This is a genomic window from Bacillus sp. GbtcB10 (assembly GCF_019091365.1).
GTDB lineage: Bacteria > Bacillota > Bacilli > Bacillales > Bacillaceae > Bacillus > Bacillus altitudinis.
Genome location: NZ_JAGXJP010000002.1, coordinates 345,326 through 576,011, shown reverse-complemented (window position 1 = coordinate 576,011; position 230,686 = coordinate 345,326). Strand labels below are relative to the sequence as shown.

Genomic DNA, 230,686 nt, shown 5'->3' with positions numbered 1-230,686 from the left:
TCTCAGTTACCAGTAGTTTTAGGAGCAGGTCTAAACACCGGAGATATCATATTCCAGCTGATCGCTATGCTCATCCTGCTTGCACTTTTAAAGAAATTTGCGCTTAAGCCTTTATTAGGGATTATGAAACAGCGTGAAGATTATATAGGAAATGAAATTTCAAGTGCTGAAGAAAAGCACGTTCAAGCTGAAAAGCTTCTTGAAGAACAACGTGTCTTATTAAAAGAAGCACGCGAAGAATCACATACACTCATCGAAAATGCGAAAAAGATTGGTGAGAAACAAAAAGAAGATATCATTCAAGCAGCGCGTCAAGAATCAGAGCGCTTGAAAGAGTCTGCTAGAACTGAAATCGTGAAAGAAAAAGAACAAGCTGTGGCTGCACTGCGAGAGCAAGTTGCATCACTATCTGTATTAATTGCTTCTAAAGTGATTGAAAAAGAACTTGATGAGCAAGCACAAGAGAAATTGATCCAAGAGTATCTTAAAGAGGCAGGCGAAAGCCGATGAGCGTGACTATTGTCTCTAAGCGTTACGCTTCTGCTCTTTTTGACATCGTTCTTGCTTCTTCGGCAGTAGACGAAACTGAAAAAGAGCTGAATGAGATCAAAAAAGTTCTGAAGGCTGACCAAGAATTAAATGACTTTCTTGTTCATCCGAAGATTACGGCAGACAAAAAGAAACATCTGATTGCAGAAGCTTTCAAAGGTGTTTCGACATATGTTTTGCACACAATGTATTTACTGATTGACCGCGGGCGCACGAATATTTTTCCTGAAATGGCGTCTGAGTTTGTGAAACTTGCAAACCGTACGAAACAAATAGACGATGCGATCGTGTATTCAGTTAAACCGCTCAGCGGAGCTGAAATTCAATCTTTATCTGAAGTATTTGCCAAAAAAGCCGGAGTCACATCACTGCGTGTTGAAAACGTGATTGACAAGGATCTAATAGGCGGAGTGAAAATCCGTATCGGAAACCGCATTTATGACGGCAGTGTTAGCGGAAAGCTTTCCCGCATTGAACGTCAGCTTGCAGGCGAAAATCGTTAGAAGGGGTGAAACCTTAGTGAGTATCAAAGCTGAAGAGATTAGCGCGCTGATAAAGCAGCAAATCCAAAACTATCAATCTGAAATTGAAGTAAAAGATGTCGGTACAGTCATTCAAGTAGGGGACGGTATCGCGCGTGTACATGGCCTTGACAACATTATGGCAGGAGAGCTTGTTGAGTTCTCTAACGGTGTAATGGGTATGGCTCAAAACCTTGAGGAGTCTAACGTAGGTATCGTAATCTTAGGACCTTACAAAGATATCCGTGAAGGTGACGACGTAAAACGTACAGGTCGTATCATGGAGGTTCCAGTAGGGGAAGAGTTAATCGGACGTATTGTGAACCCACTTGGCCAGCCTGTTGATGGACTAGGTCCAATTTTAACAAGCAAAACACGTCCAATCGAAAGTGAAGCACCAGGCGTTATGGATCGTAAATCGGTACATGAGCCGCTTCAAACGGGAATTAAAGCAATTGATGCCTTGATTCCAATCGGACGCGGACAGCGTGAATTGATCATTGGGGACCGTCAAACAGGTAAAACATCTGTTGCAATCGATACGATCCTGAACCAAAAAGATCAAGACATGATCTGTATCTATGTAGCGATCGGACAAAAAGAATCAACTGTTCGTGGTGTTGTTGAAACACTTCGTAAGCATGGTGCGCTTGACTACACAATCGTTGTCACAGCTTCTGCATCACAGCCAGCTCCACTTCTTTACCTTGCTCCTTATGCAGGTGTAACGATGGGTGAGGAATTCATGTATAACGGCAAGCATGTGCTTGTTGTGTATGATGACCTTTCTAAACAAGCGGCAGCTTACCGTGAGCTTTCATTATTGCTTCGTCGTCCTCCAGGCCGTGAAGCATTCCCTGGTGATGTTTTCTATCTTCACTCTCGTTTATTAGAGCGTGCAGCGAAGCTTAGTGATGAAAAGGGTGGCGGTTCTATCACAGCATTGCCTTTCGTAGAAACGCAAGCTGGTGATATCTCTGCATATATCCCAACAAACGTTATCTCAATCACAGATGGACAGATCTTCTTACAATCTGATCTCTTCTTCTCAGGCGTACGTCCAGCGGTAAACGCAGGATTGTCTGTATCTCGTGTAGGTGGTTCTGCACAAATCAAAGCGATGAAAAAGGTAGCAGGTACACTTCGTCTGGATCTTGCTTCTTATCGTGAGCTTGAAGCATTCGCTCAGTTTGGATCTGATCTAGACCAAGCGACTCAAGCCAAATTAAACCGTGGTGCTAGAACAGTTGAAGTCTTAAAACAAGACTTGAACAAACCGCTGAAAGTTGAAAAACAAGTAGCGATTCTTTATGCACTGACAAGAGGATACTTAGATGATGTAGCGATTGCTGATGTCAAACGCTTTGAAGCTGAGTTATTCATGTACATTGAAGAAAACCATAAAGACTTGTTTGACACAATCTCTCAAACAGGAAACATGCCTGCTGATGAAGAGTGGAAAACAGCGATCGAAGGCTTTAAACGTACGTTTGCACCAAGCAACTAATTAGTAATCTTTCCGAGAGAAAAAGATTCTCTTTTTCTCTCTTTTCACGTAAATGAACACGGATTCCTGAAAAAAGGTGGTGAAATCTTTGGCCTCATTACGCGATATTAAGTCAAGGATCACGTCAACAAAAAAATCGAGTCAGATCACAAAAGCGATGCAAATGGTATCAGCTGCGAAACTGAATCGTGCTGAAAATAATGCGAAGTCCTTTGTTCCTTACATGGAGAAAATCCAAGAAGTCGTTGCGGCAATCGCAACTGGAACAAGTGCTAAGCACCCAATGCTTCTTTCAAGACCTGTTAAGAAAACAGGGTATCTCGTCATTACATCTGATCGAGGACTTGCAGGACCTTTTAACAGCTCGATTTTACGTGCCGCTTACCAAGCCATTCAATCTCGTCATCAATCTGCTGATGAATATGCGGTGATTGTGATTGGTAAAATCGGACGCGACTTCTTCAAAAAGCGTGGTATTCCAGTTATTTCTGAAGTAACAGGGCTTGGAGACGAAGTAGCGTTTGCTGATATTAAAGAATTAGCAAGCAGTACAGTGCAAATGTTCTCTGATGAAGCGTTTGATGAGCTTTACATGTTCTATAACCATTTCGTCAGTGCCATTTCACAAGAAGTAACAGAGAAAAAATTATTGCCGCTAACGGACCTTTCGGCCGCAGCGACACCAAATAAACGTTCCGCATCTTATGAGTTTGAGCCTTCTGAAGAAGAAATTCTTGAAGTTCTCCTTCCTCAATATGCAGAGAGTTTGATTTTCGGTGCGCTTCTTGACAGCAAAGCAAGTGAACATGCTGCAAGGATGACAGCAATGAAGAGTGCAACAGACAACGCAAAAGAATTGATCGACAGCCTGACACTCTCTTACAACCGTGCTCGTCAAGCAGCGATTACACAAGAGATTACAGAAATTGTCGGCGGAGCAGCTGCCTTAGAATAGAAATAATTGTCAGGAGGGAATGCAATGAAAACAGGACGCATCAGTCAGATCATGGGACCAGTCGTAGACGTTCGTTTTGAAGACGGTCACTTGCCTGAGATTTATAATGCGATCAAAGTTTCGCATAAAGCGGAAAGCGAAAGTGAAGTTGATATCGACTTAACTTTAGAAGTAGCACTACATTTAGGTGATGATACAGTGAGAACCATCGCAATGGCATCAACAGACGGTGTGAAGCGCGGTATGGAAGCTGTAGACCTTGGAAAACCAATTTCAGTACCAGTTGGTAACGTAACACTTGGACGTGTATTCAACGTACTGGGAGATAACATTGACTTAGATGAGCCACTTGGTGTGGAAGCGCAAAGAGACCCAATCCACAGACAAGCGCCTTCTTTTGATCAACTTTCTACAGAAGTTGAAATTCTTGAAACAGGTATCAAAGTTGTTGACCTTCTTGCTCCTTACATCAAAGGTGGAAAGATCGGTCTATTCGGTGGAGCCGGTGTTGGTAAAACCGTTCTGATTCAAGAATTGATCAACAACATCGCACAAGAACACGGCGGTATTTCTGTATTCGCTGGTGTTGGAGAGCGTACACGTGAAGGAAATGACCTTTACTACGAAATGAAAGATTCTGGCGTTATCGAAAAAACAGCGATGGTCTTCGGCCAAATGAACGAGCCACCAGGTGCACGTATGCGTGTAGCTCTAACTGGTTTGACAATGGCAGAGCATTTCCGTGATGAACAAGGTCAAGACGTATTGTTCTTCATCGATAACATCTATCGTTTTACACAAGCAGGTTCTGAAGTATCAGCCCTTCTTGGACGTATGCCTTCAGCGGTAGGTTATCAGCCAACTCTTGCAACAGAAATGGGTCAGCTTCAAGAGCGTATCACGTCTACAAACGTAGGATCGGTTACATCGATTCAAGCGATCTATGTACCTGCGGATGACTATACAGATCCAGCTCCAGCTACAACGTTCGCTCACCTTGATGCAACGACAAACCTTGAGCGTAAGTTGACAGAGATGGGGATTTACCCAGCGGTAGATCCACTTGCTTCAACATCTCGTGCCCTTGCACCTGAGATTGTTGGCGAAGAGCATTATGCGATCGCGCGTGAAGTTCAGCAAACATTGCAACGTTATAAAGAATTGCAAGATATCATTGCCATTTTAGGTATGGATGAATTATCTGAGGACGATAAGCTTGTGGTACACAGAGCTCGTCGTGTTCAATTCTTCCTATCTCAAAACTTCCACGTAGCAGAACAGTTTACTGGTCAAAAAGGTTCTTATGTGCCATTGCAAGAAACTGTTAAAGGCTTCAAGGAAATCTTATCTGGTAAATACGATCACCTTCCAGAAGATGCATTCCGCTTAGTCGGTCGCATTGAAGAAGTGGTTGAAAAAGCCAAAGAGATGGGTGTAGAGGCCTAATCTGGTCCTTAGGAGGGTAAAAGCATGAAGACCGTTCAAGTCAATATCGTTACTCCCGACGGCCCAGTGTATGAAGCGGATGTGGAAATGGTCAGTGTAAGAGCAGAAAGCGGTGAGCTTGGGATTTTAGCTGGCCACGTTCCAATGGTTGCTCCGCTAAAAATCGGTGCAGTTCGCTTAAAACATAGTGGATCAACTGAATTGGTTGCAGTAAGCGGTGGATTTGTTGAAGTTCGCCCCGAAAAAGTAACCATTCTTGCTCAGGCTGCTGAAACATCAGACAAAGTTGATGTCGATCGTGCAAAATCAGCGAAACAGCGTGCTGAAGAGCATTTGAACCACCCGAATGAAAGTGATGTACGCAGGGCGGAACTCGCATTAAAACGGGCATTAAACCGTTTAAATGTAGCAGGGAAATAAAACAGAAAATCCTTCTTATCATTGCGATAAGAAGGATTTTTTTAAGGATTACATGAGAGACTGATACATCGACACATACGGATGAGATGCTTGCTTTTCAAGATATAAATGCTCGCAAAAATGCGTACTATGCCACGTTTTATTGTTTCGGCGCAAGCCAAGGGTGTATTGATGCGAAGAGTCCATATAAGGCCGCACGACCCAATCAGCATCTGAATGATGCTTGATGACAACCTCTCCCATGTACACACTCAACATCGCTTCCAATGCATCAATAGGCATTTTCCACTCAGCAAAAAGCTGCTGACGGAAGGCATCGAAGTATAATGACTCTAACTGATAAAGGCTTTCCTCTGAGTAATCCAAAGAAATGTTATGAAAATGACACAATTGTGCTAATTCTTCTAGCTGTGTCTGTCTATAATCAAAGTAGAAAGCAATGGCTTCCCATTCATGTTCAAATGAGGGAACCAGTTCTCCGTACAAATCAACAAAGTCAGGAAAAGAATCTTTCAAATATGATCAGCTCCTTCCACCGCAGTATATCATCTCCTTCGCATCAGAATAAGAGGGGATTCACTCTAAATGTAGCTCTTTTTTCCAAATGATTCATCTTTCCGATTTTGGAGGATATAATGAAAGGGAGTTTTCCTTTACAGAAATCAATAAAAGGAGGATTCAAGTGTATGGAAGACGTAGGACAACAAGCAATTGTCAGTATTGTGATCCACCTATTTTTTATCGCCATTACGTGGTGGGCATTGCTTGCGGTGAATATTGATCCACTGATTAAAAAAGGAAAAATTATTCAAGCTAGATTGCTCATGATGCTGCTCACGATTGCTATTGCATCGGCAGTCAGCAATTTCTTCCTTGATTATTTAAATTTCTCCAGACAAATCCCTTATATGTTTTAACATAAAAGGTTTGGTCACTGCCTTCTGCGGGAACGTAAAAAGAAGTGTCAAAAATATGGCCTTTGATGACTTTTCCACGTATGCATTGACCTCCTTGCGGCAACACTTGTAGCAAGGGGGAATGACAAGTGAGAAAGTATTTAAAAGGTTGGCCATTATTTGCATTTATTCTTTTTTTTGTTCTGATGATTCAAGGTGTTCGGGCGGAAGAAACATCCAAGCTCGCCCAAATAGCAGAAGGTATGAAAAACCAGCAAATCGAAGTAAGTGGATGGACGCTTCATGCCAAAAAAAATATAGACATTTCATCCGAACAATTTTCAAAAAAAGTGAAACGTTTGAAAGACGAACTACGACAGTATGAGTGGACCGAAAAAAAAGAGAAACATGTCACCAAAGTCACAGGAATTTACAAAGATGAAAAAAATGATACATTATCGAAAATTTTACTCGTGAAGACCGACACAAAATCAAACCAAAAGTCGTATTTATTATATGAGCAAAAAGGTGCTCGCCCACTGAATACCTGGGAGCATACATATGATCAGTTCGTACGTCATGCAAAAAGCATATTACAAGAGAAATTTGTGATTTTTACTTGTCTCGATGGTCATGTAAATGGTATGATGGATGTTGTTTTGCAAAAAAAAGCTGAAATGATAGCAAATGAATTTCAAGCAAAACCAGTTGAGTATCTCGTTGAGTCTAATTTTGTGTCGCTTTCCGCTTACACAGAGAAGTGGGAACAGTTCATTATGACTTCAAATGATAAAATGAATGTTCAAATTGCCATCAGAAGTTCGGAAATGAACGAAAATCATACGATTACGGTTGGCACACCAATCGTAACGACTGAATATTAATATAGAGAATTTGGGACGCGGAGGGGAAGACCTTGGAAAAAATCATCGTCCGCGGCGGTCAAAAGTTAAACGGCACAGTTAAAGTAGAAGGCGCAAAAAATGCCGTTTTACCAGTTATCGCTGCATCTTTGTTAGCAAGTACAGAAAAAAGCGTAATTTGTGATGTACCTACGCTCTCCGATGTATATACAATCAATGAAGTGTTACGTCATTTAGGAGCAGAAGTACATTTTGAAAATAACGAAGTATCAGTAGATGCATCTCATGCACTAGAAACTGAGGCTCCGTTTGAGTACGTCCGTAAAATGAGAGCATCTGTGCTCGTCATGGGACCACTTTTAGCTAGAACAGGTCATGCAAGAGTTGCATTACCTGGTGGTTGTGCGATTGGTTCAAGACCAATTGATCAGCATTTAAAAGGCTTTGAAGCAATGGGAGCTAAAATTCAAGTAGGTAATGGTTTCATCGAGGCTGAAGTAAATGGCCGTTTAAAAGGTGCAAAAATCTATTTGGATTTCCCAAGTGTAGGGGCAACTGAAAACATCATCATGGCAGCAGCATTGGCTGAAGGAACGACGATTTTAGAAAACGTAGCAAAAGAACCTGAAATTGTTGATTTGGCAAACTACATCAATGCCATGGGCGGTAAGGTTCGCGGGGCTGGAACTGGTACAATCAAAATCGAAGGTGTAGAAACACTTCACGGTGCAAAACACAACATCATCCCTGACCGAATTGAAGCTGGTACGTTTATGGTGGCAGCAGCCATTACTGAAGGAAATGTTCTTGTAAAAGGCGCTGTGCCTGAGCACATGACTTCACTTGTGGCAAAAATGGAAGAAATGGGTATTCAGATCATTGAAGAAGAAGAAGGTTTAAGAGTCATTGGACCATCTGAGCTCAAGCCAATCGATCTAAAAACAATGCCGCATCCTGGGTTCCCAACGGATATGCAATCTCAGATGATGGCGCTATTGCTTCGTGCGAACGGAACAAGCATGATCACAGAAACTGTGTTTGAAAATCGTTTTATGCATGCTGAAGAATTCCGCCGCATGAATGGCGATATTAAAATTGAGGGTCGCTCTGTGATTATCAATGGACCTGTTCAACTTCAAGGTGCTGAAGTGGCAGCGACTGATTTAAGAGCAGGAGCAGCACTTGTACTTGCTGGATTAGTGGCAGAAGGTCATACACGTGTCACTGAATTGAAGCATATTGATCGTGGATATGTGAACTTCCACCAAAAACTAGCAGCAATCGGTGCAGACATTGAAAGAGTAAATGATGAATCAGCAGATGTGACACAAGAACAAGTTGTATCAGATCTGAACGCGTAATGATAAAAGAAATCAGTGTGTCCATTTGGGCATGCTGATTTTTTTTAGAATCATAGACTGGTTGCATTTTCAAAAGCTTATCATTAGTGTATCCAATCATTTTAAATTTTATTCATAAAGACGAACAGTAAATCAAATGATGAAGAGCGCGAGCGTATCACCAAAAGACTTGTCCAATGAATGAAAGAAGCTGTCATATTAGCTTGTCCTTGCCCATAGGATAAAAGAGATTCAATGACAAATGGGGGCAGCCAAATGAAACCAATGATATGGACAATCGCAGGAATTTGCATCATCATTTTAATGATTCCAACCTTACTCGTGTTGCCGACGTTCCAAGGAAAACCAGCGGCCATCCAACACGTAGCAGCAGAACCATCAGTTAAAAAAGAAGTGAAAGGTTCAGTCAAATTGAAACAATCACCCGTCTCCATTCCCGTCTACCGTTCAGCGCATCAGCAGGTAGAAAACATCCCCTTAGAAGAGTATGTGATCGGTGTCGTCGCTTCTGAAATGCCAGCCGATTTTGAAATTGAGGCGCTCAAGGCACAGGCACTCGCCGCTAGAACGTATATCGTCAGACAAATGATCATTGATAAAACCGTCAAATCTCCACAAGGTTCTCTTGTAGATGACACTCAAATGTTCCAAGTGTACAAAAATAAACAGGAACTGAAGAAAATTTGGGGAAAAGCGTACAATTGGAAATTAAAAAAGGTCACAGAAGCGGTTGCTAGTACACAAGGGAAAGTACTGACGTATGACGAAAAACCAATTGATGCTTCCTTCTTTTCGACAAGTAATGGGAAAACCGAAAATGCAGAAGCTTATTGGAAAAATGAAATCCCTTATTTGAAAAGCGTCTCAAGTAAATGGGACGAAAAATCACCCAAATTCCAAAACAAGAAAACCATCACAGTGAGCGAATTTCAGCAAAAACTGGGTGTGACCCTTGGCCAGCAGCAGGTGGGAGAAATTGTAGAACGAACACCAGGCAATCAAGTAGCCAAAGCCGTCATTAATGGAAAAACATTGTCGGGCAGAGACATTCGCGAATCACTAGGATTGCACTCTGCAGACTTTACATGGGAACGAAAGGGTCAGCAAATCGTGATTACGACAAAAGGGTATGGCCATGGTGTGGGCATGAGTCAGTATGGTGCACATTATATGGCACAGTCAGGTAAAAAAGTAGAGGCGATCGTGAAACATTATTATCAAGGGATAAAAATTGAATCAGCTGATCGCTTTCTGAACACATATATGGCTAAGAAATAAAAGCAAAGATGCCTCAAAATGGGGGCATCTTTTTTTATGTGTGAAGAGGTTTGAACAGAATGTGACAAATTGCGACTTAAGACGCACCTCAGGAAATCTTAAACATTTACATCCCGACAAGAACCGATGGCCGATACAAAGCCCCTCGAAAGAATGAGAAAACGAGGGTGACAAAAGAGTCTTTAGGTGAAAATATCTAGACATCTGACAGAATTTTAGTGATTTTGATGAAAGAGAAAAAGGGATCGAGTCCTATACCATTCCAAGACAGAATATTTTACGATTAAGATGTTTCAATCAAATACATAAGGAGGAAGGAAAAGCATGTTGAAAAAAGTATTTACACTCGTAACCTTAGCTGTATTGACATTATCAATGTCAATCTCTTCACCAGTATTTGCAGAAGCAGCATCAGCCAAAAAACATAAGAAAGATGTAAGAGTGACCATCTTACTTGATGCAAGTGGAAGTATGGCAAGAAAAGTGGATGGAGAGCGCAAATTCGATTTAGCAAAACAAGAGGTATTTAAATTTGCTCAGTCTCTTCCGAAAGATGCTAAAATCCGTATGAGTTTGTTTGGGTCTGAAGGAAACAACAAAAACTCAGGTAAAGCTCAATCATGTGAAGTCATTAGAGGCGTTTATGGCGTTCAGCCTTATGAAAAGGATAGTTTCGAAAACTCTCTAAACGGTCTTGGACCAAATGGCTGGACACCGATTGCACGTGCTCTTGAAAGTGCAAAGCAAGCAGATAAGCAGCTTCATAAAGGAACAAAACACATTGTGTACTTAATTACTGATGGTGAAGAAACTTGTGGTGGAGATCCAGTGAAAGTAGCGAAAGAGCTTCATAACTCAAAGGGATCTACTGTAGTCAATGTGATTGGATTAGACTTTAACGATGGCTATGAAGGTCAATTGATGCAAGTAGCTAAAGCTGGTAAAGGTCATTACTACCAAGCAAGCACTGGGAAAGAAATGGGTTCTATCCTTACAGCAGAATCATTAAAACTACACGAATAACTTGCTGAAGAAAAGGGAAACGATTGATTGATGCTTTCGTTTCTCTTTTTCTGTACAAATGAAAAAAAGGGAGATTTTTTAATGAAAAGAAATATTATATTAACCATTTTAGCGAGTCTTGTTCTGCTTCTTTCTTCACCAGCTTATGCTGTAACGAAAAAGGAGCCTGCTCACGTGGTGATTTTACTTGATTTAAGCGGAAGCATGGCACAATCAGTTGAAGGCGAAAAGAAAATTGATATCGCAAAACGCTCGATCCAAAGTTTCGCAAGTATTTTATCAGAAGATACACAAGTCTTGCTTCGTGTTTTTGGTCATGAAGGAACGAATAAAAATGCAGGAAAAGCCGTTTCTTGTGCAAGTTCCGAAGCAGTTTATGGATTTGGAACATATGAGCAAGCAGCCTTTCAACAAGCGCTGAATGTGTATGGTCCAACAGGCTGGACACCACTTGCCAAAGCATTAACTGATACGAAACAAGATTTTGAAGATCACCAAGCTGAAGGAAAAAATATTGTATATGTTGTCAGCGATGGTGAGGAAACATGTGGCGGAAGCCCATCACAAGCAGCGAAGCAATTACATGAAGAAGGTATTGACACAATCGTCAATATCATTGGCTTCGATGTAAATGAAAAAGAAGCAAAAAGTCTAAAATCTGTTGCCAAAGCTGGTGGTGGACAATATCAACCAGCAGCAAATGCAGAAGAATTAAATCATATTCTTCAAAAAGAAGCGAACTCTTTTGGTCAATAAGATGTGAATAGACAGCTGGGGAGAAACCCCCAGCTGTTTTTTCATAAAGGATCAATTTAAAGTCGTTTCTAATTCATCAATCCGTTTCTCCACGTAGTGCTGATCTTTTCTTGCATGAAAGGTTTCGGCTTTTTCTAATATCGCGGTGGTATTGTATTCTGGAATCTGGGAATAGCTTTCGTAAACTCCTTTTGGTATTAACACGTTTCCTTCAGGCCAATAAACTGCAATATTTCCACGTTTCAGCTCTCCGAATTGAGCAACTCCTTGGTAGGATCCATATTGATTGAAAAGGACAACAGGATCGCCTTCTTGGACGTAAAGCTCTTTCGCATCTTCTTCATTCATCAAGATAGAATGCCGCTTTCCGCCATTAAAGGCATCCTTTTCACTGTAAATCATAGAGTTGAATTGCTTGCCTCGTCTTGTCGTGATATTGAAATGCCCCTCAGTTTTTCGATATTGGGGCAGCTGTGCTGGGAGCAGGTGTCCTTTTCCATCCGGTGTTGGACACACCCCATCTTCGCAAAGCCATGCGCCACCCCATTGAAAGACATCCCCTTTATGACGCAAATGCTGGATCCCATCATAGTTCCGATTTGCGATGGCAATCTCACGACGAATGTCTTCAGCATGGTCAAAATGAATCAGCTTCGCATCTTCTGGACGAACCCTTTTTGCTAGGTCAATATAAATGTCCCATTCAGCTCTGGCTTCTTCAATGCGTGGCCCTTCAATTTCCGGACTGAAATACACCATGCGTTCCGTACTGGTTGATGTACCGCCGCCTGGCTGTTCATATCTTGTCATTGCAGGCAGAACAATCACAGTCTCTTCTGCTTCTACCAGTGTAGAGGTGTTCAAAATAATATCTTGATGGACACGGAGTTCAAGCTCGGATAGTGCTTTTTCAATCGCTTCAGGATTTGGCATTGTTTCTAAAAAGTTTCCACCGCTAGTAAACAGCATCTTCAGCTTTTGCGGGTGTTCTTTTGGAAGAGCCATTTTTTCAAATGATTGCCCAATCGTGTCACCATGCCATTTTGGAATATCAAATCCCCATATCTTCTCGATTCTTTTAATATTCTCTTCATCAAAATCACTGCCGGGCAATACGAATGGATCGGCACCCATTTCGCCTGAACCTTGGACACCGCTATGGCCACGAATAGGCATAACGCCACAATGTTTTCTGCCAATAAATCCGCGTAACATGGCAAGGTTTGCGACTTGTGATATATTATCAGTTGCAAAACGATGCTGAGTGAGACCCATACTCCAAATAAACACGCCTGAATTGGCATTGGCAAGCAGTACAGCGAATTCCTTCATTCTTTCTTTAGATAAACCTGACGATGCTTCGAGATCCGCCCATTTTAACTGAGCGACATGCTGCTTTACATCTTTTATGCCGGTTGTATGCGCTTGGATAAATTCATGGTCAAGAGCGGAATGAGGCGCTTGCTCTTCCATTTCAAACCAATGTTTGATGACACCATTCATAAACGCAATATCGCCGCCTATATTGACTTGATAAAAATCATCCGCTATTTTTGTGCCGAATAAAGCACTTTCTGGGATAGAAGGGACCCAATATTTTTCCATTGCAGGCTCTTTATATGGATTGATGACAATGATCTTGGTTCCTTTCTTTTTAGCGGCGTACATATATTTAGTGGAAACCGGCTGGTTGTTTGCTGCAACAGAGCCCCAAAAAATCAATACATCTGTTCCAATCCAATCACTGTAATTACAGCTGGATGCACCTATACCAAGGGAGCGTTTAAGAGCGGTTTTGCTTGGTGAATGGCAAATACGAGAAGCATTATCGATATGATTTGTTCCAATATATCGCGCAGCTTTCGCCGCAGTATAGTACACTTCATTCGTAATCCCTCTAGCTGTTAAATAGAAAGCAAGCTGACGTTTATCAATCGATTTGATTTTAGCGGCGATTTGATCTAATGCACCATCCCAAGAAATGCGTGTAAAGGCATTCTCACCTTTTTTTCGAATCAGGGGATAAGGAATACGCCCAAGTTTTCGAAGAGACGTGCTATCCATTTGTTTGAGCCGCTCAATATCTTCGAACCATTTTGGATCAATAGCTGGCATTGTGTTAAGCCGTAGCACATTCAGTCTTGTTGTGCATATATGGGGTCCTGCTAGTGTTTGATCGTATAAACCTGATACACCAAGAGCACAGCCGTCACAAACGCCCTGAGTCAATATACGGTACGCATAGGGGAGGTTATCTTTGTTCTCCCATGCCACTTTCATTGTGTCTCGAATGTGTTTCGGTTTTACTTTTCCAAGCCCCATAGGAGCAAAAGAGGCCCATAGCTTTGGTGAGGGTTTTTTGTTGAGTTTAATAGGCCCCTTGTGTTTTGTTTTTCCCATGATATCGTCACCCTCCTATTACTTTGTAAAGCGTTTTCATATCTAAAAATTACCTGTAGATTGTCATTCTGTCAAATTCATATTAAGAGCGGACCGTGACAGAAGAAGGAGCAGTAAGATTTGATTCACGAAGTTGTTTAATATCCTTCCGAATGAGAAGAGATATGATAAACGCAATGAAAAATAGGCCAGAGAAGACCATGAGACTTTGTGTGTAATTGCCTGTAATGTCACGAATAAAGGAGGAAAATAAAGGTCCTGCTAAACCAGCAGCGGCCCAAGCGGTGAGAATATAACCGTGTATGGCACCTAGCTGCTTCGTACCAAATAAATCTCCGATATAGGCTGGAATTGAAGCAAACCCTCCTCCGTAGCACGTATAAATGATCGCCATCACGATTGAAAAGATGAGCGGATCTTTTAAGTAGGGAAGTAAGGGAAAAGCAATGAGCTGTATAGTAAAGAAAATCGTATACGTATTTGGCCTTCCAATATAATCAGAGAAAGACGCCCATCCGATCCGTCCTAGCCCATTAAAGGCACCTAAAATTCCAACAAGAGTAGCTGCTGCACCGGCCGTGAAACCAACACTTTCTTGAGCAAGCGGTGATGCTACAGAAATAATGGCAATTCCGCATGTGATATTAATAAAGAGCATGACCCACAAATAATAAAAACGCCGTGTTTTAATGGCTTCATTTGCTGTGAGCTGTGATAAATCTTGAGGAATTTTCCTTTGGCTTGTTTTTAGCACGTTAAATTGTTTGACATCATCAGGTGTTGGTGGTGATAAATAAAGAGATGAAACGACCATGATGATAAAATAAGAGATTCCGAGAATATAGAAGGTATTTGCAATATCAACTTTTTCAATGAGAAATTGAATAATGGGACTGCAAATCAGAGAAGCAAATCCAAAACCCATAATGGCTAAACCCGTTGCGAGTCCTCTTCGATCTGGAAACCATTTGACTAATGTTGAAACTGGTGCAATATAGCCTACACCTAATCCGATTCCAGCGAGTACACCATAAAATAAATAGAGGAGAGGTAATGAAGACATGTGAACAGCAAACCCTGATCCAGTCATCCCAATGCCGAAGAAAATAGCTGAGAAGAGCCCTGATGCCCTCGGCCCATACTTTTCAACGAAATGCCCCATAAAGGCAGCCGATAAACCTAAAAATAAAATAGCGATGCTAAATGTCAGGCTTATTTCTGTTAATGACCATTGAAAGGTTTGATGTAAAGGATTCGTAAAAACACTCCATGCATAAACAGATCCGATAGATAAATGAATCCCCACAGCACTTGTAGCGATAAGCCAACGGTTTTTTGTTTTGTTCATTGTGTTCCCTCCATATAAAGCAAACAAAAAGTTTGATAAGATAGAAATATGTTACATTTTTATGACTTTTTAAAATAATATCACAATTCGTCTGGTTCATATAACTAAATTTGTGTTGAAAGGAAGATCAGATCATGAATCCTTCTGTTAAAACGAAACGACGCATACACCAATATCGCAGAGGTCAAATGACATGTAAAACAGATGAAGTTGTAGAAGAATTCCCTTTAACCGTGCTGGTGAATGGTGAAGAGTTTGTCACACTCGTTTGTTCACCGGATCATTTGAAAGAATTGGTGATCGGTTTTTTAGCTTCAGAAGGAGTCATTCGATTTGAAAAAGAGATTAAAAGGTTTACAATAGATGAAAGTATGGGTTTTGCATATGTTGACTTACATCACTCAACTCAGTTCCAATCCTCAGATTTTACAAAACGAGTGATCGGATCTTGCTGTGGGAAAGGAAGACATTTTTATTTTCTCCAAGATGTGAAGACGGCAAAAACAGCCATTGACCGAATCAGTATTTCTGCTGAAACTTGTATTCATTTAATGAAATGTTTACAGGAGGAAAGTCAGTTATTTCAACATACTGGTGGTGTCCATAATGCTGGACTGTGTGATACAGAAAAGCTATTCATCACTAGGACGGATATAGGACGGCATAATGCGTTGGATAAAATCTATGGATATTGTTTACTTCATAAAATCCCACTGAGAGATAAAATCCTTGTATTTAGCGGCCGGATATCGTCTGAAGTTCTGTTGAAGGCAGCAAAATTAGGGGTATCAATCGTCATATCAAAATCAGCTCCTACTGAGTTAGCACTTAAAATGGCAGAAGAATTAAATATAACAACAGTTGGATTCGTAAGAGGAGAATCTTTTAATATCTATACTCATCATCAGCGTATTACAGAATAGGAGGCTAAGTATGGTCAGTATTTTGGATAAAAGACATCGACCATTGCGCGATTTAAGAATATCCGTAACAGATCGCTGTAATTTTAGATGTACGTACTGTATGCCTGCTGAAATCTTTGGACCAGATTATCCTTTTTTAGATAAAGAAGAGCTGCTTAGCTTTGAGGAAATTGAACGACTTGCTGCGCTTTTTGCAAAGGAATTAGGTGTGGTGAAATTACGTATTACGGGCGGTGAACCTTTAATGCGTAAAGATTTGCCCGTTTTGATAGAAAAACTCGCAAAAATTCCAGGTATTGAAGACATCGCGATGACAACCAATGGAACGCTGTTACCGTTGTACGCAGATAAGCTAAAGAAAGCAGGTCTGAATAGAGTCACCATTAGTTTAGATTCTTTAAATCCAGATCGTTTTAAGCAGATGAATGGAAGACACATTTCTATCCAAAAAGTATTTGATGGGATAGAGGCTGCAAAAAAAGCTGGACTTGCTATTAAGATCAATATGGTTGTCCAAAAAGGTGTGAATGATCAAGATATCTTACCAATGGCAGCCTATTTTAAAAAAGAAGGACACATTCTACGATTTATTGAATTCATGGATGTTGGCAATACGAACAAATGGAATCTCAAGCATGTATTGACGAAAAAAGAGATTATGGAGCTAATTCATTCAAAATACCCTATCAAACCAGAACCCCCTCGATATCAAGGTGAAGTAGCCAAGCGTTATTTTTATGAGGATGGGTCAGGAGAGATTGGCATTATTTCTTCCGTTTCAGATGCTTTTTGTGGATCGTGTAATAGAGCTAGACTATCTGCACGTGGCGAATTATTCACCTGTCTTTTTGCATCATCGGGCTTTGATCTGAGACGATTCATCCGTAATTCAGAAAATGATGAATATCTAGTGAACATATTGAAGGAACTTTGGTCAAACAGACAGGATCAATATTCAGCTGAGAGAGAGCAAAAGAAAGATCAGAAAAAAGTTGAGATGTCCTACATCGGCGGGTAATGACAACAAAGTATCATGATCATCGATTTTTGAAAAGAAGAGAAAATGGTATAATCACTGTTGAAAATCTTCTTTTAACATCAGGACAATCTTTCCTATAAGCTCATCCCCATAAAAAAACAGCAGAGATTCTGCTGTTTTTTTAAAATGCTATTTTGTACCTCAAAATTGACGGAGTAAGGATGAAAAAAAGATTTTTATTCATTTTGTCCTGCTTTACATTGACAGGAACTATGCTAAGATCAAATCAATCTTTACCAACTCGATTTTTTCACTCCTGGAATCTGTCCTTTATAGGCAAGCTCACGAAAAGCAATTCGAGACATTTTAAATTTTCTCAAGTAACCTCTAGGACGGCCAGTTAATTCACAGCGGTTTTTTAAGCGAGTGGGTGAAGAGTCTCTAGGTAGTTTCTGCAAAGCTTCATAGTCACCTTTTTCTTTTAGCTCTTTCCTTAATTGTGCATATTTCAAAACGAGCTGCTGCCGCTTTTTTTCTTTTGCTATTTTTGATTTCTTTGCCATTTAAAACCCTCCTGGTTTAAGTGTGTATGTTCCAATGAAAGGGGTCTTCAAACGTTGTCCAATCTTGATCAAATTCTTCAGGTGTGAGTAAGCATTGATCTAGTGTACGAATAATATCTGCTTTAGGTAAATCTACACCGATAAAGACAAGTTTTGTATGTCGATCACCAAACTCTGCATCCCACTCATCTAGAATTTCTGGTTCCTGATTTAAGATCCGTGATCGTTCTTGCTCAGGCAAGGCAGCAATCCAGTATGCGATTGGTTCAATTGCAACAGATTTTCCGGCTTGTGAAATTAAAATGGTTAAATCATGATGTGTCGCTAGCCATGTAAATCCTTTCGCTCGAACAATCTGCTCTGGCATTTGATCTAACCATGCATTCAGTCTGCCAGTATGAAAAGGAAGCCTTCTTTCATAAACAAAAGATGAGATTTGGTATTCTTCTGTTTCAGGCGTATGCTGAGAGTGTCCAGCATTAATTTCTTTGATCCAGCCCGCAGAAGCACTAGATTTTTCAAAATCGAATAAACCAGTATTCAAAATATCACTAGGCTGTACGTTACCTTTAGAGGTTCTAATAATGGCTGCTTCTGGTTGAAGTTTGGTTAACACGTGCTCAAGCCGATCTAGTTCTGATGCTGATACAAGATCACATTTATTGATAATGAGCACATCACAAAATTCAATTTGATCAATAAGTAAATCGGAAATCTCTCGTTCATCATCATCTGAAACTGCTTCTTTACGATCCAATAAACTTTCTCCTGACTGGAAATCTGTCCAGAAACGGTTTGCATCTACCACCGTTACCATCGTGTCTAATCTGCAAAAACGTGTCAAATCTATGCCCATTTCTTCATCAATGTAAGAGAAAGTTTGAGCGACAGGAATTGGTTCACTAATACCTGTAGATTCAATGACAATATAATCGATATTCCCAGCCTTACAAAGGCGTTCTACTTCAATTAATAAATCTTCTCTCAATGTGCAACAAATACAACCATTAGATAGTTCAACCAGTTTCTCATCTGATCGAGAGAGTTCTCCGCCTTGCTTAACTAATTCTGCATCAATATTTATTTCGCTCATGTCATTGACAATAACAGCTACTTTTAGCCCTTTACGATTCTGTAGAACATGATTTAATATCGTGGTTTTTCCAGCTCCTAAAAAGCCGCTTAGAACTGTGACAGGTATTCTCTTATCCATTTGGTTTAGTCCTTTTGAACATAATCATTTTGTATGCCGCCTCGCTTAAATAGTAATTGTTACGATTTGAATCCCGAAAATTATTTTGTTTCCCGATGAAGGGTGTATTTCTTTAATCGTGGAGAATATTTTTTTAACTCCAATCTGTCTGGGTTCGTTCGTTTATTTTTTGTAGTGATATAGTTTCTGTCACCTGTTTCTGTACAGGCTAAGGTGATTTTCACGCGCATAAGTGCTATAACCCTCCTTTATTCCGTAATGATTACGATTTGTATTTTAAAATGATAAAGGCTGATTGTCAAGTTTAGTATCAAGGCTATGCCAACTCAAATAAAAAAGGGGTATCGCATTTTATTGATACCCCTTTCTATTAATAAAAGTCACCAAGTTCTTCTTCGTAATAATCTTCGTACTGTTGGACATCGGTAGGAAGCTCTTGGAGAAAGGCTAGCCCGCCTAGTATAAACATCAAAACGATAGCGATGAATGAGAGAATAACTGCGGCAATACTTGAAATGGCAAACAGTGTCTGCATTTTCATCATCTTAGCATATTGTTCCAATAATTCTTCGTAAGAAGTATCAGGCGCTTGAATCAATTGTTCAGCTGCTTTCACGGATTTTTGGACATGAATTCCCATCATAATCAGAAAAACGCCAATGGCAGCAGGAAGAACAAGCCAAAACCCACTGAGGATGGATAGACCACCTGAAATATAGAGAAAGATGCTCCCAACCTTTCCCCACTTTGTTATTGAATGAAGAGATTGAATGATTTTCTCAGTTTGTTGCAATTGTGTTCACTCCTTTATGTATTCACTCTATATCATACTTGAGCAAGTAGTACTTTAGGAAGAGTGAATTGACCTTATTTCTATCTTTTATTTACTTTTATGGATAAATAAATTATTTTCGAATAAGAAAAAAGTAACAATTACTACAATTGTAATCGAAAAATTTTGTCATAAATAAGAAAAGTAGTTTGAAGTAATTAGAAAATTTATCAAAATATGTTGTTAGTTGTCTATCAATTGGTTATTATTGTATTGTATTACCATAAAAATTGGAAGGTGGAATTCATATGTTAGATCGAATTTTAAACAAAATGACCAATGTTCAACCTGCAGCTGCTAGATGTATTTTGCAAAGATTGGTAACTTCTTGTCAATCAGCACCAACTTGTTTCCTTCAAGGCGTTGGAACTTTCCGTTACTATGTGGATCGTGATACAGGTGAGATTTGTACTAGCCAAGAACGCGTTAAATGTGGCTGCTAAATCTAAGTATCTTATTTATTAGGGTGTGAACGCATGAGCATAACTCCAATTTCATTAGTAACAAATGCTATGCAGACGTCAAATAAGCGTCAAGCAGGCCATACATCAAATTCTTTTTTGACCCAAGCAGCGCAAATTGTTCAAGGCGACCATTCTCCAGAAGAGAGAAAGGCGTTATTTCAACAACTGACTTTAGTTCAGCAAGGAAAAGATTTAGAGCTTCATGTTTCTAAATTAAAGGAACTAGAGAAAGAGGTTCAAAAAGAGGGGTCTTCTTCCGTTACTGTGAATCAGCACGGTGATCAAGTTGACATTTCAAATGAAGCTCGCAGTGAGTTTGAACAAGCTGAGGAACAAACATCCGCTTCAAGCGAAGCTAATGAAATCGCTGCAGAGGAAAAAGGGAAGGATGTTCAGCCAAATTCACAGTAATAAAAAATGAGGCATGTGTTTGATGCTCTTCACATGCCTCATTTATCTTTAGTTTGCAGCTAGTCTTGAATAAAGACCGTCTGGAAAAGGTGCTGCATATGAGATGGTATCATTGTCTTCTACCATGATGTAGAACGGAAACTCCTGAATTTGGAATGCGTTTATCAATTGTTCGTCTACCGGAATAATTCGCAAGTTTGTTTCGTTATCACGATATAATTCTTGGTCCTTTTTTTGCCCGTTTTTCAACAAAATACTCAATGAAACGTTTAGTTTACGCTGCTTTTTTGTTTCTAGGAATTGTTCGAGTGATGGAATGCAGTGCGGACATGCTGTGTCAGTGAAGATCAGTAATTGTTGTGTACGATTTGTTTGCAGCAGATCATTCATGTGAATGGGTGATGGCTGTTCGAGAAGTGGATGCGCAAGTTTCTGCCCCACGTGTTCTATAGGTAAGATGATAAGCTGCATCTGTTGTTTTAAATAGATGATAATTCCAGCCGTTAATAGAAGACTGCAAATCATAAGAGCGAGCTGTATAAGAAAAATTGAATTCATCGTATATCGTCCTCTCAAAGTGAAGTTACGCAAAGCTATCATATTACAAATATCAAAAATATGTCAATTATACTAAATGGTGTAAGGTGGAGCATCTCATGAGTACAGTGAACCATTGTTTATATGCAATCTCCTATACTTGGAAAAAAAGTCGTTCTTATCTTCTTTTAACTTTGTTCATTCAAGTGATCGTTGGTTTTATGCCTTTGGCTAGTGTCTGGATTATTCAAACTTTGATTAATGAAATTATTTTATTTATGACGTCTTCAGGTGACATCCAAAAGGTTTTGTGGTTATTTGGACTGCAAATGGTCATTGTGATTTTAGGATATGGACTTCAATTCATTCTTCAGCTTAGTCAACAGAAAGCGACAAATCTGATTGGTCTGCATTTGAAAGGTGAATTGCTTCAAAAAGCGATAAGACTGCCGTTTATTACGTTTGAGCACCCGTCCTTTTACAATGAAAGTCAACGTGTGATGAACAGTCATCAGCATGTTCTCAGTATGGTGAGAAGTATTTTTACAATGATGAGCGCGTTGATTACTGTTGTATCACTTCTTATTTATATGATCGGTATTCATTGGGGCTTAGCGGTCATATTGTTCTTGTTTACCTTGCCTGTATTATGGATTGAACTTTTCTTTGGAGGCGCACGTTATCGATTAAATCGTTTGTTAACGGCTAATGATCGAAGAGAAATGTATGTATCTGATCTCGTCGCACAGCGAGATTCTTTAAAGGAAGTTCGTTTATATGGAATAGGGAATTATCTTCTTCAAAAGTGGAGAGGTCACTACGTTAAAAGTGCAGATGAAAAATATAATTTGCTGAAACGCCAAGTGCGCTGGGAGATGGCAGGCGGGTTGCTCATGACATTGGCCTATGTGTGCTGTGGTTTATTGATTGTCTTTCTTATTTTTCAAAAAAAATTAGCTGCGGGTACGTTTGTTGCAGTGCTACAAGCTGTACAAAACATTCAAAGTGGGTTTCAAGATTTAACGAGGGAATGTTCTAGTTTATATGAAACGAGTCTATATGTTGATGAAATGAGAGCTTTTCTAAAGAGAGAAGAGGAAATGCATGAACAGACGGAAGAGGCAGCGTCGCTTCAGGGAATTGAGCATATCCAGTCCATTACATTAGACAATCTCTCTTTTACTTATCCGAATATGAAAAAACCAGCGATTGAGCATATTCATTTTCATATGAATAAAGGTGAACGAATTGCATTAGTAGGAGATAATGGGTCCGGTAAAACCACTTTAATCAAATGTTTAACCGGCTTATACGATCCAGATCAACAGAATATGCACAAAGTCAATGGAGAGGATATTTCCACCATCCATAAAAAGACCTATCATGCGAGAATGGCTGTTCTTTTTCAAGATTTTATGAAGTACGAATTCACTGTGAGAGAAAACATAGGGTTTGGCCGTATTGATGATATAGAAGAGGAAGAGCGGTTGATTTCAGCCGCCCGTCAAGCAGGTATAGAGAAAAGAATTAATGAAATGGAAGACACATATGATGCGCAGCTAGGTCGCTTTTTTGAAGAGGGACATGAATTGTCTGGCGGACAATGGCAAAAGCTTGCGATGGCGAGAACCTTCTTTAGAGAAAGTGATTTTATTATTTTAGATGAACCGACCTCTGCTCTCGATCCATTGTCGGAGATCTCACTCATTCGAAAGTTGTTCGATCATACGCAGGATCAAGGTGTTTTGTTTATTACACATCGTATGGGAGCGGCCCGCTTAGCAGACCGTATCATCGTCATGAAAGATGGTGCTTTCATTGAAGAGGGCAACCATGATGAACTGATGGCGTTACAGGGAGAATACAGAAGGCTATACGAGGCACAATCTCAACTATTTCAACAAAAGGAGATGGTGTAAGGTGAGTGTCTTTTATTTCATAGGTGTCTATTTACTAGGAATCATTTTTGCGGGTGCATGGCTCGATAAAGCAAGGAAACAGAAGGCACATGTCCAGCAGATCAATGCTTATCGGCTGCTGCCGCCTTCTTTCGCGGCACCTATGTTTTATTTATTTTTGTTGATTGAATTGGTTTGTACGGTTCATTTGTTTATATGGAACATGTCTGTCCTGCCTGCAATTGGCCTTACAGCCCTGTTATGTATTTATACTGGAGCGGTTACGTTCAATTTAATGAGGGGGCATCGTGATATTTCGTGCGGTTGTGGAGGGTTACTGGAAAACGATCGCCTGCATTGGGGGATTGTGATTCGCAATCTGCTGATGCTTACTCTTGTGGCAGGGTTATTTTATGTACATCCTAGTGTTGAAATGATTTCATTGCGGTTGAAAATGATTTGTTTTCTCATTGCAGCGGCTGTCTGTTTGATCATAGCGGTCAGCCAAGAAATTGTGCTATTGAAGCGAAAGTGGATCGACTCATTCCAGATTGCAGATGGATCAATTATAGAAGGAGATAAAATGAAATGACAGATATTTTATTAATCATTGTGTTATTAATTGTCATTGCCCAGCTGGCTGTCGTGTTTTTGCTTGCCCGTTTTATCGGGAGATTTATGAATAAAATAAAATCTCTTGATGGAATTGAATTGAAGGAAGCGGATATTGGTGACCCGGCTCCGTTATTTCGCAGTTATTCGCATGTAGGTGAAAAGGTGATCTTGAAGGAGTATTTGCAAAATGGGCGAGCTGTGATGCTGTTATTTGTGAATTCTACTTGTATGACTTGTAAAAGTATTTTGTCTGATGTGCAGCCTCAAACTTCACATGATGATGCTCATGTGATTGTTATTAATGGAGATGAACAAGCCGATGATGCCTCGCTTCTTCAATTGCTGCCGGAGCAAGCTGTTTATATGCGCTCATCACAAATTATGGAGTTGTATGGAGTAACAGTTGTTCCGCAAGCGCTTCTGATTGATGAACATGGTATCATTCTGAAAAGAAAATCGCTTCAAAATGCGAAGCAATTTGAGCAGTTGGTGCATGCTTCATAAAAAAAGCGTCTCTTTCTTCAAGAGACGCTCAGTTTATAATTCTTTTCCTAAAATATCTAAGTCGTACCGATTGCCGTCCATTTCTGCGATGCGTGGCAAATGTCCCCAAGTCTCAAATCCGTGCTTCTTAAATAATTTGATGCTGGCTTCGTTGTGGCCGAAAATAAAGGCAAGTAACGTTCGGATGCCTAATGAGGGTGCCAATTCGAGCGCCTCTTGTAAGAACAGTGACCCTAAACCTTTTCCTCGATAGTTTTGGTTCAAGTAAATACTCATTTCAACAGTACCGTTGTATGCAGGTCTCCCGTAAAACGTTTCAAAACTGAGCCAGCCGTAGATATTTCCTTCCTCATCTGTTTTCACATAGAGAGGACGTTTCTCTGAATGATTCAAAAACCACTGACGGCGGTCTTCTACTGTAACAGGTTCTGTATCGGCCGTTACTTCTCTTGAAGCAATCGTTGAATTGTAGATATCGACGATCTCTTTGAGGTCATCTTCTGTTGCCATGCGGTTGAAAGTTTTCACCATATGTACCCCCATCTTTTTTCATTCATCATACATATTATTGATGCGATTGCGCAAAATAAAAAGAAAAATGATTTCGTGTGTATATATTTTTTGAAAAGTGTTCAGAATGTTGCTGAGGTGATGAAAAATGAGAGAGGAAGAAAAGAAACGTACTTCCAAAATCACAAAAGTTCAGCAATTTTTCCGTAAGCGCTGGGTATTCCCTGCTATTTACTTGGTCAGCGCAGCGGTCGTGTTAACAGCCGTTCTTTGGTATCAAGCTGTATCGAAAGATGTGAAAGACCAATTATCTGATGGAAATCAAACAGGACAAGAACAGCGTGATGATGCCGTTGAAGTTGGAAAGCCAATTGAAAATGTTGCTATGCCGGTCCAGAATTCTGAGAATGTTTCTGTCGTGAAAAAGTTCTATGAAGCAGATGCTGATCAAAAAGAAAAAGAAGCAGCACTTGTAAACTATAATAACACCTATACCTTAAGCAAAGGTATTGATCTTGCAGATAAAGATGGCAAAGTGTTTGATGTCACAGCTGCTCTTAGTGGAACAGTCGTTCAGGCGAAAAAAGATCCAGTTCTCGGTCACGTTGTTGAAATTGAACATGAAGATGGATTGTCTACTGTTTATCAATCATTGTCTCAAGTGAGTGTAAAAGAAGGCGATGAAGTGAAACAGAATGATGTCATCGGGGCTTCTGGTAAGAATCTATATGGTGCTGAAAGCGGCAACCATGTTCACTTTGAAATTCGTATGGAAGGTTTAGCGCTTAATCCACTTAGCTTCATTGATAAGCCTGTTTCTTCCATTGAAAAAGCAGCGCAAGAAGTGACGGAAGAAGCAAAAGAACCTGCTCAGCCAAAAGCTGATGACAAAATGAAGGAACCTGCTGCTGACGATAAGGCAAAAGAGCCGACTGAAGAAAAATCTGAAGATAAGTCTGATGAGAAGGGGAAATCCTCTGATCAAGAAAAGTCTTCAGATTCCTCTAAAGACCGCAGTCAGTCAGAAGAAACAAAACAATCTTAATGTCATGTCAGATCCTCTGTGTAGATAAATGCACAGAGGTTTTTTTCTGTCTTTAAAAAAACCTCCGCCATATGGCGGAGGGATGCTATAGGGCGGCAGGTCCTTCTTCACCTGTCCGGATATTAATGGTGTTCTCTATTTCATATATAAACATTTTCCCATCCCCTGGTTCGCCTGTACGCAGTACTTTCTGTGCTGTTTCCACGACCTGTTCAACAGGTACTTTGCTTAAGACGATTTCGATCTTTAAACGTTCGTACACATTGCTTTCCTTTTTGACGCCACGGTATAGTTCCGTATGTCCCTTTTGTAATCCGCAGCCGTGCACATTGGAAAAGGTAATCGAGGTGACACCAATCTTTCCAAGCTCCACCTTTAATGTTTCAAAATTAGCTGGACGTGTGACAATCTCCACTTTATACATTTTGCTCATAGAGACACCCCTTTTTCTTTAATCTTGATATGCTTTTTCGCCGTGCATCGTTAAATCAAGACCGACTGATTCTTCTTCTTCAGTTGCGCGAATCTTGAAGAAGATGTTGACGACTTTGATGATCACATATGTGACAACTGCAACAAAGACGTATGTGGCCACGATGGCGACAACTTGTTTCCAAAGTAAGCTTGGATCGCCATAAAATAAGCCGTTGGCTCCGCCATCATTGACAGATGTAGTGGCGAAAAGGCCTGTAGCAATGCCTCCCCAAGTACCGCCGATTCCGTGGAGACCGAATGCATCCAGTGCATCGTCATAGCCAAACTTGGCTTTGAGTGAATAGACGCCCCAGAAACAAACGATCCCGCCGATGATTCCGATGATAATCGAAGCGAATGGTGTGACAAAGCCTGCGGCAGGTGTAATCGCTACTAGGCCTGCAATGGCTCCAGAGATTGCACCTAGCATCGTTGGTTTTTTGTTGATCATCCATTCGACTAACAGCCAGCCGATGATTCCTGCAGCAGCTGCTGTATTGGTGTTAATAAAGGCATACATGGCGACACTATCTAATGTGAGGGCACTTCCTACGTTAAACCCAAACCAGCCAAACCAAATCACAGCTCCACCAAGAAGTGTGTAGATCAAGTTATGCGGAGAAGAACTTGCCGCTTCTTTTCGCTTCCCGAGAACAATGGCTACGACTAGACCAGCCACACCGGATGATATGTGGACGACGTTTCCACCGGCGAAGTCAAGTGCTCCCATTTCTCCAATCCAGCCGCCGCCCCATACCCAGTGTGCGACTGGAGCGTATACAAATGTGACCCAAAGGAGTGTAAACACGACCACCGCTGAGTAACGAATACGTTCAGCGAAGGCACCAGAGATAATGGCTGTTGTGAGGACGGCAAAGGTCATTTGGAACATCATGAACAATGAATGTGGAATTGTATCACTATATGAACCAGGTTCAAAGCCAACGCCTTTTAGTCCAACCCAGTCAAAGCCTCCGATCCATGCATTGCCTGGCGCAAAGGCCAGTGAATAGCCAAACACGATCCAGACGATAGAGACAATGGCTAGTGAGGTTAAGCTGTGCATTGTCGTACTTAACACGTTTTTACTTCTCACAAGTCCTCCGTAGAATAAGGCTAAACCCGGTGTCATTAACCACACGAGTAGTGCGCAGAAGAACATAAATACTGTATCACCCATTTGCATGCTGCATTCCCCCGAATCATTCAGAATTAATAGATTTCTTAATTCTTCATTATAGAGAGAAAAGTCATATATAACATATTCATGTAAGTTTATCTAACATGGTTTTTTGGTCATTATCAATATAAATGGATGAAAAGTTCGTAAAAAATGAGAATAAACGTGCATGAATCACGAAAAATAAAGGGCGTTTGACCTATAAAATCGAACTGAGAAACAATTTGGTTCGCTCCTCTTGAGGAGAATCAAATAATTCTGATGGGGTACCTTGTTCGACGATTCGTCCTTCATGCATATAAACAACTCGGTCAGCTACTTCTTTTGCAAAGCCCATTTCATGAGTGACGATGACCATTGTCATGCCTTCTTTGGCAAGACTTTTCATGGTTTGCAGCACTTCGCCTACAAGCTCTGGGTCCAGCGCAGAAGTAGGCTCGTCAAATAACATGACATCGGGCTTCATGGCGAGAGCTCGTGCGATGGCAACGCGCTGTTTTTGACCGCCTGATAGCTTTGAAGGGTACACTTTTGCTTTATCCGCTAGTCCGACTTTCTCTAATAAGACATTGGCTTCAGTTATCGCTTGTGCTTTCTTTGTTTTTTTCACCATGACTGGTGCTTCGATGATGTTTTCAAGCACGGTTTTGTGCGGAAAGAGATTAAAATGCTGAAACACCATGCCTATTTTCTGCCTCATTTCGTTTAATTGATCTCGTTTTGGATGAACGGGACTGCCATCAATGATGATCTGACCGTCATTTTTTATTTCTAAAAAATTCATACAACGGAGCAAGGTGCTTTTCCCAGAGCCGCTTGCACCAATTAAGACGACGACATCATTTTCATATACAGTGAGATCGATATCTTTTAAGACATGCAGCTCTCCAAAGTATTTATTCAGTTTTTCAACACGAATGATCTCTTTTGATTCTGTCATGCTTCTCCTCCTAATGATCACTGACTGAAAGTTTCTTCTCAACGGTTTGCACAGCGAATGTTAACAGCAGGACAAGAACTAAGTAATAGACAGCCACGACAAGTAAGTACGTCATGTTGTCAAAACTGTTGGAGCCTTGAGTAGTGGCTATGTTAAAGAGTTCATTGACGCTGATGAAGGCAGCAAGTGATGAATCTTTTAAGCCGATGATAAACTGATTGCCGAGCGGGGGAAGGGCGCGCCGCATCGCTTGCGGGAGAATGATACGTCTCATGGTTAGAAATCGCCCCATGCCAAGAGAACGTCCTGCTTCTTTTTGACCTTGATCGATTGATTGAATCGCACCTCTAAATATTTCTGCTATATAGGCACCGTTATGGAAGGCAAGCGCAATAGAGGCTGCCCAAAAGTCGGGTATATTTAATTCTGTCAGCCCAAAATACAGGATAAAAATCTGCACAATGAGTGGTGTCCCGCGTACAAGGAAGATATAGGCATTTGCGATATAACCGAAAACGGCTACGCGGGATATTTTTAGTAAGGCAAAGAAAAGCCCGATGAACATGCCGATGAAAATACTGATGACAGTGAGTTGTAAGGTGAGCAGCATTCCTTCTAAGAAAACGCCTCTAGAATCAATCAGCGTTTGAAAAAAGTGTGATAAGGTAGGCAAAACAATCATCTCCATTTGAAGAAAGTGCGCCTAGAGAAAGGCGCACAATCGTGGTTTTAATCCTGTTTGACGGTAATATCTTCGTCAAAATACTTTTCGCTAATTTGTCTTAATGTTCCGTCTTTTTTGAGTGCATCAATCGCATCATTGATCTCTTTCATGAGCTCTTTATTGTCTTTAGAGACAGCGATTGCTTGCTCACTTTGCCCGAGTCTTTCTTGTGCTTCGATTTTTAGTTTTTTCTTCATGGCTTCTGCCCCTGTGGCAAAATCAGTGACGACCGCATCGTGTTTGCCGTTGGCTAGTGCTTCTAAAGCGACAACATCACTGTCGTAATATTTTGGTTCCTGCCCGCTATGTTCTTTGGCAATATCCGCATAGGACGAACCTTTAGAGACAGCGATTTCTTTGTTTTTTAAGTCATCTGCACTGTGAATGTCTGCGCCGGGTCTTGTGAAGATTTGCGGACCGGAGTAGTAATACGGTTGAGAAAAAAGGACGTGTTTTTTTCGTTCCTCGTTGATGGTATGACTTGCAACGGCCGCATCAAATTTACCTGCTTTGACGCCTTCGACGATGCCTGCGAATTTATATTTTTTCTGTACAGGCTCTAGGCCCATCTTGTCGCTAATCGCATTGCCGACATCAATATCAAAGCCGGACATCTGGTTTCCATCCATGTAACTGAATGGGTGGAATTCACCTGATGCTGCAAAAATAAATTTCCCATCTTCCAAAATCGGCGACCCTTTCGCTGTAGAATTACGTTTATCTCCGTTCCCATTTGTTTCATTTGAACCGCACGAAGACAGAAGTAATACTGCAACCGAGAAAAGGGCTGGGACCCAAAACCGTCTTTTTTTAATAATAAGCTTCTCCTCCTTTTCAGCCGTTCTCCGTATAAGGAGAAAGTAGGCTTTTAAATATGTGTAGCATCTTACCATTTGTTCCTCATATTCTCAATTTTATATGCGCTTTTCCAACACTTGCCCTTTTTAGAATGTATGTCTTGCTTTTCGGAGAGAGAACTTGAATTGATTAGGGTAAAAAAGGGAAATGAATCTCATAATAACGAGGAGATAGACAAAAAAGAACGTGTATGTCAAAAGAAGGGGGCGGGTGTATGATCAAATGGAAAAACAACCGAAAAGTCTTTTTAACGGCGATTGCTTTTGGCACGATGTTAAATCCATTGAATTCCTCAATGATTTCTTTAGCCTTGCATCAAATTCAGCATGAGTTCGGTTTGTCGTTTACGACGGTATCTTGGCTCATTTCAACCTTTTATTTGGCCAGCGCGGTCACGCAGCCGGTGAGTGGACGAATTGGAGATCATGTGATGAGCCGGAGAACCTTATTTTTATTTGGACTAGTTCTAGTGGCAGTCTCAGCCATTTGTGCGCCGTTTGCCCCGACTTTTGCGGTGCTGATTGTGATCCGGCTTCTTCAGGCGATTGGAAGCAGTGCGATCTATCCTTCAGGTGTTGGACTGATTCGGGATCATGTGAAGGAACGACAAGCTTCTGCTTTAGCGGTATTGTCCATCTTTGCTTCAGCGATGACAGCACTCGGGCCGACACTTGGCGGGTTTTTGATGACGATCGGCAGCTGGCCGGCGATCTTTTTAGTAAATCTGCCATTCATATTGATCAGTTTTTTTCTAGGCTTTTCCTTATTTCCTAAGGAGAAGAAGAAAAAATTGCGTATAGGAGACACTGTCCGAAAGCTTGATTTGCCAGGGATGTTGCTATTTACAGTTTGTATTGTCCTTTTGCTTTCTTTTTTATTATCACTATCTGATGGTATTCAGTATGTACAGGGCATTCTCTGTCTTGTGTGTGCGGGTGCTTTTATATGGTGGGAGCATCAGGTGGATGAGCCATTTATCCAAATTCGGATGTTCAGGCAGGAGAAACGGCTTTCACTTGTGTATGTGCAATTTATCATTTTAAATATTTTCTTCTATTGTCTCTTTTTTGGCTTGCCAAGTTATTTTCAGGATGAATTGGGCTGGCGTGTGGAGATGACGGGTCTCTTTATGCTTTGCATGTCTGGAGTGAGCATTATGGTATCGCCGCTGACTGGCAAGTGGGTAGATCGCGGCGATGAACGGCATCCTGTTTTGGCAAGTGCTGTGCTCATGCTGGCCGGCGCTTCCGCCATGACTTTCTTTTTTATTCCTGCGCCATTCTGGGGGAAAGGACTGGTTCTTGCTTTGCTTGGACTCAGTTACGGGATTGGAAATGTTGCGCTTCAAGCTGCGATGTTAAAAGCGAGCCCTCAACAAATGATTGGCACGACCTCTGGGCTTTTTCAAACATGCAGGTACCTTGGTTCCATTCTGTCATCTGCCGTGCTTGGCATGCTGTTTGGTGAGGAAATTGCAGGTTCTCATTTTGACCAATTAGGCTGGACATTGATCATGATTTCTCTTGTCGGCATTAGCGTCAGCCTTTATTTTTCGAGTATGGTCAGAGGAAAACAAACAATGAAAAAAGCGGCTGGGATAAAGTAGAAGAGAGGTCTTCCATACTTTATCGCAAGCCGCTTAAGAGTTGGACAGGTCTGACCCTTGGTCCTTTTGCTTCCTTCTGAAAATTTTGCCCACAATGTTCTCGTAAAATGTCACGATACGGTCAATTGGAGAGTCAAAGAACTTCCATAATTTATTCATGATAAAGACAACCACAATCGATACGATCAAGCTGCCTAATACATCAAATGGATAATGATGACCGACCCAGATGCGGGAGAACCCTGTCAGTAATCCAAAAACAAGCAAAATATTGCCGAGTTTTTTATTACGGGATCGAATGGCTAGTGAAAGAGCCAGTGCACCTGTTGTATGGTCACTTGGGAAGGAAGCGTCTGCTGAGTGCGGGATGAGTGTGTCGACTTTGTGCGCCACAAACGGCCGCTCTTCATAATAAAACAGCGTAATGGCAAAATTGACGATGAGTGCCACGATGCCTGTTACACCAGAAAAGAAGACATGCTTCTTAAATTTGTGATTACCTAAAAACCAACAAATCAATAAGACGAGGGCATATACGAGAATGGCCTTTTTCGTAATGAAAATCATGGCCTGATCTAAAAACTCAGAATGATGAGCCATCCCGTGTATGACTTTAAACAATTCGTAATTCAAAACATCACCTATACTTTCGCTTAACGCCAACTATTTTTCAAAAGACCTATCTGTTCATTTGAAATATCCTATATTTTAGCATGTTTTCAGTGAAGTTTAAAACAGTATCCTATTCTGATAGGGAAACCTTTTGTGCTTTTGCTTCTTGCGGTTTTCGTTCGCTCCAATAAAAAACGCCCATGCTGAGTAACACGACAACGCCAGCAATGAGATATACATTTGAAAAATCTGTGAAGCTGACAAGCAGTCCGAAGACAAAGGATCCAGCGGCAATCCCCGTATCATACAAGGTAAAGAAAGTTGCTGTGGCGTAGCCTGTACGGTGTGCTGGTGAGTGCTGTATCGCAAGTGTTTGTAGACATGGCACCAAAGAGCCGTAGCCAAGGCCGATGACAGCGCCGGATAAAAGAAGCATGGTGGCTGTTTGTGTAGCGGTCAGCATCCATAAACCAATCGCAAAGAGAGCAATAGATGGATAGATCACAATATGAGGCCCGACTCGGTCAAACAGTCTGCCTGTAAATGGACGTGATCCAAGCATTGCAGCTGCAAAAACGATGAAGAAATAACTGCTTGCACCCATCAGGTGAAGTGAATTGGCATAGACTGAAATAAATGAAATGATCGGCGAGTAACAGAAGGAGATAATGATTCCAACTGCTGCCGTTTTTAAAGCACCTTTTTCAAACAGGTGAGAAAAAGTGAATCGAAAGATGACACTTCCGCCGTTTTCAGGCTCTGGCTGTCTAATCAGCATCGTGAAAGCTGCACCGATGGAGACTATTATCGAAAAGAGAAGAAATAAAGAATGGAATCCTACTTTTCCGACTTGATTCAGTGCGATAAACGGACCGATGACCACGGCAAGGTTCATCGACATCACAAAGTATCCAAGACCCTCTCCTCGTTTATGTTTCGGAATCATATCAGCTGCAATAGCACTTGCTACGGTTGTCAAAATGCTGAAGAAGATTCCTTGCACGAAACGCAATATGAGAAGTGTTTGGAATTGATCAATTGGAATGTATAAATAAGTGAGCAGGGCAAAAGCTGTTGAAGAAAAAATCGCCATGCGTTTCTTGCCGAATTTCTCAATAATGGCCCCTGAAAATGGTCTTGTCACAATTGCTGATAATAAGAAGACCGTCACAAGGAGGCCGCCCTGTGATTCTGTTCCATTTAATTCATCCATTGTGTAAATGGGGAGTAGTGTCAAAAGGGCATAAAAAGAGGTGAATGTAAATAAATTCACCAGGACAATCATGATAAAGTCTTTTGTCCAAATGCGTTCGTTCATGGTGTATGTCACTTCCTATTCAGTTGATAATTTGTGTAAAAGTGTATGGAGGAGTTGTTTTTCTTCGTAGGTAAAATCTGAAAGACATTCTTCTTCAAATTGTTCCATCGTCTGTTTGATTTTTTTAAACTTTGCTTTTGCATCGTCTGTCATGACGATGAGATTCTCACGTTTGTCTTTTCCTTGGACTCGTTTCACCCAGCCGTTTGCTTCTAGACGCGTCACGGTTCTTGTAATCGTCGGTGCTTCAACGTTCAAATAGGTCCAAATGTCTTTTTGCGTTTTAGGGCCGAATGTATCCAAACAAAAAAGTACAGTCCACTGGGACATGTACAAGTCATAAGCAGCAAGCGCTTCGTTCGCTTTTTTAGACAGCAGCCGCGCGCTTTGATGTATTTGATGTAAACACTCTCTGTTTAACGTATCCATAGGCTCACCTTTATTCATTATTTATCTAGGTAAATAAAATCACCTTTCCTATTTTACGTGTTACACCGATGCTTGTAAAGTGAAAATTTTCGGCACTCGAAATGATTTTTTGTTTTGTCTTTTCTGATAAATCCCTTGTCCCATCTTCATTTTTAGCATATTCCCTATGCAATGCTAATACACTGTTACAAACCTGACAAAGAGAGTGTTTGAGGTGAGGGATCGTGTTTGGCATTTGCTACCTAATGGATGAGAAATTAAGACGAACAAGCGCCGCTGAAAATGGATAATATTGATACGGATCTCATTTCACACTTCTCACATCCATTTTAGGGAGGTCGAGTGGTGTGCACGATTACATCAAAGAGCGAACAATCAAGATAGGAAAGTATATCGTGGAGACAAAGAAAACCGTTCGTGTAATTGCGAAAGAATTTGGAGTCTCTAAAAGTACTGTACACAAGGATCTAACAGAAAGACTGCCAGAAATTAATCCAGATCTGGCTAACGAAGTGAAGGAGATACTGGATTATCATAAATCAATCCGTCACCTGCGAGGGGGAGAAGCCACAAAGTTAAAGTATAAAAAAGAAGAAATTTTAGAAGGTGAGCCTGTAAAACAGTAAGCTTTAGTTCTTTGTTCATAAACATGATATATATATCTTCCTCTTATCGGTAGTTTCTAACCACAAATTTTGTAAAGACTTTTGTAAAGAAATATCTTTTTTTCTGCAAATTATGATAGAATATATAATTAGGGCAGAATGTGGTATTTGCTATGGAAACAGATTTTCAAGGAGGATATATATAGATGTTTGCTAGGGATATTGGAATTGATCTTGGTACTGCAAATGTACTGATTCATGTCAAAGGAAAAGGAATTGTGTTAAATGAACCATCTGTTGTCGCTCTTGATAAAAACAGCGGGAAAGTATTAGCTGTTGGAGAAGAAGCGAGACGTATGGTTGGACGTACGCCTGGGAATATTGTTGCGATTCGTCCATTAAAAGATGGCGTAATTGCTGATTTTGAAGTAACTGAAGCGATGCTCAAGCATTTTATTAACAAATTGAATGTGAAAGGGCTGTTCTCTAAGCCGCGTATGCTCATCTGCTGCCCGACAAACATTACATCTGTTGAGCAGAAGGCAATCAAAGAAGCTGCTGAAAAAAGCGGCGGGAAGCATGTATTTCTTGAAGAAGAGCCAAAAGTAGCAGCAATTGGTGCTGGTATGGATATTTTTCAGCCAAGTGGAAACATGGTCGTAGATATTGGAGGCGGAACGACAGATATCGCTGTCATCTCGATGGGTGACATTGTAACCGCCTCTTCTATTAAAATGGCTGGAGACAAATTTGACCTGGAAATTCTAAACTACATTAAAAAAGAGTACAAGCTGTTGATCGGTGAGCGAACTGCAGAGGACATTAAGATCCAAGTTGCAACGGTATTCCCAGACGCACGTCACGAAGAGATTTCGATTCGTGGACGAGACATGGTGACAGGATTACCAAGAACGATTACCGTCACAAGCAAAGAAGTAGAAGAAGCATTACGTGAATCTGTATCTGCCATTGTTCAGGCTGCGAAACAAGTTCTTGAAAGAACACCACCTGAATTATCAGCTGATATCATTGACCGCGGCGTCATCATTACTGGTGGCGGAGCGCTTCTAAACGGGCTTGATCAATTGCTTGCAGAAGAGCTGAAAGTACCAGTTTTCGTTGCAGAAAATCCAATGGATTGTGTAGCAGTTGGTACTGGCGTGATGCTTGATAATATGGACAAGCTGCCAAAGCGTAAACTCAGCTAATGATTTCCCTCATTCTTTTTAGAAAGAATGGGGGATTTTTATTAAAGAAGCCTGCCAATATGCCGATATATTTCATAGAAGATTGTGTACTGATGATTTTAGGTCATGTGAAAGAATTTGAATGAGGTGAGCACGTGTTAAAAGGACTATACACCGCAACATCTGCCATGATCGCTCAAGAGCGGCGGACAGAAATGCTTTCAAATAATATCGCAAATGCGAATACTCCAGGCTATAAAGCAGATGAAGGGGCCATGCGCGCATTTCCAGAAATGTTGCTAAGCCGAATGGAATCAGGACGTTTCCAAACATCTTCAGGCAAAGGCTTTAGTATCCCGCAGCAAACGGCGATCGGCGGAATTAATACGGGAACATACATGCAGGAATTGATTCCCCAATTTACACAAGGAACATTAAAAACAACGGATCAAACAACTGATATCGCATTAGTAGAAAATAATGTACCCATCAACCCGGAGACAAATCAAAAGTCAGCGCTTTTTTATGCTGTGAATACACCAGAAGGCGTTCGTTATACGAAAAGCAGTTCCATTACATTGAATGATCAAAATCAGCTGACGATCAATGGACGTGCCCTTCTTTCCGTGACGGGCCAGCCGATTACCGTTCAAAGTGAGAATTTCAAAGTGAACGCAGATGGAACCGTGAGTGAAAACGGACAAAACCTTGGACAAATTGATGTACGTGTTGCAATGGATACAAGAAACCTTGCGCGTGAAGGAAATGATTTATACCGTACAGCTGATAACCAGCCTCTTCCAAGTGCGGTCAATAACGGTCAAATGTCCTATACATTAAGCCAAGGTGTATCAGAGCTGTCGAACGTTGATGTGACGAAATCATATACAGAAATGACAACAGCCTACCGCGCATTTGAAACAAACCAAAAAGTGGTTCAGGCATATGATAAAAGTTTAGAAAAAGCAGTGAATGAAATCGGAAGAGTGTATTAATGAAGAAATGAAAGAGAGAGGAGGATTCTCATGCTTAGAACGATGATCAATGCAGCTGTGTCGATGAACGAGGTGCAAAAGCAGCTTGATATCATTAGTAATAACATCGCAAACAGTGAAACAACAGGGTATCGTGCGAAAAACACCCGTTTTTCAGAGCTGGTCAGACAACAGTTTAATCAGGTAGATGAAAAAAATGAGCAGGTGGCAAACAGTCGTCTGACACCTGCTGGTTTAAGGCTTGGAACTGGTACGATGGTTAATGCATCCATTAACTCATTGCAAGGGTCTATTAAAGAAACAGGCCGTGACCTTGATGTTGCATTTGGTGCGCCATCTCAGTATTTGCAGGTCAATGCTGGCGGTAACATCCGGTATACAAGAGATGGCTCTCTTTATTTACAGCCAGGAAATAATCGGAATCAAGTCCAGCTGGTGACAAGCGAAGGCCATCCGATTCTTGACGAAAACGGGAATGAGATTGTCTTAAATGCGAATTTCCGTGATATTTCTATCGATAAAAATGGCCGGCTTACAGCTATTTCTCGAGGCAATCAACCGAATCAGCAGGTGAATCTTGGGGTTGTTCAAGTGAATAATTCTTCAGCACTCATCTCTGAAGGAGAAAATTTGTTCTCAGTCGACGGCAACTATCAAGGCGCTTTAACGGCACTGAATGGGGCAAACCGTCAGGCCATTCAACTTCAGCAAGGTGCACTTGAAACGTCGAATGTGGACATGTCTAAAGAATTAACAGACCTCATGACAACACAGCGTTCGTATCAGATGAACTCAAGAACCATTACGATGGGCGATCAGATGCTAGGACTCATTAATACCATTCGATAATGAGCAGGCGGATGTCAGCCTCTCATGATAAAAAAGGCGGCTCGCTCAAAGTCGCCCTTTTTTTTATAAAAATCTGAGACATCTGCAAGCAGATCTTCAAGATCAATCCAGGCTTCTTTTCGTTCAAGACATGTGACGAGTGTAGCAATCTGTTCATCTGCCTTGGGCGTTTGGCTGTAGAGAAGGAATAAAATTTGGAACTTGATTCTTAATAGATCAAATTGGGCATCAACGGCTTCTTTTAGCCCTTTTTGAATATACTTCATTCCTTCATCAGTTAAATTCTCTTTAAAGCAGGAACGCACAGTTTCATAGAGACACGATACATAGGAGTGGGCAGATTTCCGGTATGCTGGGAGCCGAAGCGCTTTTTTAAAGTATTCTAGTGCTTCCTTATGACGATTCTGTCTCGACTTGATAAAACCAGCGTCATAATACACGATACCAAGCAGTTCTTGGTCATCAATCATTTTCACGTATTCGATAATTTCAATAAAAATAGCTTCTGCTTCTTCATATTTTTTTTGATCACTAAAGTTAAGTGCGAGCACAATTTTGCACCGATAAATGCTGTGGATATCCCCGTGCTTTGCAAAGATATCCATGGCTTTTTCAACATGTCGAATGGATAACAGTGAATAACGGTTGTTATAATAAACACCACTTGTACGGAAATGAAACTCCGCTTCCTCAAGCTCATCGTCTAGCAGGGGAAGTTTTTCTTCTGCTTTTTCAAGATAATGAATGGCATCATTTTGATCGCTCTTTAAAGATTCGTATAAACCGAGAAAAAAGTAAAAATAATATTGTAGTTGATCGTTCATTTGATCATTGTGGAGCATGAGTTCATGCTTCAGTTTTTCTAAGTCTTCTGTTTGGTTCATCCAGAGCTGGTGCCGAAAAAGTATAAGCTGATAATGTAAATGAAGCTCCTGTTTCTTTGATAATCTACGTTTATATTTGGTTAAGGACGTTTTGATCTCTTCAGCCTTCGAAAAATGTCGATGTTTTAGCATTGTATACCACGAATGGAGAAGTTTTTTAATGGATTTATCGCTTATAAAATTCATTTTTACCCTCTTATTCAATCAATGATGTAATATATATTACCATATTTGTGAAAAAACGATGAGTGTAGAGTGGATTATATTTCATGACAATAGGTAATGATAGATTCTATTTTTTACCATAAATGTTGGCTGAACGTTGAAAAATGATTGCATTCATAATATACTTCAATAGGAATCAAATGAAGATCAGCGATATAGAAAAGAAGGAGAGATCAAGATATGCTTGATGCTCAGCAAATTCAAGACATTATTCCACACCGTTATCCATTTTTATTGGTTGACCGTATTCTAGAAGTTGATGGTGAGAAAAGAGCGGTTGGAATCAAAAATGTCACAGTAAATGAAGAATTTTTTAATGGCCATTTCCCAGGATACCCCGTCATGCCGGGTGTGCTTATTGTAGAAGCGCTTGCTCAAGTTTTTGGGGTCATCATGTTAGGTAAAGAAGAGAACAAAGGGAAAATTGGTTTGTTTGCAGGGATTGACAGCTGCCGATTCAAAAGACAGGTCAAGCCAGGCGATCAGCTACGTTTAGAGGTTGAAGTCACACGTCTTCGCGGTCCAGTTGCCAAAGGAAAAGCAGTTGCAACAGTAGATGGCGAAGTGGCATGTGAAGCAGAACTGACATTTTCTATCGGTCCGAAAGTATCGTAATGTGTCTGACGGTTCATCTTGTATGAACCGTTTTTTATATGGAAACATTCAGCCAAAGCGGATGAGGACTTGCTTTTTTGACAAAAAAACGTCATATTAGACAAAAAAGATGAAGGTGATAAACAATGCTGAAAGAATTTAGAGAGTTTGCCGTCAAGGGGAATGTGATTGACCTTGCTGTCGGTGTCATCATCGGGGGAGCATTTGGCAAAATTGTCACTTCTCTTGTGAATGATTTAATTATGCCGCTTGTTGGTATTATTGTTGGGGGGCATGATTTTAGTGGATTGTCTATTAAAATCGGTTCTGCTCAAATTTTGTATGGAAGTTTCATTCAAACAGTGGTCGATTTCTTGATTATCTCCTTTTCCATTTTTATCTTTATTCGTTATTTAAATAAATTAAAACGGAAAAAGGTAGAGGAAGAGGAAGTGGTTGAAACGCCAGATCAAACGGAAGTGTTGTTAACCGAGATTAGAGATTTATTGAAAAATCAAAGCCAATCGAAAGATGTGCAATAGAAAAAGAGCGGCTCATCCCGCTCTCAGCGTGTAGACAAACCCTCGCATTCTTTGTCAGGGCTGTGCTCCGGTGCTCGCCCTTCCTAGACTTCAAAGGTTTTCTATCACGCTGAAAAGGAAGACAAAGGGCTAAAATAAAGTTCATTTTAGCCCTTTGTCAACCATCTAAGAGCGGCTCATCCCGCTCTTTTTTATGTGTTCTGTTTAAAAGCATCCAGCAGTTTTTCTCCTGATAGCCCCTCTTTGACGAGGTCTTTTAATACTTCTTCGGTTTCTGTTCTGTAACGATTTGTGATCATTTTACCATCGAGTAATACAGATATGTTTTCTTCTAAGGCAACGATGTTTTTGACTTGGACCGATAGATGAACAGGGCGGTTGTTTTCTTTTGTAATCGTCACGAGAATCTTTACTTCTGTATGCTGCTGGAAGAGCACCTCAAACACTTGTCTATGCTTCTTTGGAATCAGTGCCTCGATCATCCAGTGGTTTTCGCCATCTTCTTTATTAATGATTAAGCCGTCACGAAGGGGAATGCTGGACATTTTATCTTGCTTTGGATCAAGTTCGATTTTTAAATCAATCAGCCTAAAGGTTTTCATATTTATCACCTCACAAGCGTTCATTATTCGTAAGTATCATTATAGCATACAACATCTGTATAAATGAAACCGCTGCCTACTGAGAACTAGCTGCATATAAGTGAAAGGAGATGTTTTATGGAGTCCTATCAACTTCGAAACATACATATTGGTGAGGAAAAGGAAAGCAATGTGAGGGTCTATACATGGGGAGATATTCTCTCATTTTGTGATGTGTATATGGAAGAAGGGGAGTCCCTCACTTTTCAATACGTGACAGACGATCAAATGGACTGTTTTGAATTTCAATTGTCAATTCATGATGGAAGGCTTTGTTTTTATTGGTTTGCGTGGGACGGGTCTGACTATATTCACATGCCTTCTAGTAATTGGATTCATTCAGATGTTTTTTATCAATTTATGAAAAATAAGTATTTCGTCAAACAAAATAAGATGATGTTTTATACGCAAGCGGTAAAAAGTAAAAATGATTGAGGAAATAAAGAATTTGAAGAACGATTTTGTCATTTTCGTTTTTTGTCTCTTGTGCCATTTCTCAGTAGACTAGGGTTAGCTGAAAGGAAAGGAGGCAAAAGGCAAAGGTCTATCATCTCGCGGCCCCCCTCTAGCTATAGCTGATAGACTTTGTCTTGTACACATATTCACTGCGTAATAGTAGAACCAAGGTTTCTTTGTATCAGTCATGTGTCCCCTGTGAATCCCCTTATGCGTATCCGGTCATGTAGCGTGACCGGGTACTCTTATATTCATTGATAAGCCGATCATCCCTTGCAAATAGTGGATACTCATTTCATAATGATGATGGATTTGATAAACGGAAGGTCAACTGAAAATGCAGGCAAAAAAGGAGAGACCGATGACAAACATTCAATTAATCGCAACGGATTTAGACGGAACTTTATTGAACAGTGAGCACAAAGTGAGTCAGGAAAACGAGCAGGCGTTAAAGGAAGCAGCGGCGAGTGGGATTGAGGTTGTCGTTTCAACAGGAAGAGCGTATTTTGATGTGAAATCTATTTTTGATCAGCTTGGGATGAATACGTGGGTCATCAGTGCAAATGGAGCTGTGATTCATGATCCCAAAGGTCAGGTATATCATTCGGCTGTTCTAGAAGAAGAAAAAGCAAAACACATCTTATCATGGCTTGAGGAGCGTGATTATTACTATGAAGTGTTTACGAATGAAGCCATTTACACACCAAACCGCGGCAGGGAGCTTCTGGCGATAGAAATGGACCGCTTAAAGAGTGCAAATCCAGAAACGGATCAGCGTGTTCTTGAGCAAGCGGCTGAAGTTCAATACAGCCAGTCAGGTTTTGCTTATATTGATACATATCAAGAATTGTTTCGTGAGGATCAGAATCTTTCGTTTTATAACATCTTAGGTTTCTCATTTTTTCAAGACAGATTGAAAGCCGGATGGAATGCGTTTGGACATGATTCTGAATTAACATTGGTTAGTTCGGCTGATCATAACTTTGAAATTGGTGCAAAGGAAGCGTCGAAAGGGCAGGCGTTAACCAGGCTGGCAGAAAAGCTCGGTATTCCATTAAGCCAAACAGCGGCTGTAGGAGACAGTTTAAATGATGAATCGATGATTCGGGCAGCTGGGGTTGGAATTGCAATGGGGAATGCGAGAAAGGATATAAAAGAATTAGCTGATCACGTCACGTTAACAAATGATGAACATGGTGTGGCACATATGATTCAACATCTTTTGAAATAATTGAATCGTATGGATTTGTATAAATGACATAGGATGAAGCGCATTCTACAAAAGAGGAATTCAGAACTACTTCTATTTACACCCGCTATGGAACATCATATAATTTAATTATGAATATAACCCGCTTGTAAGGAAGTTAAGGAGAGTAAACGAATGGCGCTGGAATCTTATAAGTCCGACAATCTGCATTTAATCAAGGAAGCCTTAGACTATACTCAGGTTGGCCTGACGGTGACGGACCCGTCTTTACCTGATAATCCTTTAATATATGTGAATAAGGGCTTTTTAGATATGACAGGCTATCAAGAAACCGAAGTATTGGGGAAGAATTGTCGTTTCCTTCAAGGAGATGAAACTGAGCAAATCGCTCTCAAACAAATTAGAACAGCCATTGAGAACAAAGAGGCTGTCACTGTTCAGCTGAAAAATTATAAAAAATCCGGTCAAATGTTTTGGAACGAGTTAAGTGTGGCGCCTCTATGGATTGATGAAAATGAAGGGAAACGTCTTTATTTCGTTGGTCTGCAAAAGGATGTTACGAAAGAGAAGGAACAGCAAGAGCTTCTTGAGCAATCCATTGATGAAGTATTGAATATTTCTGTCCCGATTGTTCCGGTGAAGGATGGTATTTCTGTCCTGCCGATCATAGGTACGTTAACAGCGCCAAGATTTGATAAAATCATCTCAACAGTCTCCACTTATATCTCTCAATCCAAAGACGATTACTTTATTGTGGATCTGTCTGGTTTATTAGAGGTGGATTCATTTGTGGCGGATGCGATCTTTAAGCTGAACGATTTGATTTTAATGACTGGCACAGAACTGATCGTGACAGGTATTAAACCAAATCTTGCAATGAAAATGGGAGAAATGAGAGAGGACTTCCGCGAGTTGAATACGTATATGAATGTGAAATCTGCATTGAAAAAGCTGCAAATTTAAGCATTCCTTTAGATGAGATTAAAAAAAGAGGACTTTTCATCACGCCCTGAGAAAAGTCCTCTTTTTGCTGTCATTACGATGATTGAGCGGCTGCACTTAACGTGAATAAATCTTCTAGTTCGTTCGTTGACAGCTCTGTAATCCAGCTTTCACTTTGGATAATTTGATCATTTAACGTTTGTTTTGTTTCGAGCATTTGATCAATTTTTTCCTCTATCGTGCCGGTTGTGATCATCTTATGGACGTGAACAAACCGCTTTTGCCCGATGCGGTAAGCACGGTCTGTTGCTTGGTTTTCTACAGCAGGATTCCACCATCTATCGTAGTGAATGACATGATTGGCGGCGGTTAAGTTTAGTCCGGTTCCTCCTGCTTTTAAAGAAAGAATTAAGATGTTGAACTCTTTTTTCTGGAAGCGTTCCACCATTTTGTCCCGATCATGTTTTGATAAGCTCCCATTTAAAAATTGAACTGGTTCTCCAAACATCTTTTCGGCGAGCTGTTTGATCATGTTGCCCATTTCAATATACTGCGTAAAAATGAGACAGCTTTCTCCTTGTTCGTGTATGGCTTTTAACAGTTCTGCTAATTTATCCATTTTTAATGAACGTTTCAACAATTTCACATCTGTTCCGCTCTCTTTTAAATAAAGAGCAGGGTGATCGCAAATTTGTTTGAGTCTGCCAAGCATACTTAAAATGATGGCTTTCCGCTGCATCCCTGTTAATGAGGCCATATGTTCGAATGTATCTTTGACCAGCTGTTCATATAAAGATGCCTGCTCTGCAGATAACGGGATGAATTCTTTTTCTTCTAGTTTCTCTGGCAGATTGAGTGCGACTTCTTCATCTTGTTTTGTTCGTCTTAATAAGAATGGCTTGATCAGCTGCTGTAGCTGTTGGATTCTTTTTTCTTCACGGTCTTTTTCAATCGGAAGGACGAACTTTTTATGAAAACTGGTCAGGCTGCCGAGATATCCTTTGTTCACGAAGTCGAAAATAGACCAAAGCTCTGTCAAGCGGTTCTCCATCGGTGTCCCGCTGAGGGCAATGTGGTGCTGTCCTTTTAATTGCCTAATGGCTCTCGATTGTTTCGTATGGGCATTTTTAATGTTCTGGGCTTCGTCTAAGCAAATGGTATTCCATTTGGCTGCTGTTAATTCATCACGGTCAGAATGTGAGAGACCATACGAAGTGAGGACGATATCTGTTGATTCGTACGCTTTTGTAAAGTTCTCACCTTGTGGACGTGATGGTCCATAATGCAGAGCGACATTCAAATGTGGTGCGAATGTTTCAAGCTCTCTTTGCCAGTTCCCTAATACGGAAGTCGGTGCAATGATGAGAGATGGAGCGGCGTCTTGTTGATGCTCCTTCAAATAGGTGAAATAAGCGATCATTTGAATCGTTTTTCCAAGTCCCATATCATCAGCTAAACAAGCCCCGAATCCATGAGACCTTAAGAACAGAAGCCAGTTGACACCGTGCTGCTGATACGGCCGCAGTTTGCCCTTAAAGGACTCACTCATCTCGTAGGATGGCAGTTCTTGTGTATCATTTAACTGATGCACAAGCCCTCGTAATTGAGACGAAAGTTCAAATTGAATATGGGCAAAGGCTGAACTGTCTAGCAGCTCAGGAATCGACTCAGAGGAGGCTTCTTGGTCTGCAAGTTCACGTGATAAAATATCCGACATATGAAGTCCTTCGTTCTCAGCGCGCTCCATCCATTTCTTCATTTGCTGGATAAAGGTCGGGTCGATTTTAATCCATTGTCCACGAATATTGACAAGACGACGTTTACTTTGAACAAGCTCGTTGAACTCATCTTCTGTCAGCTCAATCCCGTTTGTGGCAAAGCGCCAATTAAAGTCCATAAGGGCATCCATTCCAACGTGCGATTCGCCTCGTGGTGTGGAGGAAATCCGTGCTTTTAGCATCATGGTGCTTTCTTTGACGATTTGCCACCATGATGGAAGCAGGATCTCAATCCCCATGTTCACAAGTGTTTCACTCGCTTCAGATAGGAAGAGCCACGCTTCTTCTTCTGACATGAGGGTGGTACCAGATGTAAATGAGAGCCAAGGGACAATCTGACCGAACCGCTCTAGCTCTCTGGTGATTTTTTCTTGAAACGGACGCCATGATTTTTTTAAAGAACGGATGCCTTCAAAGAAATGCAGATCACTGTTTTTCTTATCACGCAAAAACAATTCAATTTTCCAATCATCCCCGTCGAAATCAGGCTCATTTAAACGCAAGCCGACAGTGAAAGGCGTCTCATCATCAATCCAGCCGATCGTTTCCAAGAAATCCTGTTCATCTAAAAAATGTCCTTGGAAGGAGGAAAGAGCAGGCGATTGTGCAGTCATTCGGTTCCATTTGTGCTGCAAGGCATCATCATATTGAATGTAATCCTGTACGGCAAAGGAGAACCAATCAGCTGTGTAGCCATCTAACAGGCCTTCTTTGTCTTTAAAGCGAAGCATGCCTTTTGTCCAAGCCTCGAAATCTGGGACAAAATCTTCATCCTCGATGAATTCGTAAATGGTTGAGGCTGTTTTCATAAGCGGCTCTGTTTCATCCGTTAACGTCACATGGCTGAAAGTATTGAATGAATTTTTCCCTAGCAATTCAACGGTCATCCAAGGACTTAACAGGAAGGCAGGTGTGCCAATAAAGCTCACATCTTCTAAGAATGTTCCGTAAAAAGATGATTCGTGCCATTGGAAAAGCTGCCTCTTCATTTCATTTAGCGGTACAGGCTGTCCGTCCTCTGCTTGCGCTGAAATGGTGAAAGAGAAATCTTCGGTTTGTTCTGCATGAATGACAATTTGTTTATGGCGTGTCATCAATTAATTTTCCTTTCTTCATTTCCTCTTGGAACGCACGCAGCCGTTTCGTTGAATCTTGCAGCTGCTGTACATATCTTTCCCACACCGCGTTTTTTTTCGTTTTATGATAAAGCGTACGCAGTTTTTTGAGCATTTTCACAGATTCCCGGTAAGCACTTCGATTCTTTTGATCGAGAAGCAGTGAGATTTCCCGGTGGTACGAAGGAATGAGTGCTTCAGGCTCTTCCTTTGCAATCTGTTTGATCAGTTCTTTCTCCAATTCACTGATGGAGAAACCAACGAGGCTGTGTATTTCAATCCATTCTGCATAGCGTTGTTGTGCATATAAGAGCTGACTATATTCAGTAAATGCATAAGGCATACAGATTTGGAGATAGCGTTCATACAAGAAATGATCTTTCGTCTGTTTAAAGTACGCATCTAAATAAAAGAAGAAATCGCTGACGGCTCCACGCAGTTCTCTATAAGATAGGTCAAGCTGGCAATATTCTTCTAATACATATGTGATCTCTTGATACCAAAGTTTGAGACGCTTCCAGTCCTTGCGGTTTGTGAGATCCTTTAGCCAATTGAGCACATTTGGCAGCATATCTGCATTGAGCAATTTTAATTGCTGAAAAAGTCTTTCGTCTTCTTTTAGCAAATAATCCATATGCATCAGCCCAATGGTGCGCTCAACCGTTTGCTCCTGCTGTTGGGCGCTCTTGAGTAATTCTGTTTCTTTTTTGACCCATTTCCCTCTATTTAATATAGTTCCCCACATTTCCATAAAGACCGCAACTCGTTCATGCTGGAAAGGTCCGCTGATTTGAAGAAGTGTCCGAACGGCAGTTGGTGTGTTTTCAAGAAACGGATCGAGGGAAAAGGAAAGGGCGTATGTCCTCAAATGATCCACTGAATCAAAAATGGTGTTCATGAGCTGTTCTACATATGGATTCATTGAATAAAAGTCTTTTTCGGCATCAAGGCGGCCGAGGTCGATTAGCTCATGGAGCCTTAACCACACATCGATGGACGTATGAATCGCATACAAACTCTTGAATTCAGGTGAAGTGGGTGCGTGTTTTTTCAGGATCGATAAATAGCCGTAATACAAATGTTGTGGTGTTTGCTGGTGCTTCGGTGTCCGTTTCAGCCAGAGGTGAAATTCCTCCTGGAAAAAATTCAGCCAGCTCTGAAGTGATTGTTCATCTGGGCGCTTCACTTGGAAGTGCTGGCGAATGAGTTCTTTGCTGCGCTGTAATTCATCCTTCTCTGACCAATTTTCTGTAAAGCCGGTCACACTCTCTACTTGAGCGTATAGCGAAAAGAAAACAGCGAGGATGTGTTTACATAGTCCATCAGCTGGACATGAACAGCTGCTTCTCACTGGAAACAGCACATGAAGGTGGACTCTTGCTGCCACGACATCATGTACATAAGCTGACCATTCGGTATCAGACTCTTGCTTGAGCCGATATACGCTGTCCTGTCTATAAGTAATCAATGCTTTTTTGATGAGTTGCTTGTTTTCATCTGTTGCAGGAAGAAGTTCTTTGATCTGTTCGGCTGTTTGTTTGATTTCTTCTTCGTTGATGTTGTGCTGAAGCATTTGATCCGCTCCTAACCAAGTAAAAGATTCCAATTCTTTTATTATAGCTCAATGGTGATTTATAAAAAAGTTTTTCATGAAAATGGTCATAAATTTCAAAAGCTGTCGAATGATGTATTAGAGTATTGCATAAACCAACCATACAGCATATAATAATGAAATTAGTGGAATCGAAAGGATACAGACATGGATAATAAGGGTTTAAATCAAGAAGAGTTTTTAAAGATTTTGATGTACGCTCATGATATTGGTGAAAATTCAAATGATGTCACAACAAAAGAAATGCTTGAAAATTTGATTGCTCATATTCGAAATGGCCTTGTTTCATAAAAGTAGCCCCCTGCTCTCTCAGCAGGGGGTTTTTGTATGCTTTTATGAATGGAACGAAAATCCCCGGCATACGATGACATTACAAGCATAAGGAGTATGGGGAGCTGATGTGACATGAAGGTTGCGATTGCAGGCTGTGGGTATGTAGGGCTTGTCACAGGTGTGTGTTTAGCAGAGGCGGGTCACGACGTGACATGTATGGATATTGACCGGCGGAAGGTCATGCAGCTGAAGCAAGGGAATCCTCCGATGTACGAGCCGGGATTAAAAGAACTGCTCAAACGGAATATGGAGCAAGGACGCATTCGTTTTCATATTGATGGAGCGTCAGCCTATTCGCAGGCTGACGTGTTAATGATTGCTGTCGGTACCCCGCAACAGGCAGACGGTCAAGCTGATTTGCAGTATGTCTTTCAAGCGGCAAAGGAGATGGGCTTACAAGCAAAGCCAGGCGCAGTGCTTGTCGTGAAAAGTACAGTGCCTGTCGGAACGGGCGATCAAATTGATCATTTGATTCATCACGTGTTAGGTCGTAAGGAGCCATTATCTATCGCATCGAATCCAGAATTTTTACGAGAAGGCTCTGCCATCTCAGATACGTTGCGAGCGGATCGGCTGGTGATTGGAGCCGAAACAAAGAACGGATTAGATCAGCTAGAGTCTATGTATGCGGATTTCCACATTCCATTCGTGAGAACAGATCGGAAAAGCGCAGAGATGATCAAATACGCATCAAATGCATTTCTTGCCACAAAAATCAGCTTCATGAATGAAATTGCTTCGATTTGTGGAAAAACAGGAGCTGATGTTGAGAGAGTTGCAGAAGGGATGGGACTCGATCAGCGGATTGGTACTTCGTTTCTTAGGGCAGGCATTGGTTACGGAGGTTCCTGTTTTCCGAAGGATACTAATGCCCTTGTCCAAATTGCAGGGCATGTGTCCCATGATTTTGAGCTATTGAAGGCTGTCATCAAAGTCAACAATGAGCAGCGAGCAAGTTTTATTCGAAGTGTGAAGGAGCGGATGGGAGAAAACTTGGAAGGGAAGAGAATGGCTCTCCTTGGCCTTTCCTTTAAGCCGAATACAGATGATATGAGAGAGGCGCCGTCAATCCCGATCGCTCATCAGCTCCATCAATTAGGAGCGGAGATCGTAGCCTATGATCCTGCTGCCGCTCGCAATGCAGCTCAAGAACTGCCTGATCAAGTCCTTTTTGCTCAAACGATTGAAGAGGCGATCAAGGATGCTGATGCGGTCTGTATATTAACTGAGTGGGCGGATATTCAGTCATTTCCACTTTCAGCTTATAAAGATTTCATGAGGCAGCCGATCATTTTTGATGGCCGGAATTGTCATACGCTTGAAGCGGCAGAAGTAGCTGGTGTCGAGTATCATTCTATTGGGCGCAGGCCTGTCTCTCCTATTTATATGTAATGAGAAAAACCGATAACTTCACGTGTTATCGGTTTTTGCGTTAATGCGGAAGAATGAATCCGCCATATAAAAATGCAGCCACAATCAGAAAGGCAGGGTGCAATTTGAATTTGGTCATAAAGAAAAATGAAATGGCGGCAATGGCAAGTGATTGCGTCCAGCCAATGGCTTTCACGGCATCTCCGCCAATTTCCCATGTTAATAAAAGCATCATCATCGCAATGACAGGCTGTACAGATAGAGTCATGCCTTTGACGACAGAAGATTGGCGAAAACGATCAATGAGTTTTAGCAATAAAATCAATCCAATAGCAGACGGTAGGACCGTCGCAAGCAGTGCAACGATAAAGCCTGGCCATCCCATGACATCATAGCCTACATAAGCCGCAATTTTCGTAGCGATTGGACCTGGAAGTGCGTTGGCTAATGCGAGCATATTGGAGAACCCTTCGTTTGTCATCCAATGAAAATGATTGACGATTTCTTCATAATTGAGTGGAATGGAGGCAGGTCCTCCACCATACCCTAACAGATTGGATAAGAAGAATGCCCAGAATAAAAAGAGAATCAGCATCACGAAGACACTCCTTTCTCTTTATTTGTTCGATTCCAGCGATCTTTCAGTCTAAAATGAAAGGCACCATAACATAAAAAGATGATGACAATGATGCCTGGATGAATCGAGAGTACTTGAAGACCGACAAATGCCAAAAGGAATAGGACGATTCCGAAGATCATGCCGAAGCCCTTCAACGCTTTTTGTCCAAATTCATATGCCATCATTCCTAACAGAACGGCAATTACTGGTGTCACAGCACCGATCATATTTTGAATGATGACTGAAGAGCTTAAGACGCTGACAAGTGTAACAAGTGCCACCATAGCGAGACATGTCGGTAAAATATGTGCAGCTGTTGCAACAATGGCGCCAGATACACCTTTTAATCGATAGCCGAGGTATGCCGACATTTTCGTAGCAATCGGTCCGGGTAATGCGTTGGCGATGGCGAGTGTTTCTCCAAATTCGTCATCATTGATCCATTTGTATTTGACGACCGCTTCATGGCGAATGAGCGGGATCACAGAAGGTCCTCCACCAAATCCCAGAATACCGGTTCGCACCATGGCGATCATGAGTTCAAGATATGATTGCAAGTGGTTCAACTCCTATCTACAATTTCATGCCCATTCGGCTTTTGTATCGTTTAATGAGCATTTGACAGTCCACACTGACGACGCCTTCAAGCGGGTACAGCTTCTTTGTCAGGAACGTCTCCATTTCCTGTTCATTTTGAAAAATGCCATGCATATGCAGCTTGCTTGGTCCTGTCATATGATAAAGGCTTGTGACGGCTGTTTCCTGCTCAAGCTGAAGGGCGACTGTTTCTAAACATTTCGGCTCAACCTCTACGTTAAAAAAGACAGAGACATGAATGCCGATCTTTGCTGGATTAATGACAGCGGTGAATCGTTCAATGACACCTGCTTCAATGAGTTGCTGAATACGGGCTTGTACAGCAACACGGGAAAGGCCGACTTGTTTCCCTAAATCTGTATAGGACATACGCCCGTCCTCGTGTAATAAGGAAAGAATTTGTTTATCCCTTTCATCTAATGTTAAGTTTGGAATGCGATATTCATGTGCCACCGTATAACCACCTTTCTTCTGTTGATATTCTATCATATTTTATTACGAATAGAATGTTTGATTTTTAATTTATTAACGAAATGAAATAATAAAAGAAGATAATATTTCTTTTTGTATAAAAAAACACCCCGGTATCACCGGGGTGTGTTCATTTTATTTTTCTGGGCTGCTTTCCGCACTGGCAATTTGCTGTGCAAGGTCAGCACGATCAATGTCTGCTTGGAAGAACTCCTGCGTATTTGGCAGGTGTAAATTCATGTGACGTTTTTGAGAAATTCGGATGGTCACTTGATCCACAGTGTAATCAAATACATGCCCGCCTACGCTTCGATCATCATCAATAAAGTGGAGGTGATATCCGCTTACCGCAATGCCATGTGCGTACTGTGGTGTACGGAAGCCTGCGATTGTCCCGCGAATATTTTCGAAATCGAAAATAGGCTGTGACTTGACTGCTTCCACCATCGGAACGTAAGGTTTTTCCTGTTTTTCAACCGTACGGGTTTGAACCTTTTTGAATGACCCATCGATGCGGATCGCATAAAAGACATTTTTGCTTGGTAAGATTCGGTCGATTTCTTCCTCTAGCTCTTTGGACGTCATCGGTGCATCAATTCGATGAACGATGTCCGTTTCAAAGAATGCTAGAGAGCAGAATGGTGAATAATCTTGATCGGTTACTGGTGTGGCTGTTCCATCAGAGCGCAGTCGATAAAAAGCGCCATCAAAGCCGATGAGTTCCCCATCTAATTGATTGAATGTGCCAATGCCAAAATCACCGTGCTCGGGAATATGTGATAGGGAGAAATCTCCATCGTATACGGCTTCCAGCAAGGAGGTCATGGTTGATACTTGATAGACCTCTTGCTTTTTGTCCTGCGGTATTGTGTTGTTTTGTTGATTCATTGGGTGCATCATACCCATATCCGCTCACTCCTTTAACGTAATGTATCGAAGTCTTATCTGACGTTCGTTGTGTGTTTTTCACGAAAGACTTCTGGCCATTTTTGACTGGCGAGGTCTGGGTTGTCTTGATAGTCTATCGGAATATCAATAATAACGGGTCCTTCTATGTTTATACCCTTTTGAAGGACAGTTGAAAGCTCTTCAGGTGAGTTGACACGTAATCCAGTTGCTCCAAAGCTTTCTGCATATTTCACTAAGTCGATCTGACCGAACTCAACACAAGACGTACGGTCATACTTCATTTCCTGCTGGAATGCCACCATATCGTATGTGCTGTCGTTCCAAACGAGATGAACGAGATTTGTTTTCATGCGCACGGCTGTTTCTAATTCCATGGCGGAGAAGAGAAAACCGCCATCACCTGAGACTGAAATGATCTTTTCATCTGGATTCAATATGGAGGCTGCAATCGCCCATGGTAATGCCACGCCAAGTGTTTGCATTCCGTTACTCACTAGGAACGTGTTCGGTTCATAAACACGGAAGTGACGAGACATCCAAATGGCGTGCGATCCGATATCACATGTCACTTTCGTGTCATCTGGGATGATACGTCTCAACGTATGAATGACATCCAACGGGTGTGATAAATGACTTTCTCTTTCTGGTGCTTTTTCGATATCACTTAACAGCTCTTGTAATTCTGTGACGAGATCTACGTTCTTTTTGCATAATGAAAGTGGAACGCTGTCGTGGGCTAGATGTTGCACTGTTTCAGATATATTGCCCACAAGCTCAAGCGTCGGTTCATAGAAATGGTCAATATCTGCCTGCATGTCATCCACATGGATGATGTGACGCTGCTGCGGTTTCAAATTCCAATGCTTCGGATCGTATTCGATTGGATCAAAGCCAATAGTTAAAATCACATCCGCTTTCTCAATGAGAAGGTCCCCTGGCTGATTACGGAATAAGCCGATTCTGCCCACATATTGAGGCTCAAGCTCTCTTGAGAGAACGCCGGCTCCCTGGTACGTTTCGACAAATGGGATACCAAGTGTTTTTAATAATGTTCTTGTCGCATTTGCCGCAGCTGGACGGCTAGCTTTCATTCCCACAATTGCAACAGGTAAGTGCGCATTTTGAATTTTGGCGATGGCCGAACTGATGAGAGCATCCGGTGCAGGACCTAGTTCTGGAGAAGGGTGAGCAGACACTGGTGTTTGTGTGGTGTGTTCGGTCACGACATCTTGTGGAAAGCTGATAAATGCTGCCCCAGCTTGACCTCTTTGTGCCGCGCGAAAAGCATTTGTTAAGGCTTCTGGTATATTGTTTACGTCTTGTACTTCAACGCTATATTTTGTCACTGGTTTGAATAATGCCGCATTGTCGAGTGATTGATGTGTTCGTTTGAGCCGATCCGCACGGATGACGTTTCCAGCGATTGCAACAACAGGGTCACCTTCTGTATTGGCTGTTAATAGACCTGTCGCTAAATTGGATGCCCCAGGACCTGATGTGACGAGACAAACGCCTGGTTTGCCAGTTAAACGACCGACAGCTGCTGCCATGAATGCCGCATTTTGTTCGTGTCTGCATAGCACAAGCTCTGGACCTCTGTCTTTTAATACATCAAATACTGCATCAATTTTTGCGCCTGGAATCGCAAAAACATGGGTCACACCTTGGGCAATGAGCGTATCGACAATTAACTCTGCTCCTCGTTTTGTTAGGGGTTGTGTTTGAGAATTCATTTACCCCGCACTCCTTTCGGCAAGTAAAATTTTTTATGAAAATATATTTTCATGATATGATTTACTATACATTTCACAAAATAAATTTTCCAATATATGTTTAACGTAGTTTTAATATGTTTCACGAATAAGTGTTTGAGGAGTGAAAGGATGGAACTGAGACATTTGCAGTATTTTGTCACAGTCGCGGAGGAGCTGCATTTCGGCAGAGCGGCCGCACGATTGAACATGACACAGCCTCCACTTAGTCAGCAAATTAAGCAGTTTGAGGAAGAATTGGGATTTCCTTTGTTTCACCGGTCTAAACGGGTGGTGGAGTTAACAGCTGCTGGAAAGGTTTTTTTACATGAGGTCCGGGGGGTGCTGCATCAGCTTGATAAAGCCGTTGATCATGCCCGGCATACGGCAAGAGGGGAGCTTGGGAAGATTATCATCGGTTTCGTTGGTACAGCGACATATGATATTCTGCCGCCAGTTGTCCGTGAATTCAGAGAGCTGTACCCCTCTGTCAGTATTGAGCTGCAACAGCTCTCTGTCCCGCAGCAGCTTGAGGCGCTTTTGAATGGTGAGATTGATATTGGTTTTTTGCATCCTACATCACCGCAAGAAGAATTGGTCAGTCGTTTAATGAAGCAAAGTGAATGTATTTTTGCGATTCCGAAAAACCATCCGCTGGCGGAAAAAGAAGCGGTCACGATTGAAGATATTCGTGATGAGCCGATTATTTCTTTATCAAAGGAATCATGGCCGTCCCTTTATCAGCATTTTGTCCTACTTTGTGAAAAGTACGGATTTTCACCCAATATCGTGCAGGAAGCAGCAGAATATCAAATGGTCATTGGTCTTGTCACAGCGGGAATCGGAATTGCTATCATTCCAACATCGGCCCGGCGTTTATTTAATTTAGATGTGGTGTATCGGTCAATTGAAGGTGAGCAGCTACTCGCGGAATGGACCATTTCTTATAGACGAGAAAATCATAATCCGGCATTGTTTCATCTTGTCCATCATATTCTCCATCGTGCTGAGCCGGAATAAGGGAAGAGAGAACGGGGTATGGTATGATGTCGTTACATATAAGAGGAGGCATGTCTGAAGTGATTACATTACAAATGGATCAGTTGTCACGAAAAGAAGCATATAAAGTATTATCTGGTTCCGTCGTTCCAAGACCCATTGCATTTATTACAAGCCTTTCTAAAGAAGAAATCGTCAATGCTGCACCATTTAGTTTCTTTAATGTCATCAGCGGTCATCCTCCGCTGATCGCTGTTTCTATTGGACGTCGTCAAGGAGAGATGAAAGATACAGCAAAACATATCATCGACAGGGAAGAATTTGTTGTCCATGTGAGTGATGAAGCGATGATTGAAGATATTAATGAAACAGCTGCTACTTTGCCAGAGGAAGAGAGTGAGCTGACTCGTACCGGTCTTCATCAAGTGAAGAGCAGCGTGGTGTCAGTGCCAGGAATCAAGGAAGCACGCATTCGCTTTGAATGTCAGCTGGAAAAACATCTGACCTTTCAAAATGATGAAGGGGAGATCACAGTCGATCATATCATTGGCCGGGTGGTGTGTGCGCATTTAGATGAATCCGTCTATGATGCGGAAAAAGGATATATTTTTACGAATGAATTAAAGCCAGTTGCGCGCCTAGCAGGGAATGATTATGCCCATTTAGGCACGCCATTTGTACTGAAGAGACCGGAATAACATCTAAAACCCCCGAGGCTATCGGGGGTTTAGTGTTTATTTCTTTTGTTCTAGTTTCAATGGAGCGGCGATATTTTTTTCTACCTTTTTGCCTTTTAATACATCGTCCGCAGCGCCGACTGCCAGTTGACCGATCAGCTCTGGCTGCTGCGCGACTGTTGCAGATAGTTTTCCTGCTTTGATCGAGTTGAGTGCATCTTCGTTACCGTCAAAACCAACGACAAGAATGTCTTTTCCAGAGCTTTGGATGGCCTCTAGTGCGCCAAGCGCCATTTCATCATTGTGGGCAAAAACGGCTTTGATGTCAGGGTTTCCTTGAAGAAGGTTTTCCATCACGTTGAGCCCTTTTGTCCGGTCGAAGTCAGCGGCTTGTTTTGCTGTGACATCTAACTGTTTGTCTGCAATTTGATGGAAACCTTTTCCTCGTTCACGTGTCGCAGAAGCACCTGGTACACCTTCTAGTTCAGCCACTTTTGCTCCTTTACCGACTTTGTCGATGATAAAGTTAGCGGCCATTTCGCCGCCTTTGATGTTATCGGAAGCAACGAGCGCTTCAACCTTTCCGCTTTCTGCCGAACGGTCTAATGTGATGACCGGTATGCCTGAAGCATTCGCAGATTCGACAGCCGTTGATATGGCAGAGGAATCGGCTGGGTTAATGAGTAATGCATCAACCCCTTGTTGAATTAAATCTTCTACATCACTCGTTTGTTTGGCTGAATCATTTTGTGCATCGGCAATGACAACTTCGATGCCAAGCTTTTTCGCTTCTTTTGTCACGCCGTTTTTAAGAGAAACGAAGAATGGGTTATTTAAAGTCGAGATCGACAGTCCGATTTTCATGTCTTTTTTCTTGCCATCCTTTGTTGATTTGGCCCACTCTGGCGGTTCAAGCGAGCAGGCAGAAAGCATGAATAGTGAGAGAGTCACGATCAGGATTACATATTTTTTCATAGCAGCTGCCTCCTTAAGCAGATTTCTTTCTGTCGAGTAGGACTGCAATCAAGATGACAATCCCTTTCACAACAGACTGATAGAATGATGAAACACCAAGTAAGTTCATACCATTGTTCAAGACCCCGATAATGAGTACCCCGATGAGTGTGCCGACAATTCGCCCTCTTCCGCCGGATAGGCTTGTCCCGCCAAGTACAACGGCAGCAATTGCATCAAGTTCATACGACGTACCAGCTGTTGGCTGGGCTGAGTTGAGACGAGATGTTAAGATCGCACCTGCTAAAGCAGACATAAAGCCGGCTAATGAGTAAATCATGATTTTGACGCGTGGTACTTTAATACCTGAGATGAGGGCTGCTTTTTCATTTCCGCCAATGGCATACGTTCTTCTGCCAAAAGGTGTTTTATGAAGCAAGACCCAAAGAACGATAAAGGTGAGAAGCATGGTGATCGCTGGAACAGGAATGCCTAAGAAATATCCACGGCCAAATAGCTGAAATGCATAGTTAGAGCCAAGCCCTGTAATTGGGTTTCCGTCTGTATAAACAAGCGTCAATCCTCTGAAAATCGTCATCGTCGCAAGTGTTGCGATAAAAGGAGCCATTTTTCCTTTTGTGATTAAAAGACCGTTGATCATTCCAAGGATGGCACCGATGATACATCCAACAATGATGGCAAGAATCGGGTCCAAACCAGATACAATAAAGCCGGCAGTCAGAGCACTAGACAGCGCTAGAATGGCACCGACAGACAAATCAATTCCTCCGGTTAAAATAACAAACGTCATGCCAAAGGCAATGAGGGCGTTAATGGAGATTTGTCTGAGTAAGTTTAAAATGTTTAATGGTTCTAAAAAGGCCGGATTTAAAATAGAAACAATGGCAACAAGGATGATGAGTCCTAAGAATGGCCCAAGCTTTTGCATGATGTTGTCAAATCGTCCATTTGAAGTAAGTGGTTTCATGTTACTTCCCTCCTGTAGCTAGTGTCATAATTCGTTCTTGTGTAGCTTCTGTTTTACTTAATTCGCCGCTGATAGTTCCTTCATGAATGACAAGCACTCGATCGCTCATCCCAAGAACTTCTGGGAGCTCAGAGGAGACCATCAAAATCGCAACGCCTCGATCCGTCAGCTCGTTCATGAGCTGATAAATTTCTCGTTTCGCCCCAACGTCGACACCTCTTGTCGGTTCATCTAAAATCAGCACCTTCGGCTGAATGCCGATCCATTTGGCGATGACGACCTTTTGCTGATTTCCACCGGACAGGCTGCGTGCAGAGATTTCAGATGAAGCGGTTTTGATCGTGAGTCGTTTGATGAGCAGGTCAACAAAGTCCTGCTCGTTTTTCTTATCGATCAGCCCCTTTGGAGAGAAGCTGTCTAAGTTAGGCAAGCCGATGTTTTCCCGGATGGATGCATCTAGCATCAGTCCTTCATCTTTACGATCCTCCGTGATAAAACCGATGCCAAGTTTGACTGCATCACTTGGTTTTTTAATGACAGCCTTTTTCCCATGAACCCAAATTTCTCCTTGATCCAGGGGATCGAGTCCAAAGAGCGACCGCATCATTTCCGTCCGGCCAGCACCCATTAGGCCTGCAACACCGACAATTTCTCCAGCTTTGACGGAAAAACTGACATCTTGAAAGCGGCCTTTCCTCGTTGCTTGCTTCACTTCTAGGACGGTATCACCAGTAGAAGGTGTGCGTTCAGGGTAACGATCGGTTAATTCGCGGCCGACCATTTTTTTGACGACTTCATGGAAATTCGTGTCCGGTATCGCTTTCGTATCGACCGTTTTCCCGTCACGCATGATGGTTATTCGGTCACAGATGGCGAAGATTTCTTCCATACGGTGAGAAATGTAGACGATGGAAACGCCTTCTTTTTTGAGTGAATCAATGACCTGAAATAGCTTTTCAATCTCACGGTCTGTGAGAGCAGCTGTTGGTTCATCCATAATGATGACCTTCGCATCGGTCATTAACGCTTTCGCAATCTCAATCATCTGCTTTTGTCCGACAGAACAGCTTCCTGCCTCTTGATCGAGCGAGAGGTTGACAGACAATCGGTCGAGCTGCGCTTGGGCGAGGGCTTTCATTTTCTTGGTGTCTAGGAGACCAAGTTTTGTATAGATTTCTTTCCCGATAAATAAATTCTCGAGTACCGTCATATCAGGCCATATATTCAGCTCCTGATGAATGAAGGCAATCCCGTTCTGCTCGGCTTCTTTCGGATTTTTGAAAGCGGTTTCTTTTCCGTCGATTTGAATCGTTCCTTGATCCAGGGAATAGAGTCCTGTCAGCAGATTCATTAACGTTGATTTTCCTGCCCCGTTTTCACCCATAAGTGCATGGACTTCACCTGTGACGAGGTCAAAGGAGACCCCGGCGAGAACGGTGTTTTTTCCAAAGGCCTTATGGATGTTATGCATTTCAATGTTCATAAGTGGCTCCTCCTTTTAAAAGATGACACCGGCATGAAGAATGCAGTTTGCGTATGGGGTGGCTTCACCCGTTCGAATCACTGCTTTTGCCTGTTTGGTCATGTCTTTGAACGTCTCGTGATCGACTTCATCTAACGGATGTGAGAACGCTTTCTTTAGAAATAAATGATCTCTCTCATTGGCTTCTTTGATTTCACTGGCGATTGTGATGTGTTCAACGGCCATTTCCTCAAGAAGGAGGGAAGTAACCTCCTGAAAGGATGGTGTGCCGATGGATAATGCAAGGTCGATCTTGACCGGGCCTTCTGGAATGGGCAGGCCGCAGTCTGCGATGACAATCGTATCTGTATGACCAAGATCAGCAAGCACCTTGGCGATATGACTATTTAAAATACCATTTTTCTTCATTTCTTATTCTCCAATTCTTCTCTTGCTGGCATGCCGCCTTGGGCACCAAATTTTGTGACTGAGATAGATGCGGCTAAGTTGGCAAAGGCAAGTGCGTCGAATAGGGATTTTCCTTCTGTCAGTGCTACAGCTAGAGCGCCGTTAAAAGTATCACCAGCGCCTGTAGTGTCGACGGCTTTCACAGGATAGCCCGGTACCAACACTTCTTTTGATCCATCAAAGTAACGAACACCATTTTTTCCTTCTGTAATGAGTAATTTGTTTGGATATTGGCGCAAAGCTTCTGCTATGGTGAGTCCATCAAACATAAGAGCTGCTTCGTGTTCGTTTGGCGTGATATAGGCAGCTTGATCTAATATTTGCTGAGAGACTTTGCGAGCTGGTGCGGGATTTAAGATGACTGGGATCCCTTTTTCGCTGCAAATGGCGCAGACGGCTTCGACTGTTTCTTCAGGAATTTCCTGCTGGATAAGGACGATTCCGATATCTCCAAGAGAAGAAAGAGCATCTTTTACATAGTGAGGTGTTACCTCATTGTTTGCTCCTTTGACGACAACAATGCTGTTATCTCCTTCAGCTAGAATGATATGAGCTGTTCCGCTTTCCATTTCGGTAACCGGTTTCATATAGGTGGTGCGAACACCTTGTGCTTGCAAATTGCTCATAATGTCCTGACCATATGCGTCATCACCAACTCGGCCGATCATATATACATCTGCACCGAGCCTTGCGCTTGCTACTGCTTGATTGGCTCCTTTTCCCCCAGGGACCGTTTTAAATGATTCGCCTAGGACGGTTTCTCCGGCACTAGGACGTTTATTCGATGTAACAACTAAATCCATGGAACAACTTCCTACGACAACTATTTGACTCATTGTGAATCCACCTTTCTTGTGGTCTCTCGTTCAATAAAAGAGACGGGCATTTGAATAACTGCTTGATCTATTGGCTGTTTCTGAATGGCTTTAATGATCAGCTTTGCGGCTTCTTTCCCCATATCATAGGCAGGCTGCCGGATCGTTGATAAAGAAGGGAAGAGCAGTTCGCTTTGCGGAATATCATCAAATCCAATGATTTGGACGTCTTCTGGAATGGCTTTTCCAATACGAAGCGCTTCGTGTACGACGGCTGCTGCGACGATGTCATTGCTGGCAATGATGCCATCTGTTTCAGGGTACAGCTTGAAAAGAGCCTTGGCGCTTTTTCGGGCTTCCTGAAAAGAAAAAGAAGCGTTAGACATCACATGAAAGTTAGCACCTTCTTCAGTCAGAACATCAAGTGCGCCTTTGAATCTTTGCCGCGCCGTTTGAAGATGAGCGGGCCCTTTTAGCAATGTGATCTGCTGACTGCCGCGTTTGATTAATTCCATTGCAGCCATTTTCCCGCCTGCCGTAGCATCTGCAAACACAGAAGGCGCATTTGGAACGGTACGATCTAAGAAGACAACAGGCAGTTCATCATCATTGTACAAATCCGATTCAGGTTCGTTTGTGACAGCGATGACACCGACCACCTGGTTTTGCTTAAAGGTTTGTAAATAGGCCATTTCCTTCTCCCGATCTTCATCACTGTTTCCGAATAATAACCGAAAGCCGTGTGCATGAATCTCATCCTCAACGCCTCTAGCCAGCTGAGGGAAGAAGGGGTTTGTGATATCAGGTAAGATGAGACCAACTAATCTTGATTCTCTTTTAAAAAGGGATCGTGCCACTTCATTGGGGAAGTAGTTCAGCTCCTGCATCGCTTGTGTCACACGGGTTTTCGTATCAATATGGACGTATCCAGTATCGTTGAGCACGCGTGAAACAGTCGCAACAGATACTTGAGCAGCTTTTGCAACATCTTTAATTGTAGCCAATGGAGTGCCTCCCTTCTTTGATGTGTAACCGTTTACACAGATAGATTATCACGAAAGCATTGAAAAAACAATCTTAAAAAAATAAAAAAAGAAAAGAAAGAGGACGTCTTCCTTTTCTTAACTAATAATGCCTGTTTGAGTAATGTTCACTTTGATTTTTGGAATGATCTTCACTTTTGGATAATCGGTGACCCAATTCATTTTCATATACTCATCATAATGTCTGACTCTGTATTTTCTGCCGAGGCTTAGCACATCGGAATTCGCATCTTGCAGGGCAGCGATAATTTTTTCTGCTTCTTTTGTCAAAATGACTGATAGCTTTTTGTTGAGCATTTCAATTTTTTTGTCAGTATCAAGGTTATCTTTTGGGTACTCAATGACAGAAGTATTAAATTCAAATTTGAGTGAGTATGTTAAGTTTCGATGATCAGGATTTAGAATCTCGATGTCTCTCTTTACATCAGTGACTTGAATCGTAATGTAATTGTTTTCTTTTGACTTCATGTCGCTTCTCACTTTTTTTGTGAAGTTGGCATACTTGCCCATTTTTCCGTCCATGATGGTGAGCAAGATCGCATCTTGACCGTACAACTCGCCTTTCTTTTTCTCATTATCAAATAGGGCAACACCTTTTACACTGATTAATTTCTTCGATTGATCAAAATGGATTAAGGGCAATGTGAAGTCCTCTCCAGTTTGGAGCATTTTAGATCGAATACTTTGAATGTTTTTAGGTGCTACTTGGGATGAGCGTGATGCGGTTGTGATCAAGTTATTTAAATAGTCACTCACAATGAGCTTTTCCTTCAGTAGCGAGTTAATCACTTCTTCACAAGTTCCCCCTTGAACAACGGCAAGATTTGCGAGGAGGGGGCTTTTCGGATCACGATAAAACATATCTAAATAGGGCAGAAGACGATTTTGGGCAAATTCATCACCGATCAGCATCACCCGCATTTTCGACATGTCTATTTTTTGATCCACTATCCGGCTGAAGTTGGTTCTTGCTTTTCTTAAAGTAGGTGCTTCCGTTGTGAGAAGAGTGGTTAAAAAGCTGCCAGTATTTCCTTGCTCCATACTTTGAGACTGCTGCACCTTTCGATAAGTAATCGAGTACTTCGCATTGTCATCTTCTCCTTGATCAACAGCAGAGGTTAAAACAAGAGAGATATTCTTTAATAGGTTCTGATCCCAGCAGCCAGGCATGAATATGAGAGACACACACATGAGCAACGTCAGTATGTACTTATGACGCATGTGATTTCACCTTCCCTTTGCGATGTTTGATAAAGATGATAATGGCCATAAAGATTGGGAGTGTGTAAATAAATGAATATTGAGCGATGGTGGTAAAATCATTAAAACGCTGAATTCTAAAATTATCGGTTGCAAGGTAACAGCTAGCCGCATAGATCAAAATGGCAAAATAAAAGACGTATTTTTTGTGGTCTTTTTTCTTGAGAATACTTGCTACGCCATTTGCACAAAAGTAAAGATAATTACTGAGTGTGGCTAAAATGACAAATACCCAGAAACTAAGAAAAATTAAATCCGTCCGCTCAATCACACCGAACGAAATGGTTTTTAACAGATAAAGAACAGGATTTGGAATGATTTTAAGCTCAATCGGGCTGAAAAACATAAAACAAATCACTGTGATAAATAGGTAGTAAAGAGTCGTGCATATATTGGCAATGGTCATGACCTTGTATCGCGCTTTAATGGTGCCTTTCATCAGTGGAGAGATGATCAGAATCATCTCAAATCCATTCATAGATAATACAACATCCTTCAATCCAAGCTGAAATTGAGAGAAGTCCGTTTGGAAAAAGGGCATAAGGTAGTCGATATTGGTTCCTTTTAATGAATACAGCATGATGAGAGACAACAAGAGTAAAAAAGGAGTCAGAATAAAGTTGAATCTGACAATCGCTGTAATTTGTTCCTTGGCGATGTAAAGGATGGATATCATGAGTAGTAGGTTGATGACCCAATTGGGTGTAAGTGGTAAAACCCATATACCCAGAATTCTCGTGAAAATAGATAGAACGACAATACAGACTGAGGCGAAATAAATTGTATAAAGAGCCACTAAGATTCGCCCAACCCATTTTCCAAAAACCTCAATTAACGCCTCGAAAAATGATGTCTCAGGGTATTTGTGAATGATATATATAAAAATGGTATTGATGATTTGGATAAAAAAACAGGCCAAAATGATAGCCATCCAGCCATCATGCCCCATATCTTTCATGAGCAAATGAGGCAGGGCTAAAATACCGACACCAATTTGAGATTGAATGATAAAAAAGACAGCTTGAGATGGAGATATTTTATTTTTCATCTTGATTTTTCCATCCTCTCAAATTTTCAATTTGCTCTTTCTTTTTTGGGTTTAAGTAAACAGGGCGATTTTTATACATCCACATTGGTAATCGAATCACAGTGTCTTTTAAATCCTGCCAGTTAAATGGAGTTACTGGAGATAAATACGGGACACCTAGTGATTCAAGGCGGCATAAATTCATCAGGACGATCGACAGACCGAATGAAATGCCAATAAACCCAAACATCGATGCCATGAACATGAGCGGAAAACGCAGCATCCTGATGGTAGACGTCATTTCAAACGAAGGAAGAACAAAGGAAGCAACAGCGGTCACGGCGACCACAACGATAAGAACATTGGAAATGAGCCCAGCTTTTACTACCGCATCTCCAATGACCAAACCGCCTACGATCCCAATGGTCTGTCCAATTGGTTTTGGCAGACGCACACCTGCCTCGCGTATGAGCTCAATCGTAATCTCCATCAGCATAGCTTCTATTAAAGGCGGAAAAGGAATGCCGATAATGGAATTTTTCATCGTAATCGCTAATTCATCCGGGACTACCTCATAATGAAAGCCGATGACTGCAATATAAAAAGAAGGCAAAATCACAGCGATGATACAGGCAATATAACGAAGAATACGAATAAACGTAGCTGGAATCCAGCGACTATTGTAGTCATCTGGTGATTGAAAGAAGCTAAAGAACGTAATAGGCAAAATGATAGCCATTGGGCTGCCATCCATTAAGACGACAATTCTTCCTTCAAGAATGGCAGATCTCACTTTGTCAGGTCGTTCTGTGTCAATAAGCTGCGGGAAGATGGAATACGAATCATCTTCAATCGCCTCTACAATAGAACCGGGGCTAAGCAGCGTGTCTACTTTAATAGAAGAAATTCGTTTGTTAACCTCATCTATCTTTTCTTGATTGGCAATATCAGAAATATAAACCGTTGCAACCTTTGTTTCAGATTTTGTACCGACCTTATGATACTGGATTGCAAGTTTTCGATCATTTAAGTGTGAACGCAGCAAATATAAATTGGTATCTAAACTCTCAACAAACCCATCATGTGCGCCTGCAATAATACTTTCAGAAGAAGGTTCAGAAATGGAACGCAGCGGCGGCTGCCCAACAGCAAATATTTTGATCTGTGCGGATTTTTCATCAAGGAAGGCAATACTTCCGGCAATAATGCTGTCGACAATCAGCGTCAAGTCACCTGTTTCGAGTGAACTAAGAGATTTTGCATAGTCCTGTTTTCCAGGAGGACCGAGCAAGTTGCCGATAATGAAGTCGTTTAATTTGCTTTCATCGACTCTAGTTTTAATAAAAAACAGCACTGATTTCGTTTCATTCACCATCAATTCCCGGTATTCAAAATCAGCGCTTTGTTGAAATGCTTTGTTCAGAATCCGAATCTTTTCCTCAAAACCGCCTGATAAAAAGTGTAAGCGTGTTTGCTCATTCGTATTTGGCATCTTTAGCCTCCTCTCACAGATTTTTTAACCATAGTGTAAGCCGAGAAGATGATTTTATGCGTCATCTTTGGGGAAAGCATGACATGCACCGACAACTTTCAACCAAAATCACATTAAAAATGTTAAGAAATGATGAATCTTGATAAAAAGAAATGAATAATGTTTCATTGTTTAGGTCATAAGGAGTGAATATCGTAAAGAGAGGCTATAACAAAATGATTAATCTTTGACATCTTATCCCAATTTTTTGTGACCTGAAAATAAGCAGATGACTTGATTTTTTGACAGGTGACCTTTGTCATAGGTCAACACATAGCGTTCTGACCAATGAGGATGACTTTCTAACCTGTTCATTTAAAAATATAAAATATTCTAAAACACGCACTATTCATTTAAAGCACTGATATGACTGATTTCGTAGAGATGAAAGGACTTTAAAACATTGATTCAAAATACATCTTAATAATTGTCGAAAAATTTAGGGAGAAAAGGACAAAAGATTTTTCACTGTTTGATGGTAACGCTTTCTCTTGTTTGAAGCAGAAATTCAGCCGTCATTTTGTCCGTCTTTTGGCCTTTTCATTTGAGCGTGAGGTAGGCAAATACGCCTTCTGATTAGAGGAATTTGGCATACGAGGAAGTGAAAGATTATGTTACATAATACCGATTGTGATTTTATGCTGAACCTATATACTGTTGATTGAATTTACATATCACACTCATAAAAAAAGGAGATGTAGATAAGCGATGTGGTTAATCGTTATAGCCTGTGTCATCATGTTAGGGATTGGCTTTATTGAAAAGAAGCGTCATCAGAAAAATATCGATGCCCTGCCGGTACGCGTCAATATTAATGGTATACGCGGAAAGTCTACCGTTACAAGATTGACAACCGGTATCTTAATGGAGGCAGGTTATAAAACTGTCGGCAAAACAACAGGAACGGATGCAAGAATGATTTATTGGGATACGCCAGAAGAGAAACCGATTAAAAGGAAACCGCAAGGACCAAATATCGGAGAGCAGAAAGAAGTTATGAGAGAAACCGTTGAAAGAGGAGCAAATGCCATCGTCAGTGAATGTATGGCGGTGAATCCAGATTACCAAATTATCTTTCAGGAAGAGCTGCTTCAAGCGAATATTGGCGTGATCGTAAACGTTCTTGAAGATCATATGGATGTGATGGGGCCAACTCTTGATGAAATAGCTGAAGCCTTTACAGCGACAATTCCTTACAATGGGCACTTGGTTATTACGGATAGTGAATATACAGATTTCTTTAAAGAGATTGCGAAAAAACGCAATACTGAAGTGATTGTTGCAGATAATTCCAAGATTACCGATGAGTATTTACGGAAATTTGAGTATATGGTGTTCCCGGATAATGCTTCACTTGCACTTGGTGTTGCACAAGCATTGGGAATTGATGAAGATACGGCATTCAGAGGAATGTTAAATGCGCCGCCTGATCCAGGAGCGATGAGAATTCTTCCATTAATGGATGCAAAAACACCTGGACATTTTGTAAATGGATTTGCGGCTAATGACGCAGCATCTACATTGAACATTTGGAAGCGTGTGAAGGAAATTGGGTATCCAACAGATGAACCGATTATTATCATGAACTGTCGTGCGGATCGCGTAGATAGAACGATCCAGTTTGCGGAGGATGTACTTCCTTATATTGAAGCAAGTGATCTTGTCTTAATTGGTGAAACGACAGATCCAATTGTGAAGGCATTTGAGGATGGGAAAATTCCGGCTGACCACTTACACAACCTTGAATATCAATCTACAGAACAAATTATGAACATGCTTGAGAAAAAGCTTCATAATCGAGTGGTTTATGGAGTCGGCAATATTCACGGCGCCGCTGAACCTTTAATCGAAAAAATTCAAGAATACAAAATTAAGCAGCTTGTCAGCTAGGAGGAAATATAGAAAATGTTCGGATCAGATCTTTATATCTCGTTAATTTTAGGTGTTCTACTCAGTTTAATTTTTGCAGAAAAAACAGGAATCGTACCAGCTGGGTTGGTTGTTCCAGGTTATCTGGCACTCGTCTTTAACCAGCCAGTCTTCATTTTAGTTGTTTTATCTGTCAGCTTGCTGACATATGTGATCGTTCGTTTTGGACTATCGAAATTTATGATTTTGTACGGACGTAGAAAGTTTGCGGCGATGCTGATTACAGGAATTGCCCTAAAGCTCATATTTGATTTCTTCTATCCAGTGGTTCCGTTTGAAATAGCAGAATTCCGCGGAATCGGAATCATCGTGCCTGGATTGATTGCGAATACGATTCAAAAGCAAGGTCTTACGATTACCCTTGGAAGCACATTACTTCTAAGTGGTGCAACATTTGCCATCATGTATGTTTACTATCTATTTTAAGATAAGGTGTGTCCAATGATGAATAAAAAATTGAGCTTTCAGGAAAAGCTGCTGAAAATCACAAAGAACCAAAAGAAAAAGACGAATAAACACGTACTGATTGCTTTACCTATTGTCATTGCTTGTACATTTCTATTTACATTTATCGGGAAAGCACAAGTACCAACTGTAGAAAAGAATCCAGAAAACATCCTGACCGCTTCGTTTGTCGGAGATATTATGTTTGGAAGAAATGTAGAGAAAGTAACAGACCGTTATGGAAAGCAGCACCTGTTCCGCTATGCGAAGCCGTATTTTGATGTATCAGATTATGTAACTGGGAATTTTGAGCATCCAGTGGCTTCAGATAAGGAACAGGCAGCACAAAAGAATATTCATTTGAAAACAGATGAAGATTCTGTACAAGCGTTAAAGGATTTGAATTTCTCTGTACTAAACTTTGCGAATAACCATGCAGCAGACTACGGTGAAAAAGGCTTAAATAACACGATTGATGCCTTTGAAAAAGCTGACATGGATTATACAGGGGCAGGGCGCAACGTCAATGATGCGAAGCAGAACATTTCATACAAAGAAGTGAATGGCGTTAAAATCGCTACCCTTGGTTTTACAGATGTATATGGAAAAGATTTTAAAGCAACAAATCGCAAGGCAGGTATTCTACCAGCTGATCCATCTATCTTTATTCCGATGATTTCACAAGCTGCTGAAAAGGCAGATATCGTTGTCGTTCATGCGCACTGGGGACAGGAATATAACAATGAAGTAAACGACAGACAAAGAGAGCTGGCAAGAGCGATGTCAAAGGCTGGTGCTGATATCATTATCGGTGCACACCCGCACGTTCTTGAGCCGATGGAAGTCTATAACGGAACAGCGATCTTCTATAGCTTGGGGAACTTTATTTTTGACCAAGGCTGGTCAAGAACACGTGATTCTGCCATTGTTCAGTATCATCTGAATGAAGATGGAAAAGCGACATTTGAAGTGGTTCCAATGTACATCAAAGAAGCGACACCTGCTCCAGTCAAAGCAGGATCTCTTGAATCAAAATCGATTATCCGTATGCTGACAAATGGCACGAATGCGGATTGGAAAGAAAAAGACGGACATATTTTCTTTGAAGTCGATCATTCTGATAAAGTTCAAACATTAAAAGAAAACGAGGGGAAGGATAAAAAATGAAATTCCTTAAAGCAAGCTGGCCGTTTGTTGCGTTAATTTTAGTCTTTGTCTTTATGTCTGCTTTTAAATTTAGTGACAGCCTCACCGATCATGAGAAACAAAAGATCTCGGTTGAAATGCAGAAAATCGAACAGCAAAAGCAGTCAAAAGCAGAAGCAAGTAAATAAAGAAATGATGATGAAAAGAGCACGCGAGGCGTGCTCTTTTTTGACGGAAAAAGGTGTAAAATGAAAGGGGTCATGTCGAAACTATAAAAGAAAGGAGGAAGAGAGGATGAAATGGAAAGGAATACTGCTTGGAGGATGTGCCATTGTAGGACTCTTGTTTATGTCTCAAACAGAGGTGTCTGCTCAAACAACATCTCCTTTAAAACAAGCGGAAACGCTGATAGGTACGCCTTATCATAAAGGAGGAATCGATCCGAAAACGGGCTTTGATGCTTCTGGCTTTATACAATATGTATACAAAACAACAGGTGCATTTGATTTGCCGCGAAAGGTGATCGATCAATACCAAATCGGTGAAAACGTATCATGGGGAAAAGCGAAGCCCGGAGACCTTGTCTATTTTCGCAGTCTTGAAGAAACAAAAGACATCCCGACACACGTTGCTTTGTACGCTGGAAATGATCAAGTGATCCACATCACACTCAGTCAAGGGGTGGTGAAAACAGATGTCAGCAAAAGTAAATATTGGACCGATCGGTTCTATGCGGTCAAACGGCTGCCTGTCTCCCAAGAGATGTCGGATGATCAACTGGTGAAAGATGCGATGAAATATTTAGGAATCCCTTATGTATTCGGGGCATCAGATCCAAAAGTAGGATTCGATTGTTCAGGTTTTTTACAATATTTATTTGAAAAATCACTTGGGATTTATTTGCCAAGAAGTGCTGAGCAGCAATGGATGGTTGGAGAGAAAGTAGCACGAGACGATATTCGCCCTGGAGACTTTGTTTTTTTTAGCAACACGTATAAAAAAGGAATTTCACATGTAGGAATGTACATCGGAGGAGACCGCTTTATTCATGCGAGCCGTTCGGAAAGTGTGACGATTTCTTATTTGTCTGAATCGTATTGGCGTGAGAAATGGACAGGTGCGAAACGATTAACTGAGCTGAAACTAGCGAAAGAAGACCCAGTCGTATCAAAAGCCGCTACGTATATTGGAGAAGTACCCTATGTAAAAGGTGGTGCGAGCCCAAAGCAAGGCTTTGATACAGCAGGATTCACGCAGTATATCTATCAAGAAGTGCTTGGAATTGAGATGCCTCGCTATGCGCCGGGACAAGTTAAAGCAGGCACACCTGTGAAACGATCGGAACTAAAGCCAGGAGATCTTGTCTTTTTTAAAGGGACTTCGTTGATGCCAGCCATTTATGCTGGTTCAAATCAAGTCATTCATGTGACGGTTTCAAATGGCGTTGTCATTACCAATATGAAAACAAGTACGTATTGGAAGGATAAATATGAGACGGCCGTTAGAATCAAAAAATAAAGAAAAAGCCCGATCAATGCTCGGATCGGACTTCTCGACTTCTCACTAGGCGCTGATCAGACAAGCGTCTTTTTTTCTTGAAATTGATTCTGCAAAAGCAGATCAATAAAATAGGCGACGCCATCTTCATGATTGCCTTTTGTGATATAGGTGCTTTTTTCTTTAATGACATCCACCGCATTCCCCATCGCTATCCTGTGTCCTGCTTCATCGAACATGGATAGATCATTAGGGCTGTCACCGATCGCATAAATATCGGATGGGTCTACGCCATAATGGGCTGCAAGTTTTTTGAGGGCATGTCCTTTACCTGACTCTTTTGGCAGTACCTCAATGATATGTTCTCCAGATGAGGTCAAGGAGAGCTCAGACATCTTAGAAAGAAGATCTCGTGCTTCTTGCAGCTTATTCATATCAAATGAGAAGCATAGTAATTTATAAGTTGGTTCATTCGACTCAAAAATTTGACGGATGTCATCGACAGGTTTGATGCCAAACTGTTTAAATTGAGTCATCGCCCCTTCCCATAAATCAGCTACATCCTCATGAGGATTGGCGCTTTTGATCATATCAAATTCAGCTTTGAGCTTTTCTTTTCCATCAAATGGGGAAAGGAGGGCATCGTCTGTATAGACCTCGAAATAAATGTTCCGTTCCACTAATTCCTTTGCAGCACGTCTTCCAGCTTCTTGATCAAGGGTGATTCTGCTGAAGAGCTTGTACCCTTCTGTATGGACAGTTCCTCCATTTGCCGCAATAATGGGAATGTCCAAATCCCCAAGAAGCTCTTTTACATCAAAAGTCGCGCGCCCTGTACAAATGGTCACAATATATCCAGCTTCCTTCGCACGAATCAATGCTTGCCGGTTTTGAGCGGATATTTCACTTTTCGTATTTAAGAGTGTACCGTCTAAATCAATCGCAATCATCTTTTTCATTGCTGTTATATCCTCCTTCATTCATGCAATAGCCTCTTCAAAGTATGTACGATTTCCTTCATTCTCATGAAAGAGTCGGATCGTGGATTCCTCTCTTTAAGGCTAAACAAAAATGGTCAATTGATCAAGGATATAAGAAAAAGCGCCCAAAAGGACGCTTTTAGCGTGTAGACAAACCCTCGCATTCTTTGTCAGTCCTGCGCTCCGGTGCTCACGAATGTCAAATTCGCTCTGCTCCGGTGCTCGTCCTTCCTAGACTGCAAAGGTTTTCTATCACGCTTAAAAGAAGAAAAAGGGCAAACACCTTTTTCAACACATAAAAAGCGCCCAAAAGGACGCTTTCTGTTTTTATGATAATTCAAGCTGTTTCTTCAATTCCGTTTTGACTTCGTTCAGTTGGTTTTGATCCAATTGGTAATAATAAACGCCATTTGGCTGGTAATCAGATCCTTTTAGTTGAATCGTATCAACAGATTTCAATGAAGTGAGTAGTGGGAAAAGACCGACTAGTTCTTTCATTGACAGGTTAGTTGAGACGTTATCACCTAGAGTATCTATGATATTGTCATAAGACGGAATAGACGTTACTGATTTTGATTTATCGAAAATGGCTTTTAAAACTTCCATTTGACGCTGTCCACGCATGAGATCACTGTCTGCTTTTCTTGTTCTCACATAAGCGAGAGCTTGATTACCATCTAGTGTGTGAGTACCCGTTTGCAGCTGAACTTTGCCCTTTGTATCTTTAAGAATTTGTTTCACAACATATTCATCTTTAATGTTAACGGAAACACCATTCAATTCGTTCACAATTTCCTTAAATGCTTTGAAATTACTTTCAATCACAAAGTCGACAGGGATATCTAGTAAATTCTCAACTGTACTCACCGTGAGGTCTGCATCACCAAATGCGTGTGCATGTGTGATTTTGTCATAACCATGACCTGGAATATTAACATATGAGTCCCTTGGAATACTTAATAATTTCACGGTTTTATTCGTACGATTTACTGTCGCTAATACCATTGCATCGCTTCGTGCTTGTTTGACGGTTTCGCCTGGTCTGCTGTCAATGCCAAGCAGCAAGACAGAAAAGCTGTCTTTCCCAGGATCAAATGCTTCAATCCGTTTGACAGATTGTGCACCGCGGTCTAGAGAGACTTGTGCTTTTTTCGCAGCCGATGTCACTTTATAGTAGGCATAGCCGGTGACAGAAGCGGTTGTCAGTAAAAGAATACCAAAAATAAAAAGAGTGACTTTCACCCATGGTTTTAAACGCTTTTTGCCTTTGCGTTTACTTCTTGTTTGATCCATATATTTAAACCCTCGCTATGATTTTATAGTAAAGATGTCCTTCTTCCTGCTTACAAACTAAAACAAATATACCTTAAAACGGGATATAGTGCGACATTTTTTTCACTAACGCTTAATTGACGTTTCCTTATCTAAAAAAGTTTCAATGATACGCAAATGAAATATATTTGTCATAAAACATCGAAATGTTTGAAATGACAGGAAGTGAGGAAAATGATTTTTCATAGAGAAACATCCAGTCATTACATAGATAAAAGAGGGGTTATGATCATGAAAAATCGGAATGGGTGGCTTTATTTCTTCGGCGCACTTGGCGGCGCCTTATATGGTTACGATACAGGTGTCATTTCTGGCGCTATCTTATTTATGAAAGAGGATTTAGGTTTAAATGCATTTACAGAGGGACTTGTAGTCAGCTCGATTTTAATCGGGGCGATGCTCGGGTCTTCTCTTTCTGGAAAACTGACAGATCAATTCGGACGGAAAAAAGCGATAATCGCCGCAGCCATTTTATTTATTATCGGCGGATTTGGAACAGCCCTTGCACCGAATACGGAGGTCATGGTTTTATTCCGAATCGTGCTAGGACTTGCTGTCGGATGCTCGACGACGATTGTTCCATTATATTTATCTGAACTCGCGCCAAAGGAATCAAGAGGGGCACTTTCCTCATTAAACCAACTCATGATCACATTTGGTATTCTTCTTGCCTATATTGTGAACTACGTTTTAGCAGATGCAGAGGCATGGCGTCTGATGCTTGGAATTGCCGTTGTTCCTTCTGTGCTCTTGTTATGTGGTATTTTGTTTATGCCAGAAAGTCCTCGCTGGCTGTTTGTCCAAGGACAGGCGGACCGGGCGAAAGAAATATTGTCAAAACTTAGACAAAGTAAGCAAGAAGTTGAAGACGAAATTGCGGATATTCAAAAAGCAGAAAGTGAAGAAAAAGGTGGTCTTAAGGAATTACTCGAGCCATGGGTGCGCCCCGCTTTAATTGCTGGTGTCGGTTTAGCCTTTTTACAGCAGTTTATTGGGACAAATACGATCATTTATTATGCACCAAAAACATTCACAAGTGTCGGCTTTGGCGATTCAGCAGCCATTTTAGGAACTGTAGGAATTGGTGCAGTCAATGTCGTCATGACGTTTGTTGCGATTAAAATCATTGATCGTGTCGGGCGGAAAGCGTTACTCCTATTTGGAAATGTAGGGATGGTTCTTAGTTTGATTGTTCTAGCAGTGGTCAATCGTTTTTTCGAGGGATCAACAGCTGCAGGGTGGACAACGATTATATGTTTAGGACTTTTCATCGTCATTTTTGCTGTCAGCTGGGGCCCGGTCGTATGGGTGATGCTGCCGGAGCTGTTCCCAGTACATGTCCGGGGAATTGGTACGGGGGTATCGACCTTCCTACTGCATACAGGGAATTTGATCATCTCGCTCACATTCCCAACCTTGTTAAGTGCAATTGGCATCAGTAACCTTTTCCTTATTTATGCAGCCATCGGCATAGGTGCCTTCTTATTTGTGAAATATTTAGTCACAGAAACGAAAGGGAAAAGTCTTGAAGAGATTGAAGAAGATTTAAAAAAGAGAAACCGTGCCGTCGTGAATGACGAAGGGGAAACGGTTTGAAAAAAGACCAGTTGCATGAGGCAGCTGGTCTCAGCGTGTAGACAAACCCTCGCATTCTTTGTCAGTCCTGCGTGCTGGTGCTCACGAATGTGAAATTCGCTCCGCACCAGTACTCGTCCTTCCTAGACTGCAAAGGTTTTCTATCACGATGAAAAGAAGACAAAGGGCTAAAATCAAGTTCATTTTAGCCCTTTGTTAAACAAACGTTTAATCAAGAAAGGACAATCACTCATCTTCTGAACGTGCTGCCTATGACATACATATGGAACAGGCGGGCGAAAGGTGGAAATGAGATGAAAGGAAAAACGAGCATTGTGATGCTGACGTACAATGAACTGCACCTAACGAAAAAATGTATCGACAGTATCAAGAAGCATACTCGGCTTGATGAATATGAACTCATTATCGTGGATAATGCTTCATCAGACGGAACAAAGGAATATGTGAGACAACTGGAAGATGTCGTGTTGATTGACAACGAGAAGAATCAAGGCTTTGCCAAGGGCTGTAACCAAGGGGCGAAAAAAGCAACAGGAGATAGTCTTCTTTTTTTAAATAACGACACGATTGTGACCGAAAACTGGCTTTTGCCTTTAAGAGAAGCCCTTTTTGCATCAGATCGTATTGGCATGGTAGGCCCTGTCTCCAATTATGTGAGTGGTCCTCAGCTCGTTCAGCCATCTTACACAGATGTGAAGGAGCTTCCTGCCTTTGCGAAGGCATATACGGCTTCGAAAAAAGGTCAAAGAACATATGTGCATAGACTTGTTGGTTTTTGTTTGCTGGTCAAAAGAGAGCTGATCGAGGATGTAGGGTTATTTGATGAGCGATTTGTATATGGATCATTTGAGGATGATGACCTTTGTCTGCGCTCATTGCTGAAGGGGTATCAGCTGCAAATCGTCCATGATTCTTTTGTGCATCATCACGGTCATGCTACCTTCAATGCCAATGAAGAAACGAACATCTCTACGTTGTTTGCGGAGAACAGGCTTCGTTTTTTAGATAAATGGGGCATTGATTTAAACCTGATAACGCCCCATCCATATTTTGCAGCACTGCTCCCTGAGGATGCCGGATGTGTGCTGGATGTTGGCTGTGGTGCTGGGGCGACAGGACTTGAACTGATTAACCGGCAGTCCGTTGACATGTACGGAGTAGAGGCGGATGCATTAAAAGCAGAGATGGCAAAGGCGTATTACAAAGAAGTGATTGAGACAAAAGCGGAGGCGTATCCTTGGTCAGAGAAAGAAGCTTTTTTTGATGCTGTGATCTTTTCTGATGTGTTAGAGCATGTGTCAGACCCATGGCAGATGATTGCTCAAGCGCATGCGTCTTTAAAACCAGGTGGCGTGATCATTTGCTGCTTACCTAATATGATGCATGCGGAAGTACTGCTGCCTTTATTGGCAGGTGATTTTACGTATCAAGATGTGGGGATTTTAGATCGAACACATATGAGATTTTTCACACCAAACACAATGCGGGCGCTCTTTCCAGACCATTTATTTCATCGCGTGATTGAACAGCCGATCAATGTGCCAATTGATCAAAACGTTCAATTGTTTTTTGACGAAGTGGCGAGAGTAGGAGAGTCACTTGGCTTTCAAACAAAAGCATTATCTGATCAAGTGACGCTCTATCAGCTTTTGATCGTTGCACGTAAAAAAGGCGGTTCCCCCTCCGGGTAATCCGCCTCAGCGTGTAGGCAAACCCTCGCATTCTTTGTCAGTCCTGCGCGCCGGTGCTCGCGAATCCTTCATTCGCTCCGCTCCGGTACTCGTCCTTCCTAGACTGCAAAGGTTTTCTATCACGCTGAAAAGAAGACAAAGGGCTAAAACAAAGTTCATTTTAGCCCTTTGTCAACCATCTAAGGCGGATGACCGCCTTTTGTGCTACCATTTAAAGCTTTTCGTTGCGCCTTCTGCACCAAAGTTCAAAATGCTAACTTTGACGTCATATGCAATGTCTACTTCTTGAAATAGTGTATCCCATTCATTACGGTGCTGATCCCAAAAGTCTGGATACTTGATGCGCACCTGCCGATTTAAAAGGATCGGGTCAACGCCAACTTCTTTTTGCATGTGGTGGACAGCTTTTTGAATGCGCTCTTTGATTTTGCGTTCAAAAATGCGCTCAAATCGTTTGATGTATTGCTCATCGTATGAGTTTTCAGGGGGATATTGATCTTCTGATAGTTTTCCGTTTGTTTGTACACTAATTTTAAAGGAAATCTTTCCGTTCTTCAGATAGGGTTCAATCTTTGATTTTGCTTTCTTGATTTCATACGTAATCGGAAAGCCTTTGTAGGTGGCGGGTACGACTCCGCCTGAGATGCGATTCATGACCCAGTTTAAAGATTGGACATCTTTTGCTGGTATGAATCCTATCAGCTTTCGTGTTTTTCCATGGATAATGCCTGCACCATCATAGGTGAGTTCTCCGTTTACGACATCCACACTTTGGACAAGAAAGCTTGTACCCATCTGAAAGTAATCCGACGCTCGGCCAATACGTGTTGGCAGTAAAATCTTCCCGTTAAAGCTCCGGTTTTTTGATGTTTCAAAAATATGCTCGACTGGAACTCTTTGTTGTGATTTTAATTTTTGATTGATGACTTTTGATGCCTCATGGCGTGACACTAAGAGGTAACTGCTTCTTCGAACCTCATCATCTCGTATAAAGTGGTTGAGTGTTCCTTGAATATCATGATGCTCGGCTTGATTTTTGCCAAACAAAAAGATTTTGAGGTGATCACTGTAAATCGGCGGGTCCTTCAAAGCGACATTGCTGACTGCTTCCAGTACATTTTTCCCCTTTGAGACGACATTCACATAGCCAGGGGAATCTGCTTCTTGTGTTCCGCCCATTTTAGGGACAAGGTTTTGATAGGTAAGTTTGACTCCGTTATCATCTTCCTCGTCAATGCCAACACCGCGCACAAACGATAATTTCTCAATATCCTTTAAGTCCCAGCAGCCTGTCGATAAAATCAAAAGACAGCAAGACAGAAAGGTGAGCCATAAACGCCGTCCTTTCATGCAGATCGACCTCCCCATTTTTTACGTATCATGAGCAGAACAGCTGTTAAAAAAGGAATCGCTAACACAACGAATAATGCATAGCCGAGTAAAGTCGAGTAGTAAAAGACTTCATTGATATTTCTCGGAAAAAGAGAGAGAGCTGAGGTCAGCAAAAACAGCAACCATAGCAGTCTCGTTAAATTGGTCGTCTTAAACACCGTTTGACAGCCTTTAATCGCAAATTGGAAAAAGCCCAGCATACAAATAAACTGCTGGCACGTCCAGATCGTCAGTAAGAAAATATCAAAGCGTTCAATGAAGACCCCTTCTAGTTCTAGCGCTTGAATGAGTGAGACAGTGGGCCAGGTGAGTGATTTCGTTTCTCCAACCGTCATTGAACCGATCACAACAAAAAGCGTGAGAGAATACACAAGAGAGGTGATTCCCACCCCGATCGCTGCGGCCCATTTCGCTTTTGGCCATTTGTCCTTATAGACAAGCGGTACGACAAACAAAATGACTTCAAAGCCTGTAAATTGAATAAATGTTTGAGAGAACAAATTACTAAAATCTTTAAAACCGTGATTCATTACCGGGCGTAAGTAATCAAAATCAAATATTTTCAAACTAAACAGCATGAGCCCAATGTAAATGATCATGGTCATCGGATATATATATGTCACCATTTTCACTACCGGAAAAATTCCGCTTTTTAAATGATAGGTGGCCACAAGTAAAAAAATCATCACAATCACGGTCATCGGGGTCGATTGCAGCAGGAAAAATTGAACCACTTCCCCAAGTACACGCGCCTCAAAGCCAACAATGGCTAGTAAATAACCGATCAGCATTAGGTTAAAGATCGTGCCAAAGAATGCACCGGCTCCTTTTGTATTCGATTCAAAAATGGTATCCGGTGCATTCTTCTCCGCAATCCAACCTAGCAAAAAAGCAACGAAAGCAAAGATGACTCCCTGTATCAATACAATGATCCAGCCATCAGGGAATCCTGAATTGGCAGAACTGCGTGGAATGGTTAAAATTCCAGCGCCTATCATTGTAGAACTGCACAGAATGGTGACTTGTAACAATGATAGCTTCTCAGCTCTGTACATCGTTTAATCTCCTTGTCTTTTGAGATTTTTTGTCTTGGCTGTTTTCGGTCTCGATTTAAATAGCCCTATTGGTAAACGAACGTACGTATCTTTTAAATCTGAAAACGGTGAAGACAAAACAGGTGTGAAATAGTCAAAACCAAAGGTCTTGAGCTGCATCAAGTGACAAAGTACAAATAAATAACACATGATGAGGCCGTATAATCCAAACATGGCTGAACTGAAGATCGCCATAAACCGCAGGATGCGTAAGGGAAAGCTGAAATCATATGATGGAGCAGTGAAATCGGCTAGTGCCGTCAGAGACACAATAATGACCATTAAGGCACTGACGATATTGGCTTGGACAGCCGCCTGTCCAATAATGACGCCGCCAATCAGTCCAATCGTCTGCCCAATCGCCCTAGGAAGACGAAGTCCAGCTTCCCGCAGCAGTTCAATCGTAAACGACATCAAAATGGCTTCCACTACAGGAGGAAAGGGCACATTTTGCCGGCTGCCTGCGATGGTCAGTGCCATTCGTGTTGGTAATAAACCAGGATGATAGGAAACAAGGGCGATATAGAGTCCCGGTAAAAAGATCGTCAAAAGCACGGCAATATAACGGAGCAAACGCAAAAGAGTCGCACTTGTCCATCTTTGATAATAATCCTCCGGTGATTGCATCAAGGCAGTGAGAGTCATCGGCATAATGAGGGCAAACGGCGTCCCATCGAGCAAAATAGACACCTTTCCTTCGAGCACAGAGGCAATCACCCGATCAGGACGTTCTGTATTTTGAATCTGTGGAAAAATAGAGACATGACTGTCTTCAATCAACTGTTCAATATAGCCGGACTCAGGAATATCATCCATTTTGATTTGCTTCATACGAGAGAATACATCATCTACTAGTTTGGGGTCTGCGATATCACGAACATACACAAGAGCAGCAGATTTCTTGTTGCGAGTTCCTATGTTTACCTTTTGAATGACAAGGTTCGGATCATTTGCTCTTTCACGAAGCAATGCCGTGTTTTTTTCAAGATTTTCAATAAATCCAATCCGGGGTCCTCTTACAAGGACTTCTGATTGCGGCTCCTCTACTTCTCTAAATTGAAAAAGATTCGTATGGAGCGCAAGCGCTTGAGTGGCCCTATCCACAAATAAAATAGCCCTGCCGCTGTATAACTGCTCGATGGCAAGGTTCATATCTTCCAGCACATCATTTTGAATACCAAAGAACGTTTTAGAAAGGGAAGAAAGTGTGGTGTGGTCGACCTTGGTGATGGTCAGTTCCTTTTGCATAGGTGAAATGATTTGTTTGGAAAGCATCTCAAATTCTGTGAGTCCTTCAACGTACACGAGACATGCAGAGACAGCGGAAGGACCAAATGAAAAAGAGTGGAACACGATATCATCACTTTTGCCGGCAAAGCTTTTGACACGCTGAATGACGGACTCTATATCTTGTTCAATACGACTTTTCATAATACCTCACCCTCATGTCTTTTTTTATAGAGTGACTCGGAAGGAGAAGAATTATGCAAATAGAAAAAAGAGAATCCCCTAAAATAGGAATTCTCTTCACATGTTTATCTCGCCAGCCAGCCGCCATCTACGGCTAAAATATGACCGTTCATATAATCAGAGGCAGGGGAGCTGAGAAAGACGGCGGCACCTGCTAGATCTTCAGGCCGTCCCCAGCGTCCAGCGGGGATTCGTTTCAGAATCTCTTCATTCCGGTTCGCATCGTCACGAATGGCTTGCGTGTTATTGGTTGCAATATAACCAGGTGCGATCGCATTGACCTGAATATGCTGACTTGCCCATTCATTTGCAAAAGCTTTCGTCAAACCTGCGACAGCATGCTTACTTGCTGTATAAGCGGGAACAAAGACACCACCTTGAAATGATAGAAGGGAAGCGATATTGACAATTTTCCCTCGCCCTTTTTTCAGCATCTGCTGTCCGACCTTTTGCGTGAGGAAAAAGAGACTGTTGATATTCACATCCATCACAGTATGCCAGTTTTCCTCTGAATATTGAGCGGCCTCTTCTCTTTTAATGGTCCCAGCATTATTAATCAAAATATCAATTGAATGCTGCTTTAAAAGGGCATCAACATCCCGCTTTGCGGACTGAGGATCTGAAAAGTCTACTTGAATCGCATGAAATGATCTGCCGGTCTGTTCGACAAGTTCTTTTGTTTCATCAAGCGGCGTATGGTGGTAGGTGCCGATGATATCTGCACCTGAACGGGCAAGCGCTACGGCAATCCCTTGCCCAATACCAGTTCCAGGACCTGTGACAAGAGCTGTTTTGCCTTCGAGGGAAAAGAGGGACGCTACATATGATGTCGACGTCATCTCATTACCTCAGCTGGTCCATCGGGACAAAGTCCATATCTTTAAACGTATAGTTTTCTCCCGCCATTGCCCAAATAAATGAATAATTTGCTGTACCTGAGCCTGAATGAATGGACCAGGCAGGTGAGATGACGGCTTCTTCATTTGCCACAACGAGATGTCTCGTTTCAGATGGCTCCCCCATAAAATGAAAGACACGTGCGTCTTCCTCTATATCAAGATATAAGTACACTTCCATCCGCCGGTCATGTATATGAGCAGGCATCGTGTTCCATGTGTTATTGGTTTCAAGCTGAGTGATGCCCATCATAAGCTGGCAGCTTTGGATGCCATCTGCATGAATGACCTGATACAGATTCCGTACGTTCGAGGCGGATGCTTCCCCTAAATGATTCGGTGTTAATTCAGCGATCGCAGCCTTTTGTGTCGGATACGCTCTATGAGCGGTGGCTGACACAAGATAAAATTTGGCCTGCTCACCTGATGAACTAGCAAACTGTACCTGTTCGTGTCCAAGTCCAATATATAAGAAATCTTTATGCTCCAGCATAAATGACTCACCATCGACTGTAACCGTACCTTGGCCGCCGACATTTACAATGCCAATTTCCCGTCTTTCAAGAAAATATTCTGTACGTAAAAAGTCGCCGGCATCTAGCTTGATCGGTTCTGATGTCGGCATAACACCGCCAATCACCACACGGTCCTCATGCGAATAATACAGCTTCAATTCACCACTGACAAAAAGTGTCGGAATATGAAAATGACGACGAAGTTCCTCTGTTGTAAAACGCTTGACCTGCTCAGGATGTACAGCATAACGATTTTCCATTTGAGATAAGCCTCCCTTTCCATCTGAAACATATGATTATTTTATTTGGTATCGGTTTCAAGGAAAATTCTAGAGGAAAAAGAGAGCGGCGTCAACCGTTAATTTGTAATCGCTTTCTTTATTTGTATAAAAGCTTTTTTTCTTCATTTTTATGAAAAAAATCTTCTGATACAGCTGAACTTGTGGTATGCTTTTTTTAAGTTTATTTGAAATCGGTTTCGAAACAAATGAGAAGATCGATCTTGGGAGTTTTTTGTATGAAAGAGAAAAAGCAAACGAAAGTCACCATTAACGAAGTTGCAGCATATGCAGGTGTCTCAAAATCAACGGTATCCAGATACATCAATGGCAGAACAAATGAAATTTCTCCTGAAAAGGTAAAAAAGATTAAAAAAGCCATTGAGGAGCTCCATTACCGTCCGAGTCAGCTTGCCCAAGGATTGAAAGTAAGAAAGAGCAAGGTCATTGGTTTTATTGTGGCTGATATTACGAACCCGTTCTCTGTTACGACACTTCGTGGTGTGGAAGAGATTTGTGATGAATATGGATACAGCATCATGGTGTGCAACACAGATAATCGTCCAGAAAAAGAACGAGAAATGCTTCTGAAGCTGAATGCGCATTATATTGAAGGACTGATCATTAATACCACCGGTCAAAACAATGACATTTTGCAAGACTTTAAGCAAAATGGTGTACCGATTGTTCTTGTTGACCGTAAGTTACCTGAACTCAAGGTCGATACCGTCACAACGAATAACCGTGACATCACGGCTCGTCTACTTCACCAAATGGTTGAAAAAGGCTACGAACATATCGCTTTCTTTACTGAGCCGGTCGATGGGATTAGTCCTCGTGAAGAACGAAAAGAAGCCTATGAACAGACGGCCATGAGTCAACATAAGACACCTATGATTGCAGAAATCAATTTAAAGCAAAAGGAACAAATGCGAGATGAGATTTGTCGTTTTTTACAATCAAACCATCAGAAAAAAGCGATTTTAGCAGGCAATGGATTACTCATGCTGAAGCTCATCAGTGAACTCGTCGATCTTGGGGTGAAGATTCCTGAGGAGATAGGCATTGCCGGATTTGATGATACAGAATGGTATAAGCTGATCGGGCCAGGCATCACTACGGTGGCGCAGCCATCTCATGAGATGGGGAAAGCGGCGATGCAAAAAATCAAGACGCGTCTTGAAGGAGATAAGAGTGCACCCCAGACCATTCAACTTGATGGAGAAATCATTGTGAGAAAATCTTTATAAACGTCAGGCAGAGAAGAGTATACATACGTGCATGCTCTCTCTTTTTCAACTGTTTTGAAACCGGTACCAAGAAAGGGGAGAAATCAGTGAAAGCATTGGATGTGATCACATTTGGGGAATCAATGGCGATGTTTTATGCAAAAGAAATTGGCGAGCTTCACCAAGTGCATACGTTTCAAAAAGCACTTGCTGGTGCAGAGAGTAATGTTGCGGTCGGTTTGGCAAGATTAGGCTTTAGCGTAGGCTGGATGAGCAAGGTCGGGGCGGACTCACTTGGTACATTTATTTTAGAAGAGCTTCAAAAAGAAGGGGTCGATACGAAGGCAGTGCTCCGTTCAAATGATGGGGCCAAAACAGGGATATTGCTGAAATCAAAAGTCATCGATGGAGACCCTGATGTGACGTATTACCGAAAAGGCTCTGCTGCGAGCACATTAAACGCAAGCGATTTCCCGTCCACGTATTTTCATCAGGCAGGACATCTTCATATGACCGGAATCCCGCCTGCTGTGTCTAGTGAAATGAGAGCGTTTTCTTTTCATGCCCTTAAAGAAATGAAGAAAGCAGGAAAAACCATTTCTTTTGACCCGAACCTTAGACTTCAACTATGGGAAGAGGAAGAAGACATGATTCATACGGTGAACCAGATGGCTGCTCAAGTAGATTGGTTTTTTCCAGGGCTTGCAGAAGGTCAAAGACTCACAGGATGTCATGAGCCGGAAGCGATTGCGGATGTTTATTTACAAAAAGGTGTCAAGCTTGTGGTCATTAAACTGGGAGCGGAAGGAGCCTATTTCAAAAGTGCATCCGGCCAAGGTGTAGTGGATGGTTTCCATGTGTCTCATGTCGTGGATACAGTCGGAGCTGGTGATGGATTTGCAGTGGGAGTGATGAGCGGTCTGCTGGACGGATTATCATATGAAAAATCGGTTGCAAGAGGCAATGCCATTGGAGCACTTGCAGTCATGTCCCCAGGAGATCACGAGGGACTGCCGACTCGTGAGGAGCTTCAGGCATTTATAAAAGAAGCCAAACGATATCAAAGGCGACACGATATGAAGGGAGATGAAAGGTATGGGAAAGTCAGCAAGTATGAGCGTTAAAGAGAAGCTCGCAGCTTGTAAACTCATTGCGGTGGTCAGAGCAGGTAGTGAAGCAGACGGGATAGAGATGATTGGTCGTTTAAAGAAAAAAGGGGTGCGGGCCATCGAAGTGACATATACCACGCCCAATGCAGAGCGGATCATTGCATCTTACCAGCATGACGACGACTTGATTGTCGGAGCCGGAACGATTACAACGCTTGAGCAGGCACAATCAGCCATTGAAGCCGGCTCTCAATTCATCGTTAGCCCTGGATATCTTCCTACTATCGGAGAGCACCTATCTTTTCACGATACACTCTACGTGCCAGGTGTTTTGACCCCGAGTGAAATTATGCAGGCAAAAGCAAATGGATACAGCGTGTTAAAGCTTTTTCCGAGCGGCTCCTTCGGTTTGTCCTATATGAAAAATTTGCAAGGTCCGTTTCCAGAGATTGAGTTCATCCCAACAGGAGGCATTCATCCAGTCGATGTGCCAAAGTGGCTTGAAGCAGGAGCCGTGGCAGTAGGTGTCGGCAGCCAGCTTGAAAGCAGTACAGCAGAAGAATTACAGGCTGTTCTTTCTTCCACCATCATGTAGTTCACATAAACAAACAACCGGCTGATGACTGCCGGTTGTTTGTTCGTTTATCTGACATAAAAGATGGGAAGGCGCTTCTTTTCACATAAAATGAGCATAAAGGAGAGGTCGATATGTACATTCAACAAGATGAACTAAAAGATGGTCAAATTGAACAATTGATTCAAGCTCATTTAGAAGAGATGAAAAAACATTCACCACCAGAAAGCATTCATGCCCTTCCGTTAGACGATCTGAAAAAACATGATGTCACAGTATGGAGTGCAAGGGATGGAGAGGTGCTTCTTGGCTGCGTAGCCATCAAGGAGCTATCAAGTGAACATGGTGAACTCAAATCGATGAGGACGGCAGCAGCCCATATGCGAAAAGGGGTGGCGAAGCATCTGTTGACCCACCTTCTCCAAGAGGCGAAGCGGCGGGGGTATAAAAGAGTCAGCCTTGAAACAGGTGCGATTGCTTTCTTTGAACCGGCAAGAAAATTATATGAAAGTTTTGGATTTCAATATTGTCCGCCTTTTGGTTCATACCAAGAAGATCCGAACAGTTTATTTATGACAAAGGAATTATAGAGGTCGAGAGAGTATGCTTTTATAAGCAGCTCTTTTTTTATGCGGCAACAATGGAAGGAGGAGAATGTGAATGAAATGGTCGAAGTTGTTCGGAATGGGCGCATTTCTCACATTTTGTGTCGTATCTGTTCTTTTTTTATCTATATTAGGTCAAGATTTAGTTAAAATTGAAAGCGCTTCCGATGAGGCGGTATCAACTTATCAATATCACTTTGTTCTTGTACCAGAGGAACTTGATAATGAATATTGGCAATTGGTGCAAAAGGGAGCTGCTGATGCGGCGGAAGTTCATCGGGTGTATCTTGAATACCTAGGTCCAAAGCAGGCTGATTTGGATGATCACCTGAAAACCATTGATATGGCAATTGCTGGTCATGTGGATGGCATTATGACGCAAGGGCTTGATGCAAAGAGATACAAACCGCTCTTTCAAAAAGCAAGAGAGAAAGGTATAGATGTCGTCACAGTCGATACCGATGCAGAGGGGAGCAAGCGTCAAGTGTATGTTGGAACAGATAACTATTATTCTGGCTTTATCGCCGGACAGGCACTCATCGCCGATACAAAAGGTGAACAGTATGTGGGCATTGTGACGGGACGGCTTGATGCGATTCACCAGAAGCTTCGCGTGAAGGGGTTTCGAGATGCCGTTTCTGGTGAGAAACGCATTCATATTGCTGGAATAGAAGAGTCGGCGATTACGAAATCAGGTGCTTCCGGTGCTGCGTATAAATTGTTAAATGATCATACGCAGCTCACCGCATTTTATGGAACAAGTGCATTAGACGGTGTCGGCATTATTCAAGCAACAGAGCAATATCATTCATCTAAAGATGTTTATGTGCTCGCATTTGATACTCTGCCTGATACGATTCAAGCGCTGGATGATGGGAAAATTGATGCAGTGGTTGTACAGCACCCTTATGAAATGGGCTATCAAGCGGTTGAATCTCTTGTTCGTTTGCAACAAGGGGATAAACAAGAACCGCTTCAGTACACAGGGACGAGTGTGATTCGGCGAGGAGACCTGCCCCTTCATCAAACAGAAAGACCACAGGGGGTTCAGCCATGAGAAAAATACGAAGTAAATTATTATTGGCATTTTTAATTCTTGTGCTCCTTGGTAATGTGGCCGCTTTTTTTGTGTATTGGAGCAGTTCAAAAATCACATCAGAATATAGCAAGAGCTTTCGTTCCTTTCTCCTGCTGAATGATATTTCGACAGAAGCAAAAACGATGTATGAAAAGGTCAACGCCTTTGCCATCGAAAAGGATCAGGCGTTTGCCAAGGGGTATGCTGAATCAAAACAGAAAATGACATCATATGATCAAACATTACTCAAAGATGCAGGGCTTCATGCCGCCATCCCCTCCATTGAAAAATATCGATATATGATGCGGACGCTCATAAACGAAAGTGATGCGACAATGAATCATGTCAAAGAAGGGAAAATCAAAGAATATGCTGCAAGTGTGAAAGAAGTAAGAACCGTGTCCTCTTATATCCAAGAGCAGACAATGACTCTTTTGGATGATGAATTATCCGAGTATCAAGTACTCTACCAATCCCTTCAAAAAAGACATCAAACGTATGCGCTTTTTACTCTATGTCTGTTTACATTATCGATAGGTATCGCTTTATGGATGGCCTATATCATTGCGGGCGGAATTTCAAGACCGATCGTTCATCTATCACGAAGTGCCAAAGAAGTATCAGAAGGAAATTTTGATGGTCCGAATTTGCATGTGTCATCAAAGGACGAAATCTCTGTGTTAAATCATGCCTTTGAGCGAATGCGGCGAGAGATGAAGGTAATGATTGAAGAGATGAAGCAAAAGGCCGCTTTAGATCAGAAAATTAAAGACATGAAGCTGAAAACACTGCAAAATCAAATGAATCCACATTTTTTATTTAATACATTAAACATCGTTTCACGTATGGCGTACTTAGAATCAGCTGATGCGACATCGAGATTGATACAATCCGTTTCTACGCTGATGCGGTATTCTCTATCTCCTCTCAGCGCATCTGTTACGTTAGAACAAGAAGTGAAAGTGGTAAAAGAATATTTTCATATACAAGAAACAAGATTTTCCGATCGTATTACATGCAAAACGACCATAGATGAGTCGTGTCTATCTGTTCACATTCCGAGCCTCACATTGCAGCCGCTTGTCGAAAATGCCTTTATTCATGGGGTAGAACCAAAAGAGGAGGAGGGGCTTGTAGAGCTCTCTATTGATCGAGATGATGGCTTTGTCATGATTCGGATTCGGGATAATGGACTTGGCATCAGTGATCAAGAGAAAAAGAGATTGCTATCGCAAGAGGAAGAAGATCATCAAGACACACATAGTAAAGGTCACTCGACAGGAATTGGTCTTCGAAATGTGATGTCGAGGCTGCGTTTGTTTTACGGAGTGCAGGATGCCCTTCAAATTGATTCAAAGCCAAACGAAGGGACCACCATTCAATTGACAATACCAATCAAGGAGGAACGAGCATGCTGAACGTGCTGATTGTGGATGATGAAAAAATTGAACGAATGGCGATGCGTAAGTTCATGACCGAATGGCTGCCAGACTGTCATATTGCAGGGGAAGCTGCGAATGGAAAAAATGCGGTGGAATTGGCGCAGTCTAAGTCAATTGACCTTGTGCTCATGGATATTCAGATGCCAGGCATGGATGGACTCACAGCGATCAAACAGATCAAAGTAAGCTGTCCTCATACTAAATTTATTATGCTGACAGCCTACGATACGTTTGATTATGCCAAGCAAGCCATGCAGGAAGGGGTCAAACAATACCTTGTCAAACCAGCTGATAAAGACGAAACCATTACAGCGATTCGTTCTGTTGCGGCAGAAATTCAGCAGGAGGTCTCCCTGCGGCAGGCGGAGAAAGTCAATCAGCAGTCAAAATGGCTGGAAGCTCATGTGGTGAACGGTCAATCTTATTCCTCCACAGCGTTTGAGCGGCTGTTTCAGGATTTTCAAGCAGGTCTAGTGATCGCTGTTCAGCGGACAGGCGGGGATCAACTCCTGAATCATTTGCAGGAGTCTGCTCTTTTTCAAGCAGTGCCTATCAAAGTGAGCGGTGAGCTGTTCACATGCTTGATTTACTGCCGTCAATCACCTGGTCATCTAAAGGCGAATGTACTGCAAGCCATTCGCGCTGCCATGACAAGCGCGCAGCATTCCCCTGTCATTGTTGGCATGGGTCATCCTGTCTCAAATCCACTTCAACTTCAGAAAAGTGCGGCAGAAGCGAAGCTTTCCTATTATCAGCGAAAAAAAGATGACGGTGCGGTTCGTTATGGCTTTTACTATACAGATAGACAATCTTACGTATTGATCAACTTGCCTGAGCTTGCCGATGACATGATGCTGGCACTAGAAGAAGGGAGAAGAGATGATGCTCTTGCTTACTATGATGCCTTCCAATTAGAAGGGGCAACCATTTCTCATGTGAAAGAGCTGCTCATTTTACTCAAATCACGACTTCGTGCAGATGTGCCGATTCTAGCTATCACAACAGAAACAGAATGCCGCCAATGCTGTGAACATTTATTTGATCTGTATGAAGCAAGAACCCAGACGGTGAATGATATGGAACGGGCGAAACGATACATTCAAACACATTTTTGCGAACATATTACGCTGGAGCAAACGGCCGCCTATGTTGATTTAAGCCCGACGTATTTCACCAAACGCTTTAAGGATGAGACAGGTCTGACGTTTAAAGAATATGTGACGACCTGTAGAATGGATAAAGTGAAGAAGCTACTGAAAGAGAGTTCGCTTAGTTTAAAAGAAATCACCTATCAAGCAGGATATACTGATCCGAATTACGTCAGTCGTGTGTTTAAAAAAATGGTTGGCTGTTCACCGAAGGAATATCGAAAACAGGTCGTAAAAAAATGAAGAATTTCATAAAAAAGTGAAGAAGTTTGCCTGAAAAAAGGAAAGGATCTGCCAGTATACTTATTTTGATAACGCTTACAAAATAGGGATGGGGGATCCATGATGAAGTTTAAATTAGGCTTTACTTTATTGGCACTCTGTATGCTGGTCGTCTCTGCTTGCAGTTCATCGACGAACTCAGATGCAAAAAAAGAGGGCGGAGCGGAGAAACTAGAAATTTTCTCTTGGTGGACTGGTGCAGGTGAGGAAGACGGGCTGAAGGCACTCATTCAATTGTTTGAAGAGAAAAATAAAGACATTCCAATTGAAAATGCAGCTGTCGCTGGTGGCGCTGGTACGAATGCAAAGGCTGTTCTAACAAGCCGGATGCAAGGAGATGATCCGCCAGCTACTTTCCAAGTACACGGGGGAGCAGAGCTGAATGAGAGCTGGGTAGCCGCAGGTAAAATGGAGCCGCTGGATGACCTTTATGAGAAAGAAGGCTGGAAGGATAAATTTCCAGAATCACTGATTGACCTTGTGAGCAAAGACGGGAAAATCTATTCCGTTCCAGTGAATATTCATAGAGGCAATGTGCTTTGGTATAACAAAAAAGTATTTGAAGATCAGGGCTTAGAGCCGCCAACGACGTTTGATGAATTTTTCAAAACAGCCGATGCCTTAAAGAAAAAAGGGATTACACCACTTGCGCTGGGGGATAAAGAACCTTGGGCAGCGACTCATTTGTTTGAAAGCGTTCTTCTAGGTGTACTAGGTGCAGATGACTATCAAAAACTTTGGGCGGGCGACTTAAAAATGGATGATGCAAAAGTGAAGGAAGCGGCAGACATCTTTGGACGTATGCTCGAATACGTCAACGACGATCATAGCTCGCGTAACTGGCAGGATGCCTCACAACTCGTGGCAAAAGGGGAAGCTGCAATGAATGTCATGGGCGATTGGGCAAAAGGATATTTTGTGAATGATTTAGATTTGAAGGTGAATAAAGACTTTGGATACGTGGCAACTCCTGGTACGGAGGGTAGCTTTATGGTTATCACGGATACATTCGGACTGCCGAAAGGTGTCAAACAGCCAGAAAACGTGAAAAAATTCTTATCTGTCTTAGGATCTGTGGAAGGACAGGATGCGTTTAATCCGCTGAAAGGGTCCATACCGGCACGTGTGGATGCAGATGTATCAAAATATGATGAATACGGAAAATCAGCAATGAAGGCGTTTAAAGAGTCAAAGCTGGCACCGTCTCTTGCGCATGGCTCAGCTGCTGAAGAAGGTTTTGTCACGAAGGCGAACCAAGCCGTCAATATTTTCGTGACACAAAAAGACAGCAGTCAGTTCGTTTCTTCTTTAAAAGATTCAATGAAATAAAGATGAAAGAGGCGGCCGTTAGGCACCGCCTCTTTTTTAAAAAAAGGAGTGTAGCTTCATGCGCATGGACACATCGCCGATCACAAAAACACCAGCAGCAAAAGTGAAACGTGTTCGGAAAAAATGGAATGGAGACCAGCTGCTTGCCCTGCTATTTTTAGCACCGTCAGCTGTTTTATTATTCATTTTTGTTTATGGATTTATTGGCTGGACAGGATATGTTTCATTATCGAACTGGACCTCGCTTGTTCCTGATTTTTCTTTCGCAGGTATGAAAAATTATGTCATGCTGTTTCAAGATTTTCGCTTTCAGTCAGATCTTCGAAACACGGTCTTTTTTACATTATTCTTTATTGGAGCAGTCATTGCTTCTGGGCTTGTACTGGCCATTTTACTAGACCAGAAGATCAAGGGGGAATCACTTTTTCGGAATCTCTTCTTCTTTCCGATGGCCCTTTCCTTTGTGGTCACAGGTGTTGTGTGGCAATGGATCCTAAATCCATCAACTGGGGTGAATCTGTTTTTAAAAACACTCGGCATCCAGCCCAAGTGGTACACGGATACGAACATTTTAGCTGGATTTGTCTGGGGGAAAATTGAGTTTGGTGTACCGGCAGCAATGATTGCAGTTGTCATCGCTGCTGTGTGGCAGATGACAGGGTTCTCACTTGCGATGTATTTGGCTGGTCTTAGAGGTATTCCAGAGGAAGTGAGAGAGGCTGCTAGAATGGATGGCGCAACCGAGTGGCAAATCTACTGGAAAATCATTTTCCCGCTGTTAAAACCAATCACAGCGAGTGTCGTCATTATCATGGCACATATTTCTTTAAAGATCTTCGATTTGATTTACTCGATGACAGGACCAGGTGCAAACTTTGTCACCGATGTGCCAGGTGTTTATATGTTTGAAATGACCTTTAGAGGAAACCATTATGCAGGTGGTGCCGCCATTGCGATCGTTATGCTGATTTCTGTTGCGGTCTTTATCGTGCCGTATCTCCTGTCTAGTCGGAAGGGGGCTTCATCATGATCGCAAGAGGGTTTGTCCGTCCAGTTCTTTATGCTTTATTAATACTGTGCAGTTTGTTTTTTCTCATGCCTGTTTATGTCATGCTCGTCACAAGCTTAAAGCCATTAGGTGAAGTGACCCTTGAGCGAATGTGGTCGCTCCCATCTACACTAGATTTCTCAAGCTACAAAATCGCTTTTGAAAAGTTATCACCCAATTTAATGAATTCTCTTTATCTAGTCATTCCTGCTACCTTATTGTCAGCTGTATTAGGTGCGATGAATGGCTATGTGCTGTCTAAATGGCGCTTTAAAGGATCAGAAGTGGTGTTTACCTTCATGTTGTTTGGTATGTTTATTCCATATCAAAGTATCCTCATTCCACTTATTCAATTTTTACGTGAAATCGGCTTGTATAACTCCATTCCGGGACTTGTGCTTGTTCATGTCGTATATGGCCTGCCAATCACAACACTCATGTTCCGCAATTTTTATGTAAGCATTCCTGATGAAATGATTGAATCAGCGAAGATGGATGGGGCCGGATTTATCGGGATCTTCAGACATATGATTCTTCCGCTTTCCATCACAGGGTTTGTCGTGGTTGCCATTTGGCAGTTCACAAATGTGTGGAATGAGTTTCTATTTGCGGTCACTATGACCACAGCAGAGAATCAGCCGGTCATGGTTGCACTGCAAAATTTATCAGGCAGTCAAATTGTGCAATGGAATGTTCAAATGGCAGGTGCCATCTTGGCTGCGCTGCCAACACTTTTGGTCTATATTCTACTTGGAAAATACTTTGTGAAAGGGCTTCTTGCAGGCTCTGTCAAAGGGTAAATTGATTTTCTTGTTATCGTTTTCATTTGGTGTACTGAAAGGATTGACTTCTCTTTAGATAGCGTCATAATAAAAGTTGAGACTTGCTAGTTTTCATCATGCTAGGCAAGGATTATCAAAGGGTAGCAAAGGGAGGAGTCATCCTGAATGAAGCAGTCACCAATTTTTTTACTGCCTGAATTGAAGGAGAGAATATGGGGAGGTACAGCCTTAAGGGATCAATTTGGCTATGATATTCCTTCTGATCAAACGGGAGAATGCTGGGCAATTTCTGCTCATCCAAACGGACCAAGTGTCGTGCAAGACGGTCCATATAAAGGGAAAACGCTGATCGAACTATGGGACAATCACAGAGAATTGTTTGGGGGAATTGAAGGCGATCGCTTCCCGCTCTTAACAAAAATTTTAGATGCAAACCAAGATTTATCCGTTCAAGTTCATCCAGATGATGATTATGCGGAAAGACATGAAAATGGCGAGCTTGGAAAAACAGAGTGCTGGTATATCATTGACTGCAAAGAAGGCGCAGAAATGATCTACGGTCATAATGCAAGGACGAGAACTGAGCTTGTGACCATGATGAACAGCGGAGATTGGGAAGGCCTTTTGCGGCGAGTGAAAATTAAGCCGGGCGATTTTTATTATGTGCCAAGCGGTACCATTCATGCGCTATGTGAAGGCACACTGGTTCTTGAAACGCAGCAAAGTTCAGATACGACCTATCGGGTGTATGATTATGAACGAAAAGACCAAAATGGCCATGAACGTGAACTTCACTTCACGCAGGCCATTGATGTCACAACGGTTCCTCATGTAGACGGTTATGCAGATGAATCAGTAGAAACTCGTCCAGGGGTGACCATTAGAACATTTGTAGAAGCAGAATACTTCTCTGTGTATAAATGGGAAATTGATCAAAAAGTAGAGCTATCGCAAGATTATCCGTTTTTGCTGTGCAGCGTTATTAATGGGGAAGGGTCCTTAGAGCATAATGGGCATACATATCCGCTGCCAAAAGGAGCCCATTTTATCCTGCCTGCTGAAACAGGGAACTTCACAATTGAAGGATCTTGTGAACTGATTGTGTCACATATATAAAGAAAAAGACTTTCAAGCATGGAATAGAGCTTGAAAGTCTTTTTTAGTTAATTTAACACTTTATAAAAAGTATCCATTGCTTTTTTATTGTACTCTTTATAATTGAATGGAGCATAAGCAGGATTTGTATGATTACTAAAGTTATTTAGCCCTCCTACAAGTCCATCGACACTGTTATTGACTAAAGCACCATATTTGCCATTCTCTAAAACTGTTCGATTTGCAATAATATCTGTTGCCAAGATATCCATTCCTAACGTCATGGCTTCTAAAAGTACCATTGGCTGGCCTTCATAGTGTGATGATAAAACAAAGCAGTCACACATTTTTAGGACGGTAAATGGATTTTCAACTTGGCCAACTAAAAACACATAGTTTTGCAATTCTAATTCGTCTATTAACTTTAGAAGGTCATTTTTAAGAGGACCATCGCCGAGAATATATAGTCTGCTGTTTGCATTTGTTTCTAAATGTTGTTTAAAAGCAGTAATTAAATTATCTTGCCCTTTTTCTGGAGACAGACGTCCCATATTAACAAAATTATAGTGTTTTTTGGAAGGGTAAGGAACAAATTCATTTCCTATTTCAAACCCTCGAACTTCAAGAATTTCAATCGCTTTTTTATCTACCCAGCCTACTTTTTCGTTATTAAACACTATGGAACAGTAAGTTGATATAGGTGTGGTAATTTCTTCTGTAATATCAACTTCTTTTTGATTGTAAAGATAAAAATCTTTCAAGACTTTAAACCTAGTATCTTCGTTCGTTTTGCTATAAATTTTAAATTCGTTCAAATGAAGAGAAGCAGAGTAGCTCACTTCTTTACGATTTAAAATAGTTTGATGATCTAATGTTTTAAACGCTTTTACATGTAACCATCCAATCACTTTTTTATCTAAAGAGAATTGGTAATATGTCGCTTCTTTTGTTTTATGGCTCTTGTGTACAGTCACAATAGCACCTTTATATAACTCAGCGCTGCAAACTTCTTCATATCCGAAATTTGGATATGCTTTTGTCCATATTGTATGATTCTCTGTATGGACAATTTTCATTTTTTTATTTATATTTCTTTCTAAAAGTGTTCTATTAGGCAATGAGCGAATAAACTCTGCATGTTCGTGGTAATTTTTGTTCAATAATGTTTGTATTTCTTTTTCCATCATGACTTGCTTTTCCTCAGATTGAACACTATTTACTTCATAATTCTTCAGTATTTTTAGTGCAGATGAGTCTATCCAGCCTATTAGTTGTTTGTTGATATAGAATCTGCAGTAGAGTGAACGTTCAGTTCTAGCTTCTCGGTCTATCTCTACCATAATATTCTTATAGGGGTGACTCGAAGAAACCTTTTTAATTCCCCTCGTTTTAAAGGGTTTCGTCCAAATATCATTATGTTTAGGGTTGGTGATTAATGCTAATTTATGAACTTCTTCTTCACATATAATACTATCTGGAAGAAGTTTAAAAGCATCTTTATTTAGCCATCCCACAACATGATCTTCATAAGAGAACTTATATAAAACTTCGTTTTGTTTTGTTACAGCTTTTCTTGTAATCATCACTACATTGTTTTCAAACTCTTTGCTTGAAAAAGTGGACAGGTTATCTTCTACTAACGTAGTGAAGATTTTATCATGTTTGCTGCTTAGAATTTTTGCTCTTGATTTAAAAGGTTTATTCGATTGGATAAGGCTTGATGTGTTTTGGTCACCAGATTGTAATTCTATTCCTAATATTTTGTCTGGATTGATTGAGTTCATCACATAATCAAACTTACTTTCATCTGCATAGTGAGATAAATTTTGTTTGTTCAATTCCATTGTGCCTTTAGAAACACTGACCAATTTATCAAATTTATGATATATGGTGAATAAACCTCTCAAATTTATTTTATGAGGCTTCTTACCATTGATCGTTCTTTCGCTATCAGAGAGAAGATCATTATGCATAAAACATATTTTTGTTTTAGCATCTGCAGAAACGAGATATTTAGCCCAATATAAACTATATCCGCTAAAATCAATGACATGGTCAAAAGTGGATTTTCCGAAAAGGCGACTAAATTCTCTGGAATAAGCATCTTGTGGATAGAGCTTTTCCCCGAATTTACTGGTTACTCCACGATTATGAATGAATTTATCTTTATAAACTTCTTGTAAAGTGTAGACAGGTAGGCCTGGCTTGAAAATAAACCTGACATTTTTATTGACTTTTGCAATATTATTTAATACCTCTTTGGAGTTTGGTGTGCTCATATAGCAACTAACATCATATTTATGATAATCAATATTTTGTGTTAAATTAATGAAAGAGGAAGTGATACCATTATTTTTCATTCCCCCAGGGTAAATCAATATCTTTTCTTTCTTTTCATGAAGAGCATTGATGAAACGGATGTCTTCCGTTTCATTGTTGAAAATAGATTTAACAACTCTCTCAGTCACTTTACCATCGTCATGTTTTGTGAAGTCATGTTTAAATTGATCATACTGACGTTTAAATTGTGAATTTATGTCTTCTATATGAGCAATCGAATCTGCCAAATTTTTAATGTTATAAAGGCGGGGACCAGGAAGGTCTTTAAGATTAAAATACATGCCTCGCTCTTCATTATATTCATCTGCATCCCACATATAAAAAAGAACGGGTTTATTTGTAACTAGAAAATCAAAAAATATACTTGAATAGTCAGTAATCAATAAATCGGTCGCACTTAGCAGCATATTTGTATCGATAAAGTCTGGTATCAGCCGACCTTGTAATTCTGCTGATTGACTGGCTTGGTGATACAGAAATGGATGAAGCTTAAGAAGGATATTATATTCTTGACTAAAGCGTTCATGTAAGTAATTCAGGTCAGAAGTGATCTGAGTTAAATTGTTTTTAACTTTACCTACACTTGTCCCTTTCCAAGTAGGTGCATATACAATGGTTTTTTTGTCTAAAGAAAGGTCTACTCCAAAAGAGTGAAGATCTTTTTTAAATTCAAGGGAATCAGTATTCAACGTTAAATCAATTCTTGGATACCCTTCTTCTATAATTTTTCCCGAGAAAAGATGTTTCAACTTATAGCTATTTATAAACATACTTGTTGTATGTTCATTTGGGCTAATGAGATAATCTGAGCTCAAAAAATTTCTCAATACATTCTGAGAATGTGCAGGGTTTCCTGGAATATCAAAGCCCATATATTTCAATGGTGTGCCATGCCATGTATTGATATAGACTTGTTCCTTTTTACATATAAAAAATGGTTGAAAAGTAGAGTTGTTTATTAAATATTTTGCAGTTGCTAAGTATTTCAAATAATCTTTAGAATTTCGCTTTACAAAAATGATGTTTTTATAATCGGTATACTTATCTAAAATTGGTTTTAATATTTCAAAATCATCAATTGACCAAATATGTGTATAGTCTTTGAAATGAGGCTGATGTAACAAATATTCAAAAATGGCTAATGGGCTATCGGTCATACTTTTTCCGTCTCTAGATTCATATAGTACGGTTTTTTCAACAACATCAAAACGTTGATAATAGTATGCATATAAATTGTTTCTTTGGTGTCTTTTATCCTTTATAAAATTCATTAAAGGGTCTTTCAAAAATTTTATTTTTCGTTTTAATATTTTTTTCTGACGTTTAAAAATTTTCTTGTTCATCATTATGACTCCTTTGGAGATTACTATTGAAAAAGTCAAGAAATTCGTTGTGATATAAAATACAAGTGAATTTGAAATTTCTATAAATTCTAATGATGCTAAATGATACTAAATGATACCATACCTTTAAAGGGAAATTAAGAAATCACTATATCTTTAAAGTAAATTTAAGATGATGTATTGAGGTGAAAGTCCCCCAAAAATGTCACTTTTCATAGGTGAATTTAAATATATTAAGCTTATTTTGTTAAAAAAGTCTGGTGTTTTTGTCGATAAAGAGATTAGTAGACTATTATGCAAAGTTAAGAGAGGGACAGGGACCGTGAAAAAAACCATCAAGATTATGTTACTCGCAGCTGCCTTTGGTATGACATTACACACAGGCAAAGAAGTGCAAGCAGCCTCCTATGTCGATCAATCCATTTATACGATTAGCACCTCAAAAGTATTTACAACAGAAGCAGAAGTGAAAAAAGCGGTTGACACGTTGAAAAAGGATAAGAAATGGACAGCCACTTATCAAACGTCAGGAAATACATCGACCTATCAGCTAACTGCCTCAGGATATGACTCACAAGTAGCAGCTAATGCAAGTGCCGCTGCATTAAAAAAAGAGTTAGGCATGAGCGGTACGGTGTCTCCAGTAGGTGACCGCCTTCCTTTACAGAAAATCGTATCTGATCCAATCAACGATGAAAGTCAGGCGAAAAAACTGACGCTCGAGCTGACGAAAACATCAGGACTCAATAGCACGTATGAAGCTATCAATCAAAGCAGACCATCTTATCAGGTCATTTCAGGAGCCATTGATTCTGAAACGAAAGTCAAAAATATTCAAACCGAACTACAAAAACAGGCTGGAGTCACTAGTACATATCAAACCGAAAACAAAGCTGGCACCGTGTATCAGCTGATCTCAGGCAATATGGTCGGACAGAGTAAGGCAAATACCATCCTGCAAGGTTTTCAAAAGGAATCTGGTTTAAAAGCAGTACTCCAAACGGTAGCAGCAGGCAAACCGTATTACATCGTCACATCTGCTGCACAAACGAATCAGTCTAAAGCGCAAACCCTTCTGACCCAGCTGCAAAAAGAAGCGAAAATCAGCGGAAAGATTCAGAAGGCTGGAGCTGTTAAAAATGTATATAGCATGGAATCAGGCTATTTCAAAGACAATAAGCAAGCAGCCTCAGCGGCGGCTCAGATTAAGAAACAAGCTGGTGCGTCGGGGACTGTGCAGCGAGTAGGAAAAACGAAAAATTATATCGTAAAGCTCAATAAATTAAATGACACAACTTACGCAAAAACAGTTGCCTTTTTCAAGAAAAAGAAATGGCGCTATACGTCTAAAAAGATCTCCTCTACACAGCCATATCAAGTAGTGACTGGGAATCTTTTGGGCGATGATCAAGCGAAAAAAGCAACGGCATTTTTCCAAAAGAAAAAAGTATCCGCCACAACGAAAAAAACAGGCAAAGCATCTGACAGCACGTATCGACTTGTTGTGAATCAAGCAACGGATCAGACAAAAGTAAATAAAGGTGCTGCATACTTAAAAGCACAAAAGGTGACAAGCAGCATCACAACAGGCAAGGGACAAGCCGTCAGTAAAGCATACAGCCTAATGACAACCCCTGTATATGATCAAAGCAAAGTAAAGCAAGCGCAAGAGATCATCAAGAAAAATGGAGTTGCCAGCAGTACAAAAACATTAACAGAAGCTGTTAAGCAATACCGTATTACGACAGAGGCGACTGTGAATCAGACAAAACTGAATCAAGCCTTAAGTTATTTAACCAAACAAAAAATGAAAGCAGCCGCTCAAAAAACGGGAGCAACTGATTATGGTCAATATCAGATCAAAACAGGGGTCATTTCGACTGCTGCCTTAAGAGACCAAGGCATGACATTCTTCAAAAAGCGAAATGAACCAGCTGCTTATACAACAACGACAAAACCGGTATATAAAATCAACATCACACAGCAGTTTACAGGGTTACCAAATGCGAATGCGGCCATTGCTTTTGTGAAAAGCCAATACGGCTGGACAGCCACAGCGACAAAAATCAAAAACGGTCCAATGGTGATGCAGACGAATTATAACCTCACAGTCAATGAGATGGTAAACAAACAAATGAAGGTGTCACCGCAGACAGATGGTGCAGCCTATGTCTATGCGACATATGTAGACCCAGCGACGTCCACAGTGAATACAGACGGGCTAAATGTACGTTCTACACCTGATTCAAGTTCGGCTAGCAACATCGTCGCACAGCTGAACAAAGGGACAAAAGTGAAGCAGCTTGGAAAAGAAGGCAACTGGATCAAGATCAGCCTCGGCTGGAGAAATGCGAGTTCAGCAGAAGTATTAAAATATGTAGACCCAGCGAATATCGCGGAGGGCACTCAATCTTATTTTCAATTTCTCAAACTCTCTGAAGCTGCAAATCTCAATCCGACTGAAGTGAATACGAAGATTTTAGCAGGCAAAGGGATTCTTGCCGGAAAAGGACAAGCCTTTATCACAGCAGCAAAAACGTATCATATTAACGAAATCTATCTCATTTCACATGCATTGCTGGAAACAGGCAACGGCAGTTCCATTTTAGCGAACGGTACGAAGTTTAATGATAGAATCGTGTACAACATGTATGGCATTGGTGCATATGACAGTAACCCGAATTACCTCGGTGCAAAGTATGCGTATGAACAGCAATGGTTCACACCAGAGGCAGCCATTATTGGCGGGGCAAAATTCATTGGCAACAGCTACATCAATAACGCCACATACAAACAAGATACCATTTACAAAATGCGGTGGTCTGCGACAGCGACTCACCAATATGCAACAGATATTGGCTGGGCTTCTAAACAGGTCACTCGTATGTATAGTTTGTATAACTTACTTGATAACTATACGCTGTATTATGATATCCCCGTGTATAACAAATAAAAAAACGTCCGTGCTTCTTAATGAGAAGCCGGACGTTTTTTGTGTAAGAGCTGATGTTCAATAAAGGAAAGAAGCTGTAGACTTGATTCTCCTTTTGAATATTGGTTCCATTCCTCAGCAAAGGTTTTCAATAAGTCTTGATTGGCTGATTCGTTTAGCTGCTTAAGCTCCGTTAAGAGCATAGCTTGAGTGACACAAGCCTTTCCTGGAATGATGTCTTCATAACGTTCGACTAAGCCGCGTTTTGTGCGATAAGTCTCTAGATCGTAAGTGAAGAACAACACAGGCTTTTGGAGCAGCGCATATTCAAACACAATAGACGAATAATCTGTAATCAGGACATCGCATACAGAGAGCAATGGAAAGAGCGGCTGATCGGACACATCAAAGATCCACTCACCATCTGTTTCTGCTTTGGCTAAATGTTTCACCGCAGGATGAAGTTTGACGAGCAGAATATAGTCGCCATTCAGCTCACTCTGCAATTGTTCTTTAGAAAAAGGTAAGACAAGACCGTCCATTGCAAAGTCCCGGTAGGTCGGCGCATACAGCAGCATTTTTTTGCCTTTTGGAAAAATATCCGTCTGAAAGGAAATAGGGCGCTCATCATAGTACGCATCTGTGAAGGGTACACCTGTTGGCAAAAAACGATCGTCGTTGACGCCAAATGAAGTTTTGAAAATCTCGCGCATGTGATCTGAGCCAGTAACGATATAATCGAAAGACGCATAGACCCGCTTGAAACGCTGCAGATCACGAGAACTACGGTGATGATTTGAAGCGTCTTCAAGACCGAACTTTTTCAAAGCACCATTGGCGTGCCACACTTGAATACAAGTGGTAGAAGGTCTATTTCTTAGCACACTTGTCATCAGAAAATAATTATCTGTGACGACAACTTTGCTTTTTAGCATCGTATAGATACATTGAATGAGATGAAAGGGATTTTTTTCATGAAAATAGCGAAATGACACATGAGGCACGTCCTTTTCTATCACGGAAGCATGCTTCGTATAGAGGACAGTGAGCTTCATTGTCATATTCGCCTGTTGTTGATAAGTATCGATGAGAGCAGCTGCATTCTCTTGGAATGAAACAAGCAGCGTCACCTGATTGTCACGAGGTTTCACGCCGCTCATGAGCCATCCAGCAAAAGAAACAAAAGCTGCATAGCATGAGATGATCATTGAGTGTATATTCATCATGTATCAGTCTCTCACAGCTGCTTCGTCTGATCTTTTACTTGCTCAGGATAGTAGCGCTTTTTCCCTTTGTTTTCTTTTAATACGGCAAAAGCGTACTTTGGGATATTCAGCATTCGTTTCCATCTCCACGGATTGACAATGAGTCTGTACAGCCATTCCGTATTTGTTTTAATCATCCAGCGTGGTGCACGCTTCACCGTTCCGCTAAATACATCAAAGCTTCCGCCTAAACCGATGCAAACAGCTTGCGGGAACAAATGACGGTATTCATAAATAAAGTTCTCTTGGTTTGGATAACCTAAAGCAACAAACACCATATCTGCTTTTGAACGAGCAATTTGTTTTGCCACAAACCGTTTATCCGCTTGATAACCATCACAGCTGCCTGCAATCACCACATTCGGATATTCCGTATCAATTCGCTGTTTGACAGCCTCAAGCACTTCTTTTTTCGCCCCATATAAAAAGATACTTTTAGATTGCTTGTTTGCGAGATCAAGCATAGACATAAACACATCAAAACCTGCAATTCTTGATTTCAATGGACTTTGCGTCATGCGTGACATCAACACAACACCTACACCATCCGGCAGTACATAATCCGCGGAAGAAACGACTTGATGATATGCATCATCCTTCATGACAGCATAGCCGATCTCTGGATTCACTGTCGCAATCATGGCGCCTCTTCTCTTGGAAATATGATGCTGGTTGATATAGTTAATAAATTCATCTAAGTCACCATTTACATAAGAAAGGTTAGAGACCACTTCTGTTTGCATTGTTCAGACCTCCTTTTTCATTTTGTTATCTATGAAACGTTCATTGTAAATTCATTCTTCGCCTACTCATCATTTTATCACAGTTGCTCCATGAAATATTAACAATAACTTTACAATCCTTTAAATTTCGTGACATTTTCATTAATTCATATGGACGATCCTTTGTGAAATATTGATTTCTCGGTGTTCTACTCCTGCACCCAATAAATTGGAAATAGTTTGTCTTTACATTTTCTTAACCTTTCATAGGCGTTGTGATATAATGAAGTTCCGAAGAGCGAAAAAATGATCGATGATAATAGGATTACGGATAACATTACTGCTTGAAGCAGACGAATAAGGATGAAAGAAAGGAGTTCATGTTTGCAATGAAGAAAGTTATTACTTACGGTACATTTGATTTATTACACTGGGGGCACATTAAGCTGCTAGAACGTGCAAAGCAGCTCGGAGATTACTTAGTGGTGGCCATCTCTACAGACGAGTTTAATCTACAAAAATCAAAAAAAGCTTATCACAGTTACGAGCATAGAAAGCTGATTCTTGAAACTATTCGTTATGTAGACGAAGTTATTCCAGAAAACAGCTGGGATCAAAAAGTCCGCGATGTACAAGAACATGACATTGATGTCTTTGTCATGGGAGATGACTGGGAAGGTAAATTCGATTTCTTGAAAGAGCATTGCGAAGTCGTTTACTTGAAGAGAACAGAAGGTATCTCGACAACTCAAATTAAGGAAGAAATTGCTGGACTTTAATAGATGAAAAAAGTACTTCTTATCTTTTGGTGAGAAGTGCTTTTTCATGTGAAATACAATGAGCGAGTTATCATGAATTTTAAGGAGAGCTTTCTTTGTTTCAAAATTGGATGAAGAAAAAAGTTAAAGATACATTGGATCAACCTGAACAAAATGAAACGATGGCATTAGTTGAAATTCCTGATATGGACTACTACTTTATTGTAGGTGACGTACCAAATGAGGAAGATGGCTTAACGAAGTCTTTAAAAGCAAGAATAGAGCCATTGGCTGAGAAACATAAACATACTTCGATTTTAACTTTGAATTTCGATGTAAATGTGAAGGACCGTATTCGCCGCTTGGAGGAGACGTTTCATCCTCAAATTGACATCCTGAATGTATTTGAACATTACATTCTGCCAGAGAGCGGAAGTAAAAGATATTATTCGGAGTTTATTGCAGGTGAAGTACCTCAATCCATTAATGAAGCAGTCATACCGGCAGATACATCAACCATTCAGGTGACGAGATATGAACTGCCTTCTTCCCCAATCTGTATGATTGATCAATATAATGAAGAGCAACAATTATTGAAGAGAGAAGAATACAATTGGCAGGGAGCTTTACGCAGAGTTCAAAGTTTTGTTCCTCATACAGGTGCCCTCTATTTAGAGGAATTGATCAAGGACGATGGCAGCATTTTTATGGAGATCATCTATGCTGGTGATGCAAAAAAGAATCCAGTTCGGCACATAAATTGGTATAAAAGTACAGGAATTCAAACATTTACAAAGAAGACGGATATAAAACAACAATGGCTATCCAGCATTCAATTACAAAATGACCGGTTAAAACTGATGGTCACAGAGGACCGGGACCAGGACCGCCACTTGTTTAAAATAAATCAACCGGAATCAACTTATTATGCTGCTTTTGTGCATGAAGCCCATTATGAGGAAAATCCGCTCCATATCAATTCTCAATATGGAGAATTATTTAAACAAATAAGAAAACAGCAAGTGGATGCCGTCTTCTTTGGCGATACTAAGCATAAAGAAGATGTTGAGAAGGTTTTAGGAGAACAAACTTATTTCTACCATGTGCCTTCTGATGAAATGTCAGCTTGGAAAACAGTACTTCATCAGATGCTGGAAAACCGTATACGTAAAGATGAGCTGAGAAAGATCGTGGATCGCACGAAATGGGTACTGCATGATCTTAGCTCTGAACACCATGTTCTTCATCTTCAGCTTAAGATGACAGACGAAATGAGCCAAGTGGATCATGTGGAAATTGATTTTGCAGGATATGATCGAGTGAATGGAGCTGAAATCATTTCTCAAACAATTGATGAGAATGATCAAGTCAGTTTCCCAATTGGTCATTTTCAAACAAAGAAAAACATCGAAACCAACCAAACAAAATTTGTGGATTTTTACATCCGCTTTAAAACAGAAGAACTTCAAGAAGTGTTGCAACGTCTAGAAGTAGAGGGAGAGCTCCTTACCAATAAACCATCTTCAATTGATGGTTGGTCGTATCAAACGAAACAGGGGAACTATTCTTGGAAAGTAAAATAATGATACAAATAACGGTAAGATTTTTGAACAGAGGAGATTAACGATTAATGATTGAAGAGGGAATCCATAAGAAGAGTGTCGTTGAAGGTTTAAAAAATCATCATGAAAAATTGGAAATGCTCGTTCGCATCTACGATGACATGCCATTAGCAGATAGAGAGTTTTATCTGTTTATGAGGGAAAGGGTCTCAAAACAAGAACTATTCCTCCCGCTTGTTCATCAAGAAGGGAATCTATTCAAATTGGTACTGAGTGAAGCATCGCTTCCGCTTGCGTTAGAGCAAGGCCAGACATACAACTTGTATGTCACGGACTATCTGAGCACAAACAAAGAAGAGGACGAAGACGAGCTTGAAGACTCAGCCTATGATTCTGATTCGGAAGAAGAGGATGAAGACGCAAAAGAAGCGGATACCAGCGCGACTTCCGAAATAGAAGAAAAAACACCATATTATAAACGTCGTTTGAAAATGGAAATTGAAACGCCAGAGCTGACATTTTTAGAAAATAAAGAAGCGCTGTTGTATGTTATTCCATATCGTACAGACAAAGGCAATGCTTCATTGAAAATCAAACGGGAGCTCAAAGTTGTGAAATTCCATCATATCGAGCTCAACAAAGAATGCACGCTATCTTTATCTGGGTATGCAGGCGTTCTAAGTGCAGAGCATCCTTATCAGATCAAAGAAGTAAAGCTTCTATTGAAGAAAAATGGTGAGGAACCAGTTGAGCATCGTTTTCCTGTCAAGATGACACATAAAAAAGATGAAGTCATTCAATATCGTGACGACCATCAAACACCACAACTGTATCAATTTTCAGCAGAAGTTCCTTTAGAGGAGTTAACTTATTCTTTAAATAAACGTCTTATATACCGCTTTTATCTAGAATTTATTTGCGACGTCAACGGAGTGGAGGAAACATTAACAACTGCTTCTTTGGTACTTGGAGATCGTTCAAACAAACTCAAAGGGCTTGTTCAAATTCATAAAAGAGACGACGTACCAATTCGTTATGAAGTGTACAGAAAGAAAAAAAGACAAACCCTTGGTATTCGAATTAATGATTACACCATGAAGACACGTGCTAAGTACTACGTGAAAAGCAAGTGGAAGAAATTCAAAAAGCAATTTGGGAAAATCAAAAAAATTCGAAATCGTCTTGTAACAAGAACCTTTAAAACAACCTTTAAGCTGGCGAGTAAGCTGTCCGTCAAAAAGAAAACTGTTGTGTTTGAAAGCTTTAATGGAAAACAATTCAGCTGTAACCCGCGTGCTATTTATGAATATATGAAAGAAAATCACCCTGAATATACGCTGATCTGGAGTGTTAAAAAAGGGCATGAAGCACCATTTAAAGAAAAGGGCATCTACTATATCAATCGTCTGTCATTGAAATGGATTTTTGCAATGGCAAGAGCCGAGTATTGGGTCGTAAACAGTCGTTTGCCGCTATGGGTTCCAAAACCAGAACACACCCAATACTTACAAACATGGCACGGCACGCCATTAAAACGACTGGCGATGGACATGGACGAAGTGCATATGCCTGGAACAAACACGAAGAAGTACAAAAAGAATTTCACGAAAGAAGCATCGAATTGGGATTATCTGATTTCTCCTAATGCATACTCGACCGAAATCTTTACCCGTGCGTTCCAATTCCAAAAGACCATGATTGAGTCAGGATATCCGAGAAATGATTTCCTTCACAATCAAAACAATGACGAAACAATGAGAGCGCTCAAACAAAAAATGAACTTGCCACTTGATAAAAAATTGATTTTATATGCACCGACATGGAGAGACGATCAATTTTATAAAAAAGGGCAGTACAAATTTGATTTAGATCTTGATCTGCATGAGCTACGAGCATCAATCGGAGAAGAATATATCATCATCCTTCGTATGCACTATTTAGTAGCGGAAAACTTTGATCTCGGACCATATGAAGGCTTTGCCTATGACTTCTCTCATTACGAAGACATTCGAGACCTTTATATGATTTCCGACCTACTCATTACAGATTACTCTTCCGTGTTCTTTGATTATGCAAACCTTAAACGTCCGATGCTGTTCTATGTACCAGACATCGAAACATATCGTGACAAGCTCAGAGGATTCTACTTCGACTTTGAACAAGAAGCACCTGGGCCGCTTGTGAAAGAGACAGCAAGTGTCATTGAATGGGTAAGAGAAACAGAACAACCGACTTTTACATTACCAGCTTCATTCGCACCGTTTTATGAAAAATTCTGCTATCTAGAGAGTGGAAAGTCATCGAAGCGAGTGGTGGAAGTGGTATTTAAAAAGGAATATTGAGAAGCACTACTAAGGGATCCTCATGCCTAAGAGTGAATCCCTTAATAGTGCTTTTTTTGGTTTATTTATTTAGAATTGTAATTTAGGACCGAATTTTAACTATTAACTTTGTATTAGGTATATGTTATTATAAAGCTGATATTCAAATAAAAAACAAATAATTTCTTAGGATTTAAGGCTTTTCTGAGTATTTTTTCATAGGAGGATCATCTTGAAAGGAATAATTTTAGCTGGTGGTACGGGCTCGCGGCTTTATCCAATTACAAAGGGTATCTCTAAACAATTAGTTCCCATTTACGACAAACCAATGATTTATTATCCACTATCAGTTCTAATGCTAAGTGGTATTAAAGAAGTACTTATTATTACTACCCCAGATGATTTAGAACAATTTAGACGTCTTCTAGGGACGGGAGAAACTTTAGGAATACAAATAAGTTATGAGGTACAAAAAGAACCTAAAGGACTTGCAGATGCTTTTATTATTGGAGAAGAATTTATAGGCCAAGATAATGTGTGTCTTGTGCTCGGTGATAATATATTTTATGGACAAGGTTTAACTGAAATCCTAAACAAAGCAGTAGAACTAACGACAGGTGCGCTTGTTTTTGGGTATTATGTAAAGAATCCAGAGGATTACGGTGTTGTCCAATTTGATAATAGCGGAAATGTTCTTGGCATTGAAGAAAAACCTAGCCAACCTAAATCAAACTATGCGGTACCTGGTCTCTATTTTTATGATAATAAAGTGGTGGAAATCGCAAAAAATGTTAAACCCTCTGCAAGAGGGGAAGTTGAAATTAGTTCTATTAATGATTTTTATTTGAAAAATGGTGAATTGAAAGTGGAAATTATGGGTAGAGGAATGGCTTGGCTAGACACTGGTACACATAAAAGTTTACTAGAGGCAAGTAATTATATTGAGGCAGTTCAAAATAGACAAGGGCTCTATGTCGCTTCATTAGAAGAAATTGCTTATCGTAAAGGGTATATAAATGAAGAACAACTTTCTCGTTTAGCTCTACCATTAACGAAAACTGAATATGGCAAATACTTATTAGATTTAGCTGAAAATAAAGAAGTCATTCTTAAATAGAAGTTACAAAGGAGAGAATAATGAAAACTTACCTTGTTACAGGTGGAGCAGGTTTTATTGGTTCTAACTTTATATCATATATGTTAGACAAGTATACAGATATAAAAATTATAAATCTAGACAAACTAACTTATGCAGGGAATCTTGAAAACTTATCTCAATATGAACATTTCGTGAATTATAAATTTATTAAAGGTGATATTAAGGATTCGGAATTATTGAGTGAAATTTTTGAAAATAACGAAATTGATTATGTAGTGAATTTTGCAGCTGAATCTCATGTAGATAGAAGTATCGAAAATCCGCAAGTATTTGTGGAAACCAATGTGCTTGGTACATTGAATCTTTTGAATACAGCTAAAGAATTCTGGCAAACAGATGCAGACTCTTATAAAGAAGGAAAAAAGTTTATTCAGATTTCAACAGATGAAGTGTACGGTTCATTGAGTGAGGAAGGGTATTTTACAGAAGAAACACCTTTAGATCCTCATAGTCCGTATTCAGCTAGTAAGGCTTCGGGTGATTTACTGGTACAATCGTTTTTTGATACGTATAAATTCCCTATGAATATTACAAGATGCTCTAACAACTATGGACCATTTCAGTTTCCAGAAAAATTGATACCACTTGTTATTCATCACTGTATTGAAAAAAAGAGCATCCCTGTTTATGGAGATGGATTGAACGTTAGGGATTGGCTTTTTGTTGAAGACCATTGCAGTGCTGTAGACTTAGTTATTCAAAATGGCCAACTTGGAGAAGTATATAATATTGGCGGACATAACGAAAAGACAAATATTGACCTTGTGAAAAAAATCATAACTTATTTAAATGAGAAGGTAGATCACACGGTTACCGAAGACTTAATAGCCTTTGTTAGAGATCGAAAAGGTCATGATAGACGTTATGCGATTGATCCAACAAAAATAGAAAAAGAACTCCAATGGCAGCCGAAATATCATTTTGAAACAGGTATTATAAAAACAATTGATTGGTATTTAGATAACTCTCTATGGTTTAAAAATATTATAGACGATGAGTATAAAAATTACTATCAAAAAGCATACAATACAGTAAAGTAATATTTTATTTTTGAAAAGCCCTATTCAACACCATGAATGGGGAATTTTTTCTTTATTGCTATTGTGAAAAATGTAATTGAGATGAGGTTACGAAGACTAAAAATGAAAATTAAAAAATTAGTTTCTAAAATATTAAAGTCAAAAATAAGTAAACATAAAGTGAAAATCCAAATTAAAAAAGAAGAACTCCATTTAGTTGTTAATCATTTAGGCTTTAGTTTATTTAATAAATATGTAATTTTGAAAGATCGTGAGAGTGGCAGATTTTTAAAGAGCAAAATTAAAAAAAACATCTCTGTTTTTAATCTTCAAGATATTGTAGATCTTAATAGTAATGGAACTTTGGATGTGTATATTACTCTTCAATTTTATAGTAAATATTTTCGTAAGAGAACTGTATTTAGCATAAATAATCAAGGGTTTACATCATATTCAGAGGATTTGAACTTAAAATTAAAAAGTTTTAAAACCAAAAACGGAAATCTATCTTTTGATTATAAAAAAAATATTTTTACTCAGCATATAAAAAATTTAAAAAGTGTAGGCTCGAACTTTTATATTGAGGGGGAAGTAATCCAATTTTCAGATGAATATTCAGTTAGACAATTAGAATTAATTGCAGTAAGAAGAGACAATAACAAGTCATATGGCTACTCTTTAGATTTTCAGAAAGAAAAGAATAAATATATTTTTAAAAAAATTATTTTGATAGATAAATTAAAACAACATTTGGATCTCAATAGCAGATGGGACTTCTTTTTGCAAATAAGGGATGATAAGAAACGAATCTGTTATAAGGAACTAGTAGATATGACAGGTTATAATGATTTCTCAAGAGAAGAAGATAGGTATCTACTAAATAATGAATATAAAGATAACTTCAAGCTTATTATATATGTAACTATGGGAAAAGAGAGCTTAGCATGCTGGTTTACTGATAATGAACAATATATTAAGACATACAATATCGCTAGAGGTAAAACTATCTTTAATAATACTTGTGATAATCATCCAATTCATAAGAAAATGATTTTCTTTGAAAGTTTTTTAGGAAAAAGTTACTCAGGAAATCCAAAATATATATATGAATACTTATTGGAAAATGGATATGGTGAAGAGTATCAATTTGTATGGTCTTATCAAGGAGAATCGAAATTACCAGGAAACCCAATTGTAGTAAGTAGAGAAGAAGAAGATTATTATCGATACCTGGCGCTTTCAAAATATTGGGTGAACAATATTATTTTCCCGGTACATCGGAAAAGAGAAGGTAATGTGTATATCCAGACATGGCACGGAACGCCTTTAAAAAGATTGGGTTATGACATAGAAGTAGATGGTCCTGAAAAATTGGCTAGGGAAAATTTTTATTTAGAATCTCGTAATTGGGATTTTCTATTGGCAGCTAATAAATACTCTGGTGATATCTTTAAGCGGGCTTTTAAGTTTGAAAAAGAGATCATATTAAATGGCTATCCATCTAATGATATTTTTTATAAAACGAATAATATAGAAAAAATTGAATCCATTAAAAGAAAGTTGAGTATTCCTAAGGAAAAACAAGTTATATTGTATGCTCCAACTTGGAGAGATAATGAATCCAATGGATCATGGAACCATTCCTTTGAGATACAATTCGATTTAGATCAGTTCCAGAATGAATTTGGTGATGATTATGTATTAATCTTAAGAATGCACCATTTAATTTCAGATTATTTAGTGCTTAATCCAAGCAAACATTCTTCAATCATTGATTTATCTAAATATGATGATATTCAGGAATTGTATTTAGTCAGTGATATTTTAATCACGGATTATTCTTCTGTGTTTTTTGAGTATGCAAATAGCAAAAAGCCGATATTGTTCTATGCTTATGATTATCAACTTTATAAACAGGAGATAAGAGGTTTTTACTTAGATATGTACAAGGACTTGCCAGGTCCAGTATTACAGGAACAAACAGAGTTATTTGATGCGATAAAAAATATTCATCGTGTGGAAAAAGAATATGAAGAAAAATATAATGAATTTTTCCAAGATTATTGTAGCCTGGAAACAGGAAATTCAGCTAAATTAGTTATCGAAACAGTATTCAAAAAATAATTGGAGGTAACAATGAAAAAAGTTCTAGTGTTTCCATGTGGTTCTGAGATTGGCTTGGAGATTCACAATTCTCTTAAGTACTCAAAAGACTTTGAATTGATCGGTGCTTCCAGCGTCTCTGATCATGGTAAGTATGTATATAAGAATTATATAGAGGGTATGCCAAATATCCATGACGAAGGCTTTATTGATCAATTAAATCGTATAATTAAAGAAAATGAAATTGATTTTATTTTCCCTGCACATGATAGTGTGGTATTAAATTTAGCACAGAATCGAGAGCGACTTCATGCCATAGTTATAACATCAGATCAATTGACTTGTGAGATTTCAAGATCGAAAAAGAAAACGTATGAATTTTTTGAAAAACAATCTTTTGTTCCAAAAATGTATGAAAAGGTTGATGATGTAGATACATTCCCCGTATTCTTAAAGCCAGATGTTGGACAAGGATCAAAAGGAGTAGCACTTGCAAGAAATAAAAAAGAGCTGGAGTTTTATAAAAATAATCAATCCGACTTATTAATACTAGAATATCTCCCAGGTAAAGAATATACAATAGATTGCTTTACAAATAGAAATGGAGAACTTGAATATACTGGGAGACGTGAAAGAAAGCGTATTAAGAGTGGTATAAGTGTAAACTCTTCCACGTTACCGATGGATGAGCAAACAACACAGATAGCGCAAGAAATTAATAAACATCTTAAATTTAGAGGAGCTTGGTTTTTTCAAATTAAAGAAGATGTGAACGGTCAATACAAGTTGTTAGAAGTGGCACCGCGAATTGCAGGAACTATGGCATTATATCGTAACAAAGGTGTAAACTTCCCTTTACTGAGTTTATATGATCGAATGGATTTTGATATAAAAATAGAAGATAACGGTGTGAACCTTGAAGTAGACAGGGCTTTGATTAATCGATTTAGCATTCAATACTCTTATCAAAGAGTGTACGTGGATTTTGATGATACGATTACGTATAAAGATAAAGTTAATCCTCATTTAATGTTATTTTTATATCAATGTTTTAATAATGAGAAGGAAATTATCCTAATTACAAAGCATATCAATGATATCAAAGAAACTTTGGAAAAGCTTCGAATCCACATTAACCTTTTTGATCGTGTCATTCATCTAAAAAAAGAAGATATGAAATCAAAGTTTGTAGATAATCAAATACCTTCTATATTTATTGATGATTCTTTTAGCGAAAGAGATCAAATTAAAGCAATTGACATCCCTGTGTTTGACGTAGACTCGATAGAAGCATTAATTGATTGGAGAAATTAAATGATAAGACAATTTAAATTTCAAACGCCAATTCATGTGACAAAACCAAAACTTCCAAAACTTGAATATTACACGGATAAGATAAAAAGTATTTGGGAGAATAAATGGTTAACAAATGACGGTCCATTACATGAAGAGTTTAAAAAAAATCTTCAAGAATATCTTGGGGCACCCCAAATTGAACTCTTTACCAATGGCCACTTAGCATTAGAAATTGCTTTAAAAACAATAGAAGAAAAGGGTGAAGTGATTACAACACCTTTTACTTTTGCTTCTACAGTTCATGCAATAAAAAATACAGGTTTCCAGCCAGTTTTTTGTGACATAGAACCAAATACATTCAATATCAATATCAATCATATTGAAAAACTCATTACTGAAAAAACAAAAGCAATTGTAGCAGTGCATGTTTTTGGAAACCCTTGTGATGTGAATGAATTAGATCGAATTTCAAGGGATTATGGAATACCTGTTATCTATGATGCAGCACATGCTTTTGGAATTAAAATAAATGGTAAACCGATTGCAGAATTTGGCTATGCATCTATGTTTAGTATGCATGCAACCAAAGTTTTTCATTCGATTGAAGGTGGAGTTCTTTGTTTTAAACAGAAAGGATTAATTCAACAATTAAAAGCTTTGAAAAATTTTGGTATTACTTCAAATGAAACAGTTGATTATATTGGAATTAACGCAAAGATGAATGAATTCCAAGCTGCTATGGGATTAGTGAATTTGGAAGAAATTGATCAAGATATAATAACAAGAAAAAAAATTTATCATCAATATGAAGAAAAATTATCTGAGATACCAGGAATTAATGTTGTAGCAATTGATGATAATGTCCATCACAACTATTCATACTTTCCAATAATTTTAGAAAATCAAGAGATGAGAGATTATGTAAATGAAGAATTGAAAGCATATAATTTGTTTACCAGGAAATATTTCTATCCTCTTTGTAATGACTTCGGTTGCTATACATTTGATTCAAGTGAAACGCCAGTAGCAGTATATGTTAGTAATCGAATTTTAGCATTGCCAATGTACACAGAACTATCCTTAAGTGAAGTTGAACAAATCTGTACCATCATGAAAATAGTTTTGGACAATTTTCATAATCAAGTCAACATAAGAATGACGAATCAAGTGGGTGAACTATCGAATGAGTCAGTATAAACTAAGCGTTGTTGTATTGGTTTATAATACAGAATACTATTTGAAGGAGTGCCTTGATTCACTTGTTAATCAATCATTGCCAGATTTGCAAATTATTGCAGTAAATGATGAGAGTCCTGATAATAGTGCCGAAATTTTAGATGAATATGAAAAAAAATATTCAAATATGATGGTAATTCATCAAAAAAATAGTGGGGGCGCCAATGCGGGGAATCACGGATTAAAATATGCAACAGGAGAATACATTACGCTCATGGATTCAGATGACATTCTTCCTCTTGATGCCTATGAAAAATTATATTTAGAAGCAAAGAAAACTGAGTCTGATATTGTGATAGGAAGGCCTAATATCTTAATAAACGGTTTTCAAAAAGAAATTATTTATAAAAAGGAAAGAGAAGTTTGGCAAAAGAATAAATTAATCGAGAAAGTAAAAGATTATCCTGATGTTTTTTATGATGGATTTTATTGGAACAAGATATTTCGGAGAGAGTTGATCTTTGAATATCAATGTTTTATGCCTCCAGGTATGCTATATGCAGATCGCCCAATGGTTCATAAGGCATTTTTATATGCGAAAAAAATATCAATCATTACGGATGTTGTTTATCTTTGGAGAAAAAGAGGAGAAGAAGCAACTCAAAAGTCAATAACTCAATTAAATGGTGATTTACGAAACTTTCAAGATCGGATAGAATCACTTAAATATCAATTAGAATATTTCGAGAATTATGGTGATAAAGAGCTTTTAAATGAATTTCTTAAAAGAAATATTGAACGTTTGTTCTTTCCGATTAAAAATATCGTTTGGGATAAAAAGTTTAGGCACGTATTTTATAAAGAAATTAAACCGATTTTACAAAAGATTGATAATATCTTTGACAATGATTTAGGGATTACTAGTAATTTATATATCTACTTTATTTTGAATGAGCTTCATGAGGAATTAATATATTATTTAGCTGGTAATCAAAAAGGAAATATATTAAAAGAGAATGGTAAATACTATTGGGCCCTTCCCTTTTTTAGAAACGAAAGTCTCAATATTCCGGATGAACTCTTTGAAATTAAAGTACTAAAAGAAGAATTTATCAAAATAAATCATATAGATGTTGATGGTCAAAAAATTATATTCAGAGATATCGATATACCAAAAACGTTTAATGATGCTCAGGTATTTCTTTCTTTTGAGTCAAGACATAATTTATCGGAAAAAAAATTGATCAATACATTTACAAATGATGTTGGTCAATTAAATGCGGAATTTTCTTTAGAAGATTTGAATCAAATTGCAACATATGATATTTATCTTATTGTTCAAAGAAACGACAAAGAAGATAAATTTAGAATTTCTAAGCAAATGTACAAGGGAGCCCTTAATCATTGCAATCAATCTAATTTTCATCTCTTTTTCACTATTAACGGAAACCTATCTATTGAAAATATAAATGTAAAAGTAGAACAATTGATTTTGAATGATGAAGGTGTTTCTATATTAGCAGAAAAGCCAATAATAGAAACAGGGACATTCTATTTGAAAAATCGAATAACAAGAGAAGTAATTTTTCTGAAAAGAACATCAAGTACAGAGTTCAATATTAAATGGGAACATTTCTTTGAAGGGTTTAAGACATATGACCTTTTTTACTGCTCGCAAGATCGTCACTTTAGATTAAGAAAAAATTTATTAACAGATAGACTATATAATAGGTATAACTTAAGACCTTTTCAGGTAGAAATATACGAAACGGCCAAAGGAAACATTTCTTTAAAAAGTTCAACGAATATTACCCGATTCTTATCAAGATTGAAAGTTTAATTTTAAAAAGGAGGAAGTAGCTTCCTCCTTTTTATATTGTTTATGATGTGTATTTCCTGATAAGTGAAATATTCCTCAACTTCTGGTACAATTATGAGCGGTGCTTTTAAAAAAAGTAATTCCAAAAACTTATATCTAAGGAAGATTAGAATGAACGCAATGTTGACGATATTAAAGGAGCAAATCAGCTCATTTCCGCTGATTATGCGACTTGCTGTTTATGAAACAAAATCAAAATATCAGATGAATTATTTAGGTGTTTTATGGCAATTTTTAAATCCATTGATTCAAATGCTGGCTTACTGGTTTGTTTTTGGTTTAGGCATTCGCGGAGGACAGCCAATTATCATTGGAGGCATGGAGATTCCATTTATCATCTGGATGCTTGCTGGATTAATACCGTGGTTCTTCATTAGTCCGACGATCCTTGATGGATCAAACAGTGTGTTTAAACGCATTAATATGGTATCAAAAATGAATTTTCCGATTAGTGCGCTGCCGTCTGTGGTCATCATGTCCAATTTGTTCAGCTATTTTGTCATGATGGGTGTCTATCTGATTGTGCTGATTTCTTATGGCATATATCCTGACGCGCATTGGCTACAATATATTTACTACCTTATATGTATGATCGCGTTTATGTTTTCGTTTAGTTTGTTTAATTCAACAATTAGTGTACTCGTAAGGGACTATCAATTTCTTTTACAATCAGTGACACGTTTACTTTTCTTTTTGCTGCCGATTTTTTGGAATATCTCAGAAAAGCTCACTGGAGACAAAGCATGGATAGGGGATATTTTAAGATTAAATCCTCTTTTCTACATTATTGATGGTTTCAGAAATAGCTTGTTAAAGGGAGAATGGTTCTTCCATGATGTGAAATATACACTTTATTTCTGGTTGATTACGCTTCTTCTTTTAACAGTCGGTTCATTGCTTCATATGAAATTTAGGGATAAATTTGTCGATTTTCTTTAAAAAGTAAGGAGATTATACGATGAAACTAAAGGTTTCGTTTCGAAACGTATCCAAGCAATACGTCCTATATAAAAAACAGTCGGATAAGATTAAAGGGCTGTTTTTACCTAATAAAAATGAAAAAGGTTTCTTTGCCGTTCGTGATGTATCGTTTGATGTCTATGAAGGAGAGACGATTGGTTTTGTAGGGATCAACGGGTCTGGGAAATCCACAATGTCGAACCTTCTAGCGAAAATCATTCCACCGACAAGCGGTGAGATTGATATGGACGGTCAGCCATCGTTAATTGCCATTGCTGCAGGGCTGAACAATCAGTTAAGCGGTAAAGACAACATTCGTTTAAAATGCTTAATGATGGGTCTGACAAATAAGGAAATTGACGATCTTTATGAAAAAATCGTAGAGTTTGCGGATATCGGTGACTTTATTGATCAACCCGTGAAGAGTTATTCAAGCGGAATGAAATCACGTCTAGGTTTCGCCATTTCAGCGCATATCGATCCAGATATCTTGATTATTGATGAAGCGTTGTCCGTTGGTGACCAAACCTTCTATCAAAAATGCGTGGATCGTATCACAGAATTCAAAGAACAAGGGAAGACAATCTTTTTTGTCAGTCATTCCATTAGTCAAATTCAAAAAATCTGTGATCGGGTTGCTTGGATGCATTATGGTGAGCTTCGTATGTTTGATGAAACGAAAAAGGTCGTGAAAGAGTATAAGGAGTTTGTTGACTGGTTTAACAAGCTTTCCAAAAAAGAGAAACAAAAATACCAAATGGAACATAAGGAAGGTAGAAAAGGCGTTCAAAAGACGGAAAAAGTCACCCGTTATAAAGAAAGTGGGAAACGACGTTCATTTTTTGGACCAGCCTTTCAAGTGACCATAATAGCTGTTTTAACCATCTTACTTGCCCTTTCTATGTTTTCGGATCGTCCGCTGCGTACACTGGCGACATTTGGTGCAATTCCCTCAGGTAAAACAGAGGCGCCCCAATCAACGAACCATGAGACGAAAGGTGCCTCTGATGATATGAAAAAGATTGATCAACAGGCTGTAGTTAAGGCAGATCCAATGACGGTTTATACAGACAGGGCCATGAAAAAAAAGGCAGACGTCACATTATCGTTTGGACAAGAAGTGAAGGCTGTGGCTAAAAATAAACAAGTCGTTCAAATCAAAACAGCATCAGAGACGTATTATGTGCAACCTGATGCGCTACAAAACGCAGATGAATTGAAACCATTATCTATCGGACCAGCACAGTTCAATTCCTACGTATCACCCGCATCTGCGGGTTCGTATGAGTACTTACTTTCTTTCCTTGGAAAAGAAGAGTCTGTGCTGAAGCAAAGAATGCAAACACTTAGCTCGGTCAAAAGTGAGCAAGGTGATACCGTTGAGCGGCTGACCACTGAGAAAACCGATTATGTGATTCAAAATGGTCTGGCGAATACGATGGTGTTCCGCGAGATCATGCCTATCTCTCCTTCAACACTTGGACTGACAGAACAGAATGTCTGGATGAATGAGAAACAAACGAAGTTCGCAGTAAAGGGCGAACATAACCTGTTTGTCATTGATAATGAACAGCATACGCTGACCGTTTCAGCGACCAAATAAAAAAGCTGCCGATGCCGGCAGCTTTTTTAATTCACTTCTTCTTTTTCAAGAAGCTGTTTCATAAATGGGATGAGTTTTTTCTTTAGCTCTTCATCTTGAAGGGCAAACTCTAGCGTCGTTTCGATGAAACCTTGCTTCTCTCCAACATCATATCGTTTTCCTTCAAAATCATAGGCAAATACCCGCTGGATGTCATTGAGCTTTTGGATGGCATCTGTCAGCTGAATTTCTCCGCCCGCACCAATTTCTTGTTGATCAAGGTACATAAAGATCTCAGGCGTGAAAATGTAGCGCCCCAAAATGGCTAAATTGGATGGTGCTGTTCCTTGCGGCGGCTTTTCAACAAAGTTTTTCACTTGATAGCGGCGTCCTTCTTGGGTAAGAGGATCAATGATTCCATAGCGATGCGTATCGCTGTCTGCTACCTGCTGAACACCGATCACGGACGAAAGGGTTTTTTCATATTCATCCATCAGCTGGCGAAGTCCAGGTGTTTCGGCTTGGACAATATCATCACCTAATAAAACAGCAAAGGGTTCATCACCGATAAAGTTGCGTGCGCACCAAACGGCATGTCCTAAACCTTTTGGTTCTTTTTGGCGGATGTAATGAATATCTGCAATATTAGATGATTTCCTTACTTTTTCTAGTAATTCTATTTTTCCTTTTTCTTCTAGATTCCTTTCTAGTTCGGGAGCAAAATCAAAATGATCTTCTATAGCTCTTTTCCCTTTCCCAGTCACAATAATAATATCTTCGATGCCTGAATCAACAGCTTCTTCAATAATATACTGAATAGTTGGTTTATCTACGATAGGGAGCATTTCCTTAGGCATGGCCTTTGTTGCAGGAAGAAAACGTGTTCCTAGACCGGCAGCTGGTATAATGGCTTTACGTACTTTTTTCAATGAACTTTGCACCTTCCTTTTGTATATATACAGAGTTTACTATTAAATTCTATCTTACTTTTAAAAGGAGTCAAACTCTATTGTGATGTTTAAAATAATTTTAAGATAAATTTGTAAACATGATTGATGTTTTGTATAGATATTTTATTAAGCTATAATGAAGTTCAATTATCAATTGTAGATAATTTTTGTATAATGGACTCATAAAATGAGAAGAAAAGAGGCATCGACTATTGAGAACATTACATGTAATGACTGTATTCGGGACGAGGCCTGAAGCGATTAAAATGGCACCCCTTGTCCTTGAGCTAAAAAAACATCCACAAATTAAATCTTCAGTTACTGTGACGGCTCAACATCGACAAATGCTTGATCAAGTGCTGAAAGCTTTTGATATTACGCCCGATCATGATTTAAATATTATGAAAGAACGTCAAACATTATCTGAAATCACATCAAATGCACTGTTGAAATTAGATCAATTATTCCAACAGGAAAAACCTGATATTGTGCTTGTACATGGAGACACAACAACAACCTTTGCAGGAAGTTTGGCTGCGTTTTATCACCAAATTTCAGTAGGTCATGTTGAAGCGGGGTTAAGAACACATAATAAATACTCACCGTTTCCAGAAGAATTGAACCGTCAAATGACAGGAAATATAGCCGATATTCATTTTGCGCCGACACATGAGGCAAAGCAGAATCTTTTAGTTGAAAATAAAAAAGAAGAGACCATCTTTGTAACAGGAAATACAGCAATTGATGCATTGCAAACAACGGTTACAGAGCAGTATCAACACCCTATTTTAGAGAAAATAGGCACAGATAAAATGATCTTGTTAACGGCTCATCGCAGAGAAAATCTTGGTCAGCCGATGAAGAACATGTTTAGAGCGATTCGCCGTGTTGTAGAAGAATTTCAAGATGTTCAAGTCGTATACCCTGTCCATTTAAATCCTGCTGTTCGTGATGCGGCACAGACGGAATTCAGTGATCTTGATCGTGTGCACTTAATTGAGCCGCTTGAAGTGGTTGATTTCCATAACTTTGCTGCTGCGTCGCACTTTATTTTAACGGATTCAGGCGGTGTGCAGGAGGAAGCTCCCTCTTTAGGAAAGCCAGTATTAGTGCTGCGTGATACAACAGAACGTCCTGAAGGCGTGAAAGCTGGTACGCTTAAGCTTGCAGGAACGGATGAAGAAACCATTTATCAGATGGCAAAAGAGCTGTTAGAAGACCGGGAAGAGTACGATAACATGTCGAAGGCTTCTAACCCTTATGGTGATGGACAAGCGTCGAAACGAATTGTTGAAGAGCTTCTCCATCGTTATGGTTTAAGTGATGAAAAACCAGCCCCATTCCAATCATAAAAAAAGAAGACTACATTTCTGTAGTCTTCTCAGCATGTAGACAAACCCTCGCATTCTTTGTCAGTCCTGCGTGCTGGTGCTCACGAATTCAAATTCGCTCCGCGTCAGTACTCGTCCTTCCTAGACTGCAAAGGTTTTCTATCACGCTGAAAAGAAGACAAAAGGCTAAAATAAAGTTCATTTTAGCCCTTTGTCAACAATCTGACACCTTTCTCAAAAAAGGTGTTTTTTATTTACGAAGCTTCCAAACTATCCTTCAATTCCTTCTTCACTTTCGCTAAACTGCTGTCATCAAGCTGATAGTAATAAATATTATTGATTCTTGCGCCTGTACCTTTCAGCTCGTGCTGTTTCACATTTTGTCTTGCATCACGATAATCATTCATCATCGTCCACATGTCGTCAAAGGACATATTCGTTTTCATGTTGTTTTCAACGACTTTAAACATATCGCCGAATTTCGTAATAGATGAAATGTTAGCGCCTTTTGCAATGATGCCTTCAATGACTTGACGCTGTCTTTGCTGACGGCCGAAATCACCTTTAGGATCTTGCTTTCTCATTCTTGTATAGGCAAGGGCTTGATCGCCGTTCAGGTTAATTTCTCCTGTACCAAATGAATGGCCATCATAGCTGAAAGCAAACGTGCTGTTCACCGTAATGCCGCCAAGTGTATCCACAATGTCTTTAAAACTTTCCATATTCACTTTTACAAAGTAATCTACAGGTACATCAAGCAGTTCCTCTACTGTATCTGCAGCCATTTGTGTACCGCCGAAAGCGTAGGAGTGGTTGATTTTATCCATTGTGCCTTTTCCGACAATTTTTGTATACGTATCACGGGGGATACTCACCATCTCAGTTGTTTTCGTTTTCGGATTCACAGTCATGTATATTAATGTATCTGCACGGCCTCGGTCATTCTTTCTTTCATCGACACCCATGACTAAAATGGAGATCGGGTCTTTTTTACTTAAATCGACATCTTTGTCACGCTTATCTGACTTCTTTAAGTTCTCTTGAATGCCTGCGACAGTGGATGCGGCTGTATTCCAAAGATGATACGCGTATCCGCCAGTGGCTAATACGAATAAGCCAATAATCGATAAAACAATCCAAAGAACCTTCTTTTTCTTTCTTTTTCTCTCAGCTCTCATAATGTCCCTCACCTTTTCTATGATTCTTCCATGATTATAGGTTTACGAATCTTGATAAACAAGTTATTTTTTTACTCTGAACCTAGATATAGACGTTGTAACAAAAAAAAGGTTTCAAAAAACCTTAAATTTACCTTAAAATATTAAGTTATAAGACGATACAAAGACATGAGGTGAAAAAAATGAAGAAAATCGTCGTTTTACCGTTCTTAATACTACTACTCGGTATCTTGCTCACAGCATGTGGAACGGCTGAGCAATCCTCAGGAGAAAACAAGACAAGCAGTTCAACTCCTCAGGTGCTGGAAGAAAAAGCTGAATTTATTGGAATGGCTGATGCACATACAGTCGAAGTAAAAAAAGTGAATACGACCTTAAGCTATGAATTTACGGATAATTTTAAAGATGTATTAAATGAATTTAAACCAGGTGACAAAGTAGAAATCTCTTACTTTATCAATGACAAAGGTCAAAAAGAAATTCAAAAGATTGAAAAACAGAAGTAAAAAAAGATGGGCGGGATGAACAAAATTGAAGAAAACAGGCATTACACTTATCGTTCTCATGACACTGACACTACTAATTGCACCTTTTCAGTCTGCCATGGCCAGCTCGACAATTTCAGTAAAACTGTCTAATTATATCGGAAACAAAAACAGCATGGATTTCTCAACAACGGGGGAATACAAACTATCAGGATCAAATGTCGCTGTGACGAAAAGATACGACGGCAAAAATCGTTACGAAGTAGCCAATAGTATTGCTTCTGCAGGATGGAAAAATCCTTCAACCGTTGTGATTGTGAGCCGAGATGCTTTTGATCATGCCATTTCTGTATCGCCGTTAGCATACAAATTAGGCGCCCCAATTTTGTACACGAACATTGAAAAGCTAACGAAAACAACCGAAAATCAGTTGAAAAAAATGAATCCTGATAACATCTTAATTGTCGGGAATACAAAAAGTATTTCAACAGCTGCTGAGAAATCAATCAAAAAGTATGGAAAAGTGAGACGCATTAGTGGGAAAGACAAATTTGAAATTTCCCAAAAAATCGCCAAAGAAATGGGTAACTATAAGCAAGCAATTGTTGTCGGCGGGAATTCATTCATGAATGGGATTGCAATTGCATCCTATGCATCGAGAAAAGGATACCCAATCCTATTAACAAAAAAAGATTCCATTCCGTCATATAAAATGCCAAGTAAAGTCATTATCATCGGCAGTACAAAAAGTACGGGACAAAAAGTAGAAAATCAAATCAAGAAAACCTCACAGGTGACACGAATCAGCGGTGCCAATCGCTATGAATTATCTGTGAATATCATTAAAAAATTAAACATTAATGCAGATAAAGTGTACTTGGCAAAAGCCTCTAGCTATATTTATGCAATGCCTTTGTCGCAATTGGCTGCAAAATCTAACAGTACCGTTGTGTATGTGAAGCCGGATTCTGTCACAGCGTCATTAAAAGCATTGCTGAAAGAAAAAGGTACATATGCTTACCATCTTGCTGGTAGCACAAGTGCGATTACAGATAGTTTAAAAAATTCTTTAGCCAAACAAGTCTATCTGAAAAAAAATCAAAACTACCAATTGAATATTTCTAACGGAAAAATTTCATTAAAAGGCATTAAGACATATAACACAGTAAGAGTTGTTCCTGAGAAATATTCAACCAAAAATGTCCTTCAAATCGCAGGGAAGCCTTACTTAGGTAACGTCAACTTTGCTATTGAATCAGGATATATCAGGCCGACTAATGAAAATATTCCATTTGAAGACTATCTAAAAGGTGTTGTGCCAAACGAAATGCCTGCAAGCTGGCATGTTGAGGCATTAAAAGCACAAGCTGTTGCCGCTAGAACGTATTCAGTGAAAAGTATTGGAAAAGTCGTACCTGATACAACAGCCTTCCAAGTATATGGAGGATATAACTGGTACACAAATTCGACAAAAGCTGTGGATGCCACAAAAGGCAAGGTTCTGAAATACAACAATCAACTTATTTCAGCCACCTATTATTCTAGTAATGGCGGATACACTGAGGCGAGTGAAGAAGTGTGGGGGAATGCACTGCCATACTTAGTCGCCAAAAAAGACACAAAAGATCCTGTCAATGCGTGGACACTGAAGTTGTCTAAAAAGCAATTAGGTACTACGTTGACTGCAAGTACAGCAGCTTCTGAGTGGTCTAAGGCAAAAGAAGCCAATGCTGCCGACCTTGCTGGTCTAAAATCATGGCTGTTGAAAAATAAAGAAACAGCTGCATCTGACATGAGAATTGCATCTATTTCAAGCCTGACATTCTCAGGAAAAACAAAAGGTCAGCGTGCGAAGACCGTTTCAATCAAGCTGAATTACCATCTGAAAAACAAAACAGGTACGTATACAGTGAACAAAAGTACAACGGCAAGTATGAAAATGACAGAGTTTAGAACAGTCATGGGCGCAACAAAGGTGAAAAGTACGTTTGCGTCAGTAAAGAATAATACAAATGATTTCACGATTTCAGGAAAAGGCTATGGTCACGGCATTGGTATGAGTCAATACGGCGCCAAAGCTAGAGCTGAATCTGGAAACTCGTATTCTTCCATACTTTCGTTCTACTATCCAGGTACAAAACTAACAAACTATTAAGAATAAAAGGAGGACTTAGAAGATGCGCTCAATGATCAAAACAGCCATCCTCAGCCTCATCGCCATTTTCGTTATTGTTCCAACAGCTTCAGCAGATAACTCGGTCTCCCGAATTGATGGTGGGAGCCGGTATGCTGTAGCAGCAAACGTAGCGAAAAAAGGATGGGGAACAGCAAGTACAGTTGTTTTAGTGGGGAAAACTGCATATGCAGATGCAACAGCAGGAATTCCACTGGCACATCAAAAAAATGGACCAGTTCTTTACACAAATAGTACAAGCCTTTCTGGAGATACAAAAAAAGCCTTAACGGCTTTAAAAACGAAGACAGTTATTGTTTTAGGCAGCACATCAAGTGTGTCAAACAACGTGGTCAATCAAGTAAAGAAAATGGGCATCTCTACACAACGTATTTCAGGAAAAAACCGATATGAGCTATCGGCAAATATCGCGAAAAAAATGAAAACGCCAGCTGGCGTCGTTGTGGTTGAAGGGTCATTCTATGCACATGGAATTGCCATTGCACCTGTAGCGGCACAAAAAGGGTTCCCAATTCTATATACAGATAAAAAGGGCCTTCGTTCTGAAATCGCTTCTGTTGCAAAAGCAAGCAATGTGAAACAAACCATTGTCGTAGGCGGAGAGAATTACGTCACAAAAGCAGCTTATAATCAATTAAAATCTCCAACGCGAATCAAAGGCTCTACTCGTTATGACGTGGCTGCGAATATTGTGAAAAAATACAATATGAGCACAAATAATACCTATGTAGGAAGAGGGTTTGGCTATGCCACTTCATCTTCTGCGGCAGGAATTGCAGCAAAGCAAAACAAAGCATTGCTCCTAACGAATGAAAAGACGCTGCCAAAGGTAACAAGAGCGACGATTAGCAGCAAAAAAATCACCAAATTTACTGTCGTTGGCAGTACAAATACAGTGACACCAACTGTCGTGAATCAATTGAAAAATCCTGTCGTTGGCAAAAAAGTATTCATTGACCCAGGTCATGGCGCTCATGATTCAGGAGCGGTAGGCTACGGATTATATGAGAAGAACTTAAACTTAGATGTAGCCAAACGTCTAAATACAAAGTTAAACAACGCAGGTGCACTTGTGACGATGTCAAGAACATCAGACACATTCGACAGTCTTCAAACACGGGTGAGCAAAGGTGCGTCAGCAAATGCAGATATCTTCATCAGTGTCCATGCGAACTCAAATGATAACAGCAGTGCAAATGGAACTGAAACGTATTATGACAAAACATATGCGGCAACAAACAGCTTGAAGCTTGCGCAAAATATTCAGCCTAAAATGGTCAGTGCATTAGGCACAAGAGACCGTGGCGTGAAGACAGCTGCCTTCTACGTCATTAAATATTCTAAGATGCCAAGTGTTCTCTTAGAAACTGGTTTTGTTTCCAGTCCAGTTGATTCAAATATTTTGAAATCCGCTACTTATAAAGATCGATTGGCGTCAGGTATTTCAAGCGGTGTTTCAGGCTATTTTAGATAAGAAAACATACAGATGAGGGGTGCCTAAGATACACCTCTTAGGCTGCTCGAGAAACGACTCTCGGCAGCCTTTTTTCAAAAGTACATGAAGTGTTTCCTGGGTTCCATGATGAAGGGTTCAAAACCAAGGAGGTTGACTTCATGCGTTCTTATATCAAATGTTTTGTTTTAATTGTGGTTTCACTATGTTTATATGCACCATCAGCATTTGCGCAGCACAATGTATCGAAGATTGAGGGAAGTAATCGATATGAGGTGGCAGTTAACGCTGCAAAACGTGGCTGGTCGACAGCACCTACAGTTGTTTTAGTAGGCGGTGATGCTTATGCTGATGCGCTAAGTGCTGTGCCGTATGCCTTTCAGCAAGGAGCCCCAGTGCTGTTAACGAATACTAGCAGTCTTTCAGGTGCAACTAAGTCAGGTCTTCAGCAGTTGAAAACGAAGCGTGTCATCATTCTTGGCGGAACCGCAAGCATTTCGCAAAAAGTCGTAGCGCAGCTAAAAGCAATGAATCTATCCGTATTGCGAATACAAGGAAAGAATCGATATGATTTGGCGGCAAACGTTGCTAAGCAAATGAAGAGTGTTGATACAGCTGTGATTGTGAATGGTTCTGCTTATGCAGATGCTGTGGCGATTGCTCCGTATGCTGCAAAACAAGGCTTTCCTATTTTATTAACCGATGCAAAAGGGCTGCGGCAGGAAACAGCCAATCTATTAAAAAGCAAAGCGGTGAAACGGACGATTGTGATTGGCGGGGAAACAAGTGTCAATCAAGCAGCCTATCAAAAGCTGCCATCACCCGTGAGAATCAGTGGAGCTAATCGGTATGAAGTGGCAGCCCGAATTGCGAAAACATACCCGATGAAGACAACCCAAACGTATATGAGTAACGGCTATGCATATGCCGATGCGGCAGCTGCGGCAAGTACGGCAGCCAAGCAAGGGCAAACCCTTCTTCTTACAGATGCTCAATCTGTGCCAGATGCGATTCGTCGTGTCATTGGGTCTAAAAAGATTTCAACATTTACAGTGTTGGGCGGAACATCAACCATACGAACCAGTGTGATCACACAGCTGAAAAATCATGTGTTAGGTGAAACCATCTTTATTGATCCAGGTCATGGTGCACAGGATGCTGGAGCGGTAGGAAATGGGCTGTTTGAAAAAAACGTTAATCTGGATGTCGCGTTAAAACTGCAAGCAAGGCTCAAACAAGCGGGTGCGCTGACGGTCATGTCTAGAACATCTGATACATTTGATTCCTTGCAAACACGTGTAAGCAAAGGATCACAGGCTGGTGCGGATGTGTTCATCAGCATCCATGCCAATGCAAATGATTATAGCGGTGCAAATGGAACAGAAACGTATTATGATGCGACGTATGCTTCGGCCAATAGTTTAAGGCTGGCACAAAAGGTACAGCCCCAGATGGTGAAAGCCCTTGGCACAAGAGATCGCGGTGTGAAGACAGCAGGATTCTACGTGATCAAGTATTCAAAAATGCCCAGCATCTTGCTTGAAACGGGGTTCGTAACCAGTCCGATTGATGCCAGTATATTAAAATCAACGACTGCCAAGGAGCGGCTGGCTTCAGGAATCGCAGCAGGTGTATCTCAATATTTTGAATAAAATAGATCGGATGAATGATATGTCAAGTTAAAAATACATTTCATTTCAGGTTATTTTTGTTATAATCGAAACATAGAGGGTGGATTTTTCACGTATTTGCCTTCCAATGACAGCAAATCGACAAATCATGAAGAGGTGACGATCTTGAAAAAATTAATCACAATGCCGTTTTTAGTCTTACTTCTAGGAGTAATGCTCACAGCATGCGGCACATCAAATCAGTCAAACGATAACAATACGGATAACAGCAAAAAAGAAACAACTGAAGCAGCAGATCAAAAGAAAGAAAATGCAACAGACGAAAAGACGGAAGACAAGTCTGCAAGTGAAAAAGCAGATGATGAAAGCAAAGAAACAGCTGCTCAAACAGAAGACCAAGCAGGTCAATCTGATGAAGATGCAAAAGAAAGCTCAAGTAAGGAAATCACAAAAGAAGAAACGACAAATGATCAGTCAAAAGCTGAATCTAAAACAAAAAAAGAATCTACAACGAAGAAAAATGAAGTCACCAAAGAAGGCACATATGTCGGTTTGGCTGATGGACATACAATTGCTGTCAACATTGATGGAAAAGAAGTAGCCATTCAATTCGGAAATACATTTTCTAAACAAGTGAACAGCCTAAAAGAAGAATCAAAAGTGAAAGTAACTTATACAAAAGATGCAAACGGAACGCTTAGACTGAAGACGATCGAATCCGTAAAGGCAAAATAAAAAAAGACACGTAGACCCGCAGAAATGCGGGTCTTTTTTACGTTTAAAAGGGCATAACTTGATATAAGGGCACATTCTTAACACACTTTTACAAGACTTAACAGCCCATTTACATTTGCTTAATGTTGCTCTGCTAAACTGACTTTCATAGAACATCTCTTTACACAACAACTACTTTGAATGGTGAGGTGCAGGTCAGTGAGCGCAGAGAAAGCGATGAACCTTTACAGAGAATATGAAGTGAGACGAAACCACTCTTTTGCTTTAACAGAACATATGGTTCGATATTTATTTGCAAAACGTTTCATAGATGTCGTGTTCTCGTTCATCGGATTGATGTTGAGTACGCCAATCATTTTACTGTTTGCCCTTCTAATTAAGCTAGAAACACCAGGGCCAGCCTTTTATATGCAGGAAAGGGTCGGAAAAGACGGTGTCTACTTTAAATTATGGAAGCTCAGATCGATGAGAACCAACGCAGAAAGCGGAGGAGCGAAATGGGCGCAAAAAAATGACCCTCGTATCACCAAAGTGGGGGCATTCATCAGAAAAACAAGAATTGATGAACTGCCGCAATTTATCAACGTGTTAAAAGGAGAAATGAGTATTGTAGGTCCACGTCCTGAAAGACCTATGTTTACTGCCGAATTTAATCGGACGATTCCAGGCTTTACAAAAAGACTGACAGTGAAGCCAGGGCTGACTGGTCTTGCTCAAGTAAATGGGGGATATGAAATGAGTCCAAGTGAAAAATTATCACATGACTTACAGTATATTCAAAACTTGACATTTTCTCTCGACACGAAGATTATGGTAAAAACGTTAAAAGTCATCGTGACTGGTGACGGAGCCAGATAAGTAAAGTAGGGAAGAGAAATGGCAAGTATGAAAAATCGCCTGCTGGGCGGAGCAAAATGGACAAGCTTGTCCGCATTGATCATTACCATCATCCAAATTGCACAGTTCGCCTTTTTAGGAAACGTAATGTCACTGAAAGAATTTGGACTCGTTGGCATGATCACAACTGTCACAATATTTACACAGATTTTACTTGATCTAGGTATCGGTGCTGCGATCATTCAAAAGGAACAAACGACGGAACGTCAATTATCTACATTATATTGGATCAACTTGCTGACGGGAATTCTCTTGTTTTGTGTATTGATCCTTGCAAGTCCCTTGATTGCCGCCTTTTATGCCAGACCTGAGCTGGAAGGCTTGCTCAAGTTATTATCAATCATGTTTCTCATTGCACCAATTGGTCAGCAATACCAATATATGATGCAGAAAGATTTAGCCTTTAAAACCTTAAGTACGATTGAGACGATAGCGACGATCATTTCGCTGATTGTTCTACTTATCCTAGCCTTTTTTATCAATCCAATTGTGGCCTATGTGGTCTCTCAAGTGCTGCTTCAATCAGGAAAAGGTCTCATGTATGCAGCGGCTTATTGGAAGAAGTGGCGCCCAGCACCCGTTTTCGCATTAGGGGAAGTGAAAGAGTTTTTCTCCTTCGGGGCTTTCCAGCTTTCGTCAAGGCTCGTCAATCGGGCAGGCTCAAATATCGACATGATTTTAATTGGACGGTTCCTTGGAGCAGAAGCATTAGGGATTTACAGCCTGGCTTATCAAATCGTCACAATCCCGGTGCTGAAAATTAACCCGATTGTGACGAGAGTGGCTTTCCCAGTTTTCGCAAAAAGTCAGCGTGATCACTCTAGGCTGCGTGAGGGCTTCCTCAGCATGACGAATATGCTTGCACTCATTAGTTTTCCACTACTCATCGGTCTTGCTGCCGTATCAGATAGCTTTATAGAAGTGGTGTTTGGAGAGAAATGGCTAGTGGCGGTCCCGGTTTTGAATATTTTGTGCATTGTTGGTCTACTTCGTGTGCTGATGAATCCAAATGGTTCCATCCTTCTTGCAAAAGGGAGAGCTGACTTAGCTTTTTATTGGGATACAGGCATGCTCATCGTATATGGATGCGCCTTATATGCAGGAGTCCATACTGGCAGTCTATTGACTGTAGCTTGGGTCTACTCAGGGGTCAGCCTGCTGAACTTCATTGTCGGCAGGTGGCTGATGGCTTATGTCATTCAGCTAGATATGAAGGTGTATGTAAAATCACTCGTAAAGCCTGCTGTCATGACGTTGTTAATGGCCGGCTGCGCAGTGGCTGTTCATCAAGGGATGAAGCTGATATCAGCGGATATACTGCTTCAATTACTACTGACGATTGGTTTAAGTGCGGCTTTATATAGCTTGCTACTTGTCAAAATGTATCCGCAGATGGCAGGGAAATTATGGAGAAGAGGTCGTTCGTCATGAAGGTGCTATGGCTGACAAGTGTATATCCTAGTGAAAAACATCCAAGTGAAGGCGTCTTCCATGAAACGCAAGTGCAGGAGCTGGTCAAAAAAGGCGTAGAAGTGAGCGTGATTTGTCCTACTCCTGTCAATCCGCCTATCTTACGGATGCTTAAAGCTTCCTATCGTCAGAGAAAAGATCTTCCCGAGCAGGAAGTGAGGTGCGGCGTGCCGGTTTACAGACCGCTCTATACAGCGCTGCCTGGACAGCTAAAATGGGCTCAGCCGAGTAAACGAATCGCAGCTTCTGTCCTGCGCGCAATGGAGCGTTATGAACTGTCACCGGATTTCATCCATGCGCACTTTGCCATGCCGTCTGGCGGCGCAGCAGCTGTGATCAAAAAGGAAGCAAACATCCCTTATCTTCTGACCTTACACGGCAGTGATGTGAACGTCTATCCAACCTATAGCCAAGGGGCGCTTGCAGCCTTTAAAGCAGCAGTAAAACAGGCGTCTGCTGTTCTCACAGTGAGTGAAGAGCTGGCAAAGAAAACACATGACATGACAGAGGTGGATGCACAATGTCTTCCGCTGGGAATTCCGATCAAGTCATTTTCTAGAACACCAGAGGATCAAACAGCCATCAGAAAGCAGATTGGTTTACCGCTTCACGACAAGCTCGTCGTTTTTGTCGGCCGTTTAGTCAAAGAGAAAGGTTTGCTTGAATTAGCGGAAGCTGTCAGCGGGATGGAGGGTGTAAAAGCCGTCTTTGTCGGAAAAGGCCCCCTCGCAAAGGAGCTGGCCGAACGGGCGGGAGAATCCATTATACTCCCGGGGCAGGTGCCGAATGAACAAGTCAAACATTATTTAATGGCAGCTGACCTGTTTGCCCTTCCATCCTACAGTGAAGGAATGCCGACTGTCGTCCTTGAGTCGCTCGCTTTAAAACTGCCTGTCATCGCAACACGGGTTGGTGGTCTCCCATCACTATTTTCTACCTATCAACATCTGCTCATTGAACCGCGTTCAACGAGTCAGCTAAAAGAAGCGATTCACGCTTATCTTTATGAAAACAGATGGAACGAGCAAGTGAAGAACGATCTTCACCACATCGTCCATACAGATTATTCATCATCACATAATGCTACGCTCCTGATTCAGCAATATGAAAAGGTGCTGAATCAATCAACATCCACCGTTTAAACAGGATGAAATGTGCAAAGACTGATAGATAAACAGTTTGGAACGACCAATATGCTTTTACTGAGAGGATGAAACATGTTGAAGAAAATTGCTGTGATTGGAACAGGATATGTCGGGTTAGTATCGGGTACTTGTTTTGCTGATATCGGAAATCGCGTCATATGTTGTGACATCGACGAATCAAAAATCAACAGCTTAAAAAGCGGTCTCGTTCCAATTTATGAACCGGGCTTAAAGGAATTGATTGAGAAGAATACAGAAGAGGGAAGATTGTGTTTTACAACCAATATTCCCGCTGCAATTCGAGAATCAGAGATTATTTATATTGCGGTAGGAACACCAATGACACCTCAGGGGGAAGCGGATTTAACATTCGTGAAAGCTGTGGCTCAAACGGTTGGGGAACACCTGAATGGCTACAAAATCATCGTGAATAAGAGCACAGTGCCAGTTGGAACAGGACGTCTTGTTCAAGCCATTGTTCAAAAGGCTTCACGCAGTAAATATCCATTTGACGTCGTCTCCAATCCAGAGTTTCTGCGGGAAGGTTCAGCTATTCAAGATACGATGAATATGGAGAGAGCGGTGATTGGCTCTACAAGTGCACATGCATCCACGATCATTAAAAAATTGCATGATCCGTTTCAAACAGAAGTGGTTGAGACCAATCTAGAAAGTGCAGAAATGATTAAGTATGCGGCAAATGCCATGCTCGCCACAAAAATCTCATTCATCAATGACATTGCGAACATTTGCGAGAGAGTTGGTGCTGATGTGGAAAAAGTCAGCGAAGGCGTTGGGTTAGACAGCCGGATCGGGCATAAATTTTTAAAAGCAGGCATTGGATTTGGTGGTTCTTGTTTCCCAAAAGATACGATGGCTCTTCTCAAAATTGCCGAAACAGCTGGCTACCGGTTCAAGCTGATCGAATCTGTCATTGAAACAAACAACCACCAAAGAGCCCATCTTGTCAGCAAACTGATGAGTGTGTTCGGTGATATTAAAGGAAAAACGATTTCCGTTTTAGGGCTCGCATTTAAACCAAATACAAACGATATGCGTTCAGCACCAGCACTAGATATTATCCCAATGCTGAGAGAGCTCGGAGCTTTTGTCAAAGCCTATGATCCAATTGCTTATATAGAAGCAGAAAGAGAGCTTGGCCCGCAGGCGGTCTTCAGCAATGATCTCTATGAAACAGTGAAAGATACAGATGCTTGTCTCATCTTAACGGAATGGGATGACGTACAGAAGATGGATAAAGATCAGATCAAGCAGCTGCTTCGTTCTCCCATTTTAATTGATGGAAGGAATTTGTTTGATCCAGCAGAAATGAAAGAGAGAGGATTTATTTACCAGTCCATCGGCCGCCCAGGCGTATGGGAAACAGAATTGGTATCGAAGGCACAATAATAGGGGGAACTTGGATGAAGAAAGTATTGGTAACTGGGGGAAGTGGATTTATAGGATCTCATACGGTAGAGGCTTTATTAGAGAAAGGTTATGAGCCCATCGTTCTTGACAACTTTTCAACTGGATCGAAGGAAAATATCGCTCATCTATCCGTACAATGCATTGAAGCAGATGTCACAAAATCAGAAACGGTCGATTTGATCAAACACATTTCACCAGATTATATCATTCATCTTGCAGCGCAAGTGAGTGTAGCCGTTTCGGTTCAACATTTCGTCTACGACGAAGAGGTCAATATTAAAGGCTCGCTGCATGTGATCAAAGCAGCGGCTGAAGCCGGGGTAGAGAAAGTGGTGTTTGCCTCATCGGCAGCAGTTTATGGAGACCCAGTCTATCTGCCGGTCGACACAGCTCATCCACTGCAGCCTGGTTCACCTTATGGCTTGTCGAAACTGACAGTTGAACGATACTTACACATGGCAAAATCACTCTATGATGTGGACTATTGTATTATGCGGTACAGCAATGTATATGGTCCGCGCCAAGACGCACGTGGTGAAGGCGGTGTTGTCTCAATTTTTTCTGATAAGTTTGCAAAGCATGAGGCACCTTTCATCTTCGGAAACGGGGAACAAACAAGAGATTTCATCTATGTAGGCGATCTAGCCGCAGCGAATGTTGCAGCTTTAACCGCTCAATCAAACGTTTGTTTAAATATTTCATGTGGTCATTCCATCACGGTGAATGAGCTGTTTCAAACGATGAAGCGAGTCACAAGATCAGATCTTGAACCGATTTATAAGCCTCAGCGTGCAGGAGATATTGTGCATAGTACATTGGAAAATGAGGAAACGAAACAAGTCTTAACATGGGAGCCTGTTGTGAGTTTACAAGAAGGTTTGGCTCGTACCATTTCCTACTATGAACAGGAAGTAAAGGCTTAATCCCTCAAATCGGATGGGTTGCTTAGGAGGAAAATAGGTATGAGTGTGAAACAAACAGCATGGCAAATCATGATCGGATGTATGTTATTAGCAGCAGGTATCGGGCTTGTACAAATGGCATCCACGCAGCCTATCGGGTTAAAGAAGATGGTGGTCATTCCGGTTTTGATTGTGGTGCTCATAGCGGCTGCTATATGTATGAAGCTCTACATGAATGGTGAACACATATTCATGTCAGCCATTTACCTTTTAATTGCATTAACATTTCTCAATAATGCTTTTTTCTCTATTAGTGTTGGGTTCTTTAGTCTCTTTCTCTACCGCATCATGCTCTTGGCTGTCTTTGCTTTATTCATATGGCGGATGAGAGACAAAGGAACGTACATATCCCAGTGGCAGCAAATTCGTGTTAAAGGCATTCTTGGTTTTTTCGCTGCATGGTTTCTTTACGGGCTCATCTCACTGCTTTGGGCTCATTCGGTCACAGACGGCCTGAAATATATGTCTCTTCTTGCGATGGGAATGGGTTTTGTCTTTCTTGTAGTCATGTACATTCAGCGAATGGATCAGATCGTGACTTTTTATAGTATTTGGCTAGTCATGACTGTATTTGTGATGGGAATCGGGTTCTATAATCACTTGACCTTGAATCATTTACCGAATACCTCATTGTATCTTGGACCAGCGTACAAACAGCACTATCCTACGGCTGTCTTCTTTAACCAAAATGACTTTGCGACGTTTTTATCTATTAGCTTTTTCTTATATGTGGCGTGTATGCGCCAAATGAAAAATGGTTATATCAAAGCGTTCGGATTACTAGGAGCCATCTTAGCGCTGTATCTCATTTTGTTAACAGAATCGCGCGCCAGCTTGCTTGGCATATTAGCTGGAGCGGTCATCTATGTATGGCTACTGATGCCTCGCTTTTTAAAAAAGTGGTCCATCATGGCAGCAGGCGGGCTTGGTATCATCTGTATCGCCATTTTTTCAGCCAAAATCTATTCTGTCTTTGATGACTTGTTTCTCGCTTCTCAGGTCGCTCATTCTTTTAGCGAACCACTTCCGTCCAACATTGCCCGGGCGAATTTAATCAAAAACGCCTGGCATTTCTTTACGAATTCATATGGCTTCGGAGTCGGAGCGGGCAATGTGTCTTATTACTTAGCTCACTTTTCTATCTTTGATACAGATCAGGTCGTCGAAGTTCACAATTGGCTGCTAGAGGTGATGACGAATTTTGGGTTTGCCGTCATGCTAGGTTATATCTCAGTGTATGCCTATCTCATGTTCTCACTGTACAAACAATACCAATTGGCTGACACGAGATCAGCCAAGATGATCATTGAAGGTCTATTTGCTGCCATGCTGAGCTTTCTCGTCTCAAGTATCAGTCCGAGTTCGGTCTCGAATTTATATTTCCACTGGGTGTTTCTAGGTCTAGTGATCGCAGCGGTCAATATCATGAAAAATAAACAGCGCTTCAAGCCGTGGGCAAACGTGTGATGCTGAGTTTGTATGGCTACACTAGTGAAAAAGCAAATACGTCAATGTTGGGAGAATGAGCATGTCTGGTTTTATGTTAAGAATAGGGAAGCGAATGAAAAAATATATCGTATGGCTTGTGCTGCTGCCCGTTGTATTGGCTGCTTTTGGTTTCTTTTTTGCCAAGGGGACAGTAGAACAGTCTAGTTACACAGCTGCTGTGACCTTGACGCTTGGGAAATATGACGACGGTGTGTATAACAATATGGAAGAAGTGACATCTCTATTAAAAAGTGATGCATTTCTGAATCAAGCACTCCGTGATGTAAAGGAAGAAGAAAGGCAGGATGTGAAAAATCGTTTGATTCTCACGAACCAGTCCGATACACAATTGCAGTTGTCGTTTACAGATGCTGATCAAGCTCGAGCTTTGGCGGTAGTGAAACAAGTGTCAGATACATTTTTAAAGCAGGACAAAGCCTTATTTACGAAAAGACAGCAAGTCATTGAAAGAAGACTATCCGCTCTTGAAGATGAATCTGTCAGCAATGACTCCAAAGTCGATAAAGAACGATTTTTATATGAATTGGAATCGACAAAGCTCGGGATGAAGCAGGCAAAGATTGTCGATCCTGCCCAAGTACTTGATGAAGGGAACAAAGGGATGTCAGCGAAAAAACGAGCACTGCTTGGACTTGTCATTGGCCTTAGCATCTCGCTTATGTTTGTGGTGTTACCTGAAGTGTTCAAAGAATCTTAATGATGAACTGGAGATGAGTCTTAGGTGAACAATCAACCGTTAGTATCAATTATTACACCGGCGTATAATGCGGAACGTTATTTAACGGATACAGTTCATTCCGTCCTTGCCCAAACCTATTCCAACTGGGAGCTGATCATTGCAGATGATTGCTCAACAGATGGCACAAGGAAGTTGTTAGGGGAATTAAGTCAGACGGACGACAGAATCAACGTCATTTATTTAGAGGAAAACGGGGGAGCCGCTATTGCTAGAAACACAGCCATCAAACAGGCGAAAGGCCGCTTTATCGCTTTTTTAGATAGCGATGATATTTGGAAACAGACAAAGCTCGAAAAGCAGGTCAAGTTTATGTTAGAAAATGATCATGCCTTTACTTTCACGGCATATGACATCATTTCAGAAAATGGAGAGCCGTTACAAAAAACCGTCACAGCGCCGGCTCAGTTGAACTACAATGAAGCTTTAAAAAATACGATTATCGGCTGTTTGACGGTGATGCTCGATCTTCAACAAGTAGGACACGTGGAAATGCCAAACATTCGAACAAGGCAGGACTTAGCCACATGGCTCTCTATTTTAAAAAAAGGATTTACTGCCTATGGAATGAGTGAGCCGCTCAGTGAATATCGCATCGTGGGAAACTCGATTTCTAGTAACAAGTGGAAAGCAGCGAAAAAAACATGGTTTGTCTATAGAGAAATTGAGCAGCTTCATTTTGTGAAAGCATCTTGGTGTTTTATGCACTATGCCACAAATGCTGTCAAAAAGCGTTTATAAACAGAAGGGAAAAAAGGTGATAAAGGTGAAAGCAGACTCGATCATACATGTGATTGTCGCAACGGGAGAATGGGGCCACGATGGCTTAAGGTACAGACGGCATCGACTGGCGGAATTTCTTGCATCTGATCCAGAAACGAAAGAGGTCATCTGGGTATGCCCATCTTCCACTCGTCATTCAACTCCCTTTCAGCCTATAACGGATCGAATGAAGCAAATGACCATTCCTGATGTGCTCAAGAGCAAGTTTTTTCGCTTTGGCCGTTATCAAGATATGTTTTATTTTCATAAATTATCTCCTCTTCTTGAGCATTTGCGTCAAGAAGAAAAGCAGGGCATAGCCGTCTGTTTATGGTATACGTTTCCGGGATTTCCGCTCTTATCTTCTTTATTTGAATGGAAACATATTGTGTATGATTGCAGTGACCTGTGGGGAGAGCCCATCAGCGGAAAAAACAACATTCTTTCTTATATGAGACAGCGAGTCATTGTAAAAGCAGAAAACCGCATTATTAAATATGCACACAGCATTACATGCTCTTCACAATACTTACATGATCAAATCAAAAAAAGGCTCATGGGTGAACCGAAAGATGTCTTTACAGTGGAAAATGGCGTCGAGTATGATGTGTTTGCAAAAAGCAACCTCCCTAGCAGGGAAGACGTGCTAGAGGGAAGAGAGGGAACGGTTCTTGGCTTTATAGGTGGGATCAAGCCGAAGCTCGATTTTGACTTGATCGCTCAAGCTGCTCGCATGCAGCCAGATTGGACATTTTTATTTGTCGGTCCGGATGGAACGAATGGAGATCCATCTTTTCAGCATGCACTCAAACTGCCCAATGTCCTATGGACAGGAGCAGTCGCACCAGAAGAAGTGCCTGCTTATATGAAATTAATTGATGTAGGGATGATGCCATACAAACAGTCTCCTTACAATCAAGCGGTTTTTCCGCTCAAGCTGTATGAATTTTTAGCTGCCGGAATCCCTGTTGTTGGTTTAAATCTTCCATCAACGGAAAGGCTAAAAGAGAATGATGTGTATGAATATGTAGAGGGCGAAGATCCAGCTCTCTTCGTAGAAGCCTGCCAGAAAGTGATCAGTAAAAAAGATGACATGACATGCAGACATCTAAGACAAAGCCGGGCAATGAAAAAAGATTGGCACGCACTGTTCACAAACATGGTGGAATTAACGAATATTAAAGAAAACGCATAATTCATTCAGGATTGTGCGTTTTTATTTGTTTCTTCTTCTTAGGGGGAGCTTGTGATCATCCTATATTCAATTGTATAATGGAAAGAGCGGCCAATATACAAAATACAGATTTCAATTTAGAAGGAGACTGACCTATGGATTACGAACGCGCCTTATTAGCGTTTTTTGTCTCTCTGGCTACAGTTTTAATTGTGACACCAATCGTCAAAAAGTTTGCAATTAAGATTGGTGCAGTGGACCAGCCGAATAAACGAAAAGTTCATGATAGAGTAATGCCTCGAATGGGCGGTTTGGCGATTTTTATTGGGGTAGCGGCTGGAGCACTAGCAGGCGGGCTGTTTCTACATAATAAAATTACAGCTATATCAGTTGGCGCTGTACTCATCGTCATTTTAGGTATATTTGATGATAAATATAATTTAAGTGCAAAATTTAAATTTCTTGTGCAAGTTCTCGTTGCTTGCTTAATCGTGAGCACAGGCTTAAAAATGGACTTTTTCTCAGTTCCTTTCTTAACAGATCGACTGGAGTTAGGATGGATGGCGTATCCCCTGACTGTACTATGGATTGTTGGGATTACAAATGCGATCAATTTAATTGACGGATTAGATGGACTGGCTGCCGGAATTTCGGTTATCGGTTTAACCACGATTGCCGTCATGGCATTTTCTGCGGACAAGATCCTGATTCTTTCGTTATCTCTTGTCGTCATTGGCAGTACCATCGGTTTTCTTTTTTATAACTTCCATCCAGCAAAAATATTTATGGGTGATACAGGGTCGTTATTTTTAGGCTATATGATCTCGGTCCTGTCACTTTTAGGATTGTACAAAAGTGTTACTTTGTTTAGTGTTGTTGTCCCTGTAATTATTTTAGGTGTGCCTATTTTTGATACGACCTTTGCGATCATAAGACGAATATTGAATAAACAGCCTATCTCAGCACCTGACAAATCACACATCCATCATCGACTGATGGCCTTTGGCTTATCACATCGAATGGCAGTGATTGTGATTTACATGATTGGTTTAGTCTTCAGCTTAAGCGCGATTTTGCTGACAAGTGCCACCATTTGGCTGTCATTGATCATTATCTTTTTACTGGTCATGTTTATGCAAGTTATCGCTGAAGTCACTGGTTTGGTGAACGAAGAGTTTAAACCATTTACGAAATTCTACAAACGTATGGTCAAAAGACAATAAAAAACAGCCCGTTCCTCGGAAGGCGGGCTGTTTTTATTATTGTCCTGTTGTATTGCTCGAAGGAGTCGTGGTATCAGTTGTTCCTGTTTCACCAGAGGCTGGATTTGTTTGTGAATCTGTTTCAGATGATGACTCAGCAGGAAGCTTTAAATGTGTCCTTAACTCATTTTGCACCTCAGCCAAGTTGGTTTGATCTGGCTCAAAGAAGTATGTTCGATTTGGTCCTAGATAAAGGTCTGATCCTTTAATAGATAATGTTTCAGTATCGTCTCCTTTGAAACCACTGTAAATTTGCTGTAGAGCAAGTCCTTCTGTGATGCGGAAGTTGGTTGTTATATGATCACTTACTTCTTTTGCGATATTATCCACGTTTGCAATGTTATGAGGTTTCGCCATTTGATCAATCATGGCACGTAAGATTTGTTTCTGACGATCGTTACGCCCGAAATCACCACGTGGATCTTGTTTTCTCATTCGCGCGTAAGCAAGTGCCTCTTCCCCGTTTAAATGCATATTCCCTTTTTTAAAGTAAATCTTTTTCGATTTTTTGACGTCACTTTTTTCATTGAAGTCAAATGGAACGTCTATATCGATTCCCCCAACTTCATCAATGACATCCTTAAAACCGTCAAAGTCCACTGTTGCATATTTGTCAATTGGGATATGCAAGAATTGTTCGACAGTTTCAATCGTTTCGTCTTTACCGCCTTTAGCAAATGCCGCATTGATCTTTACTTTATTTCCCGTAGTGTCACTAGCAAGCTGTACTCGTGTGTCACGGGGGATACTGACCATTTTCATCGTTTTATCCTGAGGATTAATCGTTGCGACGATGAGTGAATCTGAACGGCCGTGATCACCATTTGTGGCGTAATCCTCTATGCCAACAAATAGGACAGAGAAAGGTTTTTTCTTTATATCAATGACAGCATCACGGAGTTTCGATTTCTCCCCGCGCTCTAATTCATCATAAGTTTTGTCAGCAGCTTGGAGTGTATTCACAATCTTATAAACTGCAAATCCGCCCATGCAGATGAAGAGAAGCAAAAATAAGACCAGAATCCGTTTGAAAATCTTTTTCTTCTTACTCTTTTTCTTTCGTACACGCACTTTTACTCGTTGTGCCATTCATCTGTCTCCTTTATCGGACCAACGTCCTTTTCTAAATAAATCAATTCGCCTTCTTTAGTAACACTCTTTCCATTAGTCAACTCAGTCATCCATTCAATGAACTGCTCTGTTTGTGTTTCTTCTACATACGTTTCAAAAATCACATCTTCTGCATAATGGATGTCTTTTAGCTGAAAAGATGAGGCTCTAAGCTCATTCTCTACCTTTCCAAGCCATGTATAATCTATTGTTGTGTGCATCGTACGCATTAAACAGCGTTCTACCATACCAACATGATTAATTGCTTCAGACACAGATTTTCCGTACGCGCGAATTAATCCACCGGCACCTAGCTTAATACCGCCGAAATAACGAGTGACGACAACAACTGTATCTTTCAGCTTGCGTTTTTTTAGCACTTCAAGCATTGGTACCCCTGCCGTACCGCTTGGTTCACCATCATCATTTGCTTTTTGAATCAGATCATGTTCACCGATCAAATAGGCGGAACAATTATGAGTGGCGTTCCAATGTTGTTTTTTTATGGATTGTATAAAGGCTTGTGCTTCTTCTTCTGAGACAGCACGTTGTATATGACAAATAAAACGTGATTTTTCAATGACGATCTCATGCTCGCCACGGCTTTTGACTGTGAGATAGCGGTTCAGCAAAAGACATACCCTCCTGACAAGCAAATTGTAAGGCTAGAGAAAATTTGCATTGGTTTTAGAATTTTACAGCGTATTTTGTTATGATGATAGGAGCGGAAAAAGGGTCGTCATAAAAATTTCATGATTTATACGCATTCTTTCATTATAATTCGACATAAAATGCAGATCAATGACATTTATAATAAAAAAAGATGACATCACTGTTACGGGAGGGAAAAGCCATGACAACACCTAAAATGGATCCGAAGTTATTGGATTCAATCATCATGAAAATGCTAAGTACAGTTGATGGCAGTAAGGACGAAGTATTTAGAATCGGCGAACAGTCCCGTCAACAATATGAAAGCCTGGTAGAAGAGCTTAAGCAAATTAAACAGCAAGTCAACGAAGTAATTGATTTTGGGGATAAACTAGAAGTACATACGAGACATGCTAGAAATCGATTATCTGAGGTCAGCAGAAACTTCAACAAATTCAGCGAAGAAGAAATACGAGAAGCCTATGAAAAAGCACATAACCTGCAAGTAGAATTGACCATGATCCAGCAGCGCGAAAAACAGCTGAGGGAAAGAAGAGATGATCTCGAAAGACGATTGTTAAGCTTACAAGACGTCATTGAACGTTCAGAAACGCTTGTGAGCCAGATCACGGTCGTCCTCAACTACTTGAACCAAGATTTACGTCAGGTCGGTGTTTTACTTGAAGATGCTCAGGCAAAACAAGATTTTGGACTAAGAATTATTGAAGCCCAAGAAGAAGAGCGCAAAAGGGTATCACGAGAAATCCATGATGGACCTGCTCAGATGCTGGCAAACGTGATGATGCGTTCAGAGCTAATTGAACGGATTTTTAGAGACCGTGGAACAGAAGAAGGCTTTAAAGAAATTAGAAGTCTAAGGCAGAATGTGCGAAATGCACTGTACGAAGTGAGAAGAATCATTTATGATTTAAGACCGATGGCTTTAGATGATTTGGGTCTCATTCCGACACTTCGAAAATACTTAAACACAATTGAAGAATATGATGGAAAAACCAAAATTACGTTCCAGTGCATAGGTGATACAGAAAGCGAAAGAATTGCTTCTCAATTTGAAGTGGCACTATTTAGACTAGCTCAAGAAGCTGTCACAAACTCTTTAAAGCATTCTGAAGCTGAAGAAATCTCTGTGAAGGTTGAAGTGACGAAAGACTTTGTAACCTTAATTATCAAAGACGATGGAAAAGGCTTTGATATGAAGGATGTTAAAACAAATAAAAACAAATCCTTTGGGTTACTAGGTATGAAAGAGCGCGTAGACTTACTAGAAGGTAAAATGACCATAGACTCAAAAATAGGTCTAGGGACATTCGTCATGATTAGAGTACCGTTAACATTACAAAATAAAATTGTAAAATAGAGACAAAAGACATATTGACCATAAAGTTCAGGTGTAGAACAATAAACATGGGGAGGCGTAGCTTGTGACTAAAGTAAATATTGTAATTATCGATGACCACCAATTATTCCGTGAAGGTGTCAAACGGATTTTAGATTTTGAACCTACTTTTGAAGTAGTTGCAGAAGGAGACGACGGTGACGAAGCTGCACGTATCGTAGAACACTATCATCCGGATGTTGTCATTATGGACATTAATATGCCGAATGTAAATGGTGTGGAGGCTACAAAACAGCTAGTAGAGCTTTATCCCGAATCAAAAGTCATTATCCTATCTATTCATGACGATGAAAACTATGTGACACATGCATTAAAAACAGGAGCAAGAGGCTACTTGTTAAAAGAAATGGATGCAGATACCCTCATTGAAGCAGTAAAAGTAGTAGCTGACGGAGGCTCTTATTTACATCCGAAAGTCACTCATAACTTAGTAAATGAATTCCGACGCTTAGCAACAAGCGGCGTTTCAGCACATCCACAGCACGAGGTATATCCTGAAATTCGCAGACCACTTCATATCTTAACAAGACGTGAATGTGAAGTTCTTCAAATGTTAGCTGACGGAAAGAGCAATAGAGGTATTGGTGAGTCGCTCTTTATTAGTGAGAAAACAGTCAAAAACCACGTGAGTAACATTTTGCAAAAAATGAATGTAAATGACCGTACTCAAGCTGTTGTTGTAGCAATTAAAAACGGCTGGGTAGAAATGAGATAATGTTCCGGACAAGTACTCCTTTTTCGCCTGTTTTTAGTTCTCTCACATTCAAGTTAGAGAGCAATGATAGGCAGGTAAGGAGTCTTTTTCGGATATAGCGGGCTTGCCTATTGATTAGGCAAGCTTTTTTGATTAGTATTATAAATCTAGTGAAAAACAATGATCATTCTTTTTTAAAAAGCAACTTAACGGATAAGGAAGGTATTTAAGAATGAAAATAGCCGTTGTAACAGACAGTACTGCTTATATACCACAAGAACTACGTGATAAACATCATATTCATATGATCCCTCTGAATGTCATCTTTGGTACTGAATCATACCGTGAAGAAGTAGAAATGGATTGGAAGACATATTATGAAGAAGTCAAGAAACATAAAGATCTTCCAACAACCTCTCAGCCTGCTTTCGGTGAACTTATAGAATTATATGAAAAACTTAGTGAAACATATGATGCTGTGATTAGTATACATCTGTCAAGCGGAATTAGTGGAACATACAATAGTGCGGCCTCAGCGAATGAACTAGTTGACGGAATCGACATTTATCCGTTTGATACAGAGACTAGCTGTATGGCGCAAGGTTTTTATGTGTTAGAAGCTGCTGAAAAAATCCAAGGTGGTGCTTCTCCAGAAGAAGTGATTTCCCATCTCAATTATCTGAAAGAAAATCAAAGAGCTTATTTTATGGTAGACGATTTAACTCATTTACAACGTGGCGGCAGATTAAATGGTGCTCAGGCTTTTATTGGAAGCCTCTTAAAGGTAAAGCCTATCTTGCATTTTGACAACAAGCTAATTGTCCCTTTTGAGAAGATTCGTACACGCAAAAAAGCCATTTCACGTATTTTTGAATTATTTGATGAAGATGCATCACGTGGTGTTCCAATGAGAGCAACTCTGATACATGGTAATAGAGAAGAAGAAGCAGATGAATTAATTGCGCACTTATTAGAAAAGTATCCTCATGTTGAATTTTATAAAAGCTACTTTGGTGCCGTGATTGGCACTCATCTAGGCGAAGGCTCTTTAGCACTTGGCTGGATCATCAGATAGATATCAAAATCCCCTTTTCTCATGGAAAAGGGGATTTGTTTTTCTATTTTTACAATTAGACGAAAGGCCTTCTCTTTGTACATAATGGGTCAACATGAATGGAAAGGTAGTGCGTGAAATTGAATCTGGAAAAAGCAATGGAACTCAGTCACAAGCTACAATCAAGGCACCTTCTTCCTGTTGAATGTCAATGTACACAGTCCGAATTGGAGTGGCTGGAGAATCAAGGATTTATCCATAGAACACCTGCTGTCGATAGGGTGGCGAGTGGTTTGATCTGCTGCCGGTGCGGTGTATCAAACAAGCGCTACTTTGCCATCTCTCCGTGTGAAACATGTAAAAAAGAATGTGTATACTGTAGATCCTGCATCATGCTGGGAAAAGTAAGTGAATGTGGCTTTCTCTACGAATGGACGGGTCCACAAAAGAAAGAAACAAGACAAGTTGAATTAACATGGCAGGGAGAGCTTTCTAAAGGGCAAAAGAGAGCGTCCGATAGGCTAGTAGAAGCAATCCAAAACAAATTTGATCTGCTCGTTTGGGCTGTTTGTGGTGCGGGGAAAACGGAGGTGCTTTTTCACGGAATAAAATATGCGTTAAATAACGGAATGAGTGTTTGTATTGCGACGCCTAGAACCGATGTTGTACTTGAGCTTGAACCTCGAATGAGAAAGGCATTTCAAGGACTGAATATAGCTGCACTTTATGGCGGGAGTTCTCAAAGATTTCAAATGGCACCGCTTATGATCGCTACAACCCATCAGCTAATGAGATATAAAAACGCTTTTGATGTCCTCGTTGTAGACGAAGTCGATGCTTTTCCTTATTCAATGGATGAACGGCTTCAGTTTGCTGTTTTAAAATCAATGAAAAAAACAGGAGTTAGAATTTACTTAAGTGCCACACCATCTAAAAAAATGCAAAAGGATGTTGCTCGTAGACAATTAGAAGCGATCAAAATTCCTCTGCGCTTCCACCAAAAACCGTTGCCTGTCCCAACATTTCAATGGGTTGGAGATTGGAAAAAGAGATTAAAAAGAAATCGGCTTCCAGCATCTACAATGAACTGGCTGCATGAACATATCACAAAGAAAAAAAGAGTGTTACTCTTTGTTCCTTCTATTTCTACTATGAAGAAGGTAACTCATATTCTTCAAGTTCAGGATGTAAATGTACAGGGTGTTTCTGCGGATGATCAAGAAAGGAAGCAAAAAGTCCAGCATTTCAGAGATCATAGGTACGATGTATTGGTTACAACAACTATTCTAGAAAGAGGCGTTACCATTCAAGATGTTCAAGTGGGCGTATTAGGTGCGGAATCTCCTATTTTTACAGAAAGTGCACTTGTCCAAATTTCTGGTAGAACAGGGAGACATCCAGATTTTTTTAACGGAGACGTGTACTTTTTTCATTTTGGTTTAACGAGAAGTATGAAACAAGCAAAGAAACATATCGTAAAAATGAATAATTCAGCTGAAAAAGAGTTTTCTGAAAAATAGTGTGGGTTCAACTAAATCATGGTACATTATATTCACAAAACACAAATGGCAGGAGAGACAAAATATGCTACTCAACGCAAAAGAAATACTACTTAAAGAAATTCTCTATCAATATCTCAACCAATTAAACATGATTTGTCATTGTGAAAAATGTATAGAAGATGTATTAGCCATTTCTCTAAATCAAGTGAAACCGCAATATATAACAGATATCGATAAAATATCCTACAGTAAATCCGAGATGGTGGATAAACAGAAAAATACGGCGATGCTCGTCATTCTGACAGAAGCTGCTTCAACGGTCACTACATATCCAAGGTGCGAAAATCATTTGCCGTTGAACAAAGAAAATCGTTGATTTGTCCAATTTGTGAGAGCCATTTTGTGGCTGCTTTTACATGGAAATCATTCCTACTATTAAATGAAGATCGTTTATGTGTAGCATGTAAGAACCACCTGATGAAGATTCAAGGTCCTACTTGTCCCAAATGCGGAAGAGCGCAATCAAATGATCAATTGTGTCAGGATTGTTCAAGGTGGAATAAACGATGGGATTTTGCTGAGATTCTTGTGATGAATCGATCTGTTTATGCTTACAACGACTTTATGAAAGATATTCTAGCTCGATTTAAATTTCGAGGTGATACGGCTTTAGCTGATCTATTTAAAAAAGATGTACAGTCAGCGTTTAAACGTTCTTTTTCAATCAAAGAACCGGTCCTTGTCCCAATTCCTTTGAGTAAAGAGAGATTAAAGGAAAGAGGATTCAATCAGTCAATGATGCTTGCTTCCATGATTGGCGGACCTATATTGGAGCCACTTATAAAAGTACATCAAAGTAAGCAGTCTAAGAAAAGAAAAAATGAACGTTTACATCAACAGAATTTGTTCCAATTAAGGCAGTCAAACCCGATCGTTCTAAAGGATGTCGTATTAATCGATGACATTTATACAACTGGGGCGACAGTCTATCATGCAGCAAAAATTTTAAAAGAAGCAGGCGCCAAAAGTGTTTCCTCTTTTACGTTGATTCGTAGTTAAAAATCATGACAATCAACCGATATTAAGAAAAGAAAATAACGTAAGGGGTTTTGGTTATGAATCAATTGGCAAACTGTCCACAATGTAATCAGTTATTTTTAAAAACCACCATCCAAACGGTTTGTAACAAATGCTTTGAAGAAGAAGAACGTTCTTTTGATATCGTTTATAAATTCTTGCGTAAGCAAAGTAATAGACAATCAACCATTGCTGAAATAGTAGACGCAACAGAAGTTGATGAAGAATTAATCCTGAAATTTATCCGTTTGAAAAGACTTCAAATTAGTCAATTCCCGAATATCAATTATCCTTGTGAAAGATGCGGCCAACCGATCAGGAAAAACAAGCTGTGTAGCCATTGTGAAAAGGATATAAAGACGCAAATCAGCCAAATGGACCAAGAAGAAGAGCGTAAAAGGGAGATTGAATCTAGGAAAAAAGACACCTATTATGCCATTAATCCTAAAAACGACTGATTCCCTAAACTAAGTTGCAGTTTGGTCGATAAAATGGATAGAATCAAGACAGACTGTAACGGAAAGCGAGAGGAATCCCGTGAAAATTAATCGATATGGAACACAACCAGTAAATCCTTACAAGAAAACATATGAGAAACAAACGTTGCAATCGAATCAAGCAAAATCAACTGACAAAGTCGAAATTTCTAAAAAGGCAATCGAAATGCAAAAGGTGCCGAATATCATGAAAGAACGTCAAGATAAAATAGACCAAATTAAAAAAAGCATTGAAGCCGGAACATATCAAGTAGATACAAAAGGCATTGCAGATAAAATGTTGAATTTTTATAAACAACAATAACAAAAGGGAGTAGCGTGAATGTCAGTAAAAATAATGATTGAAGAACTGCACCGTCTCTACGGATTACATGAACAGCTTCTAAAGCTGTCTAAGAATAAAACAGAAATGCTGAAAAATAACGAGATCGATGCTCTTTCAGAGGTTCTGAACCTTGAGCAAAAATATATTCAGGCCATTTCACAATTAGAAGAAAAGCGGATTGAAGCAGCAGTTCAATTTTTACAAAGTGATCAATCGCCGACAATCACCGCTTGTATCGAAAAAGCTACAGGAACGGATCAAGAAGAGCTTATTTCGTTATATGAGAAGCTGAATGACATCATGGTGGAACTGAAAGATGTAAACGAACTGAACAAACAGCTTATTCAGCAGTCACTTCAATTTATTTCACTGACATTCGATCTTGTGAATCCTAACAAAGAAAATATGAATTACGGACAAAATGGTCTTGAGAGTTCAAAGCCTAAACAGCATAGGGCTTTGTTTGATTCAAAGGCGTAAACAAGGAGGATATCTATGGGTTCTACATTCATGGGACTAGAAACGGCAAAACGAGGAATCACAGCCCAGCGTGCAGGGCTTTATGTCACATCAAACAACGTATCCAATGCAAATACTGATGGCTACTCAAGACAGAGAGTTACCTTTAAAGCAGAGAATCCTTACCCAGTGATTTCAGTTTATGATGGCAAGACATACGGCCAAATGGGGACAGGTGTCCAAGTTGGAACTGTTGAAAGAATTCGAGACAGCTTTTTAGATCTTCAGTATAGAGATCATAACAATAACCTGTCTTATTATGCGACGAAGTCTGATGCTCTTTCACAAATGGAAGGAGTGATGAATGATTTAACAGATGAAGGCTTGAATAGAGCCTTTGATAATCTCTGGAAATCATTACAAGTCTTATCAGAATCGAAAAATGCTGATACTGCTTCAGCCCGTACAGTTGTTAAGACAAGTGCTCAGGCTTTAGTAGATCAATTCCGCCTGCTAAATTCTTCTTTAACAACGATACAAAAGAATTTGAAAACTGAACTCGATTCAACGGCAAAAAATGTGAACACCCTATTAACTCAAATTGATGAAGTGAATAAACAGATTGCAACAGTTGAGCCAAATGGTTATCTTCCCAATGATCTTTATGATACCCGAGACGCTCTTATAGATCAGCTTTCCTCACTTGTTGATATTAAAGTGAGCTACAACCCTTCTGGAGGAAATGCTCTGGAAATTGCTGAAGGAACCGTTAACATCGACATTATCGGTGCTAATGGACAATCTGCTGGTGCAATTTTAAATGGCATTACCAATGAAAAATCTGAATTACAACTTTCCTATGATAATACGACAGGACTTGTTAACTCACTCCAATTTGGAACGACAACCATCGCAGCTGATCAATTACAAGTGAATGGTAAAGTAAAAGCACTTGTTGAGGCGTATGGTTATATGTCTAATGGAGCTGAAAAAGGCATGTACCCGGATATGCTTGCTGAGCTGGATGAAGTAGCAAAAGTATTTATGGATACTTTTAACGACGTCCATAAGCAAGGGTACACGTTAAATGGCACAAGTGGACAAGACTTTTTCGATATTGAGAATAACAATGATTTGAATAAGGGCTTGGCAGCACGTATCAAAGTGAGTGACGTGATTTTAGCATCGACAGATAACATTGCTGCATCTCTTAATCAAACGCAAGGTGATGGTTCGAATGCTACGAAATTAGCTAATATTCAAAACTTAAAGCTGCCAATCGGCGGAACTACCACTACGATTCAGGATTACTATCAGAATGTTATTGCTGAAATGGGGATACAAGCTAAAAAGAACATGACCCTTGAAAGCAGTTCAGCAGCTCTTGTGAATTCAGCCAATGAACGCAGGATGTCAACTAGTTCTGTATCTATTGATGAAGAAATGACGAACATGATCCAATTTCAGCATGCGTATAATGCAGCTGCAAGAATTATGACGTTACAAGACGAAGTATTAGATAAAATAATAAACGGCATGGGAGTCGTAGGAAGGTAGGGTAACTGATGCGAGTCACGCAAGGTATGATTTCTCAAAATTCACTTCGAAATATTAGTAAAAGTTATGAAAAACTCTCTAAAATTAATGAGCAGGCACAGTCTGGAAAACGTTTCACAAAAACGTCCGATGATCCTGTTGCAGCAGTGAAAAGTCTTCAGTATAGTACAGCCATGTTTCGAAATGAGCAATACCAAACTAATTTAAATGAGGCACGAAACTGGATTGATACATCTGAAACAAGTGTCACTGAAATCATTGATATCATGTCAAATATACGAGATAAAGTACTCGATGCGGCCAATGGAACAAAACAGCCAGAAGATTTAGCTGCTATCGGAGTGGAAATTGGTCAGATGAAGAATCAAATCATTGATGCAATGAACACGCAGATGTTAGGTAAGTTTGTTTTTAATGGGACGAATACAAATGTTAAACCAGTTGTAGAGAATGCAGATGGTACGTTTACATTTAACTTTGAAAACTATACAGATGCAAACGTGGTTCAATCGAACATTTCTGATGGAATCACATTAAATGTGAATTCAAATCCTCTTTCAGCTTTTGGTGGGCAATCTGCCAGTGGTCAAAATGTCATTGAAATGCTGACTGATTTAGAAAACTCATTAAAAAATGGAACGTTTACAAATTCTGATGATGCATTAGGAAATATCGATCAGTTTAAAGAAGTGATGAGTGCTGAGCGTTCAGATCTTGGGGCTAGATCCAATCGTATCGACTTAGTCGGGAGCCGTTTGACTTCGCAATTTGAAGTGCTGAAAAAGGCTAAATCAGATGCCGAAGATGTAGAAAGTGAGAAAGCCATTCTTGATCTTCTTCAACAAGAGACTGTAAATAGAGCTGCTTTAGCGACGACAGCTAAAGTGATTCAGCCATCCCTTGTCGATTTCTTAAGATAAGAAAAAGCATCCGTTGGGTGCTTTTTTGCATCATGGAGGTGAACCTATGCAAATCCCTAGATTGTTAATGGAGCAAACTTATGCAAAGCTGCAAATGTCGACAACCCCTTCCAGGCAAGAAGTAGAGCAGCCAAGAGCTGAGCTTGAGATTCAGCAGCCAAGAGCTGTCATGAATATCACAAGGACACCGTCGAAATTAACCATAGATCAAACCGAGGCATTTGCCGATATGGATATTAAGTCGATTTTTAGACGTTCAGAGGAATGGGCTGCGGAGGGGAAACGTGCGATTGGAGAAGGAATGGGGCGTAGAGCGGAAGAAGGAAGTGAACTCATCAAGATCGAGAATGGTGGGAATGCGATTGCTGAGTTTGCGAAAATCAATGGCAGTCCTCCAGCAAAACAATTCAACATCGGTGTGATTCCTTCATTTTTTAGTGTGAAAATTCACTATCAGCCATCTGAACTTAAAATTGATGTGGAGCCGCAAAAAGCTATTATAGAGGCAACACCTCATAAACCAATTGTTAACTACCAGCCAGGTAAAGTTCATATTGATATGTTACAATACCCAGAATTAAAAATAGAAGTTGACGAAACAGGTCAAAATGGTGATAAGGTATAGTTAAGAAAAATGAAAAAGGTCGTGAATTATGATCATTCAAACAAAATACCATGGTGAAGTGACGATTAAAGAGGAGCAAATCATTCACTTCTCTAATGGGATACCAGGATTTCTGGATCAAAAACAATTTGTCATTTTACCTTTATCAGAGGAATCCCCATTTTTAGTTCTCCAATCTTTGGAAAATGCGGAACTAGGCTTTATTGTCAGCAGCCCATTTTTGTTCTTCAATCAATATGAATTTGACTTAGAAGAATCGGTTGTAGACATTCTTGGGGTGGAAGATGCCAATGATGTGGAAGTCATGGTTATTTTAACAATGGGATCTTCTATTGAAAAAACGACAGCCAATTTAAGAGCGCCTATTATTGTAAATCGGAAAAACATGAAAGCCAAGCAGGTCATTTTGCATGATTCAGCCTATCATACAAAACATTTGCTAGAGGTGGCTTCCTCATGTTAGTTCTATCTCGTAAATTAAATCAATCGATTCAAATAGGCGACGATATTGAAGTTAAAATTATTGCGATTGAAGGCGACCAAGTAAAAGTCGGAATTGAGGCTCCTAAGCATATTGATATTCACAGGAAGGAAGTATACCTGTCTATTCAAGAAGAAAACAGCCGTGCTGCTAGCTTGTCCTTTGATCTACTTTCTCAATTATCCTCACAAAAAAAGTGAGGATTTTTTTATCCTATTTGTCTATCCTCCTCCGTGTGAAACCGTAGAAGTACACCATCTATATGAAACTTTAACAAATCGGGCCATCTATATTTAATTTAATAATTCAAAGCCGATATAAAAGATAGATCAAAGCACAGGAGCTGAATAACTATGTCTGTTGGTAAGTTGACTTCGATAGAGCCACTGATTGATGCATTTCAAACCCGTGTTACGAATCATCAGAATGATAATGCAAACAACGATTTACAAGCAAATGGAAAAGTCGTTTCAAAAGAAGAAATTGAAAAAACGCTTCAAGGAGCCAATAAGCTGATTGAACCTACTCAATTTCATCTTCAATTTGAATTGCATGAAAAACTCAATGAATATTATGTCAAAGTCGTAGATAACCAAACCGAAGAAGTCATTAGAGAGATTCCTTCCAAAGAATGGCTTGATTTCTATGCGGCAATGACAGAGATTGTCGGTTTATTTGTCGATAAAAGAATGTAATTGAAGGGAGATCATAAACAATGGTTAATCGAATTACTGGATTTTCAAATGTATTTGATATTGATGAAATCGTCTCAAAGCTAATGAAAACTGAGCAAGCACCACTTGATAAAATGACACGTCAGAAACAAACACTTGAATGGCAAAGAGACAGCTACCGCGAGGTCAATTCAAAGGTCAAAGAATTAGATGATTTGATCAACAGTTTAAACTTAACGCGTCCAAGTACATATGGCGCAAAAAAGGTGACAAGCTCAAATGAATCTGCTGTCACAGCAACTGGCTCAACAAATGCTTCTTCTGGCTCGATTAATGTGACCCAATTAGCGACAGCATCCGTATTCAAATCTTCTAGTACATCTGGATTTACTGCTTCAAACGGTACGTTTACGTTTGAGGTGACGACACCAGATTCTACAACACCAAAAACAGTGACCATTAATACCACTGATACAGATACCCTTGATACAATCGTGACAAAATTGAACAGCTCTCAACTTGGTGTCACGGCTTATAAAGGCCAGATCTTTGATGGAACCAACTACGTAGATACGATCGCTCTGACTTCGCGTACGACTGGTGAAGGTGTCAGTATTAAGGCGGCAGATGGTAATTCTGCTTCATTTTTAACGCAACTAGGCTTCCAAGTGGATGGAGATAACAAATTAGTTGCCACCACTCAAGGACAGAAAGCGCAATACGAAATTAATGGTCTCAAAATGGAAAATAACAATAATACCTTCACGCAGGCTGGTATCACATATGAGCTGAAAGGAACAACAGATAAGCCTGTCAGCTTGAACGTTTCAACAGATGTCGATGCCATCTTTGATAAAATTAAACAATTTGTTGATAAATACAATGAACTTGTTGAACAGGTCAATGGTAAAGTGAATGAAAAACGAAACAGAGACTATTATCCATTAACGGCTGAAGAGAAAAAAGCCATGTCTGACAAAGAAGTCGAGCTATGGGAAACAACAGCTAAGTCGGGCTTGTTGAGAAGTGATTCTATTTTACGATCAGGTACTGCTAAATTAAGAAGTGATTTTTATGCCGAAATTACGACAAGCGATGCGAATAAAATTCAAATCACCCAAATCGGCATTACTACATCATCGAAATATAAAGATGGTGGAAAGCTTGAAATTAATGAAGAAAAACTAAGAAAAGCCATTGGAGAAGACCCACAAAAGGTCAGTCAAATGTTTATCTCTGGTTCTTTAAATGTCGATTCTAAAGACAAAGACAAAGCACAGCAGCAATATAAAGAACAAGGAATCATCTATCGTGTCAAAAATTCTTTAACAGCCTATACAAAGAGTATTCAAACAAAAGCTGGTAGTACAACAATGGAGCTAAAAGAATACGGACTTGGTAAGGACCTTGATTCTTTGACCCAACGAATGAGTACATTCCAAGATCGTTTAAAAATGGTGGAAGCTCGTTACTACAAAAAGTTTAACGCCATGGATAGTGCGATTCAAAAGCTAAACAACCAATCTGGCTATCTTTCTCAACTGCTTGGACAATAATTGGAGGTTTATAACATATGGCAATTCAGAACCCTTATGCCGCCTATCAGAAAAATTCTATTGAGACCGCAACACCGGCCGAGTTAACGCTTATGCTTTATGAAGGATGCTTAAAGTTTATTAGACTAGCAAAGCATGGCATTCAAAAAGAAGATGCTGAAATGAGAAACTTGAACCTGAAAAAGGCTCAAAACATCATCCAAGAATTAAATGTCACCTTAAATCGTACGTATGATGTATCAAAGAGCATGGCAAGTATGTATGACTACATCTATCGAAGACTGATTGAAGCCAATCTGCAAAATGACGAAGAGATCCTGAATGAAGTAGAGCAATATGTGACTGATTTCCGAGATGCTTGGAAGGAAGTCATTCAAACCGATCGAAAAGGGCGTCACCACTCTATTGGGGGATCTCTATGAGTATTGTGGACCAACTGCATGACCAAACGTTAAAAATGGCAGCGGAAATAGAGGCCAACCCGCAAAGCGAAACACTCGTTGAAGACTTTGATGCTTTTTTAGTTGAGAGAGACGAACTAATGAGAGACATTCAACATGAGCTTTCCGTCCAAGAAAAAGAGAAAATCAAAGAAATCATTCAAACAGATCAACTGATGGCCAAGCAGTTAACGGAGATTCAAAATGGGATCAAGGCAGATATTCAAGCCATTCAACGTAAGAAAACAAAACAGCTGAATTATCAAAATCCGTATCAGCCCATGACAAGTGACGGCGTATACTACGATAAACGGAAATAAATAGGTGAGACCTGTGGCGTATCGTTCAGATGACTATATTTTATTAACCACATATTATGACCTTCTATATACGATAGAAGAGAGTCTAAAATATTTAGATGAAATTGAGAAGGATTTCGCTAAAACAGAAGGGGATCGGATCTTTAATGATCTGATCCATGCCTTCTTTCATTTAGAGACAACACACCCGCTTCTGCTTTCAATTATTGAAAATGAGCACTTTGCCAAGACGATTCGATCGTTTGACCAAATTTTTTTAAGTTTCGATATACTAGCTTTCTATACATTCCCTTCAAATCACTTCCAGTCATTCCTTACATCATATTTTATACCTGAATATAGAAAGTGGATGGATGAAATACATGCCTGTATGAGGCCGTATGTCATTCATTAATTTTTGTTCAATTCAGACCATTCGGAGGAATTTATGAGACTAAAAAATCAATTTTTATTTGGGCTTATTGTCATATGTATATTGTTTGTCAGTATTTTAGGATTTTCTAGCTTTATCTACTACAAAACAGATCAATCGTATAAAGCACTTCTCACCAAAGAAGTGAAGCTGTACCAGACCTCGCTGGAATTAGAAGCACTGCTGCAAAAACAGGAAGCACAAATTAAAACGTATGTGGTTGTGCAGGATAGGAAAGTCTCACAAAATATTGAAGATACCTATGTTGATATTAATAAAAAAACAGGTGATGCTTTAAAACTGAGTACAGTCAAACAAGCAAAAAAATTGTTAGAAAAGATTTCTCAGAAGAATGAGCTTTACTATGAATCCACGAAAAGGCTATTTATCTCATTGAATACTAACAATCAAAAAGAATTCAACACCCGCCTCAGTCAAGAATTACAACCTATCGAACAAGAAATACATACCTTTACAAAAGAATTTGCCCAAACACAATTGAAACAGCGGGATCAAAAAATCAGTCAGCTCAATGAAGAAAGTAACCAATTATTGCTGACGCTTATTCTCGTTAGCGCAGCGATTATAGTCGGCTTTTTAGTCATTGGCACAAGGTTTGTTCATCGTATGACAAAACCGATTGTCTCTGTCACACATGCAGCAAGAAGAATGGCAGATGGTGACCTCACACTTGAAGAGATTGAAGTGACCTCTAAAAATGAAATTGGCCAGCTCGGTACGGCTTTTAACCAAATGACCGCTCATTTGCGTCAGCTCATCTTACAGGTGCAAAACGGGTCAAGGCAATTAGCCGATTCAGCTACTCAATTTGAAGAAACCATCAGTCAAACCATTTCGGCTAGTGAACAGACGTCTAGCTCGATTGAACAGGTCAGTGAAGCTTCACGTGAACAATCGGATGCAGTAGGAAAAGTAGCTTCTTCAATTCAAGAAGTTTCGACTGGTATGCATAATGCGGCTGAACATACGTCTGATGTTTCGGGTCACTCAATTTCAGTGACTGAAAAGGCTGAAGAGGGCGCATCCCTCATTCAACAATTTGTGAAACAAATGAGTTCTATTAAGGAATCTGTGAATGAACATCATTCTACAATGGCCAATGTACAAGTACAGTTTACCGGCATTCAAGACCTGCTGGGGAATATTCATGCCATTGCAGATCAGACAAATTTACTTGCTTTAAACGCAGCCATTGAAGCAGCAAGGGCTGGGGAACATGGACGAGGTTTTGCGGTTGTTGCAGATGAAGTCAGAAAGCTGGCGGAAGAATCAAGTCAGCTGACTGATCAAATTAGTCAGTTACTCGCCAACGTGAACAAAGATACTGAAAGATCGTCTCAATCTATGACGAAAGTGGAACGAGATGTAGCAGAAGGTGTGAAAGTATCGCAATTGTCTGAACAGAGCTTTCAAGAAATTCTGGAATCCATCCGTGATATCTCGATGAAAGCAGAGGAGCTTTCTGCCACGACAGAGCAAATCTCAGCTAGTACAGAAGAAATTTCTCAAACAGTTGGTGTGATAGAAGAAGGAGCCAAGCGAAATTCTGAGGAGACAGAGTACATGTCGGCGGCTGTTGAAGAATCACTAGCGGCGAATGAGGAAATGAAAGCAGCTGCGGAAGATTTAAAAACTTTGTCTCAATCACTGAAAACATCTATTTCATCTTTCAAGATTTAACAGCGCCATGGTCTTTTTCAAGAATCAATCGAATATATATTCATCACCTATCAAGTAAAAGCTGAAGCACCGCAGGATTCGACAAATTTCAATAAAAATTCACATTTTTTTTACGTTTGAGCAGGAGAAAAGGAGGGAAAAGTAGAAATAAGTTTACATATCCTTAATTTTAAAGGAGGCGTTCTTTACATGAATTACAATGTCCGAGGAGAAAACATCGAAGTAACACCTGCACTAAGAGATCATGTCGAGAAAAAAATTGGAAAGTTGGAGCGTTATTTTGAGTCAGATGTTGATGCTTCAGTCAACGTGAACTTGAAATTTTACAACGATCAAGAATCTAAAGTTGAGGTTACCATTCCAATGACTGATCTAGCACTTCGAGCAGAGGTGCATAATGAGGATATGTACAATGCAGTAGACCTAGCAACCAGTAAATTAGAACGTCAAATTAGAAAACATAAAACGAAAGTGAACCGTAAATTCCGTGAGCAAGGTGCGAAAAAGCATTTATTTGCTGGAGGAAACGGTGCTTCCGAAGTAGCAGTTCAAGATGACGAAGAAATTGATGAAACAGAAATCGTCAGACAAAAACGCTTCAATCTAAAACCAATGGATAGCGAAGAGGCCATTCTCCAAATGAACATGTTAGGTCACAGTTTCTTTGTCTTCACAAATGCTGAGACAAATTTGACCAATGTGGTATACCGCCGAAATGACGGTAAATACGGACTCATTGAGCCGAACGCTTAATCATTCGTTCCTTTTGATCCGAAAATGACCTAAAAAAAGTAAACCCGTTCCCTTCATTAGGGGCGGGTTTTTTGTGCTAAATCATTGCAAATTCTTTGGAAATCAAGGAAGGTATGGTATGATAAATGCAGGTAAATATGGACCTGTCAAACTTTTGGACATGCCGAAAAATTGCATGAAATAGAGGAGCGTTATTATATGCTTGGAATCTTAAACAAAGTGTTTGATCCTACGAAACGTACGATCAGCCGATATGAAAAAAAGGCAAATGAAATCGAAGCTCTCGCTCAAGATTTTGAAAAATTATCTGACGAGGCTTTACGAAATAAAACGATCGAATTTAAAGAAAAACTTGAAAAAGGACAATCTGTAGACGACCTTTTGGTTGAAGCATTTGCAACGGTTCGCGAGGCATCACGCCGCATGACAGGAATGTTCCCATTTAAGGTACAGCTCATGGGGGGGATTGCCCTTCATGAAGGGAATATCTCAGAGATGAAAACAGGTGAAGGGAAAACGTTGACATCAACGATGCCTGTTTATTTGAATGCTCTTTCTGGAAAAGGCGTCCACATTGTGACAGTCAACGAATATTTGGCAAGCCGTGATGCAGAGGAAATGGGCAAGATTTTTGAATTTCTTGGATTAACGGTTGGCTTGAACTTAAACAGTTTAGACAAAGATGAAAAAAGAGAAGCGTACGCTGCTGATATCACGTATTCAACAAACAATGAGCTTGGGTTCGATTATTTACGAGATAACATGGTGCTGTACAAAGAGCAAATGGTTCAAAGACCACTTCATTATGCCGTCATCGATGAAGTTGACTCCATCTTAATTGATGAAGCGAGAACACCTCTTATTATTTCTGGACAAGCTGCAAAATCGACGAAACTTTACGTACAAGCAAATGCCTTTGTTCGTACGTTAAAAATAGAAGACGATTTCACTTATGATATTAAAACAAAAAGTGTACAGCTGACGGAAAGCGGAATGACGAAGGCGGAAAAAGCATTCGGCATTGAGAACTTGTTTGATGTCAAACATGTCGCTCTTAACCATCATATCGCGCAGGCTCTTAAGGCACATGTTGCGATGCAAAAAGATGTTGATTATGTTGTGGAAGATGGCCAAGTCGTCATCGTTGACTCCTTCACAGGACGTTTAATGAAAGGACGTCGCTATAGTGAAGGTCTGCACCAAGCCATTGAAGCAAAAGAAGGTCTTGAAGTGCAGAATGAAAGCATGACACTTGCAACCATTACGTTCCAGAACTACTTCCGTATGTATGAAAAGCTATCTGGTATGACAGGTACAGCGAAAACGGAAGAAGAGGAATTCCGTAACATTTACAATATGCAGGTTGTCACAATCCCAACCAATAAACCGGTTGTGCGTGATGACAGACCTGATTTAATTTACCGCACAATGGATGGCAAATTTAAAGCAGTAGCTGAAGACGTCGCACAGCGTTATATGACAGGACAGCCGGTTCTTGTCGGAACTGTTGCGGTTGAGACATCTGAATTGATTTCAAAACTGCTTAAAAATAAAGGCATCCCTCATCAAGTGTTAAACGCGAAAAACCATGAGCGTGAAGCACAAATTATTGAGGAAGCTGGACAAAAAGGTGCCGTCACAATTGCGACAAACATGGCGGGACGTGGAACAGACATCAAGCTTGGCGAAGGTGTGAAAGAACTAGGCGGTCTTGCTGTTATTGGGACAGAGCGTCATGAATCACGCCGTATCGATAACCAGCTCCGTGGTCGTTCTGGTCGTCAAGGAGACCCAGGGATTACTCAATTCTATCTCTCAATGGAAGATGAATTGATGCGCCGATTTGGTGCAGAGCGGACAATGGCGATGCTTGATCGCTTCGGTATGGATGACTCTACTCCAATTCAAAGTAAAATGGTCTCAAAAGCTGTTGAATCTTCTCAAAAACGTGTTGAGGGGAATAACTTTGATTCCCGTAAGCAGCTTCTGCAATATGATGATGTTCTTCGTCAACAGCGTGAAGTCATTTACAAACAGCGTTTTGAAGTCATCGATTCTGATAACTTGAAATCGATTGTGATCAATATGATTCAATCGTCTATTGAGCGGGCTGTTGGATCTTACACGCCGAAAGAAGAACTTCCAGAAGAATGGAAACTAGATGGTCTTGTTGAATTAATCAACACGAACTATTTAGATGAAGGTGCCATTTCGGTCAAAGATATCTTCGGTAAAGAAGCAGATGAGATCACCGAATTCATCATGGAGCGGATTAAAGAGAAATATGATGCAAAAGAAGAGACATTTGGCGATGAACAAATGCGTGAATTTGAAAAAGTCATCGTTCTTCGTGCAGTAGATTCGAAGTGGATGGATCATATCGATGCAATGGATCAGTTGCGTCAAGGAATCCATTTACGTGCATATGCACAAACCAATCCGCTTCGTGAGTATCAAATGGAAGGATTTGCGATGTTTGAGCATATGGTCGCTTCAATTGAAGATGACGTCGCTAAATATGTGCTAAAATCAGAAATCCAAAACAACCTAGAACGTGAAGAAGTCGTTCAAGGACAAACAACTGCTCATCAGCCTCAAGAAGGCGATGAGGAGAAAACAGTGAAAAAAAAGCCGGTGCGTAAAGTGGTGGATATCGGAAGAAACTCACCATGTCACTGCGGAAGCGGCAAGAAATATAAAAATTGTCATGGGAAGACAGAATAAGTAATGGAAAGAGGTGAAAACCTCTTTCTATTCATGTCAGCCCCCATACATCTATGAGGTGAAGGATATGGAATTAGTAGAAATTAGACAAGAGCTTGAAAATATGGCTAGCAGGCTAGCTGATTTTAGGGGGTCTCTTTGACCTCGATACAAAAGAAGCGAAAATTGCAGAGCTTGAGGCCACGATGTCAGAGGCTGACTTTTGGAATGACCAGCAAAAAGCGCAAGGTGTCATTAATGAAGCCAATGCACTGAAGGATTATGTGAATACATATCATGAGCTCAGTGAATCTCATGATGAGCTGCAAATGACGCATGATTTATTAAAAGAAGACTACGATGAGGATCTTCATGCAGAGCTTGAAAAAGAGCTGAAGAACTTAACAAAACAATTTAACGAGTTTGAATTGCAGCTTCTTTTAAGTGAACCGTATGACAAAAACAATGCCATTCTTGAGCTTCACCCGGGTGCAGGTGGAACGGAATCACAGGACTGGGGATCGATGCTCCTCAGAATGTATACCCGCTGGGCAGAGCGCAGAGGCTTTAAGGTTGAAACCCTTGATTATCTTCCAGGGGATGAAGCGGGAATTAAGTCTGTGACATTGCTGATTAAAGGACATAACGCTTACGGTTACTTAAAAGCAGAAAAAGGTGTCCATCGTTTAGTCCGTATTTCTCCATTTGATTCATCTGGCCGTAGACATACATCTTTCGTTTCCTGTGATGTCATGCCAGAATTTAATGAAGAAATTGATATCGATATTCGTACAGAGGATATTAAGGTGGATACGTATCGTGCAAGTGGTGCAGGGGGGCAGCACGTCAATACGACGGACTCTGCGGTTCGTATCACACACATCCCAACAAATGTCGTCGTGACGTGCCAAACGGAAAGATCCCAAATCAAAAACAGAGAACGTGCAATGAAAATGCTGAAATCTAAGCTTTATCAAAAACGGATCGAAGAACAACAGGCGGAATTGGATGAAATCAGAGGAGAACAGAAAGAAATTGGCTGGGGAAGCCAAATTCGCTCGTATGTTTTCCACCCATATTCTCTTGTGAAAGACCATCGTACCAACACGGAGATGGGAAATGTTCAAGCGGTGATGGATGGAGATTTAGATTCCTTTATCGATGCGTATTTACGTTCAAAATTATCATAAAAACTCGGCTTCTTGCCGGGTTTTTTTAATTGTGAGAAAATATAATGAATATAAAGGAATACATATGCCATACTGACTCTATATCCTTTGTATGATGAAATTAGCAATTAAAGGGGGAAATAATTTGGGATTAAAACCATTACAAGAGACGTGGGATTTAGATGCCTTTTTTAAAGGAGGCAGTTCTTCATCAGAATTTATCACATACTTACAGCACATACAGCAGCTATTAGATGAGTTACGACAAAAGGTAGATGCCTTTTCAAAAGAAGATACACAAATTGAAAAAGAGTTAACAGCTGTCCTTGAAACGTATGAAATCACATATAAAAAATTAGCACAAGCAGGTTCATTTGTATCCTGTCTACAATCTCAAAATACAAAGGATATGAAGGCGGGCAGTCTCCGAGGGTCTATTGCCAAGCTGGAAGCTGAATTAGGAACCATTTTAGCAGGGTTTGATCAATCACTTGCTGAGATACCTACTAGCCAGTGGGAAGAATTAATGGATTCAGCCGCTTTCTCAGATGTTCGTTACATATTAAATGAACGAAGAGAACATGTGAAAGATCAACTGCCTGTTGAACAGGAAACACTCATTCAAAAACTAGCAGTAGATGGGTATCATGCGTGGGATGAACTTTATTCTAGCTTGGTGAACAAAATTACCATTCCATTTGAGCAAAATGGTGAAACACAAATGATTTCTGTAGGCCAAGCAGAAAATGCGATGGATGATTCAGACCGTGAAGTGAGAAAAGCCGTCTATCATAATTTAGAACATGCATGGACACAGGATGAACATTTGTTTGCAAGCACACTCAATCATCTCGCTGGTTTTCGTCTACAAGTATATGAAGCCAGAGGATGGGATCATATATTAAAAGAGCCCCTTGATATTTGCCGGATGAAACAAGAGACGCTCGATACAATGTGGTCTGTCATTGATGAACATAAACAGCCATTCATTGATTATTTACAACGTAAAGCTGACATGCTTGGGGTTGATAAACTAAGCTGGTTTGATGTGGGAGCGCCTATTGGAAGTGAGACAAAAACCTATTCTTATCAAGACGCAGCCGCTTTTATTATCAAGCATTTCGCAGGGTTTGGAAAAGAGCTTGCTGCTTTTACTGAAAAAGCTTTTAATGAACGCTGGGTAGAAGCTGAGAATCGCCCAAACAAACGAGTGGGCGGTTTCTGTACGAATTTCCCTGATAGCGGAGAATCACGTATTTTTATGACCTTCTCAGGGACTCCATCCAATGTAGCGACACTAGCACATGAGCTTGGTCATTCGTTCCATCAGGAAGTCATGCAGGATGTTCGGATGTTGAATCGTAAATATGCGATGAATGTAGCTGAAACTGCGTCTACATTCGCAGAAATGATTGTGGCAGATGCTTCATTAAAAGAGGCGGCCAATGAAGAAGAGCGTCTCAGTTTGCTAGAGGATAAGCTGCAGCGCAGTGTGGCATTCTTTATGAATATTCAATCACGCTTCTTATTTGAACAACGCTTTTATGAAGAGCGCAAACAAGGAGAAGTGCCAGCTGACCGCTTGAATGAGTTGATGGTAGAAGCACAGAAGGAAGCCTTTGGTGACTCTTTAGATGAATACCATCCGCATTTCTGGGCGTCTAAACTGCATTTCCATATTACAGGTGTCCCGTTTTATAACTTCCCTTACACCTTCGGGTACATGTTCTCGCTAGGTATTTACGCAAAAGCATTGCAGGCTGGGGCATCATTTGAAGAGAAATATATTGCGCTATTAAAAGATACAGCGTCAATGACTGTAGAAGATTTGGCATATAAGCACCTAGGTGTCGACCTTACTCAAAAAGCATTTTGGGAAGAGGCCATTTCACTGGCTGTGGCAGATGCTGAAGAGTTTTTAGAAGCGACGAAGGCATAAAAAATGAAAAGCTCCCATTACGGGAGCTTCAGCGTGTAGACAAACCCTCGCATTCGGTGTCAGTCCTGCGCTTCGGTGCTCACGAATGTCAGATTCGCTCCGCACCGATGCTCGTCCTTCCTAGGGCTGCAAAGGTTTTCTATCACGCTGAAAAGAAGACAAAGGGCTAAAATCAAGTTCATTTTAGTCCTTTGTAAACAATCTTGCAGTTCCCATTACGGGAGCTTTTTTGCTGGTTTTAACCATTCCAGCATCGTCTGAACGATGTCTTTTTGTTGCGTGAGGACTGGAATGTCTGCAGGCTGATCCCCTTTTTGTTTGCCATACATGCCAAATTGAGCATGATTACCGCCTTTTATCTCATGGTACACCGTTTGAGAAGGTAGCTGCTTTTTCGATTTTTTGATTTTTTCTTGTGTTGCGAGACCATCTTTTTCGCCTGAAATAGATAATACTTGCAAGGAAGCCTGTTTCAAATCATCTGATGCAGGATAGGAGGCAAGGAAAAAAAGGCCGTCCAGCTTGCTTTGATTTTTCTCTGCATACATAGCAGCAGCTGTTCCGCCTAGCGAATGTCCGCCAATGTACCAATGCTTGATGGCCGGATGACTTTTGAGGATATCGTCTGCTTTCTTCGTATTAAATATTGCGAAGGAAAATGGCATGTCTGGGATAAAGACCGAATAGCCTTTCTTCATCAGCGCATTCCCAATATAGGCATACGCAAGAGGTTCAACTTTTGCCCCAGGATAGAGAATGATGCCAGTATCGCTTTTTGATGCTTCAAATGAATATACCCCATTTTTATGATCGACTTGCTCAATCTTCATCTGCTTTTTTAACGCTTCCGATGGTCCATATGTAAAGCGGCTCCATGTATAGAAAGCACCAAAAGCTAAGATGATGAGTGCAAGTAATGTAATACCGGTGATCTTCAGTATTTTCTTCATCGTATGTCCCTTCTTTCTCATGTACATATTAAATATACCATCATTTACTCTTCTGCCAAACGGCAAGTACGCTGATCCGGCTGTGTGATAAAGTATTAATCCATTAGCACTGCATTTGGCTGTTATTTACAATCTGAATGAGAGGGCTTAAAATAGGTGTGCATTCAGAAGTAACGGAGGAAGAAAGACATGAAGCAGGAACATTCTCAACTTTGGATTGAAGTGAAAAATTATGTACTTATTTTAATAGGATCAGCCATCGTGGCGGTTGGCTTTAATACGTTATTATTACCAAATCAGATTGCTGCTGGCGGTGTGAGTGGAATCAGTACCATTATGCAGTCATTCGGTTTTGAAGCTGCATATGTACAATGGGGTCTCAATATTCCGCTCTTTATCGCAGGCTTTTATTTATTAGGTGGAACATTTGGGATAAAAACGCTCGTTGGTTCTGTCTTTTTACCTTTAATGGTGTTCTTAACAAGACACATTGCTCCTGTCACCCATGAAGCACTGCTTGCCGCAATATTTGGCGGTGTAGTGATTGGGATCGGAATTGGGCTCGTTTTCCTCGGCAATGGTTCAACGGGAGGAACGGCTCTTGCGGCCAAAATCATCAATAAATATACAGGGCTGACGTTAGGTACTTGTTTAGCGATGATGGACGGTTTGATTGTTTTGGCGGCCATGACTGTTTTTGGGATTGAAGAAGGACTGTACGCTGTGATCGGAGTGTTCATTTCTAGTAAGACGATTGATGTCGTGCAGGCTGGCTTTAGTCACTCGAAGATGGCCATGATTATTACGGGTCATGAGGATGAGGTCAGACAGGCGGTGTTTGATCAAATTGATCGTGGTGTAACGAAGATATCAGCAGTAGGTGGGTACACCGACCATGACCGGCCTATTTTAATGTGTGTTGTAGGGCAGTCACAATTCACAAAGTTGAAACAAGTGGTAAAAGCGATCGATGCATCAGCGTTTGTCATCGTCATGGATGCAAAAGAGGTGCTTGGTGAGGGTTTTAAAAGGGCGTAAACAAGGATATAATAACGTTGACCAAATGATTGTAAGGGAGGGAAATACATGAAAAAGAGCGGATTAACGCTTCTTTTTGTCGCTATGCTTTTTGTACTTGCGGCCTGTGGAGGAAATTCAAGCAGCAGTGACAAAGAAGGCAGTAAAAGTGCTTCAAATGTGAGCAGTGGTGAAGAGATTTATCAACAAAACTGTATTGGCTGTCATGGAAAAGACTTATCTGGCGGAGGCGGCCCAAGCCTGAAAGAAGTCGGGAAGAAATATAATGAAAGCCAAATTGCAGATATTGCCCAGAACGGTAAAGGATCTATGCCAAGCGGAATGGTAGATGAAAAACAAGCAAAAGAAGTCGCCAAATGGCTTGCAGAGAAAAAATAAAACCTTTGTCTAATCGACAAGGTTTTTTTATTTTCTATTTGTAGAAAAAGACTTTTGGATAGTATGAAAACGTATTATATTAAATTTTATTTAAAAAATAAGGGTAAAAAGACATGTTTTTCGGTTTTGGTTGCTCTATTTACCTTTTATTTATAAGTTTTGAAATATAAATGTAATACCATTGCGTCGATTCATGACGTATAATTGGAGTTGTTGAAATTTAGACGATTCAATTTTTTCATCTTTTTGGATGAAAAGGACATAAATTGCTTGTGCGTATCGAAGGGTATGTGCGTGACCATACATAACGTTTTTTGACGAGAAGTGTCAGAACATCATGATAAGCTGTTTGACAGCGAATAAGAAAAGATTAGGTGATTACATGATTGAAATGAAGGAAGTCTATAAGATCTATCCTAATGGTGTAAAGGCGATCAATGGAATCAATGTCTCTATCCATCCAGGAGAGTTTGTGTATGTTGTTGGTCCCAGTGGTGCTGGTAAATCCACGTTCATTAAAATGATGTATCGTGAAGAGAAGCCAACAAAAGGGAAAATCTTAATTAATAACAAAGATTTAGGCTCGATGAAGGAAAAAGAAATTCCTTATGTGAGAAGAGAAATTGGCGTAGTATTCCAAGATTTCAAACTGCTTCCAAGTCTTACGGTCTTTGAGAACGTGGCATTTGCTCTTGAAGTCATTGGTGAACAGCCAAGTATTATTAAGAAAAAAGTGCTTGAAGTACTTGATTTGGTGCAATTAAAGCACAAAGCTCGTCAATTTCCAGATCAGCTTTCCGGCGGTGAACAGCAGCGTGTATCGATCGCTCGTTCGATCGTCAATCATCCTGAGGTTGTCATTGCAGATGAACCGACAGGAAACCTTGATCCAGATACTTCATGGGAAATCATGAAGACACTGGAAGAGATTAATAACCGCGGAACAACAGTCGTCATGGCGACACACAACAAAGAGATTGTAAACAGCATGAAGAAACGCGTCATCGCAATCGAAGATGGAATGATTGTGCGTGACGAAGCAAGAGGGGAGTACGGAATTTATGATTAAAACTCTCTCGCGGCATTTACGTGAGAGCTTCCGTTCACTTGGAAGAAACACGTGGATGACATTTGCATCAATTAGTGCGGTCACTGTCACATTGATTTTAGTTGGGGTTTTTCTTGTTATTATGCTCAACTTGAATAACATGGCATCGAACGCTGAGAAAGAAGTAGAAGTAAAAGTTCTCATCGATTTAACTGCGAATCAAAAGCAGCAGGATGAATTAAAAGCAGAAATTGAGAAGATTCCTGAAATCAGTGATGTGAAATATTCATCCAAGGATGATGAACTAAAAGCACTGATTAAAAGCTTTGGTGAAAATGGACAATCTATGGGACTGGTTGATCAAGAAAACCCATTAAATGATGCGTTTATTGTGAAAACAACAGATCCCCACGATACACCAAAAGTAGCGAAGAAATTAGAAAACCTAAAAGGGACGTATAAAGTCACTTATGGAAAAGAAGAGGTCAGCCGACTCTTTAATGTTGTCGGAGTGGCACGTAATGTCGGCATCGCACTTATTATTGGGCTTTTATTTACAGCGATGTTCTTGATTTCCAATACGATCAAAATTACGATTTTTGCTAGACGTAAAGAAATTGAGATTATGAAACTAGTAGGTGCAACGAACTGGTTTATCCGCTGGCCGTTCTTCATCGAAGGATTACTACTTGGTGTATTTGGCTCGATTATACCAATCGCTGTATTGCTTGGCACGTATCAATATGCTGTCGGCTGGGTGGCGCCAAGGGTACAAGGTTCATTTATTTCAATGCTTCCATACAATCCGTTTGTCTATCAAGTATCACTGGTCCTTCTATTGATCGGTGCCATTATCGGTGTGTGGGGAAGTTTAACGTCCATCCGTAAATTCTTGAAAGTATAAATCTATTTATATTGATGGCAGCACTCGAGGATTCTATAGAAGATGTGACCGGTTGATCCAAATCATCCGGTCGACTCTTCATGCAGGCAGTTGTCATGGGAGGGGAATATCGTTTTGAAAAGAAAGCTGATGATGGCTGGAATGGCAGCGTTTATTGGAACAACGTGGCTATACATTCCAGGGAACGAAAATCGTGCATTCGCATACGAAGACCTAGATCAAAAACGTCAACAAATTGAAGAGAAAACATCGAAGACTGAATCAACCTTGAAGAAAAAGAAATCAGAACTGGCAAAGCTTGAAAAGAAAGAATCAAAGCTAAAGCAAGAAATTGAAAAAATTGACCAAAAAGTAAGTGCCGCAACTGAAAAAGTCGCTGAAAAAGAAAAAGAGGTCAAACAGACGAAACAAGAGATCAAAAAACTAAAAAAAGAGATTGAAGTCATCAACGAGCGAATTGAAAAGAGAAAAGCGATTTTCAAAGATCGAATTCGTTCTATGCAAAAAAGTGGCGGTACAATCAACTATTTAGATGTGCTGCTAGGTGCTCGTAGCTTTAGTGATTTTGTCAGTCGTGTGGGAGCTGTTACAACCATTGTCGAAGCAGATAAAGACATGATTACAGAACACGAAAATGATTTGGAGCTAGTAGAGCAAAAAGAAGCAGAGCTAAATAAACAGCTAAGTGGACTTGAAACATCTTTGAAAGAGCTTGAAACGTTGAAAAAGGACCTATCTAAACAGCAAAAAGAAAAAGGAAAAGTCCTTGGTCATGTAACGGAAGAAAAAGAACATGCACATGATGAACTAGGAAAGCTTGAAAATGAACAAGAAATTTTAGCGAATCAAAAAGCGGCGGTAAAGTCTGAAGAGGCACGTCGTCAAAAAGAAGAAGCGAAGAAAGCAGAACAAGCAGTTGCTGAAAAAAGTGCACCTGCACCAAGTGGAGGATCTGATCAAGTGTCAGATACACCAGCAAGTAGCTCAGGTTTCATTAAACCAGCTGCAGGCCGTTTCTCATCAGGCTTTGGCGGACGTTCTGGCGGACAGCATTACGGATTAGATATCGCTGCAAAAGGCACTGTATCTGTCGTTGCAGCCGCATCTGGAACAGTCACGAACTCAAGCTACTCGTCGAGTTATGGGAACGTGGTGTTCATTACACATAACATCAATGGCCAAACGTATCAAACGGTATACGCTCATCTTTCAACAAGAAGTGTGTCAACAGGTCAAAGAGTCGAGCAAGGTCAATTCCTTGGATATATGGGCAACACAGGTCAGTCTTATGGCCAGCATCTTCATTTTGAAATTCATAAAGGATTATGGAATGGCGCGAAATCAAATGCAGTCAATCCAGCGCAATATATCCGCTGACAAAAAGCCGATAACAGCATGTTATCGGCTTTTTTCATGTAGATGAAATTAAAATAACAGCAGTAATCCGGCAATAATAGGTGTTAAAAGCACAGCGGATTTTAAGAGAGGTTTCGGCGCAAGGCGTGTAAATTTTGCCCCAATAAAAGCTCCTAATACGGTACCGATTAAGATCTGAACGAGCAGGATAAAGTCAACATAGCCTTCTGAAATATAACCAATTCCACCGCCAATAGAGATTGGAATAATCACTAGCATCGTTGTGCCAACAGCTTGTCTAATAGACAGCTTCAGCAAAATCAAAAGCCCCACTTGAATAAATGGTGCTGATCCGATACCGAACATCCCTGAAAGCATCCCTGATACAAGGCCTAATATAATGCCCCTGATCAGCAATTGGCGTGAAGAAAGCGGCTGTTGTTCAGCATCTTCTTTTAGGACAAACAATTTGATCATCATAAAAACAGCAGATAAAAAGAGCATACCAGCTGTTAAATAGTGCAGGCTATCCTCTGGAATAAAAGGAGCCACTTTTGCTCCGGCAAATGAAGCAATACAAGCTAGTGCACCGACAATCAAACCTGATTTGAGCTGAATATTTCCTTCTCGGTAGTGGCTGTATGCACCAGATAAAGTCGTAAATGCCATAGCAGCTAAAGATGTCCCAAGTGCAGTATGGATTGGTACATCAAAGATTAACGTCAGCAATGCGATGACAAAACCAGCCCCGCCAGCTCCTACAAACCCTAGTAAAATTCCTAATAAAAGCATCGTCAATATAATATACATAGCGAAGACTCCTTCTCGATCGTAACAAAATAAAAATTACACCTAATGAAATGATTAGTCAAGCCTCCCTAGGAGAATGTCTTTACATGAAATCCCTTCTTCTGGCATATAATAACTCAGGTCATCAGGAAGAGTTGAAGAAGGAGGCCAAATATGAAAAAACAAATCGCATCCATCATGGCAAGTGTCATTCTCATCATCAGTGCAGGGGTTATGACGCATAAAGAGGCGACTCAAGCGGAGTCACCGAAAGCGGCTGCTGCAGTGGCTGGACAAGCTCAATCAAGTGATCGAGCGAAGGAAAACGGAATGGAGAAAATTGAGAAAGCCTATGACCTCATTTCGAATGAATATGTAGAGGAAGTGGATCGTCAAAAGCTGCTTGAAGGTGCCATTCAAGGAATGCTTTCAACCTTAAATGATCCGTATTCAGTATACATGGACAAGCAAACCGCAAAGCAATTTTCGGATTCACTTGATTCCTCATTTGAAGGAATTGGGGCAGAAGTTGGAATGGATGAAGGAAAGATTATCATTGTCTCTGCCTTTAAAAAATCCCCTGCGGCAAAGGCGGGTCTGAAACCGAAAGATGAAATCATCAGCATTGACGGTGAGACGATGAAAGAAAAAAGCCTAAACGATGCTGTACTGAAAATAAGAGGGAAAAAAGGAACGTCTGTCGCCTTGAAAATCAGACGAAATGGAATTGAAAAAGAGTTAACATTCCATATCAAACGAGAAGAAATCCCGCTTGAAACCGTAACGGCTTCAATGAAAGAGGTCAATGGTCATAAAACAGGCTATATCGCGATCTCTAGCTTCTCTGAAGATACGGCGAAGGATTTCACGGCAAGCTTGAATAAGCTCGAGAAAAAGGGCATGGAAGGCCTTGTGCTGGACGTGAGAGGAAATCCTGGCGGCTATCTACAAAGTGTGGAAGACATTTTGAAACATTTTATCACAAAGGATCAGCCATATATTCAAATTGCAGAACGGAATGGCGATCGAAAACGATATTTTTCAAAACGAAAAGAACAAAAACCATACCCAATCAATGTCTTAATTGATAAAGGAAGTGCATCCGCTTCTGAAATTCTGGCTGGTGCCATGAAAGAAGCAGGGAAGTATGAAGTGGTAGGTGACGTTTCCTTTGGTAAAGGAACTGTGCAGCAGGCGGTACCAATGGGAGATGGAAGTAACATTAAATTAACGCTGTATAAGTGGCTGACACCGAAAGGGAATTGGATTCACAAAAAAGGCGTTGTGCCGACCATTGCGATTCATCAACCAGATTACTTCACCGTTGGCCCGCTCCAGCTGAAAGAACCGCTTCAGCTTGATATGAACAATGAAGAAGTCAGACAAGCACAGACATTGTTAAAAGGATTATCATTTGACCCTGGCAGAGTAGATGGATATTTTGACGAAGAAACGAAAAAGGCTGTACTCGCATTTCAAAGCACATACAATCTCGAAAAATCAGGCGTGATTGATTTAAAGACAGCGAAAATGATGAACAAGATGGTAGATGAAGTGAAATCTTATGAAAAGAATGATCTTCAGCTGCAAACTGCACTAAAAGCACTATATCTCAAAAAATAAAGAGGCGAATAAATGCCTCTTTTTTTTGGTTCATAAGTGTTACGAACATGTAATAATTTATTCTTAAAAATATATTATATCGAGAAATATATTCATTTATTTTACAAAAAACATAACATTCCTTCGAATTTACCCGATAACATATTTATATAAGAGACTTTCTGTTGATTTAAACATGTCATGAAAATGAAACTTTTGAAAGTTGTATGTTACATAAATAATTCTTACAATAAAAAGTAGCACTCATTTTAAATATTTTATTTTTTGCGGATATTCAGCTTAAGCATTGAGCTGTACCGAGGTTTGCGCTTTTCTTAAAAGAACTAGTAAATGGGGGTACACAATTGAAAAGGGCAAGTATTGTGAGAGAGAAAAAATATTACGAGTTGGTAGAGGAGCTTAAGAGTCGTACGAAAGATGTGACGTTTTCGGCTACAAAGGCATTAAGTCTACTCATGCTGTTAAGCAGGTACTTGGTCAATTACACAACGGTAGAATCAGTCGACGAGATCGATGAAGACTGTGCTGAGATATACTTCAATTATTTAATGGATAATCATAAGAGACTTGGTATAAACTTAACCGACATCAAGAGGTCCATGCAGCTTCTCGGCGGCATACTAGATGTAGATGTAAATCACTATTTAAAAGATTTTTCACTGTCGAATGTCACACTTTGGATGAATCAGGAGAAATAAACCTGATGTCAAGCATCGATTTATTTGATAGAATAAGAGAAAATGCTTGACTTGGGCGGTGAACGATAATGAGCTCGGAGTGGATGGGAGCCGGATTAAAAGCGGTCGGTCTGTTTTTAATCCATCCTCTTTTTTATTTTATGATATTAATCAGCCTATTATATGGCTACATCCGCGTAAAGCGGGAGAGAAAAGCGTTTCAAACAAGAATAGAAGATGTTTACGATGAACTGAAATTTACATATTCAAAGGGATGGGTTCCAGGAATTTGTCTATCGATCATATCTGTAGGCTTAGGGATTTCCCTTCCGCCTGGATTCATCGTGCTGATTGCAGCGATGACCATCGTTTTCTCTTTATTCTTTAAGGCGAGTGCGCTTTCGTCTGCATACACACTCGGTTTCAGTTTTATTGCGGCATTTGGACTGATGTCTGTTCAAGTGAGCCATTCTTGGCTGCCGCAGCTTTCAATGATGAATGCATCAGCCGTTGTGATCCTGTTAGGACTACTGTTAATGACCGAAGGCATCTTAGCCTATCGAACGGCGCATTTACGTACATCGCCTGCAATGGTGATGAGTGCGAGAGGACTCTTGATCGGCCAGCAGCGAGCAAACCGTCTGTGGCTTCTACCACTTGTTTTGCTGATGCCGGCAGGTGAATGGACTTCTTCTCTGCCATGGTGGCCTGTGCTTCAAGTGCACGATCAAAGCTTTTCATTTATTGTGATCCCATACATCATCGGCTTTGGCCAGCGTATTCAAGGATCGCTGCCAATTGTGAGTATTCAAATTACGTCACGCCGTATTATGATGCTCGGTCTAGCTGTAGCTGTAGTAGGTGCGGCAAGTATTTGGTTTGAGCCGATTGCGTGGGGAGCTGTTGTTCTAGCGATTGCAGGAAGAGCCTTTTTATCATGGAAGCAGAGGGTGAATGACAACGCTGCACCATTCTTTTTCTCTAAGCGGAATCAAGGGCTTATGGTGCTTGGTATCATTCCGAATACCCCTGCGGCTGATTTAAAGCTTGAGATCGGAGAAATGATTACAAAGGTCAATGGAATCGAGATCAAAACCGTTTCAGAATTTTATGAAGCACTACAAACCAATCGTGCTCTGACAAAGCTTGAGATCATTGGTCTCAATGGTCAGACAAGATTTGAGAAACGCGCCTCTTACGAAGGGGAGCATCACCAGCTTGGTATCTTGTTTGTGAAGGACGATTCACAGCAAGAGCCAACGGCGATTTCATCTTAAAAAAAGCTGCTAAAGATGGCAGCTTTTTTCTTTTGGGCGCGTTTCTCTCCCATAGGATTCACCCCATTCACGCATGGCAAAGATAATGGGCTTTAACGTATTTCCAAGAGAAGTCAGTGAATACTCGACACGAGGAGGAACTTCCTCATAGACTTCACGGTGAACAATCCCGTCTTGTTCAAGTTCTCGTAATTGCAACGTCAGGACACGCTGCGAAATTCTTGGCAGAAGCCGGCGTATTTCGTTGTAACGCTTTGGACCGCAAGTCAAATGATAAAGGATGACGCCTTTCCATTTCCCTCCGATGACATTTGTAGTGATAGACACGGGACAGCCATGATTCACAATACTGACTGGATTGGATGGTACACTCATCTCAACATTCCTTTCTTAAACGAAAATGGTCATAAACGAACATGTTTGTGCCTAACGAACAAAAATGTGCGTACTTGAATCAATGGAAGCTTTTCTTTTACCATAGAGATAGACATCACACATTCGGGTTGTTTGTTTTCCTATCATAACAATTTCTACGAGGGAATGGAAAGAAATTGGATTGTGGGAACACACCTGTTCATTAGAAAGGATGAATAACATGCGAGACAAAGAGCTATTAAAAAAAGAAATCATTGAGGCGTATGAATTCCGTCATGCGACAAAAGAGTTTGACCCAGCGAAAAAGATTCCAGAGGATGATTTTGCATTTATTTTAGAAACAGGAAGACTTTCTCCAAGCTCTGTAGGGTTTGAGCCTTGGAAGTTCCTCGTTGTTCAAAATGAAGCATTTAGAGAAAAATTAAAAGAGTATACATGGGGAGCGCAAAAGCAGCTTCCAACTGCCAGCCATTTTGTGATCATCTTGGCAAGAACAGATGCCCGCTATGATTCAGCATATGCAGAATACATCAACAAGCAAATCAAAGGAATGACAGACGAAACGTTTGAAATGGTCAAGGGGCGCTACAGAGAATTCCAAGAGAATGATCTTCATCTACTAGAAAATGACCGTACATTATTTGATTGGGCTTCAAAACAAACGTATATTGCCTTAGGTAACATGATGACAGCTGCGGCACAGATCGGCATTGATTCATGCCCAGTTGAAGGATTTAGCTACGATCACATCCATCGTATCTTAGAAGAAGAAGGGTTACTGGAAGATGGTCAATACGACATCTCTGTCATGGCAGCCTTTGGTTATCGTGTCACTGAGCCAAAACGCGGCAAAACACGTCGCCCGATGGATGAAGTAGCTGTTTGGATTCGTTAATCGCTGTTTGTCTGAAAAAGGCTGTTGACAATTGCGTGGTTAGTCAGTATATTTAAAAAATAAAATCTTTGACGAATATACAAATTTGACTATAAACGCTTTGACTTGAGAATAGTAAATGAACATCCGTTTTTTAAGAGAGCTGCGGGTCGGTGCAACGCAGTAAAACGAATCATTGAACTCGCTCAAAGAGCGGTAAGACTGAATGAATAGTAAGTCTTTACGTGTGACCTCCGTTATCGGGTTTTAAGTTGGATTCAGCCATGGCTGAATCAATAAGAGTGGTAACGCGGTTGCAAGGTCAGTCGTCTCTTCCAGGAGATGGCTGGCCTTTTTATATGCTTTTATCTCATGTTTGTCTGAAGATTCAAATTTAAAGGAGCTATAGAAAATGGAAAAGGAACATGTGCAGTTAAAACGAACAATGACATCAAGGCATATTATGATGCTTGCGCTTGGCGGTGCCATCGGTGCTGGTCTGTTTAAAGGAAGCAGTTCTGCCATTGATATTGCGGGTCCTGCTGTCATTTTGGCATACATGATTGGTGGTCTTATTTTATTATTTATTATGCAAGGACTTGCCGAAATGACCGTTGCACGACCTGGAGCAAGAACATTCCGTGACTTGATTGAACCTGTGTTAGGAAAATATCCGGCCTATTTCTTAGACTGGATCTATTGGAAGATGTGGGTGCTGAACATTGCAGCAGAAGCGATTGTGTCGGCCATCTTTATTCAGTACTGGTTCCCACAAGTGCCAATCTGGATGCTTGTGTTAATCATTTCACTTGTAGTCACAATCATTAATGTTTGCTCAGTCAAAATGTTTGCTGAGACAGAGTATTGGTTAGCTTCTATTAAAATTGCTGTCATCATCTTATTTATTATCATTGGATTTACCATGCTATTTGTCTCATTCGGACAGCATGCAGCACCTGGATTGTCTAACTTAACGGATCACGGTGGATTTTTCCCAAATGGTACTGGCGGATTAATTGCAGCAATGCTGGTTGTCGTGTATTCATATGGTGGGACGGAGATGATTGGGGTCACGTTAGCAGAAACAAAAAACCCTGAAAAAGTCATCCCAAAGGCCATTCAAAGTACGTTTGTACGCATCATCGGTTTTTATGTACTGCCGTTCTTTATTATTGTCAGCTTAATCCCTTGGAATCAAGTAAACAATGAGCAAGTAAGTCCATTTGTGACAGTGTTTGCAACAATCGGAGTACCATATGCTAGTGACATCATGAATGGTATTATCTTACTAGCGATTTTGTCTTCTATGAACTCTGGCTTGTATGCTTCATCACGGGTGCTTTATACACAGGCAATGGATGGCCGTGTATGGAAAGGATTCTCCAAGCTGTCAAAACAGCAGGTGCCTGTTCGAGCCATCCTTGTATGTACATCTACTTTGTATGCAGCTGTATTGATTTCTCTTTTTGTAGGAAGTCAAACGTTTAATTACTTGATGGGCTCTTTAAGTTACACAGTTCTATTCATCTGGTTTATCATTGCCGTCGGTCATTTGAAATCTCGAAGCGTCGCACAGCCAGGCGGATATCGCGTGAAGCTGTATCCTTTCACAACGTGGTTTTCCGTTATTGCGATCATGGCCATTTTTGTCGGCGTTGTATTCAATACACCAATTGTTCAAACGCTGGTCACCATGGGTATTTATTTAATCATTACACTTTCTTTCTTTATTAACAGAAAACGGTTTGAAACAGCCGTCTAATCTATTAAAAAGCGTGCAGGACCTTCTGAAGGGTCTCGCACGCTTTTTTTAATGCTGTTTATATTGCTTGAAGTGGACAGGGGATTGAACGGGATGTGGCTTTGCCTGAAGGCCATAGCTCTCCCTGACGATATAAAGCGGCCGGTCCTTGGCTTCATCGTAGATTCGGCCGATATACTCTCCGATCATGCCTAACATAAAGAGGATGATCCCGCTAAAGAATAGCTGAATGACAATTAATGAACTCCAGCCGGTGATGGTGCTGTTAGTAAAAAGCTTTAAATATAAAACTAGAAACATCGAAATGAAGCCAATAGCTGAAAGGACAATGCCTGCCACGCTGGCCAGCTTTAAAGGTTTATAAGAAAAAGATGTGATCCCATCCATCGAGAGCTTGAGCATCTTTTTGAGAGGGTACTTTGTTTCTCCTGCCAACCGCTCATCCCGAACATATTCTACCGCAATCTGTTTGAAGCCAACCCAGCTCACTAATCCGCGGACAAATGGGTTTTTCTCGCGTATTTTTCTCATTTCATGACACACTTTACGATCCATCAATCTAAAGTCGCCGGTGTCAATAGGAATATCTACTTCGGTGATTTGACGTAGCACTCGGTAGAAAAGGGAAGCCGTGTACTTTTTGAAAGCTGTTTCGCCTTTTCGTTGCGTGCGGACCGCGTATACGACCTCATAGCCTTCCTTCCATTTTTCAATCATGTCTAAAATCAATTCAGGTGGATCTTGTAAATCCGCATCAATCACTACGACAGCTTCTCCCTTTGCATAATCCATTCCCGCTGTAATGGCAATTTGATGCCCAAAGTTACGAGAAAAATCAATAAGTCTCACATGCGGATCAGTCTGGCAGTACCCTTTAATCAGTTCAGCTGTTCGATCCATACTGCCGTCATTGACGAAGAGAAGCTCATATGCTTCTCCCGTCGAATCCATGACGGTCTTGAGGCGCTGATACGATTCATGGATCACAAGTTCTTCATTATACACTGGGACTACAACAGAGTATTGTATGTTCTTTTCCATCAGTCATCGTTCCTCCCTTTTAATAGATGAATTAATCAACGGATAGTTCATAAAGAGTACCGCTCTCCATTCCGCCCATTCGTCCATTTGACTGATCATTTTGTTCGGATTGTTGGCTGCCTGTTTGCTGGTTCGTTTTGGATGTAGAGCTATTCTGCCATTTAGAAGCAGTTACTTCTTTGCCATTTTTTTGAATCCAAGTAAGAATGTCAGAGCTGCCGCCTCTCATACCAGAAAGATAGAAGTATTTGATTTTGCCGTCTTTAACGAGCTGTTTGAATTCATTAAGCGTGAGAATGTTATCAGATCCACTAAATCCACCTAATGCCATAACAGCTTTTCCTGTTTTAATAATGTAAGGCGAAGCAGTGGTTGCATCTGTTGTCCCGAATAGGAATTCTTCTCCCGTATTGTTTTTCTCAAGATAGCTGATCAGCTTTTCATTGACTTGTGAACTCATGCTGCCACTTGAAGTTGCAAGCTGAGGACCAGCCTCTGGCAGCATACTGTTTCCTCCGTAAAGAAGAGGTGTGCTTGCCCAGTATAGTGGTGCGATCAGCATCCCAAGGATGGCAATGAGAGACATGAATTGTTTTAGTTTTTCTTTCCCTTTTACCAAGAGTAGAGAAAGGGTGCTTCCAACACCAATGATACCGACTGCAATGCTTAGTCCAAGACCGATCGTGCTTGTAAAAGTGGATAGGATAAAGATTTCAAATGCGGTTGTGACGAATATCGCAATTGGCAGTAGCCATTTTTTAAAGCCAGTTCCCGTTTGAAACAATTGAGTCATAGAAACCCATCCGGCTCCTGCTAATACAGCAATTGGCGGTGCCAGCATGATTAAATAATAGTGATGGAAAAATCCAGCTACACTGAAGAATGCAGCAACAGGTATAAGCCAAGCTAACCAAAATAGTGTTTCTTTTTGTTTTGTATTGAGACGTCTTCTTTCAAAGGCTGTCGAGAAGAAGATACCAATCGCACCAAAGAGCGCAAATGGAAGCAGCCAGCTGATTTGATCGGACAGTTCAGATTGGAACAGACGTAATGGCCCTTTTGTTCCTGTTCCAAACATGCCAGAACCATTTCCCATTTTTCCGCCCCCGCCATTTGGCGGTCCATCACCATTACCGCCTGAAGGCATATCAGGTGGTGTTGTGCCGTTTGCATTGCTTGGTGGTCCTTGCATTGAAGGCTGTTCCTGACTGGATGATTGGTTTGAATTATCTGAGTTGTTTTGAGTTCCATTTGATGGCGGCTGAGGCATGGTGGATGAATTATTGTCATTTTGCTGATCACCCTGCTGTGAAGGTGGCTGTCCCTCACCCTGATTTGTGCCGCCTCCTCCGCCAGACTGTTGACCAGTCAACCGCTGCAGACCATTGTAACCAAAGGCTAATTCTAGTGCTGAGTTCGATTGACTTGATCCCATATAAGGACGATTGTCTTTGGAAGTGAGATCAACCGCTATAGACCATGAAGCAGATACACCTAAAAGAACAATCATTGAAATCATCAGCGATAACAACTTTTTCTTCCATGTCGTTCGATAGGCAATGATGTAAAACAGGACGAGAGCCGGTACAATCATATACGCTTGTAGCATTTTTGTATTAAAACCGACACCGATCATTGCAAAAGAAGCAATCGCCCAAAGCACTTTCTGCTGTTTCACAGCCTTGAACATCATGGCTGTTGCGAGTAAAAGAATAAAGACGAGTAAGCTGTCAATGTTATTTGTACGAGATACAGCAACTGCGATTGGTGTACACGCCATAATGAGTGCTGACAGTCTTGCTGCAGCCTGGCCAAATGTAGGTTTGACTAGGCGGTAGATTAAATAAACAGATCCAATGCCAGCTAAAGCTTGGGGTAAGATCACACTCCAGCCATGCAGGCCGAAAATTTTGGCGCTGATCGTTTGCAGCCAGAAGGCGAGCGGTGGTTTATCCACCGTGACATAACCTGAGGGATCGAACGAAGCAAAGAAGAAATTATGCCAGCTTTGCATCATACTTGTGACCGCCGCTGTATAATAAGCGTTCACCGTATCGTCGTTCCAAATGTTATAAATGTTTAAAATGGCAGATAAAATCAATATGAAAAATAAATAAAGATCAAATTTCTGAAAGCGTCTAATCAAAAGCTTGTCACTCCTTTTTCTTAACTTGAAAAAAGTGTAACAAGCAAATATGAATAAATTGTTAATAAAAAAAGGCCAATTCTTTATTTTTCTGTTGAATAAAAACAGCTCTAGAAAAGAGCTGTTTTGTTTAAGATGTCATCTTATTTTATGAGGAGACAGGCGGAGTTTCAGTGCTCTCTGCACTTGGTAATTGTATAACAGCGGTCGTACCTAGGCCTTGTTCAGATTGAAGAACGAACGTGCCACGATGTTTTTTTATAATTTGATAAACAATGGCTAGTCCAAGACCAGAGCCGCCATCTTTTCTTGTGCGGGCTTTATTCACTCGATAAAAACGCTCAGAAACATGAGGGAGATCTCCTTTTGGAATTCCGCTGCCTTCATCTGTGATTCTCAATTCAGCAGTTTGTTGGTGAACGAATAATTCAATCGAAATCGATTTTCCTGATGGCGTGTAATGGATGGCATTGTCCAATAAATTACGAACGACTTGCTCAAGTCGATCGCTATCACCATAAATAATACAATCTTCTTCGAGTTCTCGGTTGAACGAGATTCCCTTTTGACTAGTAATGAATGTCATTTGATCAAGAACATCATGAATAAGCTGCGCAAAGACGATTGGTTCCATCGTTAGTGGGTAAGATTCCCCCTCTAACTGTGCGAGATCAAGAAGGTCATGGACGAGCCGGCTTAATCGTGTGGATTCGTCTTGAATAATCTGCATGCCTTTCTTTTGATCAATAATGCCTTCTTCAATTCCTTCAGCATAGCCTTTCATATAACTTAAAGGCGTTCTCAGTTCGTGGGAGACATTGGCAAGGAACTCTCTGCGATGTTGTTCAACTTTTTCTAAGGTAGAGGACAGTTTATTAAAGGAACGGCTCAGCTGATTTAACTCATCCCCTTTTTTGGTCACAGCCATGCGTTTTGAAAAATCACCAGATTCCATTTCCATTGCAATTTCTTTCATTTGATTGATCGTCCTTACGACTTTATTAGAACTTTTATATCCAATAAAGAAAATCAAAAGCAGGATAATTAAAATAGAGATGCCAAGCGTTAATCGAATTTGAACAAACGGTTCATACACATCAGATAAAGGCATAGAGAGGAAAATGGTTCCTGATAAATCATTTTTGTTTGAGAACACAGGGATGGCAATCCCGAGAATATCTTGATGAAACTGGGGGTGTTCTCTAATTAACACAACTGTTTTCCCCTGAAGAAGCTTTTGGCGTTCTTTAAACGTAATGAGGTTATCGTTTGTATTCGTATCAAAAGGAATACCGCTTGAAAGCTCCATAGGATCATCAGTAAAAATAACACTTGCCTGACTTGAGTCATTTGCCCACTTCATTCTGTCAGTAAAATATGTGTCTTTCCCGTGTTTGTGATAGATTTCTGCCAGTTTCTTTCCTTGTAAACTTAAAGAGTCAATCTGTTTATCTATATATAAGTGCTGGTATAAGTAATAAGTCAGGGCAAGAGCTGAGGCAGCAACGATGCCTATAACTGAAAGGATTAAGAAAAGCACTTTCCTTTTAATAGATAATGGCTTCATTTGTCCTCCTCAAACTTATAGCCGACACCCCAAACGGTTTTAATATACCGTTCCGCTTCCTTTAATTTCAGTCTTAGTGTTTTAATATGTGTATCGACTGTTCTTAAAGAGCCACTAGGTGAGTGTGATTCCCACAATTTTTGATAGAGCTGTTCACGGGAAAAGACTTGGCCTTGATTGAGCAGAAGAAACATAAGTAAATCAAATTCTCTTCTTGTTAAATTGATGGGCTTTTGCTTGAGATAGACTTGTCTGCCGTCTTGATCGATCTCCAAGTCACCAATCATGATTCGACTGCGCTTTAAAGAAAGACCTCTAATTCGTCTTAATGTCGTTTCAATTCTAGCTGCAAGCTCACGTAGACTAAAAGGCTTCATGATGTAGTCGTCTGCTCCAATTTCCAGCCCCTTAATGCGATCTTCTTCATAACTTCTAGCTGTTAAAAATAAAATGGGGATTTGGGAGGTTTGCCTGATGCGCTGGCAGACTTCGAATCCATCCATATCTGGCATCATAATATCCAATACAACAAGGTCAATGGCCTCTTTTTCAAGCTGATGTAAGGCGCCCGTGCCATTATTTGCAGTTATCACGTGAAAGCCTTGTCTCTGCAAAAAGGATCCGATTAACTCAAGCATATCTAATTCATCATCTACTATTAAAATATTCATCTGTTCTTTCATTTCTTTTCCTCCAACATGATAGCATAAGGTCCTGCTGGGATGTTCAGTCGGTTCTTCAACATAAATGTATGTTTGTCGATGACGGATACTGAATTGTCATCTAAGTTACTGACATATATAGATGAGGAATCAGCAGTGATATAATTCGGATTTTGACCGGTCTCAACAGAGGAAAGCAGTTTGTTTTTCTCGGTATTTACTTTATATAGTGTGTGGTCTCCATGACATAATACATATAAAGTAGAAGAGTTTTTTTCTGAAAAAAATGCGACTGGCATAACACCTAGTTTGATTTCTCGCTGTTTTTTACCTGTTTTAGGGTCGTAAGCAAAAATGCTCTTATTTAATGTGCCCGGTTTACCGTGCCCTCCAACCCAAATGGAATGCCCATCAAAATGAATGCCAGATGGCCGTTCTAGGACGGAAATCGTTCGTATCTTTTTTTTCTTTTCAATATCAATGACTGAAACAGAATGACTTTTTGCATTTAAAACAAACAACGTTCCTGAAGAAGACAACGCCATAGAAGAGGGTAATGTCCCGGTCTTCACAGTTGCTTTTATTTTCTTGTGCACTGTATCGATAAAATAAACGACATTTTTCTCTGAATCGGTCACAAGTAAAGTGTTGGTATCCGCATCATACGCAAGTGAAGTCAGACCTTTATTCATATCCATATAGTCCGCTGCTGTTCCTTTTTTTAAATTGATTTCTATAAGAGATTGTCCTTCCTTACTTGATGCAATGATCACGTCTTTGTTGATGTGAACAAGATCAGTGAGAGGATGTTTTAAATCAACGGAAGAGACAATTTTATTTTTTTGTAAATCAACGATTGAAAAGGAGGCTTTTTTTAGTTGAGAAATGACAGCAATTGATTGAGAGCTGCCAGGTGGCGTAAATTGCTGGTCTTTTCCGCAGCCTGCTAGGAAAAATAGTAGAGCTGACAAGCATATTAAAAAATATTTCACTCGTTTCATCCTTCTGCTCCTTTGGTGCTCTATTTTCAAAAAGCATAACACAAAAATTGTGAAAAAAAATCGAAGTTATGAATGCTGGAAGATATGAAAAGAAGTTTTTAGGTGGGGAAGTAGAGTTGAATGAAAGTTGAAATTTCTTTTTCGTTTATTCATATGACATTTTTTCATGAGTAAAAGATCATTTTCACAGTTTGATCATTGTATCCATAATCGGTTACAGTAACAAATAATCATAGCTCCCCCGCCCTAAATAGAGCGAAGGGAGTCATTAAGCAGAGTGTTCAGATGAATGAGAAGTGGGTTTCGTTTTTAGACGATGAGAGAGGAGGAAACCAAGAATACCTGCGCCCATTAATACGATAAATAAAGATTGAAAACCACTTAATATACCAATTAAAGTAGATGAAATGATACTTCCGAAATATCGAAAGGTAGAAAAAATCCCAGATGCAGAGCCGGATAAACTCTGATCAACAGATGTTAAAGAAGCCATCTGCATGCTAGTCATGCCAATACCTGATGAGATCCCCCCAGCGACTAATGTGATGATAAGGAGTGGTAAATTTGGGTAGCTGCTTAGTGTGATCAGCATAACACCGGATAAAGTAAGGCATAGAAATGAAAATCGAATCATTTTTTTGGCACCTTTTATTGGATGGAGCTTTGCTCCGAGTAATCCACTAATAGACATACAGAGTGAAAAGATCGAAAGGAAAATCCCGCTTTGTGTATGAGAAAGCGCGAGTTTTTGCTCCATAAACAGCGGCATGATGAGAAGAATCGCGTACATCACAAAATTACTAAGCATGATAGAAAGGTTAGCGTTCGTAAAAGTACTGTTTTTAAATAGTGTCAAATCAATGATGGGATTTGTAACTTTTCGTACGTGTTTGAAAAATAAAGGAATGGAAATGACCGCTAGAACGCCATAGATCATGTATTCGTTTAATACTTGGCTTTTAGTAAACAAAATGAGTGTGGCGATCCCGATTGTTAAGTATAACGAACCGATGATATCTACATTGGCTTGTAAACGTGTATGTTTCATCTTCGGAATCATAAAAACGCCTGTCACAAGTGTGAGAATCAAAAATGGTATATTCACTAGGAAAATGGAATGCCAGTCAAAGCTCTGAATGAGAATAGAGCCGATAAAAGGTCCAAGTGCGGCACCAATTCCCGCTCCAAAACCGAAAAAACCCATAGTTTTAGAAAGCTTTTCATGTGATACTGTTGCACGAATTAAAGCAATGCTGTTCGGCGTTAATATAGCTCCGCCTGCCGCTTGAATTGATCGGAAGCTAATAAGAAAAGCAAGATTAGGTGCGAAAGCACATCCAATGGAGCCAATCAAAAAGAGTATCACACCAGCTAAATACATGCTGCGGTGGCCGTATATATCTCCCAGCTTACCCGCAATAGGTTGAGTGACTGCCATGACAATTAGATAAATCGTGACCACCCAAGTAATGTTTGATATGGATTGATCGTAATAAGTTGATATAGATGATAGAGCGACTGCGATCATGGTTGAATTGACTGGAACTAAAATAGCTCCAAGCAGCAAAGAATAAATGATCAAGTTCTCTTTTTTAAGATTCAATGTGTTTACCACCTTTGTAAAAAAGAAGAATTTCACCCAATTAAGTGGGGGAAATTCCTCTCATGAAAATGTGTGTGCATGTCTCAATAAAGTCTTCTTTTTTTGTTAAAACAAGCTGAATGTCTTGCTCTAGCTGTTGAATGAAAAAGCCAAAATACGTGCTAATAAATATATCTGCATAGATGTCTTCTTTTCCTTCTAATACACGATGCTGAGCACCCATTTTTTTGAAATAATGAATCAGCATGTCTCTCAATTCTTGAGGATAAATTTTTTCATGGTCTGTTAAATCTTTAAACATAGCGGGTTCTCTCATGCTGATATAGATAAATTCTTTTTTTGAAGTCAAATCTTCAAGGAAATAGCTACCGAGAAATTTTAAATCGGTGTATAAATCGTCTTTAAATTCTGCTTCAAGGGTTTTGGTCGGTGTTGATTTCATTTTCATAATGGCAGCAATCACGCCGCGTTTGTTTTTAAAGTTACGAAAAATTGTCGCTTCACTTACATTCGCTTTTGTCGCAATTTCTTTTGTCGTTGTTTTTTGATAGCCCTTTTCAGACAATAATTCCATTGTTGCGCGAATGATCCGTTGATTTGTTGATTTTAACAAGCATACTCACCTCAGGTTATGAATGTGTTTGCAACAAAGTAAGTATACCGATAAAATCTGTGACCGCCAATATGATTCAAACAGTGACGACTATGCCCGTGAATGCTGATTTAATAACTGGATACGCCCATTGGCTCCATCTACTGTCACGAGGTCACCGGATTTTAGTTTTTCAGTTGCGATCCGTGTACCTAGGACAGCCGGTATCATATATTCTCTAGCGATAATAGCGGAATGGGACAAAATGCCGCCAGAATCGGTGATGACTGCTTTTGCGTCTCTAAATAAGCTGGTCCATAAAGGTGTCGTTGTTTTACAAACTAAAATGTCATCTTTTTCAAATTGTGAAAATTCATCAGCAGATGTAATGACTCTGACTCTTCCAGAAGTAATGCCGCTAGATGCACCAATTCCATAGATTGCATCGTCTGTGTTGTTTTCATTTTCCCTTAGCGAACCGAGCATTCTTTCTACTTGCTGTAATTCAGCTTCAGAAGGCGTTCCTGTATAAGCTGGTGGTTGGATGGATTCATTTTCCTTCATTTCAATTTTTCTTTGCTGAATGATCGAATCGTATGTGGTCGAAGTTGTGAGCGCATTGAGTACTTCATCATCGTAAAGATACCAAAGGTCTTCTTGATGAGGGATCGCTCCTTTTTGAACAAGAAGTTCACCAATTTTTAAGAGATAGAGTCTCGCTTTTGCATCTAACATGGCATCAATGTAAAAGTGATGATCATCTCGAATATTGGCTGCATGGAGTGCAAAATGATAAAGTTCCTCAAATTTTGTTTTAAACGCTTCATCTGTCACTTGACTGATAAACTGTTCATACGTTTCTTGCCTTTTGATCACGGCTTGTGCAAATTCTTCATCAAAATCAGATTGGTACCGAATGTTGTTTCTAATGATGTCCAAGACAAATTCAGGATTTTCCACCCATGTTTCCTCTGTGAAATCATGGCTTTTAACAGACCGCCAACCATAGACTTGGAGAAAATCTTCTACTTTGGAAATGAAGTTTTTCCCTTTTTCTGTATGATTGAGTGCATATAATAGTTCAGCATTCGCTGAATGATCGGTAAATGCCTGAAGAAGTTCCGAATCTTGAAGGACGTCTTTTGCCAAGTGAGATAGCTTTTGATCTGTTTCAAGAGACTTGTTCATCACACCTATCATCATTTCATGCAACAGGACGACTTGTGTTTGATCGCCAGCATATGAGACAAGCATGTCTTCAATGATTCCTGATAGAATGACTTGAGGTATGACAATGTCAAAATGGTCGTCATACGCTCTTAGATAAATCTCTTTTAATTCTTGAAAGCCATTAATGGCTTCATCAATTGTCAGCGATTGAGTGATTTGCCGATCAAGTTTTTCGTATAATGGGAACAAGTTTTGCTCTAAAATGCGATACATTCTTTCGCTTAAACGAGGAAACAGTTCGAATAGGCTCTCGTCAAAAACTGGTTCGGCTACCACTTCTGCTTCTGGCATAGACGGTGAAGAATACAAATGGCCTCTATAAAGCTTGATATCTTTAATATTAAGGTCTGGTACTTGATACTTCTCTCCGATTTTCTTCATCCCGTTTTTTAAAGCAGGTATGATCAAACTTGAAAAAAGAGGACTTGTGGGTCCAGGCATATGATCGTCCATTGAAATCCAGAAGTCTTGCAGCTCTTCAGGTTTCATTTGAAAGGCTGCACCTGAGGAGCCATTTGCTGTATTGGTAAAAGCAGCAGTAATCGGTCTTGCTTGAAGTAAATAAAAAGTACCATTTGACATGCCGAATTCGATATCTACTCCATGTCCATAAAGTTCTTCTACTTGTTTTGTCATTTTCGTGATTTGGATCAATTGATCATCTCGAAGACAAAATTGGCCAGCCATCTCCTCACCTACGGGTTGTTCAATGACGCCCTCTTGACAGGGGACAATTTGCACTTCTTTTGTTCCTAGTGATTTTTCAATAGAGTACGTTTCTTTGTTTACAATAAATGTATCTGGCGTCACAAGACCGGAGACGATGGCTTCTCCTAGTCCATAGCTTGCAGTCATCATGACTTCGTTTGTTTTTCCTGATACAGGATTCTCACTAAAGATGACACCAGAGATGTCAGAATGGATCAATCCTTGTACAACAACAGCCATGAGCGGCATCTCTTCCTCGTTCTCAATCATCTCTTCCTTATATTCTGTGACTCTTGCTGCGAAGTAAGACGACCAACATTCTTTGACGGCTTGCAAGAATTCTTCATTTGTTTTGATATTTAAATAGGTCTCGTATTGACCTGCAAAGGAGGCGCCTTCGAGATCTTCCGCAACAGAAGAGGATCGCACTGCAACGGATGGATATGTTTTCAACAATGATTGAAAGGATGAAAGTAATTCTGTCTCCATTTGTGAAGGAAACGAAGCTTCTGTGATTTTTCGGGCAAGATTTTGATCAGTTGGATGGAAATTGTGATATGAAAGAAAGCTTGCAAAGCTGTTCGTTTTAATAATAAATCCATCTGGAACTGGCAGTCCGTGATTGTTTAATTTAATTAAATTCACGCCTTTTGCCCCTGCGAGTGATGCGGATTCTTCAGCCGCATGAAATAATACTGAATACATGGGAATGCCCCCTTATCCAAATAGCCAATGGTTTCATTTGTCTCTTTTTGTTTTTTTGAATGATAGTGCGCACTATCATTTTCATCATAGAATTTATTGGATGTAACTGTCAAAGACGTAAAGACCTATCTTTAGAAAGGGGACGTTTTCACTAATTTTCCTCCTCATCTATATCAAAAGTCTTCACCCGAGAAGAAAAAAAGCTGAAATCGAAAACTGTGAATTGTTCATTATGCCAATCTTTACTATAATCAAGGGAGTAGACCATGTAGAGGGAGGGTTTTTGTGATTACAAAAGCCATATTTGCACTTGTTTTTCCTTTCTTGCTCGTTATTTTATTTTCAAAGGTTACTTATAATCATTACGTTGGCATTGCATTAACAGCAGCGCTTTTATTTGCTTCGTATATGAAAGGCTATACAGAAACCTACTTTATCGTAGGATTAGATATTATTTCTTTAGTGGCCGGGGCATTGTTTATGGCCAAGAAAGAAGTCGAAAAAAGAGAGAAGGCTGAAAAACATCATTGATGTGATCCCTCTTGATGAAAAGAAAATGTTTTTGATTGCAGGAGCTGTGCTTACGATTCTAGTGAGTGCAGCTTTCTTTTTTGTGGTTTTTCTGCTGATCGAATATCTCGCTCCAAAATGTTCCATACTGAAAGGAAGGTTTCTTTAGAGGGTTATGAGCCACGGCAGAGAGGGTATGGTTGTATTGGAAATAAAAATCAAGTCAGACACGAACTTTAGTTCGTATTTTTGTGTTCTTTTATGATAATATATTCATTAGATAGATTTCGTAACGAAACGGAGGCTTTGATGTGAGTGACCGCTTTGAATTAGTTTCTAACTATCAGCCCCAAGGGGATCAGCCAAAAGCCATTGAAAAGCTTGTGGAGGGCATCCATCAGGGGAAACAGCATCAAACGCTGTTAGGTGCTACAGGTACGGGAAAGACCTTTACTGTATCCAACCTGATCAAAGAAGTGAACAAACCAACCCTTGTCATTGCGCATAACAAGACACTTGCCGGACAATTATACAGCGAGTTTAAGGAATTCTTTCCAAATAATGCTGTTGAATATTTTGTGAGTTATTATGATTATTACCAGCCTGAGGCGTATGTTCCTCAAACTGATACATTTATTGAAAAGGATGCCAGCATTAATGATGAGATCGATAAGCTAAGGCACTCCGCCACATCCTCATTATTTGAGCGGAGAGATGTCATCATCATTGCCAGTGTGTCCTGTATTTATGGCTTAGGTTCTCCTGAAGAATACAGAGAGCTTGTGCTGTCTTTACGAACTGAAATGGAAATTGAACGCAATCAGCTGCTGCGTAAGCTTGTGGATATTCAGTATTCTCGTAATGATATAGATTTTCAGCGCGGAACCTTCAGAGTTCGAGGAGACGTCGTTGAAATTTTTCCTGCTTCACGAGATGAGCATTGTATCAGAGTGGAGTTTTTCGGTGATGAAATTGAACGTATTCGTGAAGTAGATGCTCTCACTGGAGAAATTCTCGGTGATCGTGACCACGTTGCTATTTTCCCAGCATCTCACTTCGTCACAAGAGAAGAAAAGATGGAAAAAGCGATTATTAATATTGAAAAAGAGCTTGAGGAACAGTTGGAAAAGCTTCGTGAAAACGGAAAATTGCTTGAAGCACAGCGTCTTGAGCAGCGGACAAGGTATGACCTAGAGATGATGAGAGAGATGGGCTTTTGTTCAGGGATTGAGAACTACTCAAGACATCTCACCTTACGTCCGCCTGGTTCTACACCTTACACATTGCTTGATTATTTTCCGGATGATTTTATGATTGTTGTCGATGAGTCACACGTGACCATCCCGCAAATTCGCGCCATGTACAATGGGGACCAGGCAAGAAAACAAGTGCTTGTTGATCACGGATTCCGTCTGCCGTCAGCACTTGATAATAGACCACTCACATTTGATGAGTTTGAAAAGCACATTAACCATATTGTGCATGTATCCGCAACACCGGGCCCATACGAGCTTGATAAAACGCCAGAGGTCGTGGAACAAATTATTCGTCCAACCGGTTTGCTTGATCCAATCATTGAAGTCCGTCCGATTGAAGGACAAATCGATGACTTAATTGGGGAAATTCATGCAAGGGTTGAGAAAAATGAGCGTGTGCTTGTGACGACTTTAACGAAGAAAATGTCTGAGGATCTGACAGATTATCTGAAAGAAATCGGAATCAAGGTCAATTATCTGCACTCAGAAATTAAGACACTAGAACGGATTGAGATTATTCGTGATTTACGTCTCGGAAAATATGATGTGCTTGTAGGGATCAACCTTCTTCGAGAAGGCTTGGATATTCCAGAGGTGTCGCTCGTGGCGATTTTAGATGCGGATAAAGAAGGCTTTTTACGTTCAGAAAGATCCCTCATCCAGACGATTGGCCGTGCTGCAAGAAATGCAGAAGGCCGAGTGATTATGTATGCAGACAATATGACGAAATCAATGGACATTGCCATACAAGAAACAAAGCGGAGACGTGAGCAGCAAGAAGCGTATAATGAGAAATTTGGTATCACTCCGCAAACGATCCATAAGAAGATTCGAGATGTGATCAAGGCAACAAAAGTACATGAGGATTCGGAAGAATACGAAACAAAAGCAGCACCAAAGTTGTCAAAAATGAGCAAAAAAGAACGAGAAAAAGTGATCGAAAACGTCGAGAAGGAAATGAAAGATGCAGCAAAAGCGCTTGATTTTGAAAAAGCAGCAGAATTAAGAGATCTATTGCTAGAGCTAAAAGCGGAAGGATGAATGCCTGATGGCTATGGAACGAATAGAGGTGAAAGGGGCAAGAGCCCACAACCTTAAAAATATTGATGTCAATATCCCGCGCGATCAGCTAGTGGTCATTACGGGTTTATCTGGTTCGGGAAAATCGTCGCTTGCCTTCGATACCATTTATGCAGAAGGTCAGCGTAGGTATGTTGAATCACTGTCGGCCTATGCACGTCAATTTCTCGGTCAAATGGACAAACCAGATGTAGATGCGATTGAAGGGCTTTCTCCAGCGATTAGTATTGACCAGAAAACGACAAGCAGGAACCCTCGATCAACCGTTGGGACTGTTACAGAAATTTATGATTACTTGCGTCTATTATATGCTCGAGTCGGAAAACCGATTTGTCCTATTCATGGGATCGAAATTACATCACAGACGATTGAGCAAATGACAGACCGCATTTTAGAGTATCCAGAACGAACGAAACTACAAGTGCTTGCTCCGATCGTATCTGGACGTAAGGGAACACACGTGAAAGTACTTGATCAAATTCGGAAGCAGGGCTACGTTCGAGTCAGAGTTGATGGCGAGATGGAGGACCTGTCAGAAGAGATTGAGCTTGAAAAGAATAAAAAGCATTCCATTGAAGTGGTGATTGATCGAATTGTCGTGAAAGAAGGCGTGGCTGCACGGTTGTCTGATTCTCTTGAAACGGCACTCCGACTTGGTGAAGGTCGTGTGATGATTGATGTGATTGGACAAGAGGAGCTGTTATTTAGTGAGCATCATGCTTGTCCGCACTGTGGATTCTCTATTGGGGAACTTGAGCCGAGAATGTTCTCGTTTAATAGTCCTTTCGGTGCCTGCCCAAGCTGTGATGGGCTTGGTTCTAAACTAGAAGTAGATCCAGAGCTTGTGATTCCGAATAAGGATTTGACTTTACGTCAGCATGCCATTGCCCCATGGGAGCCTCAAAGCTCACAATATTACCCGCAGCTTCTTGAGGCGGTATGTACACACTATGGAATTGACATGGATATTCCAGTAAAAGATATTCCGGCGCATTTATTTGATAAAATTTTATATGGCAGCGGCTCTGAGCTGATTTATTTTAAATATGAAAATGATTTTGGCCAGGTCCGTGAAAATGAAATCGAGTTTGAAGGTGTGCTTCGTAACATTGAACGGCGTTACAAGGAAACGAGCTCCGATTATATTCGGGAGCAAATGGAAAAATATATGGCCAATCAGCCATGCCCGACCTGTAAAGGATATCGCCTGAAAAAAGAAACGCTTGCGGTTCTCATCAATGGCAAACATATCGGAGAAATGACCGATTTGTCTGTATCTGATGCCCTTGATTTCTATGAGAAAATTGAGTTGTCTGAGAAAGATTTGCAGATTGCCCAGCTCATTTTACGTGAAATCAAAGAGCGCTTGTCCTTCTTGAATAATGTGGGGTTAGATTATCTGACATTAAGCCGGTCTGCTGGCACATTATCAGGCGGGGAGGCGCAGCGGATTCGTTTGGCGACACAAATCGGATCAAGACTGACAGGCGTTCTTTATATTTTAGATGAACCATCGATTGGTCTGCACCAACGGGATAATGACCGGTTGATTGGGACATTGAAAAACATGCGTGATATCGGAAACACACTGATTGTCGTAGAACATGATGAAGATACGATGCTTGCCGCTGATTATCTCATTGATATTGGACCAGGTGCAGGGGTTCATGGAGGAGAAGTGATTTCAGCTGGAACGCCAGAAGAAGTCATGAAAGACCCAAAATCGTTGACTGGACAATATTTATCTGGTGAGAAATTCATCCCGCTTCCGATTGAGAGAAGAAAGCCTGACGGCCGATTCATTGAAATTAAAGGGGCAAAAGAAAACAATCTTAAAAACGTGAATGCGAAGTTTCCTTTAGGTGTCTTTACCGCTGTGACAGGTGTGTCAGGATCAGGGAAAAGTACACTTGTGAATGAAATTTTATTGAAATCCCTTGCCCAAAAACTGCACAGAGCAAAAGCGAAGCCAGGACAGCACAAAGAAATCAAAGGAATGGATCACTTAGACAAAGTCATTGATATTGATCAATCCCCAATTGGCCGTACACCAAGATCCAATCCTGCTACGTATACAGGTGTATTTGATGACGTGCGGGATGTGTTTGCGCAAACCAATGAAGCGAAGGTACGAGGCTATAAAAAAGGGCGATTCAGCTTTAACGTGAAAGGTGGACGCTGCGAAGCGTGTCGTGGAGATGGCATTATTAAAATTGAAATGCACTTTTTACCTGATGTATATGTGCCTTGTGAAGTGTGTCACGGGAAACGTTATAACCGCGAGACGCTAGAGGTCACGTATAAAGGGAAAAATATTTCCGATGTGCTTGAAATGACGGTAGAGGACGCACTTCAATTTTTCGAGAATATCCCGAAAATTAAGCGGAAGCTGCAAACGATCTTTGATGTTGGATTAGGATACATTACACTTGGGCAGCCTGCCACGACATTGTCTGGTGGAGAGGCGCAGCGCGTGAAATTGGCATCTGAGCTTCACCGCCGTTCAAACGGAAGATCCTTATATATTTTAGACGAACCGACAACCGGTCTTCATGTGGATGATATTGCTAGGTTGTTAAAAGTGCTCCAGCGCTTGGTCGAAAACGGGGATACGGTATTGGTCATTGAGCACAACCTTGATATTATTAAGGCTGCCGATTACCTTGTTGATCTAGGACCAGAAGGCGGTGCTGGTGGAGGAACGATTATTGCTTCAGGAACACCTGAACACATTGCTAAAGAAGAAGCTTCTTACACCGGTCGATACTTAAAACCGATTTTAGAGCGTGATCGTGAGCGAATGAAACAGTTAGTCAAAGAAACAGAAAGTGTGACATCCTCATAAAGAAAAACCCCTCGGAAAAGAGGGGTTTTCCTTTTATTGCACATCTTCCTTTGGCATTAAGTTACTGAGGTGCGTTAAATCCTTTAAAATATGAGTGCTGCTACTATCGAGCAGTACTTTTAAATAACGGATATCACCATACTTCGGATGAGACGGATGAATGGCCTCTAGCTCCTTGATCATATCGCTGTTCATGCTTTTCTGTTTCTGTATAAGGTCTAAAAGCGTTTGTGCCGTGTGGTTAGCATTATGATGATCTGTCAAAATAATTACCCCCTATAATGATAATCACCATCTTTTCAACATATTTTAAAGGGTAATCCATGAAGAATCTACACTTAGGTGCAAAAAGAAATAATTTGTGTCTAAGGTCATATGTAAATCGAATGAGTTTGAAACTTTTTATACGCCATAAACGTATGAGTTAGAAAGGAATTTTCATCATGAAGGAGCGAATATATATGAACAGAGATCAGTCGATCATTGCATCTATTTGTTATTTTAGTGTATTTTTCATGCCGTTTATTGTACCGATCGTGGCATATTTTGTAGTGGATCAAAAGGAAACGAAACGGCATTCGCTGCGTGCATTGTGGTCACATGTTTTGCCAGTCGCAGCGTGTGTGCTGCTGGTTTTTGGAGCTATCCCCTTTTTATTGACGACACAGGCAAGCGACTCACTCATCCCAGTGTTCACCGTTCTCATCCTGTCCTTTTTAGTCGCCATTGGCTTTTTGATCTCTGTCATTTGGAATATCATTCAAGGTATTAAAGTGCTTCAATCCATCAAATCGTAGGAGGGCTTTGTATGAATGAAAAAGAACGCATTTTAAAATTAGTAGAAGACGGGACATTATCTGCAAAAGAAGCAATTACGCTGCTTGAAAAATTAGAAGAAAATCAGTCCATTTCACTAGAAAAATCAACGGCTGATCATACCTTTCATGAAGAAAAAGCTGGCACAGAGAATAAAGGAACTGGTACTGAAAACCTCGGTGCAAAGCTGTTTGGATGGTTAGATTCGGCGGTGAAAAAGGTCAAAGATGTAGATCTTGATTTGAACTTTGGACAGTCCGTCGACGTTGAACACATTTTTCAATTCAAAGACGCGGCACTGTCTCATTTAGATATTCAATTGGCAAACGGCAGTCTCAATTTGATGCCTTGGGATGATGGGGATGTTCGGGCAGAGTGTCATGCGAAAATTTACCGTGCAGAGGATGGAGAGCAGGCAAGACAGCAATTTCTTCAACATCTGGATTGCGGGCTTGAAGGGGACAAATTTTTTATCCGAACTGAAAAGAAGACCATGAAGGTCAATGTCACCCTGTATGTACCACGTATCCAATACGATAAAATCAAAGTCAAACTGTTTAATGGACCGATTCGCGGGGAAAAGCTAAAGACAAAAGAACTGGCTGCAAAAACAACAAATGGCGTCGTCTCTTTTGCCTCTTTACAAGCAGAAAAAGTCGGAATTGAAACAGCAAATGGACAAATCAAACTGGCTGATCACGAGTGTGGTATGATTGAAGTAGAAACCATTAATGGGCTCATTGACCTGCGTGGGAAAAGTGAATCAATTGATGCACAGAGCTTCAATGGGAACATTGCTGTTCAGCTGTCAGATGAGAAATGCCGTTCGATCTATGCAAAAACGACAACAGGCAGTGTGGACGTTCAGATTCCGCGTGCTTGTGCAGTGACTGCGGAGCTGAAAAGCAATCTCGGATCGATCTCTCATGAGCTGCTTGATGCAAATATGATTAAAGAGAAAAATGAAACGCTGCAAAAAGAGAAAATGATCAAAGCCAATCAACAGGCGGAGCACAATATATCCATTTTTGCAGAAACAAAAACAGGCTCAATCCAAGTAAAGCACCAATCAGACAAGGAGTGATTCTACATGAAGAAGCTTTATCGTTCAGCGACAGATAAAAAAATAGCGGGTGTTGTCGGTGGACTTGCTGAATACTTAAGTGTCGATGCATCCCTGCTTCGTATTTTAACGGTGATCATCGGATTTATGACAGCATTTATGCCGATCTTCTTGATCTACTTCATCTGGTATTTTGTTGTTCCGGAAGAAGGCACTAACTAAATGCTTAGATGGATCGTTAGTATTTTCGTCAATGCATTACTTTTAATCGTCATTGCTGGATATTTTGATTCAGGCATTCTGCCAGGCCTTGGTAGTGTGTATATTGAAGGCTTTGGCGCAGCGATTGTAGCAAGTATTATTTTGTCCTTGCTCAATATTTTAGTGAAGCCGTTTTTGATCATTTTAACGCTGCCAGTGACAGTACTTTCACTAGGATTGTTCCTCTTTGTCATTAATGCCATCACACTGATGATGACCTCAAGCTTTATGGGAGATAGTTTTAACATTGATGGGTTTGGAACGGCCATTTGGATGGCTGTCATTTTATCCATTTTCCATCTGCTCATACAGAAAGGAATCGTGGAACCGTTAGCGAAAAAAAGCTAACGGTTTTTTTGTGTGAATTTATATCGTTTCCCCGTTCCATCTGTCATAAAAACCGTCTTCAGGAGACACAATATCCGAAGGGAGGCGGTGCACGATGGTGAATGTGAGCAGACAAATCATTCTTTTGCTTTTTTTGAGCATTCTTTTTTGTTTCAGTCAGCCTGCTTCAGCAGGATCTTTGACACAAACACAAGTGAACATACGAAATAAGCCCTTTTCACCTTTTATCTTTGATCAATTTCAAGTAGATGTCCGTCCGGTTCAAGGAAAAAAACGTGATCTTCAATTTAGGGCATCTATTAGTCAGTCAGAGCAAATTTTGTCTGCAAACTTGTACTATAAACAGAGTGATGAACTAGGATATCGATTGATCCCAATGGAACGATTGCCGGGGATGAAACCAGAATTCACAGCGAAAATCCCGCCAGATCAATTGTGGAATCCAACAGTTCATTACTATACAGAATTCCTGACGCAGAAGTCTGTCATCAAAACAACCGAACAAGCAGTTCACTTAAACGGATTTGAAGAGGATCTCTCACAAATTCCTGAGCTATTGATGACAGAAATCGTCGTGAATTCAAAAAACCGCAAAGGCAAGGATGCTTTTGAATTCATCGAGGTGTATAACACAACTCATGCACCCATTTCACTTCGACATTACCAGCTTCGCTATCGCAATCCAGCGCAAGGCGTGGAGATGGATGATATATATTCATTCCACACAAGTCCTATCACCATTTCTCCTGGAAAGCCGTACGTATTTTGGCTTAGAAAAAAAGGACAGGAGCATTTAACGGTAGCGGACTTTAATGCGATGTACAAAAGTCATTTAAAAGAGGGCGAGCATCTATCGGTCATTGAGAGTAAAGGATTGTCCAATTCTAAATCCCGCCTTGTTTCTATCACAACAAATATAGGAGAAGAGGTATCGTCGGCATCCTATCGTTTAAAGCCTTCATTGTTTAGCGAGCACAGATCGTTACTGTTCAAGTATCCAATGGATGGTACGACACAAATGAAGCTGATCTCGAAAGTGGAGGAAGAGCCAACACCCGGAAAAGTGTTAAAAGCACAAATTCCAACTGAAAAAAAAGAAATATCACAAGATGTTCATAAACCTGTGATCGAAGATATGACAGACAATCAACCGATAAAACCAACTGAAGGCATTGAAATGAGGGCAGATGTGCAGGATGATCAGTCCGTCAAAACGGTCAAATTGCGATATCGAACCAATCGTCATGAAGATTTTAAAGAGGTGTTGCTTCAAAAGGATCATAATGATCGGCTGTTTCACTATATTATTTATTCACCTGAGCTCATCGGTAAAGATCGATTGGAATATCAGATTGAAGCGTCTGACGGCGAAAATCAAGCAATGACAATGAAAAAAACAATTGATGTGGAACAAGTAAGCAAAGCTCACGGCCTTCGATTGAATGTAGAAGAAGGAGATACGGTTTCTGGCGTATTTCACTTAAAAGCAACAGCAGATCAGAAAAAAAGCATACAATTAATGATAGATGGAAAACCGATTCGACAAGTATTCCCTGCACTTGAAGCAGATCCATATCTTGCATTTGATGTCAAAGGGACAAATTTATATTTTAAGAATGGTGTGTCTATAGGTAAGCACTTACTTTCCATTTTTGATGATTCGACAAAAGTGTATCGCACCTATACGATACCAATACCAGAAAAACACTTAGAAAAGGCAGGTCCACAAACGATATCATTCCATGCTGGGACGAAGTCATCGCCGTTTGACCGATTTCCTGGAGAAAATCACGATGATTTTGAATTGAAAAATGTCCAGATGATTTTATCGAATGGAACTCAAATTCTGCCTCTAAATGCGAGCCAGCATGAGGAATGGAAAATGGGCGACGATGGCAGCGCTAAGAAGGTGAGAGCATTTCAGTTTCAAATCCCGAAGCAGGCATATGCTTCAAGCTATATTCAGTGGGATACAAGAAGGCTGAAAGAAGGAGTACATGTTGTTCAGGCTAAAACCGCAGACGAATCTCAATCTGTACGTGTGAAAGTCGATAATACGGGTCCGAAAATCAAGAGTAATATACAGGCAAATGACCAATATAAAGGCGTCTTTACGTTAAAGGCAAAGGTGACGGATCGTTGGAGTGACATAGCGGAGATGAAGGCATATTTAGATGGAAAACCGATCTCTTTGCCTTATCAAACGTCCTCTAGCGAATTAGAACCTGGAGAACACACATTGAAGATAAAAGCAAAAGATGCCGCTGGAAACAAATCAACTTTGAAAAAGGTTTTTAAGACGGTACATGAACACCCTGAAACGCCAGAGAGAGTGTCAGATAGGACAAAAAAGGAATCATCTAAGCAAACAGTGCTAACCAATGATCCTACTAATGATCAGTTAGATTACTCCTTTTACCGTGCCTATCAATATACATCGCTGCATCCGTCCATGAAGATTTTCAAATATGCAGCGGAAACAGAGCCGCCAAAACATTTAAATGAAACAGGGGAAATGATTTTTTCTGATCGAGAAAGAAATCGCATTGCATTTGCTGATGGTAAATCAGTGGAAACGAAAGATCTACAGCATTTTCCTTATCATCGCTTTCAAATCAAGGTTCATCACGATGTACGTGAAAAGGATGTTGTCGAGGCTGTATGGAAAGGAAGCTCATTATCAGGGAGAAAGGTAACGATGTACGCTTGGAATCATCAGCAAGAAAAGTGGGATAAAATCACTCATCACTTTGCCAAGGATGAAAAGGAATTTTACCTGAAAGGGCTGCTGTCAGTCAGACAGTATATGAAAAATCAAACGTTTGATTTGCTTGTACAAGATGAGATCAGTAAGACGTTAAAGCCTTATAAGATGGTGTGGATGTCTGATACTCAATATTATGCCAGAAGTTATCCTCATATTTTCAAAAAAATGGTCGAGTGGATCAGAGATCAAAGGGACCCATTAAATATTCAATATGTGTTCCATACAGGTGATATTGTGGATGATTCAAAGGATAAGCAATGGAATCGTGCCGATACGTTTATGCGTGTGTTAGATCAGCATCAGATTCCTTACGGTGTATTAGCTGGTAATCATGATGTCAGACACAAAGACGGCCATTATAGGGAATATGGGAGATACTTTGGAGCAAAACGCTTTGAAGACAAGCCGTATTACGGTGAATCCTATCAAAACAATCGAGGTCATTATGATCTTATCTCTGCTGGTGGCAATGATTATATGATGGTGTATATGGGCTGGGGGATCAAGCAAAATGAGATTGACTGGTTAAATCGAGTCATTTCTGAACATCCAGATCGCATTGTCATTTTAAATTTCCATGAGTATTTGTTAGTGAGCGGCAATCGAAGCCCAATTGGAGATTTGATCTTCCATCAAGTGGTAAAACGTCACCCGAATATTGTCGCAGTATTTAGCGGTCACTACCACGGAGCCAGTCGAAAAGTAGATGAGATTGACGATGATCATGATGGAAAAGTGGACAGAAAAGTATATCAAATCCTTGCAGATTACCAGTCAGGTCCTGAAGGCGGTCAAGGTTTTATGCGGCTGATCACTGCTGATCAAGAAAAAAATCAGCTTCATTTCACCACATACTCACCCTACTTGAATCAAGAACATTTTTATGATCCAAAAACGTATGGAGATCAAGATGAATTTTCAATTGATGTCGATTTAACACCTAAAATGAAATCCGTTAAAACCAATTATTTTGAATTGAATGTCTACACAAACGTTCTTCTTGGAGAAGTCAAAGGTGTGAAAAGTGGTAAAAAAGCAACCTTTGAATGGAAAGGGTTAAAGCCAAATCAAGAATATTATTGGTACACTGTCGCAAAAGACCGTTTCGAAGGGAAAGCGATTTCGCCTATATGGAAAATTCATACAAAAAATGATGATCAATCAACATTTCTTAGGAAATAAAAAACTGTGCTTTCAGGAGCACAGTTTTATCTTTCCATTGTGTGAGTGAGCTTGTATCGATCCCCTCTATAAACGGACATGACATACTCGAATGGAAGGTCATTTTGAAAATAAGTTGTTCTTGCAATGGAGAGAACAGGGTCCCCTAATGAAATAGACAGCACGTTAGCTTCTTCCTTTGAAGCAACATTGGCTTCAAGCTCCTGCTTGGCATGGGCGATGGTTAGACCTGTGTTCGCTTCTATATATTCATATAAAGATCCAGTTAAATGTTCCTTTGTGAGCTCGCCAGCAAATTTTTCAGGAATATAACTCGTTTCAATAGCCATTGGTTCATCGTTTGCAAGGCGGATTCGTTTTAATTCATAGACATCTTCACTGTTCGACAGCTGTAATGATTGCAGCAAGTGCTCTGGGCATGCGACTTTTTTGAAATCAATCAACTGACTTGAAGCTTTGAGCCCACGTTGACGCATATCTTCTGTAAAGCTTGTTAAGCCCTGAAGCGGTTGTTCAAACTTCTTTCGGCTAACAAATGTTCCTTTTCCTTTTTGCCGGTATAAATATCCTTCGTTCACAAGGTTCGATAAGGCTTGTCTGACAGTCATTCGGCTAATACCAAAGCGTTCGGCATATTCTCTTTCAGAAGGAATGAGTGTATCAGGTGCTAACGTTCCATCCTCAATCTGCTTTTTCAAGTTCTCCATAATCTGATGGTACATGGGGATAGGTGACTGCTTATCAATAAACATGTGAAAATCCTCTCGTGTTTAGCGTAGTGAACCAGCTTCTCGATCAATAAAAATCGTCACATCTTCATGAAGTTTCAGAGCAGATGCAGGGAAGCCTGGGTGAATCTCTGTTCGTTCTAAATATTGTATCACGTCCGCTTTTGATTTTCCTGATGCGAGAAGGAGAATTTTTTTACTTGAAAGAATGCTTGCAATTCCCATTGTAATGGCATGTGTAGGTACCTCATCTATAGAAGAAAAGTACCTTGCATTGGCTTGGCGAGTGTGTTCATCTAATTGGACGACATGCGTCTTTGAGTCAAAGGGAGTACCAGGTTCATTAAACCCGATATGTCCATTTTGTCCGATACCAAGTAGCTGAAGGTCAATGCCCCCTAAATCTTCAATGAGCTGATCATACCTTAAGCACTCTTCTTCCAAGTGAGCAGCAGCACCATTGGGGAGGAAATATTGATCTGATGGGAGATCAATATGGTCGAATAAATGACGCTTCATGTAAGTCATATAACTATTTTCATGATTTGGATCAATTCCCACGTACTCATCCAGATTCACTGTTCTTGCTTGTTTGAAAGACAATTGTTCTGTTTGATGCAACTGAATTAACTCTTTATAAGTGTCGATTGGTGTGCCGCCAGTTGCCAAACCGAGAACCGCATCTGTTTTTGATTCAATGGTACGTGCAATGAAAGCAGCTGCTGCTTTTCCTAATTGATCTTTATCTGCAAATTCGATGATGTTCATCAGTGTGTGGCCTCCTTTTTTTCATAAACGATTTGTCCATGGCAGATCGTCATCATGAGTTCGCCAGCTTCATCCCAAATGACCAAGTCTGCCAGTTTTCCAACTTCGATCGAACCGAGCTGATGATCGATCCCGAGCTGAGTGGCTGCATTTGTTGAGGTCATTTGAGCAATTTCTGTCCATCCACATTGTGTGATCTGTCTCATACGTTTGACCCCATCTTTCATTTGTAAAATCGATCCTGCAAGTGTTCCATCTGCCAGCAATGCTTTTTCACCGCTGACTGTCACAGTCTGTCCGCCAAATTCGTAGGTTCCCTCTCCAAGTCCTTTTGCACGCATTGAGTCTGTAATCATGATCAAACGTTCACTACTCTTTGCCAAATACGCAAGCTTTACGGAAAGAGGATGTGAATGAATGCCATCTGTAATCAGCTCAGTCAAAAGCTTTTCGTTTGTAAGCGCAGCCCCTGCAACATTTGGCTCACGATGCTGAAATGAACTCATCGCATTATAAAGATGCGTGACATGACGCGCGCCGTGCTTTGCTGCTAGTTCAATCATGTCATGAGGAGCATTTGTATGTCCAATAGAAGGAATGATATTTTTTTCTTTTAGCAGGGAAAGAAATGCAAAATCAGTATCTTCCTCAGGTGCAAAAGTGACAATTCGAATCAGCTGATCAGATGCACTCAGCCATTTCTCAAAAAGAGGAAGGTTAGCCTGTGTAATCCATTGAGCAGGCTGCGCTCCAGCTTTATCTTTAGAAATAAAAGGACCTTCTAGATGAATGCCTAAACATTGTGCCTGACTTCCAGCTTGCTTTTTATTATAGGGTCTCCACTGTGCGACATTTTTAAGTGCTTGCTCAATCTCTTGGTGATTTTGTGTAATGGTTGTTGCTAAAAAGCTTGTCGTTCCTTCTGCGGGTAAGTGATCAGCAAGTGTATTCATGGCTTCTGGTGTGGCATCCATCATATCTGCACCATATCCCCCATGGATGTGAATATCAATCATTCCGGGGAGTAAATAAAAGTTTTCCCGGGAAATATATACTTTTTCATAATTTCCTGTCGGCGGTGATGTTGAAATATAGTCGATTTTGCCATCGCGTAAACCGACAAAACCGTTTTCAATGATTTCTGTCTTTGTCACAATATGAATATTGGAGAGCAATAAAGAACTGCTCATGATTGTGCCCCCTTATTCTCGTCGTTAGATTCAGTTTACCTTTTTTAAGTATAGTTGTCTATACCAGTAAATGTGAAGAAACAGGATCAGGATAAAATACTATTTTGGGTTCATCATTGAAAGTGATAAAATAGAGCTGTATTTCTGAAACGCCTGCGATAAAAGGAGGAAGAAGCGTGCCGAAAGTTCGTACGAAGGACATAATGGAACAATTTCATCTTGAACTGGTAAGTGGGGAAGAAGGGATTAATCGTCCCATTACAATCAGTGATCTTTCCAGACCAGGTATTGAAATGGCTGGATATTTTACATATTACCCAAAAGAAAGAGTTCAACTTTTAGGGAAGACAGAGCTTTCTTTTTTTGAACAGCTCCCAGAACGCGAACGAAAGCAGAGAATGATGTCTCTTTGTACAGATATTACCCCTGCCATCATTTTGTCACGAGATCGTGAAGTACCAAAGGAATTGATCGAAGCTTCAAACGAAAATGGAGTGCCGGTTTTACGCTCAAGCTTAAAAACGACAAGACTTTCGAGTCGATTAACGAACTTCTTAGAAAGCAAGCTTGCACCAACGACTGCGATTCATGGCGTACTCGTGGATGTATATGGTGTAGGTGTGCTGTTAATTGGAAAAAGTGGTGTAGGTAAAAGTGAAACGGCTTTAGAATTAGTGAAGAGAGGACACAGGCTGGTTGCAGACGATTGCGTGGAAATCAGGCAAGAGGATCAGGATACGTTAGTTGGAAGTGCACCAGAGCTGATTGAGCACCTTCTAGAAATCCGTGGATTAGGCATTATTAATGTGATGACCTTATTTGGAGCGGGCGCTGTCAGAAGCTATAAGAGAATTACGATTGTTATGAACCTTGAGCTTTGGGAACAAGGCAAACAGTATGACCGTTTAGGACTTGAGGAAGAAAAAATGCGAATCATCGATACAGATGTACCAAAGCTGACCATCCCTGTACGTCCGGGACGAAATTTAGCGGTCATCATCGAGGTAGCTGCAATGAATTTCAGATTGAAACGAATGGGACATAATGCAGCGGAACAATTTACAAGTAAACTTGCCGATGTCATTGAAGACAATGGCCAGGATGAATAGGAGCTGTCTATATGAATGAAGCAATTCAACCAATTGATCCGATTGCTTTTCAGCTCGGACCTATTTCGGTTCATTGGTATGGTGTGATTATTGGGGTCGGAGCGCTGCTTGGACTCTGGCTCGCATTAAGGGAGTGTGAAAAAAGAGGCATCAATAAAGATATGTTTATTGATCTCATCTTATTTGCCATTCCTATCGCCATTATTTGTGCACGAATTTATTATGTATCCTTTGAATGGGATTATTATCAGCAGCACCCAAATGAAATCATCAAGATTTGGAATGGCGGAATTGCCATACATGGCGGATTAATAGGGGCGGTGCTGACAGCGATTGTCTTTACTAAAGTGAGGAAGGTGTCCTTTTGGAAAATTGCCGATGTCGCAGCGCCTAGTATTTTACTAGGGCAAGCCATCGGGCGCTGGGGGAACTTTATTAATCAGGAAGCGCATGGTGAGGCTGTTTCAAGAGCCTTTTTAGAAAATTTGCACCTGCCTGAGTTTATTATTAATCAGATGTACATTGACGGGACCTACTATCACCCTACGTTCTTATATGAATCATTATGGAATATCGCAGGCGTTTTGATATTAATCTTATTACGTAGAACATCATTGCGTCGAGGCGAAATGTTCTTGTCTTATTTAATCTGGTATTCAATCGGCCGTTTCTTCATTGAGGGAATGAGAACAGACAGCTTAATGCTGACTGAGCACCTTCGAATTGCACAGATGATTTCAATTGCTATATTTGCAGTGGCTATCTTGTTGATTGTGTTTAGAAGAATCAAAGGATATGCATCTATACCGTATAAAGAGAACAACTCATCAAATTAAGCAAGGGGGATAAAAGATGAGGGAGGCATGGAAAAACGGCTTGAAAGCAGGGTTATCGACAACTTGGACACTTGGAAAAGTCATTTTTCCGGTTACCATTCTCGTTAGTATCTTGCAGCATACACCTGTGATGGATTGGATGATACAATTCATCCGTCCATTTATGGGTCTGTTTGGTCTTTCAGGGGAAGCGGCCATTCCGCTTGTTTTAGGAAATATGCTGAACTTGTATGCGGGTATTGCAGCCATCTTGACATTAGAGCTGCCTGTGAAGGAAGTGTTCATTTTAGCGGTCATGCTCTCTTTTTGTCACAACTTGATCATCGAATCAACGGTGGCGGCGAAGGTTGGGCTGCGGGTGTCTATCATTTTGCTAGTCAGAATCAGTCTTGCCGTCGTGTCAGCAGTTGTCATTCACCTCGTTTGGCAGGGAGGCGAGGAGCCGGCGCAATATGGTTTGCTGACAGCTGCTCAGTCGGCTGATGTGCCTTCTAGCTGGTATATGATCGTACTTCTTGCTTTACAGAAAGCTGTTCTTGGTGTGTTGCAGCTGGCTTGTATTGTCATTCCTCTCATGATCATCATTCAATTCATGAGAGACTTAGGGTGGCTCCATACGCTGTCTAAGTGGCTGTCTCCTTTTACGAGAATGCTTGGAATGAAAGAAAATACGTCTATGACGATGGTGGCTGGTTTAACCATTGGTCTTGCCTACGGGGCAGGCGTCATGATGAAGGCAGTGGAAGAGGACGGTGTCAGCAAAAAGGATTTAACGCTTGCTTTCATTTTCCTTGTGGCGTGTCATGCGGTGGTCGAAGATACACTCATTTTCATTCCATTAGGTATTCCAGTATGGCCGCTTCTTCTTATTCGCCTTATTTCTGCTATTTTATTGACAGCTGCCATCAGCTATATTTGGCGGAGGCGGGAACATGCAGCTGTTAGAAAGGAAGCTATATGAACCAATCAACTATTAACACAGTGCTATTTGATTTAGATGGCACATTAATCAATACAAATGAATTAATTATTGCTTCATTTCAGCATACGCTTGATCATTATTACCCTGGTCAATACAGCCGTGAGGATATCCTTCATTTCATTGGTCCATCATTATTTGATACATTCTCTGCAATGGATCCGAATCTGACAGATGATATGATCCAGATGTATCGAACGTTTAATCATGAACAGCATGATCTGCTTGTGACGGAGTATGAGACGGTGTTAGACACGTTGAAAATTCTTCAGGATCAGGGATTTAAGCTTGGTATTGTGACAACAAAAATCCGTGATACGGTCTTAATGGGATTAAAGCTGACTGGATTGGAGCCATTTTTTGAGGTCATTGTCACACTTGATGATGTACAAAATGAAAAGCCGCATCCAGAACCAGTTCAACTGGCATTATCCAAGCTCGGCAGTGATCCGCATGAGGCGATCATGGTTGGTGATAATTATCACGACATTTTATCTGGTCAAGCGGCAGGGACGAAAACAGCAGGTGTTGCTTGGTCTATTAAGGGAGAAGAAGCCCTGTTAAAGCATCGCCCAGATTATATGCTGCAGAAAATGAGTGATCTCTTGGCGATTGTTGGAGCTGATTAAGTTGAGAAAAACAGATCGTTATCCTGTCAAAGGGGTCAATTCGCTTAGACAAGTCTATCGGACGGTCCCCTTTCTCAAGGTTGTGAAAAACTTTATCTTTATTCAACTGGCAAGGTATACGCCTTTTATGGGAATGAAAAATTGGATTTATCGCACCTTCCTTCGAATGAAAGTCGGGGAGGATACGGCGTTTGCTTTAATGGTGATGGTCGATCTCATGTTTCCTGAGAAAATCACTGTCGGTCGAAATAGTGTGATTGGCTATAACACAACCATTCTGTCCCATGAGTATTTGATTAAAGAGTATAGGCTTGGGGAAGTCTATATTGGTGATGAAGTGTTAATTGGAGCAAATTCAACGATTCTACCTGGAGTGACAATTGGTGATGGTGCGATTGTATCGGCGGGAACTCTTGTGAACAAAGATGTTCCGGCAGGCTCCTTTGTTGGAGGAAATCCAATGCGGATGATATATACAAAAGAGGAAATGGAAGCACGTCAATCTTCGTCTGCTGAGTAGCTCGGCAGACTTTTTTGTTGACATTCTAACATGGTGTAACTATAATGATTACAACAGAGGTGAGAAAACATGAAAATCAGCAGCAGATTTACTGTCGCTGTCCATATTCTGGCCTTGCTATCACTTGAAAAAGGTTCTTTACAGACATCGGAGGATATCGCAGGAAGTGTCAATACAAATCCAGTGGTGATTCGCCGTATCATGAGTAAGCTCAAAAAAGCAGGCCTAATCTCAACGAGTCTTGGCAAAGGCGGTTCTCAATTGAACCGAAGTGAGGATGACATCACACTGCTCGATGTGTATAAAGCGGTTGAAGTGGTGGATGAGGGAGAGTTGTTTCAAATTCATGAAAGCCCAAACCCTGACTGTCCGATCGGTGCCAATATTCAAGCTGTACTAGAATTAATTTTGTGCCGTGCTCAAAGTGCGATGGAGCAAGTGCTTGCTGAGATCAAATTAAGTGAATTAACGCAGGTTTTAATCAAAAAAATTGGATGATCTATTCAATTTTTTTTACCTCTGTTGTAACCATTTCGGTTACATCTTAAGTGATCAAAATAACAATATATTGTAGGAGGAATTTACATGAACATTGGAATCATTGGCGCAACAGGTAAAGCAGGACAACACATTTTAAAAGAAGCTCAATCGAGAGGGCACGAAGTAACGGCAATCGTTCGAGATGCACAAAAAGTGACCAATTCATCAGCAGCTGTTTTAGAAAAGGATGTTTTTCACTTAGAGGCAGGAGACGTCAAAGGTTTTGATGTGATCGTAAATGCATTTGGTGCCCCAGCAGGACAAGAGCACCTTCATGTAGAAGCAGGAAAAAAACTCATTCATCTCTTAAAAGAGACACCAGAAACGCGTTTAATCGTTGTGGGAGGCGCTGGAAGTTTATTTGTAGATGAGGCCAAAACAACTAGACTGATGGACACACCGGAGTTTCCAAAGGAATACTTTGCTACTGCTTCACACCAAGGAGAAAACTTAAAAGATCTTCAAAAGACCGAAGGATTAAAATGGACATTTTTAAGTCCAGCAGCCTTCTTTAATCCAGCAGGCAAACGGACAGGTGCTTATGTGAAAGGCAAAGACCATCTTATCGTTAATTCGAAGGGTGACAGCTATGTGAGTTATGCTGACTACGCCGTTGCGCTTGTCGATGAGATAGAACAAGCTGCTCATGTTGGAGAACGTTTTACTGTGGTTTCTGAAGCAGAATAAGAATATAAAAACCCCGCTATTTAGCGGGGTTTTATGCTTTAATGATAATCGCCTGGCTGCCCATCTGTTTCCAAGAATCCTCAAACTGTTCACGATCGACTTTTTGATTCTTCTCTCCGTATGGATTATTTAAGTAGACGTGATCTTTGTCATAGCCAGTGATGACCACGCTGTGCATATTAAAGCTGATATCTATTTTCCCATTTGGTGTATTCCATGTTTCAATATTATCTGTTTTGGCAAAGGTCGAAGTGGTAATGACCCAGACAGGATAACCTTTTTCAAGTGATTGATAGATGGCCTTTTTGACTGGCTTGCCGGTTAAGTCAACGGCTTGATTACCTACATATTTTTTCGCAAGCTGATAAATGGGTTCATGATACACACCAAGACCTGGCCCATTCTCCATATCGCCTACAAACCCGTCATGAGGGTCTCCTTTTAAGCCATTCTCATAATTGAGCGGGACACGCTTCATCTCGTTTGCCAATGCGTTTTTCGTTATATGCTCATAGCCGCTGTAATGAAGAAGCATGGCTAAGCTCGTGACTTCGCATCCGTTATAAAGCTTTGGTGCATCCATTTGATTAAAGAGGATGACGTCCATGGCTTTTTTATTTCCTTTTAAACTAGAATGTGTCGTTTCTGTTTTTTTCGTAGAACGTGTTTCTTCTGCTGCTAGTGCGGTATCATTTTCTTTTTCTTTGGCTTCTTGCGGTGACGTTGTTTTCTTGACTTGGTCGAATTGTGAAATGAAAATAAAGCCGAAATAAACAAGACATGCGCACAACAAAGTTAAGATTAATGTCTGGATGAATTTCACTGTAATCTCCTGTGTTATTCAATATTTTTAAGTATTATAGCATGTTCCTAAAGCAAAGAGATCAAAAAGGATTAGGTGTCATTTTAATGTAATATATGAACAAATGATTAAGGAAAAAAGGGGAAAATAAAAATGATTGATTTAATCACTTTATTTTGTTAGCATATTATCATATTAGCGAACTAAAGGATTCGGAATTTTTTGTTTTAATGTGTTGGAGGTGCGGAACATGTTCATGTTTGAAAAACCATATGGTATGCGAGATTCATTACCAGGATTGTATGAGACGAAGAAAAGGGTTAGGCATTCTTTAACAGAGGTCATGAATGGTTGGGGTTATCGTTTAATGGAAACGCCAACGCTTGAATTTTACGATACAGTCGGTGTTCAATCAGCGATTACAGATACGCAGTTGTTTAAGCTTCTTGATCAAAATGGTCAAACCCTTGTGCTTAGACCTGATATGACGGGACCAATTGCGAGAGTGGCGGCCTCAAAGCTTCACGAACAGGCATATCCGCTTCGAGTCGGTTATGCAGCCAACGTGTTTCGGGCACAGGAAAGAGAAGGCGGAAGACCTTCTGAATTTGAGCAGGTCGGTATTGAATTGATCGGTGATGGTTCGATTAGTGCAGATGCTGAAGTCATAGCGCTTGTTGTGTTTGCATTAAAAAATGCCGGACTTCAATCCTTCAAAATTGCGATTGGGCATGTGGCTTTGGCTGAGACCTTGTTTTTAGATGTACTAGGGAATACAGAGCGGGCGAACGTATTGCGCCGATTTTTATATGAAAAGAATTATGTGGGATACAGGCAGCATGTCAAACAATTGCCTCTCTCATCCATCGATAAAACAAGGCTGCTCCAGCTTTTAGAGCTGCGCGGCGGTCAAGAAGTGACCCAGCAGGCTGAAGAAATTGTGGTCTCACAAGAGGGCAAAGAAGTGCTGGCGGAGTTAAAGGCGCTGTGGGAGACACTTGAAGATTACGGCTGTACAGAATATATCCGTTTGGATTTAAGCATGGTCAGTCATATGAGCTACTATACGGGGATTTTGTTTGAAGTATTTGCAGATCATGTTGGGTCTGTGATCGGAAGTGGAGGAAGGTATGATCAATTGCTTGCTCACTTTGATGCACCCGCACCCGCTACAGGCTTCGGACTTCGATTAGACCGTCTTCTTGAAGCGCTCGACGCAAAAGAAATAAATGAGCCCCAAGAGGCTGTGATTTTTAGTAAAGAACAGCGGCTTGAAGCATTTGATTTTGCAGAAAAAGAGCGGACAAAGGGCAAAAGGATTGTTCTCCAAGACTTAGCAGGTATTGAAAATATCGATGCCATGACCAAGGCATTTGAGCAAGTGACTTATTTTATCGGCGCTAGAAAGGAAGAGCAAAATGGGTAAAGTGTTGACAATGGCAATGCCAAAGGGGCGGATATTTGAAGAGGCAGCAGGGCTATTAAGACAGGCTGGATATCAGCTGCCGGAGGAATTCGAAGATTCAAGAAAACTAATCATTGATGTGCCGGAAGAAAATCTCCGCTTTATTTTAGCGAAGCCAATGGATGTGACGACATATGTAGAGCACGGTGTAGCAGATGTGGGCATTGCAGGGAAGGATGTCATGCTTGAAGAAGCACGGGATGTGTACGAAGTGCTCGATTTAAACATTAGCAAATGTCATTTAGCTGTAGCGGGCTTGCCGGGAGCCAGCTGGGGCGGTGTCGCGCCGCGTGTGGCCACAAAGTACCCAAATGTCGCTTCTTCTTATTTTAGAGAACAAGGTGAGCAGGTGGAGATCATTAAGCTAAATGGTTCCATTGAATTAGCACCGCTCATCGGACTTGCCGATCGAATTGTTGACATTGTCTCCACCGGTCAAACACTTAAGGAAAATGGACTTGTCGAAACGGAACATATTTGTGACATTACGTCACGTTTTATTGTCAATCCTGTGAGCTATCGAATGAAGGATGCGGTAATCGATGAAATGGCGCAGCGTCTGGCAAGAATCATCGAAGGAGAAGGGGAGGAAACATCATGAACATCACCTACATACAAGAAGGTGAGACAGACACTCTCTCACTCAAGCGTTCTCTAGATACAGGAACGGAAGAGCAGCGACTGGCTGTTCAGCGGATTATCGAAGAAGTGAGAAAAAATGGTGACGAAGCCGTACGGTCTTTCACGAAGCAATTTGACGGTGTCTCTATTGAACAGCCACTTGTGACGGAGGATGAAAAGACAAAAGCCTACGAACGTTTGGACCCGGAGATGATCCAAATCATCAAAACGGCGATCCGGAATATTCGAACATACCACGAGCGTCAGCTAACCTCCTCTTGGTTTTATCACCAAAAGGACGGCTCAATGCTAGGTCAGAAAGTAACACCGCTCGATGCGGTCGGTGTATATGTCCCAGGCGGAACGGCCGCCTATCCATCATCTGTTTTAATGAATGTGATCCCGGCACTTGTTGCCGGCGTTGAGCGAATTGTCCTTGTGACACCGCCAGGAAAAGACGGTCGTCTATCTGACGCTGTACTAGTAGCAGCGAAGGAGCTGGGCATTTCAGAAATGTACAAAATGGGTGGTGCTCAGGCGATAGCCGCTCTTGCATATGGAACGGACAGTATCCAGCCTGTTGATAAAATCACCGGTCCAGGAAACATTTATGTAGCACTTGCCAAACGGGAAGTATTTGGTCAAGTAGACATTGATATGATTGCGGGCCCAAGTGAAATTGCTGTTTTAGCAGATGAAACGGCAACTGCACATGAGGTGGCAGCTGATTTGCTTTCACAGGCAGAGCATGATGCATTGGCATCTAGTATTTTGGTGACACCATCTAAAGGATTGGCTGAAGCAGTGCAAGCAGAGGTGCAAGCGCAGCTTGATAATTTGCCAAGGAAATCAATCGCAGCACAATCTATTCAAGACCATGGTTATATTTACGTGACAGAATCTTTGGATCGTGCAGTTGATATCGTGAACCAGTTAGCCCCAGAGCATTTAGAAGTGCTGACGGCGTATCCAGAATCACTACTTGGTCAAATCAAGCATGCTGGAGCAATTTTCTTAGGGCGTTACAGCCCAGAGCCGGTAGGGGATTACTTCGCAGGACCGAACCATGTGCTACCAACAAACGGGACGGCAAGATTCTCCAGTCCGCTTGGTGTCACGGATTTCCAAAAGAAAACGAGCATCATTTCATATAGCAAAGAAGCCTTCGAAACACATAGGGAAAGCATTGCGGCTTTTGCAAGATTAGAAGGGCTTGAAGCACATGCAAGATCGATTGAAGCGAGAAAGCGGGAGGAATCAAAATGAGACAGGCGGAAACAGCGAGACAGACAAATGAAACGAACATTTCGTTAGCGCTAGAGATTGATGGTGAAGGAAAAGCGGATATTCAGACCGATGTCCCTTTTATGACGCACATGCTCGACTTATTCACGAAGCACGGACACTTTAACTTAACTGTAGATGCAAAAGGAGACACAGATGTCGATGATCACCACACAACAGAAGATATTGGCATTGTGCTTGGGCAGATGTTGAAAGAAGCGCTCGGGGATAAGAAAGGAATTAAGCGCTACGGCTCTAGTTTTGTTCCAATGGATGAAACTCTCGCCCAAGTCGTCGTGGATTTAAGTAATCGTCCTCATTTGGAAATGAGAGCGGATTTCCCGAGTCAGAAGGTCGGCACCTTTGATACGGAGCTGGTTCATGAGTTTCTTTGGAAATTTGCCCTTGAAGCACGAATCAATCTGCATGTGATCGTTCACTATGGAACCAATACCCACCATATGATTGAAGCCATTTTTAAAGCGATGGCACGCGCCTTAGATGAAGCAACAACCATTGATCCGCGTGTGAAAGGGATCCCGTCGACAAAGGGGATGCTCTAATGATTGGCGTCATTGACTATGGAATGGGAAATTTGTTTAGCGTATCAAAAGCACTGGAACGAGCAGGAGCGTCTTATATCGTGTCTTCTGAAGCAGAGGAGCTGAAAAAGGCAGATGCGTACATTTTGCCAGGAGTCGGTTCATTTCGTGATGCGATGCAGCTGTTAAGACAGACAGGACTTGAGGCGTTTATCCACCAAGTCGTGCAGGAAGGAAAGCTGTTATTTGGCATTTGCCTTGGCATGCAGTTGTTGTTTGAAGAAAGTGAAGAAGCAGGAAAAACAAAAGGGCTAGGCCTTTTAAAAGGACGTGTCGTTCTTTTGAAGGATCGTGATCAGGATGGACAAAGGCTGAAGGTGCCTCATATGGGCTGGAACGAGCTAGCATTTCACCAGCCGTCACCATTATTTGACGGTGTGCCGGAAGGATTTGCATACTTTGTTCACTCTTATTATGTGAGCGGCATGAATCCAGAAGACCTATTGGCAAGTGCGCCCTATGGTGTTCAAGTACCTGCCGTTGTTGGGAAGGGGAATGTGTTTGGAACGCAGTTTCACCCTGAAAAAAGCAGTACAACAGGAATGGCACTGTTGAAACAGTTTATTCAATTAGCAAACGAACAGAGGGTGAGCAAATGAGTGATTTTACATTATATCCAGCAATTGATATGAGAAATGGCAAATGTGTACGACTTGTGCAAGGAGACTATGACCAAGAAACCATTTATGGAGATTCACCGTTAGACATGGCGAGACGGTTTGCAAATGAAGGAGCGAAATGGATACATCTCGTTGATTTAGATGGCGCAAAAGCAGGAAAACGCGTGAATCACGAGCATGTGCTATCGATTGCTTCCTCATTAGATGTGAATGTCCAAATTGGCGGCGGCATTCGGACAGAAGAAGATGTTGCATTTTATTTAAACAATGGTGTATCAAGAGTCATTCTTGGCAGTTCAGCGGTGTCAAACCCGGTTTTTGTGAAAAAAATGCTGGCGCAATATGGGGAGAAAATCGCCATTGGCATTGATGCACGAAACGGTTTTGTATCGACTGAAGGCTGGCTTGAAACGTCGGAAGTGAAGGCGGAGGAACTTGGTCAGGAACTGGCAAAGGAAGGCGCAGAGGTCTTCATTTTCACGGATATTCAAATGGATGGCATGCTGTCTGGTCCAAATGTGGAAAGTACGGTTCGATTAGCAGAAGCAACTGGCAAACAAGTCATTGCCTCAGGTGGTGTCAGTGCAGTAGGTGATCTGCAAAAGCTGTCAGCACAAAAACAGACAGGTGTGTCTGGTGCCATCATTGGCAAGGCGCTGTACACAAAGCAATTTACTTTAGCAGAAGCGTTTGAAGGGCTTGACAGCATATGATGACAAAACGAATCATTCCATGTCTTGATGTAAAGGAAGGGCGTGTGGTCAAAGGGATCCAATTTCTGGGTTTGAAGGATGCTGGTGATCCGGTCGAATTAGCGCAGATCTATGACGAGGAAGGTGCGGATGAACTCGTCTTTCTAGATATATCTGCCTCTCATGAAGGCCGAAAAACGATGGTGGATGTGGTTAAACAAGTGGCATCCACTCTCGCTATCCCGTTCACGGTGGGCGGCGGGATTAACCACCTTGATGACATGAAGCGTATATTAAGAGCGGGGGCAGACAAGGTGTCTGTGAACACAGCGGCTGTTTTAAGACCGGAACTAATAACAGAAGGAGCCGACTTTTTTGGTTCACAGTGCATCGTTGTTGCGATTGACGCGAAATACGATGAAGAGAAACAAGCATACATGGTCTATACGCACGGAGGGCGCCGTCAAACGGATTTAGAAGTGAGTGACTGGGCGAAAGAAGCCGTGCGAAGAGGAGCAGGCGAGATCTTGCTGACTAGCATGGATGCCGATGGTGAGAAAACGGGCTTTGAGCATCGTTTGACGAGGCTTGTATCAGAAGCAGTCACAGTGCCAGTTATTGCTTCAGGAGGTGCTGGCAATGCGCAGCATATGCTGGAGGCTTTTACAAAAGGTGAAGCTGATGCCGCACTCGCAGCCTCTATTTTCCATTATAAAGAAACCTCCATTCAAGAAGTGAAGACATATTTGAGAGAACACGGGGTGAAGGTAAGATGAAACAGGCAAACGAATTAACCTTTAATGATGCAGGTCTCATTCCTGCCATTGTACAGGATGCTCAAAGCAAAGAAGTTCTTACTTTGGCGTATATGAATCAAGAATCCTATGAAAAAACATTAGAGACAGGGGAAACATGGTTTTTTAGCCGGTCGAGAAATGAGCTTTGGCACAAAGGAGCCACATCTGGACATACCCAGCGTGTTACATCTATTCGCTATGACTGTGATCAAGATGCCCTGCTTGTTCTAGTGACACCAAGCGGCCCAGCCTGCCATACAGGCAGCTATAGCTGTTTTTCAGAAGAGGGCGTGAAACAGCAAAGGGGAGAACAAGACCGCTTTGCCATTTTAAATGAACTGGAACAGGTCATTGCAAAGCGGCAGACGGAAATGCCAGAAGGAGCTTATACAACCTATCTTTTTGAAAAAGGAGTCGACAAAATCCTGAAAAAGGTAGGGGAAGAAGCTTCTGAAGTCATCATTGCAGCGAAGAACCGTGATCAAGAAGAATTGAAATGGGAAACAGCAGATCTCCTGTATCACCTTCTTGTGTTATTACGTGAACAGCAGCTGCCTCTTGATGATGTATTAAAGGTATTGAAAAAGCGCCATCAAGGGGAATGAAAAGCTGGGGGTACCCCCGGCTTTTTGCTTTTAAATGAAAAACAAATCCTTCCTTTCCTTTTGTTCTATGTGACGACTCATGAAGTATGTTATACTACACACGGTACACTGTTCGAAATGGAGGGTATCGGTGAGTAAATACACTTCTCAAAATAATCACACACAAGTCGTCCAGCTATTCCAAGATGGGCATTACTTTTTTCATAAAGGTCTAAAAGCATATAGAGAAAGAAATCTGTCTAGGGCAAGTAAGTTGATACAGCGGGCCATCGTACTTGAGCCTGAAAATGTAGAAATGCTGTCGCAGCTTGCCATTATTTATACTGAAATGGGTCATTACCAACAATCTAATGAACTGCTTGATTTTATCCTTGAACACTTGGATGAGAACATGTCAGAGTGTCACTACTTTAAAGCCAATAATTATGCGAATCTCGGTTTGTTTCAAGAGGCATATAGATGCGCCACTGCTTATGCTGCGCTGGAAGAAGACGGGGAATTTGCAGATGAAAATGACGATCTCCTCGATCTGCTTGATATGAGTGACGATGTTGATGAAGATTTTCCTTATGATCAGGATGATCTGATTGTAAAGCAGGATCAAGCCAACCATTTGCTAGAAAGCGGCAGGCTGGATGAAGCAATCGAGATGCTGGAACAGATGATTGTTGAGTATCCAGAGTTTTGGTCAGCGTATAATAATCTCGCTTTGGCCTATTTTTATTCTGGCCAAATCGATCAGGCAAAAGAAATGTTGAACCGGGTCCTTCATGAAAATCCCGGTAATCTGCATGCCCTTTGTAATCAGCTTGTTTTCTATCATTATGAAAAAGAAGAAGAAAAGGTCAATTTGTTAGCGAAGCAATTAACGCACGTGTATCCAATATTAAGTGAACAGCGTTATAAGCTTGGCGCGACATTTGCCCTTGTTGGAGAATTTGAATGGGCATTTAAATGGCTTTATTCTTTGTATAAAACAGGTTTCCAAGGTGATAGTACGTTTTTATACTGGCTTGCAAGTGCAGCCTATTATACGGGCCACAAAACGCTGGCGCAAACCGTCTGGGATAAGATGGTGGAAGAAGATATTGATGCAGATGAAATCAAGCCGTGGCAAGATAAACCAGAGGAGTCTGAGCCAATGGTTTCAATTGAGGAACGACTCACTGCCTACTATGTCAGCAAACAAAAAGGTGAACGTGACGTCTTGCAATCTGTTCTTGATTCCCGCGCTGCGAAAACGGCCTTTGAACAGCAGTTTATTGAGTTACTTTTATATGAAGATCAAATGGAAGAACGATCGTTTTCAGAAGATGCGGTCTTCGCAAAACAGGCGGCATCTGCTTTGGAAGAAGCGGTGCAGCCTGATAGCCACATGCCATATTTTTGGTTATTCCATATTATTCAGCAAGCACGCGCTTCAGGCGTAGAGAAGAAAAATGCCATTGCATGGGCAGCAGCTTCTTATTATCTATGGATGAATGAACAAGAAGAATCAGCTGTCAGCAAAAAAGAGATCGCAGCTTCTTTTCAGATCAGCGTTCAAACGCTGTCAAAATATGAGAATGTTATTTGTGCGTTCATGGTTTGAATAGGTAAATAGAATCAGATAACAGCAGCATGGCCGAAAAGGTCATGCTTTTTTCTTGGATAAAAAGGTGGGATTTGCTAGGATTTGGCGAAGTATGACAATCTCGACATCTATTTGAAACATAAATGTAATAAAAATATTAGCTCATTTTGTCGATGTGTCATGTATAATGAAACTCGTGGATTAAAACAAAGATATATATTTAAATATTTTACTATACATAATGCAACACCTAGTGATAGAAACAATCTGGTCAACATCTGACTGAATCATCAGGAAGAAAGACACAGGAAGCACAGATTGGTCGCAGAGAATTTGCTGCTTTCTCATGTCGCTTGGGAAATTGTCAAAGGAGGAACTATACGTGAAAAAGTTTATTACTTTCGGTTTAGCTTCGGTGATTGGAGCGAGCGGTTTATTTATTCCATTTACTCATGAAGCAAATGCACAGAACTTTGAACAAAAGAAACAAGAACTAGACAGCAAGCAGTCAGAGGTAAACAAGAATCTTCAAAAGAAAAAAGAAGAGCTTTCAAAGCTTGAGGCAAAACAAGAGGCACTTGCGCTAAAGCTAAAAGAAATTGACGAAAAAGCTTTAAAAACAAGTGATCAAATCGAAGAAAAACAAAAAGAAAACGAAAAAACAAAAAAAGAAATCAAAGCACTGAAAAAAGAAATTGCTGATACAGAAAAACGTATCGAAGAAAGAAACGAATTCTTGAAAAAGCGTGTACGTGCGCTTCAAGAAAGCGGTGGTTCTACGAAATACATAGATGTATTACTAGGAGCAAAAAGCTTTAGCGATTTCATCAGCCGTGCAGGTGCTGTATCTACATTAATCAACGCAGACAGCGAAATCATTAAAGAACAAGAAAGAGACAAAGCGGAATTACAAAAGTCTGAAAACGAATTAAACACAAAGCTTGAAGATGTTCAAAAGACGCTTGCAAAGCTTGAAACACTTCAAACAGACTTAAATAAACAGCTTGATGAGAAAGACAAGCTATTCAAGCAAGTGAAAAAGCAAAAAGGAAGTGCCTCTTCTCAAATCAGCGAGTTAAACACTGAGGCAAACAGCATTGCATCTGAAAAAGACGCAACAATCGCTGCTCAAAAACAAGCTGAAAAAGAAGCAAGAGAAGCTGCTCAACAAGCAAAAGAAGAAAAAGCACAAAGACAACAGCAACGTCAAGCTAGTGTTCAAGCAGAAGACAACAGCTCTAATAATGACAGCGGTTCTTCTTCAAATAACAGTGGATCTTCAAATAATAACAACAACAGCAGTTCACCAAGCAAAAAGCCATCTTCTGGCGGTGGATCACCTGTTAGCAATAACGTAGGCGGAATCGAAGGTGCAATCAGCACAGGTTCTACGATTGTAGGACAATCTCCATATAAATGGGGCGGCGGCAGATCACAAGCCGATATTGACGCACGTCGTTTTGACTGTTCTTCATTCGTTCGCTGGGCATTTGCATCAGCAGGCATCAACCTTGGACCAGTTGGCGGTACAACAACAGATACGCTTGTAGGTAAAGGAAGAGCTGTAAGTGCATCTGACATGAAACGCGGAGACCTTGTGTTCTTTGATACGTACAAAGTAAATGGCCACGTTGGTATTTACTTAGGAAACGGTACATTCTTGAACGATAACAGCTCTCGCGGTGTTTCAGTTGACTCAATGAGCAACGTTTACTGGAAAAAAGCATTCAAAGGCGTTGTAAGAAGAGTCGTTGAATAAATCATTACTTACTATATAACCGTAAACAGGCTTCCTTAAACAGCAGTTTAAGGAAGCTTTTTCTTTTTTTGAAGATATGAGCAAATGATTCGCTTATTATCCGCAGATTTAATAGGATATGGGTAAGGAATAAAAGCTAAGAGTGGAAATGATGCTCTCTGTCATGAATGGAAGCATCACCCAAGGGCATTCTAATAAGAAATGCTAGCAGCAATTGAAGAGGGAGTGACAGTTGTGTCAGAAGAAAAAATCTACGATACGATCATCATTGGAGCGGGTCCTGCCGGAATGACAGCCGCTGTTTATACATCACGGGGAAATCTTTCAACACTGATGATTGAAAGAGGAATTCCAGGCGGACAAATGGCGAATACGGAAGATGTCGAGAACTATCCGGGCTTTGAAAGCATCTTAGGGCCGGAACTTTCAAATAAAATGTTTGAGCATGCAAAGAAATTCGGTGCCGAGTATGCGTATGGCGATATTAAAGAAATTGTAGATGGTGAAGAGTACAAAATCGTCAAAGCTGGTTCAAAAGAATACAAAGGACGCTCTGTCATTATTGCGGCAGGTGCTGAATACAAAAAAATCGGTGCACCAGGCGAAAAAGAACTTGGCGGCCGCGGCGTATCATACTGCGCTGTATGTGACGGTGCCTTCTTTAAAAACAAAGAGCTTGTCGTGATTGGTGGAGGAGACTCAGCAGTAGAAGAGGGTGTTTACCTCACTCGCTTTGCATCTAAAGTCACAATTGTCCATAGACGCGACAAACTTCGTGCCCAAAGCATCTTACAAGCACGTGCATTTGATAATGAAAAAATCGACTTTATGTGGAACAAAACCGTTAAAGAAATCAATGAAGAAAATGGGAAAGTCGGCAGTGTGACATTAATTGATACCGTGACAGGTGAGGAAGAAGACTTCAAAACAGACGGCGTCTTTATCTACATCGGTATGCTGCCGCTGTCTAAACCATTTGAAAATCTAGGGATTACAAATGCAGAGGGCTACATCGAGACAAACGAAAGAATGGAAACAAAAGTTGAAGGAATCTTCGCAGCTGGTGACATTCGTGAGAAAACACTTCGTCAAATCGTCACAGCAACAGGTGATGGAAGTATTGCAGCACAGAGTGCACAGCATTATGTAGAAGAGCTTGCTGAAAAGCTAAAAGCAATGAAATAAACAGCTGTCGTAAATCCTTAATATTGCGTCACGGGCTTTTAACTGGAATGTAACACGGGTGAAACAATTATCCGTTATGATAAAACTAGTAATTGACCCCCTTTTATAAGGAATACATGTTTGGCACGGATGTGAATCCGTGTCCTTTTTTTTGCTTAAAATCAGAAATTCACGAGATGTTCACAAATGACGCATGGAGAACCGTTACATGTTGTAAAATAAAGAATAGAGAAAGTGCCCGTCGCCATATTCATACGAAAACCTGTCTGTTTTCAGTGAAGAACGGGCATGTTCATTGTGGGAGTCATGATGAACCTGTATAATAAGAAAAAGACATAAAAGAGTAGGTGACAGCTGATGCAACGAGTAACCAATTGTGTGCTGCATCACGAAGATCAAGTTCTCTTGCTGCAAAAGCCAAGACGAGGCTGGTGGGTAGCACCTGGCGGCAAAATGGAGAGCGGAGAATCGGTCAAGGATTCAGTCGTTCGAGAATTTAGAGAAGAAACAGGCATTTATATTTTAAATCCGCAGCTAAAAGGCGTGTTTACCTTTATCATAAAAGAAGGCGATCAAATCGTTCAAGAGTGGATGATGTTCACCTTTATGGCAGATTCCTTTACAGGAAAAAACGTATCAGAGTCGGAGGAAGGCATTTTAAAATGGCATGATGTAAAAGATGTACCCAGCTTGCCGATGGCTCCAGGAGATTCCCATATTCTTGACTTCATGTTGAAAGGGAAAGGACTTCTCCACGGCACTTTTACGTATACACCAGACTTTGAGCTGATTGCTTATCGATTAGATCCTCAAGGAGACTAATAAATGAACCGTTTTCATAAAGAAGGAGAGGGAGCAGGCATGAATACGCACAAACAAGATGATATTCAGCTTGTGATTATTACAGGGATGTCAGGTGCGGGGAAAACCGTTGCCATCCAAAGCTTTGAAGACTTAGGTTACTTTTGTGTGGATAACTTACCGCCATCACTTTTACCGAAGTTTCTAGAGCTTATGAAGGAATCCAATTCAAAGATGAGCAAGGTGGCCCTTGTGATGGATTTGCGCGGACGCGAATTCTTTGATAGCTTAATTGCAGCCTTAGATGAAATGAGTGATCTTGGTTGGATCACACCAAGAATATTATTCTTAGATGCAAACGATAAGGTACTTGTCTCAAGATACAAAGAAACGAGACGTTCGCATCCTCTTGCGACAACAGGTTTGCCGCTCGAAGGAATCGCGATGGAACGCGATCTGTTAGAAGAGTTAAAAGGCCGAGCTCAAATGATTTTTGATACATCGGATTTGAAACCGAAACAGCTTCGAGAAAAGATTGTCACACACTTTGCTACGAATCAGGGGCAAGTGTTTACAGTGAATGTGATGTCATTTGGCTTTAAGTACGGCTTGCCAATTGATGCTGATCTTGTATTTGATGTGAGATTTCTGCCGAATCCTTACTATATTGAGAGCATGCGTCCACAGACTGGAAATGATGAAGAAGTACGCTCCTATGTCATGAAGTGGAGTGAAACGCAAAAGTTCACAGAGAAATTAATCGACCTTCTCAGCTTTATGCTTCCGTCCTATAAACGAGAAGGGAAAAGTCAGCTGGTGATCGCTATTGGCTGTACAGGTGGACAGCACCGATCAGTGACGCTAGCGAACTACTTATCGGAGTATTTTAAAAATGACTACTATACTCATGTCACTCACCGGGACATTGAAAAGAGAAGCAGAAAATAGATGACGACACTTCCAAAGGTGGTCATTCTTGGCGGAGGCACTGGCTTATCTGTTTTGCTCAGAGGGCTAAAAACAAAGCCAGTGGATATTACCGCTATTGTAACGGTTGCTGATGATGGAGGCAGCTCAGGCAGACTGCGACATGATTTGAATATTCCGCCTCCAGGCGATATTCGGAATGTCCTTGCGGCACTTTCTGATGTCGAACCGCTTGTAGAAGATTTATTTCAGCACCGTTTTAATAAAGGGAATGACTTAACAGGCCACTCTCTCGGCAATCTCATTCTTGCGGCTATGACGAATATAACCGGTGATTTTTTTCATGCCGTCACAGAAATGAGCAAGGTCTTAAATGTGAGAGGAAAAGTATTGCCAGCAGCGAATTCAAGTGTTGTTCTTCATGCTGAATTAGAAAATGGGCAAGTGGTAACAGGAGAATCAAAAATCCCAACCTATGGTGAGCGAATTAAACGAGTGTTCCTCACACCCGATACGATTGAACCGCTCCCAGAATCGATTCAAGTCATTCGTGAAGCCGACTTGATCGTCCTCGGACCTGGCAGCTTGTATACAAGTATCTTGCCAAACTTGCTTGTACCGCATATTGGCGAAGAAGTGATTCGTTCTAAGGCGAAAAAAGTCTATATTTGCAATGTCATGACACAGCCGGGGGAAACGCTTTCCTACAGTGCAGCTGATCATGTGCAGGCACTAAACGATCATATGGACCGACCATTTATCGATACGATATTTGTGAACAATAAAGAAATTCCAGAAGAAATCAAAGCAAAATATGCAGAAGAACAGGCGCAGCCTGTACAATTCGACACAGATGTACTCAAAGCCATGGGACTAGAAGTCATCCCTGGGGAAATCATTACATATGACCAACATGTGATTCGTCATGATACGCTGAAAGTAGCTGCGCTGCTTGTCGATTTGCTGCATCAGAAAAAATAGGAATGGGGGTGGCAAGGATGTCATTTGCATCCGAAACAAAAAAAGAGCTGACTAATCTGGAAGTGAAGGACTGCTGCACAAAAGCAGAGCTTTCTGCCCTCATCCGTATGAACGGTTCATTATCTTTTTCTAATCGAAAATTGATTTTAGATATACAGACAGAGAACGCAGCCATTGCAAGACGTATTTATACCCTTTTGAAAAAGAAATACGATGTGACTGTGGAGCTGCTCGTTCGTAAAAAAATGAGATTAAAAAAGAATAATGTGTATATTGTCAGACTGGTAGAACGAGCGAAAACCATTTTAGAGGACCTAAAGATATTAGGTGAACAATTTGTATTTGAACGCAACATTTCAGAAGAACTTGTGAAGAAAAGATGCTGCAAGCGTTCCTATATGAGAGGTGCTTTTTTAGCAGGAGGTTCTGTGAATAATCCAGAAACCTCTTCGTATCACCTTGAGATTTTTTCACTATACAAAGAACATAATGATGCCCTTTGTGAGCTCATGAATCAATTCCATCTTAATAGTAAAACACTTGAACGCAAAAAAGGCTTTATCACATACATGAAGGAAGCGGAGAAAATTACGGAATTCTTAAGTGTTGTGGGTGCTCATAACTCATTGCTTCGTTTTGAAGACGTGCGCATCGTCCGAGATATGAGGAATTCTGTGAACCGGCTCGTCAATTGTGAAACAGCAAACTTGAATAAAACGATCGGTGCCTCACTGCGCCAGGTTGAAAATATTCAATTCATTGACGAAAAGATTGGATTAGACGCTCTGCCAGATAAGCTGCGTGAAATTGCGCAACTGCGTATTGACTACCAAGAAGTCACATTAAAGGAACTTGGCGAAATGGTGGAAAGCGGCAAGATCAGCAAATCAGGCATTAATCACCGTCTAAGAAAGCTAGATCAAATTGCAGAACAATTAAGAAACGGACAAGCTGTTACACTCAAATAGGGAAATAAAAAAGGGAGGCAGATCATATGGTGGAAAAAACGGTCACAATTCAGCTGAAAACGGGTTTGCAGGCACGTCCGGCTGCTTTGTTCGTTCAAGAAGCCAATCGTTTTGGTGCTGATATTTTTCTAGAGAAAGATGGGAAAAAGGTCAATGCGAAGAGTATTATGGGACTGATGAGTCTTGCGATCAGCTCTGGGGTCACCGTCAAACTAATAGCTGATGGAGCAGATGAACAAGAAGCCATCGATGCGTTAACGGATTTTATCAATCAAGAAAACTGAGTCTCTTCAAGGGCTCAGTTTTTTTAGGAGGGAAAGTTGTGATTCAATCAGCCTTTTTACAGAAAATTGGATACGAAGCTTCGTCCATTACCTTTGAACAATTGCCTGATTTACTAAGGAAGATGGCTTATACCTTTCCTTTTGAAAATAGATCTGTGGTGGGTAAACACGCTTATGCTTTGGATCAAGAAGGTTTGAAGCTTCATCTTCTGGAAGGCAGCAGAGGTGGGCTTTGCTATGACCTCAATCCGCTCTTATATTATGTCTTAAAAGAGGCAGGTCTCGCTGTACAGCTCGTTCAAGGGACCGTATATAACAAAGAAGCAGAGAAGTGGGCACTGGATGGAACGCATGTAGCCATCGTCCTTCAACATCACCATGAGCGATACCTCATTGATGCAGGATTTGGTGTGAATTTACCCCTTCAGCCCGTCCCTTTTACAGGTGAATGGGTGGAAGCACCGTCCCTTCGTTTTCGAGTGAACGCAGAGGAAACAGAAAAAGGAACCCATCTACTCCAATTGGATAGGGGAGCGGGTGCTGAAACAGGTTATGCTTTTACATTGAAAGAAGTCGGTGAAGATACACTTGTGCAATTGAGGCATGAGATTTATGAAAATGAAGCCTCTCCTTTTAACAAAAGGCCGCTTGCATCCAAACTGACACCAACAGGTCGTGTGATCGTGACAGAAGATCATGTCACGATACATGAACAGGAAGAAGTATCGAAGAAACCACTCTCACAACCGTTTGAGGAGTACGTACAAAAACTGCTTCCGTAAACAATATGAAAAAAGACAGCCCTTTTGACTTAGGGCAGTCTTTTTACAATGATTAACGAATCCTCGTAAATGTCGCATAGTGATCGGTTGTTTTATAAATGAGCCAGTCACTTGAGTATACTAGGCGGTCAGCATTACGGAAACCGGATACGTAGTTGATGTCGGCTTCACGCCATGTACGGCCGCTAGCTGATGGAAGGCGTCCCTCCCGATTAGAGAATACGTCTCCACCGATGCTTTTGCCCGGCGCGACTTCAGCTAAATTTCCTTTTGATGCCACCCATCCGAGGGCGCTCGCTTGTGATTTGGTGATGTAATTATCAGGTAGTCGTTTATAGCGGATTAAGTAATCTGCTACACCATCAAAGGTATTAATGACGGCAAGGGTACGAAGGTCTGGTGCAAGCTGTACGGAAGCAGTCTCATTTGTGGCTGTGGGTGTAAGTGGTGTTTCTGCATGGACTTGCTGCGGGATAAATCCAGAAAACAGAATGGCAGCAATCAGAGCGAACAGAGTAAAAATCGAACTTATTTTTTTCATCTTGATCCTCCTCAAAAGGAAATGGGATGCCGTCCTCTTGATGCTTGTCTACCTCATATTATAGCACCGGCATATGAAGAGAATGTAAAGAATCAGGAGATTGGAAAAAATGAGGCTTTTTGACCTACTGTCTCTAGATGACGTAAACAAAAAGACGCAGTTCCCTGCGCCTTTTTTCAATTAAGATGAGGCAAGCTCCTTCACAATATCAACAGGGGCTTTACCGTCAATTCCATGAAGAACATTATGAATGGCTCGTTTCAGCATAAGATCTCTTGTCGTTTCAGTAGCGGAACCGATATGCGGGGCAAGCGTGACATTGTCCATCTCTTTGAAAGGATGATCTTCCTGAAGCGGTTCTTGCTCATACACATCCAGACCAGCTCCTTTAATCCACCCTTCCTGCAGTGCTTGAATGAGGCTTTTCTCATCGACGGTTTTTCCTCGGGAGATGTTCACGAATAAAGCTGTCGGCTTCATTAATTTCAATTCCCGCTCTCCTATCATATGGTACGTCTCATCAGTCAGCGGTGTGATTAACACAATGATATCAGCTTGCTTTAGCAAGTCATCCAGTGCACAATATACAGCGCCATAGGCCGATTCGGCTTTCTCGTTTCGGCTCCGGTTGTGATAGAGGACGTTCATATCAAAACCATGAGCGGCTCGTTTGGCTACTTGCTCACCGATTCGTCCCATCCCAATGATCCCAAGCGTTTGATGATGGACATCAATGCCGAATATATCTTCCTCTTGAACAAATTTTGTCCATTTTCCCTTGCGGATAAAACGATCAAGCTCGGCAATTCTCCTCGCAGAAGAGAGAATGAGCGAAAAGGCAAGATCAGCAACGGTATGATCGAGTGTATAAGGCGTGTGCGTACCAATCACGCCTCTTTGTCTCATGGCTTCTAGATCAAAATTGTCATAGCCGACTGAATTATTGCTTACCACCTTGAGTTGAGGTGCATGATCTAATAAATCTTGATCAATTTTCGTACCTGATGTTAAAAGGCCATCAGCCTTCTGCAGCTTCTCAAATAATAGATCTCTTGGGATCGGGTCCTTTGACTGCCATACCTCGTATGTACAATGTTCTTTTAACATGTCTTCAAAAGTGGCAGGTAAGGGTTTGGCGACAAAAATATGTGGTTTCATCATCAACTCGCTCCTTTCACATGGTCATCTTTCTCTTTTTATTATAAAGCAACCATTTTGGCAGTACACGTTTGAATATGAGCTGCTCAATATTTAATATACTGAAATAACGGAAAAGGAGAGATTTTTATAGTGAAAGAGTAAATGACATGGCCATCTGATGTCTTTTTATGATGTAGAAAAACGAATGATTAGTAGATGAGTCATAGAAAAATGCTAGATGTTTCGGGAGATAATCTGACAAACTGGAAAATAGATCGAGACTTTTTGATAGAAAATTTATTATATTTGCAGTGTATTAAACGGGACGGTCATTTTCTACTAAACCTTTTCATCGTCTTTTGGTGAAATGTGAGCCATCGTTTGTAAGCAAAAGCCGCATATCCCCTGTGCTGAAGCGGAACAAAGAGCAAAATAGAGAAAATGCTTACATATTCTCTCATCGTTTTCTCATTTTTTTCTTTTTTTTCTATCATTTTTCTTCTCTATGCTTGAGAACACACAAGGGAAAAGGAGGCCAGGTAAGGCGTTACAATCACTTAAAAAAGATAGGAGATGACAGGATGGGATCAACATTAGAACAGATTCTTCAGCACAATGCAGATTTTGTGAAAGAGAGACAGTATGAGCCTTTCAAGGCGGGAAAATTTCCTGAGAAGAAATTGGTTATATTAACTTGTATGGATACACGCCTGTTGGAATTATTACCGCAATCCATGGGGCTTCGTAACGGTGATGCGAAAATCATTAAAAATGCAGGAGCCATCGTCACACATCCATTTGGTAGTGTCATGCGGAGTATTTTACTAGCCATTTATGAGCTGAAAGCAGAGGAAGTATGCATTGTCGGCCATCATGAATGCGGAATGGCAGGCCTTGCGGCAGACCCTTTACTTGAAAAGGTAAAAGCACGGGGAATTGAGGAAAAGTGTTTGAGCATTGTGAAAAGCGCAGGTGTCGATTTAAAGGGCTGGCTGACAGGCTTTGATTCAGTGGAAGAGAGCGTATCCCAAAGTGTGAAATTAGTCAAAGAGCACCCGCTCATGCCAAGTGATGTAGCTGTTCATGGACTAGTGATTCATCCGGCAACAGGAAAGCTGGATGTCGTTATAAAAGATAAACAGATCGACCCGCAATATACCTAAATCATCTACACATACTTGAAGGAGGCCAACACATACCATGCGTTTTTATGGAAGATTTGAAGGTTATGATTCATCAAAGTTTAGACGCGATTTAATCGCTGGGCTTGTCGTGGGAGTTGTGGCAATTCCTTTAGGCATGGCTTTTGCCATTGCATCTGGTGTCGGACCAGAATACGGACTATACACAGTCATCGTTGCCGGCATTTTGATTTCATTGTTTGGTGGTTCAAAGTATCAGATTGGCGGACCGACCGGGGCATTTGTTCCAATTTTATTCGGGATCGTCAGCCAGTACGGTATTGAAAACTTACTCATTGCTGGTTTTATGGCAGGCTGTATGCTTGTCTTATTCGGAATATTCAAACTAGGAAAGCTCATGAAATTTATTCCTCGTCCGGTTATCATCGGCTTTACTGCCGGCATTGCTGTCATTATTTTTTCAGGACAGATTGCCAACTTCCTCGGATTAAAGGGTGTTGAAAAACATGAAAGCTTTTTCCTCAATATGAGAGAAATCGTGGTCCATCTCGGTACCGCAAACAGTCTCGCCATTCTCACAGCGATTGTTGGGCTCATCGTGATTTTGGCGGCACAAAAATACATTCCCAAAATACCTGGTGCTCTATTAGGTCTACTCGTTTCAACATTTATAGCTGTTCTCTTTTTTCAAGGACAAGTTGAAACCATCGGCTCTGCATATGGCGAAATCCCTCGTCAGCTGCCAACTTTCGCTTTTCCTGAATTGACGATTGAAAAAATGATTTATTTGCTGCCGCCGGCTATTGTCATTGCGCTTTTGGGCGGCGTGGAGTCGATCTTGTCCGCGATGGTAGCTGATAATATGAAAGGTTCTAAACATGACAGCAATAAAGAACTCGTCGGACAAGGAATTGCCAATATGGCGGCACCGCTTTTTGGAGGGATCCCAGCGACTGGAGCGATTGCTCGTACGGCAACAAACATTAAAAATGGTGGAGCAAGCCCCATTTCAGGAGTCGTGCATGGTGTCGTTGTCTTGCTCATCTTAATGTTATTTGCACCATATGCATCGATGATTCCACTTGCTGCCATGGCACCGATTTTGATGTTTGTGGCGTGGAATATGAGTGAGAAAAAGGAGTTTATCAATATTGTCAAAGTCAAAAATGCGGATTCCCTTGTGCTTGTCGTGACCTTCCTGCTAACGGTCATCGGTGATTTGATTATAGGGGTGACTGCAGGTCTCATTTTAGCGTTTATCGCCTTTATCAAAAAAATGAGCCAGACAACGAATATTTCCTCAAATGTTGCTGTTCCTCAAATCGAAACCGCAGCTGCCTTAGAAAGGGAGACCGATCAGAAAGGGATTAGTATGTATTCGATTGAAGGGCCACTCTTTTTCGGTACAACCGATTCATTGGAAAATTCGATTTTGGATCATGTTCAGACAAAGCCGAAAACACTCATTTTGCTTATGAACAAAGTGAATTATATGGACACCTCAGCAGAAGCGGTTCTGATGAACATTTCTAATCGTTTAAAGCATCACAATGGAAAATTGATGATTGTAGGGCTTCAATCACAGCCAAAAGAGCTTTTGCATCGTACCGGTCTTTTCCATCACATTGGAAAGCAGCATTTCTTTGAACGAACGGATGATATTTCACCACAGCAGCTATAAAAGGCTAAAAAAAGCACGTGACATGTCGGTCACGTGCTTTTTACCTGCTCTTTTTCACTAGAAAACCGTTGTGTGAGTTTCTGTTGATGGGAAGAGAAGACCTCTTCTACTGTTACATCATAGAGATCAGCTAGAACAAGTAGATTTCCTAAGACATCTCCCATTTCTTCAATAAGGTCCTTCCTTAACGCGGCGTCCTCCTGTGTTTTCTCATCAGGTCGATCGCGTCCAATTTCGACCGCCCTGACTGCGCGAGCGAGTTCACCTGTTTCTTCCATCAGGAAACCTAACCTGATAAACGGCCCGTATTCTGTCCAATTTCTCATTTTGTAGAAATCTTTGATCCATTTTTCCATTTCAGTTGTTTGCATTCTCTTTATACAGCTCCTTATATGGTGTTCACCTTCTGATTTTACACTATATATAGATAGAGCGGCTGTTTCTTTACAATGAATTATAGTAGAATGAGTGGGTGAAGAAATCATAGAGAGAGATGGAGCTGTTTTGATGAAAACGATTTGTGTGTTTGCTGGTTCGAATCCAGGTGTGAATGACATCTACAAACAAAAAGCTGTCGAGCTAGGGGCTTATATGGCAGAGCAAGGAATCCGCCTTGTATACGGTGGCTCACGAATTGGCTTAATGGGAGCTATAGCGGATGAGGTATTGAAAAACGGCGGGCAAGTGATCGGAGTCATGCCAAAAGGGCTTTTTAGAGGAGAAGTTGTGCATCAAGAGCTCACTGAACTCATTGAAGTCAAAGGGATGCATGAACGAAAAGCGAAAATGAGCGAGCTGGCCGATGGGTTTATTGCCATGCCAGGTGGTTTTGGTACATATGAAGAATTATTTGAGGTGCTATGCTGGGCGCAAATTGGCATCCATCAAAAGCCAATCGGATTGTATCAAGTGAATGACTATTTCAATCCGCTCATAGACATGGTGAAGTTTAGTGTACAGGAAGGTTTTTCGAATGAATCACACCTTCAATTGCTACATGCCTCTGGAGAACCGGAAGAATTGATTTCACAGATGGCTTCCTATCAAACACCGTCTCTTCAGCAGAAATGGACGGAGCTGTCTTAAAATAGATGCATAACAAAAAACCGTCTGTTCAAAGAGCAGACGGTTTGTTTTGTGATTATTTTTGTTCTTCTGTATTACGGGTCAAGACTTTGTCAATGAGTCCGTATTGAAGTGCTTCTTCCGCTGTTTTGAAGTTGTCACGATCTGTATCACGCTCAATGACTTCAATTGGCTGACCAGTACGTTCAGCAAGTACTTGGTTCAGTTTATCGCGTAAAGAAAGGATTCGTTTTGCCGCAATTTCAATTTCTGTTGCTTGACCTTGCGCACCACCTAGTGGTTGGTGAATCATCACTTCACTATTTGGAAGGGCATAACGCTTACCTTTTTCACCAGCAGCAAGCAGGAACGCACCCATAGATGCAGCCATACCAATACAAATAGTTGATACCTTTGGTTTAATAAATTGCATCGTATCATAAATGGCCATACCAGCTGTGATCGAACCGCCAGGGCTGTTAATGTAGATAGAGATATCTTTTTCTGGATCCTCGGCTTCTAAGAAGAGAAGCTGTGATACGATGGAGTTGGCAACATTGTCATCGATCGCAGAACCAAGCATGATAATACGGTCTTTTAAAAGACGAGAATAAATGTCGTAAGCTCTTTCCCCACGATTTGTTTGCTCAATGACTGTAGGTATTAAATTCATAATGTTCCTCCTTCACCTTTTAGGTAAGTATGTAATTCAATGATACATTTTTGGTCAATAAAGGTCAAACAAAATGCTGACCTAAAATCAAATACCCCTATCCATTTTCCCCAAAACTCTTCCACTTCAAACCATCATATGAGTATATGTATGGGAATGAAGAAAATGCATCGACAGGGATAGTGATTAATCATTGCTTTCTTGCAGCATTTCCCTTATAATTTGATATGCTGACGTTTAAAAAACATATCGTGCGCTCGTAGCTCAGTTGGATAGAGCGGTGGTTTCCGGTACCACGTCTGCCGGGGGTTCGAATCCCTCCGAGCGCGTCTTGAGTATCCGATGGATTATTTATGAAAGAACTTGAAAACCCTTTGAAATAAAGGGTTTTTTTGTTTTTTTATGAGTGGTATTGTGTGAGTAAATTGAGAGGAACTTCACTATTTATTAGAGAGTTCATTTTGTATCGAAAAACACAGATTAATATTGTTAAAAAGACAAATTTTCTTGATGATAGGCAATCAAGTCAACTTAATCTATTATTGGAGTATAAAGTCAGTTCATCAATATTCTCAAAGCTTGTTCAACGAAAAGGGCAGAATTCATTCATAAGGAGGCACTAATGAATTGTGAAAGTGTTTTACATCAAATTGAAGTAGCTGTTAAAAC

218 protein-coding genes, 1 tRNA gene, 1 pseudogene and 1 other annotated feature (2 of these 221 cut by a window edge) are annotated in these 230,686 nt (G+C 40.6%); of the genes and pseudogenes, 151 read left to right on the top strand and 69 right to left on the bottom strand.

The features are described from left to right. The 6 genes from atpF to KVT11_RS08255 form a co-directional block, all read left to right on the top strand. On the top strand, positions 1-510 hold the 3' portion of the coding sequence (atpF, locus tag KVT11_RS08280) for a F0F1 ATP synthase subunit B (RefSeq protein WP_007497634.1). The gene continues 3 nt to the left of window position 1, outside the view; 510 of the gene's 513 nt are visible here — the last part of the coding sequence; its start codon lies beyond the left edge, outside the window; it ends in the stop codon at positions 508-510. Then, the gene (locus KVT11_RS08275; RefSeq protein ID WP_007497632.1) at positions 507-1,052 is read left to right on the top strand and encodes a F0F1 ATP synthase subunit delta; all 546 of its coding nucleotides are present in this window, start codon (positions 507-509) and stop codon (positions 1,050-1,052) included. The genes atpF and KVT11_RS08275 overlap by 4 nt, the downstream gene beginning before the upstream one ends. 16 nt (positions 1,053-1,068) lie before the next feature. Beyond that, positions 1,069-2,577 (top strand): F0F1 ATP synthase subunit alpha, encoded by a 1,509-nt coding sequence (gene atpA / locus KVT11_RS08270; RefSeq protein ID WP_035389793.1) that lies wholly within the window; start codon positions 1,069-1,071, stop codon positions 2,575-2,577. 88 nt (positions 2,578-2,665) lie between these two features. Beyond that, positions 2,666-3,532 carry a F0F1 ATP synthase subunit gamma gene (locus KVT11_RS08265; protein WP_007497628.1) on the top strand — a complete coding sequence of 289 codons (867 nt, stop codon included), beginning with the start codon at positions 2,666-2,668 and terminating at the stop codon, positions 3,530-3,532. Positions 3,533-3,556: 24 nt separating this feature from the next. After that, positions 3,557-4,978: a F0F1 ATP synthase subunit beta gene (atpD, locus tag KVT11_RS08260; protein WP_008343395.1), complete on the top strand. Its 1,422-nt coding sequence runs from the start codon at positions 3,557-3,559 to the stop codon at positions 4,976-4,978. Between the two features lie 24 nt (positions 4,979-5,002). Continuing rightward, complete coding sequence (locus tag KVT11_RS08255) at positions 5,003-5,398, top strand: F0F1 ATP synthase subunit epsilon (protein ID WP_008343393.1); 396 nt, start codon at positions 5,003-5,005, stop codon at positions 5,396-5,398. A 48-nt stretch (positions 5,399-5,446) separates the two neighbouring features. On the opposite strand, the gene KVT11_RS08250 is transcribed toward KVT11_RS08255, so the two are convergent. Beyond that, the gene (locus tag KVT11_RS08250) at positions 5,447-5,914 is read right to left on the bottom strand and encodes a hypothetical protein (RefSeq protein ID WP_008343391.1); all 468 of its coding nucleotides are present in this window, start codon (positions 5,912-5,914) and stop codon (positions 5,447-5,449) included. A 170-nt stretch (positions 5,915-6,084) separates the two neighbouring features. On the opposite strand from KVT11_RS08250, the gene KVT11_RS08245 reads away from it, so the two are divergent. The 6 genes from KVT11_RS08245 (at position 6,085) to KVT11_RS08220 (ending at position 11,575) form a co-directional block, all read left to right on the top strand. Then, positions 6,085-6,315 (top strand): DUF1146 family protein, encoded by a 231-nt coding sequence (locus KVT11_RS08245; RefSeq protein ID WP_008343389.1) that lies wholly within the window; start codon positions 6,085-6,087, stop codon positions 6,313-6,315. A 128-nt stretch (positions 6,316-6,443) separates the two neighbouring features. Continuing rightward, positions 6,444-7,178, top strand: coding sequence for a YwmB family TATA-box binding protein (locus KVT11_RS08240; protein ID WP_210552234.1), 735 nt, complete (start codon positions 6,444-6,446; stop codon positions 7,176-7,178). A gap of 32 nt (positions 7,179-7,210) precedes the next feature. Beyond that, positions 7,211-8,518, top strand: coding sequence for a UDP-N-acetylglucosamine 1-carboxyvinyltransferase (murA, locus tag KVT11_RS08235; protein WP_007497616.1), 1,308 nt, complete (start codon positions 7,211-7,213; stop codon positions 8,516-8,518). Positions 8,519-8,773: 255 nt separating this feature from the next. After that, positions 8,774-9,796 carry a stage II sporulation protein D gene (spoIID, locus tag KVT11_RS08230; RefSeq protein ID WP_210552233.1) on the top strand — a complete coding sequence of 341 codons (1,023 nt, stop codon included), beginning with the start codon at positions 8,774-8,776 and terminating at the stop codon, positions 9,794-9,796. A gap of 324 nt (positions 9,797-10,120) precedes the next feature. Then, the gene (locus KVT11_RS08225; RefSeq protein WP_080934067.1) at positions 10,121-10,819 is read left to right on the top strand and encodes a VWA domain-containing protein; all 699 of its coding nucleotides are present in this window, start codon (positions 10,121-10,123) and stop codon (positions 10,817-10,819) included. An 81-nt stretch (positions 10,820-10,900) separates the two neighbouring features. Next, positions 10,901-11,575, top strand: coding sequence for a VWA domain-containing protein (locus KVT11_RS08220; protein ID WP_210552232.1), 675 nt, complete (start codon positions 10,901-10,903; stop codon positions 11,573-11,575). A 51-nt stretch (positions 11,576-11,626) separates the two neighbouring features. Here KVT11_RS08220 and KVT11_RS08215 read toward each other — a convergent pair whose 3' ends face one another. Then, positions 11,627-13,975: an FdhF/YdeP family oxidoreductase gene (locus tag KVT11_RS08215; RefSeq protein ID WP_019743252.1), complete on the bottom strand. Its 2,349-nt coding sequence runs from the start codon at positions 13,973-13,975 to the stop codon at positions 11,627-11,629. Positions 13,976-14,057: 82 nt separating this feature from the next. Beyond that, positions 14,058-15,323, bottom strand: coding sequence for an L-lactate MFS transporter (locus KVT11_RS08210; protein ID WP_008343374.1), 1,266 nt, complete (start codon positions 15,321-15,323; stop codon positions 14,058-14,060). 134 nt (positions 15,324-15,457) lie between these two features. Between KVT11_RS08210 and fdhD the strand changes: the two genes are divergently transcribed. Then, on the top strand, positions 15,458-16,246 hold the full coding sequence (gene fdhD / locus KVT11_RS08205; RefSeq protein WP_017368202.1) for a formate dehydrogenase accessory sulfurtransferase FdhD: 789 nt from the start codon (positions 15,458-15,460) through the stop codon (positions 16,244-16,246). 10 nt (positions 16,247-16,256) lie between these two features. After that, a complete protein-coding gene (gene moaA / locus KVT11_RS08200) occupies positions 16,257-17,264 on the top strand; it encodes a GTP 3',8-cyclase MoaA (RefSeq protein ID WP_017360030.1) in 1,008 nt (335 codons plus the stop codon). Between the two features lie 254 nt (positions 17,265-17,518). Here the strand turns inward: moaA and rpsN are convergent, their stop codons facing one another. From rpsN to KVT11_RS08180, 4 genes are all read right to left on the bottom strand, one after another. Further along, positions 17,519-17,788 (bottom strand): 30S ribosomal protein S14, encoded by a 270-nt coding sequence (rpsN, locus tag KVT11_RS08195; protein WP_008343369.1) that lies wholly within the window; start codon positions 17,786-17,788, stop codon positions 17,519-17,521. 16 nt (positions 17,789-17,804) lie between these two features. Next, positions 17,805-19,001 carry a GTP-binding protein gene (locus KVT11_RS08190; RefSeq protein WP_210552231.1) on the bottom strand — a complete coding sequence of 399 codons (1,197 nt, stop codon included), beginning with the start codon at positions 18,999-19,001 and terminating at the stop codon, positions 17,805-17,807. A gap of 80 nt (positions 19,002-19,081) precedes the next feature. Further along, complete coding sequence (gene rpmG, locus KVT11_RS08185) at positions 19,082-19,231, bottom strand: 50S ribosomal protein L33 (RefSeq protein WP_003214771.1); 150 nt, start codon at positions 19,229-19,231, stop codon at positions 19,082-19,084. A gap of 140 nt (positions 19,232-19,371) precedes the next feature. After that, entirely contained in the window at positions 19,372-19,794 is a 423-nt protein-coding gene (locus KVT11_RS08180) for a DUF5362 family protein (protein WP_007497598.1), read from the bottom strand. 287 nt (positions 19,795-20,081) lie between these two features. Here KVT11_RS08180 and KVT11_RS08175 point away from each other — a divergent pair, with 287 nt between their 5' ends. Both KVT11_RS08175 and KVT11_RS08170 read left to right on the top strand, forming a co-directional pair. Continuing rightward, positions 20,082-20,276: a hypothetical protein gene (locus tag KVT11_RS08175; protein WP_072367358.1), complete on the top strand. Its 195-nt coding sequence runs from the start codon at positions 20,082-20,084 to the stop codon at positions 20,274-20,276. 33 nt (positions 20,277-20,309) lie between these two features. Beyond that, a complete protein-coding gene (locus tag KVT11_RS08170) occupies positions 20,310-20,708 on the top strand; it encodes a hypothetical protein (RefSeq protein ID WP_007497596.1) in 399 nt (132 codons plus the stop codon). A 48-nt stretch (positions 20,709-20,756) separates the two neighbouring features. Here KVT11_RS08170 and KVT11_RS08165 read toward each other — a convergent pair whose 3' ends face one another. After that, complete coding sequence (locus tag KVT11_RS08165; RefSeq protein ID WP_017360027.1) at positions 20,757-21,266, bottom strand: hypothetical protein; 510 nt, start codon at positions 21,264-21,266, stop codon at positions 20,757-20,759. 98 nt (positions 21,267-21,364) lie between these two features. On the opposite strand from KVT11_RS08165, the gene KVT11_RS08160 reads away from it, so the two are divergent. From KVT11_RS08160 to KVT11_RS08150, 3 genes are read left to right on the top strand one after another with little or no spacing between them, the layout of a single operon-like run. Then, positions 21,365-23,164: an ABC transporter ATP-binding protein gene (locus KVT11_RS08160; protein ID WP_060832721.1), complete on the top strand. Its 1,800-nt coding sequence runs from the start codon at positions 21,365-21,367 to the stop codon at positions 23,162-23,164. Between the two features lies 1 nt (position 23,165). Next, positions 23,166-23,735, top strand: coding sequence for a MauE/DoxX family redox-associated membrane protein (locus tag KVT11_RS08155; protein WP_039962976.1), 570 nt, complete (start codon positions 23,166-23,168; stop codon positions 23,733-23,735). Beyond that, positions 23,732-24,262 (top strand): TlpA family protein disulfide reductase, encoded by a 531-nt coding sequence (locus tag KVT11_RS08150; RefSeq protein WP_007497592.1) that lies wholly within the window; start codon positions 23,732-23,734, stop codon positions 24,260-24,262. The genes KVT11_RS08155 and KVT11_RS08150 overlap by 4 nt, the downstream gene beginning before the upstream one ends. Before the next feature lie 33 nt (positions 24,263-24,295). On the opposite strand, the gene KVT11_RS08145 is transcribed toward KVT11_RS08150, so the two are convergent. Continuing rightward, positions 24,296-24,793 carry a GNAT family N-acetyltransferase gene (locus tag KVT11_RS08145; protein ID WP_008343345.1) on the bottom strand — a complete coding sequence of 166 codons (498 nt, stop codon included), beginning with the start codon at positions 24,791-24,793 and terminating at the stop codon, positions 24,296-24,298. Positions 24,794-24,920: 127 nt separating this feature from the next. On the opposite strand from KVT11_RS08145, the gene spoIIQ reads away from it, so the two are divergent. Next, entirely contained in the window at positions 24,921-25,817 is an 897-nt protein-coding gene (spoIIQ, locus tag KVT11_RS08140; RefSeq protein ID WP_008343344.1) for a stage II sporulation protein SpoIIQ, read from the top strand. Between the two features lie 85 nt (positions 25,818-25,902). Here spoIIQ and KVT11_RS08135 read toward each other — a convergent pair whose 3' ends face one another. From KVT11_RS08135 to KVT11_RS08115, 5 genes are all read right to left on the bottom strand, one after another. Continuing rightward, complete coding sequence (locus tag KVT11_RS08135; RefSeq protein WP_034318379.1) at positions 25,903-26,250, bottom strand: P-II family nitrogen regulator; 348 nt, start codon at positions 26,248-26,250, stop codon at positions 25,903-25,905. Positions 26,251-26,268: 18 nt separating this feature from the next. Continuing rightward, complete coding sequence (locus KVT11_RS08130; RefSeq protein WP_008343343.1) at positions 26,269-27,477, bottom strand: ammonium transporter; 1,209 nt, start codon at positions 27,475-27,477, stop codon at positions 26,269-26,271. A 193-nt stretch (positions 27,478-27,670) separates the two neighbouring features. Beyond that, positions 27,671-28,411, bottom strand: a complete 741-nt coding sequence (locus tag KVT11_RS08125) for an amino acid ABC transporter ATP-binding protein (RefSeq protein ID WP_008343342.1) — start codon at positions 28,409-28,411, stop codon at positions 27,671-27,673. A gap of 10 nt (positions 28,412-28,421) precedes the next feature. Beyond that, positions 28,422-29,099, bottom strand: a complete 678-nt coding sequence (locus KVT11_RS08120) for an amino acid ABC transporter permease (protein ID WP_007497584.1) — start codon at positions 29,097-29,099, stop codon at positions 28,422-28,424. Between the two features lie 41 nt (positions 29,100-29,140). After that, on the bottom strand, positions 29,141-30,028 hold the full coding sequence (locus KVT11_RS08115; protein WP_041091426.1) for a transporter substrate-binding domain-containing protein: 888 nt from the start codon (positions 30,026-30,028) through the stop codon (positions 29,141-29,143). 179 nt (positions 30,029-30,207) lie between these two features. Here KVT11_RS08115 and KVT11_RS08110 point away from each other — a divergent pair, with 179 nt between their 5' ends. Further along, on the top strand, positions 30,208-31,599 hold the full coding sequence (locus tag KVT11_RS08110) for an MFS transporter (protein WP_116306362.1): 1,392 nt from the start codon (positions 30,208-30,210) through the stop codon (positions 31,597-31,599). A gap of 33 nt (positions 31,600-31,632) precedes the next feature. Here the strand turns inward: KVT11_RS08110 and KVT11_RS08105 are convergent, their stop codons facing one another. The 3 genes from KVT11_RS08105 to KVT11_RS08095 form a co-directional block, all read right to left on the bottom strand. Beyond that, positions 31,633-32,232 (bottom strand): undecaprenyl-diphosphatase, encoded by a 600-nt coding sequence (locus KVT11_RS08105; protein WP_008343330.1) that lies wholly within the window; start codon positions 32,230-32,232, stop codon positions 31,633-31,635. Positions 32,233-32,341: 109 nt separating this feature from the next. Further along, positions 32,342-33,529: an MFS transporter gene (locus KVT11_RS08100; protein ID WP_017360020.1), complete on the bottom strand. Its 1,188-nt coding sequence runs from the start codon at positions 33,527-33,529 to the stop codon at positions 32,342-32,344. A gap of 15 nt (positions 33,530-33,544) precedes the next feature. Then, the gene (locus KVT11_RS08095; RefSeq protein ID WP_026050165.1) at positions 33,545-33,958 is read right to left on the bottom strand and encodes a MarR family winged helix-turn-helix transcriptional regulator; all 414 of its coding nucleotides are present in this window, start codon (positions 33,956-33,958) and stop codon (positions 33,545-33,547) included. A gap of 347 nt (positions 33,959-34,305) precedes the next feature. On the opposite strand from KVT11_RS08095, the gene spoIIID reads away from it, so the two are divergent. The 4 genes from spoIIID to KVT11_RS08075 all read left to right on the top strand — a co-directional run bounded on the left by spoIIID (position 34,306) and on the right by KVT11_RS08075 (position 37,594). Further along, a complete protein-coding gene (gene spoIIID / locus KVT11_RS08090; RefSeq protein WP_008343327.1) occupies positions 34,306-34,584 on the top strand; it encodes a sporulation transcriptional regulator SpoIIID in 279 nt (92 codons plus the stop codon). Positions 34,585-34,769: 185 nt separating this feature from the next. Then, positions 34,770-35,771 (top strand): cell shape-determining protein Mbl, encoded by a 1,002-nt coding sequence (gene mbl / locus KVT11_RS08085; RefSeq protein WP_007497573.1) that lies wholly within the window; start codon positions 34,770-34,772, stop codon positions 35,769-35,771. 134 nt (positions 35,772-35,905) lie between these two features. Next, complete coding sequence (locus tag KVT11_RS08080) at positions 35,906-36,745, top strand: flagellar hook-basal body protein (RefSeq protein ID WP_017360018.1); 840 nt, start codon at positions 35,906-35,908, stop codon at positions 36,743-36,745. Positions 36,746-36,775: 30 nt separating this feature from the next. After that, positions 36,776-37,594 (top strand): flagellar hook-basal body protein, encoded by an 819-nt coding sequence (locus KVT11_RS08075; RefSeq protein WP_007497568.1) that lies wholly within the window; start codon positions 36,776-36,778, stop codon positions 37,592-37,594. A 14-nt stretch (positions 37,595-37,608) separates the two neighbouring features. Here the strand turns inward: KVT11_RS08075 and KVT11_RS08070 are convergent, their stop codons facing one another. Next, positions 37,609-38,664, bottom strand: coding sequence for a tetratricopeptide repeat protein (locus tag KVT11_RS08070; RefSeq protein WP_060781508.1), 1,056 nt, complete (start codon positions 38,662-38,664; stop codon positions 37,609-37,611). Positions 38,665-38,883: 219 nt separating this feature from the next. Here KVT11_RS08070 and fabZ point away from each other — a divergent pair, with 219 nt between their 5' ends. Together fabZ and mscL are read left to right on the top strand one after the other, a co-directional pair. Next, positions 38,884-39,318, top strand: a complete 435-nt coding sequence (fabZ, locus tag KVT11_RS08065; protein ID WP_007497564.1) for a 3-hydroxyacyl-ACP dehydratase FabZ — start codon at positions 38,884-38,886, stop codon at positions 39,316-39,318. A 125-nt stretch (positions 39,319-39,443) separates the two neighbouring features. Beyond that, positions 39,444-39,839, top strand: a complete 396-nt coding sequence (gene mscL / locus KVT11_RS08060) for a large conductance mechanosensitive channel protein MscL (RefSeq protein WP_007497563.1) — start codon at positions 39,444-39,446, stop codon at positions 39,837-39,839. Between the two features lie 191 nt (positions 39,840-40,030). On the opposite strand, the gene KVT11_RS08055 is transcribed toward mscL, so the two are convergent. Continuing rightward, positions 40,031-40,441 carry a YwpF-like family protein gene (locus tag KVT11_RS08055; protein ID WP_003215215.1) on the bottom strand — a complete coding sequence of 137 codons (411 nt, stop codon included), beginning with the start codon at positions 40,439-40,441 and terminating at the stop codon, positions 40,031-40,033. Positions 40,442-40,558: 117 nt separating this feature from the next. On the opposite strand from KVT11_RS08055, the gene KVT11_RS08050 reads away from it, so the two are divergent. The 3 genes from KVT11_RS08050 to ytvA all read left to right on the top strand — a co-directional run bounded on the left by KVT11_RS08050 (position 40,559) and on the right by ytvA (position 43,109). Beyond that, the gene (locus KVT11_RS08050; RefSeq protein ID WP_008343305.1) at positions 40,559-40,915 is read left to right on the top strand and encodes a hypothetical protein; all 357 of its coding nucleotides are present in this window, start codon (positions 40,559-40,561) and stop codon (positions 40,913-40,915) included. A 391-nt stretch (positions 40,916-41,306) separates the two neighbouring features. Beyond that, positions 41,307-42,167, top strand: coding sequence for a Cof-type HAD-IIB family hydrolase (locus KVT11_RS08045; RefSeq protein ID WP_210552478.1), 861 nt, complete (start codon positions 41,307-41,309; stop codon positions 42,165-42,167). Positions 42,168-42,320: 153 nt separating this feature from the next. Then, positions 42,321-43,109 carry a YtvA family blue-light photoreceptor gene (ytvA, locus tag KVT11_RS08040; protein WP_019743575.1) on the top strand — a complete coding sequence of 263 codons (789 nt, stop codon included), beginning with the start codon at positions 42,321-42,323 and terminating at the stop codon, positions 43,107-43,109. 73 nt (positions 43,110-43,182) lie between these two features. On the opposite strand, the gene KVT11_RS08035 is transcribed toward ytvA, so the two are convergent. Together KVT11_RS08035 and KVT11_RS08030 are read right to left on the bottom strand one after the other, a co-directional pair. Next, complete coding sequence (locus KVT11_RS08035) at positions 43,183-45,960, bottom strand: DEAD/DEAH box helicase (protein ID WP_017368189.1); 2,778 nt, start codon at positions 45,958-45,960, stop codon at positions 43,183-43,185. Further along, a complete protein-coding gene (locus KVT11_RS08030; RefSeq protein WP_017368188.1) occupies positions 45,947-47,554 on the bottom strand; it encodes an SWIM zinc finger family protein in 1,608 nt (535 codons plus the stop codon). The genes KVT11_RS08035 and KVT11_RS08030 overlap by 14 nt, the downstream gene beginning before the upstream one ends. A gap of 186 nt (positions 47,555-47,740) precedes the next feature. On the opposite strand from KVT11_RS08030, the gene KVT11_RS08025 reads away from it, so the two are divergent. Further along, on the top strand, positions 47,741-47,884 hold the full coding sequence (locus KVT11_RS08025; RefSeq protein WP_003214884.1) for a YwzD family small protein: 144 nt from the start codon (positions 47,741-47,743) through the stop codon (positions 47,882-47,884). Positions 47,885-47,998: 114 nt separating this feature from the next. Continuing rightward, positions 47,999-49,318 (top strand): UDP-glucose dehydrogenase family protein, encoded by a 1,320-nt coding sequence (locus KVT11_RS08020; protein WP_210552230.1) that lies wholly within the window; start codon positions 47,999-48,001, stop codon positions 49,316-49,318. A gap of 40 nt (positions 49,319-49,358) precedes the next feature. Here the strand turns inward: KVT11_RS08020 and chrA are convergent, their stop codons facing one another. The 5 genes from chrA to alsS all read right to left on the bottom strand — a co-directional run bounded on the left by chrA (position 49,359) and on the right by alsS (position 53,626). Then, the gene (gene chrA / locus KVT11_RS08015) at positions 49,359-49,892 is read right to left on the bottom strand and encodes a chromate efflux transporter ChrA (protein WP_007497548.1); all 534 of its coding nucleotides are present in this window, start codon (positions 49,890-49,892) and stop codon (positions 49,359-49,361) included. Beyond that, complete coding sequence (gene chrB, locus KVT11_RS08010; RefSeq protein ID WP_210552477.1) at positions 49,892-50,452, bottom strand: chromate efflux transporter ChrB; 561 nt, start codon at positions 50,450-50,452, stop codon at positions 49,892-49,894. The genes chrA and chrB overlap by 1 nt, the downstream gene beginning before the upstream one ends. 37 nt (positions 50,453-50,489) lie before the next feature. After that, positions 50,490-50,966 carry a chromate efflux transcriptional regulator ChrS gene (chrS, locus tag KVT11_RS08005; RefSeq protein WP_017360010.1) on the bottom strand — a complete coding sequence of 159 codons (477 nt, stop codon included), beginning with the start codon at positions 50,964-50,966 and terminating at the stop codon, positions 50,490-50,492. A 153-nt stretch (positions 50,967-51,119) separates the two neighbouring features. Then, positions 51,120-51,881 carry an acetolactate decarboxylase gene (gene budA / locus KVT11_RS08000; protein ID WP_370529243.1) on the bottom strand — a complete coding sequence of 254 codons (762 nt, stop codon included), beginning with the start codon at positions 51,879-51,881 and terminating at the stop codon, positions 51,120-51,122. Positions 51,882-51,925: 44 nt separating this feature from the next. Continuing rightward, positions 51,926-53,626, bottom strand: a complete 1,701-nt coding sequence (gene alsS, locus KVT11_RS07995) for an acetolactate synthase AlsS (RefSeq protein ID WP_017368183.1) — start codon at positions 53,624-53,626, stop codon at positions 51,926-51,928. 150 nt (positions 53,627-53,776) lie between these two features. Between alsS and alsR the strand changes: the two genes are divergently transcribed. Continuing rightward, the gene (gene alsR / locus KVT11_RS07990; protein ID WP_008343276.1) at positions 53,777-54,664 is read left to right on the top strand and encodes an acetoin biosynthesis transcriptional regulator AlsR; all 888 of its coding nucleotides are present in this window, start codon (positions 53,777-53,779) and stop codon (positions 54,662-54,664) included. Positions 54,665-54,723: 59 nt separating this feature from the next. Next, entirely contained in the window at positions 54,724-55,341 is a 618-nt protein-coding gene (locus tag KVT11_RS07985) for a flavin reductase family protein (RefSeq protein ID WP_026050161.1), read from the top strand. Positions 55,342-55,377: 36 nt separating this feature from the next. On the opposite strand, the gene rbsB is transcribed toward KVT11_RS07985, so the two are convergent. From rbsB to KVT11_RS07940, 9 genes are all read right to left on the bottom strand, one after another. Next, positions 55,378-56,295: a ribose ABC transporter substrate-binding protein RbsB gene (rbsB, locus tag KVT11_RS07980; protein ID WP_025208108.1), complete on the bottom strand. Its 918-nt coding sequence runs from the start codon at positions 56,293-56,295 to the stop codon at positions 55,378-55,380. Between the two features lie 13 nt (positions 56,296-56,308). Continuing rightward, positions 56,309-57,262: a ribose ABC transporter permease RbsC gene (rbsC, locus tag KVT11_RS07975; RefSeq protein WP_007497532.1), complete on the bottom strand. Its 954-nt coding sequence runs from the start codon at positions 57,260-57,262 to the stop codon at positions 56,309-56,311. Position 57,263: 1 nt separating this feature from the next. Then, positions 57,264-58,745 carry a sugar ABC transporter ATP-binding protein gene (locus KVT11_RS07970; RefSeq protein WP_210552229.1) on the bottom strand — a complete coding sequence of 494 codons (1,482 nt, stop codon included), beginning with the start codon at positions 58,743-58,745 and terminating at the stop codon, positions 57,264-57,266. 15 nt (positions 58,746-58,760) lie between these two features. Beyond that, positions 58,761-59,153 carry a D-ribose pyranase gene (gene rbsD / locus KVT11_RS07965; RefSeq protein ID WP_017360008.1) on the bottom strand — a complete coding sequence of 131 codons (393 nt, stop codon included), beginning with the start codon at positions 59,151-59,153 and terminating at the stop codon, positions 58,761-58,763. Continuing rightward, positions 59,150-60,028, bottom strand: a complete 879-nt coding sequence (gene rbsK, locus KVT11_RS07960; RefSeq protein ID WP_210552228.1) for a ribokinase — start codon at positions 60,026-60,028, stop codon at positions 59,150-59,152. The genes rbsD and rbsK overlap by 4 nt, the downstream gene beginning before the upstream one ends. Further along, positions 60,025-61,011: a LacI family DNA-binding transcriptional regulator gene (locus KVT11_RS07955; RefSeq protein ID WP_007497527.1), complete on the bottom strand. Its 987-nt coding sequence runs from the start codon at positions 61,009-61,011 to the stop codon at positions 60,025-60,027. The genes rbsK and KVT11_RS07955 overlap by 4 nt, the downstream gene beginning before the upstream one ends. A gap of 117 nt (positions 61,012-61,128) precedes the next feature. After that, complete coding sequence (locus KVT11_RS07950; protein ID WP_025208103.1) at positions 61,129-62,271, bottom strand: Ger(x)C family spore germination protein; 1,143 nt, start codon at positions 62,269-62,271, stop codon at positions 61,129-61,131. Then, complete coding sequence (locus KVT11_RS07945) at positions 62,261-63,358, bottom strand: GerAB/ArcD/ProY family transporter (RefSeq protein ID WP_079920195.1); 1,098 nt, start codon at positions 63,356-63,358, stop codon at positions 62,261-62,263. Before KVT11_RS07945 ends, KVT11_RS07950 begins: the two co-directional genes overlap by 11 nt. Next, positions 63,348-64,829 carry a spore germination protein gene (locus KVT11_RS07940; protein ID WP_025208101.1) on the bottom strand — a complete coding sequence of 494 codons (1,482 nt, stop codon included), beginning with the start codon at positions 64,827-64,829 and terminating at the stop codon, positions 63,348-63,350. The genes KVT11_RS07945 and KVT11_RS07940 overlap by 11 nt, the downstream gene beginning before the upstream one ends. Positions 64,830-65,576: 747 nt before the next feature. Between KVT11_RS07940 and pgsB the strand changes: the two genes are divergently transcribed. The 5 genes from pgsB (at position 65,577) to KVT11_RS07915 (ending at position 69,905) form a co-directional block, all read left to right on the top strand. Next, a complete protein-coding gene (gene pgsB, locus KVT11_RS07935) occupies positions 65,577-66,758 on the top strand; it encodes a poly-gamma-glutamate synthase PgsB (protein ID WP_007497522.1) in 1,182 nt (393 codons plus the stop codon). 15 nt (positions 66,759-66,773) lie between these two features. Then, positions 66,774-67,223: a poly-gamma-glutamate biosynthesis protein PgsC gene (gene pgsC / locus KVT11_RS07930; protein ID WP_007497520.1), complete on the top strand. Its 450-nt coding sequence runs from the start codon at positions 66,774-66,776 to the stop codon at positions 67,221-67,223. 18 nt (positions 67,224-67,241) lie between these two features. Beyond that, complete coding sequence (locus KVT11_RS07925; protein ID WP_017360004.1) at positions 67,242-68,408, top strand: CapA family protein; 1,167 nt, start codon at positions 67,242-67,244, stop codon at positions 68,406-68,408. Then, positions 68,405-68,575, top strand: a complete 171-nt coding sequence (edmS, locus tag KVT11_RS07920; protein WP_008343253.1) for an extrachromosomal elements maintenance protein EdmS — start codon at positions 68,405-68,407, stop codon at positions 68,573-68,575. The genes KVT11_RS07925 and edmS overlap by 4 nt, the downstream gene beginning before the upstream one ends. 106 nt (positions 68,576-68,681) lie before the next feature. Then, complete coding sequence (locus tag KVT11_RS07915; protein ID WP_116306351.1) at positions 68,682-69,905, top strand: C40 family peptidase; 1,224 nt, start codon at positions 68,682-68,684, stop codon at positions 69,903-69,905. 56 nt (positions 69,906-69,961) lie between these two features. On the opposite strand, the gene KVT11_RS07910 is transcribed toward KVT11_RS07915, so the two are convergent. Both KVT11_RS07910 and KVT11_RS07905 read right to left on the bottom strand, forming a co-directional pair. Then, positions 69,962-70,843 carry a Cof-type HAD-IIB family hydrolase gene (locus KVT11_RS07910; protein ID WP_189337176.1) on the bottom strand — a complete coding sequence of 294 codons (882 nt, stop codon included), beginning with the start codon at positions 70,841-70,843 and terminating at the stop codon, positions 69,962-69,964. Between the two features lie 348 nt (positions 70,844-71,191). Beyond that, positions 71,192-72,157, bottom strand: a complete 966-nt coding sequence (locus tag KVT11_RS07905; protein ID WP_017360001.1) for an LCP family protein — start codon at positions 72,155-72,157, stop codon at positions 71,192-71,194. A gap of 270 nt (positions 72,158-72,427) precedes the next feature. Here KVT11_RS07905 and KVT11_RS07900 point away from each other — a divergent pair, with 270 nt between their 5' ends. Then, a complete protein-coding gene (locus KVT11_RS07900) occupies positions 72,428-73,792 on the top strand; it encodes a sugar porter family MFS transporter (protein WP_089374136.1) in 1,365 nt (454 codons plus the stop codon). Positions 73,793-74,085: 293 nt separating this feature from the next. Then, entirely contained in the window at positions 74,086-75,483 is a 1,398-nt protein-coding gene (locus KVT11_RS07895; RefSeq protein WP_217608992.1) for a bifunctional glycosyltransferase family 2 protein/class I SAM-dependent methyltransferase, read from the top strand. A gap of 204 nt (positions 75,484-75,687) precedes the next feature. Here KVT11_RS07895 and KVT11_RS07890 read toward each other — a convergent pair whose 3' ends face one another. The 5 genes from KVT11_RS07890 to kduI all read right to left on the bottom strand — a co-directional run bounded on the left by KVT11_RS07890 (position 75,688) and on the right by kduI (position 81,110). Continuing rightward, positions 75,688-76,833, bottom strand: coding sequence for a Ger(x)C family spore germination protein (locus KVT11_RS07890; RefSeq protein ID WP_116306345.1), 1,146 nt, complete (start codon positions 76,831-76,833; stop codon positions 75,688-75,690). Then, positions 76,830-77,930 carry a GerAB/ArcD/ProY family transporter gene (locus KVT11_RS07885; protein ID WP_079919212.1) on the bottom strand — a complete coding sequence of 367 codons (1,101 nt, stop codon included), beginning with the start codon at positions 77,928-77,930 and terminating at the stop codon, positions 76,830-76,832. Before KVT11_RS07885 ends, KVT11_RS07890 begins: the two co-directional genes overlap by 4 nt. A gap of 3 nt (positions 77,931-77,933) precedes the next feature. Then, positions 77,934-79,400 carry a spore germination protein gene (locus KVT11_RS07880; protein ID WP_017359996.1) on the bottom strand — a complete coding sequence of 489 codons (1,467 nt, stop codon included), beginning with the start codon at positions 79,398-79,400 and terminating at the stop codon, positions 77,934-77,936. Positions 79,401-79,504: 104 nt separating this feature from the next. Beyond that, positions 79,505-80,278, bottom strand: coding sequence for a 2-dehydro-3-deoxy-D-gluconate 5-dehydrogenase KduD (gene kduD, locus KVT11_RS07875; protein ID WP_017368170.1), 774 nt, complete (start codon positions 80,276-80,278; stop codon positions 79,505-79,507). Positions 80,279-80,282: 4 nt separating this feature from the next. Next, positions 80,283-81,110 (bottom strand): 5-dehydro-4-deoxy-D-glucuronate isomerase, encoded by an 828-nt coding sequence (kduI, locus tag KVT11_RS07870; protein ID WP_065461193.1) that lies wholly within the window; start codon positions 81,108-81,110, stop codon positions 80,283-80,285. A 257-nt stretch (positions 81,111-81,367) separates the two neighbouring features. Between kduI and KVT11_RS07865 the strand changes: the two genes are divergently transcribed. From KVT11_RS07865 to manA, 11 genes are all read left to right on the top strand, one after another. Next, complete coding sequence (locus tag KVT11_RS07865; protein ID WP_210552227.1) at positions 81,368-82,378, top strand: LacI family DNA-binding transcriptional regulator; 1,011 nt, start codon at positions 81,368-81,370, stop codon at positions 82,376-82,378. 86 nt (positions 82,379-82,464) lie between these two features. Next, positions 82,465-83,481 (top strand): sugar kinase, encoded by a 1,017-nt coding sequence (locus KVT11_RS07860; RefSeq protein WP_116306339.1) that lies wholly within the window; start codon positions 82,465-82,467, stop codon positions 83,479-83,481. Then, the gene (locus tag KVT11_RS07855; RefSeq protein ID WP_116306337.1) at positions 83,453-84,061 is read left to right on the top strand and encodes a bifunctional 4-hydroxy-2-oxoglutarate aldolase/2-dehydro-3-deoxy-phosphogluconate aldolase; all 609 of its coding nucleotides are present in this window, start codon (positions 83,453-83,455) and stop codon (positions 84,059-84,061) included. Before KVT11_RS07860 ends, KVT11_RS07855 begins: the two co-directional genes overlap by 29 nt. 113 nt (positions 84,062-84,174) lie before the next feature. After that, on the top strand, positions 84,175-84,630 hold the full coding sequence (locus tag KVT11_RS07850; protein ID WP_116306335.1) for a GNAT family N-acetyltransferase: 456 nt from the start codon (positions 84,175-84,177) through the stop codon (positions 84,628-84,630). 70 nt (positions 84,631-84,700) lie between these two features. Next, on the top strand, positions 84,701-85,702 hold the full coding sequence (locus KVT11_RS07845) for a sugar-binding protein (protein ID WP_116306333.1): 1,002 nt from the start codon (positions 84,701-84,703) through the stop codon (positions 85,700-85,702). Continuing rightward, on the top strand, positions 85,699-87,141 hold the full coding sequence (locus KVT11_RS07840; protein ID WP_116306331.1) for a sensor histidine kinase: 1,443 nt from the start codon (positions 85,699-85,701) through the stop codon (positions 87,139-87,141). Before KVT11_RS07845 ends, KVT11_RS07840 begins: the two co-directional genes overlap by 4 nt. Continuing rightward, positions 87,135-88,556 (top strand): response regulator transcription factor, encoded by a 1,422-nt coding sequence (locus KVT11_RS07835; RefSeq protein ID WP_116306329.1) that lies wholly within the window; start codon positions 87,135-87,137, stop codon positions 88,554-88,556. Before KVT11_RS07840 ends, KVT11_RS07835 begins: the two co-directional genes overlap by 7 nt. Positions 88,557-88,655: 99 nt before the next feature. Beyond that, positions 88,656-89,924 carry an ABC transporter substrate-binding protein gene (locus tag KVT11_RS07830; protein WP_035389707.1) on the top strand — a complete coding sequence of 423 codons (1,269 nt, stop codon included), beginning with the start codon at positions 88,656-88,658 and terminating at the stop codon, positions 89,922-89,924. 58 nt (positions 89,925-89,982) lie between these two features. Then, on the top strand, positions 89,983-90,954 hold the full coding sequence (locus KVT11_RS07825) for a carbohydrate ABC transporter permease (protein ID WP_024719268.1): 972 nt from the start codon (positions 89,983-89,985) through the stop codon (positions 90,952-90,954). Continuing rightward, a complete protein-coding gene (locus KVT11_RS07820) occupies positions 90,951-91,772 on the top strand; it encodes a carbohydrate ABC transporter permease (RefSeq protein WP_007499907.1) in 822 nt (273 codons plus the stop codon). The genes KVT11_RS07825 and KVT11_RS07820 overlap by 4 nt, the downstream gene beginning before the upstream one ends. Positions 91,773-91,919: 147 nt before the next feature. Beyond that, positions 91,920-92,870 (top strand): mannose-6-phosphate isomerase, class I, encoded by a 951-nt coding sequence (gene manA / locus KVT11_RS07815; RefSeq protein WP_007499909.1) that lies wholly within the window; start codon positions 91,920-91,922, stop codon positions 92,868-92,870. A 47-nt stretch (positions 92,871-92,917) separates the two neighbouring features. Here manA and KVT11_RS07810 read toward each other — a convergent pair whose 3' ends face one another. Next, positions 92,918-96,532, bottom strand: a complete 3,615-nt coding sequence (locus KVT11_RS07810) for a CDP-glycerol glycerophosphotransferase family protein (protein ID WP_057078970.1) — start codon at positions 96,530-96,532, stop codon at positions 92,918-92,920. 322 nt (positions 96,533-96,854) lie between these two features. Between KVT11_RS07810 and KVT11_RS07805 the strand changes: the two genes are divergently transcribed. Further along, positions 96,855-99,485, top strand: coding sequence for an N-acetylglucosaminidase (locus KVT11_RS07805; RefSeq protein WP_210552226.1), 2,631 nt, complete (start codon positions 96,855-96,857; stop codon positions 99,483-99,485). A 17-nt stretch (positions 99,486-99,502) separates the two neighbouring features. On the opposite strand, the gene KVT11_RS07800 is transcribed toward KVT11_RS07805, so the two are convergent. Then, positions 99,503-100,690: a CDP-glycerol glycerophosphotransferase family protein gene (locus KVT11_RS07800; protein ID WP_116306327.1), complete on the bottom strand. Its 1,188-nt coding sequence runs from the start codon at positions 100,688-100,690 to the stop codon at positions 99,503-99,505. An 11-nt stretch (positions 100,691-100,701) separates the two neighbouring features. Next, positions 100,702-101,472, bottom strand: a complete 771-nt coding sequence (locus tag KVT11_RS07795) for a WecB/TagA/CpsF family glycosyltransferase (RefSeq protein ID WP_116306325.1) — start codon at positions 101,470-101,472, stop codon at positions 100,702-100,704. A gap of 368 nt (positions 101,473-101,840) precedes the next feature. Between KVT11_RS07795 and tagD the strand changes: the two genes are divergently transcribed. The 11 genes from tagD (at position 101,841) to tagH (ending at position 117,287) form a co-directional block, all read left to right on the top strand. Next, positions 101,841-102,230, top strand: a complete 390-nt coding sequence (gene tagD, locus KVT11_RS07790; RefSeq protein ID WP_008343212.1) for a glycerol-3-phosphate cytidylyltransferase — start codon at positions 101,841-101,843, stop codon at positions 102,228-102,230. A gap of 95 nt (positions 102,231-102,325) precedes the next feature. Further along, entirely contained in the window at positions 102,326-103,792 is a 1,467-nt protein-coding gene (locus KVT11_RS07785) for an alpha-glucosyltransferase N-terminal domain-containing protein (RefSeq protein WP_116306323.1), read from the top strand. A gap of 47 nt (positions 103,793-103,839) precedes the next feature. Then, positions 103,840-106,113, top strand: coding sequence for a CDP-glycerol glycerophosphotransferase family protein (locus KVT11_RS07780; RefSeq protein WP_116306321.1), 2,274 nt, complete (start codon positions 103,840-103,842; stop codon positions 106,111-106,113). A 211-nt stretch (positions 106,114-106,324) separates the two neighbouring features. Continuing rightward, positions 106,325-107,209, top strand: a complete 885-nt coding sequence (gene rfbA, locus KVT11_RS07775) for a glucose-1-phosphate thymidylyltransferase RfbA (protein WP_057078973.1) — start codon at positions 106,325-106,327, stop codon at positions 107,207-107,209. Between the two features lie 20 nt (positions 107,210-107,229). Continuing rightward, entirely contained in the window at positions 107,230-108,291 is a 1,062-nt protein-coding gene (gene rfbB / locus KVT11_RS07770; RefSeq protein ID WP_057078974.1) for a dTDP-glucose 4,6-dehydratase, read from the top strand. A 102-nt stretch (positions 108,292-108,393) separates the two neighbouring features. Continuing rightward, on the top strand, positions 108,394-110,394 hold the full coding sequence (locus tag KVT11_RS07765) for a CDP-glycerol glycerophosphotransferase family protein (protein ID WP_116306319.1): 2,001 nt from the start codon (positions 108,394-108,396) through the stop codon (positions 110,392-110,394). A 12-nt stretch (positions 110,395-110,406) separates the two neighbouring features. Further along, complete coding sequence (locus KVT11_RS07760; protein ID WP_116306317.1) at positions 110,407-111,687, top strand: ATP-grasp domain-containing protein; 1,281 nt, start codon at positions 110,407-110,409, stop codon at positions 111,685-111,687. Continuing rightward, a complete protein-coding gene (locus KVT11_RS07755) occupies positions 111,688-112,866 on the top strand; it encodes a DegT/DnrJ/EryC1/StrS family aminotransferase (RefSeq protein ID WP_039170374.1) in 1,179 nt (392 codons plus the stop codon). Continuing rightward, positions 112,853-114,685 (top strand): glycosyltransferase family 2 protein, encoded by a 1,833-nt coding sequence (locus tag KVT11_RS07750; RefSeq protein WP_057078978.1) that lies wholly within the window; start codon positions 112,853-112,855, stop codon positions 114,683-114,685. Before KVT11_RS07755 ends, KVT11_RS07750 begins: the two co-directional genes overlap by 14 nt. 150 nt (positions 114,686-114,835) lie before the next feature. Then, complete coding sequence (locus tag KVT11_RS07745) at positions 114,836-115,663, top strand: ABC transporter permease (protein ID WP_116306315.1); 828 nt, start codon at positions 114,836-114,838, stop codon at positions 115,661-115,663. A 19-nt stretch (positions 115,664-115,682) separates the two neighbouring features. Continuing rightward, entirely contained in the window at positions 115,683-117,287 is a 1,605-nt protein-coding gene (gene tagH / locus KVT11_RS07740) for a teichoic acids export ABC transporter ATP-binding subunit TagH (protein ID WP_116306313.1), read from the top strand. A 26-nt stretch (positions 117,288-117,313) separates the two neighbouring features. Here the strand turns inward: tagH and galU are convergent, their stop codons facing one another. Further along, positions 117,314-118,195 (bottom strand): UTP--glucose-1-phosphate uridylyltransferase GalU, encoded by an 882-nt coding sequence (galU, locus tag KVT11_RS07735; RefSeq protein ID WP_057078980.1) that lies wholly within the window; start codon positions 118,193-118,195, stop codon positions 117,314-117,316. 233 nt (positions 118,196-118,428) lie between these two features. Here galU and wecB point away from each other — a divergent pair, with 233 nt between their 5' ends. Then, positions 118,429-119,568, top strand: a complete 1,140-nt coding sequence (wecB, locus tag KVT11_RS07730) for a non-hydrolyzing UDP-N-acetylglucosamine 2-epimerase (RefSeq protein WP_116306311.1) — start codon at positions 118,429-118,431, stop codon at positions 119,566-119,568. A 233-nt stretch (positions 119,569-119,801) separates the two neighbouring features. On the opposite strand, the gene tagU is transcribed toward wecB, so the two are convergent. After that, entirely contained in the window at positions 119,802-120,725 is a 924-nt protein-coding gene (gene tagU / locus KVT11_RS07725) for a polyisoprenyl-teichoic acid--peptidoglycan teichoic acid transferase TagU (RefSeq protein ID WP_116306309.1), read from the bottom strand. A 182-nt stretch (positions 120,726-120,907) separates the two neighbouring features. Between tagU and KVT11_RS07720 the strand changes: the two genes are divergently transcribed. The 15 genes from KVT11_RS07720 (at position 120,908) to KVT11_RS07650 (ending at position 138,532) form a co-directional block, all read left to right on the top strand. Further along, complete coding sequence (locus KVT11_RS07720; RefSeq protein ID WP_110487142.1) at positions 120,908-121,231, top strand: LytA; 324 nt, start codon at positions 120,908-120,910, stop codon at positions 121,229-121,231. A 25-nt stretch (positions 121,232-121,256) separates the two neighbouring features. Beyond that, on the top strand, positions 121,257-123,365 hold the full coding sequence (locus tag KVT11_RS07715; RefSeq protein ID WP_116306307.1) for a SpoIID/LytB domain-containing protein: 2,109 nt from the start codon (positions 121,257-121,259) through the stop codon (positions 123,363-123,365). A gap of 22 nt (positions 123,366-123,387) precedes the next feature. Beyond that, entirely contained in the window at positions 123,388-124,878 is a 1,491-nt protein-coding gene (locus KVT11_RS07710) for an N-acetylmuramoyl-L-alanine amidase (protein WP_024719256.1), read from the top strand. Positions 124,879-125,018: 140 nt separating this feature from the next. Then, on the top strand, positions 125,019-126,509 hold the full coding sequence (locus tag KVT11_RS07705) for an N-acetylmuramoyl-L-alanine amidase (protein WP_046526689.1): 1,491 nt from the start codon (positions 125,019-125,021) through the stop codon (positions 126,507-126,509). A gap of 144 nt (positions 126,510-126,653) precedes the next feature. After that, positions 126,654-127,223 carry a hypothetical protein gene (locus KVT11_RS07700; RefSeq protein WP_019743577.1) on the top strand — a complete coding sequence of 190 codons (570 nt, stop codon included), beginning with the start codon at positions 126,654-126,656 and terminating at the stop codon, positions 127,221-127,223. Between the two features lie 198 nt (positions 127,224-127,421). After that, the gene (locus tag KVT11_RS07695; RefSeq protein ID WP_008348294.1) at positions 127,422-128,081 is read left to right on the top strand and encodes a sugar transferase; all 660 of its coding nucleotides are present in this window, start codon (positions 127,422-127,424) and stop codon (positions 128,079-128,081) included. A gap of 18 nt (positions 128,082-128,099) precedes the next feature. Next, on the top strand, positions 128,100-129,551 hold the full coding sequence (gene tuaB, locus KVT11_RS07690) for a teichuronic acid biosynthesis protein TuaB (protein WP_210552225.1): 1,452 nt from the start codon (positions 128,100-128,102) through the stop codon (positions 129,549-129,551). After that, entirely contained in the window at positions 129,548-130,732 is a 1,185-nt protein-coding gene (tuaC, locus tag KVT11_RS07685; RefSeq protein WP_210552224.1) for a teichuronic acid biosynthesis protein TuaC, read from the top strand. The genes tuaB and tuaC overlap by 4 nt, the downstream gene beginning before the upstream one ends. 75 nt (positions 130,733-130,807) lie before the next feature. Beyond that, positions 130,808-132,145, top strand: a complete 1,338-nt coding sequence (gene tuaD, locus KVT11_RS07680) for a UDP-glucose 6-dehydrogenase TuaD (RefSeq protein ID WP_046344599.1) — start codon at positions 130,808-130,810, stop codon at positions 132,143-132,145. Between the two features lie 14 nt (positions 132,146-132,159). Next, a complete protein-coding gene (locus tag KVT11_RS07675) occupies positions 132,160-133,089 on the top strand; it encodes an NAD-dependent epimerase/dehydratase family protein (RefSeq protein WP_210552223.1) in 930 nt (309 codons plus the stop codon). A gap of 39 nt (positions 133,090-133,128) precedes the next feature. Further along, positions 133,129-134,595 (top strand): teichuronic acid biosynthesis protein TuaE, encoded by a 1,467-nt coding sequence (gene tuaE, locus KVT11_RS07670; RefSeq protein ID WP_210552222.1) that lies wholly within the window; start codon positions 133,129-133,131, stop codon positions 134,593-134,595. Between the two features lie 61 nt (positions 134,596-134,656). Then, positions 134,657-135,334 (top strand): teichuronic acid biosynthesis protein TuaF, encoded by a 678-nt coding sequence (gene tuaF / locus KVT11_RS07665; RefSeq protein WP_035389676.1) that lies wholly within the window; start codon positions 134,657-134,659, stop codon positions 135,332-135,334. A gap of 24 nt (positions 135,335-135,358) precedes the next feature. Beyond that, positions 135,359-136,114 (top strand): teichuronic acid biosynthesis protein TuaG, encoded by a 756-nt coding sequence (gene tuaG, locus KVT11_RS07660; protein ID WP_135226382.1) that lies wholly within the window; start codon positions 135,359-135,361, stop codon positions 136,112-136,114. Beyond that, positions 136,083-137,330 (top strand): teichuronic acid biosynthesis protein TuaH, encoded by a 1,248-nt coding sequence (gene tuaH, locus KVT11_RS07655; RefSeq protein ID WP_051626178.1) that lies wholly within the window; start codon positions 136,083-136,085, stop codon positions 137,328-137,330. Before tuaG ends, tuaH begins: the two co-directional genes overlap by 32 nt. A 134-nt stretch (positions 137,331-137,464) precedes the next feature. After that, complete coding sequence (locus KVT11_RS07650; RefSeq protein WP_007499956.1) at positions 137,465-138,532, top strand: glycosyltransferase family 4 protein; 1,068 nt, start codon at positions 137,465-137,467, stop codon at positions 138,530-138,532. Between the two features lie 36 nt (positions 138,533-138,568). On the opposite strand, the gene KVT11_RS07645 is transcribed toward KVT11_RS07650, so the two are convergent. Together KVT11_RS07645 and KVT11_RS07640 are read right to left on the bottom strand one after the other, a co-directional pair. Next, a complete protein-coding gene (locus tag KVT11_RS07645; protein WP_025208065.1) occupies positions 138,569-139,660 on the bottom strand; it encodes an LCP family protein in 1,092 nt (363 codons plus the stop codon). Continuing rightward, positions 139,645-140,313, bottom strand: coding sequence for a YigZ family protein (locus KVT11_RS07640; RefSeq protein WP_017357860.1), 669 nt, complete (start codon positions 140,311-140,313; stop codon positions 139,645-139,647). The genes KVT11_RS07645 and KVT11_RS07640 overlap by 16 nt, the downstream gene beginning before the upstream one ends. 221 nt (positions 140,314-140,534) lie before the next feature. Between KVT11_RS07640 and degS the strand changes: the two genes are divergently transcribed. The 24 genes from degS (at position 140,535) to KVT11_RS07520 (ending at position 162,607) form a co-directional block, all read left to right on the top strand. Continuing rightward, on the top strand, positions 140,535-141,710 hold the full coding sequence (gene degS / locus KVT11_RS07635; RefSeq protein WP_035389673.1) for a two-component sensor histidine kinase DegS: 1,176 nt from the start codon (positions 140,535-140,537) through the stop codon (positions 141,708-141,710). A 64-nt stretch (positions 141,711-141,774) separates the two neighbouring features. Next, the gene (gene degU / locus KVT11_RS07630; protein ID WP_008348273.1) at positions 141,775-142,464 is read left to right on the top strand and encodes a two-component system response regulator DegU; all 690 of its coding nucleotides are present in this window, start codon (positions 141,775-141,777) and stop codon (positions 142,462-142,464) included. 211 nt (positions 142,465-142,675) lie between these two features. Continuing rightward, on the top strand, positions 142,676-143,518 hold the full coding sequence (locus tag KVT11_RS07625; RefSeq protein WP_024719242.1) for a DegV family protein: 843 nt from the start codon (positions 142,676-142,678) through the stop codon (positions 143,516-143,518). A gap of 119 nt (positions 143,519-143,637) precedes the next feature. After that, positions 143,638-145,017, top strand: a complete 1,380-nt coding sequence (locus KVT11_RS07620; protein WP_210552476.1) for an ATP-dependent helicase ComFA — start codon at positions 143,638-143,640, stop codon at positions 145,015-145,017. A gap of 64 nt (positions 145,018-145,081) precedes the next feature. Further along, positions 145,082-145,375 carry a late competence protein ComFB gene (comFB, locus tag KVT11_RS07615; RefSeq protein WP_035701582.1) on the top strand — a complete coding sequence of 98 codons (294 nt, stop codon included), beginning with the start codon at positions 145,082-145,084 and terminating at the stop codon, positions 145,373-145,375. 101 nt (positions 145,376-145,476) lie between these two features. Further along, positions 145,477-146,058: a ComF family protein gene (locus KVT11_RS07610; protein WP_483297933.1), complete on the top strand. Its 582-nt coding sequence runs from the start codon at positions 145,477-145,479 to the stop codon at positions 146,056-146,058. Positions 146,059-146,114: 56 nt separating this feature from the next. Next, on the top strand, positions 146,115-146,534 hold the full coding sequence (locus KVT11_RS07605; protein ID WP_017357864.1) for a TIGR03826 family flagellar region protein: 420 nt from the start codon (positions 146,115-146,117) through the stop codon (positions 146,532-146,534). Between the two features lie 79 nt (positions 146,535-146,613). Further along, on the top strand, positions 146,614-146,877 hold the full coding sequence (gene flgM, locus KVT11_RS07600; protein WP_003213252.1) for a flagellar biosynthesis anti-sigma factor FlgM: 264 nt from the start codon (positions 146,614-146,616) through the stop codon (positions 146,875-146,877). An 18-nt stretch (positions 146,878-146,895) separates the two neighbouring features. Further along, positions 146,896-147,378, top strand: a complete 483-nt coding sequence (locus tag KVT11_RS07595; RefSeq protein WP_007499977.1) for a flagellar protein FlgN — start codon at positions 146,896-146,898, stop codon at positions 147,376-147,378. A 15-nt stretch (positions 147,379-147,393) separates the two neighbouring features. Continuing rightward, positions 147,394-148,914 (top strand): flagellar hook-associated protein FlgK, encoded by a 1,521-nt coding sequence (gene flgK, locus KVT11_RS07590; RefSeq protein WP_116306293.1) that lies wholly within the window; start codon positions 147,394-147,396, stop codon positions 148,912-148,914. A gap of 8 nt (positions 148,915-148,922) precedes the next feature. Further along, entirely contained in the window at positions 148,923-149,834 is a 912-nt protein-coding gene (gene flgL, locus KVT11_RS07585) for a flagellar hook-associated protein FlgL (protein ID WP_017368141.1), read from the top strand. A gap of 46 nt (positions 149,835-149,880) precedes the next feature. Beyond that, positions 149,881-150,459, top strand: coding sequence for a DUF6470 family protein (locus KVT11_RS07580; RefSeq protein WP_035701576.1), 579 nt, complete (start codon positions 149,881-149,883; stop codon positions 150,457-150,459). A gap of 28 nt (positions 150,460-150,487) precedes the next feature. After that, positions 150,488-150,922, top strand: a complete 435-nt coding sequence (gene fliW, locus KVT11_RS07575; RefSeq protein ID WP_007499985.1) for a flagellar assembly protein FliW — start codon at positions 150,488-150,490, stop codon at positions 150,920-150,922. Further along, positions 150,916-151,140, top strand: a complete 225-nt coding sequence (gene csrA, locus KVT11_RS07570; protein WP_008348252.1) for a carbon storage regulator CsrA — start codon at positions 150,916-150,918, stop codon at positions 151,138-151,140. The genes fliW and csrA overlap by 7 nt, the downstream gene beginning before the upstream one ends. Positions 151,141-151,293: 153 nt before the next feature. Next, positions 151,294-151,635, top strand: a complete 342-nt coding sequence (flaG, locus tag KVT11_RS07565; protein ID WP_017368137.1) for a flagellar protein FlaG — start codon at positions 151,294-151,296, stop codon at positions 151,633-151,635. 20 nt (positions 151,636-151,655) lie between these two features. Further along, positions 151,656-153,170, top strand: a complete 1,515-nt coding sequence (locus KVT11_RS07560) for a flagellar hook-associated protein 2 (RefSeq protein WP_116306291.1) — start codon at positions 151,656-151,658, stop codon at positions 153,168-153,170. 17 nt (positions 153,171-153,187) lie between these two features. Continuing rightward, the gene (gene fliS / locus KVT11_RS07555; RefSeq protein WP_008348247.1) at positions 153,188-153,592 is read left to right on the top strand and encodes a flagellar export chaperone FliS; all 405 of its coding nucleotides are present in this window, start codon (positions 153,188-153,190) and stop codon (positions 153,590-153,592) included. Continuing rightward, on the top strand, positions 153,589-153,930 hold the full coding sequence (fliT, locus tag KVT11_RS07550; protein ID WP_008348246.1) for a flagellar protein FliT: 342 nt from the start codon (positions 153,589-153,591) through the stop codon (positions 153,928-153,930). Before fliS ends, fliT begins: the two co-directional genes overlap by 4 nt. Positions 153,931-153,943: 13 nt before the next feature. Further along, positions 153,944-154,324 (top strand): DUF8042 domain-containing protein, encoded by a 381-nt coding sequence (locus tag KVT11_RS07545; RefSeq protein ID WP_008348244.1) that lies wholly within the window; start codon positions 153,944-153,946, stop codon positions 154,322-154,324. 33 nt (positions 154,325-154,357) lie between these two features. After that, on the top strand, positions 154,358-156,043 hold the full coding sequence (locus KVT11_RS07540) for a methyl-accepting chemotaxis protein (RefSeq protein ID WP_116306289.1): 1,686 nt from the start codon (positions 154,358-154,360) through the stop codon (positions 156,041-156,043). A 189-nt stretch (positions 156,044-156,232) separates the two neighbouring features. Continuing rightward, positions 156,233-156,796, top strand: a complete 564-nt coding sequence (gene hpf, locus KVT11_RS07535) for a ribosome hibernation-promoting factor, HPF/YfiA family (protein WP_007499992.1) — start codon at positions 156,233-156,235, stop codon at positions 156,794-156,796. Positions 156,797-156,994: 198 nt separating this feature from the next. Further along, the gene (gene secA, locus KVT11_RS07530; RefSeq protein ID WP_116306287.1) at positions 156,995-159,520 is read left to right on the top strand and encodes a preprotein translocase subunit SecA; all 2,526 of its coding nucleotides are present in this window, start codon (positions 156,995-156,997) and stop codon (positions 159,518-159,520) included. 67 nt (positions 159,521-159,587) lie between these two features. Then, a protein-coding gene (gene prfB, locus KVT11_RS07525) for a peptide chain release factor 2 (RefSeq protein WP_098680723.1) occupies positions 159,588-160,689 on the top strand; the annotation gives its coding sequence in 2 pieces (ribosomal slippage) (positions 159,588-159,659 and positions 159,661-160,689; 1,101 coding nt in all). 124 nt (positions 160,690-160,813) lie between these two features. After that, entirely contained in the window at positions 160,814-162,607 is a 1,794-nt protein-coding gene (locus KVT11_RS07520) for a M3 family oligoendopeptidase (RefSeq protein WP_046344580.1), read from the top strand. A gap of 215 nt (positions 162,608-162,822) precedes the next feature. On the opposite strand, the gene KVT11_RS07515 is transcribed toward KVT11_RS07520, so the two are convergent. After that, positions 162,823-163,557, bottom strand: coding sequence for an alpha/beta family hydrolase (locus KVT11_RS07515; protein ID WP_116306285.1), 735 nt, complete (start codon positions 163,555-163,557; stop codon positions 162,823-162,825). Between the two features lie 189 nt (positions 163,558-163,746). Between KVT11_RS07515 and KVT11_RS07510 the strand changes: the two genes are divergently transcribed. The 5 genes from KVT11_RS07510 to KVT11_RS07490 all read left to right on the top strand — a co-directional run bounded on the left by KVT11_RS07510 (position 163,747) and on the right by KVT11_RS07490 (position 168,302). Beyond that, positions 163,747-164,595, top strand: a complete 849-nt coding sequence (locus tag KVT11_RS07510) for a YitT family protein (RefSeq protein ID WP_060781471.1) — start codon at positions 163,747-163,749, stop codon at positions 164,593-164,595. Positions 164,596-164,643: 48 nt separating this feature from the next. Next, on the top strand, positions 164,644-164,973 hold the full coding sequence (cccB, locus tag KVT11_RS07505; protein WP_007500002.1) for a cytochrome c551: 330 nt from the start codon (positions 164,644-164,646) through the stop codon (positions 164,971-164,973). A gap of 382 nt (positions 164,974-165,355) precedes the next feature. Further along, entirely contained in the window at positions 165,356-166,042 is a 687-nt protein-coding gene (gene ftsE / locus KVT11_RS07500; RefSeq protein ID WP_008348229.1) for a cell division ATP-binding protein FtsE, read from the top strand. Further along, positions 166,035-166,925, top strand: a complete 891-nt coding sequence (ftsX, locus tag KVT11_RS07495; RefSeq protein ID WP_017368131.1) for a permease-like cell division protein FtsX — start codon at positions 166,035-166,037, stop codon at positions 166,923-166,925. The genes ftsE and ftsX overlap by 8 nt, the downstream gene beginning before the upstream one ends. A 114-nt stretch (positions 166,926-167,039) precedes the next feature. After that, positions 167,040-168,302 (top strand): murein hydrolase activator EnvC family protein, encoded by a 1,263-nt coding sequence (locus tag KVT11_RS07490; RefSeq protein WP_079919135.1) that lies wholly within the window; start codon positions 167,040-167,042, stop codon positions 168,300-168,302. Between the two features lie 48 nt (positions 168,303-168,350). Here the strand turns inward: KVT11_RS07490 and KVT11_RS07485 are convergent, their stop codons facing one another. Continuing rightward, positions 168,351-169,091, bottom strand: a complete 741-nt coding sequence (locus KVT11_RS07485) for a sulfite exporter TauE/SafE family protein (protein ID WP_017368130.1) — start codon at positions 169,089-169,091, stop codon at positions 168,351-168,353. Positions 169,092-169,244: 153 nt separating this feature from the next. Here KVT11_RS07485 and ctpB point away from each other — a divergent pair, with 153 nt between their 5' ends. The 3 genes from ctpB (at position 169,245) to KVT11_RS07470 (ending at position 172,647) form a co-directional block, all read left to right on the top strand. Beyond that, positions 169,245-170,693 (top strand): carboxy-terminal processing protease CtpB, encoded by a 1,449-nt coding sequence (ctpB, locus tag KVT11_RS07480; protein WP_116306283.1) that lies wholly within the window; start codon positions 169,245-169,247, stop codon positions 170,691-170,693. A gap of 344 nt (positions 170,694-171,037) precedes the next feature. Beyond that, complete coding sequence (locus tag KVT11_RS07475; RefSeq protein WP_007500014.1) at positions 171,038-171,391, top strand: swarming motility protein SwrAA; 354 nt, start codon at positions 171,038-171,040, stop codon at positions 171,389-171,391. 68 nt (positions 171,392-171,459) lie between these two features. Next, complete coding sequence (locus KVT11_RS07470) at positions 171,460-172,647, top strand: PDZ domain-containing protein (RefSeq protein WP_223255594.1); 1,188 nt, start codon at positions 171,460-171,462, stop codon at positions 172,645-172,647. A gap of 9 nt (positions 172,648-172,656) precedes the next feature. Here KVT11_RS07470 and KVT11_RS07465 read toward each other — a convergent pair whose 3' ends face one another. Continuing rightward, entirely contained in the window at positions 172,657-173,022 is a 366-nt protein-coding gene (locus KVT11_RS07465) for a winged helix-turn-helix transcriptional regulator (protein ID WP_116306279.1), read from the bottom strand. A 220-nt stretch (positions 173,023-173,242) separates the two neighbouring features. Here KVT11_RS07465 and KVT11_RS07460 point away from each other — a divergent pair, with 220 nt between their 5' ends. Together KVT11_RS07460 and KVT11_RS07455 are read left to right on the top strand one after the other, a co-directional pair. After that, positions 173,243-173,917, top strand: coding sequence for an NAD(P)H-dependent oxidoreductase (locus tag KVT11_RS07460; protein ID WP_045033987.1), 675 nt, complete (start codon positions 173,243-173,245; stop codon positions 173,915-173,917). 91 nt (positions 173,918-174,008) lie between these two features. Next, positions 174,009-174,233 (top strand) — a binding site (T-box leader). A 75-nt stretch (positions 174,234-174,308) separates the two neighbouring features. Next, positions 174,309-175,658, top strand: a complete 1,350-nt coding sequence (locus KVT11_RS07455; protein WP_008348215.1) for an amino acid permease — start codon at positions 174,309-174,311, stop codon at positions 175,656-175,658. Positions 175,659-175,706: 48 nt separating this feature from the next. On the opposite strand, the gene KVT11_RS07450 is transcribed toward KVT11_RS07455, so the two are convergent. The 8 genes from KVT11_RS07450 to KVT11_RS07415 all read right to left on the bottom strand — a co-directional run bounded on the left by KVT11_RS07450 (position 175,707) and on the right by KVT11_RS07415 (position 186,913). After that, positions 175,707-176,699: a glycosyltransferase family 2 protein gene (locus KVT11_RS07450; protein ID WP_008348213.1), complete on the bottom strand. Its 993-nt coding sequence runs from the start codon at positions 176,697-176,699 to the stop codon at positions 175,707-175,709. 31 nt (positions 176,700-176,730) lie between these two features. Then, positions 176,731-178,845 carry an ArnT family glycosyltransferase gene (locus KVT11_RS07445; RefSeq protein ID WP_046526816.1) on the bottom strand — a complete coding sequence of 705 codons (2,115 nt, stop codon included), beginning with the start codon at positions 178,843-178,845 and terminating at the stop codon, positions 176,731-176,733. Between the two features lie 148 nt (positions 178,846-178,993). Continuing rightward, positions 178,994-180,412 (bottom strand): HAMP domain-containing sensor histidine kinase, encoded by a 1,419-nt coding sequence (locus KVT11_RS07440; protein ID WP_046526817.1) that lies wholly within the window; start codon positions 180,410-180,412, stop codon positions 178,994-178,996. After that, positions 180,409-181,095, bottom strand: a complete 687-nt coding sequence (locus tag KVT11_RS07435) for a response regulator transcription factor (RefSeq protein WP_024719907.1) — start codon at positions 181,093-181,095, stop codon at positions 180,409-180,411. The genes KVT11_RS07440 and KVT11_RS07435 overlap by 4 nt, the downstream gene beginning before the upstream one ends. Further along, positions 181,092-182,075 (bottom strand): YncE family protein, encoded by a 984-nt coding sequence (locus KVT11_RS07430; RefSeq protein ID WP_050826649.1) that lies wholly within the window; start codon positions 182,073-182,075, stop codon positions 181,092-181,094. Before KVT11_RS07430 ends, KVT11_RS07435 begins: the two co-directional genes overlap by 4 nt. A gap of 268 nt (positions 182,076-182,343) precedes the next feature. Continuing rightward, the gene (locus KVT11_RS07425) at positions 182,344-183,678 is read right to left on the bottom strand and encodes an MFS transporter (protein WP_019743411.1); all 1,335 of its coding nucleotides are present in this window, start codon (positions 183,676-183,678) and stop codon (positions 182,344-182,346) included. A 40-nt stretch (positions 183,679-183,718) separates the two neighbouring features. Beyond that, complete coding sequence (locus tag KVT11_RS07420; protein ID WP_025208046.1) at positions 183,719-184,291, bottom strand: TetR/AcrR family transcriptional regulator; 573 nt, start codon at positions 184,289-184,291, stop codon at positions 183,719-183,721. 90 nt (positions 184,292-184,381) lie between these two features. Then, a complete protein-coding gene (locus tag KVT11_RS07415; RefSeq protein ID WP_108611018.1) occupies positions 184,382-186,913 on the bottom strand; it encodes a PEP/pyruvate-binding domain-containing protein in 2,532 nt (843 codons plus the stop codon). A gap of 285 nt (positions 186,914-187,198) precedes the next feature. Here KVT11_RS07415 and KVT11_RS07410 point away from each other — a divergent pair, with 285 nt between their 5' ends. The 3 genes from KVT11_RS07410 (at position 187,199) to uvrA (ending at position 192,604) form a co-directional block, all read left to right on the top strand. Further along, the gene (locus KVT11_RS07410) at positions 187,199-187,444 is read left to right on the top strand and encodes a CsbA family protein (RefSeq protein WP_008348197.1); all 246 of its coding nucleotides are present in this window, start codon (positions 187,199-187,201) and stop codon (positions 187,442-187,444) included. A gap of 290 nt (positions 187,445-187,734) precedes the next feature. Next, the gene (uvrB, locus tag KVT11_RS07405; RefSeq protein ID WP_108611017.1) at positions 187,735-189,720 is read left to right on the top strand and encodes an excinuclease ABC subunit UvrB; all 1,986 of its coding nucleotides are present in this window, start codon (positions 187,735-187,737) and stop codon (positions 189,718-189,720) included. Positions 189,721-189,727: 7 nt separating this feature from the next. After that, the gene (uvrA, locus tag KVT11_RS07400) at positions 189,728-192,604 is read left to right on the top strand and encodes an excinuclease ABC subunit UvrA (protein ID WP_039169061.1); all 2,877 of its coding nucleotides are present in this window, start codon (positions 189,728-189,730) and stop codon (positions 192,602-192,604) included. 33 nt (positions 192,605-192,637) lie between these two features. Here the strand turns inward: uvrA and KVT11_RS07395 are convergent, their stop codons facing one another. Beyond that, complete coding sequence (locus KVT11_RS07395) at positions 192,638-192,868, bottom strand: hypothetical protein (protein ID WP_008348188.1); 231 nt, start codon at positions 192,866-192,868, stop codon at positions 192,638-192,640. A 197-nt stretch (positions 192,869-193,065) separates the two neighbouring features. Between KVT11_RS07395 and KVT11_RS07390 the strand changes: the two genes are divergently transcribed. The 5 genes from KVT11_RS07390 to KVT11_RS07370 all read left to right on the top strand — a co-directional run bounded on the left by KVT11_RS07390 (position 193,066) and on the right by KVT11_RS07370 (position 199,041). After that, positions 193,066-193,401 carry a hypothetical protein gene (locus KVT11_RS07390; protein WP_072368060.1) on the top strand — a complete coding sequence of 112 codons (336 nt, stop codon included), beginning with the start codon at positions 193,066-193,068 and terminating at the stop codon, positions 193,399-193,401. Positions 193,402-193,412: 11 nt separating this feature from the next. Next, entirely contained in the window at positions 193,413-194,504 is a 1,092-nt protein-coding gene (locus tag KVT11_RS07385) for a DUF4097 family beta strand repeat-containing protein (protein ID WP_007500040.1), read from the top strand. A 6-nt stretch (positions 194,505-194,510) separates the two neighbouring features. Beyond that, positions 194,511-194,705: a PspC domain-containing protein gene (locus KVT11_RS07380; RefSeq protein WP_008348183.1), complete on the top strand. Its 195-nt coding sequence runs from the start codon at positions 194,511-194,513 to the stop codon at positions 194,703-194,705. Continuing rightward, positions 194,706-195,092 carry a phage holin family protein gene (locus tag KVT11_RS07375; protein WP_007500042.1) on the top strand — a complete coding sequence of 129 codons (387 nt, stop codon included), beginning with the start codon at positions 194,706-194,708 and terminating at the stop codon, positions 195,090-195,092. It begins immediately after the preceding gene. Between the two features lie 94 nt (positions 195,093-195,186). Further along, complete coding sequence (locus KVT11_RS07370) at positions 195,187-199,041, top strand: lamin tail domain-containing metallophosphoesterase family protein (protein WP_217608991.1); 3,855 nt, start codon at positions 195,187-195,189, stop codon at positions 199,039-199,041. A gap of 26 nt (positions 199,042-199,067) precedes the next feature. Here the strand turns inward: KVT11_RS07370 and KVT11_RS07365 are convergent, their stop codons facing one another. Genes KVT11_RS07365 through nagA form a run of 3 tightly spaced genes read right to left on the bottom strand, consistent with a single transcriptional unit; the run spans position 199,068 to position 201,727 of the window. Next, positions 199,068-199,793, bottom strand: a complete 726-nt coding sequence (locus tag KVT11_RS07365; protein ID WP_017357890.1) for a GntR family transcriptional regulator — start codon at positions 199,791-199,793, stop codon at positions 199,068-199,070. Positions 199,794-199,811: 18 nt separating this feature from the next. Continuing rightward, the gene (gene nagB / locus KVT11_RS07360) at positions 199,812-200,537 is read right to left on the bottom strand and encodes a glucosamine-6-phosphate deaminase (protein WP_210552219.1); all 726 of its coding nucleotides are present in this window, start codon (positions 200,535-200,537) and stop codon (positions 199,812-199,814) included. Continuing rightward, positions 200,537-201,727 (bottom strand): N-acetylglucosamine-6-phosphate deacetylase, encoded by a 1,191-nt coding sequence (nagA, locus tag KVT11_RS07355; RefSeq protein WP_210552218.1) that lies wholly within the window; start codon positions 201,725-201,727, stop codon positions 200,537-200,539. The genes nagB and nagA overlap by 1 nt, the downstream gene beginning before the upstream one ends. Positions 201,728-201,903: 176 nt before the next feature. Between nagA and hprK the strand changes: the two genes are divergently transcribed. The 7 genes from hprK to KVT11_RS07320 all read left to right on the top strand — a co-directional run bounded on the left by hprK (position 201,904) and on the right by KVT11_RS07320 (position 207,027). Further along, positions 201,904-202,836, top strand: coding sequence for an HPr(Ser) kinase/phosphatase (gene hprK, locus KVT11_RS07350; protein ID WP_003212943.1), 933 nt, complete (start codon positions 201,904-201,906; stop codon positions 202,834-202,836). 11 nt (positions 202,837-202,847) lie between these two features. Then, the gene (gene lgt / locus KVT11_RS07345; protein ID WP_007500053.1) at positions 202,848-203,672 is read left to right on the top strand and encodes a prolipoprotein diacylglyceryl transferase; all 825 of its coding nucleotides are present in this window, start codon (positions 202,848-202,850) and stop codon (positions 203,670-203,672) included. 16 nt (positions 203,673-203,688) lie between these two features. Continuing rightward, entirely contained in the window at positions 203,689-204,633 is a 945-nt protein-coding gene (locus KVT11_RS07340) for a nucleoside recognition domain-containing protein (protein ID WP_210552217.1), read from the top strand. Next, positions 204,630-205,280 (top strand): pyrophosphatase PpaX, encoded by a 651-nt coding sequence (ppaX, locus tag KVT11_RS07335; protein ID WP_007500058.1) that lies wholly within the window; start codon positions 204,630-204,632, stop codon positions 205,278-205,280. Before KVT11_RS07340 ends, ppaX begins: the two co-directional genes overlap by 4 nt. A gap of 1 nt (position 205,281) precedes the next feature. Then, the gene (locus KVT11_RS07330; RefSeq protein ID WP_035701530.1) at positions 205,282-205,800 is read left to right on the top strand and encodes an acyltransferase; all 519 of its coding nucleotides are present in this window, start codon (positions 205,282-205,284) and stop codon (positions 205,798-205,800) included. A 69-nt stretch (positions 205,801-205,869) separates the two neighbouring features. Continuing rightward, positions 205,870-206,298: an Rrf2 family transcriptional regulator gene (locus tag KVT11_RS07325; RefSeq protein ID WP_003213266.1), complete on the top strand. Its 429-nt coding sequence runs from the start codon at positions 205,870-205,872 to the stop codon at positions 206,296-206,298. 87 nt (positions 206,299-206,385) lie between these two features. Continuing rightward, on the top strand, positions 206,386-207,027 hold the full coding sequence (locus tag KVT11_RS07320; RefSeq protein ID WP_035389623.1) for an NAD(P)-dependent oxidoreductase: 642 nt from the start codon (positions 206,386-206,388) through the stop codon (positions 207,025-207,027). A gap of 31 nt (positions 207,028-207,058) precedes the next feature. Here the strand turns inward: KVT11_RS07320 and KVT11_RS07315 are convergent, their stop codons facing one another. Beyond that, positions 207,059-207,850: a C39 family peptidase gene (locus KVT11_RS07315; RefSeq protein ID WP_025208035.1), complete on the bottom strand. Its 792-nt coding sequence runs from the start codon at positions 207,848-207,850 to the stop codon at positions 207,059-207,061. A gap of 229 nt (positions 207,851-208,079) precedes the next feature. Here KVT11_RS07315 and KVT11_RS07310 point away from each other — a divergent pair, with 229 nt between their 5' ends. The 17 genes from KVT11_RS07310 to KVT11_RS07230 all read left to right on the top strand — a co-directional run bounded on the left by KVT11_RS07310 (position 208,080) and on the right by KVT11_RS07230 (position 223,775). Then, the gene (locus KVT11_RS07310; protein ID WP_017368113.1) at positions 208,080-209,255 is read left to right on the top strand and encodes an ATP phosphoribosyltransferase regulatory subunit; all 1,176 of its coding nucleotides are present in this window, start codon (positions 208,080-208,082) and stop codon (positions 209,253-209,255) included. Next, positions 209,248-209,895 carry an ATP phosphoribosyltransferase gene (hisG, locus tag KVT11_RS07305; protein WP_007500071.1) on the top strand — a complete coding sequence of 216 codons (648 nt, stop codon included), beginning with the start codon at positions 209,248-209,250 and terminating at the stop codon, positions 209,893-209,895. The genes KVT11_RS07310 and hisG overlap by 8 nt, the downstream gene beginning before the upstream one ends. Then, entirely contained in the window at positions 209,892-211,181 is a 1,290-nt protein-coding gene (gene hisD, locus KVT11_RS07300; RefSeq protein WP_017357900.1) for a histidinol dehydrogenase, read from the top strand. Before hisG ends, hisD begins: the two co-directional genes overlap by 4 nt. After that, the gene (hisB, locus tag KVT11_RS07295) at positions 211,178-211,762 is read left to right on the top strand and encodes an imidazoleglycerol-phosphate dehydratase HisB (RefSeq protein ID WP_017357901.1); all 585 of its coding nucleotides are present in this window, start codon (positions 211,178-211,180) and stop codon (positions 211,760-211,762) included. The genes hisD and hisB overlap by 4 nt, the downstream gene beginning before the upstream one ends. After that, on the top strand, positions 211,762-212,400 hold the full coding sequence (gene hisH, locus KVT11_RS07290; protein ID WP_008348148.1) for an imidazole glycerol phosphate synthase subunit HisH: 639 nt from the start codon (positions 211,762-211,764) through the stop codon (positions 212,398-212,400). Before hisB ends, hisH begins: the two co-directional genes overlap by 1 nt. Beyond that, on the top strand, positions 212,397-213,134 hold the full coding sequence (gene hisA / locus KVT11_RS07285; protein ID WP_210552215.1) for a 1-(5-phosphoribosyl)-5-[(5-phosphoribosylamino)methylideneamino]imidazole-4-carboxamide isomerase: 738 nt from the start codon (positions 212,397-212,399) through the stop codon (positions 213,132-213,134). The genes hisH and hisA overlap by 4 nt, the downstream gene beginning before the upstream one ends. Next, entirely contained in the window at positions 213,131-213,889 is a 759-nt protein-coding gene (gene hisF, locus KVT11_RS07280) for an imidazole glycerol phosphate synthase subunit HisF (protein ID WP_035389615.1), read from the top strand. The genes hisA and hisF overlap by 4 nt, the downstream gene beginning before the upstream one ends. After that, complete coding sequence (gene hisIE / locus KVT11_RS07275) at positions 213,886-214,515, top strand: bifunctional phosphoribosyl-AMP cyclohydrolase/phosphoribosyl-ATP diphosphatase HisIE (protein WP_076821147.1); 630 nt, start codon at positions 213,886-213,888, stop codon at positions 214,513-214,515. Before hisF ends, hisIE begins: the two co-directional genes overlap by 4 nt. Positions 214,516-214,645: 130 nt before the next feature. After that, on the top strand, positions 214,646-216,106 hold the full coding sequence (locus KVT11_RS07270; protein WP_017357904.1) for a tetratricopeptide repeat protein: 1,461 nt from the start codon (positions 214,646-214,648) through the stop codon (positions 216,104-216,106). Positions 216,107-216,470: 364 nt separating this feature from the next. Continuing rightward, positions 216,471-217,847: a C40 family peptidase gene (locus tag KVT11_RS07265; RefSeq protein WP_017357905.1), complete on the top strand. Its 1,377-nt coding sequence runs from the start codon at positions 216,471-216,473 to the stop codon at positions 217,845-217,847. 234 nt (positions 217,848-218,081) lie between these two features. Then, entirely contained in the window at positions 218,082-219,032 is a 951-nt protein-coding gene (trxB, locus tag KVT11_RS07260; protein WP_024719880.1) for a thioredoxin-disulfide reductase, read from the top strand. Between the two features lie 357 nt (positions 219,033-219,389). Continuing rightward, positions 219,390-219,854: an 8-oxo-dGTP diphosphatase gene (locus tag KVT11_RS07255; protein ID WP_008348133.1), complete on the top strand. Its 465-nt coding sequence runs from the start codon at positions 219,390-219,392 to the stop codon at positions 219,852-219,854. A 39-nt stretch (positions 219,855-219,893) separates the two neighbouring features. Continuing rightward, entirely contained in the window at positions 219,894-220,781 is an 888-nt protein-coding gene (gene rapZ / locus KVT11_RS07250; RefSeq protein WP_025208027.1) for an RNase adapter RapZ, read from the top strand. After that, on the top strand, positions 220,782-221,741 hold the full coding sequence (locus KVT11_RS07245; RefSeq protein ID WP_008348128.1) for a gluconeogenesis factor YvcK family protein: 960 nt from the start codon (positions 220,782-220,784) through the stop codon (positions 221,739-221,741). Positions 221,742-221,758: 17 nt separating this feature from the next. Then, complete coding sequence (whiA, locus tag KVT11_RS07240) at positions 221,759-222,709, top strand: DNA-binding protein WhiA (protein ID WP_008348125.1); 951 nt, start codon at positions 221,759-221,761, stop codon at positions 222,707-222,709. Between the two features lie 26 nt (positions 222,710-222,735). Beyond that, a complete protein-coding gene (locus tag KVT11_RS07235) occupies positions 222,736-222,993 on the top strand; it encodes an HPr family phosphocarrier protein (protein WP_008348124.1) in 258 nt (85 codons plus the stop codon). A gap of 38 nt (positions 222,994-223,031) precedes the next feature. Further along, complete coding sequence (locus KVT11_RS07230; RefSeq protein WP_035701499.1) at positions 223,032-223,775, top strand: arylamine N-acetyltransferase family protein; 744 nt, start codon at positions 223,032-223,034, stop codon at positions 223,773-223,775. A gap of 52 nt (positions 223,776-223,827) precedes the next feature. On the opposite strand, the pseudogene KVT11_RS07225 reads toward KVT11_RS07230, so the two are convergent. Continuing rightward, positions 223,828-224,154, bottom strand: a pseudogene (locus KVT11_RS07225) (ribonuclease); the annotation flags it as partial. A 342-nt stretch (positions 224,155-224,496) separates the two neighbouring features. Beyond that, positions 224,497-225,474 (bottom strand): 2-hydroxyacid dehydrogenase, encoded by a 978-nt coding sequence (locus KVT11_RS07220; protein ID WP_060781656.1) that lies wholly within the window; start codon positions 225,472-225,474, stop codon positions 224,497-224,499. Positions 225,475-226,037: 563 nt separating this feature from the next. Between KVT11_RS07220 and KVT11_RS07215 the strand changes: the two genes are divergently transcribed. Next, positions 226,038-226,619, top strand: a complete 582-nt coding sequence (locus tag KVT11_RS07215) for a beta-class carbonic anhydrase (RefSeq protein ID WP_057079014.1) — start codon at positions 226,038-226,040, stop codon at positions 226,617-226,619. 37 nt (positions 226,620-226,656) lie between these two features. After that, positions 226,657-228,279 (top strand): SulP family inorganic anion transporter, encoded by a 1,623-nt coding sequence (locus KVT11_RS07210; protein ID WP_035701494.1) that lies wholly within the window; start codon positions 226,657-226,659, stop codon positions 228,277-228,279. Positions 228,280-228,308: 29 nt separating this feature from the next. Here KVT11_RS07210 and KVT11_RS07205 read toward each other — a convergent pair whose 3' ends face one another. Continuing rightward, on the bottom strand, positions 228,309-228,650 hold the full coding sequence (locus KVT11_RS07205; protein ID WP_017368102.1) for a MazG nucleotide pyrophosphohydrolase domain-containing protein: 342 nt from the start codon (positions 228,648-228,650) through the stop codon (positions 228,309-228,311). Positions 228,651-228,786: 136 nt separating this feature from the next. On the opposite strand from KVT11_RS07205, the gene KVT11_RS07200 reads away from it, so the two are divergent. Beyond that, positions 228,787-229,365, top strand: a complete 579-nt coding sequence (locus KVT11_RS07200) for an LOG family protein (RefSeq protein WP_017368101.1) — start codon at positions 228,787-228,789, stop codon at positions 229,363-229,365. A 55-nt stretch (positions 229,366-229,420) separates the two neighbouring features. Here the strand turns inward: KVT11_RS07200 and clpP are convergent, their stop codons facing one another. After that, complete coding sequence (gene clpP, locus KVT11_RS07195; RefSeq protein ID WP_007500118.1) at positions 229,421-230,017, bottom strand: ATP-dependent Clp endopeptidase proteolytic subunit ClpP; 597 nt, start codon at positions 230,015-230,017, stop codon at positions 229,421-229,423. A 253-nt stretch (positions 230,018-230,270) separates the two neighbouring features. Between clpP and KVT11_RS07190 the strand changes: the two genes are divergently transcribed. Next, positions 230,271-230,346 (top strand) — tRNA-Arg (locus KVT11_RS07190). 293 nt (positions 230,347-230,639) lie between these two features. Then, positions 230,640-230,686, top strand: the beginning of a protein-coding gene (locus KVT11_RS07185) for a DinB family protein (RefSeq protein WP_046344530.1). Its footprint extends 418 nt past the window's final position; only the first 47 of its 465 coding nucleotides appear in the window; the start codon lies at positions 230,640-230,642; its stop codon lies off the right edge, out of view.

Bases quoted from the DNA above. Each gene is read 5' to 3' on its own strand.
- KVT11_RS08275 (WP_007497632.1), top strand. From the start codon at position 507: ATGAGCGTGACTATTGTCTCTAAGCGTTACGCTTCTGCTCTTTTTGAC.
- atpD (WP_008343395.1), top strand. From the start codon at position 3,557: ATGAAAACAGGACGCATCAGTCAGATCATGGGACCAGTCGTAGACGTT.
- KVT11_RS08255 (WP_008343393.1), top strand. From the start codon at position 5,003: ATGAAGACCGTTCAAGTCAATATCGTTACTCCCGACGGCCCAGTGTAT.
- KVT11_RS08245 (WP_008343389.1), top strand. From the start codon at position 6,085: ATGGAAGACGTAGGACAACAAGCAATTGTCAGTATTGTGATCCACCTA.
- spoIID (WP_210552233.1), top strand. From the start codon at position 8,774: ATGAAACCAATGATATGGACAATCGCAGGAATTTGCATCATCATTTTA.
- KVT11_RS08225 (WP_080934067.1), top strand. From the start codon at position 10,121: ATGTTGAAAAAAGTATTTACACTCGTAACCTTAGCTGTATTGACATTA.
- KVT11_RS08220 (WP_210552232.1), top strand. From the start codon at position 10,901: ATGAAAAGAAATATTATATTAACCATTTTAGCGAGTCTTGTTCTGCTT.
- KVT11_RS08215 (WP_019743252.1), bottom strand. From the start codon at position 13,975: ATGGGAAAAACAAAACACAAGGGGCCTATTAAACTCAACAAAAAACCC.
- KVT11_RS08210 (WP_008343374.1), bottom strand. From the start codon at position 15,323: ATGAACAAAACAAAAAACCGTTGGCTTATCGCTACAAGTGCTGTGGGG.
- fdhD (WP_017368202.1), top strand. From the start codon at position 15,458: ATGAATCCTTCTGTTAAAACGAAACGACGCATACACCAATATCGCAGA.
- moaA (WP_017360030.1), top strand. From the start codon at position 16,257: ATGGTCAGTATTTTGGATAAAAGACATCGACCATTGCGCGATTTAAGA.
- rpsN (WP_008343369.1), bottom strand. From the start codon at position 17,788: ATGGCAAAGAAATCAAAAATAGCAAAAGAAAAAAAGCGGCAGCAGCTC.
- KVT11_RS08190 (WP_210552231.1), bottom strand. From the start codon at position 19,001: ATGGATAAGAGAATACCTGTCACAGTTCTAAGCGGCTTTTTAGGAGCT.
- rpmG (WP_003214771.1), bottom strand. From the start codon at position 19,231: ATGCGCGTGAAAATCACCTTAGCCTGTACAGAAACAGGTGACAGAAAC.
- KVT11_RS08175 (WP_072367358.1), top strand. From the start codon at position 20,082: ATGTTAGATCGAATTTTAAACAAAATGACCAATGTTCAACCTGCAGCT.
- KVT11_RS08170 (WP_007497596.1), top strand. From the start codon at position 20,310: ATGAGCATAACTCCAATTTCATTAGTAACAAATGCTATGCAGACGTCA.
- KVT11_RS08165 (WP_017360027.1), bottom strand. From the start codon at position 21,266: ATGAATTCAATTTTTCTTATACAGCTCGCTCTTATGATTTGCAGTCTT.
- KVT11_RS08160 (WP_060832721.1), top strand. From the start codon at position 21,365: ATGAGTACAGTGAACCATTGTTTATATGCAATCTCCTATACTTGGAAA.
- KVT11_RS08150 (WP_007497592.1), top strand. From the start codon at position 23,732: ATGACAGATATTTTATTAATCATTGTGTTATTAATTGTCATTGCCCAG.
- KVT11_RS08145 (WP_008343345.1), bottom strand. From the start codon at position 24,793: ATGGTGAAAACTTTCAACCGCATGGCAACAGAAGATGACCTCAAAGAG.
- spoIIQ (WP_008343344.1), top strand. From the start codon at position 24,921: ATGAGAGAGGAAGAAAAGAAACGTACTTCCAAAATCACAAAAGTTCAG.
- KVT11_RS08135 (WP_034318379.1), bottom strand. From the start codon at position 26,250: ATGAGCAAAATGTATAAAGTGGAGATTGTCACACGTCCAGCTAATTTT.
- KVT11_RS08130 (WP_008343343.1), bottom strand. From the start codon at position 27,477: ATGCAAATGGGTGATACAGTATTTATGTTCTTCTGCGCACTACTCGTG.
- KVT11_RS08125 (WP_008343342.1), bottom strand. From the start codon at position 28,411: ATGACAGAATCAAAAGAGATCATTCGTGTTGAAAAACTGAATAAATAC.
- KVT11_RS08120 (WP_007497584.1), bottom strand. From the start codon at position 29,099: ATGGAGATGATTGTTTTGCCTACCTTATCACACTTTTTTCAAACGCTG.
- KVT11_RS08115 (WP_041091426.1), bottom strand. From the start codon at position 30,028: ATGGTAAGATGCTACACATATTTAAAAGCCTACTTTCTCCTTATACGG.
- KVT11_RS08110 (WP_116306362.1), top strand. From the start codon at position 30,208: ATGATCAAATGGAAAAACAACCGAAAAGTCTTTTTAACGGCGATTGCT.
- KVT11_RS08100 (WP_017360020.1), bottom strand. From the start codon at position 33,529: ATGAACGAACGCATTTGGACAAAAGACTTTATCATGATTGTCCTGGTG.
- KVT11_RS08095 (WP_026050165.1), bottom strand. From the start codon at position 33,958: ATGGATACGTTAAACAGAGAGTGTTTACATCAAATACATCAAAGCGCG.
- mbl (WP_007497573.1), top strand. From the start codon at position 34,770: ATGTTTGCTAGGGATATTGGAATTGATCTTGGTACTGCAAATGTACTG.
- KVT11_RS08075 (WP_007497568.1), top strand. From the start codon at position 36,776: ATGCTTAGAACGATGATCAATGCAGCTGTGTCGATGAACGAGGTGCAA.
- KVT11_RS08070 (WP_060781508.1), bottom strand. From the start codon at position 38,664: ATGAATTTTATAAGCGATAAATCCATTAAAAAACTTCTCCATTCGTGG.
- fabZ (WP_007497564.1), top strand. From the start codon at position 38,884: ATGCTTGATGCTCAGCAAATTCAAGACATTATTCCACACCGTTATCCA.
- mscL (WP_007497563.1), top strand. From the start codon at position 39,444: ATGCTGAAAGAATTTAGAGAGTTTGCCGTCAAGGGGAATGTGATTGAC.
- KVT11_RS08055 (WP_003215215.1), bottom strand. From the start codon at position 40,441: ATGAAAACCTTTAGGCTGATTGATTTAAAAATCGAACTTGATCCAAAG.
- KVT11_RS08050 (WP_008343305.1), top strand. From the start codon at position 40,559: ATGGAGTCCTATCAACTTCGAAACATACATATTGGTGAGGAAAAGGAA.
- ytvA (WP_019743575.1), top strand. From the start codon at position 42,321: ATGGCGCTGGAATCTTATAAGTCCGACAATCTGCATTTAATCAAGGAA.
- KVT11_RS08035 (WP_017368189.1), bottom strand. From the start codon at position 45,960: ATGACACGCCATAAACAAATTGTCATTCATGCAGAACAAACCGAAGAT.
- KVT11_RS08030 (WP_017368188.1), bottom strand. From the start codon at position 47,554: ATGCTTCAGCACAACATCAACGAAGAAGAAATCAAACAAACAGCCGAA.
- KVT11_RS08025 (WP_003214884.1), top strand. From the start codon at position 47,741: ATGGATAATAAGGGTTTAAATCAAGAAGAGTTTTTAAAGATTTTGATG.
- KVT11_RS08020 (WP_210552230.1), top strand. From the start codon at position 47,999: ATGAAGGTTGCGATTGCAGGCTGTGGGTATGTAGGGCTTGTCACAGGT.
- chrA (WP_007497548.1), bottom strand. From the start codon at position 49,892: ATGCTGATTCTCTTTTTATTCTGGGCATTCTTCTTATCCAATCTGTTA.
- chrB (WP_210552477.1), bottom strand. From the start codon at position 50,452: ATGATCGCCATGGTGCGAACCGGTATTCTGGGATTTGGTGGAGGACCT.
- budA (WP_370529243.1), bottom strand. From the start codon at position 51,881: ATGCACCCAATGAATCAACAAAACAACACAATACCGCAGGACAAAAAG.
- alsS (WP_017368183.1), bottom strand. From the start codon at position 53,626: ATGAATTCTCAAACACAACCCCTAACAAAACGAGGAGCAGAGTTAATT.
- alsR (WP_008343276.1), top strand. From the start codon at position 53,777: ATGGAACTGAGACATTTGCAGTATTTTGTCACAGTCGCGGAGGAGCTG.
- rbsB (WP_025208108.1), bottom strand. From the start codon at position 56,295: ATGAAAAAATATGTAATCCTGATCGTGACTCTCTCACTATTCATGCTT.
- rbsC (WP_007497532.1), bottom strand. From the start codon at position 57,262: ATGAAACCACTTACTTCAAATGGACGATTTGACAACATCATGCAAAAG.
- KVT11_RS07970 (WP_210552229.1), bottom strand. From the start codon at position 58,745: ATGAACATTGAAATGCATAACATCCATAAGGCCTTTGGAAAAAACACC.
- rbsD (WP_017360008.1), bottom strand. From the start codon at position 59,153: ATGAAGAAAAATGGTATTTTAAATAGTCATATCGCCAAGGTGCTTGCT.
- rbsK (WP_210552228.1), bottom strand. From the start codon at position 60,028: ATGAGTCAAATAGTTGTCGTAGGAAGTTGTTCCATGGATTTAGTTGTT.
- KVT11_RS07950 (WP_025208103.1), bottom strand. From the start codon at position 62,271: ATGCGTCATAAGTACATACTGACGTTGCTCATGTGTGTGTCTCTCATA.
- KVT11_RS07945 (WP_079920195.1), bottom strand. From the start codon at position 63,358: ATGAAAAATAAAATATCTCCATCTCAAGCTGTCTTTTTTATCATTCAA.
- KVT11_RS07940 (WP_025208101.1), bottom strand. From the start codon at position 64,829: ATGCCAAATACGAATGAGCAAACACGCTTACACTTTTTATCAGGCGGT.
- pgsB (WP_007497522.1), top strand. From the start codon at position 65,577: ATGTGGTTAATCGTTATAGCCTGTGTCATCATGTTAGGGATTGGCTTT.
- pgsC (WP_007497520.1), top strand. From the start codon at position 66,774: ATGTTCGGATCAGATCTTTATATCTCGTTAATTTTAGGTGTTCTACTC.
- KVT11_RS07925 (WP_017360004.1), top strand. From the start codon at position 67,242: ATGAATAAAAAATTGAGCTTTCAGGAAAAGCTGCTGAAAATCACAAAG.
- edmS (WP_008343253.1), top strand. From the start codon at position 68,405: ATGAAATTCCTTAAAGCAAGCTGGCCGTTTGTTGCGTTAATTTTAGTC.
- KVT11_RS07915 (WP_116306351.1), top strand. From the start codon at position 68,682: ATGAAATGGAAAGGAATACTGCTTGGAGGATGTGCCATTGTAGGACTC.
- KVT11_RS07910 (WP_189337176.1), bottom strand. From the start codon at position 70,843: ATGAAAAAGATGATTGCGATTGATTTAGACGGTACACTCTTAAATACG.
- KVT11_RS07905 (WP_017360001.1), bottom strand. From the start codon at position 72,157: ATGGATCAAACAAGAAGTAAACGCAAAGGCAAAAAGCGTTTAAAACCA.
- KVT11_RS07900 (WP_089374136.1), top strand. From the start codon at position 72,428: ATGAAAAATCGGAATGGGTGGCTTTATTTCTTCGGCGCACTTGGCGGC.
- KVT11_RS07895 (WP_217608992.1), top strand. From the start codon at position 74,086: ATGAAAGGAAAAACGAGCATTGTGATGCTGACGTACAATGAACTGCAC.
- KVT11_RS07890 (WP_116306345.1), bottom strand. From the start codon at position 76,833: ATGAAAGGACGGCGTTTATGGCTCACCTTTCTGTCTTGCTGTCTTTTG.
- KVT11_RS07885 (WP_079919212.1), bottom strand. From the start codon at position 77,930: ATGTACAGAGCTGAGAAGCTATCATTGTTACAAGTCACCATTCTGTGC.
- KVT11_RS07880 (WP_017359996.1), bottom strand. From the start codon at position 79,400: ATGAAAAGTCGTATTGAACAAGATATAGAGTCCGTCATTCAGCGTGTC.
- kduD (WP_017368170.1), bottom strand. From the start codon at position 80,278: ATGACGTCGACATCATATGTAGCGTCCCTCTTTTCCCTCGAAGGCAAA.
- kduI (WP_065461193.1), bottom strand. From the start codon at position 81,110: ATGGAAAATCGTTATGCTGTACATCCTGAGCAGGTCAAGCGTTTTACA.
- KVT11_RS07865 (WP_210552227.1), top strand. From the start codon at position 81,368: ATGAAAGAGAAAAAGCAAACGAAAGTCACCATTAACGAAGTTGCAGCA.
- KVT11_RS07855 (WP_116306337.1), top strand. From the start codon at position 83,453: ATGGGAAAGTCAGCAAGTATGAGCGTTAAAGAGAAGCTCGCAGCTTGT.
- KVT11_RS07850 (WP_116306335.1), top strand. From the start codon at position 84,175: ATGTACATTCAACAAGATGAACTAAAAGATGGTCAAATTGAACAATTG.
- KVT11_RS07845 (WP_116306333.1), top strand. From the start codon at position 84,701: ATGAAATGGTCGAAGTTGTTCGGAATGGGCGCATTTCTCACATTTTGT.
- KVT11_RS07840 (WP_116306331.1), top strand. From the start codon at position 85,699: ATGAGAAAAATACGAAGTAAATTATTATTGGCATTTTTAATTCTTGTG.
- KVT11_RS07835 (WP_116306329.1), top strand. From the start codon at position 87,135: ATGCTGAACGTGCTGATTGTGGATGATGAAAAAATTGAACGAATGGCG.
- KVT11_RS07830 (WP_035389707.1), top strand. From the start codon at position 88,656: ATGATGAAGTTTAAATTAGGCTTTACTTTATTGGCACTCTGTATGCTG.
- KVT11_RS07825 (WP_024719268.1), top strand. From the start codon at position 89,983: ATGCGCATGGACACATCGCCGATCACAAAAACACCAGCAGCAAAAGTG.
- KVT11_RS07820 (WP_007499907.1), top strand. From the start codon at position 90,951: ATGATCGCAAGAGGGTTTGTCCGTCCAGTTCTTTATGCTTTATTAATA.
- manA (WP_007499909.1), top strand. From the start codon at position 91,920: ATGAAGCAGTCACCAATTTTTTTACTGCCTGAATTGAAGGAGAGAATA.
- KVT11_RS07810 (WP_057078970.1), bottom strand. From the start codon at position 96,532: ATGAACAAGAAAATTTTTAAACGTCAGAAAAAAATATTAAAACGAAAA.
- KVT11_RS07800 (WP_116306327.1), bottom strand. From the start codon at position 100,690: ATGATGAATATACACTCAATGATCATCTCATGCTATGCAGCTTTTGTT.
- KVT11_RS07795 (WP_116306325.1), bottom strand. From the start codon at position 101,472: ATGCAAACAGAAGTGGTCTCTAACCTTTCTTATGTAAATGGTGACTTA.
- tagD (WP_008343212.1), top strand. From the start codon at position 101,841: ATGAAGAAAGTTATTACTTACGGTACATTTGATTTATTACACTGGGGG.
- KVT11_RS07780 (WP_116306321.1), top strand. From the start codon at position 103,840: ATGATTGAAGAGGGAATCCATAAGAAGAGTGTCGTTGAAGGTTTAAAA.
- rfbB (WP_057078974.1), top strand. From the start codon at position 107,230: ATGAAAACTTACCTTGTTACAGGTGGAGCAGGTTTTATTGGTTCTAAC.
- KVT11_RS07765 (WP_116306319.1), top strand. From the start codon at position 108,394: ATGAAAATTAAAAAATTAGTTTCTAAAATATTAAAGTCAAAAATAAGT.
- KVT11_RS07760 (WP_116306317.1), top strand. From the start codon at position 110,407: ATGAAAAAAGTTCTAGTGTTTCCATGTGGTTCTGAGATTGGCTTGGAG.
- KVT11_RS07755 (WP_039170374.1), top strand. From the start codon at position 111,688: ATGATAAGACAATTTAAATTTCAAACGCCAATTCATGTGACAAAACCA.
- KVT11_RS07750 (WP_057078978.1), top strand. From the start codon at position 112,853: ATGAGTCAGTATAAACTAAGCGTTGTTGTATTGGTTTATAATACAGAA.
- KVT11_RS07745 (WP_116306315.1), top strand. From the start codon at position 114,836: ATGAACGCAATGTTGACGATATTAAAGGAGCAAATCAGCTCATTTCCG.
- tagH (WP_116306313.1), top strand. From the start codon at position 115,683: ATGAAACTAAAGGTTTCGTTTCGAAACGTATCCAAGCAATACGTCCTA.
- tagU (WP_116306309.1), bottom strand. From the start codon at position 120,725: ATGAGAGCTGAGAGAAAAAGAAAGAAAAAGAAGGTTCTTTGGATTGTT.
- KVT11_RS07720 (WP_110487142.1), top strand. From the start codon at position 120,908: ATGAAGAAAATCGTCGTTTTACCGTTCTTAATACTACTACTCGGTATC.
- KVT11_RS07710 (WP_024719256.1), top strand. From the start codon at position 123,388: ATGCGCTCAATGATCAAAACAGCCATCCTCAGCCTCATCGCCATTTTC.
- KVT11_RS07705 (WP_046526689.1), top strand. From the start codon at position 125,019: ATGCGTTCTTATATCAAATGTTTTGTTTTAATTGTGGTTTCACTATGT.
- tuaB (WP_210552225.1), top strand. From the start codon at position 128,100: ATGGCAAGTATGAAAAATCGCCTGCTGGGCGGAGCAAAATGGACAAGC.
- tuaC (WP_210552224.1), top strand. From the start codon at position 129,548: ATGAAGGTGCTATGGCTGACAAGTGTATATCCTAGTGAAAAACATCCA.
- tuaD (WP_046344599.1), top strand. From the start codon at position 130,808: ATGTTGAAGAAAATTGCTGTGATTGGAACAGGATATGTCGGGTTAGTA.
- KVT11_RS07675 (WP_210552223.1), top strand. From the start codon at position 132,160: ATGAAGAAAGTATTGGTAACTGGGGGAAGTGGATTTATAGGATCTCAT.
- tuaE (WP_210552222.1), top strand. From the start codon at position 133,129: ATGAGTGTGAAACAAACAGCATGGCAAATCATGATCGGATGTATGTTA.
- tuaF (WP_035389676.1), top strand. From the start codon at position 134,657: ATGTCTGGTTTTATGTTAAGAATAGGGAAGCGAATGAAAAAATATATC.
- tuaH (WP_051626178.1), top strand. From the start codon at position 136,083: ATGCCACAAATGCTGTCAAAAAGCGTTTATAAACAGAAGGGAAAAAAG.
- KVT11_RS07650 (WP_007499956.1), top strand. From the start codon at position 137,465: ATGGATTACGAACGCGCCTTATTAGCGTTTTTTGTCTCTCTGGCTACA.
- KVT11_RS07645 (WP_025208065.1), bottom strand. From the start codon at position 139,660: ATGGCACAACGAGTAAAAGTGCGTGTACGAAAGAAAAAGAGTAAGAAG.
- degS (WP_035389673.1), top strand. From the start codon at position 140,535: ATGACAACACCTAAAATGGATCCGAAGTTATTGGATTCAATCATCATG.
- KVT11_RS07625 (WP_024719242.1), top strand. From the start codon at position 142,676: ATGAAAATAGCCGTTGTAACAGACAGTACTGCTTATATACCACAAGAA.
- comFB (WP_035701582.1), top strand. From the start codon at position 145,082: ATGCTACTCAACGCAAAAGAAATACTACTTAAAGAAATTCTCTATCAA.
- KVT11_RS07610 (WP_483297933.1), top strand. From the start codon at position 145,477: ATGAAGATTCAAGGTCCTACTTGTCCCAAATGCGGAAGAGCGCAATCA.
- KVT11_RS07605 (WP_017357864.1), top strand. From the start codon at position 146,115: ATGAATCAATTGGCAAACTGTCCACAATGTAATCAGTTATTTTTAAAA.
- KVT11_RS07595 (WP_007499977.1), top strand. From the start codon at position 146,896: ATGTCAGTAAAAATAATGATTGAAGAACTGCACCGTCTCTACGGATTA.
- flgK (WP_116306293.1), top strand. From the start codon at position 147,394: ATGGGTTCTACATTCATGGGACTAGAAACGGCAAAACGAGGAATCACA.
- flgL (WP_017368141.1), top strand. From the start codon at position 148,923: ATGCGAGTCACGCAAGGTATGATTTCTCAAAATTCACTTCGAAATATT.
- KVT11_RS07580 (WP_035701576.1), top strand. From the start codon at position 149,881: ATGCAAATCCCTAGATTGTTAATGGAGCAAACTTATGCAAAGCTGCAA.
- fliW (WP_007499985.1), top strand. From the start codon at position 150,488: ATGATCATTCAAACAAAATACCATGGTGAAGTGACGATTAAAGAGGAG.
- csrA (WP_008348252.1), top strand. From the start codon at position 150,916: ATGTTAGTTCTATCTCGTAAATTAAATCAATCGATTCAAATAGGCGAC.
- flaG (WP_017368137.1), top strand. From the start codon at position 151,294: ATGTCTGTTGGTAAGTTGACTTCGATAGAGCCACTGATTGATGCATTT.
- KVT11_RS07560 (WP_116306291.1), top strand. From the start codon at position 151,656: ATGGTTAATCGAATTACTGGATTTTCAAATGTATTTGATATTGATGAA.
- fliS (WP_008348247.1), top strand. From the start codon at position 153,188: ATGGCAATTCAGAACCCTTATGCCGCCTATCAGAAAAATTCTATTGAG.
- fliT (WP_008348246.1), top strand. From the start codon at position 153,589: ATGAGTATTGTGGACCAACTGCATGACCAAACGTTAAAAATGGCAGCG.
- KVT11_RS07540 (WP_116306289.1), top strand. From the start codon at position 154,358: ATGAGACTAAAAAATCAATTTTTATTTGGGCTTATTGTCATATGTATA.
- hpf (WP_007499992.1), top strand. From the start codon at position 156,233: ATGAATTACAATGTCCGAGGAGAAAACATCGAAGTAACACCTGCACTA.
- secA (WP_116306287.1), top strand. From the start codon at position 156,995: ATGCTTGGAATCTTAAACAAAGTGTTTGATCCTACGAAACGTACGATC.
- KVT11_RS07515 (WP_116306285.1), bottom strand. From the start codon at position 163,557: ATGAAGAAAATACTGAAGATCACCGGTATTACATTACTTGCACTCATC.
- KVT11_RS07510 (WP_060781471.1), top strand. From the start codon at position 163,747: ATGAAGCAGGAACATTCTCAACTTTGGATTGAAGTGAAAAATTATGTA.
- cccB (WP_007500002.1), top strand. From the start codon at position 164,644: ATGAAAAAGAGCGGATTAACGCTTCTTTTTGTCGCTATGCTTTTTGTA.
- ftsE (WP_008348229.1), top strand. From the start codon at position 165,356: ATGATTGAAATGAAGGAAGTCTATAAGATCTATCCTAATGGTGTAAAG.
- ftsX (WP_017368131.1), top strand. From the start codon at position 166,035: ATGATTAAAACTCTCTCGCGGCATTTACGTGAGAGCTTCCGTTCACTT.
- KVT11_RS07485 (WP_017368130.1), bottom strand. From the start codon at position 169,091: ATGTATATTATATTGACGATGCTTTTATTAGGAATTTTACTAGGGTTT.
- ctpB (WP_116306283.1), top strand. From the start codon at position 169,245: ATGAAAAAACAAATCGCATCCATCATGGCAAGTGTCATTCTCATCATC.
- KVT11_RS07470 (WP_223255594.1), top strand. From the start codon at position 171,460: ATGAGCTCGGAGTGGATGGGAGCCGGATTAAAAGCGGTCGGTCTGTTT.
- KVT11_RS07465 (WP_116306279.1), bottom strand. From the start codon at position 173,022: ATGAGTGTACCATCCAATCCAGTCAGTATTGTGAATCATGGCTGTCCC.
- KVT11_RS07460 (WP_045033987.1), top strand. From the start codon at position 173,243: ATGCGAGACAAAGAGCTATTAAAAAAAGAAATCATTGAGGCGTATGAA.
- KVT11_RS07455 (WP_008348215.1), top strand. From the start codon at position 174,309: ATGGAAAAGGAACATGTGCAGTTAAAACGAACAATGACATCAAGGCAT.
- KVT11_RS07450 (WP_008348213.1), bottom strand. From the start codon at position 176,699: ATGGAAAAGAACATACAATACTCTGTTGTAGTCCCAGTGTATAATGAA.
- KVT11_RS07440 (WP_046526817.1), bottom strand. From the start codon at position 180,412: ATGAAGCCATTATCTATTAAAAGGAAAGTGCTTTTCTTAATCCTTTCA.
- KVT11_RS07435 (WP_024719907.1), bottom strand. From the start codon at position 181,095: ATGAAAGAACAGATGAATATTTTAATAGTAGATGATGAATTAGATATG.
- KVT11_RS07430 (WP_050826649.1), bottom strand. From the start codon at position 182,075: ATGAAACGAGTGAAATATTTTTTAATATGCTTGTCAGCTCTACTATTT.
- KVT11_RS07415 (WP_108611018.1), bottom strand. From the start codon at position 186,913: ATGTATTCAGTATTATTTCATGCGGCTGAAGAATCCGCATCACTCGCA.
- uvrA (WP_039169061.1), top strand. From the start codon at position 189,728: ATGGCTATGGAACGAATAGAGGTGAAAGGGGCAAGAGCCCACAACCTT.
- KVT11_RS07390 (WP_072368060.1), top strand. From the start codon at position 193,066: ATGAACAGAGATCAGTCGATCATTGCATCTATTTGTTATTTTAGTGTA.
- KVT11_RS07385 (WP_007500040.1), top strand. From the start codon at position 193,413: ATGAATGAAAAAGAACGCATTTTAAAATTAGTAGAAGACGGGACATTA.
- KVT11_RS07380 (WP_008348183.1), top strand. From the start codon at position 194,511: ATGAAGAAGCTTTATCGTTCAGCGACAGATAAAAAAATAGCGGGTGTT.
- KVT11_RS07375 (WP_007500042.1), top strand. From the start codon at position 194,706: ATGCTTAGATGGATCGTTAGTATTTTCGTCAATGCATTACTTTTAATC.
- KVT11_RS07370 (WP_217608991.1), top strand. From the start codon at position 195,187: ATGGTGAATGTGAGCAGACAAATCATTCTTTTGCTTTTTTTGAGCATT.
- KVT11_RS07365 (WP_017357890.1), bottom strand. From the start codon at position 199,793: ATGTTTATTGATAAGCAGTCACCTATCCCCATGTACCATCAGATTATG.
- nagB (WP_210552219.1), bottom strand. From the start codon at position 200,537: ATGAACATCATCGAATTTGCAGATAAAGATCAATTAGGAAAAGCAGCA.
- nagA (WP_210552218.1), bottom strand. From the start codon at position 201,727: ATGAGCAGTTCTTTATTGCTCTCCAATATTCATATTGTGACAAAGACA.
- lgt (WP_007500053.1), top strand. From the start codon at position 202,848: ATGAATGAAGCAATTCAACCAATTGATCCGATTGCTTTTCAGCTCGGA.
- KVT11_RS07340 (WP_210552217.1), top strand. From the start codon at position 203,689: ATGAGGGAGGCATGGAAAAACGGCTTGAAAGCAGGGTTATCGACAACT.
- ppaX (WP_007500058.1), top strand. From the start codon at position 204,630: ATGAACCAATCAACTATTAACACAGTGCTATTTGATTTAGATGGCACA.
- KVT11_RS07325 (WP_003213266.1), top strand. From the start codon at position 205,870: ATGAAAATCAGCAGCAGATTTACTGTCGCTGTCCATATTCTGGCCTTG.
- KVT11_RS07320 (WP_035389623.1), top strand. From the start codon at position 206,386: ATGAACATTGGAATCATTGGCGCAACAGGTAAAGCAGGACAACACATT.
- KVT11_RS07310 (WP_017368113.1), top strand. From the start codon at position 208,080: ATGTTCATGTTTGAAAAACCATATGGTATGCGAGATTCATTACCAGGA.
- hisG (WP_007500071.1), top strand. From the start codon at position 209,248: ATGGGTAAAGTGTTGACAATGGCAATGCCAAAGGGGCGGATATTTGAA.
- hisD (WP_017357900.1), top strand. From the start codon at position 209,892: ATGAACATCACCTACATACAAGAAGGTGAGACAGACACTCTCTCACTC.
- hisB (WP_017357901.1), top strand. From the start codon at position 211,178: ATGAGACAGGCGGAAACAGCGAGACAGACAAATGAAACGAACATTTCG.
- hisH (WP_008348148.1), top strand. From the start codon at position 211,762: ATGATTGGCGTCATTGACTATGGAATGGGAAATTTGTTTAGCGTATCA.
- hisA (WP_210552215.1), top strand. From the start codon at position 212,397: ATGAGTGATTTTACATTATATCCAGCAATTGATATGAGAAATGGCAAA.
- hisF (WP_035389615.1), top strand. From the start codon at position 213,131: ATGATGACAAAACGAATCATTCCATGTCTTGATGTAAAGGAAGGGCGT.
- hisIE (WP_076821147.1), top strand. From the start codon at position 213,886: ATGAAACAGGCAAACGAATTAACCTTTAATGATGCAGGTCTCATTCCT.
- KVT11_RS07255 (WP_008348133.1), top strand. From the start codon at position 219,390: ATGCAACGAGTAACCAATTGTGTGCTGCATCACGAAGATCAAGTTCTC.
- rapZ (WP_025208027.1), top strand. From the start codon at position 219,894: ATGAATACGCACAAACAAGATGATATTCAGCTTGTGATTATTACAGGG.
- KVT11_RS07245 (WP_008348128.1), top strand. From the start codon at position 220,782: ATGACGACACTTCCAAAGGTGGTCATTCTTGGCGGAGGCACTGGCTTA.
- whiA (WP_008348125.1), top strand. From the start codon at position 221,759: ATGTCATTTGCATCCGAAACAAAAAAAGAGCTGACTAATCTGGAAGTG.
- KVT11_RS07235 (WP_008348124.1), top strand. From the start codon at position 222,736: ATGGTGGAAAAAACGGTCACAATTCAGCTGAAAACGGGTTTGCAGGCA.
- KVT11_RS07220 (WP_060781656.1), bottom strand. From the start codon at position 225,474: ATGAAACCACATATTTTTGTCGCCAAACCCTTACCTGCCACTTTTGAA.
- KVT11_RS07215 (WP_057079014.1), top strand. From the start codon at position 226,038: ATGGGATCAACATTAGAACAGATTCTTCAGCACAATGCAGATTTTGTG.
- KVT11_RS07210 (WP_035701494.1), top strand. From the start codon at position 226,657: ATGCGTTTTTATGGAAGATTTGAAGGTTATGATTCATCAAAGTTTAGA.
- KVT11_RS07205 (WP_017368102.1), bottom strand. From the start codon at position 228,650: ATGCAAACAACTGAAATGGAAAAATGGATCAAAGATTTCTACAAAATG.
- KVT11_RS07200 (WP_017368101.1), top strand. From the start codon at position 228,787: ATGAAAACGATTTGTGTGTTTGCTGGTTCGAATCCAGGTGTGAATGAC.
- clpP (WP_007500118.1), bottom strand. From the start codon at position 230,017: ATGAATTTAATACCTACAGTCATTGAGCAAACAAATCGTGGGGAAAGA.